Annotated in this window: 189 protein-coding genes, 2 tRNA genes, 8 pseudogenes and 3 riboswitches (2 of these 202 running past the window's edge); of the genes and pseudogenes, 107 read left to right on the top strand and 92 right to left on the bottom strand. The window is 59.6% G+C overall.

Going from position 1 to position 230,686, the window contains the following annotated elements; translation table 11 throughout:
• The 4 genes in view from nrfB to C2E19_RS16280 are tightly spaced (each overlapping or abutting the next) and all read left to right on the top strand, a layout consistent with a single transcriptional unit that may run on beyond the window.
• Positions 1–1,333, top strand: partial view of a cyclic di-3',5'-guanylate-activated glycosyltransferase NrfB gene (gene nrfB, locus C2E19_RS16265; RefSeq protein WP_129394127.1) — the 3' portion only. The gene continues 842 nt to the left of window position 1, outside the view; the window shows 1,333 of its 2,175 coding nt (coding positions 843–2,175); the start codon falls outside the window, past its left edge; it ends in the stop codon at positions 1,331–1,333.
• Entirely contained in the window at positions 1,330–4,491 is a 3,162-nt protein-coding gene (locus C2E19_RS16270) for a phage receptor (RefSeq protein ID WP_129394129.1), read from the top strand. Before nrfB ends, C2E19_RS16270 begins: the two co-directional genes overlap by 4 nt.
• The gene (locus C2E19_RS16275; RefSeq protein WP_129394131.1) at positions 4,491–5,363 is read left to right on the top strand and encodes a DUF4434 family protein; all 873 of its coding nucleotides are present in this window, start codon (positions 4,491–4,493) and stop codon (positions 5,361–5,363) included. Before C2E19_RS16270 ends, C2E19_RS16275 begins: the two co-directional genes overlap by 1 nt.
• Positions 5,347–6,423, top strand: coding sequence for a diguanylate cyclase (locus C2E19_RS16280; RefSeq protein ID WP_129394133.1), 1,077 nt, complete (start codon positions 5,347–5,349; stop codon positions 6,421–6,423). Before C2E19_RS16275 ends, C2E19_RS16280 begins: the two co-directional genes overlap by 17 nt.
• Positions 6,424–6,563: 140 nt before the next feature.
• On the opposite strand, the gene C2E19_RS16285 is transcribed toward C2E19_RS16280, so the two are convergent.
• Positions 6,564–8,123: a TerC family protein gene (locus C2E19_RS16285; protein WP_129394135.1), complete on the bottom strand. Its 1,560-nt coding sequence runs from the start codon at positions 8,121–8,123 to the stop codon at positions 6,564–6,566.
• A 292-nt stretch (positions 8,124–8,415) separates the two neighbouring features.
• Positions 8,416–8,820 carry a MerR family transcriptional regulator gene (locus C2E19_RS16290; RefSeq protein ID WP_129394136.1) on the bottom strand — a complete coding sequence of 135 codons (405 nt, stop codon included), beginning with the start codon at positions 8,818–8,820 and terminating at the stop codon, positions 8,416–8,418.
• A gap of 77 nt (positions 8,821–8,897) precedes the next feature.
• On the opposite strand from C2E19_RS16290, the pseudogene C2E19_RS16295 reads away from it, so the two are divergent.
• Positions 8,898–10,121: pseudogene (locus tag C2E19_RS16295) on the top strand (NADH:flavin oxidoreductase/NADH oxidase family protein).
• On the opposite strand, the gene C2E19_RS16300 reads toward C2E19_RS16295, so the two are convergent.
• The 5 genes from C2E19_RS16300 to cobW form a co-directional block, all read right to left on the bottom strand.
• On the bottom strand, positions 10,118–11,764 hold the full coding sequence (locus C2E19_RS16300; protein ID WP_129394137.1) for a phospholipase D-like domain-containing protein: 1,647 nt from the start codon (positions 11,762–11,764) through the stop codon (positions 10,118–10,120). The pseudogene C2E19_RS16295 and the gene C2E19_RS16300 sit on opposite strands and share 4 nt — an antisense overlap.
• A 153-nt stretch (positions 11,765–11,917) precedes the next feature.
• A complete protein-coding gene (locus tag C2E19_RS16305; RefSeq protein WP_129394138.1) occupies positions 11,918–12,658 on the bottom strand; it encodes a VWA domain-containing protein in 741 nt (246 codons plus the stop codon).
• Positions 12,583–13,584, bottom strand: a complete 1,002-nt coding sequence (locus tag C2E19_RS16310; protein WP_129394139.1) for an ATP-binding protein — start codon at positions 13,582–13,584, stop codon at positions 12,583–12,585. Before C2E19_RS16310 ends, C2E19_RS16305 begins: the two co-directional genes overlap by 76 nt.
• A 145-nt stretch (positions 13,585–13,729) precedes the next feature.
• On the bottom strand, positions 13,730–17,578 hold the full coding sequence (gene cobN, locus C2E19_RS16320; protein WP_129394140.1) for a cobaltochelatase subunit CobN: 3,849 nt from the start codon (positions 17,576–17,578) through the stop codon (positions 13,730–13,732).
• 3 nt (positions 17,579–17,581) lie between these two features.
• A complete protein-coding gene (gene cobW / locus C2E19_RS16325; RefSeq protein WP_129394141.1) occupies positions 17,582–18,655 on the bottom strand; it encodes a cobalamin biosynthesis protein CobW in 1,074 nt (357 codons plus the stop codon).
• A 98-nt stretch (positions 18,656–18,753) separates the two neighbouring features.
• A riboswitch (cobalamin riboswitch) is annotated at positions 18,754–18,966 on the bottom strand.
• Between the two features lie 902 nt (positions 18,967–19,868).
• A riboswitch (cobalamin riboswitch) is annotated at positions 19,869–20,091 on the top strand.
• A 121-nt stretch (positions 20,092–20,212) separates the two neighbouring features.
• Here cobW and C2E19_RS16330 point away from each other — a divergent pair.
• The 4 genes from C2E19_RS16330 (at position 20,213) to cobM (ending at position 22,361) form a co-directional block, all read left to right on the top strand.
• Positions 20,213–20,410, top strand: coding sequence for a CbtB domain-containing protein (locus C2E19_RS16330; RefSeq protein ID WP_129394142.1), 198 nt, complete (start codon positions 20,213–20,215; stop codon positions 20,408–20,410).
• 11 nt (positions 20,411–20,421) lie between these two features.
• Positions 20,422–21,123: a CbtA family protein gene (locus tag C2E19_RS16335; RefSeq protein WP_129394143.1), complete on the top strand. Its 702-nt coding sequence runs from the start codon at positions 20,422–20,424 to the stop codon at positions 21,121–21,123.
• Complete coding sequence (locus tag C2E19_RS16340) at positions 21,120–21,533, top strand: cobalamin biosynthesis protein (RefSeq protein ID WP_129394144.1); 414 nt, start codon at positions 21,120–21,122, stop codon at positions 21,531–21,533. The genes C2E19_RS16335 and C2E19_RS16340 overlap by 4 nt, the downstream gene beginning before the upstream one ends.
• Before the next feature lie 81 nt (positions 21,534–21,614).
• Positions 21,615–22,361 (top strand): precorrin-4 C(11)-methyltransferase, encoded by a 747-nt coding sequence (gene cobM / locus C2E19_RS16345; RefSeq protein ID WP_129394145.1) that lies wholly within the window; start codon positions 21,615–21,617, stop codon positions 22,359–22,361.
• Between the two features lie 206 nt (positions 22,362–22,567).
• Here cobM and nfuA read toward each other — a convergent pair whose 3' ends face one another.
• The 3 genes from nfuA to C2E19_RS16360 all read right to left on the bottom strand — a co-directional run bounded on the left by nfuA (position 22,568) and on the right by C2E19_RS16360 (position 26,697).
• Entirely contained in the window at positions 22,568–23,152 is a 585-nt protein-coding gene (nfuA, locus tag C2E19_RS16350) for a Fe-S biogenesis protein NfuA (protein ID WP_007912592.1), read from the bottom strand.
• Positions 23,153–23,209: 57 nt separating this feature from the next.
• A complete protein-coding gene (locus C2E19_RS16355; protein WP_129394146.1) occupies positions 23,210–24,232 on the bottom strand; it encodes an acyltransferase in 1,023 nt (340 codons plus the stop codon).
• A gap of 170 nt (positions 24,233–24,402) precedes the next feature.
• Positions 24,403–26,697 carry a fatty acid cis/trans isomerase gene (locus C2E19_RS16360; protein WP_129394147.1) on the bottom strand — a complete coding sequence of 765 codons (2,295 nt, stop codon included), beginning with the start codon at positions 26,695–26,697 and terminating at the stop codon, positions 24,403–24,405.
• Positions 26,698–26,851: 154 nt separating this feature from the next.
• On the opposite strand from C2E19_RS16360, the gene metH reads away from it, so the two are divergent.
• Positions 26,852–30,562 (top strand): methionine synthase, encoded by a 3,711-nt coding sequence (gene metH, locus C2E19_RS16365; protein WP_129394148.1) that lies wholly within the window; start codon positions 26,852–26,854, stop codon positions 30,560–30,562.
• Positions 30,563–30,619: 57 nt separating this feature from the next.
• On the opposite strand, the gene C2E19_RS16370 is transcribed toward metH, so the two are convergent.
• Positions 30,620–37,678 (bottom strand): NEL-type E3 ubiquitin ligase domain-containing protein, encoded by a 7,059-nt coding sequence (locus C2E19_RS16370; protein WP_129394149.1) that lies wholly within the window; start codon positions 37,676–37,678, stop codon positions 30,620–30,622.
• A 179-nt stretch (positions 37,679–37,857) separates the two neighbouring features.
• On the opposite strand from C2E19_RS16370, the gene C2E19_RS16375 reads away from it, so the two are divergent.
• Entirely contained in the window at positions 37,858–38,076 is a 219-nt protein-coding gene (locus C2E19_RS16375) for a DUF2970 domain-containing protein (protein WP_129394150.1), read from the top strand.
• Between the two features lie 6 nt (positions 38,077–38,082).
• Here C2E19_RS16375 and C2E19_RS16380 read toward each other — a convergent pair whose 3' ends face one another.
• Complete coding sequence (locus tag C2E19_RS16380) at positions 38,083–39,156, bottom strand: ABC transporter substrate-binding protein (RefSeq protein ID WP_129394151.1); 1,074 nt, start codon at positions 39,154–39,156, stop codon at positions 38,083–38,085.
• Positions 39,157–39,681: 525 nt separating this feature from the next.
• On the opposite strand from C2E19_RS16380, the gene C2E19_RS16385 reads away from it, so the two are divergent.
• Positions 39,682–41,340 (top strand): nitrite/sulfite reductase, encoded by a 1,659-nt coding sequence (locus C2E19_RS16385; protein ID WP_129394152.1) that lies wholly within the window; start codon positions 39,682–39,684, stop codon positions 41,338–41,340.
• On the top strand, positions 41,324–41,818 hold the full coding sequence (locus tag C2E19_RS16390; RefSeq protein ID WP_129394153.1) for a DUF934 domain-containing protein: 495 nt from the start codon (positions 41,324–41,326) through the stop codon (positions 41,816–41,818). Before C2E19_RS16385 ends, C2E19_RS16390 begins: the two co-directional genes overlap by 17 nt.
• Positions 41,819–41,884: 66 nt before the next feature.
• Here C2E19_RS16390 and sohB read toward each other — a convergent pair whose 3' ends face one another.
• The gene (gene sohB / locus C2E19_RS16395; RefSeq protein ID WP_129394154.1) at positions 41,885–42,916 is read right to left on the bottom strand and encodes a protease SohB; all 1,032 of its coding nucleotides are present in this window, start codon (positions 42,914–42,916) and stop codon (positions 41,885–41,887) included.
• A 206-nt stretch (positions 42,917–43,122) separates the two neighbouring features.
• Between sohB and C2E19_RS16400 the strand changes: the two genes are divergently transcribed.
• Entirely contained in the window at positions 43,123–43,833 is a 711-nt protein-coding gene (locus C2E19_RS16400) for a histidine phosphatase family protein (RefSeq protein WP_129394155.1), read from the top strand.
• Between the two features lie 64 nt (positions 43,834–43,897).
• Entirely contained in the window at positions 43,898–44,215 is a 318-nt protein-coding gene (locus C2E19_RS16405; protein ID WP_053120860.1) for an SCP2 sterol-binding domain-containing protein, read from the top strand.
• Between the two features lie 149 nt (positions 44,216–44,364).
• On the opposite strand, the gene C2E19_RS16410 is transcribed toward C2E19_RS16405, so the two are convergent.
• The 10 genes from C2E19_RS16410 to C2E19_RS16455 all read right to left on the bottom strand — a co-directional run bounded on the left by C2E19_RS16410 (position 44,365) and on the right by C2E19_RS16455 (position 58,856).
• Positions 44,365–45,939 carry an ABC transporter ATP-binding protein gene (locus tag C2E19_RS16410; RefSeq protein WP_129394156.1) on the bottom strand — a complete coding sequence of 525 codons (1,575 nt, stop codon included), beginning with the start codon at positions 45,937–45,939 and terminating at the stop codon, positions 44,365–44,367.
• 1 nt (position 45,940) lies between these two features.
• Complete coding sequence (locus C2E19_RS16415) at positions 45,941–46,963, bottom strand: ABC transporter permease (RefSeq protein WP_129394157.1); 1,023 nt, start codon at positions 46,961–46,963, stop codon at positions 45,941–45,943.
• Complete coding sequence (locus C2E19_RS16420; protein ID WP_129394158.1) at positions 46,963–48,027, bottom strand: microcin C ABC transporter permease YejB; 1,065 nt, start codon at positions 48,025–48,027, stop codon at positions 46,963–46,965. Before C2E19_RS16420 ends, C2E19_RS16415 begins: the two co-directional genes overlap by 1 nt.
• Complete coding sequence (locus tag C2E19_RS16425) at positions 48,014–49,864, bottom strand: extracellular solute-binding protein (RefSeq protein ID WP_129394159.1); 1,851 nt, start codon at positions 49,862–49,864, stop codon at positions 48,014–48,016. The genes C2E19_RS16420 and C2E19_RS16425 overlap by 14 nt, the downstream gene beginning before the upstream one ends.
• A 173-nt stretch (positions 49,865–50,037) precedes the next feature.
• Entirely contained in the window at positions 50,038–52,692 is a 2,655-nt protein-coding gene (locus C2E19_RS16430; protein WP_129394160.1) for a TonB-dependent receptor, read from the bottom strand.
• Between the two features lie 117 nt (positions 52,693–52,809).
• The gene (locus C2E19_RS16435) at positions 52,810–53,313 is read right to left on the bottom strand and encodes an RES family NAD+ phosphorylase (protein ID WP_129394161.1); all 504 of its coding nucleotides are present in this window, start codon (positions 53,311–53,313) and stop codon (positions 52,810–52,812) included.
• Positions 53,310–53,786 (bottom strand): MbcA/ParS/Xre antitoxin family protein, encoded by a 477-nt coding sequence (locus C2E19_RS16440; RefSeq protein ID WP_129396139.1) that lies wholly within the window; start codon positions 53,784–53,786, stop codon positions 53,310–53,312. The genes C2E19_RS16435 and C2E19_RS16440 overlap by 4 nt, the downstream gene beginning before the upstream one ends.
• 271 nt (positions 53,787–54,057) lie before the next feature.
• Positions 54,058–56,979 (bottom strand): TonB-dependent receptor, encoded by a 2,922-nt coding sequence (locus tag C2E19_RS16445; RefSeq protein ID WP_129394162.1) that lies wholly within the window; start codon positions 56,977–56,979, stop codon positions 54,058–54,060.
• A gap of 417 nt (positions 56,980–57,396) precedes the next feature.
• Entirely contained in the window at positions 57,397–58,353 is a 957-nt protein-coding gene (locus C2E19_RS16450; protein ID WP_129394163.1) for a FecR domain-containing protein, read from the bottom strand.
• The gene (locus tag C2E19_RS16455; RefSeq protein ID WP_129394164.1) at positions 58,350–58,856 is read right to left on the bottom strand and encodes a sigma-70 family RNA polymerase sigma factor; all 507 of its coding nucleotides are present in this window, start codon (positions 58,854–58,856) and stop codon (positions 58,350–58,352) included. The genes C2E19_RS16450 and C2E19_RS16455 overlap by 4 nt, the downstream gene beginning before the upstream one ends.
• Before the next feature lie 297 nt (positions 58,857–59,153).
• On the opposite strand from C2E19_RS16455, the gene C2E19_RS16460 reads away from it, so the two are divergent.
• Positions 59,154–60,872, top strand: a complete 1,719-nt coding sequence (locus C2E19_RS16460) for a hydrogenase maturation protein (protein ID WP_129394165.1) — start codon at positions 59,154–59,156, stop codon at positions 60,870–60,872.
• Between the two features lie 169 nt (positions 60,873–61,041).
• On the opposite strand, the gene C2E19_RS16465 is transcribed toward C2E19_RS16460, so the two are convergent.
• The 3 genes from C2E19_RS16465 to C2E19_RS16475 form a co-directional block, all read right to left on the bottom strand.
• Positions 61,042–61,116, bottom strand: a tRNA-Gln gene (locus C2E19_RS16465).
• 291 nt (positions 61,117–61,407) lie between these two features.
• Positions 61,408–61,926 carry a G/U mismatch-specific DNA glycosylase gene (gene mug, locus C2E19_RS16470; RefSeq protein WP_129394166.1) on the bottom strand — a complete coding sequence of 173 codons (519 nt, stop codon included), beginning with the start codon at positions 61,924–61,926 and terminating at the stop codon, positions 61,408–61,410.
• A gap of 55 nt (positions 61,927–61,981) precedes the next feature.
• Positions 61,982–62,422 carry a hypothetical protein gene (locus C2E19_RS16475; protein WP_129394167.1) on the bottom strand — a complete coding sequence of 147 codons (441 nt, stop codon included), beginning with the start codon at positions 62,420–62,422 and terminating at the stop codon, positions 61,982–61,984.
• 168 nt (positions 62,423–62,590) lie between these two features.
• On the opposite strand from C2E19_RS16475, the gene C2E19_RS16480 reads away from it, so the two are divergent.
• On the top strand, positions 62,591–63,451 hold the full coding sequence (locus C2E19_RS16480; protein WP_372238485.1) for a GyrI-like domain-containing protein: 861 nt from the start codon (positions 62,591–62,593) through the stop codon (positions 63,449–63,451).
• Positions 63,452–63,496: 45 nt separating this feature from the next.
• On the opposite strand, the gene C2E19_RS16485 is transcribed toward C2E19_RS16480, so the two are convergent.
• The gene (locus C2E19_RS16485; RefSeq protein ID WP_129394169.1) at positions 63,497–65,695 is read right to left on the bottom strand and encodes an OsmC domain/YcaO domain-containing protein; all 2,199 of its coding nucleotides are present in this window, start codon (positions 65,693–65,695) and stop codon (positions 63,497–63,499) included.
• A gap of 222 nt (positions 65,696–65,917) precedes the next feature.
• Here C2E19_RS16485 and C2E19_RS16490 point away from each other — a divergent pair, with 222 nt between their 5' ends.
• Positions 65,918–68,530, top strand: coding sequence for an EAL domain-containing protein (locus tag C2E19_RS16490; protein ID WP_129394170.1), 2,613 nt, complete (start codon positions 65,918–65,920; stop codon positions 68,528–68,530).
• Positions 68,531–68,543: 13 nt separating this feature from the next.
• Here C2E19_RS16490 and cydB read toward each other — a convergent pair whose 3' ends face one another.
• From cydB to C2E19_RS16515, 5 genes are all read right to left on the bottom strand, one after another.
• Positions 68,544–69,545, bottom strand: a complete 1,002-nt coding sequence (cydB, locus tag C2E19_RS16495) for a cytochrome d ubiquinol oxidase subunit II (RefSeq protein ID WP_129394171.1) — start codon at positions 69,543–69,545, stop codon at positions 68,544–68,546.
• Between the two features lie 12 nt (positions 69,546–69,557).
• On the bottom strand, positions 69,558–70,934 hold the full coding sequence (locus tag C2E19_RS16500; protein WP_129394172.1) for a cytochrome ubiquinol oxidase subunit I: 1,377 nt from the start codon (positions 70,932–70,934) through the stop codon (positions 69,558–69,560).
• A 167-nt stretch (positions 70,935–71,101) separates the two neighbouring features.
• Complete coding sequence (locus tag C2E19_RS16505) at positions 71,102–71,314, bottom strand: hypothetical protein (RefSeq protein WP_129394173.1); 213 nt, start codon at positions 71,312–71,314, stop codon at positions 71,102–71,104.
• A 94-nt stretch (positions 71,315–71,408) separates the two neighbouring features.
• Complete coding sequence (locus tag C2E19_RS16510) at positions 71,409–72,506, bottom strand: catalase family protein (protein ID WP_129394174.1); 1,098 nt, start codon at positions 72,504–72,506, stop codon at positions 71,409–71,411.
• Between the two features lie 118 nt (positions 72,507–72,624).
• Entirely contained in the window at positions 72,625–73,764 is a 1,140-nt protein-coding gene (locus C2E19_RS16515) for a glutathione-independent formaldehyde dehydrogenase (protein WP_129394175.1), read from the bottom strand.
• A gap of 299 nt (positions 73,765–74,063) precedes the next feature.
• Between C2E19_RS16515 and C2E19_RS16520 the strand changes: the two genes are divergently transcribed.
• Entirely contained in the window at positions 74,064–74,804 is a 741-nt protein-coding gene (locus tag C2E19_RS16520) for an NAD(P)-dependent oxidoreductase (protein WP_129394176.1), read from the top strand.
• Between the two features lie 161 nt (positions 74,805–74,965).
• Here the strand turns inward: C2E19_RS16520 and ppk2 are convergent, their stop codons facing one another.
• The gene (gene ppk2 / locus C2E19_RS16525; protein WP_129394177.1) at positions 74,966–75,781 is read right to left on the bottom strand and encodes a polyphosphate kinase 2; all 816 of its coding nucleotides are present in this window, start codon (positions 75,779–75,781) and stop codon (positions 74,966–74,968) included.
• A gap of 186 nt (positions 75,782–75,967) precedes the next feature.
• Here ppk2 and C2E19_RS16530 point away from each other — a divergent pair, with 186 nt between their 5' ends.
• The 8 genes from C2E19_RS16530 (at position 75,968) to C2E19_RS16565 (ending at position 82,628) form a co-directional block, all read left to right on the top strand.
• On the top strand, positions 75,968–78,094 hold the full coding sequence (locus tag C2E19_RS16530) for a TonB-dependent receptor domain-containing protein (RefSeq protein ID WP_129394178.1): 2,127 nt from the start codon (positions 75,968–75,970) through the stop codon (positions 78,092–78,094).
• A 52-nt stretch (positions 78,095–78,146) separates the two neighbouring features.
• Complete coding sequence (locus C2E19_RS16535) at positions 78,147–78,434, top strand: hypothetical protein (RefSeq protein ID WP_129394179.1); 288 nt, start codon at positions 78,147–78,149, stop codon at positions 78,432–78,434.
• A 358-nt stretch (positions 78,435–78,792) separates the two neighbouring features.
• Positions 78,793–79,323 (top strand): glyoxalase superfamily protein, encoded by a 531-nt coding sequence (locus C2E19_RS16540; protein WP_129394180.1) that lies wholly within the window; start codon positions 78,793–78,795, stop codon positions 79,321–79,323.
• Positions 79,324–79,374: 51 nt separating this feature from the next.
• Complete coding sequence (locus C2E19_RS16545; protein WP_129394181.1) at positions 79,375–79,752, top strand: cytochrome c; 378 nt, start codon at positions 79,375–79,377, stop codon at positions 79,750–79,752.
• An 82-nt stretch (positions 79,753–79,834) separates the two neighbouring features.
• A complete protein-coding gene (locus C2E19_RS16550; protein WP_129394182.1) occupies positions 79,835–80,548 on the top strand; it encodes a DUF695 domain-containing protein in 714 nt (237 codons plus the stop codon).
• Between the two features lie 130 nt (positions 80,549–80,678).
• On the top strand, positions 80,679–81,737 hold the full coding sequence (locus tag C2E19_RS16555; RefSeq protein ID WP_129394183.1) for an alpha/beta fold hydrolase: 1,059 nt from the start codon (positions 80,679–80,681) through the stop codon (positions 81,735–81,737).
• 157 nt (positions 81,738–81,894) lie between these two features.
• The gene (locus C2E19_RS16560) at positions 81,895–82,116 is read left to right on the top strand and encodes a hypothetical protein (RefSeq protein ID WP_064390312.1); all 222 of its coding nucleotides are present in this window, start codon (positions 81,895–81,897) and stop codon (positions 82,114–82,116) included.
• Positions 82,117–82,154: 38 nt separating this feature from the next.
• Positions 82,155–82,628, top strand: a complete 474-nt coding sequence (locus tag C2E19_RS16565; RefSeq protein ID WP_129394184.1) for a hypothetical protein — start codon at positions 82,155–82,157, stop codon at positions 82,626–82,628.
• Between the two features lie 204 nt (positions 82,629–82,832).
• Here the strand turns inward: C2E19_RS16565 and C2E19_RS16570 are convergent, their stop codons facing one another.
• Positions 82,833–83,957, bottom strand: a complete 1,125-nt coding sequence (locus tag C2E19_RS16570) for an alkene reductase (protein ID WP_129394185.1) — start codon at positions 83,955–83,957, stop codon at positions 82,833–82,835.
• A 191-nt stretch (positions 83,958–84,148) separates the two neighbouring features.
• Here C2E19_RS16570 and C2E19_RS16575 point away from each other — a divergent pair, with 191 nt between their 5' ends.
• The 4 genes from C2E19_RS16575 (at position 84,149) to C2E19_RS16590 (ending at position 87,694) form a co-directional block, all read left to right on the top strand.
• Positions 84,149–85,102 carry a GlxA family transcriptional regulator gene (locus C2E19_RS16575; protein ID WP_129394186.1) on the top strand — a complete coding sequence of 318 codons (954 nt, stop codon included), beginning with the start codon at positions 84,149–84,151 and terminating at the stop codon, positions 85,100–85,102.
• A gap of 142 nt (positions 85,103–85,244) precedes the next feature.
• Positions 85,245–85,925: an alpha/beta hydrolase gene (locus C2E19_RS16580; protein ID WP_129394187.1), complete on the top strand. Its 681-nt coding sequence runs from the start codon at positions 85,245–85,247 to the stop codon at positions 85,923–85,925.
• Between the two features lie 31 nt (positions 85,926–85,956).
• Positions 85,957–86,712, top strand: a complete 756-nt coding sequence (locus C2E19_RS16585; RefSeq protein WP_129394188.1) for an SDR family oxidoreductase — start codon at positions 85,957–85,959, stop codon at positions 86,710–86,712.
• A 52-nt stretch (positions 86,713–86,764) separates the two neighbouring features.
• The gene (locus C2E19_RS16590) at positions 86,765–87,694 is read left to right on the top strand and encodes a LysR family transcriptional regulator (protein ID WP_129394189.1); all 930 of its coding nucleotides are present in this window, start codon (positions 86,765–86,767) and stop codon (positions 87,692–87,694) included.
• A gap of 119 nt (positions 87,695–87,813) precedes the next feature.
• Here C2E19_RS16590 and C2E19_RS16595 read toward each other — a convergent pair whose 3' ends face one another.
• Positions 87,814–89,022 (bottom strand): MFS transporter, encoded by a 1,209-nt coding sequence (locus tag C2E19_RS16595; protein ID WP_129394190.1) that lies wholly within the window; start codon positions 89,020–89,022, stop codon positions 87,814–87,816.
• Between the two features lie 275 nt (positions 89,023–89,297).
• On the opposite strand from C2E19_RS16595, the gene C2E19_RS16600 reads away from it, so the two are divergent.
• Positions 89,298–90,410 carry a Gfo/Idh/MocA family protein gene (locus C2E19_RS16600; RefSeq protein WP_129394191.1) on the top strand — a complete coding sequence of 371 codons (1,113 nt, stop codon included), beginning with the start codon at positions 89,298–89,300 and terminating at the stop codon, positions 90,408–90,410.
• A gap of 167 nt (positions 90,411–90,577) precedes the next feature.
• On the opposite strand, the gene C2E19_RS16605 is transcribed toward C2E19_RS16600, so the two are convergent.
• From C2E19_RS16605 to C2E19_RS16615, 3 genes are all read right to left on the bottom strand, one after another.
• A complete protein-coding gene (locus C2E19_RS16605; protein ID WP_129394192.1) occupies positions 90,578–91,258 on the bottom strand; it encodes a hypothetical protein in 681 nt (226 codons plus the stop codon).
• Positions 91,259–91,344: 86 nt separating this feature from the next.
• Positions 91,345–91,653, bottom strand: a complete 309-nt coding sequence (locus C2E19_RS16610) for a cupredoxin family copper-binding protein (protein WP_129394193.1) — start codon at positions 91,651–91,653, stop codon at positions 91,345–91,347.
• Between the two features lie 15 nt (positions 91,654–91,668).
• A complete protein-coding gene (locus tag C2E19_RS16615; RefSeq protein ID WP_129394194.1) occupies positions 91,669–92,637 on the bottom strand; it encodes a metallophosphoesterase in 969 nt (322 codons plus the stop codon).
• A gap of 152 nt (positions 92,638–92,789) precedes the next feature.
• Here C2E19_RS16615 and C2E19_RS16620 point away from each other — a divergent pair, with 152 nt between their 5' ends.
• The 3 genes from C2E19_RS16620 to C2E19_RS16635 all read left to right on the top strand — a co-directional run bounded on the left by C2E19_RS16620 (position 92,790) and on the right by C2E19_RS16635 (position 95,729).
• Positions 92,790–93,302, top strand: coding sequence for a sigma-70 family RNA polymerase sigma factor (locus tag C2E19_RS16620; protein ID WP_129394195.1), 513 nt, complete (start codon positions 92,790–92,792; stop codon positions 93,300–93,302).
• Positions 93,295–94,038 carry an anti-sigma factor gene (locus C2E19_RS16625; RefSeq protein WP_129394196.1) on the top strand — a complete coding sequence of 248 codons (744 nt, stop codon included), beginning with the start codon at positions 93,295–93,297 and terminating at the stop codon, positions 94,036–94,038. Before C2E19_RS16620 ends, C2E19_RS16625 begins: the two co-directional genes overlap by 8 nt.
• Positions 94,039–94,781: 743 nt before the next feature.
• A complete protein-coding gene (locus tag C2E19_RS16635) occupies positions 94,782–95,729 on the top strand; it encodes a transposase (protein ID WP_129388636.1) in 948 nt (315 codons plus the stop codon).
• Positions 95,730–95,967: 238 nt separating this feature from the next.
• Here the strand turns inward: C2E19_RS16635 and C2E19_RS16640 are convergent, their stop codons facing one another.
• A complete protein-coding gene (locus C2E19_RS16640; RefSeq protein ID WP_129388636.1) occupies positions 95,968–96,915 on the bottom strand; it encodes a transposase in 948 nt (315 codons plus the stop codon).
• Between the two features lie 753 nt (positions 96,916–97,668).
• On the opposite strand from C2E19_RS16640, the gene C2E19_RS16645 reads away from it, so the two are divergent.
• On the top strand, positions 97,669–99,183 hold the full coding sequence (locus C2E19_RS16645) for an EAL domain-containing protein (RefSeq protein WP_256661209.1): 1,515 nt from the start codon (positions 97,669–97,671) through the stop codon (positions 99,181–99,183).
• A 98-nt stretch (positions 99,184–99,281) separates the two neighbouring features.
• On the opposite strand, the gene C2E19_RS16650 is transcribed toward C2E19_RS16645, so the two are convergent.
• Positions 99,282–99,518: a hypothetical protein gene (locus C2E19_RS16650; protein WP_129394198.1), complete on the bottom strand. Its 237-nt coding sequence runs from the start codon at positions 99,516–99,518 to the stop codon at positions 99,282–99,284.
• A 178-nt stretch (positions 99,519–99,696) separates the two neighbouring features.
• On the opposite strand from C2E19_RS16650, the gene C2E19_RS16655 reads away from it, so the two are divergent.
• Positions 99,697–100,137, top strand: coding sequence for a TspO/MBR family protein (locus C2E19_RS16655; protein WP_129394199.1), 441 nt, complete (start codon positions 99,697–99,699; stop codon positions 100,135–100,137).
• Complete coding sequence (locus C2E19_RS16660) at positions 100,137–101,117, top strand: alpha/beta hydrolase (RefSeq protein ID WP_129394200.1); 981 nt, start codon at positions 100,137–100,139, stop codon at positions 101,115–101,117. Before C2E19_RS16655 ends, C2E19_RS16660 begins: the two co-directional genes overlap by 1 nt.
• On the opposite strand, the gene C2E19_RS16665 is transcribed toward C2E19_RS16660, so the two are convergent.
• Complete coding sequence (locus tag C2E19_RS16665; protein WP_129394201.1) at positions 101,104–101,727, bottom strand: TetR/AcrR family transcriptional regulator; 624 nt, start codon at positions 101,725–101,727, stop codon at positions 101,104–101,106. The genes C2E19_RS16660 and C2E19_RS16665 overlap by 14 nt on opposite strands.
• 268 nt (positions 101,728–101,995) lie before the next feature.
• Between C2E19_RS16665 and C2E19_RS16670 the strand changes: the two genes are divergently transcribed.
• From C2E19_RS16670 to C2E19_RS16690, 5 genes are all read left to right on the top strand, one after another.
• Positions 101,996–103,132, top strand: coding sequence for an HlyD family secretion protein (locus C2E19_RS16670; protein ID WP_129394202.1), 1,137 nt, complete (start codon positions 101,996–101,998; stop codon positions 103,130–103,132).
• Positions 103,132–104,595 carry a DHA2 family efflux MFS transporter permease subunit gene (locus C2E19_RS16675; protein WP_129394203.1) on the top strand — a complete coding sequence of 488 codons (1,464 nt, stop codon included), beginning with the start codon at positions 103,132–103,134 and terminating at the stop codon, positions 104,593–104,595. The genes C2E19_RS16670 and C2E19_RS16675 overlap by 1 nt, the downstream gene beginning before the upstream one ends.
• 19 nt (positions 104,596–104,614) lie before the next feature.
• Complete coding sequence (locus C2E19_RS16680; RefSeq protein ID WP_129394204.1) at positions 104,615–106,081, top strand: efflux transporter outer membrane subunit; 1,467 nt, start codon at positions 104,615–104,617, stop codon at positions 106,079–106,081.
• Positions 106,082–106,102: 21 nt separating this feature from the next.
• A complete protein-coding gene (locus tag C2E19_RS16685; RefSeq protein WP_129394205.1) occupies positions 106,103–107,053 on the top strand; it encodes an aldo/keto reductase in 951 nt (316 codons plus the stop codon).
• An 85-nt stretch (positions 107,054–107,138) separates the two neighbouring features.
• Entirely contained in the window at positions 107,139–108,074 is a 936-nt protein-coding gene (locus tag C2E19_RS16690) for a LysR family transcriptional regulator (RefSeq protein WP_129396140.1), read from the top strand.
• A gap of 44 nt (positions 108,075–108,118) precedes the next feature.
• Here C2E19_RS16690 and C2E19_RS16695 read toward each other — a convergent pair whose 3' ends face one another.
• The gene (locus tag C2E19_RS16695; RefSeq protein ID WP_129394206.1) at positions 108,119–108,376 is read right to left on the bottom strand and encodes a DUF2790 domain-containing protein; all 258 of its coding nucleotides are present in this window, start codon (positions 108,374–108,376) and stop codon (positions 108,119–108,121) included.
• A 277-nt stretch (positions 108,377–108,653) separates the two neighbouring features.
• On the opposite strand from C2E19_RS16695, the gene C2E19_RS16700 reads away from it, so the two are divergent.
• Positions 108,654–109,103, top strand: a complete 450-nt coding sequence (locus tag C2E19_RS16700; protein WP_256661210.1) for a thiol-disulfide oxidoreductase DCC family protein — start codon at positions 108,654–108,656, stop codon at positions 109,101–109,103.
• A 37-nt stretch (positions 109,104–109,140) separates the two neighbouring features.
• Here the strand turns inward: C2E19_RS16700 and C2E19_RS16705 are convergent, their stop codons facing one another.
• Together C2E19_RS16705 and C2E19_RS16710 are read right to left on the bottom strand one after the other, a co-directional pair.
• Complete coding sequence (locus C2E19_RS16705; RefSeq protein WP_129394208.1) at positions 109,141–109,632, bottom strand: DUF2269 domain-containing protein; 492 nt, start codon at positions 109,630–109,632, stop codon at positions 109,141–109,143.
• A 1-nt stretch (position 109,633) separates the two neighbouring features.
• Positions 109,634–110,761 carry a saccharopine dehydrogenase family protein gene (locus C2E19_RS16710; protein WP_129394209.1) on the bottom strand — a complete coding sequence of 376 codons (1,128 nt, stop codon included), beginning with the start codon at positions 110,759–110,761 and terminating at the stop codon, positions 109,634–109,636.
• A 99-nt stretch (positions 110,762–110,860) separates the two neighbouring features.
• Between C2E19_RS16710 and C2E19_RS16715 the strand changes: the two genes are divergently transcribed.
• Positions 110,861–111,439, top strand: coding sequence for an NUDIX domain-containing protein (locus C2E19_RS16715; RefSeq protein WP_129394210.1), 579 nt, complete (start codon positions 110,861–110,863; stop codon positions 111,437–111,439).
• Positions 111,440–111,589: 150 nt separating this feature from the next.
• Here the strand turns inward: C2E19_RS16715 and C2E19_RS16720 are convergent, their stop codons facing one another.
• Positions 111,590–113,605: a hypothetical protein gene (locus C2E19_RS16720; protein ID WP_129394211.1), complete on the bottom strand. Its 2,016-nt coding sequence runs from the start codon at positions 113,603–113,605 to the stop codon at positions 111,590–111,592.
• A 15-nt stretch (positions 113,606–113,620) separates the two neighbouring features.
• Positions 113,621–113,989, bottom strand: a complete 369-nt coding sequence (locus C2E19_RS16725) for a hypothetical protein (protein WP_129394212.1) — start codon at positions 113,987–113,989, stop codon at positions 113,621–113,623.
• A 157-nt stretch (positions 113,990–114,146) separates the two neighbouring features.
• Positions 114,147–114,353, top strand: a riboswitch (cobalamin riboswitch).
• A 93-nt stretch (positions 114,354–114,446) separates the two neighbouring features.
• Between C2E19_RS16725 and C2E19_RS16730 the strand changes: the two genes are divergently transcribed.
• The 6 genes from C2E19_RS16730 to C2E19_RS16755 all read left to right on the top strand — a co-directional run bounded on the left by C2E19_RS16730 (position 114,447) and on the right by C2E19_RS16755 (position 120,638).
• Complete coding sequence (locus C2E19_RS16730; protein ID WP_129394213.1) at positions 114,447–116,384, top strand: TonB-dependent siderophore receptor; 1,938 nt, start codon at positions 114,447–114,449, stop codon at positions 116,382–116,384.
• Positions 116,384–116,743 (top strand): ferredoxin, encoded by a 360-nt coding sequence (locus tag C2E19_RS16735; RefSeq protein WP_129394214.1) that lies wholly within the window; start codon positions 116,384–116,386, stop codon positions 116,741–116,743. Before C2E19_RS16730 ends, C2E19_RS16735 begins: the two co-directional genes overlap by 1 nt.
• On the top strand, positions 116,740–117,660 hold the full coding sequence (locus C2E19_RS16740; RefSeq protein WP_129394215.1) for an ABC transporter substrate-binding protein: 921 nt from the start codon (positions 116,740–116,742) through the stop codon (positions 117,658–117,660). The genes C2E19_RS16735 and C2E19_RS16740 overlap by 4 nt, the downstream gene beginning before the upstream one ends.
• Before the next feature lie 50 nt (positions 117,661–117,710).
• Complete coding sequence (locus C2E19_RS16745; protein ID WP_129394216.1) at positions 117,711–117,926, top strand: PLD nuclease N-terminal domain-containing protein; 216 nt, start codon at positions 117,711–117,713, stop codon at positions 117,924–117,926.
• A 102-nt stretch (positions 117,927–118,028) separates the two neighbouring features.
• Complete coding sequence (locus C2E19_RS16750; RefSeq protein ID WP_129394217.1) at positions 118,029–119,105, top strand: FAD-binding oxidoreductase; 1,077 nt, start codon at positions 118,029–118,031, stop codon at positions 119,103–119,105.
• A gap of 138 nt (positions 119,106–119,243) precedes the next feature.
• Positions 119,244–120,638 carry a PLP-dependent aminotransferase family protein gene (locus C2E19_RS16755; protein WP_129394218.1) on the top strand — a complete coding sequence of 465 codons (1,395 nt, stop codon included), beginning with the start codon at positions 119,244–119,246 and terminating at the stop codon, positions 120,636–120,638.
• Between the two features lie 6 nt (positions 120,639–120,644).
• Here the strand turns inward: C2E19_RS16755 and panB are convergent, their stop codons facing one another.
• Complete coding sequence (gene panB / locus C2E19_RS16760) at positions 120,645–121,460, bottom strand: 3-methyl-2-oxobutanoate hydroxymethyltransferase (protein ID WP_129394219.1); 816 nt, start codon at positions 121,458–121,460, stop codon at positions 120,645–120,647.
• Between the two features lie 282 nt (positions 121,461–121,742).
• Here panB and C2E19_RS16765 point away from each other — a divergent pair, with 282 nt between their 5' ends.
• The 6 genes and pseudogenes from C2E19_RS16765 to C2E19_RS29205 all read left to right on the top strand — a co-directional run.
• Complete coding sequence (locus tag C2E19_RS16765) at positions 121,743–122,228, top strand: GNAT family N-acetyltransferase (protein WP_129394220.1); 486 nt, start codon at positions 121,743–121,745, stop codon at positions 122,226–122,228.
• Between the two features lie 112 nt (positions 122,229–122,340).
• Positions 122,341–123,882, top strand: a complete 1,542-nt coding sequence (locus C2E19_RS16770) for a class I SAM-dependent methyltransferase (RefSeq protein WP_129394221.1) — start codon at positions 122,341–122,343, stop codon at positions 123,880–123,882.
• A gap of 323 nt (positions 123,883–124,205) precedes the next feature.
• Positions 124,206–125,114: an alpha/beta fold hydrolase gene (locus C2E19_RS16775; protein WP_129394222.1), complete on the top strand. Its 909-nt coding sequence runs from the start codon at positions 124,206–124,208 to the stop codon at positions 125,112–125,114.
• A 67-nt stretch (positions 125,115–125,181) separates the two neighbouring features.
• Positions 125,182–125,505, top strand: a complete 324-nt coding sequence (locus tag C2E19_RS16780) for a gamma-glutamylcyclotransferase (protein WP_129394223.1) — start codon at positions 125,182–125,184, stop codon at positions 125,503–125,505.
• Between the two features lie 33 nt (positions 125,506–125,538).
• The gene (locus C2E19_RS16785) at positions 125,539–125,688 is read left to right on the top strand and encodes a DUF2986 domain-containing protein (protein ID WP_129394224.1); all 150 of its coding nucleotides are present in this window, start codon (positions 125,539–125,541) and stop codon (positions 125,686–125,688) included.
• A pseudogene (locus tag C2E19_RS29205) lies at positions 125,672–125,778 on the top strand (VOC family protein); the annotation flags it as partial. The gene C2E19_RS16785 and the pseudogene C2E19_RS29205, both read left to right, overlap by 17 nt.
• A 644-nt stretch (positions 125,779–126,422) precedes the next feature.
• Here C2E19_RS29205 and C2E19_RS16800 read toward each other — a convergent pair.
• A complete protein-coding gene (locus tag C2E19_RS16800) occupies positions 126,423–126,824 on the bottom strand; it encodes a hypothetical protein (RefSeq protein ID WP_129394225.1) in 402 nt (133 codons plus the stop codon).
• 836 nt (positions 126,825–127,660) lie between these two features.
• Between C2E19_RS16800 and C2E19_RS16810 the strand changes: the two genes are divergently transcribed.
• Positions 127,661–128,200, top strand: a complete 540-nt coding sequence (locus C2E19_RS16810) for an AAA family ATPase (RefSeq protein WP_129394227.1) — start codon at positions 127,661–127,663, stop codon at positions 128,198–128,200.
• A 164-nt stretch (positions 128,201–128,364) separates the two neighbouring features.
• Here C2E19_RS16810 and C2E19_RS16815 read toward each other — a convergent pair whose 3' ends face one another.
• Positions 128,365–128,817, bottom strand: coding sequence for an Lrp/AsnC family transcriptional regulator (locus C2E19_RS16815; RefSeq protein ID WP_129394228.1), 453 nt, complete (start codon positions 128,815–128,817; stop codon positions 128,365–128,367).
• 149 nt (positions 128,818–128,966) lie between these two features.
• Between C2E19_RS16815 and C2E19_RS16820 the strand changes: the two genes are divergently transcribed.
• The 7 genes from C2E19_RS16820 (at position 128,967) to C2E19_RS16850 (ending at position 136,549) form a co-directional block, all read left to right on the top strand.
• Entirely contained in the window at positions 128,967–129,584 is a 618-nt protein-coding gene (locus C2E19_RS16820) for a LysE family translocator (protein ID WP_129394229.1), read from the top strand.
• A gap of 41 nt (positions 129,585–129,625) precedes the next feature.
• A complete protein-coding gene (locus C2E19_RS16825) occupies positions 129,626–129,841 on the top strand; it encodes a hypothetical protein (RefSeq protein WP_129394230.1) in 216 nt (71 codons plus the stop codon).
• A 98-nt stretch (positions 129,842–129,939) separates the two neighbouring features.
• A complete protein-coding gene (locus tag C2E19_RS16830) occupies positions 129,940–130,992 on the top strand; it encodes an ABC transporter substrate-binding protein (RefSeq protein ID WP_372238486.1) in 1,053 nt (350 codons plus the stop codon).
• 15 nt (positions 130,993–131,007) lie between these two features.
• On the top strand, positions 131,008–131,625 hold the full coding sequence (locus C2E19_RS16835) for a glutathione S-transferase C-terminal domain-containing protein (RefSeq protein WP_129394232.1): 618 nt from the start codon (positions 131,008–131,010) through the stop codon (positions 131,623–131,625).
• Positions 131,626–131,667: 42 nt separating this feature from the next.
• Complete coding sequence (locus tag C2E19_RS16840; RefSeq protein ID WP_129394233.1) at positions 131,668–132,741, top strand: AraC family transcriptional regulator; 1,074 nt, start codon at positions 131,668–131,670, stop codon at positions 132,739–132,741.
• 129 nt (positions 132,742–132,870) lie between these two features.
• Entirely contained in the window at positions 132,871–135,216 is a 2,346-nt protein-coding gene (locus C2E19_RS16845) for a TonB-dependent receptor (RefSeq protein WP_129394234.1), read from the top strand.
• Positions 135,217–135,223: 7 nt separating this feature from the next.
• A complete protein-coding gene (locus C2E19_RS16850) occupies positions 135,224–136,549 on the top strand; it encodes an LLM class flavin-dependent oxidoreductase (RefSeq protein WP_129394235.1) in 1,326 nt (441 codons plus the stop codon).
• 71 nt (positions 136,550–136,620) lie between these two features.
• Here the strand turns inward: C2E19_RS16850 and C2E19_RS16855 are convergent, their stop codons facing one another.
• Positions 136,621–137,277: an O-methyltransferase gene (locus tag C2E19_RS16855; protein WP_129394236.1), complete on the bottom strand. Its 657-nt coding sequence runs from the start codon at positions 137,275–137,277 to the stop codon at positions 136,621–136,623.
• Positions 137,278–137,389: 112 nt separating this feature from the next.
• Between C2E19_RS16855 and C2E19_RS16860 the strand changes: the two genes are divergently transcribed.
• From C2E19_RS16860 to C2E19_RS16880, 5 genes are all read left to right on the top strand, one after another.
• Entirely contained in the window at positions 137,390–138,031 is a 642-nt protein-coding gene (locus C2E19_RS16860) for a TetR family transcriptional regulator (RefSeq protein WP_129394237.1), read from the top strand.
• A gap of 164 nt (positions 138,032–138,195) precedes the next feature.
• Positions 138,196–138,705 (top strand): MarR family winged helix-turn-helix transcriptional regulator, encoded by a 510-nt coding sequence (locus tag C2E19_RS16865; RefSeq protein ID WP_129394238.1) that lies wholly within the window; start codon positions 138,196–138,198, stop codon positions 138,703–138,705.
• Positions 138,702–139,931, top strand: coding sequence for an FAD-dependent monooxygenase (locus C2E19_RS16870; protein WP_256661211.1), 1,230 nt, complete (start codon positions 138,702–138,704; stop codon positions 139,929–139,931). The genes C2E19_RS16865 and C2E19_RS16870 overlap by 4 nt, the downstream gene beginning before the upstream one ends.
• 29 nt (positions 139,932–139,960) lie before the next feature.
• Positions 139,961–140,398, top strand: a complete 438-nt coding sequence (locus C2E19_RS16875) for a GNAT family acetyltransferase (protein WP_129394239.1) — start codon at positions 139,961–139,963, stop codon at positions 140,396–140,398.
• 35 nt (positions 140,399–140,433) lie between these two features.
• Positions 140,434–140,868, top strand: a complete 435-nt coding sequence (locus C2E19_RS16880) for a hypothetical protein (protein WP_256661212.1) — start codon at positions 140,434–140,436, stop codon at positions 140,866–140,868.
• Between the two features lie 109 nt (positions 140,869–140,977).
• On the opposite strand, the gene msrA is transcribed toward C2E19_RS16880, so the two are convergent.
• Positions 140,978–141,481: a peptide-methionine (S)-S-oxide reductase MsrA gene (gene msrA / locus C2E19_RS16885; protein WP_129394240.1), complete on the bottom strand. Its 504-nt coding sequence runs from the start codon at positions 141,479–141,481 to the stop codon at positions 140,978–140,980.
• A gap of 148 nt (positions 141,482–141,629) precedes the next feature.
• Between msrA and chrA the strand changes: the two genes are divergently transcribed.
• Positions 141,630–142,829, top strand: coding sequence for a chromate efflux transporter (chrA, locus tag C2E19_RS16890; protein ID WP_129394241.1), 1,200 nt, complete (start codon positions 141,630–141,632; stop codon positions 142,827–142,829).
• A gap of 33 nt (positions 142,830–142,862) precedes the next feature.
• Here the strand turns inward: chrA and C2E19_RS16895 are convergent, their stop codons facing one another.
• Positions 142,863–143,750: an EamA family transporter gene (locus tag C2E19_RS16895; protein WP_129394242.1), complete on the bottom strand. Its 888-nt coding sequence runs from the start codon at positions 143,748–143,750 to the stop codon at positions 142,863–142,865.
• A gap of 107 nt (positions 143,751–143,857) precedes the next feature.
• On the opposite strand from C2E19_RS16895, the gene C2E19_RS16900 reads away from it, so the two are divergent.
• Positions 143,858–144,631 carry a helix-turn-helix domain-containing protein gene (locus tag C2E19_RS16900; RefSeq protein WP_129394243.1) on the top strand — a complete coding sequence of 258 codons (774 nt, stop codon included), beginning with the start codon at positions 143,858–143,860 and terminating at the stop codon, positions 144,629–144,631.
• Between the two features lie 160 nt (positions 144,632–144,791).
• Here the strand turns inward: C2E19_RS16900 and C2E19_RS16905 are convergent, their stop codons facing one another.
• Positions 144,792–145,499, bottom strand: coding sequence for a class I SAM-dependent methyltransferase (locus C2E19_RS16905; RefSeq protein WP_129394244.1), 708 nt, complete (start codon positions 145,497–145,499; stop codon positions 144,792–144,794).
• A 112-nt stretch (positions 145,500–145,611) separates the two neighbouring features.
• On the bottom strand, positions 145,612–146,061 hold the full coding sequence (locus C2E19_RS16910; RefSeq protein ID WP_129394245.1) for a hypothetical protein: 450 nt from the start codon (positions 146,059–146,061) through the stop codon (positions 145,612–145,614).
• Positions 146,062–146,194: 133 nt separating this feature from the next.
• Here C2E19_RS16910 and C2E19_RS16915 point away from each other — a divergent pair, with 133 nt between their 5' ends.
• From C2E19_RS16915 to C2E19_RS16925, 3 genes and pseudogenes are all read left to right on the top strand, one after another.
• Entirely contained in the window at positions 146,195–146,749 is a 555-nt protein-coding gene (locus tag C2E19_RS16915; protein ID WP_129394246.1) for a hypothetical protein, read from the top strand.
• Between the two features lie 124 nt (positions 146,750–146,873).
• Positions 146,874–147,357 (top strand): annotated as a pseudogene (locus C2E19_RS16920) (HIT family protein).
• A 521-nt stretch (positions 147,358–147,878) separates the two neighbouring features.
• On the top strand, positions 147,879–148,241 hold the full coding sequence (locus tag C2E19_RS16925; protein ID WP_129394247.1) for a DUF6124 family protein: 363 nt from the start codon (positions 147,879–147,881) through the stop codon (positions 148,239–148,241).
• Between the two features lie 383 nt (positions 148,242–148,624).
• On the opposite strand, the gene C2E19_RS16930 is transcribed toward C2E19_RS16925, so the two are convergent.
• The 5 genes and pseudogenes from C2E19_RS16930 to C2E19_RS16955 all read right to left on the bottom strand — a co-directional run bounded on the left by C2E19_RS16930 (position 148,625) and on the right by C2E19_RS16955 (position 154,390).
• The gene (locus C2E19_RS16930; protein ID WP_129394248.1) at positions 148,625–149,509 is read right to left on the bottom strand and encodes an HNH endonuclease; all 885 of its coding nucleotides are present in this window, start codon (positions 149,507–149,509) and stop codon (positions 148,625–148,627) included.
• Positions 149,510–149,618: 109 nt separating this feature from the next.
• Positions 149,619–150,431, bottom strand: a complete 813-nt coding sequence (locus C2E19_RS16935) for a hypothetical protein (protein WP_129394249.1) — start codon at positions 150,429–150,431, stop codon at positions 149,619–149,621.
• Positions 150,432–150,510: 79 nt separating this feature from the next.
• Positions 150,511–151,674 carry a hypothetical protein gene (locus tag C2E19_RS16940; RefSeq protein ID WP_129394250.1) on the bottom strand — a complete coding sequence of 388 codons (1,164 nt, stop codon included), beginning with the start codon at positions 151,672–151,674 and terminating at the stop codon, positions 150,511–150,513.
• Between the two features lie 314 nt (positions 151,675–151,988).
• Positions 151,989–152,423: pseudogene (locus C2E19_RS16945) on the bottom strand (DUF1214 domain-containing protein); the annotation flags it as partial.
• 503 nt (positions 152,424–152,926) lie between these two features.
• Positions 152,927–154,390: a DUF1254 domain-containing protein gene (locus C2E19_RS16955; RefSeq protein WP_129394251.1), complete on the bottom strand. Its 1,464-nt coding sequence runs from the start codon at positions 154,388–154,390 to the stop codon at positions 152,927–152,929.
• A gap of 249 nt (positions 154,391–154,639) precedes the next feature.
• Here C2E19_RS16955 and C2E19_RS16960 point away from each other — a divergent pair, with 249 nt between their 5' ends.
• The gene (locus C2E19_RS16960; protein ID WP_129394252.1) at positions 154,640–155,200 is read left to right on the top strand and encodes a fasciclin domain-containing protein; all 561 of its coding nucleotides are present in this window, start codon (positions 154,640–154,642) and stop codon (positions 155,198–155,200) included.
• Between the two features lie 145 nt (positions 155,201–155,345).
• On the opposite strand, the gene C2E19_RS16965 is transcribed toward C2E19_RS16960, so the two are convergent.
• Together C2E19_RS16965 and C2E19_RS16970 are read right to left on the bottom strand one after the other, a co-directional pair.
• Complete coding sequence (locus tag C2E19_RS16965) at positions 155,346–155,600, bottom strand: hypothetical protein (protein WP_129394253.1); 255 nt, start codon at positions 155,598–155,600, stop codon at positions 155,346–155,348.
• 121 nt (positions 155,601–155,721) lie between these two features.
• Complete coding sequence (locus C2E19_RS16970) at positions 155,722–156,090, bottom strand: hypothetical protein (protein ID WP_129394254.1); 369 nt, start codon at positions 156,088–156,090, stop codon at positions 155,722–155,724.
• A gap of 185 nt (positions 156,091–156,275) precedes the next feature.
• Here C2E19_RS16970 and C2E19_RS16975 point away from each other — a divergent pair, with 185 nt between their 5' ends.
• Positions 156,276–156,734: a metallophosphoesterase family protein gene (locus tag C2E19_RS16975; RefSeq protein WP_129396143.1), complete on the top strand. Its 459-nt coding sequence runs from the start codon at positions 156,276–156,278 to the stop codon at positions 156,732–156,734.
• 55 nt (positions 156,735–156,789) lie between these two features.
• Here the strand turns inward: C2E19_RS16975 and C2E19_RS16980 are convergent, their stop codons facing one another.
• The 6 genes and pseudogenes from C2E19_RS16980 to C2E19_RS17005 form a co-directional block, all read right to left on the bottom strand.
• Positions 156,790–157,245 carry a GNAT family N-acetyltransferase gene (locus C2E19_RS16980; protein ID WP_129394255.1) on the bottom strand — a complete coding sequence of 152 codons (456 nt, stop codon included), beginning with the start codon at positions 157,243–157,245 and terminating at the stop codon, positions 156,790–156,792.
• Between the two features lie 232 nt (positions 157,246–157,477).
• A pseudogene (locus C2E19_RS16985) lies at positions 157,478–157,605 on the bottom strand (copper-binding protein); the annotation flags it as partial.
• Positions 157,593–160,709 (bottom strand): efflux RND transporter permease subunit, encoded by a 3,117-nt coding sequence (locus C2E19_RS16990; RefSeq protein WP_129394256.1) that lies wholly within the window; start codon positions 160,707–160,709, stop codon positions 157,593–157,595. The pseudogene C2E19_RS16985 and the gene C2E19_RS16990, both read right to left, overlap by 13 nt.
• Positions 160,706–161,953 (bottom strand): efflux RND transporter periplasmic adaptor subunit, encoded by a 1,248-nt coding sequence (locus C2E19_RS16995; RefSeq protein WP_129394257.1) that lies wholly within the window; start codon positions 161,951–161,953, stop codon positions 160,706–160,708. The genes C2E19_RS16990 and C2E19_RS16995 overlap by 4 nt, the downstream gene beginning before the upstream one ends.
• Entirely contained in the window at positions 161,950–163,206 is a 1,257-nt protein-coding gene (locus C2E19_RS17000) for a TolC family protein (RefSeq protein WP_129394258.1), read from the bottom strand. Before C2E19_RS17000 ends, C2E19_RS16995 begins: the two co-directional genes overlap by 4 nt.
• A gap of 100 nt (positions 163,207–163,306) precedes the next feature.
• Positions 163,307–163,648, bottom strand: coding sequence for a hypothetical protein (locus C2E19_RS17005; RefSeq protein WP_129394259.1), 342 nt, complete (start codon positions 163,646–163,648; stop codon positions 163,307–163,309).
• 121 nt (positions 163,649–163,769) lie between these two features.
• Here C2E19_RS17005 and C2E19_RS29210 point away from each other — a divergent pair.
• The 4 genes and pseudogenes from C2E19_RS29210 to C2E19_RS17025 all read left to right on the top strand — a co-directional run.
• A pseudogene (locus tag C2E19_RS29210) lies at positions 163,770–163,865 on the top strand (NADPH:quinone oxidoreductase); the annotation flags it as partial.
• Between the two features lie 155 nt (positions 163,866–164,020).
• Entirely contained in the window at positions 164,021–166,408 is a 2,388-nt protein-coding gene (locus tag C2E19_RS17015) for a DUF3772 domain-containing protein (RefSeq protein WP_129394260.1), read from the top strand.
• Positions 166,409–166,603: 195 nt separating this feature from the next.
• The gene (locus C2E19_RS17020) at positions 166,604–168,100 is read left to right on the top strand and encodes a hypothetical protein (RefSeq protein ID WP_129394261.1); all 1,497 of its coding nucleotides are present in this window, start codon (positions 166,604–166,606) and stop codon (positions 168,098–168,100) included.
• Between the two features lie 122 nt (positions 168,101–168,222).
• Positions 168,223–168,684, top strand: coding sequence for a DUF3574 domain-containing protein (locus C2E19_RS17025; protein ID WP_129394262.1), 462 nt, complete (start codon positions 168,223–168,225; stop codon positions 168,682–168,684).
• Here C2E19_RS17025 and C2E19_RS17030 read toward each other — a convergent pair.
• The 11 genes from C2E19_RS17030 to C2E19_RS17080 form a co-directional block, all read right to left on the bottom strand.
• The gene (locus C2E19_RS17030; RefSeq protein ID WP_129394263.1) at positions 168,681–170,045 is read right to left on the bottom strand and encodes an APC family permease; all 1,365 of its coding nucleotides are present in this window, start codon (positions 170,043–170,045) and stop codon (positions 168,681–168,683) included. The two genes, C2E19_RS17025 and C2E19_RS17030, sit on opposite strands and share 4 nt — an antisense overlap.
• The gene (locus tag C2E19_RS17035; RefSeq protein ID WP_129394264.1) at positions 170,035–172,422 is read right to left on the bottom strand and encodes a TonB-dependent siderophore receptor; all 2,388 of its coding nucleotides are present in this window, start codon (positions 172,420–172,422) and stop codon (positions 170,035–170,037) included. Before C2E19_RS17035 ends, C2E19_RS17030 begins: the two co-directional genes overlap by 11 nt.
• A gap of 433 nt (positions 172,423–172,855) precedes the next feature.
• Complete coding sequence (locus C2E19_RS17040; protein ID WP_129394265.1) at positions 172,856–173,521, bottom strand: sulfite oxidase-like oxidoreductase; 666 nt, start codon at positions 173,519–173,521, stop codon at positions 172,856–172,858.
• Between the two features lie 159 nt (positions 173,522–173,680).
• Positions 173,681–174,736: a substrate-binding domain-containing protein gene (locus C2E19_RS17045; protein ID WP_129394266.1), complete on the bottom strand. Its 1,056-nt coding sequence runs from the start codon at positions 174,734–174,736 to the stop codon at positions 173,681–173,683.
• Positions 174,737–174,760: 24 nt separating this feature from the next.
• Positions 174,761–175,786 (bottom strand): ABC transporter permease, encoded by a 1,026-nt coding sequence (locus C2E19_RS17050; protein ID WP_129394267.1) that lies wholly within the window; start codon positions 175,784–175,786, stop codon positions 174,761–174,763.
• Positions 175,779–177,335, bottom strand: a complete 1,557-nt coding sequence (locus C2E19_RS17055) for a sugar ABC transporter ATP-binding protein (protein ID WP_129394268.1) — start codon at positions 177,333–177,335, stop codon at positions 175,779–175,781. Before C2E19_RS17055 ends, C2E19_RS17050 begins: the two co-directional genes overlap by 8 nt.
• A gap of 8 nt (positions 177,336–177,343) precedes the next feature.
• Positions 177,344–178,015 (bottom strand): methionine ABC transporter permease, encoded by a 672-nt coding sequence (locus tag C2E19_RS17060; RefSeq protein ID WP_129394269.1) that lies wholly within the window; start codon positions 178,013–178,015, stop codon positions 177,344–177,346.
• Positions 178,012–178,812, bottom strand: coding sequence for a methionine ABC transporter ATP-binding protein (locus C2E19_RS17065; RefSeq protein ID WP_129394270.1), 801 nt, complete (start codon positions 178,810–178,812; stop codon positions 178,012–178,014). Before C2E19_RS17065 ends, C2E19_RS17060 begins: the two co-directional genes overlap by 4 nt.
• Positions 178,809–179,618 carry a MetQ/NlpA family ABC transporter substrate-binding protein gene (locus C2E19_RS17070; RefSeq protein WP_129394271.1) on the bottom strand — a complete coding sequence of 270 codons (810 nt, stop codon included), beginning with the start codon at positions 179,616–179,618 and terminating at the stop codon, positions 178,809–178,811. The genes C2E19_RS17065 and C2E19_RS17070 overlap by 4 nt, the downstream gene beginning before the upstream one ends.
• A 27-nt stretch (positions 179,619–179,645) precedes the next feature.
• Positions 179,646–180,692 carry an isopenicillin N synthase family oxygenase gene (locus tag C2E19_RS17075; protein WP_129394272.1) on the bottom strand — a complete coding sequence of 349 codons (1,047 nt, stop codon included), beginning with the start codon at positions 180,690–180,692 and terminating at the stop codon, positions 179,646–179,648.
• Between the two features lie 1,050 nt (positions 180,693–181,742).
• Positions 181,743–182,018: a hypothetical protein gene (locus C2E19_RS17080; RefSeq protein WP_129394273.1), complete on the bottom strand. Its 276-nt coding sequence runs from the start codon at positions 182,016–182,018 to the stop codon at positions 181,743–181,745.
• Positions 182,019–182,164: 146 nt separating this feature from the next.
• On the opposite strand from C2E19_RS17080, the gene C2E19_RS17085 reads away from it, so the two are divergent.
• Together C2E19_RS17085 and C2E19_RS17090 are read left to right on the top strand one after the other, a co-directional pair.
• Entirely contained in the window at positions 182,165–183,001 is an 837-nt protein-coding gene (locus C2E19_RS17085; protein ID WP_129394274.1) for an AraC family transcriptional regulator, read from the top strand.
• Between the two features lie 55 nt (positions 183,002–183,056).
• Positions 183,057–183,650 (top strand): LysE family translocator, encoded by a 594-nt coding sequence (locus tag C2E19_RS17090; protein WP_129394275.1) that lies wholly within the window; start codon positions 183,057–183,059, stop codon positions 183,648–183,650.
• An 88-nt stretch (positions 183,651–183,738) separates the two neighbouring features.
• On the opposite strand, the gene C2E19_RS17100 is transcribed toward C2E19_RS17090, so the two are convergent.
• The gene (locus C2E19_RS17100; protein WP_129394276.1) at positions 183,739–184,512 is read right to left on the bottom strand and encodes an AraC family transcriptional regulator; all 774 of its coding nucleotides are present in this window, start codon (positions 184,510–184,512) and stop codon (positions 183,739–183,741) included.
• Positions 184,513–184,742: 230 nt separating this feature from the next.
• On the opposite strand from C2E19_RS17100, the gene C2E19_RS17105 reads away from it, so the two are divergent.
• From C2E19_RS17105 to C2E19_RS17125, 5 genes are all read left to right on the top strand, one after another.
• Complete coding sequence (locus C2E19_RS17105) at positions 184,743–186,368, top strand: APC family permease (protein WP_129394277.1); 1,626 nt, start codon at positions 184,743–184,745, stop codon at positions 186,366–186,368.
• 22 nt (positions 186,369–186,390) lie between these two features.
• On the top strand, positions 186,391–187,317 hold the full coding sequence (locus tag C2E19_RS17110; RefSeq protein ID WP_129394278.1) for a 4-hydroxyproline epimerase: 927 nt from the start codon (positions 186,391–186,393) through the stop codon (positions 187,315–187,317).
• A 55-nt stretch (positions 187,318–187,372) separates the two neighbouring features.
• A complete protein-coding gene (locus tag C2E19_RS17115; RefSeq protein ID WP_129394279.1) occupies positions 187,373–188,320 on the top strand; it encodes a dihydrodipicolinate synthase family protein in 948 nt (315 codons plus the stop codon).
• 69 nt (positions 188,321–188,389) lie between these two features.
• Positions 188,390–189,982: an aldehyde dehydrogenase (NADP(+)) gene (locus tag C2E19_RS17120; protein WP_129394280.1), complete on the top strand. Its 1,593-nt coding sequence runs from the start codon at positions 188,390–188,392 to the stop codon at positions 189,980–189,982.
• On the top strand, positions 189,972–191,234 hold the full coding sequence (locus tag C2E19_RS17125) for an FAD-binding oxidoreductase (protein ID WP_129394281.1): 1,263 nt from the start codon (positions 189,972–189,974) through the stop codon (positions 191,232–191,234). Before C2E19_RS17120 ends, C2E19_RS17125 begins: the two co-directional genes overlap by 11 nt.
• Positions 191,235–191,324: 90 nt before the next feature.
• Here the strand turns inward: C2E19_RS17125 and C2E19_RS17130 are convergent, their stop codons facing one another.
• From C2E19_RS17130 to C2E19_RS29215, 3 genes and pseudogenes are all read right to left on the bottom strand, one after another.
• On the bottom strand, positions 191,325–193,610 hold the full coding sequence (locus C2E19_RS17130) for a hypothetical protein (RefSeq protein WP_129394282.1): 2,286 nt from the start codon (positions 193,608–193,610) through the stop codon (positions 191,325–191,327).
• A gap of 25 nt (positions 193,611–193,635) precedes the next feature.
• Positions 193,636–193,710 (bottom strand) — tRNA-Lys (locus C2E19_RS17135).
• A gap of 186 nt (positions 193,711–193,896) precedes the next feature.
• Positions 193,897–194,060, bottom strand: a pseudogene (locus tag C2E19_RS29215) (gfo/Idh/MocA family oxidoreductase); the annotation flags it as partial.
• 109 nt (positions 194,061–194,169) lie between these two features.
• On the opposite strand from C2E19_RS29215, the gene C2E19_RS17145 reads away from it, so the two are divergent.
• Both C2E19_RS17145 and C2E19_RS17150 read left to right on the top strand, forming a co-directional pair.
• Positions 194,170–195,219, top strand: coding sequence for an NAD(P)-dependent alcohol dehydrogenase (locus tag C2E19_RS17145; protein ID WP_129394283.1), 1,050 nt, complete (start codon positions 194,170–194,172; stop codon positions 195,217–195,219).
• A gap of 145 nt (positions 195,220–195,364) precedes the next feature.
• Positions 195,365–196,060, top strand: coding sequence for a tRNA (adenine(22)-N(1))-methyltransferase TrmK (locus C2E19_RS17150; protein WP_305955834.1), 696 nt, complete (start codon positions 195,365–195,367; stop codon positions 196,058–196,060).
• Positions 196,061–196,110: 50 nt separating this feature from the next.
• Here C2E19_RS17150 and C2E19_RS17155 read toward each other — a convergent pair whose 3' ends face one another.
• Complete coding sequence (locus tag C2E19_RS17155; RefSeq protein WP_129396144.1) at positions 196,111–196,542, bottom strand: DNA methylase; 432 nt, start codon at positions 196,540–196,542, stop codon at positions 196,111–196,113.
• A gap of 163 nt (positions 196,543–196,705) precedes the next feature.
• Here C2E19_RS17155 and C2E19_RS17160 point away from each other — a divergent pair, with 163 nt between their 5' ends.
• The 6 genes and pseudogenes from C2E19_RS17160 (at position 196,706) to C2E19_RS17185 (ending at position 200,633) form a co-directional block, all read left to right on the top strand.
• Positions 196,706–197,101, top strand: a complete 396-nt coding sequence (locus tag C2E19_RS17160) for a low affinity iron permease family protein (RefSeq protein ID WP_129394285.1) — start codon at positions 196,706–196,708, stop codon at positions 197,099–197,101.
• A gap of 91 nt (positions 197,102–197,192) precedes the next feature.
• Positions 197,193–198,020: an oxidoreductase gene (locus C2E19_RS17165; RefSeq protein ID WP_129394286.1), complete on the top strand. Its 828-nt coding sequence runs from the start codon at positions 197,193–197,195 to the stop codon at positions 198,018–198,020.
• 107 nt (positions 198,021–198,127) lie between these two features.
• Positions 198,128–198,547: pseudogene (locus tag C2E19_RS17170) on the top strand (helix-turn-helix domain-containing protein); the annotation flags it as partial.
• A 126-nt stretch (positions 198,548–198,673) separates the two neighbouring features.
• The gene (locus tag C2E19_RS17175; protein WP_129394287.1) at positions 198,674–198,883 is read left to right on the top strand and encodes a 4-oxalocrotonate tautomerase family protein; all 210 of its coding nucleotides are present in this window, start codon (positions 198,674–198,676) and stop codon (positions 198,881–198,883) included.
• A gap of 24 nt (positions 198,884–198,907) precedes the next feature.
• Positions 198,908–199,618 (top strand): SDR family NAD(P)-dependent oxidoreductase, encoded by a 711-nt coding sequence (locus tag C2E19_RS17180; protein WP_129394288.1) that lies wholly within the window; start codon positions 198,908–198,910, stop codon positions 199,616–199,618.
• A gap of 88 nt (positions 199,619–199,706) precedes the next feature.
• Positions 199,707–200,633, top strand: a complete 927-nt coding sequence (locus C2E19_RS17185; RefSeq protein ID WP_129394289.1) for a LysR family transcriptional regulator — start codon at positions 199,707–199,709, stop codon at positions 200,631–200,633.
• Positions 200,634–200,654: 21 nt separating this feature from the next.
• Here C2E19_RS17185 and C2E19_RS17190 read toward each other — a convergent pair whose 3' ends face one another.
• The gene (locus C2E19_RS17190; protein WP_129394290.1) at positions 200,655–201,239 is read right to left on the bottom strand and encodes a TetR/AcrR family transcriptional regulator; all 585 of its coding nucleotides are present in this window, start codon (positions 201,237–201,239) and stop codon (positions 200,655–200,657) included.
• 210 nt (positions 201,240–201,449) lie between these two features.
• Here C2E19_RS17190 and C2E19_RS17195 point away from each other — a divergent pair, with 210 nt between their 5' ends.
• The 4 genes from C2E19_RS17195 (at position 201,450) to C2E19_RS17210 (ending at position 207,687) form a co-directional block, all read left to right on the top strand.
• Positions 201,450–202,127, top strand: a complete 678-nt coding sequence (locus C2E19_RS17195) for a type 1 glutamine amidotransferase domain-containing protein (RefSeq protein ID WP_129394291.1) — start codon at positions 201,450–201,452, stop codon at positions 202,125–202,127.
• Between the two features lie 103 nt (positions 202,128–202,230).
• On the top strand, positions 202,231–203,355 hold the full coding sequence (locus C2E19_RS17200; protein WP_129394292.1) for an alkene reductase: 1,125 nt from the start codon (positions 202,231–202,233) through the stop codon (positions 203,353–203,355).
• Between the two features lie 191 nt (positions 203,356–203,546).
• The gene (locus C2E19_RS17205) at positions 203,547–205,085 is read left to right on the top strand and encodes a cryptochrome/photolyase family protein (protein ID WP_129394293.1); all 1,539 of its coding nucleotides are present in this window, start codon (positions 203,547–203,549) and stop codon (positions 205,083–205,085) included.
• Between the two features lie 130 nt (positions 205,086–205,215).
• A complete protein-coding gene (locus C2E19_RS17210) occupies positions 205,216–207,687 on the top strand; it encodes a PAS domain-containing protein (RefSeq protein ID WP_129394294.1) in 2,472 nt (823 codons plus the stop codon).
• A gap of 83 nt (positions 207,688–207,770) precedes the next feature.
• Here the strand turns inward: C2E19_RS17210 and ycaC are convergent, their stop codons facing one another.
• Positions 207,771–208,403 carry an isochorismate family cysteine hydrolase YcaC gene (gene ycaC, locus C2E19_RS17215; RefSeq protein ID WP_129394295.1) on the bottom strand — a complete coding sequence of 211 codons (633 nt, stop codon included), beginning with the start codon at positions 208,401–208,403 and terminating at the stop codon, positions 207,771–207,773.
• A 131-nt stretch (positions 208,404–208,534) separates the two neighbouring features.
• Entirely contained in the window at positions 208,535–209,305 is a 771-nt protein-coding gene (gene glcC / locus C2E19_RS17220; RefSeq protein WP_129394296.1) for a transcriptional regulator GlcC, read from the bottom strand.
• Positions 209,306–209,509: 204 nt separating this feature from the next.
• Here glcC and glcD point away from each other — a divergent pair, with 204 nt between their 5' ends.
• The 4 genes from glcD to C2E19_RS17240 are packed head-to-tail and all read left to right on the top strand — an operon-like array spanning position 209,510 to position 213,706.
• Positions 209,510–211,009, top strand: coding sequence for a glycolate oxidase subunit GlcD (gene glcD, locus C2E19_RS17225; protein ID WP_129394297.1), 1,500 nt, complete (start codon positions 209,510–209,512; stop codon positions 211,007–211,009).
• Entirely contained in the window at positions 211,009–212,067 is a 1,059-nt protein-coding gene (gene glcE / locus C2E19_RS17230) for a glycolate oxidase subunit GlcE (protein WP_164979435.1), read from the top strand. The genes glcD and glcE overlap by 1 nt, the downstream gene beginning before the upstream one ends.
• Before the next feature lie 2 nt (positions 212,068–212,069).
• Complete coding sequence (gene glcF, locus C2E19_RS17235; RefSeq protein ID WP_129394298.1) at positions 212,070–213,305, top strand: glycolate oxidase subunit GlcF; 1,236 nt, start codon at positions 212,070–212,072, stop codon at positions 213,303–213,305.
• Complete coding sequence (locus C2E19_RS17240; protein ID WP_129394299.1) at positions 213,302–213,706, top strand: heme-binding protein; 405 nt, start codon at positions 213,302–213,304, stop codon at positions 213,704–213,706. The genes glcF and C2E19_RS17240 overlap by 4 nt, the downstream gene beginning before the upstream one ends.
• Here the strand turns inward: C2E19_RS17240 and C2E19_RS17245 are convergent.
• The 3 genes from C2E19_RS17245 to C2E19_RS17255 all read right to left on the bottom strand — a co-directional run bounded on the left by C2E19_RS17245 (position 213,703) and on the right by C2E19_RS17255 (position 216,773).
• A complete protein-coding gene (locus C2E19_RS17245; RefSeq protein ID WP_129394300.1) occupies positions 213,703–214,629 on the bottom strand; it encodes a Gfo/Idh/MocA family protein in 927 nt (308 codons plus the stop codon). The genes C2E19_RS17240 and C2E19_RS17245 overlap by 4 nt on opposite strands.
• Positions 214,630–214,725: 96 nt before the next feature.
• Positions 214,726–216,066 (bottom strand): ATP-binding protein, encoded by a 1,341-nt coding sequence (locus C2E19_RS17250; RefSeq protein WP_129394301.1) that lies wholly within the window; start codon positions 216,064–216,066, stop codon positions 214,726–214,728.
• The gene (locus C2E19_RS17255; protein ID WP_256661213.1) at positions 216,063–216,773 is read right to left on the bottom strand and encodes a response regulator; all 711 of its coding nucleotides are present in this window, start codon (positions 216,771–216,773) and stop codon (positions 216,063–216,065) included. Before C2E19_RS17255 ends, C2E19_RS17250 begins: the two co-directional genes overlap by 4 nt.
• Before the next feature lie 163 nt (positions 216,774–216,936).
• Here C2E19_RS17255 and C2E19_RS17260 point away from each other — a divergent pair, with 163 nt between their 5' ends.
• The 3 genes from C2E19_RS17260 (at position 216,937) to C2E19_RS17270 (ending at position 218,848) form a co-directional block, all read left to right on the top strand.
• Positions 216,937–217,251 (top strand): hypothetical protein, encoded by a 315-nt coding sequence (locus tag C2E19_RS17260; RefSeq protein ID WP_129394303.1) that lies wholly within the window; start codon positions 216,937–216,939, stop codon positions 217,249–217,251.
• Complete coding sequence (locus C2E19_RS17265) at positions 217,251–217,919, top strand: DUF3313 domain-containing protein (protein WP_129394304.1); 669 nt, start codon at positions 217,251–217,253, stop codon at positions 217,917–217,919. Before C2E19_RS17260 ends, C2E19_RS17265 begins: the two co-directional genes overlap by 1 nt.
• Before the next feature lie 179 nt (positions 217,920–218,098).
• Positions 218,099–218,848, top strand: coding sequence for a helix-turn-helix transcriptional regulator (locus C2E19_RS17270; protein ID WP_129394305.1), 750 nt, complete (start codon positions 218,099–218,101; stop codon positions 218,846–218,848).
• 166 nt (positions 218,849–219,014) lie between these two features.
• On the opposite strand, the gene C2E19_RS17275 is transcribed toward C2E19_RS17270, so the two are convergent.
• The 3 genes from C2E19_RS17275 to C2E19_RS17285 all read right to left on the bottom strand — a co-directional run.
• Complete coding sequence (locus tag C2E19_RS17275) at positions 219,015–220,973, bottom strand: MacB family efflux pump subunit (protein WP_129394306.1); 1,959 nt, start codon at positions 220,971–220,973, stop codon at positions 219,015–219,017.
• Between the two features lie 2 nt (positions 220,974–220,975).
• Positions 220,976–222,124 (bottom strand): macrolide transporter subunit MacA, encoded by a 1,149-nt coding sequence (gene macA / locus C2E19_RS17280; protein ID WP_129394307.1) that lies wholly within the window; start codon positions 222,122–222,124, stop codon positions 220,976–220,978.
• A 66-nt stretch (positions 222,125–222,190) separates the two neighbouring features.
• On the bottom strand, positions 222,191–230,686 hold the final stretch of the coding sequence (locus C2E19_RS17285; protein ID WP_129394308.1) for a non-ribosomal peptide synthase/polyketide synthase. The gene runs 9,348 nt beyond the window's last position; only the last 8,496 of its 17,844 coding nucleotides appear in the window; its start codon lies beyond the right edge, outside the window; its stop codon occupies positions 222,191–222,193.

Here is a 230,686-nt window from a genome sequence, read left to right on the forward strand (position 1 = left end):
GTGCATTTTCGCCCGCTACTCGGTCAGCGATCCGAAACTGGCGCTGGAGCAACCGTGGGTGTTCGGCATGAACCGCGAGTTCTCCCAAGTGATCTGTGTCCGTGAGCATTTCCCCCGGGATTTGCAGCATGCGATCCGGCAGAAATCGCGCTGGATTGTCGGCATCGTGTTTCAAGGCACCAAGAACCTCGGCTGGAGCCGCAAGGGTCTGCTCAACTATTTCCTCTGGCGCGACCGGCGCGGCCTGATCGCCTACATGCTGAGCTTCCTCGTCAACCTGCTGTTCGTGGTCTTGATGGTGATGTGGCTGGTGACGGTGATTTCTCCCGAGTCGTGGCGCTATCCGTCAATTCTTTCCGACAGCTCTCTGCTGCCGATATTGCTTTGGCTGAACGGCTTCATGCTGCTCAACCGGCTGTTTCAGCGCGGCTGGTTCGTCACCCGTTATTACGGACTGGGCGAGGGCCTGCTGTCGGCACCGCGAATGATGTGGAGCAACTTCGTCAACTTCTTCGCCAATCTGCGCGCGCTGAAACAAGTCATGGAGATGGGCGACTCCCGGCGCGTGGCGTGGGACAAGACCACCCATGAATTCCCCGCCCTGACCAAAGCCCAACGCACACCGCTGGGCCATCGTCTGGTGGAAAAAGGCCTGCTGACCGAGGAACAACTGGAAGCGGCGATCACCAGTCCGGTACGTCGACGTCTGGGACGTGAATTGTTGTTGCGCGAATACATCGACAGCACGCAACTGGTGCAGGCACTGGCCGAACAACTTGATCTGGAGTGGGCGCCGCTCAACCCGTTCAAACTCGACAAACGCCTGATCGACGCCGTGCCGCGCCGTGTGGCATCGCATTATGGCGTGCTGCCGGTGGCTGAAGATGGTGAAACCCTGGTCCTGGCGTCGGAAGGTCCGGTCAGCCAGGTGTCGCTCGGTGCGATCAGCCGTCAATTGAAACGCCCGGTACGCTGCCGACTGGCACCGCAGGGCCGTGTGACTTTGGGGATTCGTCACTGGTACGCCAGTCACCGACAGAATGAGGAAGTGCGTCATATGCTTGAAGTGCTTGAGCGTCATCAGGACGATGAAGCCTTGCTGGAACGCGTCAGCCGCCATCAGGTGTTGCTGGGCAATTTGCTGCAGGTACGCGGGATGGTGCCACCCACCCTGTTCAATCAGGCATTGATCGATTTCGACGCCGAAAACATGTCACTCGGCGAACATCTGATTTCCCGGGGCATGATCACCCAGGAAGTACTCGATCAGGCCCTTGCAGATCAGGCCAGCGAACAACAAGCCGCCTACCGCATCGTTCGGGAGGCTGCATGAAGCCTGTGCACCGTCACACCCTGTTGATGGGTAGCCTGCTGCTGGGCATGAGTACGGCGTATCCGCTGCACGCCGCGCCGCTGAGCGATTTCGAACAGTTCCGCAGTTACCCCTACATGGATCGCAGCTACCGCGAAGCGAAAAAGGGCAACTGGAAAGAAGTCGAACGACTGATGCGGCACTTGCTGGAAAAAGTCCCGAAAAACGACGAGGCACGCGCCCTGCTGGTGGAATCGCTGGCCAGACAACGGCGCTATGGCGACGCCGTCCAGGCGCTGCCGAACAATGACAGCGCAGCCGTGCTCGATTTACGCCTGACCTGGATCGAACAGGATCCGCCGAGCAGCACCCAGGTCGAACAATGGATGGCCACCAGTGACCTGAATGACCGCATACGTCTGTGGCAGGCCTACAGCTTGAGTCTGGCCAAGTTCGGCGGCGCGGCCAAGGCCCACGACTGGCTCGCCCAACTGGCGCCCCGAGGGGACGACAACATCCTGCGCCTGGCGCGTGCCAATTGGTCAGAGCAACTGCGCGACTGGACGGGCACCATCGAACAACTGGCGCCGCTGGCGGCGAAAAAACAACTGGATGCCGAAGGCTGGCAGCGCCTGGCCAACGCTTATGTTCAACGCCTCGACGAAAAACCCTTGCAGCAATTGCTGCAACAGGCACCGACAGCGGAAGCCGCGCGCCAAGCGCGTCTGGCGATGGTCAATCGCGCCATCGCCATGGGTCACGATCAGCAGGCACAACGCTGGTTGCAATCGTTGCCCGCCTCCGACCTGGCCGATCCAGTGCAACGCCAGCGTCTTTGGGAACTGGCACGGCAGACCGATGATGTACCCACCGTGCAACGCCTGAGCAACGATTTGCAGCGACCTTGCCTGGAAACTGCCGATTGGCTGTCGCGTCACGACCCGGAAGCCGCGCTGACGCAATTGCGCGGCTGTCAGCCGACGGATGATCCACAAAAATGGCTGGTGCTTGCCCAGCGCCTGCAAGCCACCGATCTGTTGCAAAACACTCGCTTGCCGGCGCCGTGGGACAGCCGTCGTCAGGCGCAGTTGGTGGATGTCTGGCAGGAACAGGGCGACAGCAGCAAAGTCATGGTCTGGCTGGCCGGCCAGACGCAAACGCCCGCCGTGGTCAAACGCCGCGCCGAACTGGCGCAGACCATGGGCCGGCGCACCGAAGAGCAAACCCTGTGGGAATACCATTACCGTCAGACCGGCAACCTGGCGTCGCTGAATCAGGCGAGTTTCCTCGCACTCAATAGCGGCGACCGCCAACACGCACAGCAACTGCTGGAAACCGCTTATGACCGCCATGACGGACGTCTGCCCGGCGCCGCGCTGCAACGACTGGCCGGTCTGTATGCTTCATCCAGCGATATCACGGCACAGCAACAACGGCGTATGGCGTCGCTGCTCGGGCATGTCGACGGCGCCACTCGCGGTCAACTGCTCGCGCAGCTCGCGGAAAAAGGTCAGTGCGATGTCGTGCAACAAGCCGTCGGCGACCACCCGCAAGCCATCGGCGACTATCGCGCCCTTGGCCGCTGTGCGATGCCCGATCGTCCGGGCGAAGCCGTGGTTTATTACCAGCAGGCAGAAAAGCTCGGTGACCGCAGCAGTCGTTTGCCGTTGGCCTACGCGCTGGAAGCCGCTGGCGATTCCACCGCTGCATTGGCCATCTGGCGCAGCATTCCCGCTGCGCAACTCAGCGACAACGCCCGCCTGACCGCGAGTCGCAGCGCGCTGAACGCGGGCGACAATCAAGCCGCCGAACGTTTCTGGCAGCAAAGCAGCACACGCGGCGCCAATGAATGGGCATTGGGTGCGGCAGTCGCCGATGCTCGCGGCGACCATGCACAAGCGTTGCAACGACAACGTCAGGCCCTGCAAACAGCCCCGGATGCCGGGCATTTCTACGCGGCCTCGGTCACGGCACAGAAAGCCGGCGATCTTGCGCAAAGCAATGCATGGCTGGCCGAAGCCGTGCGGCGCGAGCCGGGCAATCCGCGCTATCGCGCCGATTACGGCATGCGCCTTGCGGGCGCCGCCACCCGTGAACAACGCGCCACAGCCATTCCCTATCTGCAGCAGGCTACCCGCGACTTCCCCGAGGATTATCACCTCGGCGAAACCCTCGCCTGGCGTTATGACGAGGTCGAGGACAGCGCTTCGGCGCGCAAAGAACTGCGCCGCGTCATCGATCTCGAACAGAACCCGGTGGCTGCCGACGATGAAGATGGCAGCATGGAAGCCCGGCGTTATCGTCAGCGGCGCGCCCATGAAGCCTTGTCTCGCCGGGACAACTTCACCATCGCCAGCACCTGGTCACCGGCCGGCGTATCGACCAACGACTTCCTGCGCGATGACAAAAGCCAAGGCTCGAATCGCAGCCCGAACTCGCAAAACGTCCAGGTTGCGATGTGGGATCACGCCCTCGGTGAAGAACCGAGTCGCGCCGGCAGTTCGCTGTCGGTCTACGGCCGTGTGCTGCTGGGTGGTCAGAGCCGCTCCAGTTACGCCGAATCCGTCGCGGCGGGCGTCGGTCTGCGCTACAAGCCGTGGGGCACGCAGAACATCAACTTCTATGGCGAAATCTACAAACAGAGCCAGTTCGATGACCAGGACAATCATGGCCTCAGCCTTGGCCAGTTGATCAATCCGGACAAGCTCTCGGATCAACTCGACGATCATCGTCAGGACGGTCACACCACCACCGACTACCTGTTGCGCGCCACTGCATCGTTTCTCGATCAGGGCAAATACCGCAACGACTGGCGCGTCGACGAAAGCGACTGGGATGAACGCTTCCTCTACCTCGATGCCGCATGGTGGACCAAGGCCGGCGATCATCAGTGGCTGTCGCGGTTCCAGCAAGGGCATACATGGAAGCTGCCGTTCAACGGTGCGCAGACGATCATGCCGTATGGCTTTCTCGAGTTTGCCAGCCAGGATCCAAGCAACGACTGGCGGCAGGATCTGCGCACCGGGGTCGGTTTGCGCTGGCAATGGTGGTACGACGATGACCGCTATAACGCCTACCGCTCGAAGCTGACAGTGCGGACCGAGTACCAACAGGCGCTGGGCGGCAATCTGTATGAAGGTGGCAATGGTGTGCTGCTGGGCGTGGAGTGGAATTTCTGATGGCTCGATGGATGCTGTTTTTCTGCCTGCTGCTGGGCACTGTGGTCGCGCGAGCCGATGAGCGCGTGTTCTATCAACCGTTGAATGTCGATGCGGGTCTCACTCAGGCGCAGTGGCTACGAATATGGCAAGACACGGCGAAACAAGGCACGCGCACGCTGATCGTGCAGTGGACCGCATACGGCGACTCAGACTTCGGCGGTGCCAACGGCTGGCTCGCCAACAGTCTGCAACTGGCACAACAACAAGGACTGCAACTGGTACTCGGGTTGAAGATGGATCCGGCCTATTACCAGCGTATCGACGAACTGGACAGCGCTGGTCTCGCTAAATACTGGCAAGCGCAACTGGGCCAATCGCTGGCGCAGCAGCAGAAGCTGCGCGAGGACTGGAAGCTGCCGGTGAGTGGCTGGTATCTGCCGCTGGAGCTGGATGACTTGCACTTCCTCGCGGCGGATCGCCGGGCAACGCTGCAACGTCAGCTCAAAGACCTCGCCGGCAAACTCGACGCACCGCTGCACGTCAGTGCATTCAGCGCCGGTAAGCTCGCGCCGAACATCAACGCGCAATGGCTGGGCGAGTTGAGCGCTGCGGGCGTTCAGGTCTGGTGGCAGGATGGCGCCGGTACCGGGCGCTTGCCGCCCGTGGTGCGCAGCAGCTATGCCAGCGCACTGCCCTGCTCCGTCGGTATCGTGCGAGAAGCGTTCCGCCAGGTCAGTGGTGACGTCCAGCCGTTCCACGCCGAGCCTGCTGCCCCGGATGTGACGTCGAGCGGTTGTCACGCCAGCGCGGTGTTTTCTCTGCGCTATCGCCCGTGGGGCCGGGTGATTCTCGACAACCAGCGCAAGGCCGGCAATGTACAAAATCATTGAAGACGAGGTCCTGAAAAAAACCGCGCCCGCTGAATTGCGGGCCGAGTTTGTCCAGCACGAATTCGAGCGCCTGCATTCCTTCAGCCTGTTGATCTTTATCGTCAGCATCGCCATGTGGCTGATCTTCGACTTGATCGTCAGTCTCCTTGGCGGTCAGGGATTCACCTGGCGATCAATGCTATTCGTGGCGTTTTTCTCTGTGCTGACCATGGTGTTGTGGTTTACCCGCCAGGCCCGACATTTCGATGTTCTGGCGGTGTTGCTGGTAGTGGGCCTGACCGTGGGTATTCGATTGATCGTCAGCGGCTTGCCCCCGGCCGTACACAGTTCCTGGCTGGTGCTCGCTGCGGCCGCCATGCTCTACAGCTTCTCGGTACTGCCGCTGAGTCGCCGGGCATTCTTTATCGTGCAGTTCCTGATCTGGCTGCTGCTCAACCCGTTTATCAACACCACCACCAGCCTGGTTGAACTCAGGGGCGTACTGACCGCCTGCTACAGCGTGTTTCTCTGTGCGTTGACGATTTACACGTTCCTCAAGCTGCGCGAAGCCAAACTGTACAACTACATCATGTCCAGGCTGCTGCTGGATCAGGCCTACAACGACACGCTGACGGAAATCCCCAATCGTCGATCGTTCATGACCCTCGCGGAAAAACACCTGCGGGCAGAGCCTCGCGAGCATGACCACTACCTGTTGATGATCGACATCGACAACTTCAAGAAGGTCAACGATACCTATGGCCACGACATCGGCGATGAGGTGCTGAAACGCATCGCTGCCGATATCAAAAAGGTCATGCAGCAGTTCGATTACGCACGCCTGGGTGGCGAGGAGTTTGCAATTTATCTGGCGGGAGTCCAGCGCGAGGAGGTTGCAGCGCTGGCGGGTGAATTGTGCCGTTTGGTGCGGGAGCAACCGACCCGGTATCCGGTGACGATCAGTATCGGCGTGACCCGGGTGGAAGACGACGATTCGCTGACGCAGGCGTTGGTCAAGGCGGATGCGGCGTTGTATGAGTCAAAGCATACGGGCAAGGATCGCTACACTTTTCATCAGTAAACTGTGTATCGGCAGATCGATTGCCATCGCTGCCAAGCCAGCTCCCACATGATTGATGGTGTAGCCAAAATCGATGGGCACCCGATAAACCTGTGTGAGCTGGCCTGCCAGCGATACGGCCGGAACAGGCGCCGTGATCTTTAAGCGGTATCACGCTCCAACAACACCCGCGTCACGCGTCGCTCTTCAACCGCTTTCACAGTCATCCGCCAGCCTTCGTGCACCAGTCGATCGCCGATCACCGGCAAACGATCCAGCAGGCTCATGACCAGCCCGGCCATGGTTTGATAATCCTCGGTCGGCTCGGCGCCAAACCCGGTGCGCTGACGAACCCGCGCCAGGTTCAATGCGCCGCTGACCAGAAACCCGCCCTGCTCCTCGACGACATCCGGGCCTTCGATTTCGCTGGCATCAGGCAACTCGCCGGCGATCGATTCGAGAATGTCGGTCATGGTCAATACACCGACAAAATCGCCAAACTCGTTGACCACAAAGGCAATGTGCGTCGAGGCCGCGCGCATCTGTTCCAGCGCGTTAAGGATCGAATAGCTGTCGAGCAGGTTGATGGTCTTGCGCGCCAGATGTTCCAGGTTCGGCTCGGTGCCGGCCAGATACTCCTTGAGCAACTCCTTCTTGTGCACGAAACCCAACGGCTCATCCACCGCACCGTCACGAATCAACGGCAGACGCGAGTACGACGAATGCATCAGCTTTGTACGAATTGTCTCAGCGTCGTCTGCCAGATCAATCCAGTCGACATCGGCGCGTACTGTCATCAGGTTGCGAATCGGTCGTTCGGCCAATTGCAGCACGCCGCTGATCATCACCCGCTCGCGACGATCAAACAGCTCCGCATTCGGCGCTTCACCGTTGTCGAGCAGATCGGAAATTTCCTCGCCGACCTCTTCCACCGCCAGTTTACGACCACCAAGCAGACGCATTACCGCGTGTGCCGTGCGTTCACGCATCGGACGCAGGCCTTGCATCGAACGCTTGCGACGGGCGCGGGCGATCTGGTTGAACACCTCGATCAGGATCGAGAAACCGATCGCCGCGTACAAGTAGCCTTTCGGAATGTGGAACCCCAGACCTTCAGCCGTCAGGGCAAAACCGATCATCATCAAAAAGCCCAGGCACAGCATGATCACCGTCGGGTGCGCATTGACGAAGCGCGTCAACGGCTTGCTGGCGACGATCATCAGACCGATGGAAATGATCACCGCGATCATCATCACCGCCAGTTCATCAACCATGCCCACAGCGGTAATCACTGCGTCCAGCGAGAACACCGCGTCGAGCACGACGATCTGCGCGACAATCGGCCAGAACAACGCATAAGCGGTATTGCTCGAGCGCTCGCCGACATGCCCTTCAAGGCGCTCATGCAGTTCCATCGTCGCTTTGAACAACAGGAACACGCCACCGAACAGCATGATCAGGTCACGGCCGGAGAAGCTCTTGTCGAAGATTTCGAACAACGGCTGCGTGAGGGTGACCAGCCATGAAATACTCGCCAACAGGCCCAGGCGCATGATCAGCGCCAAAGACAGGCCGATGATGCGTGCGCGATCACGTTGATGCGGCGGCAGTTTGTCGGCGAGGATTGCGATGAACACCAGGTTGTCGATGCCCAGCACCAGTTCCAGCACGATCAGAGTCAACAAGCCTAACCAGGCTGTGGGATCCGCTAACCATTCCATAAAACGTCTCGATCTCTCTTCAGTGAATTCAGGCTGCCGGACACGGCAAAGCGCAACGCGAAGGCTCAGGAGCCGCGTTATCAACGATAGTCGGGTGTCGGAAAACTGGATGCTGCGAGTGCGTCAAGACCGCGCCATGGCGCGAAAAGGAGGTTCTCTGTGGCAGAGACGGGGGAGGCTCCGAGAGGGTGTTCATGTAATTCCTGAATGAAAAATGGCCTTGAAGCCTACAGGCTCAGGCCACTTTTCCTACAGCAACAAATCATTTCAAAATCTGTACTACAACCCGAAGTCAGTGCTTGAAAGACTTCAGTACCCTTTCCGCATTGGCGTTACAGCCCATACCGTCCGGTCGGCTGCGAATGTCGTCGATCACCGCCAACAGTTGCTCTCTGCTCTGCGCCAGATGTAACTGCATCGCCTCGATCTGCTCGACTTTGTGGCTCAGGCTCGACACCAGATCGTCCTCATTGAACTCCCCGGTCAGCGGGTCTGGCAGTAGCAATTTAAGCTCATCGAGACTGAACCCCGCCTGTTGTGCACGCTGAATGATGTTCAGGGTTTGCAGCACTTGCGGCGGATAGCGCCGATAACCGTTGCCCTGCCGCTCGACCTTGGGGATCAGGCCTTGCGCTTCATAAAAGCGAATGCGCGAAGCGCTCAGCCCACTCATCTGCGCCAATTCACCAATTTTCATTGCAACCCCGTTTGCCCGCTTGACATTAAAGTTAACTTTAAGCTTAGCCTCGCTCCATTACTGATGAGGAGTCAAGCATGTCGCCCTTTCAAATACTTAATCTGCCCAACGGTCAGTCGCTCGATAACCGTATCGCAAAAGCGGCCATGGAAGAAAACCTTGCCGACCGCGAACAGGCGCCTTCTGGCGAACTGTTGCGCTTGTACCAAGCCTGGGCTGAAGGCGGCGCCGGGCTGTTGCTGACCGGCAACGTGATGATTGATCGACGCGCCATGACCGGCCCCGGTGGCGTGGTGCTCGAAGACGAACGCCACCTGCAGCAATTCCGCCAGTGGGCCAGCATCGGTCGCAGTGGCGGCGCGCACTTTTGGGTGCAGCTCAACCACCCGGGGCGGCAGACAATGGCCAACCTCGGCCAGCAAGCGTTGGCACCGTCGGCGGTTGCGCTGGATCTGGGCAAGTTCTCGAAGATGTTTGCCGAGCCCAAACCGATGAGCGAAAGCGACATCGAAGAAGTCATTCAGCGCTTTGCCAACAGTGCGGCGCTCGCCGAGAAAGCCGGTTTTACCGGGGTGCAGATTCACGCAGCGCATGGCTATCTGCTCAGTCAGTTCCTGTCACCGTTGACCAATCGGCGTACCGACCGCTGGGGCGGCTCGCTGGAAAACCGTGCGCGCCTGCTGCTGTCGGTGATCGAGGCGGTGCGCCAGGCTGTTTCGCCGCAGTTTTGCGTGGCGGTGAAGCTCAATTCGGCGGACTTCCAGCGCGGCGGTTTCGACACTGACGATGCGCGCTAGGTGATCGAATGGCTCAACCAATACCCGATTGACCTGCTCGAACTGTCCGGCGGCAGCTATGAGGCTCCGGCGATGCAGGGCGAGGCCCGCGACGGGCGGACGCTGGCGCGTGAAGCGTACTTTCTGGAAATGGCCGGCGAACTGGCCAGTGTCGCGCGCATGCCGGTAATGGTCACTGGCGGCATTCGTCGTCTCGCCGTGGTCGAACAAGTGCTCGACAGCGGCATCGCCATGGCCGGGATCGCCACCGCGCTGACCCTTGAACCGCATCTGGTCAAACACTGGCGCGAAGGCCTGGAACGCAATCCACAACTGCCGCCGATTCGCTGGAAACGCAAGGCTCTGGCATCGCTGGCGAACATGGCGGTGGTGCGTTTTCAGATCGATCGTCTCAGCCGCGGTCGCCAGCCACAACCGCGAGTGCCGGCGATTTGGGCGTTGATACGGGACCAGCTATATCTAGGTCGACGAGCGCGGCAGTATCGCCAGGCGATGGGTGTTTAACGTCCGGCAAAACGCAAACGCGACAACTGACGCAAATCCCCGTCAACGTAATAATCGTGAGTCCAACTGTCATCCACGGCCAACGGCTGCACCTGCTTCAACGCCAGCTTCTTCGCGAAATAGCGAAAGCGGTAGTGCTCGTAGAAGCGCAGCAACTCCAGGCCATAGCGGTCGGCCAGATCGGTATCACCGCGAATGATCAGGTAGTTCTCGTCGTTGCCGTTGCTGGCCGAGGTGCTGAGGTTATGGCTACCGCTGATGATAGTGGGCGCGTCGGTGGTGAAGTCGGTGACCACCGCTTTGGTGTGCACCAGCAGATTGCCTTTCTGGCCTTTCATGTTCTCGCGCAGCCAGCCTTCCAGACCGGTGTTGAGCAACGCGGTGGCGGCAAATTCGGCGCTGCGATCGGCGTGGTATCCGGTGATGCGGCTGGCAGTGTTTTGCAAGCCGAAACGCAGGATGTCGTCGTGCGGCTGGCCGAGCAGCGCGTTGAGAATGGCGTCGGGCAGGCTGAATGCGGTGACAAACAACACGTCCTTCTTGGCCGCCTCGATGATTTCGACGAACTCGCGTAAATCCGCGCCGCCGCTGCGTGGCGAGAAGCCGGCGAACAGTGTTTGGGTCGGATCCATCGGGTTATGTTCGCTGATCCAGGCGCGAGTTGCGCCGACGTCGGTCGGCGTCGCCCAGATTTCTTCAAAGGTTTGCAGATAGCGGCTGCTGACGGCGCCCTCATCGAGAACATGCACGACGTTGGCTTGCCGGTAAACACCGTTGGCAGTGAAGTTGGTACTGCCACACAACACCGCTTGCGGCTGACGCTGGCCAGTCGTATCGAGGCGGCTGAGAACAATGAACTTGTTGTGAAAAATGTTGTGAGTAACACGCCCGCACTTGCTGGCGGCCGGCAGTTTGGCCAGGCTCGCCTGATTGATGGTGGTGTCTTCGTCATCCGCTCGCGCGTGATACAGCACCCGAACCTTGACCCCGCGCTCGAACGCCGCGTTGACCGCATCGACAATAGCCTGCAACTGATACTCGTAGATCGCGATATCCAGCGCCCACTGGCCGTCGACCGCACGCTCGATAAACCCCAGCAATCGCCCGAGCAGACCGTTTTCCAGCCATTGCCGTGCCGCATCGGGCCAGGCCTCGATGGGCATGTTCTTGTTCGCGCTGATCTGCGCGTCGAGGTCGGGAAACTTGCGCTGAAAGGCCTGACTGGCGGCCACGGCGCGATTGAAAATCACGCTTTGATGGGTCGGATGTCCGTCGTCAGAGGTGATGGTCAGTTGCAGTGATTCGCCCAACTCCGGCGCGTCGGCGGTGCCGTAGGCCAAATGAACACGGTATTGAATGGTCATCCCCGGATTGACCGCGTAATCGGCCCAACGGAATTTCTGCAGCGGCGCCTTATCGCTCGGCGTGGCGTGGAATTGCGCGAAGGTGTGAGCTTTGCCGGGAAAGGTCAGGCTGTTGAAGAGGAACAGCCAGGGTTTGTCGCCCTGCTGCTTTTCGATGGCAAACCCGAGCAGGCCCTTGCGCCGCGATTCGGCAAGATCGATGGCGAGCAGCACGCCGTTGGTGCCGGCGTAGGCCTTGACGCGGAAATCGTCTTGAGGGTTTTTGACCAGGATGCGCATCGCTCACTCCTTGTGATTGGGCTGCGCAACAGCATAGTGCAGTGCTGCGGATTATCTTGTGCGGTATCCGCACCGAGTCGATGCCATCGCGGGCAAGCCACGCTCCCACAGGTTTGCGGGTGCAGGAGAAGGCTAGCCCGCGATGTGGTCCGATCAGACCACAGCGACATCATCGATGTGCCGATACTGCAGATCCAGCGCGCTGGCCAACTCCCGCGCCCGCCCCAGCCGAATCGGTCCGCGCTCGATGTCGATCAGCAGCCCTGGGCATTCCAGCGGCGGCGATCCGGACAAATCCTTCAAGCGCCCATCCGTCACCAACAGCATGCGTTGCTGCTCGGCCGGAAAACGTTTACGTCGCAGCGCCAACCATTGCTGCGCCTGCTCTAGCGCCGCGAGCAAGGGTGTGCCGCCCCCCGCTCCTAACGCATCGAGCCAGACGCGCAAACCGCTGGACGCTTTCAAACCTTGCACCTGCCATTGCGGCGTCGTCCCGCTGGCGGTCAACAATGCCAGACGTGCACGTTGCCGATAGGCGTCATCGAACAATTGCGCGAGCAGGCCTTTGGCATCGCTGAGGGCTTGATGCCGGCGAGTCGACGCCGAGGCATCGACGATCACCAGCCACAGTTCATGCGGCGAACGTGTGCGTTGCTGGAACAACAGGTCGGCGCGGGTCCGAGGGCGACCGTTGAGCAAAGTACCGACCCAGTTCAGCGCACCGTTGCGGGCAGCATGACGTTTGCCCTGACGGCCATGATCGAGTTGCCCGGCGCGGGGTCTGGCATTCGCCCCCGCGTCGGATCGGGGGCGAATGCCTAGGGCTTTTTTGGCCAGACCGGCACTTCGCGGCGGGCGCCGGTGGTGAGTGCCGGCGTGGGCATGTCGCCCCACTGGCCCTGCCCTTCGCTCGGGCTGGCCTGAGTGTTGGCCGGCGCTTGCGCAGGCGGCTGAGGACTGCCGGCCGGCTGCTCACGGCGCCGATGCCGCAGGGCAAATTCGGCCACCGCGTCGATGTCTGCCGCGCCAATCACCTCGGCGCCGCGCCAGGCGGCATGCGCGCGAGCCGCACGCAGCCAGACCAGATCGGCACGCAAACCGTCGACCCCGGCAGCAAAGCAACGCTCGGTGATTTGCGCCAGTGCGGCATCGTCCAGCGGAATGTTGGCCAAGGCAATGCGCGCGTTTTCACAACGTTCGCGCAGGGCGTGCTGCTGCGTGTCCCATTGCGCACAGAAAGCTTGCGGATCGCTGTCGAAATCCAGTCGACGACGGATGATCTGCCCGCGCTCGGTTGGCACAGTGTTGCCGCTGAGGGCGACGTTCAAACCAAATCGATCGAGCAGCTGCGGACGCAATTCGCCCTCTTCCGGGTTCATCGTGCCGATCAGGACGAACTTCGCCGAATGGCGATGGGAAATGCCGTCGCGCTCGATCAGGTTGGTGCCGCTGGCGGCGACATCGAGCAGCAGATCCACCAGGTGATCGGGAAGCAAATTGACCTCGTCGACGTAGAGCACGCCGCCGTCGGCCTTGGCCAACACCCCAGGCGAGAACTGCGCACGTCCCTCGCTCAGCGCCGCATCGAGGTCGAGGGTGCCGACCAGACGTTCTTCGGTGGCGCCCAATGGCAACGTGACGAATTGGCCGCTGGCGAGCAGATCCGCCAAACCTCGGGCCAGCGTGGATTTGGCCATGCCGCGTGGGCCTTCGATCAGTACGCCGCCGATTTTCGGGTCGATGGCGGTCAGGCACAGGGCGAGTTTCAGGTCATCGGCGCCGACCACGGCGGAAAGCGGGAAATGCGGGGTGTCGGTCATTTGCAATACTCAATCATGGTCGGTGAAATACTTTCAAACTGTGGGAGCCGGCTTGCTCGCGAAGACGGTGTGTCATTCAACGCAATGGGTGCCTGATACGACACTTTCGCGAGCAAGCCCGCTGCCACATTTGGAGTGGGTTGTGTCAGCTGTCTTCTTCTATGTCCAGCAGGAGGTTTTCCAGTGCCTCTTTATAGGCGCCCGGATCCTGCCACATGCCGCGTTGCTGCGCTTCGAGCATGCGCTCGGTCATGTCGCGCAGGGCATGCGGGTTATGTTCGCGGACAAACTCACGTGTCGCCGGGTCGAGCAGATACGCATCGGCAAGCAGCGCGTATTGATGATCGTCGATCAACTGCGTGGTCGCATCGAATGCGAACAGGTTATCGACCGTCGCCGCCAACTCGAATGCGCCTTTATAGCCGTGGCGTTTGACCCCGTCGATCCATTTCGGATTCGCCGCCCGCGAGCGGATCACCCGATTCAGCTCTTCTTTGAGCGTGCGAATCCTTGGCAGATCAGGCTGGCTGTGATCGCCGTGATAACTGGCGGCGGCCTCTCCACGCAGGCTTTCCACGGCGGCGAGCATGCCGCCCTGGAATTGGTAATAGTCGTTGGAATCGAGCAAGTCGTGTTCGCGATTGTCCTGATTCTGCAGGACGGCCTGCACCTGACTCAGGCGCTGGACGAATTGCTCGCGGGCGGCGGTGCCCTCGTCGGCACCGCCATAGGCGTAGGCGCCCCAGTTCAGATACACCTCGGCGAGGTCTTCGCGGGTTTGCCACAGACGCCCATCAATCGCGCCCTGCACGCCCGCGCCGTAAGCACCGGGTTTGGCGCCGAAGATCCGCCAGCCGGCCTGACGCCGCGCAGTGTCTTCGTCGAGGCCCGATTGCAGCAGCGCCTCGCGCTCGGCGCGCACTTTGGCGGCGAGTGGATTGAGATCGTCCGGCTCGTCCAGCGCGGCGACCGCTTGCACGGCGGCATCGAACAGGCGAATCAGGTTGGCGAAGGCATCGCGGAAGAATCCCGAGACTCGCAGCGTGACATCGACGCGTGGACGGTCGAGCAGACTTAGCGGCAGAATCTCGAAATCATCGACACGCTGACTGCCCGTCGCCCACACCGGGCGCACGCCCATCAGGGCCATGGCCTGCGCAATATCGTCGCCGCCGGTGCGCATGGTCGCCGTGCCCCAGACGGACAGCCCGAGCTGGCGCAGGTGATCGCCGTGATCCTGCAAGTGCCGCTCAAGAATCAGCGTCGCCGACTGGAAACCGATGCGCCAGGCGGTGGTGGTCGGCAGGTTGCGCACGTCCACCGAGTAGAAATTGCGCCCGGTCGGCAGCACGTCGAGCCGGCCGCGACTGGGTGCGCCGCTGGGGCCGGCGGGGACGAAACGGCCGCTGAGGGCATCGAGCAAACCGCGCATTTCAGCGGGGCCGCAGGCATCGAGGCGTGGGGCGACGACGTCGCGCAGATTGTCGATGATCGCATTGACCTCCGCCCACTGCGGTCCCAGTGGGAGCGGGCTTGCTCGCGAAGGCGTCGTGTCAGTCGGTATGGATTTATCTGAACCACCGCCTTCGCGAGCAAGCCCGCTCCCACAGGGAGGTTGCAGGGTTTGGGAGATCAGTTCGGTGGCGAACAGTTCGAGGCGTTCGCGGGTGTCGCCGGCGGTGCGCCAGGCTTCCTCGCTTTGCGATTGCAGTTCAACCGGTCGCGGGCCAGTCCAGGGTTCGGCCAGCGCGCAGTCGAGCGGATCGAAGCCGAGTGCGAACGCTTTGGCCAAGGCTCGCAGCACACTCGATTGCGCGCCTTTGCCGTCGCCACGCGGAATGCGTAGCAGCGCCAGCAAGGTATCAATGCGCAAGCGCCCGGTTGGCGATTCACCGAAAATGTGCAAACCATCGCGAATCTGCGATTCCTTCAGATCACACAGATACGTATCCAGACGCGGCAGCCAGATCGCCGCATCGGCGTCACTGTCCAGGCCGGCATCGAGTTGCAGTTCACGATCGATCTGCGTGTCTCGCACCAATTGCAGAATATCGCGCTGTAACTCGCGGGCACGACGCGGATCGAGCAGTTGCGCTTCGTAATATTCGTCGGCGAGCAATTCCAGATTACGCAGCGGGCCGTAGGTCTCGGCGCGGGTCAGCGGCGGCATCAAGTGATCGATGATCACCGCTTGCGTACGTCGCTTGGCCTGAGCGCCCTCGCCCGGGTCGTTGACGATAAACGGATAGATGTTCGGCAGCGGCCCGAGCAGCGCGTCCGGCCAGCAATTCTCCGACAGTCCGACGCCTTTACCCGGCAGCCACTCGAGGTTGCCGTGCTTGCCGACATGGATCACGCCGTGGGCGCCGTAGGTGTTGCGCAACCAGAAATAAAACGCCAGATAAGCGTGCGGCGGCACCAGATCCGGGTCGTGATAGACCGCGCTCGGATCCACCTGATAACCGCGCGCAGGCTGAATCCCGACGAAAGTCAGACCGAATCGCAGCCCGGCGATCATCATTCGCCCGTCGCGATACATCGGGTCGTTTTGCGGCGCGCCCCAACGCTCGAACACGGCGTCACGATTGGCTGGCGGCAGTGCATTGAACATCGTCAGGTAATCGTCCATTGCCAGGCTTTGCTGGCACGGGCGCAGGTCAATCGTGTCGAGATCATTGCTGACGCCACCGAGTAATTGCTCGATCAACGCGGTGCCGCTGTCCGGCAGTTCGGCCGCTAACGGATAACCCTGTTGCTGCAATGCCCGCAGGATATTCAGCGCCGCCGCCGGTGTATCGAGGCCGACGCCGTTGCCGATGCGTCCGTCGCGGGTCGGATAGTTGGCGAGGATCAGCGCGATACGCTTTTCAGCGTTCGGCACCCGTGCCAGCTCGATCCAGCGCCGCGCCAGTTCGGCGACGAAATCCATGCGCTCGGGCTGCGCGCGATAGCAGACCACATCGGACTGACTGCGCTCGCTGCGCCAGGCCAGATCCTTGAAGCTGATCGGCCGGCTGATGATGCGCCCGTCGAGTTCCGGCAAGGCAATGTGCATCGCCAGATCGCGTGGACCGAGGCCCTGTTCGCTGGCGCGCCAGCCGGGTTCGTTGTCCTGCGCGCAAATTGCCTGAATCACCGGGATATTGCGGCGAAACGGCCGCAGATGGGGTGCTTCCGGGCTGGATTGGGCGAAACCGGTGGTGTTGAGAATGACCCCGGCCTCGACTTCGTCCAGCCAGTCCTCGACCACCGCCAGGCAGCTGGGCTCTTTCAGGCTGGCCACGGCGACTGGCAACGGGTTAAGCCCCGCCGCCTGCAAGCGCTGGCAGAAAACATCAATGAATGCGGTGTTCGCCGCTTGCAGGTGCGAGCGGTAAAACAGCACCGCCGCGACCGGATTTTCGGGCAGCCATTCGGCTTGCCAGTCAATCAGTGCAGCGGAGGTTTTGTTCGGGTGATAAATCGCTGTGCGTGGCAGGGTTTGCGGCTCGTCCCACGGGTAATCACGCGCGAGCCAACGGCTGGCCAGACAGCGGAAAAAATCCAGCGCGTTGGCCATGCCGCCCTGACGCAAAAACTGCCAGAGCCGGTCGCGATCCTCGGCGTTGACGGTGCTCAAGTCGCTGAGCTCCGGATCGGGACGGTCATCGCCCGGCACCAGAATCACCTGCACACCTCGCTCGGCCAACTCGACCAGACGCTCGACACCGTAACGCCAATAAGCAATGCCACCGTGCAGCGAAATCAAAATCACCTTGGCGTGGCGCAGCACTTCATCGACGTACAGGTCGACCGACGCGTGATTCTGCACCTGCATCGGATTGGCCAGACGCAGGCTCGGGTAATCCTCGGGCAATTGCTGCGCGGCTTCGGCGAGCAGCGCCAGGCTGGAATCGCCGCTGCACAGGATCACCAGCTCGGCGGGGGTTTGTCCAAGGTCGGCAATGTTGTCATCCGAGACGAATCCGCCGGGCTGGGTCCTGAGCAGGTGCATGGCTTAAACGCTGAGCGCGGCGCGCAGTTGCGCTTCGAGTTGCACCGCGTCGAGTTGCTGACCGATCAACACCAGACGCGTGACGCGCGCTTCATCGGTGCCCCACTGACGGTCGAAATGCTTGTCGAAACGCGTGCCGACACCCTGGATCAGCAGGCGCATTGGCTTGTTCGGAATGGCTGCGAAGCCTTTGACGCGCAGGATGCCGTGCTTGACCACCAGTTGCGTCAGCGCGTCGAGCAGCAGGCTTTCTTCGGCTTGCGGCAGTTCGATGGAGATCGAATCGAAGGCGTCGTGATCGTGGTCATCGTGGTCATCATCGCCTTCACCATGGTGGTGATCGTGATGGCTGTGACGGCTGTCGATGTGTTCCTCGGAACCGGCGCCGAGGCCGATCAGCACGTCGAGTGGCAGACGACCGTTGCTGGCTTCGATGATTTTCACCGCTGGCGGCAGCTCTTCGGCGACTTCTGCACGCACGCGAGCGAGGTCTTCCGGGCTGGTCTGGTCGGCCTTGTTGAGGATCACCAGGTCGGCGCTGGCCAGTTGGTCGGCGAACAGTTCGTGCAGCGGCGACTCATGATCGAGGTTCGGGTCGAGTTTGCGCTGGGCATCGACCTGATCCGGGAACGCGGCGAAAGTGCCAGCGGCCACGGCCGGGCTGTCGACCACGGTAATCACTGCGTCAACGGTGCAGGCGCTGCGGATTTCCGGCCACTGGAAGGCTTGCACCAGAGGTTTTGGCAGGGCCAGGCCCGAGGTTTCGATGAGGATGTGGTCTAGGTCGCCGCGACGCGCGACCAATTCGCGCATCACCGGGAAGAATTCTTCCTGAACGGTGCAGCACAGGCAGCCGTTGGCCAGTTCATAAACGCGGCCAACCGCTTCTTCTTCGGTGCAACCGATGGAGCATTGCTTGAGGATTTCACCGTCGATGCCCAACTCGCCAAACTCGTTGACGATCACCGCGATGCGACGCCCCTGAGCGTTGTCGAGCATGTGCCGCAGCAGCGTGGTTTTGCCCGAGCCGAGGAAGCCGGTAACGATAGTGACGGGGAGTTTGGCCAGTGTTTTCATCGGTATGCCCTTTGGCAAGCGGCGGGCATACGGGACGAGAACCGGCAACGCGCGTGCGTGCCCGGAGAGTTCGCCACCGGATCACCCCGCCCGGTTGAATTGAGAATCTGTGACGAGGCAGGTCTCCTGGCTGACGGCGTTCAGGCGCGGGGCCTGGCGTTTGCTGCGCCTTCCCGCGGGCTCATCGATTGAGCTGGCAGTGGCGTGGCAGCGAACATCGCCGTTCACAGTTGCGGGGGCAGCCGCGGCATTGACCGCGTTCCCTTCTTAGCTTCGACAGGTGTCAAAGAACCTCGAAAGCGCAAGGCTACGCATGGCTTGCTTATGGGTCAATGTTTGGGTTTTTTTGGATTGGGAGCATATCCGTTGCTGCGGGTGCGGCCGCTGGCGGTTTCGCTCTTACAGCGAGTCACCTTTTCCAAACGCCGAAAAGGTAACCCAAAAGGCTTTGCCCCGGCGTACGGCACTTCGCTGAGGCTCAGTGTTCCCTCGCTACGGTGTCCATCCGGGGGCATCGCCTACGGTTTGCTTCGCTGCACCTCCTCTCGATGTGTTCGACTTCGTCGAACGGCGCTGCGCGCCTATCCCCCGGATGAACACCTCCGCTCGGCCTGCCGAAGGGGCAAAAAAGCCAGATCAAAAGCCAGATCAAGAGCCCCTCACCCTAGCCCTCTCCCGGAGGGAGAGGGGACTGACCGAGGTGATTGCGAGAGATACGCCGACGTGCGATACCGCGTTGAACTCAGATTCTGAAAAGCCCACAAATCGGCTCCCTCTCCCTCGGGAGAGGGCTGGGCGGGCGGCGTTCCGATGAGGGGCAGCAACAACGCAAATCAAAAGCCGAACACCCGCGCTCCTCACCACTCAATAGGCCGAGTGTCAGCTCGCCTGCTTTTGATCTTGATCCACGAGCGACGTCGGAAGGCTGAGTGGAGGGATTGATCCGGGGGTGGGAGCGCAGCGACCGTTTGGCGCAGCCAAACACAGCGAGAGGAGGTGCAGCGAAGCAAACCGTAGACGCTGCGCCCGGATCGATCCCGCAGCGAAGGAACCCCGAGCCCCAGCGAGCGGGCCGCACGCAGGAGCAAGCCTTTTTAGTTACTTTTTCGGCGCCTGGAAAAAGTGACCCGCCGTAAGGGCGGAACCCTAAGAAGCCGTTACCGCAGCAACGGATCCACCCACAAAATTGACTAAAATCCCCAACCCATGCTCTCCTACACAACTTGTTACGGGTGCCCTTCACAGGGTGAAACGGGAAACCGGTGAATCATGTGCTTTACTCAAAGCCATGTCAGTCCGGTGCTGCCCCCGCAACGGTAAGCGAGCGAAGCGTCAAATCCACTGTGCCGATACGGCATGGGAAGGTGACGCTTGCAGGTCGGCCTGACGCCAACCCCTCGTGAGCCCGGAGACCGGCCCGCAACACACAGTGCGCATTTTGCGTCGCTGAACATAACAAACCCGCGGTGGGCGGGCGCTGTTCGAACCCCTGCGTGCTCGACCCGCAGGGGTTTTATGCGCTCTATATCACCCGCTGACATTCCAGAGGGAAGCGCCATGTCGATCATCAGCAGCACCGGCAGCAACACGGACAAAATTTCCACCACCACGACCCTGAGCCAGCGTCTGACCGCCGCAGTCTTCGCGTCGATTCTGGGTGCCAGCCTGGTCTATTTCGCCGGTTTCTCGCATATCGAAGCAGTGCACAACGCCGCGCACGATACCCGCCACAGCGCCGCGTTCCCGTGCCACTGAGACCTGCCGACATGATCAAGCGAATTGCCCAAACTGCAGGTTTCACCGGCCTGCTGGCCGCCCTGCTCCTCACCCTGCTGCAAAGCTTCTGGGTTTCACCGCTGATTCTCCAGGCCGAAACCTTCGAGAAATCCGCACCGGTTGCCGAAGTCCACGAACACACCGCTGGCGCCGCCGCGCACACTCATGATGCCGAAGCCTGGGAGCCTGAAGACGGTTGGCAGCGCGTGGTTTCGACCACCGGCGGCAATCTGGTGGTTGCGGTCGGTTTCGCCCTGATTCTCGCGGGTCTGTACACCCTGCGCGCGCCGACCAAAACCTCGCAAGGCCTGCTCTGGGGTCTGGCCGGTTATGCCACTTTCGTCCTCGCGCCGACTTTGGGTCTGCCGCCTGAATTGCCGGGCACCGCTGCCGCTGATCTGGCATCGCGCCAGATGTGGTGGATCGGCACTGCCGCGTCTACGGCTGTCGGCCTGTCGCTGATCGTGTTCAGTCGTCACTGGCTGATGAAAATCCTCGGCGTGGCCATTCTTGCCGTGCCGCACGTGATCGGCGCTCCGCAACCGGAAGTCCATTCGATGCTCGCTCCCGAAGCATTGGAAGCACAGTTCAAAATCGCTTCGCAGTTGACCAACGTGGCGTTCTGGCTGGCCTTGGGCCTGATCAGTGCCTGGTTGTTCCGCCGCAAAAGTGATGGTCAATACCACGCATGACGACTGCCGGCGCAGCGCCGACCCTGGTGGTCGGCCTGGGCTGCCAGCGCGGCTGCCCCGCCAGCACGCTGCGCGCGTTGCTTGACCAGGCGTTGCAAGCCCATCGCATTGAACTGCAAGCGGTCAAAGCCCTGGCCAGTATCGACTTGAAACGCGATGAGCCCGGTTTGCAGGAACTCGCCGCACAACTGGCGCTGCCGCTGCTGTACTTCAGCAGTGCAGAACTGGCCAGTTATCAGCAGCAACTCAGCCACCATTCACAAATCGCCTACGAGCGCACCGGTTGTTACGGTGTGGCAGAAAGCGCGGCGTTGGCACTCGCTGAACAGCTGATCCAGGCGCCGGCAAAACTGCTGATTTCCCGGCAAAAATACGCTCAGGCTACGTTGGCATTGGCCGGTGCAGCGTAAAATCCCGATAATCTCCCCGTTTGATCATGAGCAATCTTCATCTGAAGCATTGCCCTGCCCCGTTTTTCACAGGATTTCTTCATGACCGTCTACTTCATCGGCGCCGGCCCCGGCGACCCGGAATTGATCACCGTCAAAGGCCAGCGGTTGATCCGCAGCTGCCCGGTGATCATCTATGCAGGCTCGCTGGTGCCAGCAGCGGTGCTGGACGGTCATCAGGCGCAAACGCTGGTCAATAGCGCCGAACTGCATCTGGAACAGATCATCGACCTGATCAAGTCTGCCCATGAAAAAGGCCAGGACGTGGCTCGGGTGCATTCCGGCGATCCGAGTCTGTATGGCGCGATTGGCGAGCAGATTCGCTATTTGCGCGAGCTGAACATCCCGTTCGAAATCATTCCCGGGGTAACCGCGACGGCGGCGTGTGCGGCGTTACTGGGTGCCGAACTGACCCTGCCGGATGTCTCGCAAAGCGTGATCCTGACCCGCTACGCGGATAAAACCGCGATGCCAGCCGGCGAAGAACTCGCCAGCCTGGCGCAGCACGGCGCGACCATGGCGATTCATTTGGGGGTGAACCATCTGCAGAAGATTCTGGTAGAGCTGTTGCCGCACTACGGCGCGGATTGCCCGATTGCGGTGATTCACCGGGCGACATGGCCCGATCAGGATTGGGTGGTGGGGACACTGGCGGATATTGCCGGGAAGGTTGAAGCCAAGGGGTTTCGGCGTACGGCGTTGATTCTGGTTGGGCGTGTGCTGGGCAGTGAAGTGTTCAGCGAATCATCGTTGTATCGTGCCGGGCATGCGCACCTTTACAGGCCATGAATTGGAACGCGGAGCGTCCCGGGCTGCATTCCCACGCAGAGCGTGGGAGCGATCAAAAGGTCCCCTTCGCGAGCAGGCTCGCTCCCACATTTGATTGCATTCCAAAGGTGGGAGCGAGCCTGCTCGCGAAGGCGTCGGTGCATTTCACCCATAAAAAAACGGCGCTCACGGGGCGCCGTTTTTCATGTCCGCAGTGAACACCTTACTCAGTAGTAGGCGTTTTCTTTCTGCGTGTGGTCGGTTACGTCGCGAACGCCCTTCAACTCCGGGATGCGCTCAAGCAACGTGCGCTCGATGCCTTCCTTCAGAGTGACGTCGGCCTGACCGCAGCCCTGGCAACCACCGCCGAACTGCAGCACGGCAATGCCGTCTTCAACCACATCGATCAGGCTGACCTGACCGCCGTGGCTAGCGAGCCCCGGGTTGATTTCGGTTTGCAGGTAGTAGTTGATGCGCTCGTTGACCGGGCTGTCGGCGTTGACCATCGGTACTTTGGCGTTTGGCGCCTTGATGGTCAGCTGGCCGCCCATGCGGTCGGTGGCGTAATCGACAACGGCGTCGTCGAGAAACGCTTCGCTGAAGTGATCGATATAGGCGGTGAAGCTTTTCAGCCCCAGCGCGGTGTCTTCAGGTTTTTCTTCGCCCGGCTTGCAGTAGGCAATGCAGGTTTCGGCGTACTGGGTGCCAGGCTGGGTGATGAAGACGCGGATGCCGATGCCCGGGGTGTTCTGCTTGGAGAGCAGATCAGCCAGGTAATCGTGGGCGGCGTCGGTAATGGTAATAGCGGTCATGGAAACTCCTCGCAGGCTTGGGCGCAGTTTACGCCAATCGTTGCGCCGGACAAAGTCCTAGTATTTTTGTCGGGAAAGATTCTCGTCGGCCGCGCCATCGACCCGCGCCTTGAGCCAGCGATAACTGCGCTTTTCCACCCATTCGTAGCTCAGCCACGAGCCAACGCCAATCGCCAGCGCACACACAACAAACATCAGATACGGGTTGATGGCGTAGCGCTGCGCAATGAACCCACCCGCTGACAGCACCAGAACGTGCATCAGATACACCGAATAGGAGCAGTCGCCGAGTAGTTTCAGCACCCGGCTGCGCTCGACATAACGCTCAAGTGAAATGCACGCCATTACCAGCACGGCGCTCGGCACGCCCCAGTTGAACAGCCTTGGTGCCGGTGCCCAGTGGTAGATCGTCAGCAGTGCCGCGCCAATCGCCAGCAGCGGCAACCACAGGCCGGCGCCGATCCAGCCCCGGCGATAAAGCATGCCGATGCCGATCCCCAGCAAGAACTCATAAACAATGTCCGACCGATAGAACTCGCTGATCCAGCCAAACCCGGTCCAGGCTTGCGAAACGGCAAACAGCAATGCCGCAACCACCAACAGGCGTACCTGCAAGCGAAACAGCAGCGCCCAGGCAAACAGCACGTAGAAGAGCATTTCGTAATTGAGTGTCCAGCCGACATTCAGTGTCGGGTAGAACCCGTATCCGCCGGGGTTTTCGGTGGGAATGAACAGCAATGACAGCAGCAGATGCGCCCAGTCCACGCTCTGGTCCGGCAGCAACGGCTGGGCAAACACCACCAGCAGCGCCATCAACAGCGTGTACAGCCAGTACGCCGGGACGATGCGAAACAAGCGGTAGAGCAGAAACCGCGCCGGTGGCAGCGGTTTGTTCTCGGTGGAAAGGAAAATCACCAGACCGCTGATGACGAAGAAAATGTCGACGCCCACCGCGCCTTTGTCGATAAACAGCTGGCCAACCGGCCCACGTGCCTGGAAGTCGAAGAAAATCTGCATGAAGTGGTGGCAGACCACCGTCCACGCCGCAAGCGCACGCAGGGCCTGCACTGAAATCAACATCGCCCGCTCTCCCGGTCTCGACTAACCCCTGTAGGAGCTGCGGCACGCTGCGATCTTTTGATTTTTGGTTTTCAAGATCAAAAGATCGCAGCCTCGTTTCACTCGACAGCTCCTACACGGGGGATTTGTGTTGGTGCTGATAGGTGGGACAGCGGGTGGGTGGCAAAAGATCAAAGATTCTCGTAGCGGTTCATGTCCAGCACACCCTCTTCCACCGGGTCGGTTTCGTGCAGGTACTGGCTCAGGTCATGGAAATAGAACCAGAACTGCGGATGGCTGCGACGAATCCCCCAACGCTCGACGATTTTCTCGAAACGGTTGGCGTCCTTGGCGTTCTCCATCGCATCGACGAACGCAGGCACCTGATCGGCCGGAATGTTGAAAATGAAATTCGGGTAGCTGCTGAGCACGCCCGGGTAAATGGTCAACGTGTCCAGCCCTGGCTGATAACGCAGCGATTCGCCGGTAAGAAACGCGACGTTGCTGTGCGCGCGGTTGCGCAACAGGCTGTACACCTCGCGTTTGCCATCGGCGGTCTCGATGCGCAGCATGGTCGCTTCCGGCAGTTGATCGATCACTTTCAGCCCCGCCGCCGGGCGCGAGGTCAGTCGGCTCAGCGCCTGCTCGGCGTTTTGCAGCGCCGGGGCGATATTCGGCCGCGAGCAATAGGCGCCAGCGCAGCGGTTGATCGGATCCGGTCGCGCATTGAGGTCGCCATAACGCGACAACAGCTGCATGGCGAAGTCGTATTTCGGGTCTTTCTCGTCAAGCTTCAGCGCGCTCGGCTTGTCGTCGTCGATGGATTCGTAATCGAGCCACATCTTGAACTGGCCGCTGCTCTGGTACCAATCGTCGAGGTAATCCTCACGCGAATCGGCGGGCATCAGGCGCAGGAAGTTCTGCTCGGCACCGTTGCGGATCAGGTCGAAGTACAGGCGGGTCTGCGCCTGATGGGAAACGTTGCCGAATACATCGAAGTTGACCGCCAACTGATAATACGTCCGCTCAAGCAACGGATAGTCGAACAGCCACATCGTCTGCGGCACTTCGCCGATCAAACCCTTGGTCACCGAAGCGCTGTCGAAGTGGCGGAAAATGCTCAGCAGCGCGTTGTCATTGCCGGCCCACAGCGTCGACCAGCTCGGCGCCGGTTGATCGGCGTAACTGTCGCGGCGCAGCGCTTCGTATTCATTACGTTTGTCGCGGTAGTTGTGCCACAGGGTCAGCACGCTGCCGACATCGTCGTTCTGCCCCGGCATCGCCAGCAACGGCGTGGCCTGGCCGCGATAGTTCGGGTCGGTGATATAAAGATCGTGTTCCGGCGCCTGGAACAGCGCCCAGAAGTTGTCGCGGATTACGTCAGTCGCGATCTGCCCACGGCATACCGGCCCGCGAATAAAGGTGCGGACGAAGTACTCGGCGTTATCGAGCATGAACTGGTACCGCGCCTGCGCCGGGATCGCCTCGAAGGTGGCGAACGGGTTGGCGCGGCTATTCGGGCCATAACCCGGCAAGGCATTGACCTGCCAATTGCCGCTGTAAAACAGGCTTTTGACCCGTGCCATCTTCGCCGCGCTCAGCGGATAGGTGATGTGGGTTTTATGCACGATCACCCCTTGCACCGGCCACAAGCGGTAATACACCTGGGTGCCCGGATCGTCGTTCGGGCGACGGGTGGCGATCAGGTCGATCGGCTGGCCGCTTGGTGTACGCGAACGCACCCACTGGAAGAAATGCCCCGGCTCGCCGTCCTTGAAATAGATGTGCGCGAGGAACCAGTGTTCGTACAGCCAGCGCCCGACCAGACTGCCACGAGCGCCGGGCATGTTGAGCAGGTTTTCCCACTGGGCGATTTGCAGTGCTTCTTGCGCATTTGGCACCAGGCCTTGCTCGTCAATCGGCGCGCCGGAGGCAAGCCAGCGTTGCAAAGTCTGATATTGCTGATCGGTCAGCCCAGTCACCGCCAGCGGCATGCCTTCTTTCGGATGGGCACCGGCATAGCCTTCAAACTCGGCGGGCAGCGCGCACATGTTTTCGCGGTTCAGACCCAGCACGATGTCTTCCGGCAACTTGGCGTTCGGCGTCAAAGGCGTCTTGTGCCCGAGTTCGAGCATGCGCGCCATCAGCGCCGCCTGACTGCCCTGCGCGTCGAGTACCGAATAGAAGTCTTTTTGCTGCCAGGCACGTTTGCCGAAGGCGTCGTAGAACAGCCGGGTGGTCGGCGCCGCCTGCGTACGCTCGCCGTCATACACCGGCATCTTGCTGGCGCCCCGGGCCGCGCCCTCGCCACTGCCCAGGTTGAGCTGGCAGGCGGAGTCATAGCACGCATGGCAGGCCACGCATTTCTCGGTAAAGATCGGCTGGATATCACGGCTATACGAAATGGCAGGAGAGATCACGGGCTCTTGCGCAACGGCGCCCCAGCTTAAAAACAGCAAGACAATGCTGATGACGCGGTACGACATGCCGGTGATCCCGATCCTGTAAAAACGCCGCGATTCTACAGTATGACGCTCGCACCAACATGAGCGATATTCATGCAAAAGCGCCACATGCTCTAAAAGCGCACAGGTTTGTTATGATCCCGCTCCTTCGTAATGGTCTTTCCGAGTAGTCCAAATGTCCGATCGCAGCGTCCGCCTTCAAGCTCTCAAGCAAGCTCTCAAAGAGCGCATCCTGATACTCGACGGCGGTATGGGCACGATGATCCAGAGCTACAAGCTCGAAGAGCAGGATTATCGCGGCAAACGCTTCGCTGACTGGCCAAGTGACGTCAAGGGCAACAACGACCTGTTGGTGATCACCCGTCCCGATGTGATCGGTGGCATCGAGAAAGCCTACCTGGATGCCGGCGCCGACATTCTGGAAACCAACACCTTCAACGCCACGCGCATTTCCATGGCCGACTACGGCATGGAAGAACTGGCCTACGAGTTAAACGTAGAAGGCGCACGCCTGGCGCGCAAGATTGCCGACGCCAAGACAGCTGAAAACCCGGAAAAACCGCGCTTCGTCGCTGGCGTGCTCGGCCCGACCAGCCGTACCTGCTCGCTGTCGCCGGACGTCAACAACCCGGGCTACCGCAACGTCACCTTTGATGAGCTGGTGGAAAACTACACCGAAGCCACCAAAGGCCTGATCGAGGGCGGCGCCGACCTGATCCTGATCGAAACCATTTTCGACACCCTCAACGCCAAAGCGGCGATCTTCGCCGTGCAAGGCGTGTTCGAAGAGTTGCACATCGAACTGCCGATCATGATTTCCGGCACCATCACCGATGCCTCCGGCCGCACCCTGTCGGGCCAGACCACTGAAGCATTCTGGAACTCCGTCGCGCACGCCAAACCGATCTCGGTCGGCCTCAACTGCGCGCTCGGCGCCAGCGAATTGCGTCCGTATCTGGAAGAGCTGTCGAACAAGGCCAGCACCCACGTTTCCGCGCACCCGAACGCCGGCCTGCCGAACGAGTTCGGCGAGTACGACGAACTGCCGTCGGAAACCGCCAAGGTCATCGAAGAATTTGCCCAGAGCGGCTTCCTCAACATCGTCGGCGGCTGCTGCGGTACCACGCCGGGGCACATCGAAGCCATCGCCAAAGCCGTCGCCGGTTATGCTCCGCGGCAGATTCCGGACATTCCCAAGGCCTGCCGCCTCTCGGGTCTGGAGCCGTTCACCATCGATCGCAGCTCGCTGTTCGTTAACGTCGGCGAGCGCACCAACATTACCGGCTCGGCGAAATTCGCGCGGCTGATCCGTGAAGACAATTACACCGAAGCGCTGGAAGTCGCCCTGCAGCAGGTCGAGGCCGGCGCGCAAGTGATCGACATCAACATGGACGAAGGGATGCTCGATTCGAAGAAGGCCATGGTGACCTTCCTCAATCTGATCGCCGGTGAGCCGGACATCTCCCGCGTACCGATCATGATCGACTCGTCGAAATGGGAAGTCATCGAAGCCGGCCTGAAGTGCATTCAGGGCAAGGGCATCGTCAACTCGATCAGCATGAAAGAAGGCGTCGAGCAGTTCATCCATCACGCCAAACTGTGCAAGCGCTATGGTGCCGCCGTGGTGGTAATGGCGTTCGACGAAGCCGGTCAGGCCGACACCGAAGCGCGCAAGAAAGAAATCTGCAAACGCTCCTACGACATTCTGGTCAACGAAGTCGGCTTCCCGCCGGAAGACATCATCTTCGACCCGAACATCTTCGCGGTTGCCACCGGTATCGAAGAACACAACAACTACGCTGTGGACTTCATCAACGCCTGTGCCTACATCCGCGATGAGCTGCCGTATGCGCTGACGTCGGGCGGCGTGTCCAACGTGTCGTTCTCGTTCCGTGGCAACAACCCGGTGCGTGAAGCCATTCACTCGGTGTTCCTGCTGTACGCGATCCGCAACGGCCTGACCATGGGCATCGTCAACGCCGGTCAGCTGGAGATCTACGACCAGATCCCGGTCGAGTTGCGCGACGCCGTTGAAGACGTGGTGCTCAACCGCACGCCAAACGGCACTGACGCCCTCCTCGCCATTGCCGACAAATACAAGGGCGACGGCAGCGTCAAGGAAGCCGAGACCGAAGAGTGGCGCAGCTGGGAGGTCAACAAGCGCCTCGAGCACGCGCTGGTCAAAGGCATCACCACGCACATCGTTGAAGACACCGAAGAGTCGCGCCAGTCGTTCGCGCGCCCGATCGAAGTGATCGAAGGCCCGTTGATGTCCGGCATGAACATCGTCGGCGACCTGTTTGGCGCCGGTAAAATGTTCCTGCCACAGGTGGTGAAATCCGCCCGTGTGATGAAGCAGGCCGTGGCGCACCTGATCCCGTTCATCGAACTGGAAAAAGGCGACAAACCGGAAGCCAAGGGCAAGATCCTCATGGCCACCGTTAAGGGTGACGTGCACGACATCGGCAAGAACATTGTTGGCGTGGTCCTCGGTTGCAATGGCTACGACATCGTCGACCTCGGCGTGATGGTGCCGGCAGAGAAGATCCTGCAGGTGGCCAAAGAGCAGAAGTGCGACATCATCGGTTTGTCCGGTCTGATCACGCCTTCGCTGGACGAGATGGTCCATGTCGCTCGCGAGATGCAGCGCCAGGATTTCCATCTGCCGCTGATGATCGGTGGCGCCACCACCTCCAAAGCGCACACGGCGGTGAAGATCGAACCGAAGTACAGCAACGATGCGGTGGTTTACGTGACCGATGCCTCGCGTGCGGTCGGCGTGGCGACGCAATTGCTGTCCAAGGAACTGAAGGCCGGTTTCGTCGAAAGAACCCGCGCCGAATACGTTGAAGTACGTGAACGTACCGCCAACCGCAGTGCCCGCACCGAACGCCTGAGCTATGCCGCCGCCATCGCCAAGAAGCCGCAGTTCGACTGGGCGACTTATCAGCCGGTCAAGCCGACCTTCACCGGCAGCAAGGTGCTCGACAACATCGACCTCAAAGTCCTGGCCGAATACATCGACTGGACACCGTTCTTCATCTCCTGGGACCTGGCCGGCAAGTTCCCGCGCATCCTCGAAGACGAAGTGGTCGGTGAGGCCGCTACATCGCTGTACAAAGACGCGCAAGAGATGCTCGCCAAGCTGATCGACGAGAAGCTGATCAGCGCCCGTGCGGTGTTTGGCTTCTGGCCGGCCAACCAGGTGCATGACGACGATATCGAGCTGTACGGCGATGAGGGCCAGCCATTGGCCAAACTGCATCATCTGCGCCAGCAGATCATCAAGACCGACGGCAAGCCGAACTTCTCCCTTGCCGACTTTGTGGCGCCGAAGGACAGCGAAGTGACCGACTACGTCGGTGGTTTCATCACCACCGCCGGCATCGGCGCCGAAGAGGTGGCCAAGGCCTATCAGGACGCTGGCGACGATTACAACTCGATCATGGTCAAAGCCCTCGCCGACCGTCTGGCCGAGGCTTGCGCCGAATGGCTGCACCAGCAAGTGCGTAAAGAGCACTGGGGTTATGCCAAGGACGAAACCCTCGACAACGAAGCGCTGATCAAAGAGCAATACAGCGGCATCCGCCCTGCTCCGGGATATCCGGCCTGCCCGGATCACACCGAGAAAGCTGCGTTGTTTGCGCTGCTCGACCCGGAAGCTGAAGAAATGCGCGCCGGACGCAGCGGCGTGTTCCTCACCGAACACTACGCGATGTTCCCGGCAGCTGCGGTCAGTGGCTGGTACTTCGCCCACCCGCAAGCGCAGTACTTCGCCGTGGGCAAGGTCGACAAGGATCAAGTGCAAAGCTACACCTCGCGCAAAGGCCAGGAGCTGAGCGTAACCGAGCGCTGGCTGGCACCGAACCTCGGCTACGACAACTGATCACACGGGTTATTGCCGACGCCGGTTTAACCGGTGCCGGCAACTGTGATTGCTGTTTTATGTGTTGAGCAGAGGAGCTGAAGAGCCGGCAACAGGTGTTTTTGCAGCATTGATTGCATCGATCTCTTGCTGCGAAAGCTCGATCATCTTCACGTTGCGTTTGGCCGTACGGTCGAACAACCGGTTCAAGTACTCTGGATCGTCGGCGCTCAGGCCGTCATCTTCGCCGTCCTCAAGCAAGTCCGACTCCTCCATTGACCTGAAGTCCTCGGGGTACTTTTCCTGAAGGTATTCCACCCAGTAATCGCGCTGAATCAGATCTTCCAGAAACTTGTCGGAGCGCTCGGCATTGCTGACTTCTGCTCGCGCCTCTAGCAGTTTTTGCGGGCTGACCCCGGACGCATAGGTCATGTTTTTCGGTTGCCCCGGCAACTCCAGGCCATCCTCCCAGCCAGCGGTCAAACCGATTCGATAACCCAGGCGCATCTCGGCTTCATCGAAACCGCTACGTGCTGCCGCCGCTTTCGCCAGTTCGTCGACCTTGTCCAGGCGAAACAGTCGCCGCGACAGACTCAACAATACTTCACCTTTTGCGCCTGACCGATCTGTCGGCAGATCAAGCAACGCGTTATGGATGAACACCTTGGCTTCGAGTCCGCTGAAGGTCAGGATTCGCCCGTCGACGCAGGTACCGTGGGTGGTAGCGCCGGCGAACACCACTTCCCTGAGCTCGGTATCAGCTGCGGCCGCGTCCATGACAGTCCATACCCGTCGCGTCAGGTCTGCGTTAGCCACTCTGAATTCACGAGTGTCCTGCAATCGCTCGAGCAGATGAAAAAACGCCGCGCTGTCCGGTTCGGCAGCCAGCTGCTCCCACAGCGCGTCCCGCGCCGCGGATTGTTCAGGAGCCAGATTGGCGAGCCATGGAGCCTTGTATTGCGCCTGCGACGGATCGATCGGCACGATTTCGTCAGATTCAATGCTGTCAGAGGTTTCGGTCAAGCCGCCGTTGGCGTCGTCAGCCATCTCTTCAAGATCGGCGCGTGAGAAACCCAGTACCCGATGGCGCTCACCCTCCGCCTGGTACGCCCTGAGCCGCTCGAGGCTTTCTTCGGACAAGTTGTAGTTGTCGGTCAAGTCGGTACCGTTCATCAATTGCTCGTGGGTACCATCAAGTGCATCTTCGGGCAACGTGGTGATGTCGTTACGGCTCAGATTCAACATGCGCAGATGCTCCGCCTGCAACGCACCTTCTGGCCATGCGTACAGATTGTTGTTGCGCAAATCGAGGGCTTCCAGTTGCCCGAAATAATTGACGTCGAACGACTCGAGGCTGTTGTAACTCACATCCAGCCAGGTCAGGTGTTCAAGTCCGGAGAGGGATTCGTACAAGAGTTCGGGATCGTAGAAACGGTTACTCGAAAGGCCCAGTCGCTCAAGCGCAGACATGTTGCGGATAGATGGAGGAACAGCCTCCAGTTCATTGCAGCCAAGTTCCAGAATCCGTAACTGAGTAAAGGCACCGAGAAAACCGCTGGCGCCTCCAGCGCTCAGCCGCGTACCTGTCAGGTTGAGGGTTCCGACATGCGCGAAATCTTCCGGCAACGCCGGGATATCGCCCAGTTGCAGACCGTTCAGATCCAGCACGGTTTGCGTCGCACCCTCCATCGCGTGCAACCTTGCCCGCCAACAGGTGAGCATGCGCCAGGCCGCCAGACTGCGGGTTTGCGAAGAGATCACCCAGTCCGTTCCGCGGGTTTCGCGGGTGAACAGCCAGCCATTGAGTTGGCGCACCAGTGTTTCAAAAGTCTGGTTCCATGCGCCGATCCGATCAGCTATTTCAGCACTCGTCGCGCCGCTAACGCGCATCTGCTCAATCAACTGCAATGCTTGCTCGGCACTGAAGGCCGGTTGCATACGTTGAAGACTGTTGATCATCAACGCCTCACCTTCGCCTGCCGCCGCTTGCGGAAGTGGCAGCAATTGTCTGGCAATCGAAAGACCGCTCTCCGATGGTGGAAACGTCAGCGGAACCGGTTCATCGGCAAAGGCTTGCAGCGCCCCCTCGGGCAAGCCGATTTCAAACTCGATCCGCTGTTGCGTGGCACGCAAAGTAGCTGCCGTTGCTGTATCCAAAGGATTACCGGTCAGATTGCTGTGAATCAGCGCGTGGCTGTCCAGTAACGTCTGTGGCAGCGTAGTGATTTTGTTATTACGTAAATCCACCCATGACAATTGGGCCAGATTTTCAGCGCCCGCAGGCCACGTTTGCATATCGGCGTTCCGTAAATTGAGCGCTTTCAAACGCAGCAGGCCACCAACGTTCAATCCGGTTAAAGGGTTGTTACGCAAATCCAGGTGTTCAAGAGCCGGCAATGCCTCCAGGCCCAGCTGCAATCGGGAGCTGTCAGTCAACAGATTGTCGGAGAGATCCAAGCGGTTCAGCCTTGCCAGGCTACCCGGTTCAAACGGCAACGCATGCAGGGCGTTGTCACTCAGGTCGAGCGTTTGTACTTCTTGAAAGGCACCGACGAAGTCGCGCAGTTGCAAGGCATCGACTCGCTGCCCCAGCAGGAGCAAGGTACGCACATGAGAGAAGGCATCGGCAGGCAATTTTGGTAGCTCGCTCAGCATCAACCCCGACAAATCCAGGGTCGAGGCAGAAACCGTCGAGCCGTAGCGTTTGAAAAGCCCTTTGCGCCAACTGGTTCTGATGGCATGGATGGCGTTGGATCGGCCGATTATTTCCCTGAGTGTTTCCTGAGAGGCCATGCCCTTTTGCAGCCACTCGACAAGTTGCTTGTCCAGAGTCGCAAACTGCTCGCTCAGGGCTTCGATTGCGGCGTAGCGCTGCTGTGCATCTGGCCAATGCTCAAAGAAACGATCGAAGATGCCTTGCGGCGCCTGGCTCAGGCCTTCGCCCAGACGCCGCAACTCGCCTTTGCAGTAATCCCTGACCATCGCCTCCTGATCAACGAGGTGCGCGGGCAGTGTCTTGGCGTGTTCGTAGGCAAGCTTGAAGTTTTCGCGGGAGAATCTCGACCAGTCAAGTGACAATCCGGACCACAACTTTTCGTGCCCTTCGAGCAACCCCTCAGGCAGGTTACTGATCCCGGTATCCTTGAGACTCAGTCGTTCGAGATCCGGCAATTCAAGCACCCCAGTCGGCCAGTCGAGCAAGGAGTAGGCAACGATCTCCAGTTTGCGCAGCTTTTGCAGGTGGCTGAAGTCGAAGGCAATCGGCTGATAACTCGAAGAACACACTGTCAGTTCTTCGATCCGGATCAGCATGCCCAACCGTGCAGGCATGTCAGCGGCAAACGGGATAGCGCTATACAGCGTCAGACTGGTCAGGGCCGGCATCTCCTGCAAGACTGACGGTACGTTGCTGAACGTTTCGCCCGTCGCATTGATACGCAGCTTTTCCAGACGCGGGAAAATGCCGAGCAGTGAGTCGGCGTTTGCATCGGTGATGCAGCGGCCGCGAACATTCAACTCACGCACGTGTGAAAAATCCGCCGTCAATGCGGGTAACGCCTCGTCACAGATCAAATCCAGCTGTGCAAAACGCGGATGGACCTGCGCCAGCGGGGAGTTACGCCAACTCTCTTTGATATTGCGCACAACACTCGACTTGCCCCCGATCATCGATTGCAGCGACAGCTCCGGCGCCGATTCGCCCTCCCATTCGGTCAGTACCGACTCGAGCTCCTGCCATTCGCGCATGCGCCTTTGCAGTAGTTCGTAGATTTGCGTGTCATTCTTTCCCGCCGCCAACTGCTGAAGAATGAAGCCGCCCGCCTGCTGATCAGTCAGGGCTGGATAAACATTCTGCACCCGTGGCACCAGCAGTGGATTGACGCCCTGCCCGCGTCCACTGGCGTAATAACCGAGGCCATGACCGGGCACCCGCAATGCCGGTTTGAAGCGCTTGCTGACGCCATGTCGCTTGTCAGCCAACCGGCCAAATTCAGCGCGATGTTGATGGACGTGGTCAATCACCAGCCGACGCAGGGAAGCACTCTGGCTGACATCGGGAAGCCCGATGGCCTGACGGGACTTGTCGGGCAAAGCATGCATCAAAGAGGCAAAAAAATTATCGCCCTGCCGAGGAATGCCATTGAGTTCCTCTGCCTGGTCGTTGAAGGCCTGATAGGAAGGCCCCTGCTTGACCACATATTTCAGATGCTGCGCGTTTTCGCTGCCGACACTATCGATCAACGGCCCGTGAGTGCTGCCCTCGCGCACTTCCAGCCGCACATCGTCTGACCAGTCAGGCAGTCGTTCCAGCACGCGCAAGGCCAGCCACTGGCTTTCGGATGACGCGAGGTTCTCCATGTGTAAACCGGCGATTGCATGATCGAAGCGTCTGCGTTGCGCATAGCCGCGCGACTCTTCAAGCAACCTCAGCGGCAGCCGCCCCCCCGTCTGCAGTCGGGCAAGTTCCTCGGCATTGGCTTGCAAGCACACCCTGATGGCTGCAGCACTGCCGAGTCCGGGCGTGGCTTTTTGCAGTCTGGCAATCCGTGGATCCTGCAATTCCGGTTCGGCATAAAACTGCTCGAACATTGTCGGTTGGCGGGTTTTCAGGAAATCCGCCAACTGCGCTCGGAACTCGGCGGGCCGGGTGTCGCGGACGCGGGCAGCTTCAGGCCCCAGCAAGCGGATTATTTCCGCCTCATCCAGCGCGTCAAGGAGTACGGCGGGCATGTCGGCACTCAGAACGTCGGCGCGAGCGATCTGAATCGGCGCTTTGATCCTGCCATCCGGTAAAAGTGACACTTCACCATGCTTGACGCTTGCGCCGGACAAACCCGGGCCATCGAAAACCTCAAGCACGCGTCCGGCTGGCCATCGAGGCATTTGCGGCAGCAAGGGCAATGTCAGCAGGAAAGCTTCATCGACGGCGGAACCGCCCTCAACATTCTCGATGACCCGGCTCACGGCCTGATCAGCTTCGAACAGGCGCAGTGTATCGGCCAATGCCAGAGGTGCAGGCGAATGGTCCAGATGCATCTGGCGCAGAGCGTCATCACTGACGCCGCTGAGATCGGCGATGCTGAGCAATTGCTCATCGGTAAAGGCATCGGTGCTATGTCCGATGCGCCGTAGCAGCGTCAATCGATCCCAGGTTACCGGCCGCTCCAACGTGTGCCGCCAGGCACCCAGCCGGTTGTGTTCGAGGATCGGCCGATAGGCTGACGCGTCGGTTGGATGAATAATGCGCCATTGCTTCAGTTGCTCGTCAAAAAGCGTTTGATACACCTTGCCCTGCAGGCGTATGTAAGTCTTGCCGTTCAGCCGATGCAGGCCTTGTGCATCAGGGACAGACGCGGACGACGGTCCGACAGTGCTTTCATAAGGAGCAAGATCGGGAGTCCACAAGCAAGGCTTACCGTCGAGTCGCTCGATCGGCTCGGCCTTTTCGATCACCGGTACAGGTTTGGCCGCACTCAGCCTGCCCAGCCCTTTGCCTACACCCGCCATTACTCCGATCAGCGCGAGGTTCTCTGCAACATCGACCAAGTGTTCCTTGGCGGCCTGGCGATCGCCTTCAGTCCATTCGATAGCGCCCTCAAACGACTCGTACAGCAACTGACCTGCCATCACCGTCATCATGATCTCGCCCAACACCGGCACGAACATCGACACCATGTTCAACGCCAGCATGCCGAATTCCAGCAAGTGATTGAGCCGTTTCGCCCGCACGTTCGCGTCGACATCCGCCGTCGGTACCGCGCGGGCGCGGGCATCGGCGATGAGTTTGTCGCAATGCTGTTCATACAAGTACTGCCACAGATCGGTATTGGCGGCCCAAATACCTGCAACGCCATTGCGTACCATACCGAACGGATCGAGATAAGGATCATCCTCCGGTTCACGCTTGCCCTGCTGTTCGGGCGGCAGCTCCTTGATTCGCGTGAGCACAGAGATCGGCGGGATCATCTGGACAACTTTCACCCAGATCGAACGCAACGGGTCTGTCGGTGCATCCGCCGCAGATCGAGTGAATTGACTGAAGTAATAAGGACGGTCGGCATAAGCGAAGAACTGACTGAAAAAACGCTGATAGGCCGTTGCCGGTTCACGAGATGGCAAAGCATCCTGCGCAGTGAACTTGCGTTTGAAGACCTCGCGCATCTGCGCTGAGGTGTAGCGTTTGAGCGGATGCTCCGGATCATGGGGGATGTAGACGATGAAATCGTTGGTGTAGCGATACTTTTCGTTGATGCTGAACACCACGCAGCCAGTCATCCTGCGTTTCATCAGACTGAGGTCGCGAAACCACACGGGCTTGTCGCCCAGGTGTGGATGGACTTCGCCATTTACGACTGACAGGATCATCCGGTAGTCGTCGAGGTCGATGTCCTTCTTCAGTAGCGCCAGCTCGGCCGCCGCGCGCATCGCGGCTTTTTGAGTGTCGATAAAGCGTTCCCGCAACACGTTGGTCGATTGCAAGAACGCTTTCACACGCGCCTGATAGAGAGCGCCGATATCCAGCGTTCGACAGAGCAACAGAAACTGGTTGACGGTAATACCGACTGTTACCGCCTGGAACGTATCAGGGGTCGATGCCGCAACGATAAATCCGGATTCGCGATGAAAAGCGCCCTCTTCACACTCCGCCTCTTCGAAGTTATGCAGAGCTGCTTGCAGCATGGGCAGCTTCAGCACTTCGAAGGTCGACACTTCGATTTCCAGCACGCTGACTTGCAGAGGGCGCCTGAGGCATAGCAGGGTTTTATTGACGTCGAGTTCAACGTTGAATTGGTTTTTAAGCGCCTTTACCAGTTGAGCCTCGGCAAAAACCTCAATGCTTTCAAGCGCTGCCATGCTCTTGTCCAGCCGCGACTGTGCAAGAAAGCCTTCGGTGGCGTGCGTTTGCAAGTCGCGCCGTTGCTCGACAGACAGCTGCTGATACCAGTCGGGTAATTGCGTGCCGGCGTTTTTAATATGAGCGCGGCGCTCGGGGCTGGCGTCGATCAACCAATCGGGGACCATCTGCTCGATACGCTTGCCGTGAAGACTGGCGCTGGCCTGCGTCTGTGTATCGACGCTCAACGGAGGATTGGAAGACTGCGCTGCTGCGGGCAGCGTCGGGGGATGAATGGACATTCTGTCGCTCCTGAAAAGTGGAACGACAGGACACCATTCCTGCCGGGGCGAACTGCGGTACATAGTTATCGCATCGGCGATGAGTTGTTACCAATCGCTTCAGCTGAGCAGCGCACGGCAAGGGCACTCTTCGTTGAATTGACTATGCTGTCTGGCACACACACGCAGACGGGGGATTTATGGACGATCCAGTCGACAACAAGCCACCCAGCTTCTGGCAGATGCTGCACAGCGTCATGGCCGCGGCGTTCGGGGTGCAGAGCGGGAAAAACCGGGCGAGGGATTTCACCCATGGCAAACCCAGCCATTTCGTGATTCTGGGCATTCTGTTCACGGCGGTATTTGCCTTGACGCTGTTGGTCATCGTCAAAGTGGTGCTGCATTTCGCCGGGGTCTGAAGCCCTTCAGTGCATCAGGGTTTGCAGGTCGAACGGATAGCGATACGAGGCCGGGCGGCCCTTGGCCGATAGTTGGCGGAAATTCACGCCGTAGTGCGGCGACTTGCCCATGGCGAGCATTTGTCGGGCGTGGGCCTTGTCGACCAATTGCAGTAATGGAATCTGCCGGTCACGACCGCCGTACTGATCGAGGTCGACACCAAGTTCATGGTCATGCAGCTCGACCAACGCCCAGCCTCCCAAGGTGAAATGGCCACCCACCAGCGCACTCAATCGCCCATCGACGACAGCCTGCAACGCGGCGGGTGAGGTGTTGACTGCGCTGAACAGCACATCTTTGCCGGGGCTTTTGCCGGCCTCGGCAAAAGCGCGCATGGCACCGAAGGCCATTTCATCGTTGGCCGACCACACCAGCGAAACCTCGGGATAACGCTTGACCAGTTGTCTGGCCTGCTCATAGGCGCGTTGCTGAGTCCAGCCGCTGTAAACCAGTTGCCGCAGGCGCACCTGCGGATGTTCGGCCAAGGCACGTTGCATGCCGTGCTCACGCAACTGCGCCGACGGTGTAATTTTCAGACCGGAAAACGCCAGCACTTCGATCTGCCGGTCGCTGGCTATGGGAGGGTGCAGACGAATCAGCTCCTTCATCATCATATAGCCGCCCTCCTCGTCATTCGGCACCAGGCTGCCGATGCGGTCCGCACGCTCACCCAACAGCGCTTGCTGATTGGGCGTCAATGCCGCGTTGACCATGAACAGCTTCACGCCGCTGCCCTGCGCCAGACGCAGAATCTGCGGCGCGATGTACTGCTCGTTGACGAACACCAGGTAATCGGGGCGACTGGGGCCCTGCAAGGCGATTCTGGCCTGGGCCAGGGTGAGTTCAGGCTGGCGCTGGGAATAGAGGATCTGCAGATCGATGCCCAGATTACGCGCGGCCGACTGCATGAACTGCGAATAACTGATCCAGAACGCTTCTTCGGTCGAGCCCGGATTGAGGAACAGCACCGATTCCGCCCGCGCGCTGATGCCGAAGGCTGCGCCGAACACGAGAAGTCCGATATGGAGAAACTTGAACATGAAGCATCCGGGCCCAAGGAAATATGGCCGCGCATTATAGCCATCGATCAACCGGCTATTGACGCTTGATCCCGTTTTTTGTCCGACAATCGTCGGACGCGGGCCCGGATGGGTCGTTTACTGATGACTGACCCAGAATACCGCTGTTCCTACAACCAGAATGATCAGGAACAAAATGGCCCATGCATCGACACTGCTATCGCTTTTTCTTGCCTTGGTCGGATTGCTCATTGCATCGCCTCTTATCGGTTTTATCGGTGATTGCAGAAAGACTCGACCACAGTTAAGACGATGATTGTCCGCACGACAAATGTGGGTTAGTTGACAGCCATTCTCGTTAGGCGATTTGGTTCTTTACATATACTCAAACATCACTTTTGCGCATAACTGCAAACGGGTATATTGCCCCCGGCTCCTCTAGGGAGTGCGCGGCCGTGCGCGCAGAATTGCAGAGGCACAATCGGACTCCGGCAAGCGAAAACGCAGTGCTAATCCGAATGGCCCAAGCCTGAGAACAGGACTTATATGTACGTATATGACGAGTACGATCAGCGGATCATCGAGGACCGCGTCAAGCAGTTCCGTGATCAGACCCGACGCTATCTGGCAGGTGAGCTGAGCGAAGAAGAATTCCGCCCCCTGCGCCTGCAAAATGGCCTCTACATCCAGCGCTTTGCGCCGATGTTGCGTGTGGCGGTGCCTTACGGCCAGCTGACTTCGCGTCAGATGCGCATGATGGCCAAGATTGCCCGCGACTACGACAAGGGCTACGCCCACATCAGTACGCGGCAGAACGTGCAGTTCAACTGGCCGGCGGTGGAAGACATCCCGGACATTCTGGCTGAACTGGCGACCGTGCAGATGCACGCGATCCAGACCAGCGGCAACTGCCTGCGCAACGTCACCACTGACCAGTTCGCCGGTGTTGCCGCCGACGAAGTGATCGATCCGCGCCCATGGTGCGAAATCGTCCGTCAGTGGACCACGTTCCACCCGGAATTCGCCTACCTGCCGCGCAAATTCAAGATCGCCGTCAACGGTTCGACCGCTGACCGTGCCGCTATCGAAGTCCACGACATCGGCCTCGAGCCGGTGCACAACGCCGCTGGCGAACTGGGTTTCCGCGTGCTGGTCGGCGGCGGCCTCGGTCGTACGCCGGTGGTGGGTGCGTTCATCAATGAGTTCCTGCCCTGGCAGGATCTGTTGAGCTACCTCGACGCCATCCTGCGGGTCTACAACCGCTACGGTCGTCGCGACAACAAATACAAGGCGCGGATCAAGATCCTCGTCAAGGCACTCACGCCAGAAGTGTTTGCGCAGAAAGTCGATGCGGAAATGGAGCACCTGCGCGGTGGCCAGACCACACTGACCGAGGCCGAACTGCAGCGTGTGGCCAAGCATTTCGTCGATCCGGACTACAAGGCGCTGGACAACCAGACCGTGCAACTGGCCGATCTGGACAAAGAGCACCCGGGTTTCGCTCGCTGGCGCACCCGTAATACTCTGGCACACAAGAAGCCGGGCTATGTTGCCGTGACTCTGTCGCTGAAACCGACCGGCGTTGCTCCGGGCGATATCACCGACAAGCAGCTGGATGCCGTTGCCGATCTGGCCGACCGCTACAGCTTCGGTCAACTGCGCACCTCGCACGAGCAGAACATCATTCTGGCCGACGTCGAGCAAAGCCAACTGTTCACCTTGTGGGGCGAGTTGCGTGAAGGTGGTTTCGCCACGCCGAACATCGGCCTGCTGACCGACATCATCTGCTGCCCTGGCGGAGACTTCTGCTCGCTGGCCAACGCGAAGTCGATTCCGATCGCCGAATCGATCCAGCGCCGTTTCGACGATCTCGACTACCTGTTCGACATCGGCGAGCTCGACCTGAACATCTCCGGTTGCATGAACGCTTGCGGCCACCACCACGTCGGCCACATCGGCATCCTCGGGGTGGACAAGAAAGGCGAAGAGTTCTACCAGGTTTCCCTCGGCGGCAGTGCCAGCCGTGACGCCAGCCTGGGCAAGATCCTCGGCCCGTCCTTCGCCCAGGAAGTCATGCCTGACGTGATCTCGAAGCTGATCGACGTGTACGTTGAACAACGTACCGAAGACGAGCGCTTCATCGACACTTATCAGCGTATTGGCATCGACCTCTTCAAGGAACGCGTCTATGCAGCGAATCATTAAGAACAACGCGGTTGTCGACGAAACCTGGCACTTGCTGCCAAAGGATTTCAACATCGACGAGATCAGCAACTGTGACGACTTGATCGTTCCACTGCAGTTGTGGCGCGAACACAGCCGCATGCTCAAGGCTCGCGACGGTGGCCTGGGTATCTGGCTGGACGCCGACGAAGAAGCCGAAGAAATCGGTGAAGACGTGGCTGAGTTTCAGGTGATCGCGCTGAATTTCCCGGCGTTCACCGACGGTCGCAACTACTCCAATGCTCGCCTGCTGCGCGACCGTTATGGTTTCAAAGGCGAGCTGCGGGCGATTGGCGATGTGCTGCGCGATCAGCTGTTCTACATGCATCGCTGCGGTTTTGATGCCTTTGCCGTGCGCCCGGATAAAGACCCGTACGAAGCCCTGGAAGGTCTGAAGGATTTCTCGGTGACCTATCAGGCTGCCACTGACGAACCGCTGCCGCTGTTCCGTCGCCGCTAAGCCCGCAGGTTTACGCGATACAAAAAAACGCCGGTCATTTGACCGGCGTTTTTTTATGCCTGCGGTTTACCAGAAACGTTGCTGGGTCAAACGGCTCCACCAGCTCAGCAGCACGCGGTCGACAGAACCGCTGGCGGCCATGCCGATGCGCTCCTGCAGGCTTTTGCGCTCGGCATAGTGCAAGTGATAGACCTCGGCCTTCTTCGCCCGGTCTGCGAGGTACTCGTCACTGGTCTTGAGCTCGTCCACCAGTTGCTTGTCGAGCGCCGCGACGCCGAGCCAGACTTCACCGGTAGCGACGTCATCGATCGCCAGTTGTGGCCGGTAACGCGCGACGAAGTTCTTGAACAGTTGATGGGTGATGTCCAGGTCTTCCTGGAACTTCTCGCGACCTTTCTCGGTGTTTTCGCCAAATACGGTCAGGGTGCGCTTGTATTCACCGGCGGTCAGCACTTCAAAATCGATGTCGTGTTTTTTCAGCAGGCGGTTGACGTTGGGCAACTGCGCAACGACGCCGATCGAGCCGAGAATCGCAAACGGCGCACTGATGATCTTCTCACCGATGCAGGCCATCATGTAGCCGCCGCTGGCCGCGACCTTGTCGATGCAGACCGTCAACGGCACGCCGGCTTCACGGATCCGCGCCAATTGCGATGACGCCAGGCCGTAGCTGTGGACCATACCGCCGCCGCTTTCGAGACGCAGCACGACTTCGTCTTTCGGGGTGGCGAGGGTCAGCAGTGCAGTGATTTCGTGACGCAGGCTCTCGGTAGCCGAGGCCTTGATGTCACCGTCGAAATCCAGCACAAACACCCGCGATTTGACCTCGGGTTTGTTCTTCTGCTTTTTCTCGCTCTTTTCGGTTTTCGCCTGGCCTTTGCGCAAAGCCTTGAGCTGGTCCTTGTCGAGCAAGGTCTGCTCCAGCCGCTCACGCAGGCCTTTGTAGAAATCATTGAGCTTGCTGACCTGCAACTGCCCCGCCGACTTGCGCCGGCCTTTGCTGCGCAATGCGGCAAAACTGGCGAGCACCACCAGAATGGCGATCACCAGGGTGACGGTCTTGGCCAGAAAACTGGCGTACTCGGTGAAAAACTCCACAGCGACTCCTTAAAACAATGCGCGAGTGCAAAACACACGCTCGGGATAAGTCCAGCATACCCATGCGCCGGCCCGTCGGCCAGCCGTGAAACCTCTGGCAACACCCCTGTAACGGGCATTTCAAACAAGCGTATGTTTTTTCATTGACAGCTCGGCGGCATCCTCATAACCTCGCCAAACCTTCAACGTACCGGGATGACGCGGACGTGGGCAGCATCTATTTGATTCGACATGGCCAGGCCTCCTTTGGTGCAGACGACTATGACGTCCTGTCGCCGACTGGTGTGCGCCAGGCAGAAGTACTCGGTCAGCACCTCGCTGAACTGGGCATCCGCTTCGATCGCTGCCTTGCAGGTGACCTGCGTCGCCAGCAACACACCGCTACCAGCGCACTGGAGCAATTCACTGCCAAGGGCCTGCCGGTTCCAATTCTCGAAACCGATTGCGCATTCAACGAATTCGACGCCGACGCGGTGATCCGCGCCTTGCTCCCGGCCATGCTGGAAGACGAACCGGAAGCCCTCGATGTTCTGCGCAATGCCGCGCAAAACCGTGCCGAGTTCCAGCGCATTTTTGCGCTGATCATCGAGCGCTGGCTGGCCGGCACCTACGACACGCCGGGCCTTGAAAGCTGGCTGGGCTTCGTCGAACGCGTCCAGGCCGGGCTGCAGCGAATTCTTGAACAGGCCGGCGATAAACAGAAAATCGCCGTGTTTACTTCCGGCGGCACTATCACCGCCCTGCTCCACCTGATTACCCAAATGCCTGCCAAACAGGCTTTTGAATTGAATTGGCAAATCGTCAACACCTCGCTCAACCAGCTGAAGTTCCGCGGTCGCGAGGTGGCTCTGGCTTCCTTCAACAGTCATGCACACCTGCAGCTGCTGAAGGCTCCGGAACTCATCACTTTTCGCTGAGTCCGGATAACTGTGACCCTTGCTGTAATCACTCAGCTCCTATTACCCAAGAAAGGATCGAACCATGACCTCCGTAGCTGATGCCGTAAAAGCAATGCAAGCCAAGTTCAACCCAGCCGCTGCTGCCGGTCTGGATCTGGTCTTCGGTTTCAACATCACCGACGAAGACAAGCAGTACTCGCTGATCGTCAAAGACGGCACTTGCGACATCCAGGAAGGTGAAAACCCGGACGCCAACTGCACGCTGGTGCTGGACAGCGAAACCCTGAAAGGTATCGTCAGCGGCGAAACCGACGGCATGCAGGCTTTCATGGGCGGCAAGCTGCGCGTTGAAGGCGACATGATGTTGTCGATGAAACTGTCCGAGCTGTTCCCAGCGTAATAGCGCTGTTCAGTGACACAAAAAATCCCGCCCCTGTGGCGGGATTTTGCGTTTCAGCCCATGTAGGAGCTGCGGCACGCTGCGATCTTTTGATCCTGATATTTGCAAACAGGATCAAAAGATCGCAGCGTGCCGCAGCTCCTACAGGATCAACCGCTGAAGGACGCTGCGAGCAATTCGCGGGTATACGGATGTTGCGCCGAATGGAACAACTGCGAAGTTTCCCCCCGCTCCAGCACTTCGCCATCTTTCATCACAATCAAGTCATGCGCCAGCGCGCGCACGACCGCCAGATCATGGCTGATGAACAGATACGTAAGGCCATGCTCCGCCTGCAAGCGCCGCAGCAGCGTGACAATCTGTTTCTGCACCGTGCGATCCAGCGCCGACGTCGGCTCATCCAGCAAGATCAGATCCGGCTTGAGGATCAGCGCCCGGGCAATCGCGATACGTTGGCGCTGGCCACCGGAAAATTCATGCGGATAGCGATGCCGCGTTGCCGGGTCGAGGCCCACCTCACGCAACACATCGATCACTGCCTGCTCGCGCTCGCGAGCGTTGAGATCGCTGTGCACCTGCAAGCCCTCGGCGATGATCTGCTCCACGCACAGGCGCGGGCTGAGGCTGCCGAAAGGATCCTGAAACACCACTTGCAGACGTTTGCGCAAAGGTCGTAGCTGCCTGCCGCTGAGTTGCTCGAGTGCCTCGCCCTGAAAGCGAATGCTGCCCTCGGCATCGATCAAACGCAGGATCGCCTGCCCCAGCGTGGACTTGCCGGAGCCGGACTCACCGACGATGCCGAGGGTCTTCCCGCGCTGCAGGTTCAGATCAATGCCGTTGACGGCTTTCAGATACGACTTGGCTCGCAACCAGCCACCGCTCAGACGAAAGTGCACCTTGAGGTCGCGCACCTCAAGCAAATCCTCCGCAGCATCGCGACACAACGCCTCCCCACCCGGTTCGGCATTGAGCAGTTCGATGCTGTAAGGATGTTGCGGCGCACTGAACAATTGCTCGCAGGACGCCTGTTCAACGATCAACCCGGCGCGCATCACGGCCACGCGCTGGGCGATGTTGCGCACCAGATTCAGGTCATGGCTGATGATCAGCAACGCCATGCCCAGGCGCTCCTGTAGTTCCTTGAGCAGCAGCAGAATCTTGCGTTGTACGGTGACGTCCAGCGCCGTGGTCGGTTCGTCAGCGATCAACAATTGCGGCTCGCAGGCCAGCGCCATGGCAATCATCACCCGTTGACGCTGGCCACCTGAAAGTTGGTGCGGATAGGCCTTGCGCCGCTCACGCGGACGTTGAATGCCGACCAGCTCCAGTAGTTCGACAATGCGTTTGCGCGCCGCCGCACCCGCCAGCCCTTTGTGCAAAACAAGGCTTTCGCCCAGTTGCCGCTCGATCGTGTGCAAGGGATTCAGAGAGCTCATCGGCTCCTGAAAAATCATCGCAATGCGGTTGCCGCGCAGTTGCCGCAGATAGCGCGGGTGCACGCCAAGCAGTTCTTCGCCGGCATAACGGATGCTCCCGTCGATTTGGCTGATGTTCGGGTCGAGCAACTGCAAGATGCTATGCGCGGTCACCGACTTGCCGGAGCCGGACTCACCCACCAGCGCGAGGCACTCACCGGGGCGAATGTCGAGGTCGATGCCGCGCACCACGGGCTGGCCATTGAACGCTACCCGCAAGTCGCGTATTTCGATCAGATGTTCATGCATATCAAGTCCTCGGATCAAACGCATCGCGGCAGGCTTCGCCGATGAATACCAGCAGGGAAAGGATCAACGCCAGGACGAAAAACGCGGTCAGCCCCAACCAGGGTGCTTGCAGGTTGTTTTTGCCCTGGCCGATCAGTTCGCCCAGCGAAGCACTGCCGGCGGGCATGCCGAAACCGAGAAAATCCAGCGCGGACAGGGTCGCAATCGCGCCCGTCAGAATGAACGGCAGATACGTCAGGGTCGCACTCATGGCGTTGGGCAGAATGTGCCGGACGATCACCTGCACATCGCCAACGCCCAGGGCGCGCGCAGCTTTCACGTACTCCAGGCCACGACTGCGCAAAAACTCGGCACGCACCACGTCGACCAGACTCAGCCAGGAAAACAACGCCATGATCCCCAGCAGCCACCAGAAATTCGGTTCGACGAACCCGGACAGAATGATCAGCAGATACAGGACCGGCAGCCCCGACCAGACCTCCAGCAAACGCTGACCGAGCAGGTCGATCCAGCCGCCGTAATAGCCTTGCAAAGCCCCGGCGGCAATACCGATCAACGCGCTCACCGCAGTCAGCGCCAGCGCAAATAGCAGCGACACCCGCGCGCCGAAAATCACCCGCGCCAGGACATCTCGCGCCTGATCGTCAGTGCCCAGCCAGTTTTCGCCGGTCGGTGGACTCGGCGCCGGTTCCGTCAGGTCGTAATTCACCGTATCGAACGCGAACGGGATCGGCGCAAACCACAAGCGCCCGCCCTGCCTCTCGATCAGATCGCGTACTTGTGCACTGCGGTAATCCGGCTGGAACGGCAGTTCTCCGCCGAAATCCTCTTCGGTGTAACGCTTGAATGCCGGGAAGAACCATTCGCCCTGATACGTGACCAGCAACGGTTTGTCATTGGCGATCAGCTCGCCGCCGAGGCTCAGGCCGAACAGTGCGAGGAACAGCCACAGCGACCACCAGCCGCGCCGATGAGCTTTGAAACGCGCCCAACGGCGCTGGCCGATTGGAGATAACGTCAGCATCAGGCAGCCCTCGCGGTGAAGTCGATACGCGGGTCGACCAGCGTGTAACAGAGGTCGCCGAGCAGTTTTATCAAGAGGCCGAACAAGGTGAAGATGAACAGTGAGCCGAATACCACCGGGTAATCGCGTGACACCGCCGCTTCATAGCTGAGGCGGCCGAGGCCATCGAGGGAGAAGATCACTTCGATCAGCAGTGAGCCGCCAAAAAACACCGTCACCAGCGCCTGCGGTAACCCGGCGACCACCAGCAACATGGCGTTGCGAAACACATGGCCGTACAGCACCTGCCGCTCACTCAAGCCTTTGGCGCGCGCCGTTACCACGTACAGCCGTGAAATCTCATTGAGAAAACTGTTCTTGGTGAGGATCGTCAGCGTGGCGAAACCGCCGATCACCAACGCCGTCACCGGTAGCACCAGGTGCCAGAAATAGTCGGCGACCTTGCCCCACAGCGACAGCTCGGCGAAGTTTTCCGAGATCAGCCCGCGCACCGGAAACCAGTCCAGCGCAGTGCCGCCGGCAAACACCACAATCAGCAACAGCGCGAACAGAAACCCCGGCATGGCGTAACCGATGATGATTGCCGCGCTGCTCCAGACATCGAACGCCGAACCGTTGTGCAGCGCTTTGCGAATGCCCAGCGGAATCGACACCAGATAAGTGATCAGCGTCGCCCACAACCCCAGCGACAAGGTCACAGGGAGTTTTTGCCAGATCAGTTCGGTGACGCTGGCGCCGCGAAAGAAACTCTGGCCGAAATCCAGTTGCGCATAGCTCTTGAGCATCAGCCACAGGCGTTCGCTGGCAGGTTTGTCGAAGCCGTACTGACGCTCGATGTCCGCCACCAGTTTCGGGTCCAGCCCGCGCGTCGCACGGGATTCGCCACCGATCGTCTCGACATGGCTGGCGCCCACTGCCGCACCGACGCCGATGCCCTGCAAACGCGCGATGGCCTGTTCCACCGGGCCTCCGGGTGCAGCCTGGACGATGACGAAGTTGACCAGCAAAATGGCGAGCAGGGTTGGCACGATCAGCAGCAGACGCCGCAGGCTATAACCCCACATGGGCGTACTCCTTTGGCTGTTGCTGCATCTGCGCGTGGGTCAATGCGTTGGGGCTGATTTCCCACCAGGTGTCGAGACCGGCGTCATACAGCGGCGCAGTTTTCGGGCGGCCGAACCGGTTCCACCAGACCGTGGAAATACCCGGCGGGTAATAATTGGGAACCCAGTAATAACCCCACTGCAACACCCGATCCAGAGCACGCGCGTGACGCAGCAGGCTCTCGCGACTGTCGGCTTGCGCCAGTCCTTCGAGCAGCGCGTCGACCGCCGGATCCCGCAAGACCATGTAGTTGTTCGAACCCGGATCAGCGGCGCCGTCAGCACCGAAATAATTGAACATCTCGCGCCCCGGCGCCTGACTCACCGGGTAACCGGCGACGATCATGTCGTAGTCGCGGTTACGTACGCGGTTGGTGTATTGCGCGGTGTCGACCTGGCGGATATCGAAGCCGATGCCGATCTGCGCAAGGTTGCGCTTGAACGGCAACAGCAGCCGTTCGAAACCCTTCTGGCCGTTGAGGAAGGTGAAGTGCAGCGGTTCACCGGCAGCATTGACCAATTGATCGCCGCGCGGCGTCCAACCCGCCGCTTCCAGTAACTTCAGCGCCTGCAATTGTTCGGCGCGAACGTTGCCGCTGCCGTCGGTTTTCGGCGCCTGAAACACTTGCGTGAACACCTCTTCCGGTATTTGTCCGCGCAACGGTTCAAGGATTTTCAGCTCTTCGGCGTCGGGCAACTCGGTGGCCGACAAGGCGCTGTGAGAGAAATAGCTGCGCTGGCGCAGGTACATGCTGCGCATCATCTGCCGGTTGCTCCATTCGAAATCCCAGAGCATGGCGATCGCCTGGCGTACGCGACGATCCTGAAATTGCGCTTTCTGCAAATTGAAGACGAAACCCTGTGCACCTTGCGCCGCCCCCGGCGCCAGATGTTCACGCAGCAGTTTGCCTTGTTCCAGCGCCGCGCCGGCATAGCCGATGGTGTAACTGGTGGCCGAGAATTCGCGGTTGTAATCGAAGCCGCCAGCCTTCAGCACCTGACGCGAAACGTCGGTATCGGCGAAAAACTCCACACTCAACTGTTCGAAATTGTACAGCCCACGAGTGATCGGCAGATCCTTGGCCCACCAGTCCTGTACCCGTTGAAATTTGACGCTGCGCCCGGTATCCACGGCGCTGACTCGATAGGGGCCGCTGCCTGGCGGAATCTCGAAACCTGCACCCTCCGCGAAGTTGCGGCTGCGCCACCAATGTTCGGGCAGCACCGGTAATGTCGCCAGGTCCAGGGGCAAGGTACGGCTGTCATTGTTCTTGAAGTTGAAGCGCACTTGCGTCGGCGACTCGACGACTACTTCTGCGACATCGCGAAATTGCTGGCGGTACTTGAGGCTGCCTTGGCTGGTGAACAATTCGAAGGTGTAACGCACGTCTTCAGCGGTGATCGGTGTGCCGTCGTCGAAACGTGCGTTGGGGTTCAGGTAGAAACGCAACCAGCGGCGATCGGGATCAAGCTCCATCTGCTGCGCGACCAGACCGTAGACGCTGTAAGGCTCGTCCTTGCTGCGATAGGCCAACGGCGCGTAAAGCCAACCGTCAATGTCGGCAACGCCGGTGCCTTTGTCGGTGTAGGGAATCAGGTGATCGAAGGGGCCGCTTTCCAGTGAGGAGCGGCGCAGGCTGCCGCCCTTGGGTGCGTCGGGGTTGGCATAGGCGAGGTGCTGGAAGTCAGCGGCGTATTTTGGGCTTTCGCCGTAAACCGTCAGGAACGGTTGCGGCGCCGCCCATGCCATTGGGCTGAACAGCAGGCAAAGGCTCAGAATGGGGTGTCTGGCGAACATTTGGCAGATCCTTTTTACGTGGTGCTGTTACTGGCCCGCGAAGGCGTCCGATCAGTCACCAGAAATTTTTCAGCAGGCCAACCGTGCCCCTGCAGGAGCTGCCGCAGGCTGCGATCTGTTGCTCTTGAAAAAGCAAAAGATCGCAGCCTGCGGCAGCTCCTACAGGGGGGCATTCAGAATTTGTAGGCGACCCGGGTGTACAGCGTCCGCCCGAACGGATCGCCATATTTCGGGTCGTAACCGCTCTGGAACGTGTAGGTCTGGTTGCTGAATGGCGGCTCACGGTCGAACAGGTTTTTCGCGCCGAGGGTCACGCTGAGGGTCTTGCGCCAGGTGTAGGTGCCGGCCAGGTCCCAGACGTTGTAGGAACCGACGTAGTCGTGCGCCTCGCGATCCGAGTCGTGATAACCGCTGGTGTAGCGGTTGGTCAGACTTGCGCCGAACGGGCCGTAGTTCCAGCTACCCGTCAGGCTGTGACGCCAGCGCGCCACTGCGCCCGCCGAAGCGAAGTCGCCGCCACGGAAGTCGCCGAGCTTGTCGATATAGTCGCCCTTGAGCTGTTGCTGGTAGTCATAACGCGTGACGTAAGTGCCTTGCAGACCGATGCCGAAATTGCCGTACGGCGTGCTCGGCAAGCGATAGTCGAAGCTGACATCGACCCCGTTGGTCTTGATCTTGCCGAGGTTGGCCAGACCGGTGACGACATGATCAATGGAACCGTCAGGCTTGCGGATCAGGCGATCCGGGTACAGCTCCGGGTTCTCGAAAACCGCTGACTCGGGGAACTCGGCGATCTGGTTGGCAATGTCGATCCACCAGAAATCCAGACTGGTGGTCAGACGGTCGAACGGCTGATAGACAAACCCCACGGTGACGTTGCGCGCCGTTTCCGGGCTCAGCTCGGTGTTGCCACCGGTGTTGCGATTGAACTGTTGGGCGCAATCGCGGTTGGCGATGCCGCCGTTGCTCGGATTGCCGCCAGCGCACAGACGCGGGTCGTTGTAGTTGGCATTGGTGAAACTGGTGAACGTCGGGTTGTACAGTTCATACAGCGACGGCGCGCGGAAACCTTCGCTGTAAGCGCCACGCACCACCAGTTCCTTGAACGGCTGAAAGCGGAACGAGTATTTCGGGTTGGTGGTGCTGCCAAAATCGCTGTATTTGTCGTGACGCACCGCCGCAGTCAGTTCGAGGCTATCGAGTACCGGCACGTTGACCTCGGCGTATTCGGCCGAGACGCTGCGGTCCCCGGCAACGCTACCGTTGGGGTCGACGCCAAGGCTTTGCACATCGCCGGCAAACTGCGCGAAGTCCTGGTGGAAGTCTTCCTTGCGGTATTCGCCGCCCAACGCCAATGCCGAAGGCCCGGCACCGAACCAGTCACCGATCTCGCGACTGATACGCCCGTCGATGGCCTTCACCCGCCCTACCGCCGTGGCGTAATCGCCGTCCACCGCGTTGGCTGCCAACAGCGCCGAACCTGCCGCTGTCTGCGGGCCAAACGGATTGATCACACCGTTGGCAATGCCGGCGCTGACCGCATGGTCGTTGACGTAGCCGGCTTCAATACTATTGATCACTTTGTTCTGGTTGTACGAGGCACCGAGGTTGTAGTCCCAGCCGACGAGCGTGCCGTCGAAGCTCAGCAATAAGCGCTGACCGGTGTTGTCGTCCTCATGCTGCCGTGCGCCGACAGCGCTTTCACGCCAGTTCACATCCACTGGCTGCGTCGGATCGAGCGCAAAGCCGTTTGGCCCGGGAGTAATGCCGTTGCCTGGGTAGAACGCGGAGCCCGGATTGACCTGATTGCCCATCAACGTGCCGGGGCCGATCTGTGTGCGGTTCTCGTTGCGCGCCCAGAAATACTCGAGACTGACGTTGTGCTCATCCGAAAGCTTGCCGGTGGCTTTGGCGAAGGCCGAGGTCTTTTCGGTTTCCGGCACCAGATCGAGATAATTCCACAGGCTCTGACGGCAGATGCCGTTGCGCGAGAGCAGGCCCGGGGCGTTGCAGCCAGACCCCGCCAGTGGATTCGTCGCGTTGCGCCCCTGACTCCAGTTCGCCGGCGAGGCTGTACCCGAGGTGTAATCAAGACCACGACCGGGCTGATAGTTGTAGGTGTAGCCACGATCATCCGCCGCCAGGCGTTGTTGTTTGTCGTAGCTGACCACGCCGAAAACGTTGAAACGGTCATTCTGCAAATCACCGAAGCCCCAGTTGCCGCTGAAATTGCGGCTTTCACCACCGCCGGAATGCGTTGGCGTGTCGTAGTTGCTGCTGATCTGCCCTTCGGTGAGGCTGGTCTTGGTGATGAAGTTGATCACGCCGCCGATGGCATCGGTACCGTACAGCGCCGAAGCACCATCGCGTAATACTTCAACCCGGTCGATGGCAGCGAACGGAATAGTGTTGAGGTCTACCCCGGAGCCATTGATCGCGTTGGTGGCGTTGTTGCTCAGGCGACGCCCATTGAGCAGCACCAGCGTCTTGTTCGGGCCAATCCCGCGCAAGTCAGCATAAGACGCCCCGCCGCTGCTCGATCCCACCGAACGGCCCGAGCCGACTGAGGACTGGTTGGCGGAAATGCGACTGACCAGCTCTTCAGTGGTGGAAACGCCCTGCTCACGAAGTTCTTCGACACGCAGGATGGTCACCGGCACTGCGGTTTCGGCATCGACGCGGCGGATTGCCGTGCCGGTGACTTCCACCCGTTGCAGTTGGGTAACGGGTTCATTTGCCGTGCTATCAGCGGCGATGGCCGGCGACGTGTTGATAGCCAGCAGCAAGGCCAGGCTCAAAGGCGATTTAACGGGTGAAAACTGAATCATGAACAGCCATCCCTGCGTTTTGGTTTATGCAGGGATGTGCGACGACGCAGAGGGATTTATAGAGCGCGGGTTAGACCGTTGGGTGATGAGGTTATGCAAAAAAAACATGCTCACACATCAGGTCGATGCCATCTCCTTCAACAGCCGGGTATCCAGGCCAAATCGCTCCTGAGAGACCATCTTGAATTGCCCCTCTGCCAGTTCGCAGCTCACCAGCAGATTCCATGAATGACGGGTTGCCACCGAGGGGATCAGCACAAATGGATGCTCGGCCAATAATGCGTCGACAAACAGCTGTTGATTGGGTGACGGTCGTGAGGGGTTCAACCAGTAAGGATTTGGCACTTCTTCTGGCTGTACGATTCTGACCCTTGCATCACTGATGACCTCAAAGCACGTGAGTACATGCGGCTCGCTGTCCAGCGCATCAAAACTGCGATTGGCAGCCACCTCGAGAATGGCCGAAGACGGATCGACCGACGCGTAAACGACTCGCCGACCGGGCGCATTCCATCGTCCACCCTTCAGCTTTGAACCGATCCCGCTGTCCCACGTACCTCCGTAGGCCTCCCGGTCCAGCCGCCAGGCGTACCATTGCTCGTCCCAAGGCAAAGGATTCATGGGTAGCCGCCATACAGAATCTGATTCAGGTATTGCTCGACCATCTGAAAACCCAGTGGATGAAGGGTCAATTCCAATGGCACGTGACCGTTCAGATAAGGGCTCGGCTTCTGCATCCACTCCTCGGCCCGGGACAGTCCCGCAAATGCACGAATGGCCAGCTCAAGTATCAGCGCATACTGATAGGCGATGACGCTCTGCCGGGGATCAAGCCGAACCGAATCACCTTGTTGCAAAAGTCGGCGCACGGTCCTGACAGACTTGCCGGTGATCCGTTTGACCATGTCACCTTGCAGGTACATTTGCGAGGTTGAAAGCATGTTGACGACGTCACTCAGCTCAAAACCATCGTTCGTCAGCTGAACGATCAGCATCGCATCGTCACCCATGTTCTGACCATGCACGAGCAGCTCGACAGGTTTGCCCTCGACCTTCTTCAGCCCCGTAAGCCTGGGCGTTTGAGTTACGGGCATCACGGCATCCTCAATGGGGCATCTGGCGCGATCGTCGCGCCAAAGATGGCGAGGGGAATAAGCAGGCGTTTCATGCTCGATGTGTTGGGTACGCATAATCCATCCTTTGTCTGGGCTCCGAGCGCTCAAGCCGCTCAGCGACTTCAATGTCACGACCGATGCTATAGATCCCGCGTCCGACGACCAACCTGAAAAAGTCGTCGGAAAAATTCCCTGCTTGCCGCAAAACTCGCCGTTTTTCGTAGGACGCCATCGAGAAAAAATCGCGCAATCAGCCACCGAAGTGATAACTCACATCCAGCCACCACTGCCGCCCGTACGGGTCATAGTTGCCGGTCGGGTAGTACGGCCAGCCTGCCGAATCATCGTGTTTAACCTGATTGAGCAGGTTGTTCACGGTCAGCCCGACACTCGCCCGATCATTGAGTTTGTAACGTGCGCTGGCGTTGAACACCGTCCAGGGCGACAAACGCCCGTCCCCTGCGCCATTGGTGACCGAACCGTAACGAATGCCCATCAGCGTCGCCGTGGCTTTTTGATAATCCCAGGTCAGGCTGGCGTTGACCTTGCTGCGCCAGTCGTAGTTGGTGCGCGAGGTACGCCAATCCTGGGTCGGTGCTTCGTCCGACTCCTTGTAGTAATGCGACAGCACCAGGGTGTAACCCAGCGCCGAACTGAAGGCGCCGTATTGCCCGGCGCCCCAGCGGATGTTGCTCTTGAAGTCCAGGCCACTGACACGTTCGCTGGCGGCGTTGATGGCGTTCACTCGCACGCGCTGCAACTGGTTAGGATCGATGGCCGCGTTGCCGGCGTTGCGATCGATGCGTGCCAGGGTCGATTGGCAATTGGCCGAGTTGATGTCCTGGGTGCCATTGCGACATTCGTTTTCTTCTTGCAGCAAACGGTTTTCGTCGACGGTGGTCAGCAAGTCGTCGATCTCGACACGCCAGAAATCAGTAGAAAAATCGAAGTTGCGCGATGGCGACCAGACAAACCCGTACGTCCAGGATTTACCCCGTTCAGACTCCAGATTCGCGGTGCCGCTCTGGGTGTAATCGACCCGCCCGCGATCACAGGCGCCCTCCACGCCCTGGCTGCAACCGTAGTAGTCGATCTGCGCCGGGTAGTAACCGTTGCTGTCGGATTGATAGATGTAGTTGAGGTCCGGCGCGCGGAAACTGGTGCCGTAACTGCCGCGCAGCAACAGGCTGGTCACCGGACGCCACTCCAGACCGAGGTTGTAGGTTTTCTGTTGCTCGGTGCGACCGCTGAACTTGTACTGATCCCAACGCCCCGCCGCCGTGGCCAGCACGGTGTCGGTGACCGGAATGCTGAACTCGCCGCCCGCCGCATAACGCTTGCGCGAGCCACCGGAGCTTTGCGCCGGGCTGACGCCGTAGAAACTGCCGTCGTTGAGGCCGTCATCCGGGTCGACGCGGTATTCCTGCTTGCCCGCCTCGAGCACACCGGCAAAACCCACCGGGCCGGCTGGCAGATCAAACAGATCACCATTGACCGAGGCGTTGTAGCTGGTCGACACCGACTTGCTACTCTGGGTCAGGTTGCCGCGAAACTGCTGCCATTCCTGCGGCGTCAGTGGCCGGTCAAGACGCGATGCATCCGGGGCGAACACCGGATAACCGCCGCTCACGCCCAACTGCGGGCCGAGGTAAAAATCCTGGATCGATGATAGCGGCGTGTAACGGGTGGTTCTGACGCTGCGATATTCCGAGCGATTGGCCGCCAGGTCGTAACTCCAGCCGGTGTCGGCGATCTTGTCGGAGAGGCCGAGGGTGCCGGTCCACGACGTGTCGCGCCACTTGCTGTTATTGCTGGTGCGCCCGCCAATTTCTTCTTCGCCGAATCGACGATACCAGCGCTCCAGGTTGCCGCTGTTCTGGTTGATGAAGTCCGGCGAGGTGAAGGTCGGGCCACGGGTGTTGTTCTGGATGTGGTCGAGGCCGTACATCAAGTCGGCGAAGACCTGGCCGCTGTCGCTGAAATGCCAGGTGCCGCGCGTGTAGCCGTCGTAGTTTTCCTTCTGGGTCTGCACGGTCCAGTAATCGTTGTACATCTGATCGGTGCGGCAACGCCCGCCACTGTTGAACAGCTTGTTGTCGAAGGTGCCCTGATAGGCGCCGCAACCCGGGCCGAGATAGCGACTGTTGCTCAGATCGCGGCGGTAGCCGACATCCGCCAACGGGCCGCTTTGCATGAAGCCACGGTCATCGGCCCAGATCGGGTCACGATTGGTCAGTTCGAGTCCGAACAAGCCGTCGAAATCCCCCCAACTGCCGCCGCCGCTGATCTGCAAGCGCTGGTTATCGCCGCCACCGCGCTCGCTGGTGCCGCCCTTGAGGTTGACGTCGACACCGTTGATCTTGTCTTTGAGGATGATGTTGACCACCCCGGCGATGGCATCCGAACCGTAGATCGCCGAGGCGCCGCTGCTGAGAATTTCGATGCGTTCGATCACCGCCGAAGGAATGTTCGCCAGGTTGGTAAAATTGACCTTGCCGTCGTACGGCGTGGGGTAATCCGCCACACGCCGGCCGTTGATCAGCACCAGCGTATGGTTGGGGCCGAGGCCGCGCAGGTTCAGCGCGCTGGCGGCCGGTTGCCAGGTGTTGCCGTAGTCTTCGCCTTGGGTCATGCCGGTGTTTTGCGTCTGGGTGGCCAAGGCGTCGTAGACGTTCTTGTAGCCGCGCGCTTCCATTTCTTCATGGGTGATGACGTTGACCGGCGTCGCGCCATCGCTCTGTGCTCGGGCGATGCGCGAGCCGGTGACGGTGACTTTTTCCATGCGGTAATCGGCATTGGTGACGGGCACCACCACAGTGACTTTGGCTGGCACTGGTGCGGCAGCGTCAGCTTCACGAATGCTCAAACCCTGATTGCTTTGCTCGACTTGCAGGCCGCTGCCGAGCAAGGCCTTTTCCACCGCTTGCCGGCCGCCCAAAGCACCTCGCACGGCCGCGCTGCGCTTGCCTTGCACGAGGTCCTGACTGAAGGAAATCGGCACGCCGGTCTGCCGCGAGATATCCAGTAGAACTTCGTCGAGCGGGCCGCTGGCAATGTCGAACGTGAATACCGCCGCAGCGGCTTCCTGCGCCAGCGCCGGCAACGGCGCAATACCCATGGCCAGTGCAGCGGCGAGGGTCAGTCGAGGTAATTGTTGTTTGAATGAGAACATCGAGGGGCTTCCCTGTTGAAGGCATCTGCAGGGAATGAGCAGCGGGCCGGCGCTTTTTATAGGCCGGCATTTAGGCCAAGAAGTCATATCCCTATAACCGAATAGAACGCACCGCGCTGCCGCAGATCTCGATCCTTGCTTCCCGTAGGAGCTGCCGCAGGCTGCGATCTTTTGATCTGCAAAAACAACATCAAAAGACCGCAGCAACCTGTAGGAGCTGCCGCAGGCTGCGATCTTTTGATCTTAAAAAAACAACATCAAAAGACCGCTGCAACCTGTAGGAGCTGCCGCAGGCTGCGATCTTTTGATCCTCAAAAACAACATCAAAAGACCGCTGCAACCTGTAGGAGCTGCCGCAGGCTGCGATCTTTTGATCTTAAAAAAACAACATCAAAAGATCGCAGCCTGCGGCAGCTCCTACAGGGGGTTGGGGCGGGGGGCGATGGAGACCCAATAGGGGTTGTGCCAGGTCACGCGGATCGGTAGCGAACGTTCGAGCAATTGCAGCGTGCGGTCACTGTCATCCAGCGGATAGAGACCGCTCAGGCGCAGATCGGCGACCTCCGGACTGACATGCAAAATGCCCCGCCGATAGCGACGCAGGCTGTCGATGACTTCACTGAGCGGACGGTCGCGTACCTCCAGCCGTCCTTGCGTCCAGGCGCCTTCGTGGCCTCTGTTGCGCTCCATGGACAGCACGCCAGCGGCGTTGAAAGTCAGACTCTCACCCGCCCCGACCACCTGCCGCGCGCCACCCGCCGTGAGCACTTCGACCTGCGAATGGAGCATCACCAAACGCGTGGAATCGTCGCCCTGCTGCACCAGAAACTTCGTCCCCAACGCGCGCATGCGACCATGTTCGGTCTCGACCACAAACGGTCGCGACGGATCCTTGGCGACGTCGACCAGCAACTCACCACTGCGCAGTGCCAGCAACCGCTGAGTGCTGTCGAACAACGGCACCACCCGGCTGCGCGCATTGAGGGTCAACGCGCTGCCATCCTGCAGGGTGAAATCGCGGCGCTCTCCGGTGCCGGTCGACAGTTCACCCGCTTCGGGCAGCCAGCCATAACGCCGCCCGAGCAACCCGGCCAACACGGCAACAGCGAGCACGCTCAAACTGCCGCTGATAAAACGCCGACGACTCGACGGCGCATTCAGACTGTGCAGCAGACTGTTGCGTGGCAATCCACTCAGGCTCGGATTGCGCAGCAGATGCAAACCGCCGCCCATTTGCTCGATGATCTGCTGATGCCGTGGATCGGCCGCGCGCCAGGCATCGAACGCCGCCCGCTCGCCGAGGCTGACGTCGCCCGACTGCAACAACGCCATCCATTGCGCCGCCTCATCGACCAGCGTTTCGTCGGGCCTCATGCCTGCATCGCCTGATAGCAACGCTTGAACGCTTCGACCATGTATTGCTGCACGCGACTGGTCGACACGCCGAGGCGCTGGCCGATCTCGCTGTAAGTCAAACCGTCGAGCTGGTGATAGAGAAACGCCGCTTTGGCTTTGGCCGACAGACCGTTAAGCAGGCGATCCACCGCCAGCAACGCCTCGATCACCAGCGCGCGCTCTTCTGGCGATGGATGCACCGGTTGCGGTGCCAGCGCCAGGCTTTCCAGATAAGCACGTTCGAGATCCTGACGACGCCAGCCTTCATAGACCAAGCGCCGGGCAATGGTGGTCAAGAGTGCGCGCGGCTCACGAATGGCCGTTGGATCCGGCAGCGCCAGAACCCGCAGAAACGTTTCCGATGCAATGTCCTGCGCGCCGTGCGGGCAACCCAGCGTGCGGCCGACGGCAGCGCACAGCCAGCGATAGTCCTTTTGGAACATTTGCCCAATGATCTGGTAATGCGGGTTATGCCCACCCATGCCTTGCTCCCTGAAACGGGGTCCACCCGCTGCGAAAAACCATCGTTCTGCCGGGATCGTCCGGCTCTGATCAGGCGCGACTGTGCAATAGCGTCAAGAACATTTGAAGGAATAAAAAATCATCACAAACAAACAATTTTGCATAAGACCCTTCATCGCCGCAGAAACATTGGCCAACACAACGTTGACCCTGGTCACGAGTGCACGCCTGGACACTGATTAATCTTCCGGCTCCATCGAAGGCCAGGGACGGCTCACCGGGAGCCCGCGGCTGATCCCATTCAAGGAAGAACATTCATGCGACCACTCAACATCATCCTGCTGTCGTCGGCGTTCAACGGCCTGACGCAACGCGCCTGGCTGGAATTGCGTCAGGCCGGGCACTCGCCCAGCGTCGTGCTGTTCACCGACGAACCTTCGGTGTGCGAACAGATTGAACACAGCGGCGCGGACCTGGTGATCTGCCCGTTCCTCAAGGACCGCGTACCGCAAGCGTTATGGAGCAACACGCAACGTCCGGTGGTGATCATTCATCCAGGCATCGTCGGCGATCGTGGTGCCAGCGCGCTGGACTGGGCGATCAGCAACGAACTGTCACGCTGGGGCGTCACCGCCCTGCAAGCGGTGGAGGAAATGGACGCTGGCCCGGTCTGGGCGACGTGCGAATTCAATCTGCCGTCGGGGCTGCGCAAATCCGAGCTGTACAACGGTCGGGTCAGCGATGCGGCGATTCGTTGCATTCGCGAGGTGGTGGAGAAATTCGTCGACGGCTTTGTGCCGGTACCGCTGGATTACGCTAATCCGACCGTCCACGGCCGCCTGCAACCGAACATGAAACAGGTCGATCGCAGCTTCAGCTGGCACGACTGCGCGCGTTTCATCAAACGTTGCATCGATGCTGCCGATGGCCAGCCGGGTGTGTTGGCGAGCCTCGCCGGCGGCCAGTACTACGTGTACGACGCGCATCTGGATTCGCGCAGCGGTCTGCCCGGTGAGATTCTCGCCGTGCACGATGATGCGGTGCTGGTGGCGGCAGGTGATCAGAGCGTGTGGCTCGGTTCGCTACGGCGCAAACCGCAACCAGGCGAAGAAACCTTCAAGCAACCGGCGCGGCATTTGCTCGCCGGGCAATTGGCGAATGTGCCGACACTGGACTGGTCGATCGCCAGCCAGCCGTTCAGCGACGAGGCGTATCAACCGCTGCGCTATCGTGAGTCGGGGCATGTCGGCGAGCTGACCTTCGAGTTCTACAACGGCGCGATGAGCACCGAGCAGTGCCAGCGCATGGTCGAAGCGTTGCGTTGGGCCAAGTCGCGCGACACGCGGGTACTGCTGATCAGGGGCGGACGCGGCAGTTTTTCCAACGGTGTGCATCTGAATGTGATTCAGGCAGCTCAGGATCCCGGCGCCGAGGCCTGGGCGAATATTCAGGCGATCGACGATGTCTGTGCAGAGCTGTTGAATGCGCGGCAACTGGTGGTCAGCGGCGTGACCGGCAATGCCGGCGCTGGCGGTGTGATGCTGGCGTTGGCGGCCGATATTGTCTTCGCCCGGGCCGACATCGTGCTCAACCCGCACTACAAGAGCATGGGTTTGTATGGCTCGGAATACTGGACGTACAGCCTGCCCCGCGCAGTCGGCCCGGCAATGGCCGAGCAATTGACCCAGGCGTGCCTGCCGGTCAGCGCCCACCAGGCGCTGCAATTGGGCATGGTTCAGGAAATCGGCCCGCGCTGCCCGGATGAGTTTGCCCTGTGGCTGCTGCAACGCGCCAATGCCGTGCTCAGCGATCCGACCTACGCCGCCGTGCGCGAGCGCAAGTCGCGGACTGATCAAGTGCTGATTCAGCAATGCCGCGACAGTGAGCTGCAAGAGATGCAGGAAGACATGCTCTACAACCGCAGCGGGTTTGCCGAGAAATGCCACCACTTCGTCTACAAGCGCAAGGTGTGCGGGACACCGGCGCGGCTGGTGGCGGATTGGGCGCGGGGGCAGGAAGTCGAGTTGGCGGGTTAAATCGACGGTGAATGGGCTGGACCTATCGCGAGCAGGCTCACTCCTGCAGTTGGAACGCGTCCTCATGCAGGAGTGAGCCCTGCTCGCGATGGTGCCGGTACATTCAGCTTCGTACAAATCGCAGGCATAAAAAAACGCCAGTTCTCGCGAACTGGCGTTTTCTTGAATATGGCAGGGGCGGCTGGATTTGAACCAACGCATGGCAGGATCAAAACCTGCTGCCTTACCGCTTGGCGACGCCCCTGTATCTCACACTGTGTATCTGTCTGTGTGCGAATGCGCGGCAATTTACCAACATTCCTTTCATCTGTGAAGCCCTGAATGAAAAAAAATTTGTTTTAAAACAGCCAGTTATTATTTTTCGGGGACGTAAAGCCGTTCCCGGGGCCATTTTGTCGGCCCGATGGTGGCGAAATCAGCCACTCATTTCGCTGTATTGAGCGCCACCGCCGCCTGGATGGTAGCGACCTGCGGCGCAGCGTCGACTGCATCAATCCTGGCTGGCGAGGAAAAAATTGCCGCGCCCACGGCCAGGTCACTGCACAGCGGAACTGGCCAGCCGCAGTTGCCGGTATGCCGCCACCAATTGCTCCTGCGTAAACGCAAGATTGCGCCCGCTCGGGTTGGGCAGCACCCACACCGCCGCGTTACCAAAGGTTTGCGTCTGCAACCCCCACGCGACGTACTTCTGGCCCGACAGCGCGGCATACGCCACCTTGCCGAGAAACGCCACGTAGCGTGGCCCATGCTGGCGGATCTTGTCCTCGAAAGCTTCCGCCGCCGCGCTGAATTCCGCCAGCGACAACTGATCCGCGCGCGCGGTTGGCCGGTCGACCACCGCCGTCAGGCCACAACCGTATTGCAGGATCGAACGATCCTGCTCCGCCGCCACTTCATGCGGGGTGAACCCGGCCAGATGCAAAGTGCGCCAGAAGCGATTACCGCGCCCGGCAAAGTGATGCCCCTGAGCCGCCGCCAGCAGCCCCGGGTTGATCCCGCAGAAAACCACTGCGAGATTCTCTGCGAGGATGTCTTCGAGTCCTTCGCCGGCCATTCGATCACCTACCCTGAAACGCGATTCGAGCGCCATGAACCGCGTCAAATCAAACTTACAAAACCCGCTTGAGCACCGCCAACGAAACACGCGGCACGATCATCTTCTCGATCAGGGCGACCACTTCCTTAGCGCCAAAACAACGAAACATCACGCACCCTGCATCGGTATCCAGGCGGATGATCCGGGTGATGAAACCGCCGTCGATGCACACGCTTTTGATCATGCCGAGCGGAATCTCGATGTCCAGCGTGCCGTCCTGCACCAAGCGGTTCATGGCGTTGGCGTTGAGTCGCAGTGCGGTTTTGGTCAATTGCATGCTGCCGCCGACCCACAGTCCGCCGTACGCTTGCTGGAACGCGTCCATCACTCCAGCCAGCACGTTCACATTGCCGGCGCCGACGCTGTCGTAGAAATTGCCGACCTCTTCGTAATTGACTTCAACGTCGGCCACCAGAAAGTTGACCAGTTTGGACTTGACGATTTTTTCCGCCATCCGGGTATCTCCATGACGTAATGGTTATTCCATGCAAACGCGGTGCACGCTGATGTGCGCTGGCCGGGACTTATGCCACATTTGAGCAAACCCGGCTAGGCGCCATCCCGGCGCTTTCGCCGATGCTTTGCAGACCGCATCCCAAGGAGACATCATCCAGTGTCCGAACTGCCGACCCCAGTCGCCTACACCCAGCGATTCAACGCGGTACTTGCCTACATCGAGGCCCATCTGGAAGGTGACTTGTCGATCCACGCATTGAGTCAGGTGGCGAACTTTTCGGCGTTTCACTTCCATCGGCAGTTCAGTGCCTTTGTCGGCGTACCGGTTTCGCGTTACGTGCAGTTGATGCGCTTGCGCCGGGCGGCGCACCGGCTGAGTGCGACGGGGCCATATTCGATACTGGATGCCGCAGCCGACGCCGGTTTCGACAGCCCGGAGGCTTTCAGCCGAGCGTTCAAGCGCGACTTTGGCATGGCGCCGAGTGCGTTCAGGAAGGCCGCCAACTGGCAGCACTGGAATGCGGTGTTCGCTATTCCTCATTTTTCCAGGAGCGTCATCATGCAAACAAGAATCGTCGACTTCGCCAGCGTCAGAGTCGCCGCGCTGGAACACCACGGCCCACCAGGACTGGTCAACGAAAGCGTGCGCACATTCATCGAGTGGCGAATGCACAGCGGCCAATCACCGGTGGCGACGAGCCGGACGTTCGGGATTCCCTATGGCAACCCGGACACCACGCCTGCGCAGGATTTCCGTTTTGCCGTGTGCGGCGAAATTGACGAGGCGGTAGCGCCCAACGAATTCGGTGTACACGAACGCGTCATCGCGGCAGGACGTTACGTGGTGGTGCGACACACTGGGTCACCGGATCACATCGGCGAATCGATCTATCCGATCTACCGTGACTGGTTACCCGCCAGTGGCGAGGAACTCAGGGATCAGCCACTGTTTTTCCATTACCTGAGCGTCTATCCCGAGACGCCGCAAGAGCAATGGCAAACGGATATCTACGTGCCGTTGCAGTAAACGCAAAACCCGTGATGAAGACATTCTTCACCACGGGTTTTGATTTTATCGGGCGGTAAAACCGGCCCGCGCCGTGTGCAGCTTCTTGTAGCTCTCGATCAGGCGCAGATGCCGGTCCAGACCTTCGAGCTTCAGGCTGGTCGGCGTCAGGCCGTAGAAGCGTACGCTGCCGTTCACCGAGCCAATCGCCGCGTCCATGCGCTCGTTGCCGAACATGCGGCGGAAGTTGGCTTCGTAGTCTTCCAGCTGCAGATCCTCGTCCAGCTCCATCTCCAGCACCACGTTGACCGCTTGATAGAACAAGCCGCGCTCGACGGTGTTGTCGTTGTATTGCAGGAAGGCTTCGACCAGATCCTTGGCCTGCTCGTACTTTTGCAGGGCCAGACAGATCAGTAGACGCAGTTCGAGAATGGTCAGCTTGCCCCACGCCGTGTTGTCGTCGAACTCGATGCCGATCAGCGTGGTGATTTCGGTGTAGTCGTCCTGCTCGCTGTTTTCCAGGCCTTGGGCGAGGTTGCGCAGGCCGACCTTGCTCAGGGTGTGCAGATTGAGGATGTCGGCACGAAATTGCAGGGCTTTGTTGGTGTTGTCCCAGATCAGGTCTTCGACCGGGTAGATCTCCGAGTAGTCCGGCACCAGAATCCGGCAGGCCTTGGCACCGATGTGCTCGTAGACCGCCATGTAGACTTCCTTGCCCATGTCTTCAAGGATGCCGAACAGGGTCGCGGCCTCTTCGGCGTTGGAGTTTTCACCCTCGCCTGAGAAGTCCCACTCGACGAATTCGAAATCCGCCTTGTCGCTGAAGAAACGCCACGACACCACACCGCTTGAGTCGATGAAGTGCTCGACAAAGTTGTTCGGCTCGGTGACGGCCTGACCGGAGAAGGTCGGCTGCGGCAAGTCGTTGAGGCCTTCGAAACTGCGGCCCTGAAGCAATTCGGTGAGGCTGCGTTCCAGCGCCACTTCCAGGTTCGGATGCGCGCCGAACGAGGCGAACACGCCGCCGGTGCGCGGGTTCATCAGGGTCACGCACATTACTGGGAATTCACCGCCCAGCGACGCGTCCTTGACCAGCACCGGGAAGCCCTGCTCTTCCAGGCCTTTGATGCCGGCGAGGATGCTCGGGTATTTTTCCAGCACGTCCTGCGGCACGTCCGGCAGGGCCATTTCGCCTTCGAGGATTTCGCGTTTGACCGCGCGTTCGAAGATTTCCGACAGGCACTGCACCTGCGCTTCGGCCAAGGTATTGCCGGCGCTCATGCCGTTGCTCAGGTAGAGGTTTTCGATCAGGTTGGACGGGAAGTACACCACTTGATTGTCCGACTGGCGCACAAACGGCAGCGAGCAGATGCCGCGCTGAGTGTTGCCGGAGTTGGTGTCGAACAGGTTCGAGCCGCGCAGCTCGCCGTCGCGGTTGTAAATCTTCAGCGTGTATTCGTCGAGGATCTCAGTCGGCAACTCGTCTTTCGGGCCAGGCTTGAACCATTGTTCGTCCGGGTAATGGACGAACTCGGCGTTGGCGATCTCTTCGCCCCAGAACTGGTCGTTGTAGAAGAAGTTGCAGTTCAGACGCTCGATGAATTCGCCCAGTGCCGAGGCCAGTGCGCCCTCTTTGGTCGCGCCCTTGCCGTTGGTGAAACACATCGGCGAATGCGCATCGCGAATGTGCAGCGACCAGACGTTAGGCACGATGTTGCGCCACGAGGCGATTTCAATCTTCATCCCGAGGTCGGCCAAAATGCCCGACATGTTGGCGATGGTCTGCTCCAGCGGCAGATCCTTGCCGGCAATATAAGTGCCCGCATCGGAACCGGAGGCCGGCATCAACAAAGCCTGCGCATCGGCGTCGAGGTTGTCGACTTCTTCGATGATGAATTCCGGGCCGGTCTGCACGACCTTCTTCACCGTGCAGCGGTCTATCGAGCGCAGGATGCCTTGGCGATCCTTGTCGGAAATGTCTGCCGGCAACTCGACCTGGATCTTGAAGATCTGGTTGTAGCGGTTTTCCGGGTCGACGATGTTGTTCTGCGACAGGCGAATGTTTTCCGTGGGGATGTTGCGGGTGTTGCAGTACAACTTCACAAAGTAAGCCGCGCACAAGGCCGACGACGCGAGGAAGTAGTCGAACGGCCCCGGTGCCGAGCCATCGCCCTTGTAGCGAATGGGCTGATCGGCGATCACCGTGAAGTCGTCGAACTTGGCTTCAAGTCGAAGGTTGTCGAGAAAGTTGACCTTGATTTCCATGCAGGATTACCAGAATACGGCTAAACGAATGGCCGCCATTATCCGGTTTTTCAGCGGGAAGTCTTGTGCTTTCGGGATTCACCGCTGATCGGCAACTGCCCCTTTGACGGGCAAATTGCAGCGGGTTCACTACGCTTTTGAGGGCAGTCGCGCAGAAGAATCGGAACATTACGCCCGCGCCGTGGTTCTAGATTCAACAGACAGCGGATCAAGGACGAGCACATGGACATTTCCAGCTATGCGGCGCCCCTTCCACCCCGGCAAGGTGCCGTCACCCGGCGCCTGGCCTTTGCCGTCGGTGCGCTATTCGTCACCGGGGTCATCGCGGCCACCATCGCTTTACTCGGCATTGCCAACCGCCTCGACCGGGAAGAAATCGAAGAAACCCGGTTTTACTCGGCCCGCGCTCTGGAAAACCGCATCACCGCCTCGAAAAACTACCTCAGCAGCTACGCCTATTGGACCACCGCCTATGAGCATCTCGGCGATCCGGTGGACACAAACTGGGCGTACACCGAGCAGAACATCGGCAAAACCCTGTTCACCAGCGACGGCTATGACGGCGTGTTCGTCCTTGACCGCGAACGCACGCGCTACGCTGTGGTGCGTGGCCAATTAGTCGATGCGGACATCGCCGCGTACTTGCAACTTCCGGCCGCCGCGCTGGTGGATCAGGTGCACGGGCTGGCCGACCTGAGTAAACCCGTCAGCGTTTACGCCTTGTTCGAAGGCTGGCCAGCGCTGGTCTCGGCGGCGGCGATCCTGCCCAACGATGAACGACCGTTGGGCGATCCGCAGAAAACCTCGGTGCTGGTGTTCGTCGACAAACTCACCCCGACCAAATTGCGTGCGATCGGCAGCGGCTATGGCCTGCGCAACCTGACCCTCGCCCCCGATGAAAGCATCGCGCCAGACCGGCCACGGGTGGCGCTGGACAGCACCGGTTTCAGCCTCATTGCTGACCAGGAACGCCCGGGGCAGCAACTGTTGTGGTCGTTGTTGCCGACCCTTGGCGCAACGATGTTGGTGCTGATGCTGTTGACGGCCTACTTTTTTCGGCATGCCCTGCGCTCCTCGCAATACGTCGATAAAAGCTTCGCTGTGATGCAGGCCTCCAACATCGCACTGGAGTCGGTCAACCGTGGTCTGGAAGCCAGTGAAGAACGATTTCGCGCCGTTGCGGAAGCGGCCTCGGACTGGATCTGGGAAGTCGACCGCGATTTGGCGCTGACGTATCTGTCGGCGCGCTTCAGCGAAGTGACCGGTTACCCGCAAACCCTGTGGCTGGGGCAAGACATTGGTCAGTTGCTGTTTTGCGACACCACGCCGCTGCAACTGTGGTTGCGCAAACTGACCGAGGAAGCCAATGCCAGCGATCTGCGCTGCACCTACCGCGATCAGTCTGGCCAGCAACGTCACTGCCGCTTGTCGGCCCGGCCGATTTTCGACAAGGACGCATTGATCGGTTATCGCGGCACCGCCAGCGACATCACCGACGAGGTCGCCGCCCACGCCCAGATCCAGCACCTGTCAATGCATGACGCCCTGACCGGCCTGCCCAACCGCAACAAACTCGCGCGTTATCTCGACGAAGCCCTGCTACTCAAGGAACACGCGCCGGCGCTGTCGCTGCTGATGATCGACCTGGACAACTTCAAGCCGATCAACGATTCCCTCGGCCATCCCGCCGGCGACGCAGTGCTGCAAGAAGTCGCCGCACGCCTGCGCGAGTGCACCCGCGAACACGACATCGTCGCGCGGCTGGGCGGCGACGAGTTCGTGGTGGTGCTCAATGGCATGGACAGCCACAACGAAATCGACAAGTTCTGCACGCGGCTGATCGGCAGCCTGCATCAACCGGTGCTGTTCGAGCAGCATCCGTTGCACGTCGGCGCCAGCATCGGCATTGCCCTCAGCCGCCGCCACGGTTATGTCGCCAGCGATCTGATCCGCTACGCCGACATCGCGCTGTACAAGGCCAAATCCGAAGGCAAGAACACCTGGTGCTATTTCGAAGCGCACATGAGCGATCAGATCCAGACCCGTCGACAACTCGAAGATGACATGCGCCATGCGCTGACGCACAACGAGTTCGTCCTGCATTACCAGCCACGCTACAAGGTTGATGGCAAGCACATCGTGTCCGTCGAAGCGCTGGTGCGCTGGCAGCATCCGATTCAGGGCTTGCTAGCACCGGACGTGTTCATTCCGCTCGCTGAGCAGACTGACCTGATCGTCCCGCTGGGTCGTTGGGTGCTGCGTGAGGCTTGCGAAACCGCGTTGACCTGGCCGGCGGATATCCTGCTCTCGGTGAACCTGTCGCCCGCACAGTTTGCCGTCAGCGACGTGGTCGAGGATGTTCGCGAAGTGCTGGTGCAAACACGTTTCCCGGCCAGCCGCCTGGAGCTGGAGATCACCGAAAACGTCATGCTCAACGACACCGACGGTGCGCTGGCCACCATGAACGCCCTCAAGGAACTCGGCGTGCGGCTGAACATGGATGACTTCGGCACGGGCTATTCGTCCCTCGGCTATCTGCGCGCTTATCCGTTCGACGGCATCAAGATCGACAAGCGCTTCATCGCCTCGATCAGCAGCGGCAGCAACGACCGCGCGGTGGTACAAGCCATCATCGGGCTGGGCAAAGCCATGGGCCTGACCGTGACCGCCGAAGGCGTCGAAACCGAAGAACAACTGGACATTCTCGGCAAGGATCAATGCAACGAGGTGCAGGGTTACTTCATGAGCCGACCGATCGACAAGGCCGCGTTCGCACAGTTGCTGGAAAGCTCGAGAAGCGCGCAGCCCAAGCAAAAGAAAGGTCGCGTGACCTGAGCCGGTTGGCCCGTCACGCTTGCCCGCTTACTCGAACCTTGCCACTGAAAACGCGAAAACCATAGGTGTTGTAAATCAGCGTCACCGGGATCAGTACGGCGAAACCGATGAGCATGAACAACTGGCTTTTCGGGCTCGACGTTGCCGCCTGCAAGGTCAGATCCGGTGGGACGATCAACGGGTAAAGCGCCACCAGCATCAGGGCAAAGGCCAACACAAACACGCCGAGTGCGGCGAACAGCGGTACAAATTGCTGACGTGTGCCAAACCCCAAGGCAAATACCGTCAACAACACCGCAAGCACGACGCCTGCCGACATCCACACGCGTGGATCGCTGAGCCGCTGCGCATATTGCGGCTGTAGCGTCGCCGTCCAGCCGACCAGCACAATCAGCAACAGCACGGTCGCCACCGCCAGTCCTCGCGCTTGCCATGCCGAGCGCAGTTGCAATTGCCCGACGCAACGCCAGTGCAGCCAACATGCGCCGAGCCAGGTGTAGCCGATAACCAGCGCCACTCCGCTGAACAACGGGAACGGGCTGAGCCATTCGCTGCCATTACCGCTGTATTGCCCGCCCTGATGCGCAACACCCTGCACCAGCGTGCCGAGCACTATGCCCTGCGTCACGCCGGTGACCAGCGATCCACACAGCAACAAGCCATCGACCGCGCGTTTGCTGGCTTCGCCGGGGGCGTGATCACGAAACTCCAGGGCAACCGCGCGGACAATCAACGCCAGGAACATCAGGATAAAAGGCCAATACACCGCTGGCAGCAGCACGGCATACGCCAACGGAAACAACGCCATCAGCCCACCGCCGCCGAGTACCAGCCACGTCTCGTTGGCATCCCAGATCGGCAGGATCGTCACCGCCATCGCGCGGCGCTCGTTGGAGTCGCGGGTCATGCCCATCAGCACGCCGACGCCCAGATCGGTGCCGTCGAGCAATACGTAATTCATCACCGAGAACACCAGGGCACCGGCACACAGCAAGGTAATCCAGTCGATGTCCATTGCTGAAGTTCCTCAAGAATGGCCCGTTTCATCTGCCAGGGTTGGCTGTGGCCCCGGCTCATCCTCGTGCGGCGGCTCACGCAGCAGACGCAACAATACCCACAGGCCGATGCCGAAGATCAGCAAGTAAAACAGCAGGATCAACCAGGTCGCCCCCATTACTTGCGCCCGTGACACCGACGACAGGCTGTCCGCCGTGCGCAGCAGACCATAGACGGTAAACGGCTGACGACCGACCTCGGTAACGACCCATCCGCTGAGCATCGCCAGAAAACCCGCCGGGGCCAGCAATACGTTGCTCCATAGCCAGCCGCGTGACGTGTACAGGCGCTGTCGCCAGCGCAGCCGCAAGCTGACAAGGCCTTGTACCAGCATCAGGATTGCCAGCCCGACCATCAGGCGGAAGGCGAAAAACACCGGTGCCACCGGCGGGATGTCAGCGCGCGGAAACTCATCCAGCGCCGCAATCGTGCTACTCAGGTCATGGCGCAAGTACAACGAGCCAATCCGTGGAATCGCCAACTCCCAGTGGTTGCGCCGCTCGCTCATGTCCGGCCAGGCAAACAGCCGCAATGGTTCACCCGCCCCTGGCGCTGGCCGCGTCCATGAGCCCTCGATGGCCGCGACCTTTTGCGGCTGGACCTCAAGCGTGTGCAGGCCATGCAGATCGCCAACCACGATCTGCAGCGGCGTCAACCCAACGATCACCCAGAGCGCCATCGAGAATTGCAGACGCGCTCGCGGATTGTCCGAAGCCTTGAGCAATTGCCAAGCGCTGATACCGCCGACAAAAACGGCGCTGCCGAGCAACGCAGCGATGGTCATGTGCGCTAGTCGATAAGGAAACGACGGATTGAAAATGATTGTCCACCAGTTTTCGGCGATGAAACGACCGTCAGCAGCAATCGAAAAACCGGCGGGCGTGTGCATCCAGGAGTTGGCCGAGAGAATCCAGAACGCGCTGATCAGCGAACCTGTGGCCACCGCGCACGTTGCAAAAAAGTGCAGGCGTGGCCCGACTTTCTTCCTGCCAAAAAGCATGATCCCGAGAAACCCGGCCTCGAGAAAAAACGCCGCCAACACCTCATAAAACATCAACGGGCCGAGCACATCGCCGGCCTGCACCGCCAATCGCGACCAGTTCAGACCGAACTGGTACTCCAGAATCAGTCCCGACGCGGTGCCCACCGCTACATTCAGGGCAAACACCTTCAGCCAGTAGCGATAGACATCCAGATAAACCTTGCGCCCGGTCTTCAGCCACAAGGCTTCCAGCACCATAAGGAAATTCGCCAGGCCAATGGTCAACGCCGCCAGCACGATATGGAAACTGATCGTGATCGCGAACTGTGCACGGGCCGCCATCAGCGCGGAATCGATCGTGTCCATGCAGGCACTCACCCGCTGAAAAATACCGCGATTTTGTTGCCCACCGGATCGCGCAGGCAGGCGATGTAAAAGTCAGCGGATCGCTTGATAAAATCCGAACGAACGCTGCACCTCGTTGGCACCGATAAACAGATATTGAACATGGGATTTTTCTCCGATCACAGTGATCAATGGGTTCCCCCGCTATCGCCGGTGAACACACTCCCCGCATCACGCACCAGTTGCCGCCATTCGGCGCTGGTGATCAGCCCTTGCTCCTCCATTTCATCGGCAGCCTTGAGCAATTCGTCATACTGCTCCTCCGGGTCCAGGTGTTTGTGCGACTGCGTCGCCAGTTCGCGCCATGCCGCCAGTTTTGTCTGCTTTCGCTGATCGAACATAGGGACTACTCCTTGAGGACTCCCCCGGTAGAAAGTCGCCGGATGGCAGTGGTTCAGGACAATCGACGGGTGGAACGCCGATTCGTCCCCGACACTAACGGGGCTCGTGAATCGGGCAACCGTTATGCTCACCGCGAAAACGCGCAGACATTTCATAAGCAGGCTTTCTCACCCGCATCACCCCACCCAAAGGACGATGGCTCGCGAGGCCGTGCCAAGGGCTGAACGACATGCCGTCATCGATTTCCTCAACGTTTTCGGAGGACCACGCGTTCTGTGCATCGACCTCTATGCGAGCGACGGTAATGTAAGGGCTGAGTTTTTCCGGCCATTCGACCGATGCATCCTCAATCGGCATTTTTTCCAGGTCAGTCGCCAGCTGTACGCGAACCTCCCAGATCCCCGGGTTCTGCGCAAAAAAGTCTTTGATCGCCTGGCGCAGGCCGTCGGGATTGCCGGCAAAATCAACGTGCTGATGGGTCAGATCGGTCAACGCAGGAGAGACCGGCACCACCGCCAGTTTCGCGTAATAGGTGCCATACAGAATCGGCGCAACGGTGCTGAAACTTTCCCCGAGAATATGCGTTTGCGGGTGGCCGCCAAGACTCTTCAACGTGCCACTTTCGCCGCCGACCGATTCGATGGCCGCTTCCACACCGCGCAGCAACGCAGAAAACGCTTTCTTCAGCCCCGGCGCCTTGTCTGTGGTCTTCGCCAACAACTTCAGCGACTTGAGAAAGGCCTTGGGCGTGGCGGAGGTGAAGGCTTTGGCATTGATCATCACAAAATCCTGAGTGACTGCCCCTTCACTGCCCGGCAGGCGCGCCCCCTCGACACCCGTGATCTTCAGCGCCAGGCCTCTTGGGGTCGACACCTTGTCATCGAGAATGTCGCCGGGGTTGGTCGAGAAACGCAAAACCACCGGCAATGTCGCCGGCGTCGCAAAGAGCCCTTGAGCGAGTTCAGCCGGTAAGTTATCGAGCACCGTGATCCGCCCGCGCAGCAAGCCATGGGCTTTGGCATGAACGCTGCGCGTGGCGTGACCGTTGTCCTTGAAGGTGGTCTCCATAATGGAATGCAGGGCCTTGGCCAACTCCTCGCTGGTCTGCGCCTCGTCGTCGGGGATCTGCTCGAAAGAAGGCTCGAACGGCAATGGCCTGATTGCCCTGCTGACGGCTGGAAGGTCGTTCATGAAAGGTATCTCCACTCGGCAATGGAATCACGGATAAGCGACTGTTCTTATGGGTATGGCTTGCGCAAAGCGCTGGAGAAACGCGCCGGCGGGAGTGCCGCCGGCGCTGGCAAGCGACTCAAGCGGCTGGCTTGAGCACGACTTTTGTCCAGCCGTTATCACGCGCATCGAAATGCTTGTAGGCGTCCGGCCCTTCGGCCAGTTTCAGGCGATGCGAAATGATCTGCGCAGGATTGGCCCGGCCGTGATGGATAAGCTCGGCGAGGCGACGGTTGTAGTGTTTGACGTTGGCTTGACCAGTGCGGATCTGCTGGCCCTTGAACCAGAACGAGCCGAAATCGAAGGCCATCTTGCCTTGCTTGGCCAGCTCGCTTTCAGCGCCCGGATCCTGCGGCACAAACACGCCGACCACACCGATACCGCCGGTAGCTTTGGTGGAGGCGACAAGGTTGTTCATGGTCAGGTGATTGGCTTCGTGGCCGTGGCGATCGCAGCACTGATAACCGACGCACTCGCAACCACGGTCCGTGCCTTTGCCGTGGGTCAGATTAAGGATCTGATCCACCGCCTCTTGCTCCAGCGAATTGATCGGTGTCGCGCCCAACTGGGCGGCCAGTTTCAAGCGGTCAGGATGATTGTCGACGACAAAGACTTGCGACGCGCCCTTGATCATCGCCGAGTGCGCCGCCATCAAGCCGACCGGCCCGGCGCCATAAATGGCAATGCTCTCACCTGGCAGCAGACCGGCCAGTTCAGTCGCGTGCCAGCCTGTCGGGAAGATGTCCGAGAGCATGACGTAATCGTCCTCGCGCTCCTCGGCGTCTTCGGGCAGCACCAGACAATTGAAGTCGGCATACGGCACGCGCAGCAATTCAGCCTGGCCGCCCTGATAAGGCCCCATGTCGGCGAAACCATACGCGGCGCCCGCGCTGCCGGGGTTGGCGGTCAGGCAAAAACCGGTCAGGCCTTTTTCGCAGTTCTCGCAGAAGCCGCACCCGATGTTGAAAGGCAGACATACCCGGTCACCGACCTTGACCCGATCAACGCCAGCGCCGACTTCGATCACCTCACCGAGATTCTCGTGGCCAAACACCCGGCCGGTCTCCATCGAGGTGCGCCCTTCATACATGTGCAGATCCGAACCACAGATATTGGTCGTGGTGATTCGCACCAGAACGTCGGTAGGTTTCTCGATTCTGGCATCCGCGACATTCTGCACGCTGACATCACGCGGGCCGTTGTAGACGATTGCTTTCATGGTGTTCTCCCGTTAGCCAGACGACGGGGAAATTTCGTCTGCTCAGACTTATCTGTCAGAGCGGCAAGAACGTATGTTCAATGGATTGCAGCGCGTGTCTGACGGACGGTCTGCAAAAGCACTGAACGTCGAAAACAGTGAATTTTATGAAGGTGCCGCTTTCTATTTGTGAGCTGCGTGCACGGCTGATCAGGTATTGCCGGGAATCGGCAAAGACCTTGATGTGCAACATCCGGGGATGATATTCATCGGATTGGTCGAGCGGCCAGAATGGAATCTCACCCTGAGGACACACGGAAATGAGTACGCGAAAAATCCTGGTCACCGGTGCTGCGGGCAAGATCGGCAACGCTTTCTGGATGGCCTATGGCGATGAACTGGACTTGCGTTTGGCCGATGTCGACGCCAGTCGTTTTCCGGATTCGCTGGAAAGCTGCACTCTCGATATCACCGACCTACCCGGCTGCCTTGCGGCCTGTGAAGGCGTAGACACGGTGATTCACCTCGCGGCGGATCCGAATCCCGACGCGGACTTCATGACCTCTGTCCTGCCGGTGAATATGGTGGGCACCTACAACATGCTGCTCGCCGCGAAGACGCAGGGCTGCAAGCGCTTTATCTTTGCCAGCAGCGCCCAGGCGATTGAAGGCTATCCGAAGGATGTGCAAGTTCACGAATGCATGGCGCCGAGACCCGGCAATCTTTATGGGGTGGGCAAAGCGTTCGGGGAAGCGTTGGCGTCGTTGTATGCCAACGACGGTGAGATGACGACCATCGCCGTGCGCATTGCCAACGTCAACGAATTCCATCCGGGTGAAGTTCACAGCCACAGGGACGTCGCTGCGTTTATCAGTGTGCGGGATGTCGTGGCGTTACTGCGCAACTGCGTTGAAGCCGAGCTGAGCGGATACCATGTGGTCCATGGCGTCTCGAACAACCGCTACAAGCGCCTTGCCATTGACCAGACCAAAGCGATCGTCGGCTACGCGCCGCTGGACGATGCATTCAAAATTCTGGAAGGTCGCACTCAGCAAGATTGATTGAAACCTGTAGGAGTGAGCCTGCTCGCGATTGCGCAATGTCTGTGCCGAAAATGTTGGCTGACACTGCGCCTTCGCGAGCAAGCCCGCTCCCACCTTAATTTGTGGTGTGCGCCGATGTTGCGTACGCCAGCAAGCTTGGCGCCTGCGGTTCTGCTGGCTCAGAATTTTTGCGCGACGCGCTGATAGGGGTAATCCGGATCGCGGTATTTGCCCGGTTTCTGCCGTTTGGGCAGTTCGATCTTCTCGCGTTTCACATCCTCATACGGAATGCGGCTGAGCACATCGGTGATGATGTTCAGCCGTGCCCGGCGCTTGTCGTTCGAGTCCGCCACCAGCCACGGCGCATGCTCGGTGTCGGTGTGTTTGAACATCTCGTCCCGCGCCCGTGAGTAGTCGTACCAGCGGCTGTAGGACTTGAGATCCATCGGCGTCAGTTTCCAGGTCTTGCGGCCGTCGTTGATCCGCGCTTCAAGTCGACGGGTCTGCTCTTCGGGGCTGACTTCGAGCCAATACTTGAGCAGGATCACCCCCGACTGGACGATGGCATGTTCGACCCACGGGATCGACTTGAGGAATTTGTCAGCCTGATCCTCGGTGCAAAAGCCCATCACCCGCTCGACGCCGGCGCGGTTGTACCAACTGCGGTCGAAGATCACCACTTCACCTCCTGCCGGCAAATGAGGCAGGTAGCGCTGAACGTGCATCTGGGTTTTTTCCCGATCCGTCGGTGCCGGCAGCGCCACCACGCGAAAGATTCGAGGGCTGACGCGTTCGGTCAGCGCCTTGATCGTCCCGCCCTTGCCCGCGCCATCACGCCCTTCGAAGACGATGCAGACCTTGACGCCCTTGGCGATCACCCACTCCTGCAGCTTCACCAGCTCAACGTGCAGCTTGCGCAACTGCTCAAGGTAATCCTTGTTTTTCAACTTCGGACTTTCAGGCGCCTTGACGGCCTTCTTTTTGTCTTTTGCCATGACCAAGCCCTCACGAATGATTGCGGAAACAAAGCGTTTATTGACGCGGCAAACCAGACACGTGAGGTTAGCCCACGACTTGCGGTTTGCCATTAACGGGCAAAAAGCCAAATCGCCATGTGTTTCCTTCGTTCTTTGTTACGTCGCACTGTTCATTGTCCGCCCCTTGTTCGCTGGAGTTTCTCGATGCCGTCGCCCAAATCCCTGCCCACTGCCCTGCTGGGCCTGGCCCTTGCCTGCCCGGCGATGGCCGAGACTCAAGGAATGGAACTGGGGCAAGTGCTGATTTCGGCCGACGAGCGCGGCAGTGCAGACGCCAGCGTTGAAGAGGCCAAAACCCGGCTCGATCAGGTGCCAGGCGCCACCAACGTCGTCGACATGCGCCAGCCTTTGCAGGGCCGCGTGGCGAGCAATCAGGACGTACTGGCCTATCAACCGGGTGTTTACGCGCAGTCGGCGGGTAACGAGGGTGTGAAGATTTCCGTGCGCGGTTCCGGCATCAACCGTGCGCCGGGCGCCCATGCCTCGGGGCTGTACACGATGCTCGATGGCCTGCCATTGACCGGCCCCGGCGGCACGCCCTATGAATTGCTCGAACCATTGTGGGTCGATCACGTTGAAGTGTTGCGCGGCGCCAATGGCTTTGACCGTGGCTCGCTGGCACTCGGCGGCGCCATCGATTACGTCAGCCACACCGGCTACAACGCGCCGAAACTGCAAGTGCGCTACGCCACCGGCAGCCACGGTTATCAGCAGCGCCAGGTGAGTTCCGGACAAGTGCTGGGCGACTTCGATTACTACGTGTCGCTGACCGATGCCAACGCCGACGGTTATCAGGATCACACCGCCAGCGAAAGCAAAGGCCTGATTGCCAACTTCGGTTACCGCTTCAACCCGAATCTGGAAACACGCTTCTACATCCGTTACCGCGAAACCGACAACGACCTCGCCGGCCGCGTGACCAAGCATTCCATCGAACATGATCCTCGCGCCGCCAACCCTTCCTACGTGTCGCGCGACGACAGCCGCAAACAGCCCGGCAGCACCTTCATCGGTAACAAGACCACGTTCTACATCGACGACGATTCGAGCATCCAGACCGGTCTGGTCTATCACGATTACCCGATGGACCTGCGCGAAGGCCCGAACCGCCTGAAAGTCGCCTACACCGACGTCAGCGGCACCTTCGACTACAAACGCCGCGACACGATTTTCGGCATGGAAAGCCGCAGTAATGTCGGCCTGCGCGTGACCAAACATTTGCCCAACGACGGCGCCAGCGAAATGGTGCGCATCCCCACCGGCAACACCGCCGGCTACGCGCCGGGCACGCACATGCGCAACTTCACCTATCAGGGTTCGGACACCGTCCTGCACTTGGGCAACGACCTGGAAATCGCCGACGACCTCTGGCTGACCACCGGCCTCGCCGCCCTCTACACCCGCCGTGAAAGTGACGTGACCTACCCGCAAAGCGGCGGCAAAACCAGCATGAACGACTGGGACTACGCCCCGCGCCTCGGCCTGCGCTACCAGATCACGCCAGACCTGCAAGTGTTCGGCAACCTCAGCCGCTCGGTCGAAGCACCGCATCCGTGGTCGCTGATCTACAGCTCCAACGTGCGCTTCCCGGCCGGCAACGGCGCGGCAACCGGCACGCAAAAAGATCCGGTCAAACTGCAAAACCAGACAGCGACCACGCTGGAACTCGGCGGGCGCGGCGACAGTGTCGTCGGCGAATGGAGTCTGGCGTGGTATTACGCGCAAGTGCGGCATGAGTTGTTGTCGGTGCTGCCGGATGCCAATGCCGTCACGCCGTATGAGTTGAATGCCAGCCCGACCGTGCACCAAGGTGTCGAAGCCAGCCTGAACAGCCAACTCTGGTCGGCTGCCGATGGCCGACAGTTGAGCTTGCGCCAGGCGTATACGTTCAGCGATTTCCACTATCGCGACGATGAGCGCTTCGGCGAAAACCGCTTGCCGGGGTTGCCGATGCACTACTACCAGGGCGAATTACGTTATGACTGGCCGCAGGGTTTCTTCGCAGCGGTGAATACCCAGTTGGTTTCCAAAGTTGCCGTGGATTACGCAGACAGTTACTACGCCGATCCTTACGCACTGTTTGGTGCAACGCTGGGCTACAACGCGCCGAAGGGTGACTGGCAAGGCTGGGTGGATATGCGTAATTTGACCAACAAGCACTACGCGGCGACGGTTACTCCGGGCTATGACGACAAAGGAGTGGATGCTGCGCGGTCGACGCCGGGTGAAGGGATGGGGGTTTATGTCGGGGTTTCGTGGAGTTTGCTCTGATACCAGTGTTTAACTGATTTTAACCATGCGCTTTTTGCGGGGGCCATACCTTGTGAACCCGACTCTAAACACGACAGCCAACGGTCGTCTGACGCTCGATTTTTACGAGTTGGCAGAGGCCGAATGGCTAGTACTGACTCAGCGATTGATCACCCACCACGGGTTTGAACAAGAGGGTTTGATCGCCATTGGTCTTAGTGAACAGATTCACCAGGGTTTCCAGTGTGCGGAATTCAGCCTCGCGTCCGGCTGGGATATCTGGTCCGGGTATTACCTGATGTCGAAGTCGCCAGCGGGAGATGTGTTTCTGCGCAGCCTCTATCAAGAACTGCGCGGCTGAGAGGAATTCAGGACCTTTGATCCATTGATGCTGCCTCGCCGGACAGCGGCGCCAAGATATCGCGGCGATAACATCAGGTCTAGCAACCACCCCTGTAGGAGCTGCGGCACGCTGCGATCTTTTGATTTTGCATTCAAAGATCAAAAAATCGCAGCGTGCCGCAGCTCCTACAGGGGCGTGGGGACGGCTTTCGTTGTGTTGGGCCGCTGTGTATCATCGGCGCAGGCTGATGCTGCCTGCCGCTCGCTTCCGAAAGGAAAGGTGAAAGCATTGCTTCTCTCCCCCAAATCCCTGCGCATTTCTTGAAGTCGAGGTTTGGCAACGCGAGCACCAGAATATCTCGACCACAGGAGATACGATGCTTTCAATCGAACAAGCCAAGCAGATGGCCAAACGGCTGCGCGCCGCACTGGCGTCGCGCGATCAAGCGATGACCCATTGCGCAGCACTGGAAACAGTCGCGCAGCAATTGGGCTACAAGGACTGGAATACCGCATCGGCAATGCTGCCTGCGGCAAAACCCGAATCCGCAATCACCTTCGATAAAGCCATTCCGATCCTGCGAATTTTCGACGAAACCAAAGCCCGCGAGTTCTACCTCGACTTTCTCGGTTTCAGTGTCGAATTCGAGCACCGGTTCGAAGCGGATCTGCCGCTCTACCTGGGGATCAGCCGCAATGGCCTGCAACTGCATCTTTCCGAACATCATGGCGATGCAAGTCCAGGCTCGACGGTGTTTGTGCCGATGCATAACATCGAATTGTTCGGCGAAGAATTATTGAACAAGCGCTATGGATACGGACGTCCGAGTGTTGTGCAACAGGACTGGGGCAAGGTCCTGGAAGTGTACGACCCCTTCGGCAACCGCATCCGCTTCTGCCAGAGCTGATCGTAAAATGCGGACCGGATAGTCCGGTCCGCCACAAGGACACGTGAAAAAATGAAAGTACTGCTTATCGCGGCGCTTGGAATTCTGTCAATCGTTCAAACATCTTTGTCCGTTGCCGATAACACCAATGGCAAGAATCTTTTTCTTCAGCGATGTGCGATGTGCCACGGAGCCGATATCAAGGCAACAGGCCCCTTGGCCAATAAAAGCCAGCCGCCGACACCTGACCTGACAACAACCGCCTTCAAGAAACGCCTGAATGATTATCCGGGGGTCATCGTCTCCTCGATCATCCTTCGCCCCAATGGCGACTTGATTCCGAGGACCCTGCGCGAGAACGGCGTAAAAATAGCGCCGCACGCCTGGAGCGTTGAAGACTTTCGCGACTTGAATCAATACATGAGTAGCGTGATTTCAAAAAGTCGCTGATTTGATAAGCGGCATTAATCAGGCATTTCCGGCACGCCTCTCGTCGCCAAACTATTCCCCGCCCCGCAAGGAAGGCACGTTTTTGAATCGCATTAAATCCAACAACCAAAACACCCTTAATCGCACTTTGCCGCTGCTACTGCTGTTGGCATCAACAGTTCTGCTCAACACGGGATGCGCCCATCCTCCGCCACCGGTCGAACGCGACCCGTGCCTGGATGAAGGCCCAAGCCAGAGTGCCGCTTACGAGGACTGTGTGGTTGACCGTAATGACGAAAGAGATGCGGCACTCAAGGCCATTCTTGGCACTGGCCCTGGTCTTTATACACAAGCACGTCTCGCCGATCCGGGGGAGTTCCCTCTACAGGATTCCGACTACCCGGATATCCCCGGTCCCATGATCTACCACACTGCCAACACAATTTCCGCGGCGGAGCAGCAAGCGTTGCCGTTCAAGATGAAAGTCCGCTGGAACTACACTTCCCGGAAGCTCCTGCCGCGACCTCGCGATCTGGTGCGCATGAATGAAATGGAAGTTTTGCTAAAGTCGGCCGCAACGGAAAACGGCCTGGCGAAGTGGGTGTGCACCGTGACCGGTGAGCAACGTCGAGAGTGGGTTTTCTACGCCCGAAGCGACGCTGATTTCATGACTCGCATGCAAACGATACTGGCCGCGACCGGGCCGTATCCCGTCGAATGGACCGGCCGTAAAGATCCTGCGCACAAGGTCGATGGGACAAGCAGCGCCAACGCTTCCGGGGAAATCCTTATTACCCCGAAACTGTGCGTGGAGTGATATTCAGGGGCACTTGCGGCCGGGCCTGAATATCGCGCGCGGGGAGCTTTAAAGTGTGCAAACTGTGTTGCACACTGCCAGCGGATTGCAAATTGCCATCCCCTCCCCCCAATCATGGAAGATCCACTCATTGAAACCAGCTCTCGGTGCCCTGCTTCTAACCTGCCTGACCACCAGCGCGCTCGCTGACGTCAACGCTATCGGTTTCCAGTCCTCGACCCTCGACCCGCACAATGAGCGTGCGCTGGAGATGGTCGTCTGGTATCCGGGTAAAACCACTGTCACACCCCAATTGATCGCCGACGATGTGGTGTTTGTCGGCAATGCCGCCGTGCGCGACGCGCCGCCCACCGCAGGCGAGCATCCACTGGTGGTGCTTTCCCACGGTTATCGGGGCAACTGGAGCAATCAGGGCTGGCTGGCGAGTGCGTTGGCCCAGCAGGGTTACATCGTCGCGGCGGTCAACCACCCCGGCACCACCACCCATGACCGTAGCCCGCAAGCTGCCGAGCAGTTGTGGCAGCGGCCGGGCGACCTGAGCCGGGCGATTGCGGCGGTGACCTCGCAGCCGCAGAAGTTTGGTGCCGTCGCACCGCTAAAGATTGCTGTGGTGGGCCATTCGCTCGGCGGCTGGACGGCCATTGAAATCGCCGGTGCGCGGTTCGATCCGGAGCTGTTTGCGCGTGACTGCAAGGTTCATCCGCAACTGGCCAGTTGCATCAATTACGACAAGATCAATCCGGCCAGCACGCCCGCACTGAAAACTCAATTGGCCAGCGACTTGCGCGACAAACGCGTCACCGCCGTGGTTTCCCTTGACCTCGGTTTTTCGCGCGGGATGACCAGTGAAAGCCTGGCAGCGCTGCCGGTGCCGGCGCTGGTGATCGCTGCCGGTGCGCCGTCGCAGGATCTGCCTGCGCAACTGGAGTCAGCCGACCTCGCCAAACGCCTGCCGCAGGGGTCAACGCAGTATGTCGAGATCCGCGATGCCAGCCATTTCACCTTCCTGGCCATGTGCAAACCGGGTGCCGTGGCACTGCTTGAAGAAGACGTGCCTGGCGATGGAATCATTTGTGGCGATGGCGAGGCTGCGCGTCCTCGGGGGGTTATCCAGCAGCAGGTTGCAACGTTGATCAACGAGTTCTTGCAGCAGGCCTGGAAGCAGCAAGACAATCTGGCGAAGCGCTGACAGCGAGGCTTTTGCAGACAGGAACAACCGGTTTATCAAGCGCTTGCGTCAGTGAAGCTGAGCGGATGAGTGCAGCAATGCCATTGATGTGCCACTACTGAAATAGTATGTTACTCAAAATCCATCCCCAGCTTCACCCCCGCACAAGGAAGACGTCATGTCGCTCAAAGGAAAGATAATCTCCGGTTATCTGGTCATCGGCTTGATCTACGCGCTCTACTCCTGGCTGTTCAGCTCCATCTACTCCCACGCAGGCTTCTTCTACAACCTCGGCCGGGGCCTGATGTGGCCAGCGGCGATGTTCCCGGCGCTCGGCGCATTCATCGGCGGTGTCGTACTGGTGATCATCGCCGGCGCCTACGCGCTGAGTCGCCGCTAAGCCTTCTGCACTTCAAAATCTTTCAAGGACAAATGCTCATGAGCATGAAAAAAATCACCCTGGCCGTGTTGCTGGCAACGGCGCTGGCCGGTTGTGGTGGCAGTAAGGACAAGGCGCAGGAACTGGTCGAGGCCAGTGGCATGACCAAGCAATATGGCAGCATGGTCGAGATGGTATCCACCGCTTACGCCTCGCGCTACCCGATGCTTGAGCGCGAGCAGATTCGCAACGTCGTGCGCGAAAACATTGATCCCGAAGACTTGAAGAACAAGGTCGTCGAGATCTACGCCGACCACTTCGACAACGACGAACTCGACCTGATGATTCGCGCCAACCAGCATCCCGAGCAGGCCATGGCGATCATCCTGACCTCGAAAAAAGGTCGCGATCTGGCTGAAAAAGTCATGACCATCCAGACCACCATCACCAAAGACATGCAAGAAGCGATGGCGGACAGCGATGAGGCGATCATCGACGCGCTGGATGATTTGAAGGATGAAGCGCAGGGCTGAGTCCAAGTCGCCAGCGCGCGGAATGGCGCCGTGCCTGAAGGGCCTGTGACTGGCCCTTCAGGATCATCGATTGAGCACTTGTGTGAGTGAGGGGCAACTGCCGCAAGCGATCAACGCTGCGGCAATCGCCACGGTATTCGACAGTTTTCATCCTGAAACGGCGGGCACGCCCTCTCGACGACAGCATGCCCCCGCTCTCATTGCTTAAGCCTCAGCGGTAACGCCCTTGGCCCGTTCCGGCACAAAAGTCGGATAGTCCGTGTAGCCGCGCGCAGTACCGCCGTAGAAGGTGTCGCGGTCGTAGTCATTGAGCGGCCACTCACGACGCAAACGCTCAGGCAAATCCGGATTGGCGATAAAGTCCCGACCAAACGCCACCATATCGGCATCGCCGGCTTGCAGGATCGCCTCTGCTGACTGCGCGGTGAAACCGCCCGCTGCAACAATCAACCCGCGATAGTGTCGGCGCATCAGCTGCGACGCGACCGGAGCCTGGTCCTTGCTGTCATCGATGACGTTGCCGAGTACGCGCGGTTCGATCAAGTGCAGATAAGCCAGGTCGAGGCTATCCAGCCTTTGCACCACGTAGGTAAACAAGGCCTTTGGATCGCTGTCCTTCATGTCGCCGAAGGTGCCGCTCGGCCCCACGCGCACCGCCACTCGCTGACTGCCCCACACGGAAATCGCAGCCTCGGTGATCTCCAGTAAAAACCGCGCGCGGTTTTCGATGCTGCCACCGTAGCCATCGGTGCGCTGATTGCTGCCGTCCTGCAGGAACTGGTCGATCAGATAACCGTTGGCTCCATGAATTTCCACGCCGTCGAAACCGGCTTGCAGTGCCCGTGCAGAGGCGCTGCGGAAGTCTTCGACCAAGTCTTTGATTTCGGCTGCGGTCAGAGCGCGATGCGGGCTGCTGGTGACCCAACCGTCGGCGGTGTAAGCCACGCCGTTATAAGCCACTTCGGAAGGTGCGACAGGCAATGCGCCGTTGGGCTGCATGTCCTGATGCGATTGTCGGCCGGCATGGAACAGTTGCAGAAAAATCGTCCCGCCCTTGGCGTGCACGGCTTCGGTGATGGCTTTCCAGCCGGGGATCTGTTCGTCGTTGTACAGGCCCGGCGAACCCAGATAACCGTTGCCGGTCGGCGACACCACGGTGGCTTCGGAGACGATAAAGCCGCCCAACGAAGCGCGTTGCGAATAATAGGTTTGCATCAGTTCACCGGGGCGATCGCCCGCTTCGGAACGCATGCGCGTCAGCGGCGCCATGACAACGCGGTGAGACAAGGTGTAAGGCCCAAGATGGATTGCCGAAAACAGTGAGGACATGATCGTGACTCGCTTGAAGGAAGAAGGTTTGCCTGCGTCGCTCGCCAATGCCGTTTCGGCTTGTACGGGGTGCGGGATGAAGCGCACTGTAGGCAAACCGTCGGCAGGGAAAAACGGCCTGCGGGGCCTTTCTTTGCGGACTGGTTGTCCGCAATCACCGCTGTCATCCGATCGTTGAGGAGTGTTGCACCGTGCAGAAAGTGGCCTTAGTGATACGCGAGGATTTCCAGGTGATGAGCCTGGCCGCGTTGTCTGCCTTCGAGTTTGCCAACCGCAGTGCCGGCGAGCCGCTCTACGACATTCATGTGTTGTCCGAACATGGCGGGCCTGTCGCCAGTTCGCTGTTTGCCTCGGTGCACACCGAACCGTTCAGCAATGCCGTGTACGACACGATTCTGGTGGCGGGCGCGATGGATCGCTCATCGACGCCGGCGGGCGTTGTCGCGTTTTTGCGCGAAGTCGAACCGCGTGCGCGTCGGGTTGGGGCGCTGTGTGTCGGCGCGTTTGCCCTGGCCGAAGCCGGTTTGCTCAGTGGTCGACGGGCGACCGTGCACTGGCGGCGTGCGGCGGAGTTGCGCCGCGACTTTCCGCAGATCACCGTCGATGAAGACCGGATTTTTATCGTTGACGGCAAAATCTGGACCTCCGCCGGCATGACCGCCGCGCTCGATTTGACGCTCGGCATGGTCGAAAAGGACCACGGCGCCGCCCTCGCCCGTAGCGTCGCGCAGAGTCTGGTGCTCTATCACCGCCGCGCCGGCGGGCAGTCGCAGCACTCGCAACTGGTCGCGCTCAACCCGACGTCCAACCGCGTCCAGCAAGCCCTCGACTATGCCCGGCGCAACCTGCGCAAAGACCTGCACAGCGAAGATCTGGCCAACGCCGCGTGCCTGAGCCCGCGCCAGTTCAGCCGAGTGTTCCGCACCGAAACCGGCACCTCACCGGCCAAAGCCATCGAAAACCTGCGTCTGGAAAGCGCTCGGCTGTTGGTGGAACAGGGTCGGCACTCGCTCGACAACATCGCCACGGAAACCGGCTTCGGCGACCGCGACCGCATGCGCCGGGCGTTTCTGCGTGCTTTCGGGCAATCGCCGCAATCGCTGCGCAGCGCCGTCGAACCGCTGGAAGAATCGCTGCCCGTGTGAATCGCCAACCTGCATTTGCGGCCAAACGGCTTTGGCCGGAAACGTCGGTTTTACGGCCCATCCGCCGCCCTGCTCACGCATAGCATTGTTCCTGAAGTCACGGCACGGGCAACCCGCCCGCTGCTGACACAGGAGATCAAGCATGAGCAGCATCCAACACGTCATCCTCGTCCACGGCGCCTGGGCCGACAGCACGTCCTGGCACAAGGTCCGCGCTGAACTGACCGCCGCCGGCCTGAGCAGCAGCACCGTCGAACTGCCCCTGACCTCGCTGGCCGCCGATGCCGCCGCCGTCGCCGAAGTCATCGCCGCCAGCCCCGGCCCAGCGCTGCTGGTCGGCCATTCGTACGGCGGCGCAGTCATCAGCGAGGCAGGTGAACACCGCAACGTTGCCGGTCTCGTCTACATCAACGCTTTCACCCCGGACATCGGTGAATCGGCGTTGGGCCTGACCGAACGGGTCGAGCCTTCGCTGATGAGCGCAGAGATCCGTGGCGACGACGCCGGCAACCTGAGCCTGACCTACAACGGCGTCTACCAAGGCTTTGCACAAGACGTCAGCGACGCCGAAAAGCATCAGCTGTTCAGCCATCAGCGCCCGACTTCCGCCGCCGCCCTGACCGCCCCGCTCACCCGCGCCGCTTGGCGCAACAAGCCGAGCTGGTATTTGGTCGGCACCCTCGACAACGCGATTCCACCGGCGCTGCAAGAACTGTTGGCGAAAAAGATTGGCGCCATCAGCACCTTCGTCGATGCCGGTCACTGCTCGATGATTTCCCAACCCGACGCGGTCGCCGAACTGATTATTCGCGCTGCCAAGTAATCCTCTTTCATTCCCTTTGCGAGCACTCATCATGAAACTGACTGAAAACACTATCTTCCTCACTGGCGGCGGTTCAGGCATTGGCCGTGGTCTGGCTGAAGCGCTGCACAAACTGGGCAACCAGGTGATCATTTCCGGCCGCCGCCAAGCCCATCTCGCCGCAGTCGTCGCCGCCAATCCGGGCATGCACGCAGTCGAGCTGGACATCACCGACCCGGCGAGCATCGCCAAGGTCGCCGAGCAACTGATCCGCGACTTTCCGCAGCTCAATGTGCTGATCAACAATGCCGGAATCATGCTTCCCGACAGCGCTGCCAGCGTTATTGACGATGAATTGCTGGTGTCGACCATCACCACCAATCTGATGGGGCCGATTCGCCTGACCTCGGCGCTGATCGAGCATCTCAAGCAAGCCGATAACGCCTACGTGGCCTACACCTCTTCGGTGTTGGGATTTGTGCCGATGGCCTTGACCGCCGTGTATTCGGCAACAAAAGCGGCTCTGCATTCTTACGCCCTGTCGCAACGCTTCATGCTGCGCGACACCTCGGTCAACGTGCTGGAAATCGCGCCGCCATGGGTGCGCACCGAACTGATGGACAGCTCGGAAGCGGAACTGGCCATGCCGCTGGACGAGTTCATCGCCGAAACGATCGCCGCGCTGGGCACCGACGCTGTCGAAATCCTCGTCGAACGGGCCAAGCCTCTGCGCGCCAATGCCGGGCCGGATGAACACGCCTTTGTCACCGCGTTCAACAGCCAACTGGTTGAACTCTACGCCCAGTAAATCCCCCGGCAGCCTACAGCGATGTGGGCTGCCCGACCCGGAGCGTTTCCGCATGCATAACCTCGACAACCTCAGTTCGCTGAAGATCTTCTCCCGCGCGGCTGAAACCCGTAGTTTCACCGAGGCCGGCAATCAACTGAGCCTGTCGGCCTCGGCGGTCGGCAAGGCGATTGCGCGGCTGGAACAACGTTTGGGCGTACGCCTGTTTCATCGCAGCACGCGCAGCATTCAATTGACTGAAGAAGGCCTGCAATTTCTCGACGGCTGTCGACGGATTTTCGACGAGATGGAAGCCATGGAAGCGGGCCTCGCGCTGACCCGATCGGCGCCGCATGGTCGTCTGCGCGTGAGTTTGCCGCTGGCCGGGATGTTGATGACACCGACGCTGACTGCGTTTATGCAGGCGTATCCGGAGATCGAACTGGACCTGCATTTTTCCGACAATCTGGTCGACATCATCAATGATGGTTTTGATGTGGTGGTGCGCACAGGGGATGCTTCGGATTCGCGGCTCATCGCTCGTAGCCTGGGCAACTATCACCTTAAACTGGTGGCCTCACCGGCTTACCTGAAACGCGCAGGTACGCCGTTGAAACCGGCGGATCTGATTGATCACAGCTGCCTGCATCATCGTTTTCCCACCAACGGAAAACTGGAGCGTTGGCCGTTGATTGCGCCGGTCGACAGCGAGGATGTGGTGGTGCCGGTGGCGACCACGTCCAGCACGGTTGAACCGCTGATTGCCTTGGCCGAAGCTGGCCTCGGAATAGTCTGCATTCCAGATTTCGCCTGTCGTCAGCAACTCGCCGCCGGGACGCTGGTGCAGGTGTTGGGCGAGTACACCGAACACACCGGCACCTTTCGCGCGGTGTGGCCGGCCAACCCGTATCGCTCGCCGAAGCTGCGGGCGTTTGTTGATTTCATGGCCGCCCACTTGCTCGCCGCCAAGCCTGCCGCTCCAACCATGCGCCTCAGTGCCTGAAACCCCCACCCCTTGTAGGAGCTGCCGCAGGCTGCGATCTTTTGATCTGTTTTTGTAGAGTCAAAGGCAAGATCAGAAGATCGCAGCCTGCGGCAGCTCCTACATTGGGTGGTGGCCATTCAGGTCTTGCGGGTGTTAACCGCTAACACTAGCAACGCGGCAATACCGGCGACCACGCAATACCCCAAGGCCTGACTCACGCCTAACCCATCCACCAACAACCCGCCGCCCAACGATCCCAGCGCAATCGAGATCTGAAAGTTGGCGACAAACAACGCCATCCCACCCTCTTGGGCATCCGGTGCAGCCTTGGCCATCCAGATCTGCAACACCAACGGCAACGCGCCGTAAGCCAAGCCCCACACCGCCATCAACAGCAACACCCACATCGGCGACGTCGCCCACCACGCCAGCATTCCCAACGCGCCAAACAACAGGCCAATCGTCGCCGCCAGCAGCGTCTTCACATTGAAGCGCTGCAAGCCACCAGCGATAAAATTGCCGCCCAACCCCACCAACGTGTAAGCAAACAAAATCGCCGAGATCGACGCCGCGTCAAAGTGCGCCTGCTGGGCCAAAAATGGCGTGACGTAGGTGTACGCAGCAAACTGCCCGCACAGCGCCAAAAACATCACCAACAAACCGACACGACCGTTGCCCGTCAGCACAATACCGAGCAGATCCCGCGCCGGCATGGCGCGCTCAACCGGCAACTTCGGCAGCCACAACGCTTGCGCAACAAAGCTCAGCACCGACAACCCCAGCGCCAAAGCGAACGCGCCCGTCACACCGAACATCTCACCGATCAACGCCCCGGCAGACCCGCCGAGCAACATGCCAATCGAGACCCCGGCAAAGATGATCGACGTGGCGCGTGCCACCGACCCTTCCTGCACCAGACGACTGCCAATGCCCGCGCCCACCGCCCAGAAACCCCCTAGGCCGATACCAAACAGCACCCGGCCGATCAGCAAAACCGCAAAACTGCTCGCCAGCATCGACAGCAGATTGGCGACCACCAGCAACGCCGCCAGGCTCAGCAACACATAACGACGATCGATCCGGCCAACGCCAATCGCCAACAACGGTGCGGCCAGTGCGGCGAGCAAACCGGGCGCAGTCACCAGCAACCCAGCGGTGCCCTCGCTGACGTTCATGCCGGCGCTGATATAGCGCAGCAAACCAATCGGGAGGAATTCGGTGGTACAGAAAACGATAGCGCTGATGGCCACGGCAAACACCGCCAGCCACGCATTGAGCGGTTGCGCCGAGTCGACGGCAGCAGCAGACACGTCGGCGTCTGCACAGTCAGTCGTTGGAAAAGACATGGGATCACTCCAGAAATGAATGGAACACCGCAGGCGCCAACGTTAGAGCCAGCGACCTCTGCGGTACTGGCGCCAAGGATCCGCGTGCGTCGCCGGCGGAAAAAGAGCCTGGCTTTCCACTCACTTGTGCCGCCGCTGTCCGCAGTCGCTGTTGCGACGAGTCCGCCGATTCACCCCGGCGCAGTCCGCAGAGTGCCGAACGCCACACCCTTTTTCCGCCGGGCACCGCTCAGCACAATCGCTGCCTGCCAATCACGGCTTTTTCGAGGTATGCGATGAACACTTCAACCCCCACGACGCCCCGTATCCGCGTCGGTCTGGTCGGTATCGGCAACTGGGCCAAGCATGGCCACGTACGGGTTCTGCAACTGCTGCCACAGTATGAAATCCGCGCGATCTATTCCCAGCGCGAAGCGGCCGCGAGCGAGGCTGCCGCTCAGTACGGCATCCGCCATGTCGTCGGTTCGCTGGAAGAATTGGTCAACCATTCAGAAGTCGATCTGGTGGTCGTGCTGACCACCGCGCCGCAACATGAAGTGGCGGTGCGCGCTGCCATCGCCGCGAAGAAAGACGTCTATTGCGAATGGCCGCTGACGCCGAGCACAGCAACCTCGCAAGAGCTGCTGCGCCTCGCCGAAGCTGCCGGGGTGCGCACCATCGTCGGCTTGCAGCGACGCCTTGCGCCGCACAATCGTTACCTGCGCGACCTGCTGCAAAGCGGCTACGTCGGCAAATTGCGCTCGGTGCGCATGCACGTCAGCATGAATTATTTCCAGGCCCTGCGCCCCAACGCCCTGCGCTGGACGGCGCCGGCAGAAAACTTCTCCAGCGTGATCGCGATCTACGCCGGGCACTTTCTCGACATGCTGTTGACCGCCACCGGTTGGCCACATCAGGTCAGCGGTTTACTGGTCAACCAGTTTCCGCTGGTGACCATCCGCGAGACCGGGGAAGTACTCGAAAGCGCCGCACCCGATCAACTGGTGCTCAGCGGTATGCTCGGCGACAACGCGGTACTGTCGGTGCATATCGAAGGCGGCAAGCGCAACGGCTCCGGCGTGCAGATCGATATCACCGGTGACGCCGGAGACCTGCGCATCAGCAACCGTTCAGCCTTCGGCGACATCGGTGACGACTACGTGATCGAAGGCGCCCACGGCGACAACCTGCCGCTGCAAGTGCTGCCAGTGCCAGAGGGTTACGACCCGCTGAAATCCACCGAACTGCCGTCGGCGGTGCTGGAACTGGCGTATCTGTATGCCGCTTATGCCGATGACATCAAAAACGGCACCCACAGCGCCGGTACCTTTGCCGATGCGGTGCAGATGCATCAACTGCTCGACGCAGCCCTGCTGTCGCACATAGCCCGCGAACAGATAGCGGGATGATCTGCAGAAGATTTTGGCGTGGTGACAAGATTCTGAGTCAAAGTCTTGAGCTCGACCGTAACGTGTAGGAGCTGCCGCAGGCTGCGATCTTTTGATCTTGTTTTTCAAGATCAATATCAAGATCAAAAGATCGCAGCCTGCGGCAGCTCCTACAGGGGGGCGGCTTCTTATAGGGCCGTCACTGTCGAGACGCCTAGCGTTGTCAAACGGGTGTCCAGTTTCCTCAAGTAGGAGACCGAAGCTTTATCGTATTTCCGAAGCAGGTTTTTCGTTTCATTCATCAAGTCCATTTTTGAATTGAGCGCTTCAACGAGTTCATCCGTTTGCTGGGCGTCCAATCGGCCATTGACTGCATCTTGCTTGACCGTCATAAAACGGGCATGGCACTCGATCTCTGCGGCCAGCTTTTCGATATCAGAGTGTTGGTACTTTGCAGGGCGCGAGCATGGTTTGGACGAGGATCGATTGTCCGTAGGCCGAATGTCGATCTCATCGATATTGATAAGTTCGTTTGCCATATCCTTACCGAAGTATCTGGAAAGCTTGAAGTGCTCAGCGATCAACTGCTGGCGCCAACCTCGGCGAAACTCCATATATTCATCCAGCGGCCCTTTGGAAAAATCTTCCCAACCCTTCTGATCCATCCCTTTCAATAACTTGGCAAGGGCGTTGTATCCGTTATCCATAAGACGACTGGTTTCCTGTGCAGTGGTCTGTGCACCGTCGAGAAAACTTACCTTGTCCGCTCTTTGATCTTGATGTGCCTGCTGGTAGGTCGTACCTCCCAGGGTAATAGCAGCAGTGAGAAGTGAAATTGAAAGAGTTTGCTTCCATGACAAATCAGCCATCAATGAATCCCGAAATTATTTGTTATCGCTCTATATCGGCAACCGAGCAAACTTCGTGAACCACTGACTGGCGTGAAAATCAGGGGTCACTGCGTCACGATAATCTTGCCGATCATCTGCGGATGCAACGCACAGAAATACTCAAACTCCCCCGGCGTATCGAACACCCAGGAAAAACTGTCATCGGTGTCCAGCGCCCCCGAGCGAAACACCTTGTGGGTTTCCGCCACGGTGTGCGGGATCTGATCGTCGTTCACCCACGTCACCTTGGTGCCCACGGCCACGGTCAGATCCTTGGGGCCGAACATGAACTCCTTGATGTCGATCTTCACGTCCTGCGCCCATGTCGGCGTCGACAGCATCAGGCACAGCAGCGCCGCAAATCGCGTTTTCATCGTTGCGCCCTCCCCTTAAACCAATGTCGAATCGATCAGCGCCAACGGGTGATCACCCTGTGTGGCGCGCACATCGGTCAGCCCCAGATAATTGCGCAACTGATCCGCCGCCACGGTCATCGGCCCCGGCGAAGGTGCCGCGCCCGGTGCCGGTTGCGGGTACGCCGTGCCACGGGCGGTGTGGAAGGTGATGTTGCCCTCGACCTTCTGAATCACCTGATGAATGTGCCCGTTCAGCACCGTCACCGAACCGTATTTGCGCAGCATCGCGATCGCCTGATCGCCGTCCTCGGTGCCCCAGCCCCACGGCTGATAGATCGTCCACAGCGGAATGTGCGTGAACACCACGATCGGCGTGCTGCTGGCCACCGCGCGCAAGTCATCGGCCAGCCAGGCGATTTGATCGGCGCCCAGATTGGCCTCACGCCCGGCCTGAAAATTGAAGACATTCACCAACGCAATGAAATGCACACCGTGGTCATCGAAGCTGTACCAGCCATTGCCTTTGGTGCCCTTGCCGTAGCGTTGCAGATACAGCGCACCGCCGCCCGCATCGAGGGTGTCGTGCTCGCCGGGGACGTAATGCACGGTGGCCGGCAGCGCCTTGAGCAACTGCGTCGCCGTGTCGAATTCCTCGGCTTTCGATAAGTGGGTGATGTCTCCGGTGTGGAGGATTAGCGCTGGGGTTTTCGGCAGCGCGATGACCTTGTCGATCGCCACTTGCAAGGTCTTCACCGGCTCCGGATTGGCTTCCTTGTTGAAGCCGATGTGCGAATCGCTGATCTGCACGAAATGGAAGGTGCTGGCCAACGCCTTGGGATCGCTGACGTTGCCCGTCGCATCCAGCGCAAAGGCTTTCGGAATGCCGCCGTGCAAGGCCCAGATAACGCCGGCCCCGGCCCACGCCGAGCACTTGAGCAACGCGCGTCGGTCCGGGTTGAGCAAGCCGTCGGTGCGGCGTTGGGATTTTGTGTGCATGTCCATCGGTGTGTCCTCGCGGGCGAACTACAGTGAGGTAGCTGACACGAGGAAAACCAAACGCGGCGGCGGTTTATTCCGCACAAAAAATAAATAATTTCGCGGGAATAAACGCCCACGCAGCACGGTTATAGAGGTGTGACGGTGCGGAACCAACCATGAAGCAATTTGAGGAACTGATCGCGCCCCATCTGGACGCCGCCTACAACCTCGCGCGCTGGCTGACCGGCAACGACAGCGCCGCGCGCGACGTCGTGCAGGAAAGCGCCTTGCGCGCCTTCAGGTTTTTGCAGCGTTTCGCCGATGGCAACGCCAAAGCGTGGTTCCTGACCATCGTGCGCAACGAAAGCTACACCTGGCTAAAAGCTTCGGCCGGACGGCATTGGGTGCCGATTGACGACGACATCGGCGAACACGAAGGCGCGCTCAGCCACAGCCAGACCCCGGAATTGCTGGCCATTCATAGCGAAAACGCCGCACTGCTCCAGCAAGCCCTGAGCGCCCTGCCGCCAGCGTATCGCGAGGTGATCGTGCTCAAAGAACTCGAAGACCTGCCCTACAAAGACATCGCTTTGGTCGCCGACATCCCGATCGGCACCGTCATGTCGCGCTTGGCCCGGGCCCGCGCGATGCTCAAAGTTGAATTACTGAAGTTGCACGATCATGAATGAACTTGATTGCCCGGTGTGCCGGGTGCGGTTGCAGGGTTATGTGGATCAGGAGCTTGAGCCCGCGTTGGCTGCGGAGGTGGCGGCGCATTTGGCTGCGTGTGCGCAATGCGCGCAGGTGTGTGAAGAGGTGAAAGCGCTAAAGGTCAGCGTGAAGCGCCATGCCGCGTATTACCCGGCGCCGGCATCGTTGGCCGCCAGTCTCTTTCCACCTGAAGCGCCGCCGATTGGCTTGATGGAACGCTGGCGCAAATGGTTCGCCCCAGCTTTTTCCGCGACAGCGTTAGCGTTGGCGGTGATGCTTTACGTCGCCACGCCGGGCAGCGAACAACCGTTGATGGACGAAGCCGTCTCCAGCCACGTGCGCTCGCTGATGGGCGAACACCTCAACGACGTCGTCTCCTCCGACCGCCACACTGTCAAACCGTGGTTCACCGGCAAACTCGACTTCTCGCCGCCAGTGTTCGACTACGCGGCGCAAGGTTTCCCGCTGCTGGGCGGCCGCCTCGACTACCTGCAACACCAAACCGCAGCAGCGCTCAGCTATGGCCACGCCAAGCACATCATCAACGTCTTCATCCTGCCGACTCCCGACGCTGACAAACCGCAGCGAGCCCAATCCATTCGCGGCTTCAACGTCGTCTCGTGGCAAACCAACCACATGCGCTACGTCCTCGTCTCCGACGTAGAAAGAGGCGAACTGCAAACCCTCAGCCAACTCCTGCAACCCCCCCCTTAACCCACATCCCAAACTTTTTTGCGCCGAACCACAAACCCCGAACCAACCCAAATCCCTGTAGGAGTGAGCCTGCTCGCGATAGCGGTGGGACAGTCAAAAAAGAAGTTGGCTGGACGGACGCCATCGCGAGCAGGCTCACTCCTACAGGGGGTTGCGTGTTTGCCCAGGCTCTAAGCACGCAGCGGACACTGTGGGAGCTGGCTTGCCAGCGAAGGCGTCGGCCCAGCTAGCAACGATGTCGATAGACCCACCGTCATCGCTAGCAAGCTAGCTCCCACAGTTTTTGTGCCCGAACCGCAAACCCCGCGCCACCCCAGATCCCTGTAGGAGTGAGCCTGCTCGCGATAGCGGTGGGACAGTCAAAAAAGAGGTTGGCTGGACGGACGCCATCGCGAGCAGGCTCACTCCTACAGGGTTTGCGTGTTTGCCCAGGCTCTAAGCACGCAGCGGACACTGTGGGAGCTGGCTTGCCAGCGAAGGCGTCCGCCCATCCAGCAACGATGTCGATAGACCCACCGCTATCGCTAGCAAGCCAGCTTGTATGCTGGGACTTGAAGGGAGGAGGAGGGACAAAGCCAGATTCTGACTGTTGACGCAGTACAGATCCGTGGGAGATTTCGCCCCTCCTCCTTTCACCCAAGCGCCGATAAAGAATGCATCTGGCCAGGACCGACGATAGGAACAAGCCTGCGCCCCTGGGTGAGCCCTTCAAGTGTTCAAAACCATATCTCGGGGGATGTTCAATGGCAATGCCGGTTTCTGTCGTAAAGCCTATTGTGGGCGTGGATGTCGCCAAGAATGAACTGGTCATCTATCAGGCCGAGCTGGATCTGCTCGAGACTATTTCCAATGACAAGACAGCCATCAAAAAATGGCTGAAAGCCTTGCCTGCACCTGTTGATTTGGCTATCGAATCGACCAACATCTATCACCTGGCGTTCGCCGATCTGGCCCATGAAGCCGGGTGCACGATTTACATGGTCGATGGCTACGCGTTGAGTCATTACCGAATAGGGGTGAAAGTTCGCGCCAAAACCGATGCGCTGGACGCCAAGCTGCTCGCTCGTTATCTAAAAAACGAATACGAAGAGCTTCATCCTTGGATCCCGCCATCGCCTTTATATCGCCGCCTTCTGAGCCTTTTCCGCCGTCGTGCAGCGCTGGTTCAGGCACGGGTTGGTCTGGTGCAAAGCTGGGCGAATGAACCGCTGCTCAAAAGCGCGTTTGCTGAGCAAGTGGCCTCAATGCAGAGGCTCGAAACATTGGTCGAGAAGATGATCAACGATCAATTAAAAGAGGCTGGGCTGCTCGCAGATCTGAAGCGCTGCACAAAAGTTGAAGGTATTGGTTTTTTGACCGGAGCCCGTTTGATCGCAACATTTCAGCGGGGCGACTTCAAAAACGCGGATGCATTTATTGCGTTTTTGGGGATGGATTTGCGCGTGTCGCAGTCAGGACAAAAGGACGGTCGCCGGAGCCTGACCAAACGCGGAGACCCAGAGGCCCGGCGACTGCTCCATAACGCAGCCATGTCGGCCAGCCGTACACCGGCTTGGAAAAGCTTCTACGAGGAGCAAAGAAACCGTGGGTTCAGTACGACACAGGCGCTGGTGATATTGGCTCGCAAGCTTGCGCGAGTCGTATTCGCGCTGCTGAAGGGGCAAAGCGAATACCAGCCGAAGGGAGGTTGAGGGCTTCCCCTCAACCATAGAATCTCCCACAGTGTCCGCTGCGTGCTTAGAGCCTGGGCAAACACGCAACCCCCTGTAGGAGTGAGCCCGCTCGCGATGGCGTCCGTCCAGCCAACTTCTTTTTTGACTGTCCTACCGCTATCGCGAGCAGGCTCACTCCTAAAGGGATCTGGGGTGGCGCGGGGTTTGTGGTTCGGGCACAAAAACTGTGGGAGATTCTATGGTTGAGGGGAAGCCCTCAACCTCCCTTCGGCTGGTATTCGCTTTGCCCCTTCAGCAGCGCGAATACGACTCGCGCAAGCTTGCGAGCCAATATCACCAGCGCCTGTGTCGTACTGAACCCACGGTTTCTTTGCTCCTCGTAGAAGCTTTTCCAAGCCGGTGTACGGCTGGCCGACATGGCTGCGTTATGGAGCAGTCGCCGGGCCTCTGGGTCTCCGCGTTTGGTCAGGCTCCGGCGACCGTCCTTTTGTCCTGACTGCGACACGCGCAAATCCATCCCCAAAAACGCAATAAATGCATCCGCGTTTTTGAAGTCGCCCCGCTGAAATGTTGCGATCAAACGGGCTCCGGTCAAAAAACCAATACCTTCAACTTTTGTGCAGCGCTTCAGATCTGCGAGCAGCCCAGCCTCTTTTAATTGATCGTTGATCATCTTCTCGACCAATGTTTCGAGCCTCTGCATTGAGGCCACTTGCTCAGCAAACGCGCTTTTGAGCAGCGGTTCATTCGCCCAGCTTTGCACCAGACCAACCCGTGCCTGAACCAGCGCTGCACGACGGCGGAAAAGGCTCAGAAGGCGGCGATATAAAGGCGATGGCGGGATCCAAGGATGAAGCTCTTCGTATTCGTTTTTTAGATAACGAGCGAGCAGCTTGGCGTCCAGCGCATCGGTTTTGGCGCGAACTTTCACCCCTATTCGGTAATGACTCAACGCGTAGCCATCGACCATGTAAATCGTGCACCCGGCTTCATGGGCCAGATCGGCGAACGCCAGGTGATAGATGTTGGTCGATTCGATAGCCAAATCAACAGGTGCAGGCAAGGCTTTCAGCCATTTTTTGATGGCTGTCTTGTCATTGGAAATAGTCTCGAGCAGATCCAGCTCGGCCTGATAGATGACCAGTTCATTCTTGGCGACATCCACGCCCACAATAGGCTTTACGACAGAAACCGGCATTGCCATTGAACATCCCCCGAGATATGGTTTTGAACACTTGAAGGGCTCACCCAGGGGCGCAGGCTTGTTCCTATCGTCGGTCCTGGCCAGATGCATTCTTTATCGGCGCTTGGGTGAAAGGAGGAGGGGCGAAATCTCCCACGGATCTGTACTGCGTCAACAGTCAGAATCTGGCTTTGTCCCTCCTCCTCCCTTCAAGTCCCAGCATACAAGCTGGCTTGCCAGCGATGGCGTCGTGTCAGGCAACGGTTGGCTATATGACCCACCGCATTCGCGAGCAAGCCAGCTCCCACAATGATCTCGGCGTTGCTGGAGATCTCGGTCTTCACACAAAAACCTGTAGGAGTGAGCCTGCTCGCGATGGCGTGGTGTCAGGCAACTGGTTGGCTATATGACCCACCGCATTCGCGAGCACGCCCGCTCCCACAGGGATCTCGGAGCTACTGAATATCTCGGTTTTCACACAAAACCTGTGGGAGCGGGCTTGCTCGCGAATGCGCGGGGTCATTCAGCGGTGATGTGACTGATACACCGCTATCGCGAGCAGGCTCGCTCCTACAGGGGATCGTGGGTCGGCAGTTATGTTGATCTGCGGCAATATTTGCCCGCCGCCGCAGCCGTATTCTGGTGTGGCTGGAAACAGCCGTGCTGTGCGCACGTCACAGGCCTTTTGGCCAAGGTGGCGCCATGAACAAAAAACGCATTGTCTGGGGGAGCATTCTCCTGGGCCTTCCGTGTGTCTTGCTTCCGGTACTTTTGATGGGTTACGTCGCCTGGATGTTGAATCTGGCGTCGGCCCAGCAACGTCTGGAAACCCTTGCAGCCGTGGCGTCCAGTCGCGCCAACGGGACGTTTCAGGAAGCCGCAGGGGCGCTGAAAAGCATCGCCGGTTCGCACCTCGCGCCCTGCACGCCCGCGAGCATCGACGAGATGCGTCTGCTGACGATCAATACCTTTTCCGTGAAATCGGTCGGCTATGTCGAAGAAGAGGTGTATGCCTGCGGTTCGTGGGGCCCGGTCGGTCAACACGCAGCGCCTTGGCGCGAGGACTTCACCACGTCCGACGGCGTGCGCGTATCCCTCGGCGTGCAGTCGCGCATCGTCCCGGCGAAACCGATGATGGCGCTGCAATACGCAGCGTTCAATGTGCTGGTCGATCCCGAGCAGTTTCTGCACGTGATGCTCGAAGACGACTTGCACCTGGCGGTCGGCACCGCTGCCGGCCAACTGGTCAGCGTCTCGCGACCGGGCGCGGAACACTTTCTCAGCCGCGTGCATTCCGGTTCGCATTCGGCGCTGGAGGAAGGTTACCTGTATACCCTCGTGCACAGCGGCGACTGGGTGGCCATCGCCGCCCTGTCGCGGCATGAATTGATGCAGGGCCTGTTGCGCCGCGAAATGCTCTTGTTGCCCATCGGCGGGCTGTTCGCCGGGATGTTGGTGTTGATGATCGTCCGGCGCACCCGTCAACGTTTGTCGCCGCTGGCCGAGCTGAAACTGGCGGTGCGCAATCGCGAGTTCGTCGTTCACTATCAACCGATCGTCAGCCTCGACGATGGCGCCTGGGTCGGCGCGGAAGCACTGGTGCGCTGGCAACATCCGGACGGCAGCCTGGTGCGCCCGGATACCTTTATTCCTTTGGCGGAACACAGTGGTCTGATCCTGCCGATCACCGACCAAGTGATCGATTCGGTGATGCGCGACCTCGGCCCGCTACTGGTCAAGGATCGCAGCCTGCACGTGGCGATCAACCTGGCGGCCAAGGACGTCAGCAGCGGCCGTTTCCTGCCGAAACTCGAAGCGGCGCTGCGCCAGGCCAATGTGCAGCAGAAGCAGATCTGGCTGGAAGCGACCGAGCGCGGTTTTGTCGAGATCGACTCGGCGCGCACCACGGTCAATCATGCCCGAGAGCTGGGTTATCTGGCCGCGATCGACGATTTCGGCACCGGTTTCTCCAGCCTTCAGCACTTGCAACAACTGCCGCTGGACGTGCTGAAGATCGACAAGTCGTTCGTCGACAACATCGATCAGGATGCCGCGACCGGTTCGGTGACGTCGCACATCATCGAAATGGCCAAGAGCCTGCGTCTGCAGATTGTCGCCGAAGGCATCGAGACCGAGGCGCAGGCGGATTATCTGCGCGGGCGTGGCGTGCACTTTGGCCAGGGCTGGCTGTTCGGCAAACCGATGGCCGCCGAGGAGTTTCTACGCGTCTATGGGGAACGCATGAGTGTGCTCAGCGAGCAGAATGCGCAGGAACCGGCGGTCTGCTGAGGCGAGCAGATCAAGCACTCAGCATTTTGCGCATCAACACTCGGGCAAACCCATCCTCGGTCGCGAGCAGGCGCACAACATGCGTTACCAACAGCAGCTTAGCGTACCTGGTTTTTCACCTGAATCTGCGTCAGCCCTACCCGCTCAGCCTGTTCGAGGATTTGCTCGGGCGTCGAATCCGCCGTGGGCATGATCAGGCTGTTTTCGGCATCGCCCAGATGCAGCTCTAGCAGATGCATAGCGGCCTCGTGCTGGGCCAATTGTGGTTGCTTGAGTTCGAGCAGATGAGTGCGCGGTTCGTTGTTGAAGCGGTATTCGATCAGGTATTTGTACATGGTCTTCTCCGTGGCTGAAGTTGAAGGCACTGATTATCCTGACGCGTCAGTCAGTTTTTTAGTTCAACTGCATCTCGCCCCGAACAGAGAAAAGCGCGGCGCTGAGGCAAACTTTTCGCGTCGGCCGGCTGTCCTCTTCTTACACTCCCAACAAGCTGATCACAGCTAAGGACTGGCGATGACCTTTTTCATTTTCCTTTTGGCCTGCGCTGCGGCGGCCACCACTGGCGTGATGTTCAAACCGGGGCCTTGGTACGAATCGCTGGTAAAACCGCGCTTCACCCCGCCGAATTGGGCGTTTCCCGTGGCCTGGACGATTATCTACCTGTTGCTGGCGTGGGCCGGTTATCGCTTGAGCCTGATCCCTGGCAGTCAGACCGTGCTGGCGTTATGGGCGGCGCAGATTGCCCTGAACACGCTGTGGACGCCGGTGTTTTTCGGCGCGCATCAGGTGTTCGCCGCGATGGTGATCCTCACGTTGCTGTGGCTGGTGGTGGCCGCGATGGTGGTGCTGGCGTTGCAACTGGACCTGATCACTGGCCTGATCCTGTTTCCGTACCTGGCGTGGTTGTGCGTTGCCGCCGCGTTGAATTTCTCCATCCTGCTCAAGAACCGCTGATGACTGATTCCAACTGGGGTAGCGCAACACCGTGGCCACAGGGCGAGCGCGAGTTGGCGCAGGTGCGCGCGTTCAACAGGAAACTCGCCTGGCTGCCGCGCTTCAAGATCCGCAATCGCCTCACGCCTCGGCTGATCCAGGCGCTGCTGCGCGCCAGCCAGATCGGCGGTGCGGGCAAGTTGCGCAGGCACGGGCTGACAGCTGAGCGGAAAATATACGGCGCGGTGCCCGTGCGGATCATTCGGCCGCAAGGCCAGGCCAAAGGCGTGGTGCTGGATTTTCACGGTGGCGGCTGGGTGATCGGCAATGCGCAGATGAACGACAACTTCAACATTGCCATGGTCAATACCTGCGAGGTCACGGTGGTCTCGGTCGATTACCGGCTGGCCGTGTCGACGCCGATTGAAGGCTTGCTGGACGATTGCCTGTGCGCCGCTCGCGGGTTGTTGAGCGATGCCGAATTTGCCGGTCTGCCGGTGATCGTCGTCGGTGAATCGGCGGGCGGTCATCTGGCCGCAGCGACGTTGCTGGCGCTGAAATCATCGCCCGATCTGCTGCAACGGATCAGCGGGGCGCTGTTGTATTACGGCGTCTACGATCTGAGCGGCACGCCAAGTGTGCACGCCGCACCGCCGCAGACGCTGGTGCTGGACGGCCCCGGCATGGTCACGGCACTGCGTCTGCTCACGCCGGACTTGAGTGATGAACAACGTCAGCAGCCCCCGCTGTCGCCGCTGTATGGCGATTTCAGCGACTTCCCGCCGGCGCTGATGTTTGCTGGCGAACTCGATCCACTGCGCGACGACACCCTCGAACTGGCAGAGCGCTGGCGGCAATCGGCGCCGGTCGAGATGTACCTGCTGCCCTCCTCGCCTCACGGCTTTATCCACTTTCCGACGGCGTTTGCCGAAAGCGTTTTGGCTTACAGTCGCCAGTGGATCACCGCACGCATCGACGCACACGTTCTCAACCGCAAATAACCTTGATGGCATCGCCGGCCAGCCCCGCCAACTCGTCACGGGATTTACCCGCGCGCGCGCGAATCGAGATGCTGTGCAATAGCGAGGAGATCAGCACCGCCAGCGCCGCAGGATTGCTGTCGGTTTTCAGCTCGCCGGCATCAATTGCGGTTTGCAGGCGTTTTTCAAGATCGGCATCGAGCTGGCTCAGCCTGGCTGACAGCACATTACGGATTTCCGGGTCCTCGACGGCTTCGGTTGTTGCCGTGCCGATGGCAAAACAGCCGCGTGGCTGCCCGTCACCGGAAAAATAGATCGCTAACTGCCCTTCATAAAAACCGCTCAGTGCCTGCGCCAACGTCAGGCTGCTGTCAGTCAATGCCGCCTGCATGGCGGCATGCGCGGTAGCCCAATATTGATCGAGCGCCTTTATATAGAGCGCGTGCTTGTCGCCGAACGCGGCGTACAGGCTCGGACGATTCATCCCCGCTGCGCTGGCGATGCTGTCCAGCGACGCACCGGAATAACCGGTATTCCAGAACACTCCCAGTGCCTGTTGCAACGCTGTTTGCGGGTCGTAGGCGCGTGGACGGCCACGCCCTTTTGCTGCTGTCGGTTTATTTTGTGCCATCTCGTATAAATTCCTTGCAAGGGTTGAGCGTCGCTCATATTCTTACACCATCGCACAAAATTAAGGAACCAGAAATTCCTTGATCGGCAGGTTTGTTGTAACACCACTCGAATCGGGTGTGACGACGAAGAAACAGCGGCACGGAGCGATCCTCCCCCACCGCGTACGGATTTGATTTTTTGCAGCATTAATCACGTCGCGGTCACCGGTCATTGTCCGGCTCGGCCCGATTCCCGGTTCAGGTTCCAGCATTTGGAAAGAACAGATCATGACCCAGCCAATTGATCTCACCGCAGAACAAGCGAGCGCCCAGCGAGTACCCGGTTTCACTGACGCGCCGCCGAAAAAGCCACTCAAGCAACGCTTGCGCCCAATATTGATGAGCGGTGTTCCCGCGCTCTTCGCCATCATCGGCTACAGCGAATACGTGGCGAACGAGCCGTTCGTGTCCACCGACAATGCCTACGCTCGCGTGGCCAAGTCTTCGATCAATGCGCGGATTTCCGGGCAAGTGGTCGAGATCGCTGTCGATGATAATCAACGCGTGCACAAGGGTCAGCTGTTGTTCCGGCTCGATCCGCAGCCCTTGCAGATTGCCGTCGACCGCGCCGAAGCGCAGTTGGGCAACGCGCGCCTGCGCATCGACGGGCTCAAGGCCAGCTATCGCCAGCAACAGGCGGAACTGCAATCGGCGAAAGCCTCGGCGGATTACGATCAGAAAGAATTCGCCCGCAAGAAAGCGCTGATCGCCACCGAGTTCGTTTCGCGTGCCCTTTATGAGCGCGCCGAAACCGACTTGAAGGTCTCGCGCCAACGCATCGCCTCGGTCGAACAACAGATCGCCAGCACCGTGGTTGCGCTCAACGGCAATCCGGACATCGCCATAGACCGCCACCCGACCGTGCGCGAGGCCAAGGCACAACTCGACGAGGCGCAGCTTTATCTGTCGTACGCCACCGTCACCGCGCCGGCCGACGGTATCGTCGCCAAAGTCGATGACTTGCAGGTCGGCAACTACCTCAACAACGGCGGCGCGGCCTTCGCATTGATTTCCGACCGGGAGATCTGGGTTGAAGCCAACTTTCGCGAGACCCAGCTCACTCATATGCGCCCGGGCCAGTCCGCGACCATCACCCTCGACACTTACCCGGATCGGCCGTTGCCGGCGCACGTGATCAGCATGAGCCCCGGTGCCGGCGCCGATTTCGCCCTGCTGCCGCCGGAAAACGCCACCGGGAACTGGGTCAAGGTGGTGCAGCGCGTACCGGTGCGGCTCGAGCTCGACGAAACCGACCCGACGCTGCCGTTGTTCTCCGGCACCAGCGCCACGGTCAAGGTCGATACCGGCCACCGCACGCCATGGTGGTATCCGCTGAAGTCGTTGCTCAGCGCAGGTAATTCGTGATGAACGCCGCCGCTGACAAACGCTGGTTGTACGCCGTTGCCCTGCTGGCGACCTATCTGCAATCGGTCAACCTGCCGTTGCCGAATGCCGCGTTGCGGTTAATCCAGGGCAGCCTGTCGATGACTGACGATCAGGCTGGCTGGATCTTCACCGCCTATCTGGCCGCCAGCGCGATCACGTTGCCGATTGCCCAGTGGCTGGCTGCGCGCTTCGGTTTGAAGCGGGTCTATCAACTGGCGCTGCTGGCGTTCGCCATTGGGCTTTGGCTGGGCACGCTGGCAAGCACGCCGCTGGAGTTCATCGCTGCGCGCATTCTGCAAGGCCTGGCCAGTGGCGTACTGGCGCCGCTGTCGATGGCCATTGCGCTGGAAACGCTGCCCGCCGAGCGACGTCCGGCGTTCGCTCCTAAATGGACGGCGCTGGTGCTGTTCGGCATCGTCAGTGGGCCGAGCATCGGCGGTGTCATCTGCGAGTACTTCGACTGGCGGCCGATGTTCTACCTCAGCCTGCCACTGCTCGCGTACATCTTCATGGTGGTGACGCTGCTGCTCGGCGAGAAAAAGGCCGATCAACGCCAAACCTTCGATTTCTTCGGTTTCGCCACCTTCACCCTCGGCATGATCGGCCTGCAAATGTGCCTCGACCGTGGCGAACGGCTGGACTGGTTCGACTCGGCGGAAATATGGATCGAGACGCTGGCCTGTGTGCTCGGGCTGTACCTGTTCGTGGTCCATCGGATGACCAGCAAGGCGCATTTCATCAGCAAGGCGTTGCTGCGCGACCGCAATTTCATGTTGTCGACGGTGATGTTCTTCGCGCTCGGTTTCGTGCTGCTGTCGACCATGGCGCTGACCTCGCCGATGCTCGACGAGATTCTCGGTTATCCACCCGACACCACAGGCGCGCTGACCATCCCGCGCGGTGTCGGCCTGGTCGGTGCGTTTCTGTTGATAGGCCGGGCGCCGGCGTGGGTCGACACCCGCGCGTTCATAGCAGTGGGCATTGCCCTGGTGGTGTACGCCAACTGGCTGATGCTCGGTTACTCGCCGTTGATGGACTGGACGCCCGTGGCGGTGACCGGGTTCATCCAGGGTGTCGGCCTCGGCATTCTCATGCCGGCACTGAGCAAGGCTGCATTCAGCACCATCAACCCGACACTGCGCCCGGAGGCCAGCGGCCTGTTCAACCTGATGCGCGTCTATGGCAGCACCCTCGGCGTGGCAGTAGTGCAGTTGTTTTTCTTCAACAACACCCACGCGATGCACTCGGCGCTGGTCAGTCAGTTGACGCCCTATCGCGTGGCGCTGCCGACCTCGCTGCCGGCGCTGGAAGGTTTGAACCATCTGGTCACCCATCAGGCGGCGTTCGTCGCGGTGATGGGGCAATTCAAGATTCTGATGCTGGCGATGCTCGTGGTGAGCCCGCTGGTGTTGTTCCTGCGCAAACCTGCTGCGGCCAACTGATATTCGTGGAGTCTGCACAATGAAAACGTCTACGCGCTTCACCCGCTCCGCATTCCCCAGTGCACTCAGCGCATTGGCAATAATGGCGATGCTCAGCGCCTGCACCGTCGGCCCGGACTTTCAACGGCCCGCCGCGAGTTCGTCGCAACACTACGATCAGCAAGCCGAACGTCAACCCGCCGAACAGCGTTTCGACATGGGCCAGCGCATCAACGGTGATTGGTGGACGGCCCTGCGTTCGGCAAAACTCGACCAAGTAATGCGTCGCGCCATCGACGGCAATCTGCAACTGCTGGCCGCCGACGCAACCCTCCGCCAAGCTGCCGCCTCTGTGGCAGCGGCGGAAGGTTCGCTGTTTCCGCAGGTGGATTTCGCCGCCGCGGCCGGTCGTCAACGGACCCACACCGGGGCTGACCCGAGCATCGCCAATGTCTACGCGATCGGGCCTCGCGTGGCGTTCGACCTCGACGCCTTCGGTGGCCTCAAGCGCGAGGTCGAAGGGCAACAGGCGCTGACCGATTTGCAGAAGCACCGCTATGAAGCGGCTTACCTGACCCTGACCGGAGATGTCGCTCGCCAGGCGCTGTTGCTCGCGTCGGCCAACGCGCAGATTCAAGCGGTGCAATCACTGTTGGCCAACGACGCGAAAAACCTTGATCTGGTGCAGCGCGCCCAGCAGAGCGGCAGCACCACGCGGATCGATGTGTCCCTCGCCGAAACCCGCCTCGCCGAGGATCGCACCCTGCTGCCACCGCTGGCACAACAACGCGATGCGGCGCGGCATGCGCTGTCGATCCTCGCGGGCAAAGGCCCGGCAGACTGGATCGCGCCAGACTTTGCCCTAGAGGAATTTGCCTTGCCGGCGAACCTCCCGGTCAGCCTGCCCTCGGAAATGGCCCGCAATCGTCCGGACATCCTCCAGGCCGAAGCCGAGCTGCACACGGCCAGCGCGGCGGTGGGAGTCGCGACCGCCAATCTTTATCCGCGCGTCGAATTGTCGGCCTCGCTGGCACAAGCCGCGTCAGGCAATGGCGGCGCCGCACTGTGGGGATTGGCGGCAGGTTTGACCGCGCCGATCTTCAATGGCGGCACGCTCAAGGCTGAACGCCAAGCCTCGGTCGACGGCTACAACGCCTCGCTCGCGCGCTACCGGCAGACAGTGATTCAGTCGTTCGGCCAGGTGGCGGACACCTTGCAGGCGATCAATCACGGCGCTGAGCAAAACCGCGCGCAGGACGACGCCTTGCGCGCCGCCGGCAGCAGCCTGCAGCTCAACCAACAGGCTTACGCCCAAGGCGAAAACAGCCTGTTGCAAGTGCTCGAAGCGCAGCGTGCCTACCAACAGGCGCTGCTCGGGCAGATCCGCGCGAAGACCGATCGCTATCTCGACACCGTGCAATTGTTCGTCGCGCTGGGCGGCAATTCCGTCGGTGTTTTCGAGCAGAAACTCGCCACGCGCGAACACGCTGATCAACAACCGCTGTAACCACCGACACTGGAGAAAATCATGACTTACGAAGCCTTTCACGATGAGCTTCGCGACACTCGCTGGCCGTTGAACAATGGCGCAGGCTCGATGCCGGCCGTTGGTTTCGGCACGCTGTTTCGCGATTTGAGTACCACCACCGCCGCCGTCAAATGCGCCTTGGAGACCGGTTTCCGGCACTTTGACTGTGCCGAGCGCTACCGTAACGAAGCGCAGATCGGCGTGGCGTTCCAGGAGGTTTTCGCCGCCGGCAAGATATGTCGCGAAGACGTCTTCATCACCACCAAGCTGTGGAACACCAACCACCGTCCCGAGCGCGTCCGGCCGGCCTTTGAAGCGAGTTGCCAGCGCCTGCAAACCGACTACATCGACTGCTACCTGATCCACACGCCATTCGCATTCAAGCCGGGCGATGATCAGGACCCTAGAGACGTCTTCGGCCATGTCATCTACGATGGCGAAATCAGCTTGCTCGACACTTGGCGTGCCCTCGAAAGTCTGGTCGATGAAGGTCGCTGCAAGTCCATCGGCCTGTCCGACATCACCCTCGAGGCGCTGAAGGAGATTGTCGCCGCGGCACGCATCAAACCGGCCGTGGTTCAGATCGAAGCGCACCCCTATCTGCCAGAATGGGAGATGCTGGAATTTTGCCAACAGCACGGCATTATTCTTCTCGCGTTCGCCCCGCTGGGGCATGGCATGCAGCCGAACGTACTCGAAGATGCTGTACTGACGAGCATTGCCCGGAACGTGCAGAAAACCCCGGCGCAAGTGGCGCTGGCGTGGGCGGTGCAGCGTGGCACGGCATTTCTGACCACCTCGGCGACGCCGAGCCGTATTCAGGAAAACTTTGCTATCGCCACATTGCCCCAGCGCGCGATGCTTGAGATCAAGGGAGAGATCAGCACGCGAATCCGTTTCAATTCAGTGGTAAAAACCGGCGTACCCGGGTTTATTGCCCGTAAGCCATGACCCGAAAAGCATGACCCGCGAAACATCAGCGGCCTGCTCCAAGGCCGCTTTTTATCATCAACGACTCAACACCGAGACGACCACGATGGACGTTTTCCAGAGCATGCGTTGTTTCATCGCCGTCGCTCAGAGCGGTAGTTTCACCGCCGCCGCCGAACTGCTCGACACCACCACGACCAACGTCTCGAAAGCGGTTTCTGCTCTCGAAGCCCGACTGCACACACGTTTGATTAACCGCACCACCCGCCGCCTCGCGCTCACCGAAGCGGGACTGCGCTACCTGCAACGCTGTGAAAGAATCGTCGATGACGTCCGCGAGGCCGACGAAGAAGCCGGCACTGCGCAGACACTGCCCGTCGGGCGTTTGAAAATCCATGCGATGTCAGCCATCGGCAACCACTACGTGATCGATGCCATTGCGCGTTACCGCGAGATTCATCCGACGGTGATGTTCGACCTCACCCTGACCAATCGCGTCCCGGACCTGCTCGAAGAAGGTTACGACATGTCCATCGTGCTGGCCCGCGACCTGCCTGACTCAGGCTTCGTCGCGCAGCGCTTGGGCATGACCTACAGCATCCTCTGCGCCTCGCCCGCGTATGTGCAGAAGCTCGGCATGCCGGATTCTCCCGCAGCGCTTAGCGAACATGAGTGCCTGCGGATCGTCAACACGGTGATGCCGGTCGAGCACTGGACGTTCGAAGGACCACAAGGCATGGAAACCATCACCATTCCGCTGTCGCCGTTCCATATCAACACGGCCGACGGCATGACCATCGCGATCAGAAAAGGCATGGGGATTGGTATTCAGCCGATTGCATCGGCCGTGGATGGCCTGAGGGCGGGAACATTGGTGCGGGTGCTGCCGAAGTATCGGCTGGAGGAGTTGAACCTGTTCGCGATCTATCCGTCGCGCAAGTTCGTCGATGCGAAGATCAGAACCTGGGTGGAATTTCTGAAACAGTCGATACCGCAATTACTGGCATCGGATGAATGTGCTGCGCAAACCGCAGAAATCTGAGTGCAGCAGAGGCGGAGTGTCGACCCTCCACGGTCTGCAACGGCTCAACTGGAGCAGCCAGTTCCCATCACTTGATACTGCAGGACATGGCGTTCGCCCTGCGAATCTTCGTAAGTCATCTGCACCGGCACTGGCGCGCATTCGTTGGCCGGCTCGGTGATCGAGATCACGTGTTCGATGTCGAGTTTGCTCGAGTAGCCGTAGGTTTCAACCGGGGTTTCCTGGCCTTGCGAAGAAGCCGCATAAGCCTGCGCACCGAAACTGCCAAGCAGTAAAACCAAGGCGATTTTTTTCATGTTCATGATGTTCACCGTTCTCGTTGAGTGACCGCTTCAGCGTTAGTGCTGGCGGCTTGAGAACGATGCTATGGGATGACGCCGCGTGGAAAAATCGACCGAGGGGACAAACACTGTTGCCAAAATGGCGATGAATGCCCCCGCGACGATTCACGGGCAAACGCTGATTTACTCGTTCAGATCCTTGACCAGATAACTGCCGACAATCTACGAAAACTCGCGCGGGTTGTCGTCCCCGCGAGGAAAATCTGCTGAGCAATTGCGCCAGCCCACCGCTATGATCGTGAACAACCCCGCCGCAACGGAACCACGCCCATGGCTGCTCAAACCCGGCGAGACGGTGGTGTTGTTCGATGGCGTGTGCAAGCTTTGTAATGGCTGGGCAAAGTTCCTGATCCGGCATGATCACCAGCACCGCGTACGCCTGGCGGCGGTGCAGTCACCCGAGGGGCAGGCGCTGCTGGCGTGGGCAGGTTTGCCGATTGATCAGTTCGACACTATGGCGGTGATTCGCGACCGCAATTACTGGGAACGCTCGGATGCATTCCTTGAAGTCGTCAGCCAATTGCCCGCCCGTTGGCAGCCTTTCCAGCTGCTGCGCCTGCTGCCACGTACGCTGCGCGATTGGGCTTACGATCGCATTGCGCTGAATCGTTATCGGCTGTTCGGCAAGTACGACACGTGTCTGTTACCGAGTCCTGATCATGAACAACGCTTCCTGAAGGCTCGCTAACGGCCTTGCGCGCACGCGCTGGGCTTCGGAAATTGCGTTAAAGCAACAACTCGAACAACTGCACCGGCGTCATCTTCGTCACCATCATCAGCACAATCACGAACATCCCGAGAAACCCGGCAACGCCCATCCAGAACCATTTCTGGTACACGTCGTGAAATTGCGCATCAAGGCCCGTCCCCGCCGCTCCCGCGTTCGACGCCATCACATGCAGGCGCTTCTGCAGCAGCAAGACCGGCAGCCACAACGAACCGACGCAGAAGAAAATGATCAGCGAAGTCAGTATCCACTCCGTGGTCATCGGCAGCCCGGACAGCCTCATCAGCCAATAGCCGCTGATGATTTGCACGCAACCGGCAGGTGTGGTGATCCACGTATCGAAGCGCACGACCATGCGCGCCACGTGCGCAATCACATGCGGATTGCCTGTGCGGCTGGCGGCGATCAAGTACAGATAAGAGCCCATGCCGAAGCCGAACAGAAAAATCGCGGCGATCACATGCAGGTATTTCAGGCACAGGTAGAGCATTTCAAATCTGCCCGTCGGAGAACTGCACGGACAAACTCAGGTTGTCGGGATCGTTGATGGCCGCCAGGTATTCAGCGACGCTGACTTCGCCCACGCACGGTCGCGCGCCGGCTGACGGCAGATAACCCTGGGCCATTTTTGCTGCCAGCGCCACGGCAGCACAGCTGGGGATCTCCGGGCCTTTGTCGTTGAGGGCGGTGAGTTGCGCGGTCATCGTCAGCGGTTTGCCCTCGACGCCAATGCCCTGAACGTCGATGTACATCGCGCTTTTGCCGTCGCCGAAACGCTCGAACCACGTCCCTAGCCGATGCAGCCTGGCGGCCCAACTAACGTGGTCGCGGAGCAGACCAATCTTCAATGCCTGAGCCAGCAAGCCGTTGGCGACACCGCCGAGTTTCAGACCCGCGCCGGCCTTGAAGCTCAGGGTTTGCGCGCCATAGCGTCGGGCAAAGATGTCCATGTCCGGGACGTCGACATTGGCCAGCAGACGCGTGCCCAGTTGCGGCATCTTGCGTAAGGTCAGGTCTTGCCAGCCGAGCACTTCATGCACCTTGCCGTTCTTCAATTGTTTGATCGGCTTGCCGGCGTAAGCAAGTACACCCTCGATGGTCGACAGCCCCGGCATCTTCGCCGAAGAAGAAATGCCGTGCTCGATCGAATCGATTCGCGAAAAACGCTGGCGTTGTTCGTCGATGATTGCCGACGACAGCGTTGGCACCGAACTGCAACCACTGAGGATCGCCACGCCGGCTTGCCTAGCCCGAACATCGAGTACGCCAATGCCGTTGACGAACGTTCGGCAGTCGGACAGGTCGCAGTAGTTGACGCCGGCCTCGATGCAGCGCTCGGCCACCGCATAGGATTGCCCCTGAAACGGGCCGCCAGTGTGGATGACCAGTTGAATGTTCAGCAAACGCAAAGCGCAGCCGAACTCGCTACCCATGGCATCGCCGCACCAACCTTCGACGACGCGCCCCGACTGACCATTCAATGCATCGACTTTACGCTGTAACTTGCCTGAATCGCGGCCCGAGATCACCAGCGCCACATTGGCCATTTGCGCCAAATGCCTGGACACGATGCTGCCGAAGTTACCGTAGCCACCGACCACCAACACCCTGAATGCCATGCAACGCTTCCCTGACTGACTTGACCGGCACCTGCGATGCCGTTGCTAGCTTTTGATTATTCACGATAATCCACCGATAGCCCATAAGGATCTCTGCCCATGAACCACCGCAATGTGCGAATCGTAGCCCAGCATCTGCTCTCGGATAACTGGTACATCCTGAAAAAGATCGACTTCGAACTTCAGCGTCGCGACGGCAGTTGGCAGGCTCAGACCCGCGAGGTGTATGACCGCGGCAATGGCGCGACGATCGCGCTCTACAACCTGGCGCAACGCACGGTCATCCTCACCCGACAATTCCGCATCCCGGCCTTCGTCAACGGTCATGACGGTTACCTGATCGAAACCGCTGCCGGGCTGCTCGATAACGCCAGCCCCGAAGAACGTATCCGCCTCGAAGCTGAAGAAGAAACCGGCTACCGCGTCAGGTCAGTGCGCAAAGTCTATGAAGCCTTCATGAGCCCAGGCTCGGTCACCGAGCGCCTGTACTTTTTCATCGGCGAATACCATCCCGAAGATCGCTTCAGCGCCGGCGGCGGCCTCGCCGAAGAAGGTGAAGACATCGAAGTACTGGAGCTGCCATTTGACGAGGCGCTGGCGATGGTCAATGACGGCCGGATCATGGACGGCAAGACCATCATCCTGTTGCTGCACCTCAAGCAACTGATGAGCGTCTGAGTTCGCTCCCGCAATGCTCGGCGTGGCTAGAAGTTGATCTTGAAGCCGAGCATCGCGTCATAGCCATGGCTGTCGCCGTCGAAGCCCTGGCGGTAACCCGTTGAAGCAGTGAACGTGGTGCGTCAAAGGGGTTACGGAACTCAAAACAGCTCAGGTGCCTAACCCCAATTTTGTTCTATTTTGTTTTTTTATTACTCTCCCCTCATCTTGAGTATTACCGCTTCGAGATTCGCATGCGTTGGAAACTTCATTTTTTAATATCATATCCATCACCACAATACGGTGATCACTGATAAACTTTCTATGAAATAACGCGAAAATTTTTGCCTTGCAATTGACCACCTCATGATAGACAACAAGTGCACCACTCAATCGGGCGTCTTCTATTTTTTCCGCCTTCAGTTGTGCACTTAAATTCCGGGACGCCTCAATATATTCATCACCTTTTAACTCATGAGAAAACTTTGCACGACTAGCGGCAGTTAAAAAAACATTTTCCCACCCACTGTAACGTCTAAGCTTGAACAAGTCGGTCACACACGACAACTTCAGAACCAGAAGTTCTAAATACCAGTTCTTGATATGCTCGTTACTGCCCAGAGCCTCATTAAAAACACCATATAGCTGCTCATCAAATGGATAAGAAACACTGGTAAGAAAATCCTCGACGGTATCTTTGCGCTGATAAACCGCATCGTACGGCTGATTAAAATATTCGGAAGGCGCAGCACCAGACTTATACAGTATGGTAGTTTCTGCCTTAAGTGTGGTTTTTACTCCTCCAGACATATAGCCATAGCCCACACCTTTCATCTTTCCGATAGCATCTTCCAAATGACTGGTCGCGATATTGGTATCCCCCATAATAAAAACAGGTGGATATTCAGATTTATTGGCGACATCCGCCTGCGCAATCAACGTCCGGACACGCAATTCATTAAGCGTTTCACTGATGACCTTCCCCTCATCCTCCTCGAGAGCTTGCTCAGGTGCCATTTCGACGTCTTCAGCCACATCAGCATCCATGGCAGTTGGCTCACTCCGTATTTTAGTTGTGGCAATACCAAACATGGAGTGAATCAAATAAGCACTGACCTGTTTCCCTCCTACAGAAATATTGAAAGCCCACGCCTGGCGACTGTTGGTCTTTTCGCCTATTTTCCATACATCGGAATAAACCAGTTTATGGCTAATTGACGACTCAGTCAGCTCAGTGCGAAAAACACATCCATAGCGTTCATAATATCCGTCGATCACCTTGAAATATCGGAGCGCGACAAACAATCCTTCTTCTGGCACAGGGTGAATCGCTTTCAGCGTAAGTTCCAGCGTTCCTCCACGATGCGCAATTGCAATGGCAACCGCCGTATCAGGGGCGACACTGCACGTTCTGTCACAGTCGATTATTTTCTGTTGAATGTTTTTCACATCTGATGGGGCCGCGGTCATAATGCCGGACAACATCTGATGCAACGGCTTATCTTTCTTGACGTTTTGTAAAAACTCTTCAAGCTTCTTGATAGCATCCGCTTCAGCATCAGGCGAAAAGCCCTTAGCGATTTCCTCGATACTTTCCAGCGCTTCCCTCACCTCCGAATTGAAGTCGGCATCGAGTTCTCTATGCCCACGAATACGCATTTCCAAGCCTGCCATCGCACCAGCCTCGAAATGAGTGACATCGTAGTGCTTTAGCGTCAGTCTCAACGAACTCAACTGTCTTTCGTAATCCTTATAAGTATAGATATTGATTTTTATGAGCTTAGGGTATTCAAATCTGGCGCCGCTTTCCAGACTGAAGGTACTGTTCCACACTCCCTCTTTTTCCGCATTCAACTTCTCGGTAATGCCCCTCATCACTGTCTCGCCGTCTGACCCCAACTCCATGAGAGCCAACGCATCCAGATTCAGGGTTTTAATCGCTTTGGCGATAAATTCTATTCGCACCTGATTTCTCGGCGCTGACAGTGGCGTCTTGGTGACGTTCTTGCCATGCCGGATTAAATCTCCAGTGAAATTCTGCACGTTCCAGAATGCGAGCTTTAGCGGCACTCCTTTTTTATAAGGACATATCTCAACCGGCACAACCGCAACGCCGTTTGAATCCTGTGCGGCGGCAGCGGAGAACGCCGGATGCGGCTCACCCACTGTTTTCCTTTTTTGACCCACGATTCCCGACTCCTTTCAAGATTCTTCCTGATCAATAGCCAGCTTTCCAAGCGCCTCGCTTTGCGCCATGTTCATCCTGGCTGACATATCTCCGAACGCTTCATCATTCAATACATCCACCAGCCACTGGCACTGGGCATCGCTCTCGAACTCATTGCCGTACAGGCACAATAGATTCAGCATTTGAAAAGTGGCACGCCTCGACAGCTGCCACTGCCTGGAACGTGCTATCGCAGCCTGCACGATTTGCTTCACGCCGGCTCGTCCATGTTCCTCTGCATAAGAAGGGAGATGCGCATAGACATGCTGCTCCATGTCCTCCGACAGACGCAGATCAGAAGCCGAGGTAAGGGCTTCATATTGTTTTGCAGAAATTTGAATCATCCCGGATCCCCTCCCACACCCCTGCCCTGATGGCGAAAAACCACCACTGCTCTCCGCTGTAGACCTTAGTTGCTCTTGCAAAAAACGCCGCAGATTGTTCTTTCAAGATTTATCGAGGTTCTCTCGGGCAAGTTGACGAACGGTCTTTCGAATGTTCAGATGCCGCCCAGTTTCAGGTGTCCCATGCCGCCGTGCATGGGGTGAAACGGGAAACCGGTACGTTCTTTTCGAACAAGTCCGGTGCTGCCCCCGCAACGGTATGCGCGTGATGCTTTCGATACACCACTGTGGCCAGACGGCCATGGGAAGGTGAAAGCCTCGATACGCGCGAGCCCGGAGACCGGCCCGAAATATCTGTTTGGCAAAATCCTGCGGTGGGCGGGCATGGGCCGGTGTCGGCGTGTGCGCGATGCCTTCTCCTGCATGCTCTTCTGCGAAGTTTCTTTTCGAGAAGACAATGATTCGACCTTTCAACACCTCTGCTCCAACTGTGTTTTTCGGCTGCCTGTTCAGCCCTCTGCTGCTGGCCGACAACGCCCCTCTGGAACTCAATCAGCAAATCGTTTCCGCGCCCTCGGTGGAGTCCACCACTGTCGCCGACATGGCCAGATTCGGCAGCAAGGTCGACATCGTCACCCGCGAGCAGATCGAGCGCGCCGGCCCCAGCGCCGATGTCAGCCGTGTCATGCAGATGTTCATTCCCGGTCTCTACGTGGCGCCGAAAAACGGTCCGTTCGACTACGGCACCTATTCGCTGCTCGGCGGGCGCAACGATGACACGCTGATCCTGCTCGACGGCGTGCGCCTGAACAATCGCCTGTACGGCGGCCTGTATCTGGACACCCTGCCGGCCAACGCGATCGAACGCATCGAAGTGCTCAAGGGCGGGCAAAGCCTGCTGTTCGGCACGCAAGCGGTGTCGGGGGTGATCAACATCGTCACGCGCAGCCCGCAGTCGCGCCAAGCCGCTGGCGAAGTGAACATGGGCATGGATACTTTCGGTGGCACCACCGAGGATGCGCGGGTCGAAAACATCTTCAGCAATGGTTTCGGCGATCTCGGCTTGCTCGCCTATGTCAGCCACAACGTCTCCGACGGTTATCAGCCGTTTCGCAATCGCGACATGAAAAACGATTCTGCGAAGAACCGTGCCTACGAAGTGACCACGTTGGGTGGCAAGGCGATTCAGTCGTTCGGCGATGATTCGCGGCTGGAACTGTTCTACCAATACGCCGACGCCAACCTCGATTTCGCCCGCCCGGTCGACAACCACAAGACCACCAACGACCGCGTCCAGCAAATCGCCACGGCGACCTTCGAACAGAGCGTCAACGAGCGCCTGAGCTACTTCGTCAAAGCTCATATCAACGACTGGGACACGCGCTACACGCGCATCAACAATGTCGCGGGCGGCAGCACCAAAGTCATCAACCACAACGACTATTGGGGCTTCACCGATTGGGGGGTGCAGGCCGAGGGAAAGGCCGAACTGGCGGGCGGCCACGTACTGGTGTTCGGCACCGACAACCAATGGTTCAAGGGCCAGGACGATGTGTTGATCATCGACAACGACAAGGCCGAAGCCCACGCCGTGTACACCCAGCTGCGTCCGCAGATCGACGCCCTGCCCGACTGGCACCCGAGCATCGGCGTTCGCCACGAAGCCATGGCCGGTGGCGACAGCGCCACGGTCGGCATGCTCACTTCGCTGTATGACCTCAACGAGCATTGGGCCGTGCGCGGTCAGTACGGCACCGCGTACAAGCTGCCGAACGCCGAACAATTGTTCGTCAACGAGCCGGGCGACGAGATCGGCAATCGTCACCTCAAACCGGAGAAAAGCCGCAACGCCGAACTCGGCGTCGACTACAAAGGCCTGCTGCTCGATCGCGAATTCAACGCCAGCGTGACGCTGTTCAAGCGCAAGATCGACGATCTGATCACCCTCGACGACATCCAGTGGGTCAACGGCCAGGGCCAGATCCAGATGCGCGGTTTCGAGGCTGACGCCAGACTGGCGCTCAACGCGCAATGGAGCCTGCAAGCGGACATGACCCGCAACCTCACCGAATCGCGCACGGGCGTGACCCTCAACGACATTCCGAGTTTCTTCGCCCGCTCACGCGTCGGCTACGAATCGGAAAACCGCCTGTGGGGTGCCGGCGGTGCGATTCGCTACATCCGCGATGTGATCAGCTCGAAACAGGTCGAGTACGGCAACTACACGGTGGTCGATGCCGACGCCTATCGCTTCCTCGACAGCGCGCATCAGCACCGCGTGAGCCTGCTGGTCGAGAACCTGTTCGACCGCGATTACGTCACCAGCCGCGCAAGCAACGTCGACAACCTCGGCCGGCCGTTCACCTCCGAAGTGCGCTACACGTACCGTTTCTGATGAGTGACATCAAAACCATCGACGGCGTCGACAGCCACCCGGACTGGTCGCAGGTGCCCGCGCACGCGCACCACGTGTTTCTTTGCACCGGCCCGCGCTGCACCCAGCGCGGCGCCCTGCAATTATGGAAGACGCTGCGCCGGCATCTGCTCGAACATCAGCGCATCGAAACGCCGGGCGGTGTGTTGCTGACGCGCACCCACTGTCAGTTTCCGTGCAATCTGGGGCCGATCGTCACGGTGTATCCGCAGCGCTGTTGGTATGGCGTGCACAACAAGGACGACGTGCAGCGCCTGGTTGTCGGGCATCTGGTCGGTGGTGAGGTGGTCGAGGATTTGCTGATCAAGGCGCATCCATGAGCAGGTTGGCGTTACTGCTGTGCGCCCAGCTCTGCTCGGCAGATGTTGTCGCCGAGAGTTATCGCAATTGTGGCGAAGTCTGGCGCGCGGAGCAGCCTTCACGCATCGTCGCGCTCAATCAACATGCGGCGGACATTGTCCTGGCATTGGGTGCCGGCACGTCGCTGGTTGGCGTCGCTTATCTGGATGACACCGGTTCCGCTCAGCGGCAATCCGAGTATGTCGGCGTGCCGGTGATCGCCCGGCAGTACCCGTCCAGTGAGGTGCTTTACGCGCAGAAACCTGATCTGGTGATCGGCGGCTTCGCCACGGCGTTCGGTAACGGCGTGACCTCGCGTTCGGGCCTGGCGAGTAACGGTGTCGGCTCGTATTTGCTGGAATCGGCGTGCAACGGGCATTCGCTGGATTACTTCGGGCATGTGCGCAATGACCTGCTGACCTTGGGCACCGTGCTGCAAAAACAGCAAAAAGCCCGGGCATTGATCGATGCCATGGACACTGATCTGGCCAGTGCCAAGGCGTTGATCGGCAAAGGTAAACCGCTGTCGGTGTTCTACCTCGACAGCGAGGTCAAAGGCCTCGACTCGGAAGGCGCGCGTGGTTTTGTCACGCCGTTACTGGCCGCTGCCGGCGCGCGCAATGTGTTCGCCGAGATCAATCAATACCGGGTCACCGTCAGCAGCGAAGCCCTGTTGGTCAGCGACCCGGACGTGATTCTGCTGGCCGACGCCGAATGGTCGCCCGCCAGCCGCAAACGCTATCTGCTGAACCACGATCCGGTCCTCTCGCAACTGCGCGCCGTGCGCGAAAACCGCCTGCTCGACATCCCCTTCACCCACCTCTTGCCGACGCTGAACAGCGGCCGCGTCGCCCTCGACCTGGCGCGCCAACTCGCGGCACTGGATAAAAAGAAATGAACCCGTCGCACCACACGCCACCTAACGCATAGACCATCAGGAGGTAGCCAATGCAAATCGAAACCGTGTGGATCGTACTGGCGGCAGTTCTTCTGCTCATCGAACTTTGGGCCATCAATCGGGTGCGCAAGAGCGAGGGGAAATCGAGTAACAAGGGCGTGTGGATCGTGTTGATCGTGTTTGTGCCGTTGTTCGGGTTGATTGCGTGGGCGCTGGCGGGGCCCAAGCATGTCGCTCATGGCACGGTGTCGAATTCGGGCCGCTAACAAAAAACCGTGGCGAGGGAGGTTGTTTCTCGCCACGGTTACAGCCTGATTTTTGTCGCGTATTCTCGGCAGGAGCCAACGATCAACGACAGGGAGTCGACAATGACATTTGCAGCCGGCAAGCGCGTCGTAGTGGTCGGTGCCGGTATCGTCGGCGCATCCCTCGCCTATCACCTGTCCCGCAAGGGTGCGCAGGTGACGCTGATTGAAGCGCAGGATATCGCCAGCGGCGTCACGGGACGCTCATTTGCCTGGATCACTGCGGCGCATCAAGGGCCCGACCCGATTGCGCCTCTGCGCAGTGCTGCCATCGAGGCATACCACCGCCTCGAAACCGAGCTGCCCGGTCTGCGGATCGACTGGGCAGGGGCTTTGTCTTATAGCGAAAACACCCGCCAGACCACAGCGCAGCGAAATTCGGCGGCGCTGTTATCACGCGCCGAAATTATTGCTCGCGAACCCAACCTCAAGCATCCCCCACCTTATGCGTTGTACCGCGCGGAAGAAGGCGCGCTGGATACCGTGCAGGCCACTCATGAATTGATTGCCGGCGCCCAGGCGCTAGGGGCGAAATCAGTTACGCAGACGCCGGTGACGGGTTTCGTAACCTGCAACGCTGCGGTTCGCGGCGTTGAGACCGCGACGGGCACCATCGAGGCCGACGTTGTCGTGCTTGCCGCAGGGACTGGCATCAGCAAACTGACCGAAATGCTCAATGTCTCCCTTCCCATCAACGCTTCTCCAGCCATTTTCATCCGCTACAAAACCCAACCGAACCGGGTGCAAGGCATCATCTCCAGCCCTGCGATGGAAGTTCGGCAAGCCGTCGACGGCACGTTGCTGGCCGCTGAAGATTACCTCGGCGATACGCCGGGCAACCTGCCGGCCGACATCGCATTGCGCACCGCCGCAGCCATTCGCAACGAACTTCACGGCGTCGTCGCCATTGAGCCGCAGACAGTAGCTGTCGGGCTCAGGCCCATGCCCGCCGATGGCGTGCCCATCATTGGCTACGTGCCCGGGGTCGCCGGTCTGTATGTTTGCGCGATGCATCCCGGAGTGACTTTGGCGGCGATAGTCGGACGTCTGGCCAGCGAAGAGATCATCGACCACACGATATCCCCTGCCCTCAGCGCCTGTCGCCCCCAGCGCTTTTTTCCGACAGCAGCCAAATCGTGATCCGCCCTCGAAGATGATTTAAGCTCCCGCGCTTGCAGCAAGGGACTTGCACCTGCAGCGCATCGTCATTTTGGGCAACTCGGGCGACGGCAAATCAACCCTCGCCCGTGAGATGGCTGACTATCAAGGAAAACAACGGTGACAGGACACAGGGATACCTCGTTCGCTTATCAGGCGGTCTACCACTACCTCATCGGTCTGATCGAGGCCGCCACCGGCGCCGGCGAGCAGAAACTGCCGTCGTTGCGCCAACTGGCGTTGCGTCTGGGCGTTTCGGTGTCGACGACCAAGCACGCCTATGCGCTTCTCGAAGACGAGGGACGGATTTACGCCAAAGCCAAGTTCGGCTATTTCACCCGCGCTGTCGCGCCAGCGCCGCTGAGCGCCACTTCGGCCAGCCTGCTCGACAGCGTGTTCGCCAGCGCCCGTCAGCTTGGCATGCTCGCGCTGAGCAGCGATGCGCCGGCGATGCTGCTGTCGCTGCAGAGTCCGCTGTTGATGATCGAGCGCGAACTGACTCGCCAATACCCGCAGTCTCACGCGCCGCTTTATCAGCCATTCGGCGAGGCCGAATTGCGCGCTGCCGTGGCCGAACGCTACACCCGCTCCGCTGAAAATTACTGGCAGGCCGAGCACGTGTACATCGGCGCGGATTTGCGCAGCGTGTTCGAATTGTCGCTGACTGCGTTGGATCTCAATGGCAGCGTCGCACTGGTGGAATCGCCCTGCTCGTGGGCGATTTTGCGTCAGTTGCAGGCAGCGAAGATTCGCGTGATCGAAATCCCCCTCGGCGACGACGGGCGCTTTGACCTGCCCGCGCTCAATGAAGTGCTCACGCGCGAACCGGTGCGCCTCGCCGTGCTCTCCTCGACGGTAAATATCCCCCAAGGCGGGCTGATGCCGGCGCAGGAAAAACAGCAGATCTGTCGCTGGCTGGCCGAGCGCGAGATCTGGCTGTTTGAAAACGACACCTGGGGCGAGTTCTGCTTCTCCCCCTCAGCCGCGCGCTATCGCGACTTCGCCGACCCGAACAGACTGTTGGTGTTTTCGACCTTCGATAAGATCATCGGCGCCGAAGCCCCTTACGGCTATGTCCTGTGCCGCCAGCAAGGGCCGCAATTGCAACGATCCTTTCTTGAGCGCGGCTTTCGTCTCTCGACGATCCGACAGAAAGCCATCGCCAGGCTCTACCCGTCCAAGCGCATCGACCCGCACCTGAAAGCGCTGCAAACGCTATTGCTGCAGCGCATGCACCAGATGCAGGCGTTGCTTGAGCAACACGCCAATGGCCGCTGGCAAATGGTCGTCCCGCACGGCGGTGCCAGTTTCTGGCTCAAGGTGTTGCGCCCGATAGAGATGCGGCGAGTGTTCGAGCGTTTGCTGGCTGAGCGCATCGTCATCGCCCCCGGGGAAATCTTCAGCCAGCAAGGAGCCTGGCAGCAGCACCTGCGCCTGAGCTACACCCTCGACTGGGACAAGGACATTGCCCAGGCGCTGACAGCACTGGCTCAGGCTATCGACGCAGAAACCTAGCCGCACTCACAACCCATAACAATGCCGCGCCTCAGGAAATCGGCCATCGCGCACATCGTCGGCAAAACGCGCGCACGCATCCCGAATCACCGCGCCGACATCGGCGTATTGTTTGACGAAGCGCGGCGGCTGCTCACCGCTTAGGCCGAGGACATCTTCGGTGACCAGCACCTGCCCGTCGCAGGCTGGCGAGGCGCCAATGCCGATGGTGGGCATTTTCGACTCCAGAGTGATCTGCCGGGCCACCCCTTCAGCCACGCCTTCGAGCACCAGACTGAAGGCGCCGGCATCGAGATTGGCGCGAGCGTCTTCGGCAATCAGTGCGCCGGTTTCAGCGGTCAGGCCCTGCGCCTTGAAGCCGCCCATGACGTTGACGAACTGCGGCATCAACCCGACGTGCGCCATCACCGGAATACCGCGCGCCACGAGAAATTCAACGGTCGACGCCAAAGCCTTGTTGGCTTCCAGCTTGACCGCATCGCAACCGGTGCGGGCCAGCACCTGCGCGCAATTGCGAAACGCCTGCTCATGGGATTCCTGATAACTGCCAAACGGCATGTCGGCAATCACGCAGGCCAGCCGCGTGCTGTCGACCACCGCGCGGGTGTGGCCGATGATTTCCTCAAGCTGCATGCTCAACGTCGAGGGACGGCCGTAACCGACCATGGCCGTGGAATCACCGACCAGAATGAAGTCGACGATGGGATCGATCAGCTTGGCGATCGCGCTGGAATACGCCGTCAGGGAAACGATTTTTTCCTGGCCTTTCATCGCCACCAATTGCGGCACGGTCAGGCGCTTGGTGCGCAAATGAAGGCTCATGCGCGCCTCCCGAAGTCGATTGCCTGTGAGTCGCGATCAATGCGTAGAGTGTCCATACAGTGCCCAATATCCAAGAATTCGAGCGCTCGATTATTGGTTTATCGCAGCAGGATTCAATGTACAGATTGGCCTGAAAAAGCAACCCAGGTGCAGGTCACCGCGCGTCTGTACCTGCTGACTTGCAACCTTGCTAAAGTGCTGCCAATAAAACAGCTTGAATACGACACAAGCCCCCTGCCCTAGTGAACGAATCCCCTACATTGCCAAGGAGCGTTACCCGTCATGGATGAAGTCATTACCTACCGAACCGCCACCGTCGAAGATGCGCTGTCGATGTGTGAGCTGGGCCAATTGCTCAATTCGGTCCACCACGCCGCGCGCCCCGACATCTACGCCGCCGCCACCGAAGATTTTTCCCGTGACTTGCCGCACTGGTCGGGAATTTTCGAGAAGCCGGGGAGCGTGGCGTTCATCGCCCATGTCGGCGAGCGGGCAGCGGGTTTCATTACTGCGAATCTGTCGGCCAGTGTCGGGCCGTTGATGCAGCCGCAGAACGTCGTGCGTATTGGCTCGGTGTGTGTCGCGGAACAGTTCTGGGGCCAGGGCATCGGTCTGGCGCTGATTCAGCGGGTGAAAGACTGGGCCGTCGAGCACGGGGCCAGCGATTTGCGCCTGACCGTCTGGCCGTTCAATGAGCGCGCGGCACGCATTTATGCCGAGTTCGGCTTCGAGACGCGTGCATTCGAGATGGGCATGCGTCTGGCGTGAACGGGTTTGCCCACTGACCGCTGACTGCACAGGCGCAGATTTTCTGCTTGTCGTGCGCAGCCACAACCCCTTATAAGAGCGACTTTCACTTCCAATACAAGAGTCTGCAACCATGAGCAACGCCTGGAACGAAGGCTATTTCACCGACGAAGGCTACACCTACAGCTATAGCCGGGAGATCAATCCGGTGTTCCAGCGCTACTGCTTGTTGTTGCGTGGTTTTGCCAGTCTGGACAATGCCGACGGTTATCACTGCGAACTCGGTTTTGGTCAGGGGGTGTCGATCAATATCCACGCCACGGCCAATCCGGGCGGCTTTGTCGGCACCGACTTTCATCCGGGCCAGGCCGCCCACGCCGTTGAGCTGGCAAACCTCGGCAACAACGGTGCGCAGCTGTATGACGACAGCTTCGAGCAACTGCTGGCGCGCGATGATCTGCCGCAGTTCGACAGCATCAGCCTGCATGGCATCTGGACCTGGGTCAGCCGTGACAATCAGAAGCTGATTGTCGAATTCGCCCGGCGCCACCTCAAGCCGGGTGGTCATCTGTACGTCAGCTACAACGCCTTCCCGGGCTGGTCGCCTTCAGCGCCGTTGCGCCAACTGTTCAGCCTGCACGACCGCTTTGCCAATCACTCGACGCGCGCCGATCAGCGCATCGATGCCGCGCTGCAATTCTCCGAGGCGCTGCTGGCGGCCAACCCCAAGTACGCCATTGCTGCACCGCACCTTGGCGCCAGGCTGCAGACCATCAAAGGCCAGGACCGCCAATACGTCGCCCACGAATATTTCAATCGTGACTGGAATTGCATGTATTTCGCCGACATGGCCGATGCGTTGGCCCCGGCCAAGCTCGATTACGCTACGACGGCGACGCCGCTGGACTCGGTCGATGCACTCAACCTGAGCGCCGAAGGCCTGGCCTTTCTTGAAGGCATCGAGCATCCGCTGATGCGTGAGCAAGCGCGGGACTACTTCGTCAACCAGTCTTTCCGTCGCGATCTGTATGTGCGCGGCGCCAACCGGCTTAGCACCGTCGAGCGCCGCTCGCGCATGCTCGATACGCGGTTTATCCTGTTGCGCCCGGCAGAAAGCGTCGCGTCCAGCGTCACCGGCCCGGCGGGCGAAGCGTCACTGCAGCCAGAAATTTACGGCCCGCTGCTCGACGCACTGGCGGCGCAGATGTATGAAGCCAAAACCATGCAGCAGTTGCTCGCCGCGGTGGCGCCGATGGCCTATGACGATCTCGAGCAAGCCCTCGCCATTCTGGTCGGCATGGGCGCGGTAGCCCCCTGCCAGAGCGAAGCCGTCGAGGCGCGGGTGTACGAACGCTGCGCCGCGTTCAACCTGCAACTGTGCAAACGCTCGCTGTACAACGCCAACATTCAGGTGCTGAGCAGCCCGGTCACCGGCGGTGGCGTCACGGTCAGCCGCTTCCAGCAACTGTTCCTGATTTCGATCCGGCAGGGCAAACAGCACCCGTCAGAGTGGGCGCAACTGGTGTGGAGCGTCATCGCCGAACAGAACGAAGTGCTGATCAAGGACGGCAAAACGCTGACCACGGCCGAAGAAAACATCGCCGAGCTGATCGAACAGGCCCAAGCCTTTGCCGAGCAATCGCTGATTATTCTCAGTGCGTTGAAAATCGTCTGATCAAGGTGGATTGCGCGGGGACGCTGGCAGGCAAAAAAGCAGCCGCCGTCCCGCCCAGTTGCCGCGATACGACCCTTCTGCCAAGGGACTTCCCATGGACTTGAAGTTCAGCCCTATCGACGTACTGGCCAGCAACCTCGAAAAAGCCTGCGCCTATTACGAAACGGCCAGTGAGCACCCGAAAATACTCACGCCCCCATAATGCGTCTACGCTGATTCTGTCGAAACCTCACCGGCAGCCTGTCGCCCGTGTTTGCGCCGCCGAGAGTTTGTCGAGCCATCGAACGAAACCCACCGCCCTCGCACCGTCCGGAGACGTAACCATGCCCCGTCGCTTGCTGACCGCTGTTGCTCTGCTCGCCTTGAGTATTCAAGCCCACGCAGACGTCACACCATTTCCTTCATCTTTCAAAACCCAGGACATCAAAGTCGAAGGCGCAACAATGCACGTCCGCGTCGGCGGTAAAGGCCCTGCCGTGGTGCTGTTGCATGGTTTCGGCGACACCGGCGACATGTGGGCACCGCTGGCGGCGGATCTGGCGCGTGACCACACGGTGGTAGTGCCGGATCTGCGCGGCATGGGTTTGTCGTCGATTGCGCAGGATGGTTACGACAAAAAGACTCAGGCCGCTGACATTCGCGGGGTGTTGAGCGCGCTGAAAATCGAACACTCAGTGGTGATCGGTCACGACATCGGCACCATGGTCGCCTTCGCCTATGCCGCGCGCTATCCGCAACTCACCGATCGGCTGGTGGTGATGGACGCGCCCGTGCCCGGCATCACGCCGTGGAACGACATCGTGCGTTCGCCGATGCTCTGGCACTTCGACTTCGGCGGCGCCGACATGGAGCGTTTGGTAGCCGGGCGCGAGCGCATCTACCTCGACCGCTTCTGGAACGAGTTCGCCGGCACGCCCGCCAAGGTCGACGAAGGCACCCGTCAGCACTACGCCAAACTCTACGCCCGCCCCGGAGCGATGCACGCCGCGTTCGCCCAGTTCCGCAGCATTCGTCAGGACGCCATCGACAATGCGCCGGTTCTGCAACAGAAACTGACCATGCCGGTGCTGGCTGTCGGCGGTGAGAAGTCCTTCGGCAACAACGAAGCCATCGTCATGCGCAACGCCGCCGACAACGTCACCGAAGTGGTGATCCCGGCCGCCGGACACTGGCTGATGGAAGAAGCACCGACCCCAACCATCAAAGCCGTACGCGACTTTATCGCGATGTGAGCAATTGACGTTGCCTGAACCCGATCCATGCGTCAGGATTCGCCCCTTTTGATCGGAAGGAACACACGTGGAGCATCTATTCGTTTATGGAACCCTGGGGCCGGGGCGACCGAATGAGCACGTCATGTTGAACATCGGCGGCACCTGGCAATCGGCTTCGCTCAAGGGTCGTTTGGCACAAGCGGGCTGGGGCGCACAAATGGGCTTTCCGGGGCTGGTGTTGGCCGACGATGGCAATGTGATTGAGGGCTTCGTGTTTTCTTCCGGGAATTTTCACGCTCATTGGGCGGCGCTTGATGAGTTTGAAGGGGCTGAGTATCAGCGTGTTTTGACGCAGGTGACGTTGGCTGATGGTTCGGTCATGGAAGCTTGTGTTTACGCCCTTCGATAGTTGGTTTTTAAGTTTGCTTACTGAGTAACGTAGATGAATCGTCAGAAGAAATTGAAGCAGTTGTTCAAGGAAAAGGCCAAGAAGGCCAGCGCGAAATTGGCGCCGAAGAAGCCGAAGTATATTAGTAAGGCTGAGCGGGCGAAGATGGAGGCTGAGGGGCTGGTGGTGGAGTCGGGCCAATGATGTAGAAGCAGGCCAGCGCGAATCATCGTCAAGGATCCCGACGGGTATCTCGTCAGTTTGATAGAGCGGTTGGGTGGGAGACCGGCTTGATCAAGCTGAATCTGAGCCGAGCCGCCCCCTGCTTGTCGTGATCGCAGGCAATTACGGCCAGAAACAATGAACCGTCCGAACTTGCATTAATTTATTAGCCAATTCAGCCCGAGCGTTTCAGGGACCTCGGATCGAATGACACATTGGCCATACTTTGAGCATCAGGCACTGGCTGCCACTCAGCAATGCTGGAGTCGATCTCGCGCAGAGTCCATTGCTCGGGGCCTGACCAGGACAGTGCTATGTAGGGGCCTTCAAGTACTGCGTTCGCTATTAACATGTCGACTTCGTCGGCAGGTCCCGGAAGCATGCCGCCGACAGCAATGGGCACGCGCTGACGCAAAAGGCTGTTGAGCATGCACAACAATTCGGCATGTGATGTGTACTGAACTCTGCACTCCCCGACTTCAGTGCAGGCAAACACCAGGCTGCCAGTAACGGAGTCTACGGAGCTGATCAAAGTCAGATGCGTCGGCGGCAGGCCTGCGCCCTTTGAATAACGTAGTTTGATGACTGCACCCCATCATGTATTTCGCTTTATGAGCTCGGCGAGTTTCGCAGTTTCATTGCGTGATTCATCGAATCGTTCGTTCCGTGGGCGGCAGCGATCGGCCAAGTGCGGTCCTTTGAGGCTCAAGTCGAACCTACTTCGAAAGGCCGCGTACGCCGTCGTCGACCTCACACAAAATTCTCTCGAGTTCAGGCCGCGTCCACTTCTCCCAAGGAAATACATCCCGGTCATCGTCGCTGTGCCAATACTCGCCTGCATCAAATGCTTGGTAGATAGAAAATGCCGGCTGGGGCATATCCGTACGCATGGACAAGTCGACGATACCGCCGATGACAATATTCATCACCTCATCACAGTAATGAAAATCGCGAGTACCAGTAAGAAACAGTCTGGCTACTGAGATCGCCAATTGATTGAGAAGATCGCGACTGTCGATTTGCAGCTGTTCACACATCACACTTAATTCCGTGTTTGGGGCATTTTCAATGACCGCAAGTACGTAATCCAGGTTGGCATCATTCAGACCTTTGCTCATGGGATGAAAGTACTCGCCGATTCAACTGTGTGATGAATTCAGGACAGGCTTGTCAAAAAACATAATGCCAGATGTGCTGCCATTCGTGACCGGCAGCTTTCGGCCCAGAGTTTGAAGCCTTGTTTCCCCGCACTCATACCGTCTTGACGTTAGCATCTGCGCCGATAATGCCTCCGGAAACAGATACGATGTAATCGGCCGCTCTTTGGCAGAGGATGGCGTGCGATGAACGGATTACTAGGGTAAGAGGCATGAGCGAGAGCGGGTCAATGTCGATACGTTCTCCTGATGTGCCGCGAAGCGACAATGTCAGTTCCGTCCATTGGCGATCATCTGGACCTGCGCAGTCACCGTCAGAGTCAACATCGCATCCGGTTCCCCATAGATGTTCAGCAATGTAATAAAAGGCCGGTAATGGTCTTTGCGGCGTGATTTGAATGGAATAGCAAGTAGACATGATTTGTTGGCCGGGCCTATCTGTCAGGAGGAGAAAGGGTATCTCGCAGCTTGAGGCTGAGCAATCAGAGTCGCTGCCCCCAGACCGTCTATATAGGCATCCATTGGTGTCTGCGATTGCCCCGGCGTATGTAGAAACGACTCCGTGAGCCCTTGCTATGATTGCTGAGGATTTTATCGCGAAGATTGCCTGTAAAGCGCTTTATCCAAGGTGAACACCGAGACCAAGGCACCTCGAAATGCAGCTCAACGATCTGCAGTTGCCATTCATTCTGGGCGAAAGTTGCCTGTCGTGCTGACCACTTGTTGTTGTCCGAGGTAGGCATTGACGTAAAATCGCCACCCCAAAAAATCAGCTTGCATGGCGAGAAGGAGCTTCGATGCAACGGGTGATGATTGTCGGTCAACCTGGGTCAGGCAAAAGCACTTTGGCACGTGAGCTAGGTCAGCGCACGGGCTTGCCGGTCGTTCATATCGACACCATCCACTGGCAGCCAGGGTGGATCGAACGAAGCCGGGACGAGAAGACGCAGCTTTGTCTGGATGTAGAGGCCCAAGATTTCTGGATATTCGAAGGTGGACATTCAGCCACCTGGGACAACCGGATGGCCCGTGCTGATCTTTTGATCTGGATTGATCGTTCGGCGACGCTTCGATTCCTGCGAGTACTACGTAGAACGCTGCTCCAACGCGGTCATTCTCGGCCCGATTTGCCGGAGAACTGCCCCGAGCGACTGGCGAACCTTCCGGAGTTTTTTAAATTCATGTGGCGGACGAAAAAATCAGCGCGAGAAAAGATGCAGCAACTGGTGGCAACAGCGCCAACAGCTTGTCGCGTGGTTTGTCTGCGGTCTAATCGAGATACAGGCACATTTCTCGCGAGCGTGGGAAATTCGACTGCCCAGGCTCCGCGAGATTGATCGGAACGCTTGAAGGACCGCCCCCCCTTGCTCGGCATTGCCCAAGTAGTGAGGCAGGGGCGCTGGCGGTGAATCAGGCATTCGATATCTAGTGCCAAAGGAGGTTCAATAGGCAGGAATCTGGCGGGATGTGCATCGGCTATTCGGACTAAAACCGTAGCTTTTTACAAGGGCAGCAGCCGATCCTGCACCACGCGTTTCATCACCAGCGTCGACGTCAGTCGTTGCACATTGGGCAAGGTCGAAAGGCTGTCGTCGTAGAGCCGCTGAAACGCCGGCAGATCCTGGGTAATCACGTGCAACAGGTAATCCGGTTCGCCAAACAATCGCTGAGCGTCGACGATTTGCGGGATCTGCACCAGCGCCGCTTCAAAAGCCTCGACCGCCGCATGATCACCCTCGCGCAGGGTGGCAAACACCATCGCCGAGAAATTCAGCCCCAGCGCAACCGGGTCCAGTTGCGCGCGATAGCCGAGCAACACCCCGGAGTCTTCCAGTGCCCGCACCCGACGATGACAGGGCGACAGGCTCAAGCCCACGCGCTCCGCCAGTTCCGTGACGGACAAGCGGCCGTCCTTTTGCAGCTCGGCAAGAATATTCCGGTCAATTCTATCCATTCAGTAAAACCTTCCAATTTCAGGTGCCATAACGACAATCTTTAAAAGAAGATTCTAGCGGACTTTCATCATTCTTCCCTTATCAAACACTGACCGGGGAAAGACATGTTCAAACCAGCCATGATAAATCGCCGACCAAGGGTTACGCCATGAGCTTCAGCACATTGGCTGCGTTCTGGGCGGTATCGATATTGTTCGTCATCACCCCTGGCGCGGATTGGGCCTATGCAATTTCCGCAGGTTTGAAGCATCGTGTGGTTCTGCCCGCCGTGGGCGGATTGTTATCCGGTCATTTACTGGCGACCCTGATCGTTGCCGCTGGCGTCGGCACGTTAGTCGCCAGCCATCCAGTAGCATTGGCGGTACTGACCGTGACTGGCGCGGGTTATCTGCTGTGGCTGGGCGCCAATCTGCTGGCCCGCCCTACGACGCCGCATGCCGATACCAGTCAGGCCAGCGACGCCTGGACACGCTGGGCCTTCAAGGGATTTTGCGTGAGCGGTCTGAACCCGAAAGTCTTTCTGCTGTTTCTCGCATTGCTGCCGCAATTTGCCGACACCCACGCAGCGTGGCCGGTGCCCTTGCAGATGGTTGCGCTCGGGCTGGTGCATACCGTGAGCTGCGCGGTGATTTACCTGCTGGTCGGCTTCGGCTCGCAAGTGGTGTTGCGAGCGCGCCCTGCCGCTGCGCGCCGGGTCAGTCAATGGTCTGGCGGACTGATGATCATCATTGCGTTGGCACTGTTGATCGAACAACTGTGTGCCTGACCTATGCTGTCAGGCAGATATTTCCACTGCGGAGGATCTCTATGAAAGCCGAGGTCAGCGTGATCAATGAAGAAGGCGTTATCGTGCTGCAGGCGACAACCACAGGCGGGTTGCCGGGTGCGGCGGAACGAGAATATCTGAAGCGCCTGCTGACGCAACACCAGGTCAGCTTGCACGCTTCGACGCATATTTTTTATGCCTTCCAGGCATCGTCCTCGCAGCCGTTGATCCATCGGCCATATGCCACAAACGAATAAACAGCATATTTTTAAGTATTTTATTTCTGCATCAACACGCCGCTATACCTGCGTCTTCGATCCGGCACCACGCCGGCATTTGCAGGAGTAGACGCGTGATTCGAACCCCTTCGTTATCCTTCCCAAGAGCGGCGCTCACCCTCGCCGCACTACTGGTCTCCAGCCTGGCACTGGCTGAACCTGTCAAAGAAATCCGCATCGCCGTGCCGGACATCAGTGCCGGCCCCACGCCCAGTGGCGCCGGGATCGTCGATGTGTTGCGTGATCGGCAAACGCTGGAGAAAGAGTTTGAGAAGGACGGCATCAAGATTCGCTGGGACTTCTTCAAAGGCGCAGGGCCGGCGATCAATGAAGCGTTGGCCAACAATCAGGAAGACTTCGCTTACCTCGGCGATTTGCCGGCAATCATCGGCAAGGCCGGTGGTCTCGACACGCGCTTGCTCAGTGCAACCGCCCGTGACGTTAAGCTTTATCTGGCGGTGCAGCCGGGTTCGGGCATCACCACGCTCGAAGCGTTGAAGGGCAAACGTGTGGCGATCTTTCGCGGCACCGCCACCCAGCTGTCGTTTGCTTCGGCGCTGGCCCATCAAGGTTTGCAAGAGAGCGACTACAAGGTGGTCAACCTCGACTACAACGCCGCCAACGCAGCGTTGGCGGCCAAACAAATCGACGCGACCTGGTCCGGAGCCGGGGTGATTGCGCTCAAGGCACGCGGCCTCGCCGAGCTGCCGCTGACCACTGTCGACCTCGATGGCGCCGGCAGCATGCAAGCCGTGCTGTTGGGGCGCGGCGCGTTTGTCGACGCGCATCCGGAACTGGTCGGGCGATTGATCAAGGCACAGCAACCGGCGATCACCTGGTTGCGCAACGACGAGCACAAACAGGACTACATTAATCTGGTGTCGAAACTGGCCAGTTTCCCCGCAGACATTCTCACCACCGATGCCAAAGATCAGTCACTGGTGAAAATCTTCGCGCCGCAGCTCGACGCACCATTCCTCGACAACTTGCAGCGCAGTGTGGATCTGGCGCTCAACGCGAAACTGATCCGCAAAGGTTTCGAGGTGAAGAACTGGGCTCAACCGAGCTTCATCAATGCCGCACTGCAATCAACCGACGCCGCTTCGCAAACCCCACAAGCCAGCCGTTAAAAACAAGGACTACCCATGACCACCCTGTTCATTTTTCCTGGTGCCTGCTCGTTCGCCGCCCATGTCGTGATTCACGAATTGCAACTGCCGATCAGCGTCGAGCGGGTGACGTTCGGCGACCCAGGCTCGCCATACCGGCAGATCAACCCGACCGGCCGCGTGCCCGCGCTATTGCTCGATAACAAAACCCTGCTGACTGAAAACACCGCGATTCTGCCCTTTCTCGCCGATTTGAAACCCGGCACGGAATTGTTTGCGCCGGCGGGTTCAGTCGAGCGTGCGCAGATTCAAGGCTGGCTCGGTTACGTGGCGACCGAGGTGCACGTCGCCGCTTTTAGGCCGATCAATCGGCCCGAGCGTTACAGCGCCGATGAGGCCGCATTCCCCGGGATCCGCGAGCGCGCGTTGCAACAACTGGCAAACGCACTGAAGCCGATTGAGGCGCATCTGGCGCAGGCGGATTATCTGGTCGGCAATCGTTTTACCGTGGCGGACGCCTACCTCGGCGTGTTCCTCGGCTGGAGCGCCCGCGTCGGTGTGTTGGGCGACTTCCCTGCGCTGCAAGCCGCGCTCGGGCGCTTCCGTGCACGCGAATCGGTGGTGCAGACACTGGCTGCCGAAGGCCTCGCCTGAGTCACCCCGAGGACAGATAACCGAGCTAACCGGAGAAACAGCATGCCAGGCACCGATACCATTGCCACCTGGGCCCAAGTCATCGCCCGCACGCTGGAAGCACAGGGCATCGACGCTGCCCCGCTGCTGCGCGAGGCCGGTATCAGTCGTTGTCATCTGCATGATCCCGACCAGCGCATCGCCCTCCCCGTCATGAGTGCATTCTGGCGGGCGGCGCGGCGCGTCAGTGATGACGAATGCTTTGGCTTGCAAGTGGCGCAGCACAGTTATCCGACCGACTTCCATGGGCTGTTTTTCGCCGCGCAAAGCAGCTCGACGGTGAACGAGGCATTGCAGCGTGGCGTGCGTTTTGCGCCGGTGATTACCACCTCGGCGGCGATGAGTCTGGTGCGCGGCCCGCACACCACGTGCATGGTTTACGGGGTGGCCGTCGGCGCCGAGGTGGAGCAGATCGCCACCGAAGCGTCGATTGCCTGCGCGGTACGCTTCACCCGCCAGACCTGGGTCGATCTGCCCATCGTGCACGGCGTGCGTCTGGCTCGCCCGGCGCCACAGGATCCGCAGCGCTGGACGCGATTGCTCGGTTGTCCGATCCGCTTCGATGCCGGCGAAAACGCCATCGAATACAGCAATCGCTGGCTGGATGCACCGCTGACCACGGCCAATCACGCCGTGGCCCAGGGACTGGACAGCGTGCTCAACGCTTACCTTGAACGCCAACGCCGCTTGAACCTGCCGGAGCGGGTGCGCGGTGCGATTATTCGCTACCTGCCGCTGGGCGAAGTGCAGCAAAGTCGAGTCGCCGATGAACTCGGCATGAGCGTGCGCAACCTGCATCGACACTTGCTCAAGCACGACAGCAGTTTCAAGGCATTGCTCGACGATTGCCGCCGACAACTGGCGTTCAGTTACCTGCGGCAGACCGACTGCTCGATCAACGAAATCTGCTATCGGCTGGGCTTCAACGAGCCGAGTAGTTTCAATCGCGCGTTCCGGCGCTGGACAGGCGAAAGCCCCGGTAAATGGCGCCGTGATGATGTGCCGTCGTTACCAGAACGCTATGTGCCACGGCCGACTGTCTCAGCCTCTGAGCGCGCGATCTCGATAGCCGTTTGAATCAATTGTCTGCGGCGGACCACAGGTTGTCCGCGCAGGCCCCTTTTCCCCTCTTCACACGCTCTAGCATGGCCCTCCTACCGAGCCCGACCGATAGCGTCGCGCGGCAAAACAAGGAGCTTTGCGTCCATGCTGTTACGTTACCCGGCCACCACGGCCCATCGCCTCAAGCCCCTGGGTTTTTCCTTATGGCTGGCGCTGCCCGCTGTCCTTTGCTCGACCGTAGGCGTTGCCGCCGATCAAAGCGAAAATCCAACGGCCAACGCCGACGACGCCGCCCCGCGGCTTGAACAGGTCACCGTGACCGCGCGGCGCCGAGAAGAACAGTCGCAGGACGTACCGACACCGATCACCACCCTCAGCGGCGCCAATCTGGAAAGCCAGCGCATCTACAAGATTCAGGACCTGCAACAGGCGTTGCCCAGCGTCAACGTCGCTTACGTTCACGCACGGGTTTCCAGCTTCGCGGTGCGCGGGATCGGCAATAACCCGGCCAGCGATGGACTGGAAGGCAGCGCCGGGATTTATCTGGACAACGTCTATCTGGGCCGTCCCGGCATGGCCGCGTTCGACATGCTCGACGTTGAGCAACTGGAGCTCTTACGCGGGCCGCAAGGCACGTTGTTCGGCAAGAACACCACGGCCGGTGTGCTCAACATCACCACGCGCGGCCCGACCTTTACGCCCGAACGCAGCCTCGAAGTGTCGGGTGGGCAGGACGGCTATTTTCAGGGTAAAGGCACGGTGTCCGGGCCGTTGACCGACACCCTCGCCGGGCGCCTGTCGTTCTACCGCACCCGCGATGACGGTTACTTGAACAACCGGCATGACGATCGCACGCTGCTCGGCGGTGAACGCGAAGGCCTGCGCGGGCAGTTGCTGTTCAAGCCCAACGATGATTTCAGCCTGCGCTGGATCAACGAATACAATACGGAAAACTCCAGCAGCGGCAGCAGCGTGATCTATGGCGCCGGCCCACTGTTCTGGCGCCGGGCGGCATTGGTCGGGGCTAATCCGCAAGTGGGCGAAAGCAACATCGACGGCCGGCAGAATGTCAGCGTCCACCAGAACGCCAGTTCCGTCGAAGCCAACTGGAACCTCGCCGGCGGTTATACCCTGACGTCGATCAGCGCCTATCGTAGCTGGCACTTCAACCCGGCCAACGACGCCGACCAACTGGACGTCCCGGTGATCAACGACTTCGGCTACGAAGTTCATGATCGGCAATTCTCCCAGGAAGTGCGTCTGGCTTCGCCCAAGGGCGAGTTTTTCGACTACGTCGTCGGCGCCTATGCCTTCAAGCAAGACCTCGGCAATCGGATTTTTACCAATCTCGGGCCGCTGGCCGATCTCAACCTGATCGGCGCCAATCTCAATGCGCTGAACAACGTCAACAGCAAGGTCAACGGCAAGATCGACACCGAGAGCTACGCCCTGTTTGCCCAAGGCACCTGGCACTTGAACGAGCGCCTGGATTTCAGCGCCGGCATCCGTGGCACCTATGAAGAAAAAGACGCCAACGTGCAACGCTTCGCCCCCGAAGGCGGTGGCGCGCCGGTGGTGATTCCGGGTGTGGTCAACGGCAACGCGGTGCGCGCGAGTCAGGTCGGCGCCTATGACACTGGCGACCTGCACATGCACAACGCGGCGCCATCGTTCCTGACCAGTTTGAGCTATCACTTCAGCGATGACGTGCTGGGCTACACCTCGCTGTCCCACGGCGAGAAATCCGGTGGCGTCAACCTCGCCGTCGGTTCGGCGCCGAGCGCTGGTGCCGAGTCGTTATTGGTCGGCCCGGAGCGTGCGAACGATGCTGAGCTGGGCATTAAAAGCCAGTTGTTCGACCACCGTTTGCAACTCAACGCAAACGTGTTCTGGACCGGGGTGAATGGCTATCAAGCCACCACTTATTACCAGCCGCCCGGTTCTTTGACCGGCTATCAGTTGCTGACCAACGCCGGCACGGTGCGCTCGCGTGGCGTCGAATTCGAGGCGACCACCGTTCCGGTGCGCGGCCTGACGTTAAACGTCAACGGCTCGTTCAACGACGTGACTTACCTGTCATTCAAAGACGCGCCCTGCCCTTCGGAAAATCCGGGGCAAACCAACTGCGACCTCAGCGGCCAGCGCGTAGCCGGCGCCTCGCGCTGGATCGGCAACGTCAACGGCGAATACAAATGGCCGCGCATCGACGGCATCGAACCCTACGTCACCGGCAGCTATGCCTACCGCTCCGACAGCGAAGGCACGCTGGACAATTCCGACCTGGCGAAGATCGATGGCTACGGCCTCGCCAACTTCTCGCTCGGCGCACGAGTGGACTATGGCGACGGTTTGCTCGACGCCTCGCTGTGGGTCAAAAACGCTTTCGACCGTGAGTATTACCTGGCTGTTGGCAGTGGTTCCAATGGCCTTTACACCGCCTCGCCAGGCCAGCCGCGCACCGCCGGCGTGACCTTGCGTTATGACTTCTGAGGACACTATGAAAACAGCACAAATGAGCCTTGGCGCATTTCTCATGAGCAGCGGCCATCACCTCGCCGCGTGGCGGCATCCGCGCGCATGGTCGGGCGGCGGTCTGGATTTCCAGCACTTCAGGAAACTCGCCACCACCGCCGAGCGCGGCAAGTTCGACGCGATATTCTTCGCCGACAATCTGGCCCTGATGGGCTCGCCGGAACTGGGCCAGTTCACCACGGCCGGTGACGTCTTCGACCCGTTGGTGCTGCTTTCCGGGCTGGCCGCAGTGACCGAACGCATCGGCCTCGTTTCAACGGTGTCGACCAGCTACAACGAACCCTATCTGCTGGCGCGCAAGTTCGCTTCCCTTGACCATTTGAGCGGCGGGCGCAGTGGCTGGAATCTGGTGACCTCAGCGACCGATCTGGAAGCGCTGAACTTTGGTCGCGACAAGCATTTCGAGCACGGTGACCGTTACCAGCGCGCGGAAGAATTCATCGATGTGGTGACCGGTCTGTGGGACAGCTTTGAAGACGACGCCTTCGTCCGCGACAAAACCAGCGGGGTATTTTTTCAGCCGGACAAATTGCATGTGCTCAATCACCACGGCGACAACTACCGGGTGCGCGGGCCACTGAACATTCCTCGCACGCCACAGGGTTATCCGGTGCTGATCCAGGCCGGCTCGTCGGAGCCGGGCAAGGCACTCGCCGCACGCACCGCCGAAGTGGTGTTCACCGCACAGCAGACGCTGGCCAACGCCCAGGCCTTTTATGCCGACGTCAAAGGTCGTCTGGCCGGCTATGGACGCCGCCCTGAGCATTTGAAAGTCATGCCGGGGATTTCGCCGGTCATCGGCCGTACGCAAAGCGAGGCGGAAGATAAATACCAACAACTGCAGGATCTGGTCGAGCCGCGTGTCGGGCTGGCGATGCTGGCAGGCATGGCTGGCGGTTTTGACCTGTCTGAATATGATCTGGACGGCCCGTTGCCGGAGCTGCCACCGAGCAATTCGATGCAGAGTCGTCAGGCCTTGTTCATCGATCTGGCGCGGCGCGAGAACCTCAGCATTCGCCAGCTGTACCTGAAAGTCGCCGGCGCGCGCGGCCATCACACGGTGATCGGCACGCCGAAAACCATCGCCGACACCCTCGAACAATGGTTCGTCGAACAGGCCGCCGATGGCTTCAACATCATGCCGCCGTTCCTGCCTGAAGGCCTGGATGAGTTCGTCGATGGCGTGGTGCCGTTGCTGCAACAGCGCGGGCTGTTCCGCCATGAATACAGCGGCACCACCCTGCGCGATCATCTGGGGCTGGAGCGGCCGGACAGCCGTCACCGGCGTTAACTTCGATCCGGCGCACGCCTTGATTACGGCCCTCAGGGACCACCCATCGGTGGTCCCTGAAACGGTCGCTTTTAGCCCAGGCGCATTGACAGCTCGATGTCGTCGGCAAACGGCACGGACAGGTAACCGTTCTCCGGCGCGCGCACGTACGCCAGGTATTCCGGGCAGTAGTCGGTGTTGTCAGCCACCACCAGTGCGCCGGGTTTCAGGTGCTTTTCGAGCAGGTTCAAGACATCGCCATACAAGGCCTTGGCGCCATCGAGCAGGAGCAGGTCGACAGATTCCGGGAGATCACTGGCCAAGGTGATCAGCGCATCGCCCTCGCGAATTTCCACCAGATCGCTGACACCGCCGGCAACGAAATGCTGGCGCGCCAAGTGGATTTTCGCCGGCTCGAATTCGCTGCCGATCAGCACCCCACCGCCGTTGTCGCGCAGCGCGGCGGCCAGGTGCAAGGTAGACAGACCGAACGATGTGCCGAACTCGACAACCGCCTTGGCCTGGGTATTGCGCGCGAGCATGTAGAGAAGCTTGCCGGTGTCGCGGGAGACCGGCAGCCACAAGTCTTTGAGCAATCCGTAGAGTTTCAGGTAGTCGGTTTTGCTGTGCATCAGGCGGTCGCGTTCTTCGCCAGACACGTCGTTCAGCGCCGGGCTGGTGGCGGCGCTGGCTTGGCTGTAAAGGCGTTCGATCAGGCTCGCCATTGGTTCAGAGGTCAGGGTGGTCATGATTGTTTTCCGTCAGTTGGGGACTAAAATGCGAGTGATTCGTCGCGTTTAAATGATGCGAGTGATTCGCCTCCTCCGCTATTCGCATTCCCCAGGACCTCCGAGACCGCCCATGACCGATCGCCAGACCGCCCGTATTTCCTCGCGAAAACAGCCGCAACAGGCCCGTTCGGCGGATCTGGTCGCAGCGATTTTGCAGGCGGCTATTCAGGTTTTGACCGAGCATGGCGCCACCCGCTTCACCACCGCACGCGTCGCGGAAAAGGCCGGCGTGAGCATCGGTTCGCTGTACCAGTATTTCCCCAACAAAGCGGCGATTCTGTTCCGCTTGCAGAGTGATGAGTGGCTGCACACCACACAAATGCTCCAGCGCATTTTGCAGCATGAACAACCGCCGCTGGATCGCCTGCGCACGCTGGTGCAGGCATTCATTCGTTCGGAGTGCGAGGAAGCGCAGATGCGCGGTGCGCTCAACGATGCCGCGCCGCTCTATCGCGATGCGCCCGAGGCCCATGAAGTACGCGCGGCAGGACGGCAGATCTTCGCTGCCTTCATGCTCGAACTGTTGCCGCACGTCACAGATGCGATTCGCACAGCGGCCTGTGATTTGATCCTGACCACGCTCAGTTCTACCGGAAAAGACTTTTCCCTCAGCCCACGCAGCGAGCAGGAAATCAGCGTGTTTGCCGACGCGCTGGCGGACATGTTCAGCGCTTATGTTGTGTCGCTGAATCCGCCGCAAGCTTGCGATTAGACGGCGCCGCAAGGATGTTTTCGATTCGTTAACACAGCATTTTCAATCAAATGATTGTGTTGTTACGCACGGGTATCGGGGTTTGCAGTGAACGCGCTAGAAAACTAGCTAAGCAAGTTAGCTATATGTTAGTTTGGCCGTTCTCAACCCCGGACTCCCAACAAATGAACTCGCCGCTATCCTCTGCTGAGGATCCTCGCAGCCTGCAAATTGCCAGCGATAACGTCGGCCAGCAGTTGCAACAGATCGCCATCCTGACGCGCAAGGCTGCCAGCCAATTGGGCACTGCCTTGGGCATTAATCAGACCGACGTGGCGGCACTCGAGCACTTGATCACTGACGGCCCATTGGCGCCGACCGAACTCGCTGCGCGTCTTTGCGTGACCACCGCCGGCATCACCCAGGTCATCGACCGACTTGAGCGCGCCGGGCATGTGGTCCGTGAGCGCCAACTCAATGACAAGCGCCGGGTGCTGGTGTGTCCGGTCGCTGACTCGGTGGCCCAGGCTTATCGGCATATCGCGCCGATGCTCAATGGTTTGAGCGCGGTGCTCGGCGCACTCGATGGCCAGGATCGTTCAGTGGTCGAGGCGTTTCTCGGGCAAGTCATCGAGGTCTACCGCAGCACCTTGCCCGGCAGCGCTGGCCCTGCCCTTGAACAGGCAGACGCATGATGAGAGCACAAAAAGTTCTGGTGACCGGTGCCAGCATCGCCGGGCCGACCCTGGCTTACTGGCTGTCGCGGTATGGCATGGACGTCACCGTGGTCGAAAAGGCGCCGGAGTTTCGCGATGGCGGGCAGACCATTGATGTCCGTGGCGCCGGTCGCGTCGTCGTGCAGCGTATGGGCCTGGAGGATCTGATCCGGGCGAACACTACCCATGAGCAAGGCATCGCCTTTGTCGATCAGGACAATCGGACCAAGGCGTTTATCGATGTAAACGCTTTCGACGGTGAGGGGCCGATCGCTGAACTGGAAATTCTCCGTGGCGAACTGGCCAAGCTGTTGATCGAGCACAGTCAGTATCGGGTCACCTATCGATTCGGCGACAGCATTGCAAGCATGGACGACGATGGCGAGCAGGTGCATGTGCGTTTCGAGCAAGGCGCCGAGCAGGTTTACGATCTGGTGATCGTCGCTGAGGGCATTGGTTCGGCCACACGCAATCAAGTCTTCGGCAGCGAAGTGCAGCGCCGTTCTCTCGATCTCTATACTGCCTATTTCACCGTGCCGCGGCAGCCGAGCGATGGCCAGATCATGCGCTGGCACAATATTCCCGGCGGCCGCTGCGTCTGTCTGCGCCCAGATAACCTCGGCACCACGCGGGCCTTTCTGTCTTTTCAACAAGCGCCGAGCGGCTACGAAAAACTCTCGCAGAACGAGCAAAAGTCGTTGCTCAAAAACAAGTTCGCCGACGCCGGCTGGGAAGTCCCCCGCGTGCTGGCCGCGTTAGAGAATGCGCCCGATCTGTATCTGGACGCCGTGGGCCAGGTGCGGATGCCGCGTTGGTCCAAGGGCCGCGTCGCGCTGGTGGGTGACGCCGCCTATTGTGCATCGCCCATCAGCGGCATGGGCACGAGCCTGGGGCTGTGCGGCGCGTATGTGCTGGCTGGAGAACTGAGCCGTCATACCGATCACGTCGAGGCGTTCGCCGCCTACGAAAAACTGATGCGCCCTTTCGTCGCTCAGGCGCAAAGCGTGCCCAAGTTCGCCCCCCGACTGGCATCGCCGCATTCGCGACTGGGTATCGCACTCGGCCATGCGGTGTTGCGGATGGCGACTGCGCCGGGGTTGAAGAAAGTGTTCGGGAAAATCCTTTCGCCGAAGGCTGATGCGATTGAGTTGCCGGGTTATGACAAGAACGCAGGAAGGTGGACAACCACCGGCACAGCGCGATAGCGTCAGCCACTCAAATCGGAGGCTGCGCCATGGATGTGATTACCCACTACTCGGATCAACACCATCGAACCTCTGTGATGGCGCTGTGGGAAGCTGTTTTCGGTTACGAAACCGCGCATAACAGTCCTGGCCTTGCTATCGACAAGAAACTGGCCGTCAACGACGAACTGTTTTTTGTCGCATTGGCAGGAAATGAAGTTGTCGGGACCGTTCTCGCCGGATACGACGGCCATCGTGGCTGGCTGTACTCGGTTGCGGTGCACCCAGCGTTTCGTAGAAAGGGCTTGGGCGCAAGGCTTGTGCAACATGCCGAAGCAGCCTTGACCGAACGGGGTTGCATGAAGATCAACCTGCAAATCGTCAGTACCAATGCAAGCGTCGAAGCCTTCTATCAATCGCTGGGCTACGTGACCGAACCACGCATCAGCATGGGGAAAAAGATCGAGTCAAATATCGAGGCGCCATAAGCTCAGGGCCGTCAAATATAGCAATGGAGTGCGTGATGAAAATGATTGCTGTCGTCGCTATCTATCTCGCCGGAGGGATTGCGCTGTTTCCTTTCATCGAGTTTTTACGCCCGGTCGGTGTTGCTCTCGACAGTCTCTATTCGTGGTTTTCGATGGGCTCCGGCGTTGATACAGCACAACGGTTAAGCCTGAGCTTTATCTACGCAAGCCTGTTCCATCTGTTCTGCTCGGTTTGTTCTTCAGCGTCAGCCAGTCGCTGGGTGTCCGCGATCAGGATCAGAGATCTTTGCACTCGCGCCTTATGGTGCCTGGGTTCATTCTCGATCAGCCTGCTGACGCTCGGACTGGTTGGATTAACCACGTACAAAGTGCCCAAAACGGACTTTGCTCATTACTTTACTTATCTGGTTATCTGGTTATCTGCATGCTGTCGGGTGTCTGGGCGTGGTCGATCAAGGATTTTCTGCTGACTGTCATTCGTTACGCTGAAAGAAAACCCCTATGAGCTACAACGAAAAAGCCCCTGATCTCAGGGGCTTTTTGTTTTGCGGCGCAGTAAACGCGCCCTGCTGAAGTCTCTCAGCGCTTCGGCAGTTTCCAGTCTGGGCGGATGAAGTGGCAGGTGTAGCCATTCGGGATACGTTCGAGGTAATCCTGATGCTCCGGTTCCGCTTCCCAGAACGGTCCGGCCGGTTCGATTTCGGTCACCACTCGGCCTGGCCACAGGCGTGATGCGTCGACGTCGGCGGCGGTGTCCTCGGCGATATCGCGTTGCGCTTCACTGAGGTAATAAATTGCCGAACGATAGCTTGGGCCCTGGTCATTGCCCTGACGGTTGGGCGTGCTCGGATCGTGGATCTGGAAGAAGAACTCGAGGATCCGCCGATAGCTGATCACCGCCGGATCGAAGACGATCTCGATGGCTTCGGCGTGATTGCCATGGTTGCGGTATGTGGCATTCGGCACATCGCCGCCGGTGTAGCCGACGCGGGTTTGCAGCACGCCGGGATAACGGCGCAACAAGTCCTGCATGCCCCAGAAGCAGCCGCCGGCGAGAATGGCAGTTTCGGTTTGACGGGTCATGATCTGTGCTTCCTCTCGGTATGCATTGGCTGTAGGCATTGTAATGAGGGCGTATCCGGAAATTCCAAGGTCGAAATCCCGAGCGAAGCATTTCGCTTTACGGGAGTACGCTATCGTAATCCGATTATTGAAGCAGGAATGCCGGTAGATGACAGAACCTCATACCGCTGAGCAAAACAGTGCCTGGTCGGTGTTTCTGATCTTTCTGCGCCTTGGGTTGACCTCATTCGGAGGGCCGATTGCGCACTTGGGGTACTTCCACAACGAATTCGTCACGCGACGGCGCTGGCTGAGCGAACACAGTTATGCGGATCTGGTCGCGCTCTGCCAATTTCTGCCGGGACCGGCAAGCAGTCAGGTCGGCATGGCCTTGGGTCTTTCGCGAGCAGGATATCGTGGTGCGCTGGCAGCATGGGCGGGTTTTACCCTGCCGTCGGCCACCATCCTGATTGTGCTTGCCCTCGGCATCGCACGTTATGCCAGCGCGATTTCGCCCGGCGCCTTGCATGGCCTCAAAGTGGTCGCTGTCGCAGTGGTGGCGCAAGCCGTGTGGAGCATGGCGCGCAACCTTTGTACCGACGGGCCGCGGGTGGCCCTGATGGCGATTGCCGCCTGTGTCGCGTTGCTTGCACCGTCGGCATGGGGACAGGTTGGCGTGATTGTCATTGCCGCCCTGGCTGGCCTGGTGCTGTTCAAACCCAGGCAACGTGTCGAACCTGACGCCCTGCCGATCACGATCAGCCAACGAAGCGGAGCAATCTGCCTAATACTTTTCCTTGTGCTTCTCGTGGGCCTGCCATTAGTGGCCGAACGGCTCCCCTATCAAAGCGTGGCGCTGGTGGACGCGTTCTACCGCGCGGGCGCCTTGGTATTTGGCGGTGGCCATGTCGTTCTCCCCCTGCTGCAGGCCGAGGTTGTGCCTGCGGGCTGGGTCGGCAACGAAACGTTTCTCGCCGGCTACGGTGCAGCGCAAGCCGTGCCGGGGCCTTTGTTCACGTTTGCCGCGTTTCTCGGTGCCTCGATGACCGTTACGCCCTCAGGCTGGCTGGGTGGCGTAATCTGTTTACTGGCGATTTTTGCCCCTTCGTTTTTGCTGGTCGTGGGAGCCTTGCCGTTCTGGCAGCAGCTGCGCCGCAATACCCGTGCACAGGCCGCTTTGGCCGGGGTGAATGCTGCGGTGGTCGGCTTGCTGTTGGCCGCGCTTTATCAACCAGTCTGGACCAGTGCCATTCTCGTGCCGCAAGACTTGGTTTTGGCACTGGTCGCCCTGATTGCCTTGATGTTCTGGAAGCTGCCACCGTGGCTGGTTGTGCTCGGGACGGCAGTGGCGGGCTGGGCCATTTGTTAAAGAGTGCCCGGCACGTCAGGGTCGGGCCAATGCTCAGGCGATTCGCACACGACGGCGTGACAACAAACCCTGCAAATACCCTGAACCCAATACGATCGCCACCAGCACCAACAGGATCAATCCCCACTCCGCAGGACTCGGGTGTTGGCCAAGAATCGCCATCGAACTGAAGATGCCAAACACCGGAATCAACAGCGACAGCGGGGCCACGCGCGAGATCGGGTATTCGCGCAATAGCAGGTTCCACCCCCAATAACTGAAGTGCGTCGCTGCATACACCTGGAACGCGAGTGAAAACAGGGTCATCGTATTGAGCTGTGCAGGCAGTGCGATGAAAGGTGCCGAGCCGTGCAGTGTCCACGTCAGCAACATCAGCGGGATCGGCGGAAACAGGCTGGCCCACACCACGAACGCGAAGATCTCGCGCACCTTCGATACCTTGATGATGACGTTGCCGACGCTCCAGGCCATTGCGCTGCCAATCACCAGTGCCAGCCCTGCCCTCGACGCGTCGCCGGGGCTGCACAAGACGATGCCCAGTAACCCTGCGGCCGCCAACAGCGCGCCGAGCAATTGCGGGCGCCCGAGACGTTCGCGAAAAAAAATCACGCCCCAGCCCAAAGTGAAAAATGCACTGCACTGGATCAGCAGTGATGCGGTGCCGGGCGGCACTCCCCACGCGATGCCCTGATTGATCAACGCCCACATCGCGACGCCAAAGATCAGTCCGTAAGCGGCTAACCATCGAAACGCTACCCGTGGGCGCTCGACGAAAAACACCCAGGGCAACGCAGCCAGCGTGAAGCGCAAAGCGGTCAGCAACAGCGGATCGATGTCGACCAGACCCAGTTTGGTCACGGGAAAATTCAGTCCCCACACCGCTGTTACCAGGATCGCAAGTAGGAGATGTTTCTTGTGCATGATCGATCGTTCCCATCGCCGAGCGGAAGTGCTCGTGCGGGGAGAATATGCAAGCTATCGAGCTGGCCCGCTTTCAGTCACAGGCCATCTTTCGATAGAATCGGGCCATGCGCACAATCACCGGTCATCCTTACCAGAACATACCCCGCGATGCAGTCGTGACCGCCGTTGATTACGCGGACGGCACGTTATTCCCGCTGCACGACCATCAACGGGGTCAGTTCGCGTATGCCGCCAGCGGCGTCATCACCGTGTTCACCGACGATGGCAACTGGGTCGTTCCGCCCCAGCGTGGCATCTGGGTGCCCGCGCAACTCCCCCACTCCATGCAAATGCGTGGGCCGGTGATCCTGCACAACACCTATATCCGCAAACAGGCGGCGCAGCGACTGGGGTTGTCGGGCCAATGCCAGGTACTCGACGTGTCGCCATTGCTGCGGCAGTTGCTGTTGAAAGCCATCGACGTGCCGGCGCGCTATTCCAGCCAAGGGCGCGACGGTCATTTGATGAGTCTGCTGCTGCACGAGATTGCCGCGATGCCCGCACTGTCGCTGAATGCGCCACTGCCGGCAGAACCGCGTCTGGCGTCGGTGTGTCGCGAGTTCCTGAACCTGCCTTCGCTGGAAGTGGGTATCGATGAGATGGCCGTACGTGCGGGAATGAGCCGGCGCACCTTTACCCGACATTTTCGGCTGCATACCGGCATCAGTTTTATCGAGTGGCGGCAACAGGCTTGTCTGCTCGCAGCGGTGGTGATGCTGGGCAAAGGTCAGTCGGTCACTCAAGTTGCGATGGCGTTGGGGTATAGCAGTTCAAGCGCGTTTGCCACGGTATTCAAGCAATTACTGGGGGAAGTGCCGAGCCGTTATGTCGTCGAGTAGCATTTTTAAAGATCAAAAGATCGCAGCCTTCGGCAGCTCCTACATTGGAATAGGGTTACCTGTAGGAGCTGCCGAAGGCTGCGATCTTTTGATCTTGCAATCCCAAACCGGCAGCACAAGACCGATCTGGATCAGCCGCAGAACCCTGTAAGCCCCGCGCTCAGAGCGTTTTACACACCAGCCAGGCACCCCAGAAAAGACTGCTGAAAAATCGTGTCGCCTGACCAAACCCGGCGTCATGCAGCAATTGCTGAACCGCAGCCTCGGAATGCGGAGGATCAGCGCCCTGCAGAATCTTCCCCAGCTTGGCCTGCACCTCCTGCGCACTCGCTCCCTGCTGCCGCCAGCGCTGCCCCCAAGCCTGAAGCAATAGCGGTTGACTGGCGTAGGCGTAATGATTGCCCGCCACAATCAATGGCGCGCCCGGCTTGAGCCGAGCCTGAACTGCCTGCAGGATTTGCAGCTTGGCCGCATCGCCCGGCAGGTGATGGAGCACGCCTATCAAGGTCGCTGCATCAAAGCTCTCATCCGCCGGCAGATCCTCGACCTGCCCCAGATGCACCTGCGTTCTGTGCAACAGATCGTTTGCCTGTAACTGCTGCGTCGCGGCGTCCAGCATCGGCGCAGAAGGATCGACAGCGGTGAACGTCCAACCCGGCTCCAGCGCGCCCATCGCAATGATCTCCTGCGCCGTACCACCCGCGCCGACCACCAGCACCTTGGCCGATCGAGACTGGCCGAGACTTGCGGCCAACATGCACGCGGCGAGATCGTGGCAGGCGTCATAACCGGCCAGGGCGATGCGACTTTGTTGGGCGTATTCGTTGGCGCGGGCGGTGTCGAATTTTTTTGCAGAGGTCGATTGCATGGCGTTGCTCCTTGTTCTGCGAGCAACTTACGCCCTGAACGGAGACAAGCAAAATTCATTAATTTTATGCGTGGCATTCCCCTGAGGAATGCCGCTCACAAGCGATTGGCGCTTATTCGCGGACTCGCGGTTTTACGCCACGGATAGCGTTGCGGCAGTCCTCCAGTAATTGTTCGCGGAAGGGTTCGAGTTCCTCCCAATCCATCGACTGCATCAACGCTGCAGCGATGGTCCGAAGTGGCTGCCACTCTTCATGATCGAACATGAACCAGTCGTCACAGTGAAAAGCCGCTTCCGTCAGCCCATTACACTGCTCCCAGAGAAATTGCAGGCGCGTTCTGATCTCTGCGGGTAACGCGCTGCCGCAAGCGGTGAGCGTTCTTTCCAGTGGCAACATCACTTCAGACCAGGTTTCACAAGCCGGGCAGTACGGAATCCCAGATCGCTGCAAATCCGCCGTCATGGCCAAAAAATCGAGCGCCTGCAACCCTTCACAAACGGAAAAAACCCGGCCGTACTCATCCTGGCCATACCAGCCCCACAATATTTCTGAAAACTTCATGACGCCCCCCAAAGAACACTCCAGCCGAAACACCGTGCCGCGTGCACTTTATCAGCGTGCTGGCGGCGACAGAATACGTCCGGCCCGGCTAAAATCCGCAGCCTGCTGACCCCGCATCAAGAGGTATTGCTCCGTGTTCAACCGCTTTATCGCCTCTCGTGAAAGGATGGCCGTGGATTTAAGCCAGGCACGCTTACTGGTAGGCCAGCCACTTCGCGCGCTGTTGCACGACCAGTACTCTTTCAACGGTGAACCGTACTCGCAAGATGTTGGTTCACTGCTGTGGCAGTTTGGTGAAAATCAAACCCTTGCGATGTACCTGCTCAGCGATGGTGAAAGTGTCGGCGCCGATCAAGCGGAGCTGCAATTGCCGGCGTCTTTTTGCGTGGGGGAGGATGGCGAGTGTTCGTGGCGTCGTGAAGATTTGCTGGCCGAGTTATCCAGCCTTACGGTGGCAGGCAAGCTCATCACACAGGTTCAAGGCGTTATCGACCAGTGGCCGGATCAGCAGAGCCGGCTGGTCGCTTTCAAAATCACGTTCGAGACCGGCGACTACCTGATCTATCTGAACCGTGGGGATGACGCCGTTGTGTTGATCAACGAAATGCCCCCGGAGGTGGTGGGTGTCGAAACTCGACTTGAAGTGTTTACTGAAGAATTTTCGATTGCAAATCAAAGCCAGGAATAATCTGCAGAGTTCCCCTGTTCTTGGGCAGTCAGCGTCAAAAATTTCGACCACAGGCTGTCATTCACAGCTTTGCCAAACAAGCTTTGCTACTCTGCCGCACCCACTTCATCAGGACAAACGGCAGATGGACATTGACCCGCAGTTCATTGTTCATGAAACCGACCACTGGGTTATCAACCACCACCTGGCGAGCGCCCTCCCCGGGTATCTGATGCTGGGTTCCAAGCTCGAAACCTCTTCATTGGCTGACGTATCGGCTGAAGCCTTGGGCGGAAATGGGTGGCCTGCTGGCCAAGACCCAGCAGCTCATGGAGCGGATATTAACTCCTACGCATCTTTACATTGGCCGCTTTGGGCATCAACCCGGCTGGCCCATTCACTTCCATTTCATTCCGGTTTATCACTGGGTCGAAGACTTGTTCTGGAAGGATGAGCGCTATCGGCAACTGGCAAACTTTGCCTACGCTGAAAACGCCCTCGCGGCGACTGACGGTGCCGAGTTGACGTTGTTTATCTGGAGGGAGTTTGGAGAGAACCCGACACCTCCAGAGGCGCCGGGGCTGTCTGTCGAAGAAGTGATCAACGAACTGCGTATTGCGTTCCGTTGATCAAGAACGCAGTTCGATGCGCCGTCCTTACTTAGATGAAATGGCATCTCCCCCTAATTTCAAAGTATTCGAGAGCGCCCGCCCGCTTGGGAAGTCTGGCGGCGGCTGCGGTGGAGTTGCACGTCACCATCGGCGCGGTCGCATCGCTGAAGGTCGTGATTGTTTAACGTTTTTGCGTTGTGTTTAAGGACACTTGGCGTTACGTCCGAAAGGCTACAACGCCTTGCGCCGTTGCCTACGACTACGCCAGAATCCGCCGGCTTGTGCGCTTGGAGTGCCATCGGTAACTTGATTCGCGTCACTGATTCGCAGTGACCGGGTTTAGTAGCCCGAGGTAAATGAAAGTGCACAAGCGTCTGTCAAAAAAGGTATTCACGTACCTTTACTTGATGGCGGCTGTGCGTAGGGCGCCTCCGGGCGCGCCGGCTTTCTTCTTTTCCCCGGTCTACTAACCTGCGCACCGCTGCCACCCCCTGTTTAGTAGCTCGGCGCGGCGGCCACATAACAGGAAAAAGAAGAACATGTTCAAGATGACGCCGAACCCGCCGGACACTGATCCGGCCTCACCTTATGAATCGCTTGATTCAAGAAAGCTTCACGACGCGGCTGAGCGTGCGCTCGATCATTACCTAAATCCCGCTGCGGCGATCATGGCTACGCCGTATCAGGCGAGCACGATGTTTCTGGTTAACCCGGAAACGGATACCGAGTCATTGCTGGTTAACGCGTGCGAATCGCTGGCCTCGGCCTCCATCATGCTGGGGGATGTTGCGGGGTTGGTGGATGGACCGATTCGCAAGACGTTGCTGGGCATTGCGCAGGTGGTAATGCTTGGGGAGTTGGCGGTGAATAGGGCTTTGGACAGGGTTGAAATTACAGACTAGGTCATTGCATTCAGTGGCGATTTGGCCGTCGCCACTGATTGGATCAGATTCTTTTGAGCGCTTGTGAATGGCTGCTTTCGGCCAGAAGCGGACGTTTGCTAGCGGCCGCTACCGGTCAGAAGTAATAGCGCACTGAAGCCCCTTCTGTACGTCAATTCCTATTCGTCACCTTCCCACACATGACCTTCCGCTCAATCGGTAAGCTCATCAAAGTAAGCTAGGGTGGGGCGTGCATATCATCCATTTTTTGCCTCTCGCGACGGACTGAAACCGGCCAGAATCGGCCTTTCATTCACGGGCTGCTTCTTGCGCTTTACAGATGATCGAAGACGGCTACGAAATCAGGGTCGATTTAGTTCGGTTGATCGAATTGTTCGGACTGCTTAGCTTCCTAAACCCGCTTGATTCCACCTTATCTCAAGGTATTTAGGGTCAGGATCGGAGCCGTCTATACGCGGCCGAAGCTTTCGTCCGGAAAATTTTTGATAATTCGTTTCCGCTAATAGCTGTGATACCACGACTTTGAACGATGTCGGGTCAATGACTATAAGGCTGGCATCAAGCAGACGATGGAGATCAGAGCGCAGTATCAGCCCGTTCCCCGTATGGTTTACCCCTGTCTCAGAATGGCTCGCAATGTGGGCCGCCTCAAGCACCTCCACCACACTCTCGCCGGATATCGCGCACGCGCTATCGTACAACTCCATCATATTCAGTCTGAATCGACTTTGATTACGCCTGGCTTTTCGCTTTGTCTCAACCGTCCGACCGTCATCATCTCTAGCCTCAACAAGTGGCTGACCAGCCTCGTCGTCGGATCTGTGCGCGTCTATCGCTCTGCGCATCAGTTCAAGAAATTGGTCGCAGAGAACGGGCCACTCGGCATCGTCAATGAATCGATAACCTTTGCGGGGCGTATTGATGCCGGACTGCAGGCCGCTCTTTACTCCTCTAACTGAGTCGGAATAGTTTTTATCAAACGGCGCGGGCTCACCCAACCACTCCCCAAGCAGCGCTACGTTATTCTCATGACTCGGTACTTTTAGATGCCACGCGAAACGGCCCCGCTGATGCACAATCATCGACAAGTCAAGCTCAAAAATGTATTTCGTGCCCTTGAATAGAATGATGTAGAAAGGGCCTTCACCCCCACGCCAGCTGGTGAAACGCACATGCATCCCGTTGGGTAGTGCAATTGTCTCGTATGCTCCCGGCGCTCCGCCCGACGTCAACTCGACATCAACATAGGTCCCAGTTAATTCCCTCATCAACTCGTAACCAAGACTCTTATAGAACGCTGTATCTCGTGACACTTTCTCAATTCATCCTATTTGATAACGCCATGGAATTTCCCACGGAAGGCAACGCGGTGATCACTTACCGGGCTAGAGACGAAAAATCACGCAGCGTAATCAACATGCCGCTGTATGCGTCGGTTGGCTGAATCTCAATGTATTTTCCCAATGCGGGAATGAGGCCGTGCAGAAATAGTATGACCTCTTGGCCATCCTTCAAATATGGGTAAAGGACATCGCTGGATCTGACCCTAATCTTGATAGGGAGAACCTTCTCGCCGACCTTAAATCTGGTCTTTGTAGTGACATAGAAGGAATGGTTGTAATCGCTAACAGTGGCATTTCCATAAAGTATTTTACGATCTGAATTCAATGCTCCCTCCTCGCTTACGTGGCTGAGGGGACTGAAGGCATCGAAGTAAGTTTGGGGCTGAGAGGCGATGTAAAGAGGATGGGATTGTCGAGCACTCACACCATCCATTGAGCACCAAGCATTAACTACTTCCTGAAACGTGCCAGGGTGATGCAGGGGCGCTAAGCGGCTTCGCAGTGCGAGAGCGTTCATTTGTGCCTCAGAGGGTCTGATCCCTTTGCGTGGCATTGCGATAGGGCCCAGATGACTTGGAATGGGTAGCGGGGGAACGGTGGATTTTCGGAAGATGGGGGTGGTTGGAACTGGAGATTCTGTGGTTTTTTTCTTTTCGTTTGCACACCCTGGAGCGTGAGAGCCCAGTGCTCTGAAAAATGCGTTGTTAATCTTTGCCGGTACCACTTCGGCTAAGCAGTTAGCTTCCGGGCAGAAGTAGAAAAGATCTTTAGCATGATAGGCAAACTCTACCGATATTTTGGCGCCTATCTCCCAGCAAATTGCCGCCGTCATCAACTCATTTCTCATCTGACCCCTCAAATTAGTTGCGTATTTCCTAGGGATTTTTCCCCTTCTTGCTTGCCAGAAACGCCGCTACCCCACCAACTCACGCAGCGTACAGCCCCCAAAAGTAAATATTGCTTGTATTGTCACGTTGAAGTTCTTCAACCGGCACACCATGGGCTGCCGAGTAGCCTACGATTGCCGCAATGCCAGCAGGTAAGGCGTACTTCAAGCCAAGGGCCGGGCCTAGGTCGTGAACGCCACCGATGAAGTAAAGCGGGTTATATGTTTTGCACTGTTCCTCGAACGCAGGTCGATCTTCGACATCGATATCGATGTAACCGACGAGTTTCGGATGGGCCGGGATCCCGATTTTGAGAGGCAGGCGGTCCGGGTGCGAAATCGCTCCAGCAATGACCTGAGGCATAAGCCGCCTCATTACGACAGCAGTTTCAGGCCAGCAGCCGCCGATGAGCCAAGGTGAGCGAAGTAGTTCGTCAGTAAGGAGAAGGCGGGCTGCGACTTCCGCTCTTCGTATCTTTGGGGATAGGCGCGCTAAATATTCCCGAAGCCCGGACCGTGCCTTACGTGCCTCGGCATCCAGAACCCCTAGGGCCTCGATTTCCGCGACCATCGCAATGGCACTCTGCTCCTCGACATGATCAACAGCGACTACAGCGCTGGGATTGTTCTTCAGCTCCCAACTCGCTTCGGAACAAAATAGGGCGAGTTCTTCATCAGACAGCATGATGTTCAACTCGCGGTCAAGCGGTAGGCGGAGAGCGGGGGGCAGAGGTGCAGTGCCTTTGTCGGTCGTACTGAAGAACTCGGGAAAATACTTGTGAGCGACCCATTGATGATCTTCAAGAATACGCAGCAGGTCGTCCCAGCCATGGTAGGAGACTGAGAACAAGTTCGACTGCTTGTGCTGCCTTGTAAGCGTTTCAGCGTAGCTCACGAGCTTCGCATCGTGGGGCGCTGTGGTAACAACCACCAGATCACTGATTGAAGGCGTGAATTTTTTTGCTCGATCAACCTCGGCTTCTATGGTTATTTGATCCAACTTGCCTACCGCCTTGCACTGTAAGCCGATCAGGCGGTCGCCGCTGCGCACCACGACATCTACACCTTTTTGCCCCTGTCCATTCCTGCCGTACAAAGTCGACTTAGAGCCCGGGTGCTGAGCCCCCCAGAGATCCAGGGCGAATTTTTCAAACATTGTGGAATCTGAAATTACTGGTAGTCGTTTACCTTTAAAACTACTCATCCTAAGTCATTACTCGTTCAGCCAATGTGGGTTTTGCTCAGACGAAGCGGCCCGACATTAGCGGACCAGCAACGGCTGCTAACCGTCCGCCGTGTGCATGCCAATCGTAGCAAAATAATGGCACCGCTCCACTCCCTATTAATCCAGCTATGGAATTGGGCAGAGTTTAATCGCGAACACACTTATCGTGGATGACCGCTTTTGGCCGTTTTCTGCCTTTCGCGACAGGCAGCAATCGGCCAATAGCAGCTGGTGAAGGGTATTGAAGGTATGAGTACGCTGATGTACCCATACCGCTCAAGAACGTCTCAGAATCATTGCTTGTTCAAATCCCCCGGTTTCCAAACTTTGTCGAAGAACGCCTTGGTCGGGCCGTACAAACGCAGAATCACGAAGTAGCCTTCGCCCGGCAGGGTTTTGACCCAGTTTTTACCGGCGCCGGGTGAGTCCGGGCCGAAATGCACATCGATCGTACCATCGGCATTGGCGACAGGTTTGTCCATGGTATTGATCGATGGAAACGGCTGGCCATTGTCCAGGCCGGACGCGGTGATCGAGTCGTACGCAGTGACCGACCAGAACAGTGCAGCGGGAATATCTTTGGGCAGGTTCAGCGTGTAGCTATTGCTGCCGGAGAGGAATTCACCCTTGGCATCGACGAACGTGGCCGGGTACTTGGCGCCAACGTTTTCCATGTTCACGGCCATGCCCGGGCTGGCGGAATAGGCGTTAGTGAAGAAGCCGGTGCGCGGGTCAATGTAGTTGAACGTGTCGGCGGTAAACGTCGCGTTGCCGCAAAAATGGGGACCAAAAATGCACAAAAATGGGGACGGATTTATTTTCAGAAAAAATAAATCCGTCCTCTTATTTTCTTTTTCAGAAAAAATAAATCCGTCCCCTTATTTTGCTAAACCGCAGCTGCCACGACGACTTTGCATGTTTGGCCACCTCGTTTGCTTCAATCGAGTGTCCATAGTGTTTCAACGATAAGTGAACGCACCCAGCGATGGCCTGCGTCTCGCTGAGTTCGTTCATGCCAGGCCAAGATTTTTCTGAAGCCTGGAATTTCAAAAGGCGGCTCTACTGATGTGAGCCCGATGTTGTTCACTGCCAATCGACGCGGCACGACAGCGATTATGTCGCTGTACGCTAGAATCTCTGGAAGTACCAGAAAGCTGGTCACCGACACTGTCACTCCTTAGCGCTGTCAGTGATTTTGCAAAGGTGTTCATCGTAAACGCCCTTGTCTCGTTCAATTGGCTTTGACCACAGCGGGCGGCACCCATTGGCCATTCAGCGCGGCCGGCTCAGGCCAGTACGCGCGAATGTAGAGCGAGAAATCAGCACCTTTGGGCGTCGGCAGCCAGTTGGTTTCCTTGTTCTTGCCCGGCGATTCACTCTGCACGTAAATCGTTAGCGAGCCGTCAGCATTGGCTTGCAGGGATTTGTTTTTGGTGCCGATGGAATAGCGCTTGAGGTCGTTTGGCGAGAAGAAGTGCTGTTCGTTGTACAGCGTCAGCGACCAGAAGCCTTTGACCGGCGGCAACTGCCCTTTGGCGAAGGTCACGGTGTAGCCGTTTTGCCCGTTGAGGCGCGTGCCGGCCTTGTCCAGATCCTGGTAGAAGTACTTGGTCTCTTTCTGCTGATTGACGAAGATGTTCGAGCGCGCGACCGCAGTACGGCTGAAATAGTCGGTGCCGAATGCCGCGCCGTTGCTGATGGTGCTCCAGTGATCCGGCAGTTGCAGGCCGTAGTTACGAAACTGCAACAGCGGGTCGATGACTTCGCTGTCGGCTTTTTTCGCTTCATCGATCATCGCCGCCTTCAGTTGCGGATCAGCCTTGGCGATGGCCGCGAGAGTGGCCATCTGCGCGTAGCGGGCTTCTTCGCCCGGCAACGGTTTGGCGTCCTTGAGTAGCGCCGGCAACTCGTCGAAGAATTTCTCCGGCATCACCCATTTGGTTTCGCCGCTGCCCGCCGCCTGCGCCGGGAGTTTCGGCAGTTTCGCCCAGTCCCGGTGTTTGACCTTGCCGTCGTATTGCGACAACGGGTACATGTCCACGCCCGACAGCGACGCTTGAATGGCCGCGCGGTCGACAGCGCTATCGTCCTGGAACACCCGGGGAATCACGAAACCGGTGTTGGTGCGCGAGCGGAAGACTTTGGTGATCCCGGCCGGGACTTCGCCCTTCCAGTCAGGGCCCACCAGCAGATAGAAACCGGGCTTGGTGTCATACATCTTGCCGAGTTCGGCAAAGCTGTCGGAACGCAAATCCACCACTTGGTACACCCAGAAACGGCTGCCGAAATCCGGCACCTGCAACACCACCGGTTCCAGATCCAACGCGATGCTGCCCGCGCCGTAGACCACGTCCTGATTCGGGCAGGCCACGAGGCGCTCGGCCGGATCAATGTAATCGCTAAGCATCGATAGCCGATTGATTGGCGCGACCGGAACAATTCCGCCCATCAAGCCCGGTTCAGGCAAATCCTTGAACGCTTGGCGACGGTTAAAAATATTGGCCATCGGCCAACCCCAGAAATACGCCTCACGGGCCATCATCCGCACGTAGGGCTCAGTGACCTTGGTGTTGGCGACAGGCCCGGCAACGGAAGCTTCGCCAGCGTAGCTGGGTGGCACCAGCAGGGATGTGGTTGCCAGTGCACCGAGCAGCGTCAGTGCGAACAGGTTCAGGCGATGGGGCGATTGATTCATAAAAGCATCCTTACTTGCGGGATCACCTTTTGCTGGTGAGTCGCAGGAAAGATAGCTCAAGTTTGGTGGAGTGACGCTTGATCGGCTTGAACGTCAGCTTCTGGCCCAGCAGCCATCCAAAAACGCCCTACGCCAACCAAAAACCGCGATCAAAATAAAAACTTTTCCCCCACGCTGCATCCATTCCCGCCCCTGCTCCGTAAATTCATCACCCTCACTCGAAGGGTCGAAGAATTCAGGAGATGCATCATGCACACGCTCATCAAACGCATTGCCCTTACCTGCCTCACAGTGCTGAGCCTTGGCGCTGGACTCGGTTTCGCCGCCGACACCGTCATGGTTGGTGGCGCCGCCATGTATCCGACGAAAACCATCGTCGAAAACGCAGTCAACTCCAAAGATCACACCACGCTCGTTGCCGCAGTCAAAGCTGCCGGACTGGTTGATACGCTCAACAGTAAAGGCCCCTTTACCGTCTTCGCCCCCACCAATGAAGCCTTTGCCAAACTGCCCGCCGGGACTGTCGATACGCTGGTCAAACCGGAACACAAAGCAGACTTGACGAAGATCCTGACCTACCACGTCGTCGCCGGCACCCACACCGCCAAGCAGTTGATGGATGACGCGAAAATGCACAGCGGCAAAGTGATGCTGAAAACCGTTCAGGGCGAACCGCTGACGGTCATGTTGCACGACGGCAAACTGTGGCTGGTGGATGCAAAAGGTGGCAAGGCTGCAATCACTATCGCAGACGTCATGCAATCCAACGGTGTGATTCATGTCATCGATACGGTGCTGATGCCGAATTGATTTCTAACGGCTTGGGCGGGCGTTCTTCAGAGCGTTCGCCATGCTTGGAAGTGGCTCAGCAAACGCGATATAGATTTGAATGACATCCGCGCTCAAACCACTGTCGGAAGTCGCCAGGGCGCAAAGCCCTGGCAGGCAGCAGAGACTACTTTTTCTTTTTCGCAGGCTTTTCTGCCTTGTCTGATTTCTTGGCTTTTTCGGGTTTGCTGTCAGCTTTCTTGGCGGATTTCTTCGGTTCAGGGTCTTTTTTCTTGTCTTTCTTGTCCTTGTCAGAGGATTTCGAAAGCGCCGAGGCCGCCGCAGCTTTCTTCGTCGGTGATGCCTTTTTGTCTTTCAACTCTTTGCTGGCTTTGGAAGCTTCACCTTTGCTTTTCTTCTCGTCTTTAGCCACGTTGATCACCTCTCGGAGCATGCCGGTATTGGCACATCGCCTGTGGGAATACCCATAGGCTAATCATTAGGCGAGCGTGTCCAAGAGCGGTTCAAATTCTTTTGCTGCTACACAAGGACTTAACACTCGATTAGTTCTGACGAGTGGACATGCCCTTCAGTCGCTTCCCCCAATCGCCGCCATGAATGTTTTGACACTCTTGCTCCGAGTCGAAGCGGACATTGCGATCGGTAAGCTTCAGCTCGATACCGGCCTCACTCAACGCTACAGCCGTCAGTTCGAAGATGCGCACTTTCGCCTCAACCTGAGCGAGCTTTCTATCCGCGAGGGTTTCGAACACCCAGATCACGCTCAGGGTTTCAGCCAGTGCGCTCAGGTCAGCCGTGTGGGTGAGCCAGGTGAAGCCTTTGATTTCAGTTTTCGCTGTTTCGCACGCGTCGGTCAGCGTGGTGATCAGCCGGCGCTCCATGCGCGCCAGTTCACGTTTGCCTGCAGGCATTGCAAGTTCCTTGGAAGATCATCAGGGGGAAGCGGCATCTCAGGCTTTTTGAACCCGGTCGCGGATTGCCTCGGCAACGTGCGCGTCTGTTTAGTGGGGGCAGTATACCGGCGGTGTCCCTCATCAAGGTCAATGTTCACTGGCTGACCGCTGCCATGCAGACCAACCCTGCTAATCTCTCCCCCATGAAAATAGCCATCATCTCCGACACCCACGGCCTCCTCCGCCCCGAGGCCCTGACCGCCGTTCAAGGCGTCGACCTGATCATCCACGCCGGCGACATCGGTGCCGCCGAAATCCTCGCGCAACTGGCCGAAGTCGCGCCGGTACAGGCAGTGCGAGGCAACAACGATCTAAATCTCCCTTGGGCCGCCGACCTCCCGGACCACCTCACCCTCGACCTCAATGGCTGGCCAGCCCTGCTGACCCACGACATCGCCGACGTCGCCGCCCTCCTCGACAGCTCCATCAAACTGATCATCACCGGCCATTCCCACAAGCCCTTGATCGAATGGCGCGGCGATCGGCTCTACATAAACCCTGGCAGCGCCGGGCGTCGGCGTTTCAAACTTCCGGTTACTCTCGCCCTGTTAGACGTGGGCGTTGATACTCTGGAGCCGCAGCTCATCCAGCTTCTGCCCTGAAGGTTATCTGGCGCGGGGGCCTGCGGATTTTTGCCTAAATCTCATGATGACTTTCCTACTGTTCCAGCGCCTTCGCCATGATGATCGTGCGCTCCGCATGATGGTATTCATCCCGGACTTTCTTGAAGCCAAGTGCTGCATAAAAGCCTTCGGCGGTAATGGATGAGGGAACGCGCAGCGAGTCGATACCCGCGCTCGAGGCGACTGCTTGAATCTGCTCCATCAAGTGTCTTCCAACACCCAGCCCTTGATGGCGTGGGTCGACGAACACGCTGCGAACCACGTCGTGATCAAGGCTCGCGGTTGCCACGATGTGATCGTCGACCGTGGTTACGAGTACCTGACGCCGGGCCAGCAAATCCAGAACCGCCCGTGGCGAAAAACTCTGCTCAACCTGATCAATGATGTCGGATGAGTAGTCCAGCGCGTTGGACTGGCGAAGGGTATTGATGATGGTCCGGCTGATCGCCGAAGCATCTGCCGGGGTCGCGGTGCGAATCAGGTAATCCATTCTGAAAGCTCCTTGCAATCATTGGCTAAACAAGAGCCGCACAGACAAATAGCAGGAATTACGCCTGTTCAGTCTGCGAACGCAACACCGACGCCAAGTCCGGGTTCCAGCTGATATAGAACAGTTTGGCAGCATTTTCCGTCGTTGCTCACTCTGCGGTTCCAAAGGGCTGCCTGCGACAACAAAAATCCCGGCACGCTCCTGCGGGCCGGGGTTCAACACCATCAGTGCCTTATTTCTTCATCGAAACAATCGTCGCTTTGCCGCCCTCCATCTGGAAAAAAACGTCACGCGGTCGCCTGCCTCAAACCCTGTCAACTGATCTGCCGACGCAGAAAAGGCCATGGTCATCGGCGGCGCATCAAGCGATAAGCCGCCGGGATGACGAACAGGGACAGCAACGGCGCCGTGACCATACCGCCGACCATGGGCGCGGCGATGCGACTCATCACTTCGCTGCCCGTGCCACTGCCCAAAAGAATGGGCAAGAGACCGGCGATGATCACGGCCACCGTCATGGCCTTGGGGCGAACCCGCTGTACCGCGCCTTCACGAATGGCGGCCACCAGTCCGCGCTCAGAGCTGTCGCCAAGGGCTTCACGTTCGGCCCAGGCATTCTTCAGGTAGAGCAGCATGATCACGCCGAACTCGGCAGAAACACCGGCCAATGCGATGAAACCGACACCGGTCGCCACCGACAGGTTGTAGCCCAGCCAGTAGAGAAACCAAGCCCCGCCAGTCAGGGCAAAGGGCAGCGTGGCCATGATCAGCAGCGCTTCATCCAACCGCGAAAAAGTCAGGTAGAGCAGCACGAAAATGATCAACAGCGTGGCCGGCACCACCAGTTTGAGTCGCGCGTTGGCGCGTTCGAGAAACTCGAATTGCCCCGAGTAACTCAGGCTCATGCCCGGTTGCAACGTGACCTGCTCGTTGACGGCCCGGCGCAGATCGGCGACCACCGCCGCAATGTCCCGCCCGCGCACATCGATGTACACCCAGCCGGAAAGCCGGGCATTCTCGCTTTTGAGCATCGGCGGGCCATCGGTGATGCTGATTTTCGCAACAGTGCCGAGGGTGATCTGGCTGCCTGAGCGGGTGTAAATGGGTAATCGCTCCAGGGCCGCAGGCGAGTCGCGCCACTCGCGTGGATAACGCACGTTGATCGGGAAACGCGCTAACCCTTCAATGGTTTCACCGACGTTTTCACCGCCTATTGCCCCGGCCACGATCGATTGCACATCAGCGATGTTCATCCCGTAACGGGCAGCAGCCTTACGGTCGATGTCCACGTCGATATAACGCCCGCCCGTCAGGCGTTCTGCCAAAGCCGAGCTGACACCGGGCACGTCTTTGGCCACGCGTTCAACTGCCTGGGTGACGGCATCGATGTCCATCAGCCGCGTGCCGGCAACTTTCACACCGATCGGACTCTTGATGCCGGTTGCCAACATGTCGATGCGGTTGCGAATCGGCGGAATCCAGATGTTGGTCAGGCCTGGTACACGCACCACACGATCCAGTTCTTCCACCAGTTTTTCCTCGGTCATGCCCGCTCGCCATTGCTCATGGGGCTTGAACTGAATCGTGGTTTCAAACATTTCCAGGGGAGCCGGGTCGGTGGCGGTCTCGGCGCGTCCGGCCTTACCGAAAACGTGCTCGACTTCAGGCACGGTCTTGATCAGGCGATCGGTCTGTTGCAGCAATTGTGCAGCCTTCTGCGTCGACAGTCCCGGTAGCGCCGACGGCATATAGAGCAGATCGCCCTCATCCAGCGGCGGGAGAAACTCGCCGCCCAAACGCGACAGTGGCCACAACGTACTGACAAACACCAAGAGCGCCACCAGCAGAGTGACTTTGGGCCGATGCAGCACCGCATCGAGGGCGGGTTGGTAGATCCGGATCAGCCAGCGGTTCAACGGGTTCTGTTGTTCACCCGGAATTTTCCCGCGAATCCAATACCCCATCAGTACCGGCACCAGCGTCACCGAGAGTCCCGCCGCTGCGGCCATGGCGTAGGTTTTGGTGAACGCCAGCGGGCCGAACAACCGGCCCTCCTGTGCCTCCAGTGTGAACACCGGAATGAATGACAGCGTGATGATCAACAGGCAGAAAAACAGTGCGGGACCGACCTCCGCCGCCGCGTCGGTCATCACTTGCCAGTGTCGCTGTCCGGTCAGTTCCTGCCCAGGATTGGCCGCGTGCCACGCCTCGATTTTCTTGTGCGCGTTCTCGATCATCACCACGGCAGCATCGACCATGGCACCGATGGCGATGGCGATCCCGCCCAAAGACATGATGTTGGCGTTGATGCCTTGGTAGCGCATGACAATGAAAGCAATCAACACGCCCACAGGCAGCGAAATGATTGCCACCAGCGAGGAGCGCAAATGCCAGAGGAAGATCCCGCACACCAGTGCGACAACGATGAACTCTTCAAGCAGTTTGTGGCTGAGGTTGTCTACCGCACGGTCGATCAGTTTGCTGCGATCGTAAGTGGTGACGATTTCCACGCCGGCCGGCAGGCTGTTTTTCAGCTCCTGGAGTTTGCTTTTTACCGCGGCAATGGTCTCGCGGGCATTCTTGCCGCTGCGCAATATCACCACGCCGCCGACGGTCTCGCCTTCGCCATCGAGTTCACTGATGCCTCGGCGCATTTCCGGCCCCAACTGGATCGTCGCGACATCTCCCAAGGTCACCGGCACGCCGCCTGCACCGAGCTTGAGCGCGATTGAGCGGAAATCATCGAGCGACCGCAAATAGCCGGAAGCACGCACTATGTACTCGGCCTCAGCCATCTCAAGCACGGCGCCACCGGTTTCCTGATTGGCTTTGCCGATGGCCTCGCTGACCTCCACCTGAGTGATACCGAGGCTGGCCATTTTCAGCGGATCCAGCTGCACTTGATATTGTTTGACCATGCCGCCGACGGTCGCCACCTCCGCCACATTGGGCAGGGTCTTCAGTTCGAACTTGAGAAACCAGTCCTGAAGTGCACGCAGTTGCGCCAGATCGTGCCCGCCCGTGCGGTCCACCAAGGCATACTGGTAGATCCAGCCGACGCCTGTCGCATCCGGCCCCAGAGCCGGTTTTGCACTCGCGGGCAAACGACTTTGTATCTGGCTCAAGTATTCCAGGACACGTGAGCGCGCCCAGTACAGATCCGTCCCGTCCTCGAACAACACATACACAAAGCTGTCACCGAAGAACGAGTAGCCCCGTACGGTTTTCGCACCCGGGACCGAAAGCATCGTGGTGGCCAACGGATAAGTCACCTGGTTCTCGACGATTTGCGGGGCTTGTCCGGCGAAGGGCGTGCGGATGATGACCTGTACGTCAGACAGATCCGGCAACGCATCGATGGGCGTGTTCTGCACCGACCAGATGCCCCAGGCCGTGACGAACAGTGTTGCCAGCAAGACCAGCAAGCGGTTGGCGACTGACCAGCGAATGAGCGCAGCGATCATGGCTGCACTCCCGACTGTTCTTCGTCTGAGCCTGAGACGATGCCTTTGAGGCTGGCCTCCGAGTCGAGCAGGAATTGCCCCGACGTCACCACTTTCTGGCCCTCCTCCAGACCTGCCACGATGGCTGTCCTGCCATCGCTTTCCTGCCCGATTTGCACTTGCACGGGGCGATAGCGGCCGGCGTCTTCGGCAAGCATCACCAAGGTTCGCCGGCCAGTGCGGATAACCGCCTCGCTGGGCACCCATAACTGACTTGGTCCGGTTGTAGGGTGCAAGCGCACTTGCGCGGTCAAACCGGGCCTCAGGCGTTCCTCCGGATTGGGCAGTTCCACGCGTACTTGCAGGGTGCGGCTATCCGCGTTGGTTTGCGGCAGAATCGCGGAGACTTTGCCGTTGATCTTTATCCCCGCAAAGGCTGGAAATTGCGCCTCGACCGCTTGCCCGACAGAGATTGACCCTGCCTCGGATTCCGGCACGGCCACCGCCAGCCAGACAGAGCTCAAACCGTTGACAGTCGCCAGCGTCTCACCCGCAGCCACGGTCATTCCCGTGCGCACGTTCAACGCTTGCAGCACACCGGCAATGGGGCTGGTCAGCGTCAGATGAGGTTGGACCTTACCGTTGCGCTCGACCTGAGCAATCAGTGCCGCCGGCATGCCTGTAAGCCGTAAACGCTGGCGGGCGGCCGCCAACAATTCGCTATCACCAAAACCTTTGAGGGCAAGGAACTCGGTCTGCGCCGCCGCCCACTCCGGCACCAGAATATCCGCCAGCGCCGCGTTGGCCTTGAGCACATCGCCGGGGGCGTGGGCGTAAACGCGCTCGACAAAGCCTGGAGTGCGCGCCTGGATCACTGCGACATCGCGCTCGTTGAAAGCCAGCACACCGCTCACGTCGAGGCTGGAATCAAACACCCCACGCGTGACCGTCGCGAAGCGCAGGCCGAGATTCTGCGTCAGCCCCGGATCGATGCTCACCGCTGCGCGGTCGCTGGTTGCGCTGGCGTAACGGGGTACCAGTTGCATGTCCATGAAGGGCGATTTGCCCGGTTTGTCGAACTTTTGCTGCGGGTACATCGGGTCATACCAGTACAGCGCTTTACCCGCGTCCGGGGCATTGCGGCTTGGTTCGACGACAGCACCCTCGTCGCTGCCGAGGCGTTGTTGTGCGAACCAATAACCAGCGGTTACACCCAATACCAGCGCAGCGCTCGCCAGCCATACTGCATTCCATGCAAGCTTCATTGGCTCGGCTCCCCGTAGGCAAAGTAGAGTCGCGCACGGGTCAGCGCTTGCTGCTCTTCCACGTCGACCTGTTTCAGTCGGGCTTCGATGAGTTCACGCCGGGCCACGACAAGCGTATTCACATCGCCTTTACCGGCGCGGTAGCTGGCCATGCTCAGTGCGACTTTTTCCCTGGCCAGCGGCACCAGACTTTGTGCATTGCGCTGGACTGCCCGGTTCAGGCGCTCGTAGTCAGCCAACTGACTTTCCAGTTGCTCGGTATGCTCGCGTGACAGGGCTTCGCGCTCGGCCTCCAGCTGGCTGAGTTGCGCTTGCCGGGCGGCGATTTTTGGGTTTTGGCGGGAGTCCGGAAACAGTGGCAGGTCCCAGGAAAACTGCACGCTGAGCATGTCGCCGAACTGACGGTCACGGTGCTGATAGTCCAGCTCCCAACTCCAGTCGGATTTTTTCTCGGCCTCGGCCTCCCGAATCCTGGCTTGTGCCTCCTCGCTCATCGGCCCATACGCTGCCAGCTCGGGGTGGTGTTGTGCTTGATGGGACAGCTTGGCAGGATCGACCGGCCATTGTGGCAAGCTGCCCACGGGCTGTTGATTGGCAGCGGCACCGATCCAGCGTTTCAACGCCGCGCGCGCTTGCGTGCGCTGGCGAATCAAATCGTCCTGCTGCTCTGCCAGTTGCGCCGCTTCCTGCCGGGGAGTCACAGCATCGGCCGGTTGCGCGCGACCACCCGCAATCTGCGCCCGGACGGTATCGGCCAGCAGGCGGTTTTCCGCGTAGAAATCCTGAAACAGCGCGTCTTTGCGCTCGACCGAATAGCTGCTGATCCACGCTAGCGCCGTGGATTGGCGCACGTTCAAGCGTTCGACCCGGCGCTCGGCGGTAGCGCGATCAACGGCGGCGCTGGCCACCTCGATGCGCGCCTTGCGCTTGTCACTGTTGGGCATTTCCTGCCGGACGCCGACCATCTGCATGGTCATGAAGTCGTCGTTGACGCTCCAGCGATCCGGACCGCCAATAGGATAGTTCTGCAAACCTGCGAGCAACTTCGGGTCAGGTAATTCACCCGCTGGAATAGCCGCACTGCTGGTGGCCTGAATTTTTGCATCCTGTGCGGCCAGCGACGGCGCATTGTTTTCGGCCAGCCGTAATGCTTCGTCGAGGGTCAGCGTGGCGGCCAGGCTCGGCAAAGCCAGCATGCTCGCCGCGAGGCCGGCCACGAGGGACCAACCTGTGCAAAAGCACTTGGAGTTCATGTCTACGATTCCTGTGATGATCCACTGCGCGCGTCAAAAGACCTGCGCACAGCTATGCCATCCCGCTAAAACGGGATGAGGCTCAATGGCGATACAGGAATCAGGCGCGCGGCGGTCGCCATACCCCGGACAGGGTTGGCACAGGAACGGAGTCGCTGGAAAAAGACAGTTCTACGGGGCTGAACAAGGTTACTGCTGGCTTGCTGATCGAGACTTGCAACATGCCACCGGTCTTGCATTCCTGACCAGGCTTGCAGGGTTTGCCATGTTCCATCGGGGCTTGCATGTCGTTGCAACAGTCCATGCCCATATCGTCCATCATCGCCATGCCCAGCGTCTTCATCGGGCACGGTTCTGTCGGTGCCTGAACGCCCGCCATCCCGCTGAGGGGAAGCGCCAGGCTGAGCACGAAGATGAGGAACAACCGCAGATAGCGTTTCATGGCGTTGGAGTGTAGCCGTCGGAATGGGCACTAACAATCAGCTCGCAGCACCGCAAAGCGCTGACTGCGCGCGATATAAACGTTTGAGCATTAAGCCAGCGTTATTGGCCACCGACTCACTGTCCCGATCCTGCTGGCAAAAGCGATGAGCGCGAAAGTGTTCACGACAGTGCGCGCAGCCAACGTTGAGTTCGCCAGAAGCATGGGTGCCGACGTCTGAAGGTATATTTTGTTCGAAGAGCCGACTGTCCATCATGTTGAAGGGCCGGCTTTTGCTGATCCAGTGAATACCGGCGCTGAAACTTTTCCGCCCCATCCGGCCTGATCACCTAACCTCATAGACTGTGTGTCCATCGAGAGTCGGCCCGTCCCATGCGCAACAGCTTGAAGTCGTTGTTTTCAGTGGTATTCGTCTTGCTCATCGGCAGCAGTCCGATGCTGTGGGCCGCCGAATTGCCTGCGCCTTCGGTGGCCGCGGTCGCGCCGCTGCCGGTGATTTCACAAAACGACCTGCAAGCCTTGCAGCAGCGCCTCGACGGCCTCAAGCAACAGATTTCCTCGGCAAACAACTACAACCAGCTCGAAGGCCCGCAGGATCGGGTGCAGGCGTTCATTCTCGATGTCGATAAATTGTCGGCGGCGTTGCTGCCGCAGCAGGCGCAGTTGGCCGTGCAGTTGAGTGTGTTGGGCGCGGCGCCGGCGACTGAGGTCGCGGCCGAGCAGGCGGATATCGTTGCGCAGCGGGCGTCGTTGGCGGAACAGAAGAGCAAGATCGACGCGTCGCTAAAGAGTCTGGCGGCGCTCAAGCAAAGCGCGGCGGATCTGATTACCCAGATCGCCGGTATCCGCCGCTCATTGCTCGAGAGCGAGTTGACCCTGGGCACCCACAGTGTGTTGAGCCCGCATTTCTGGTCGCCGCTGGTCAATCCGACGCCGGACGATCGTCAGCGTTGGCGTTTTTTCATCGCCCAAATCAGCGAAACCTGGGCCACGGTCTGGGCGCCGGGGCAGCGTTTCTATACCAGTTTTTTGGTGTTGCTGGCGCTGGTTATCTGGACGTTCGGACGCCGGCTGGCCGAGCGCGGGCTGACATGGGTATGCATTCATCGCATGCCGGAGGGGCGTTTGCGTCGTAGTGCGCTGGCGTTTGCTTCGGCGCTGGCAACGATTGTTACAACGGGCCTTGCGCTGCAATTGCTGTTCTATGCCTGCACTCGCCACGAGCCGTTGACGCCGGTGCTGGAGACATTTTCCGAGGAGTTCGAAAAAGCGGTTTATGCCTGTGTGCTGATCACCGGGCTGAGCCGCGCGTTGTTGTCGACCCAGCATCCGTCGTGGCGGCTGCCTGCGATTGCCGACCCCGTGGCGCTGGCGATGAAGCCGTATCCGCGCATTTTGTCCGGCACGCTGCTGGTGTTGGTGACGCTGGTGCAGGTGAGCAATTCCACCGGCATGAGCAGCCAGATTGTCGTGGCCGGGCGCGGCGTCATCTCGATTGTGGTCATGGTGATTGTCGTGTCGTTGCTGTTGCGCGTGGGCAAAGTGCGCAAGGCACTGGTCGCAGCGAACGATGCCTCGGCGACGGGCAGTACGTTTTCCGGCGTGGTGTACACCATCGCCAGTATTTCGATGTTGGTCTCGGCGATTGCCCTGCTTACTGGCTATATCTCGTTGAGCCGGTTCATCACCTATGAAGTGGTCTGGGCCTACATCGTGTTGTCGGGTTTCTACTTGCTGATCCAGGTGATCAAGGACGGTTGCGAGTACGCGTTTTCAGCCAAACATGCGAGCGGCAAAGCACTCAAGCAATTGCTCGGCATTGGCGATCGACGACTCGAGCAGATCTCGATTCTGTTGTCCGGGTTCAGCCGCGCAGCGCTGTTGCTGCTGGCGGTGATTGCGCTGTTTGTCGGCGGCATCGGCACCACGCTCGGGCAGTTGGCGACCAATATCATGGCGATCCTCGGCGGCGCCGGCTTGCGCAAGTTCAATATCGTCCCGGCACATCTGCTCAACGCAGTGTTGGCGCTGATGATCGGCATCTGGCTGATCCGCGCCCTGCGCCGCTGGCTCGACAACGAGTTCCTGCCCAAGACCGACATGGACCCGGGCATGTGCGCGTCGCTCAGCACGCTGTTTTCCAATATCGGTTATGCCTTTGTGATCCTCATGACCCTGTCGTCGCTGGGCGTGCAGTGGACCAACCTGGCGTGGATCGTCAGTGCGCTGTCGGTGGGCATCGGTTTCGGTTTGCAGGAGATCGTGAAGAACTTCGTTTCCGGCCTGATTCTGCTGACCGAGCGCCCGGTGAAGGTCGGCGATCTGATCAGCATCAGCGGCGTCGAGGGCGACATCCGCCGGATCAACGTGCGTGCCACGGAAATCCAGCTCAGCGACCGCTCGATCGTGATCGTGCCGAACTCGCAATTGATCTCGCAGAACCTGCGCAACGTCACCCTCGGCGGTAGCGCTCAGGGGGTGGCGTCGCTGGAGTTGATGTTCCCGCTGGATATCGACCCCGAAGAGGTCAAGGACCTGCTGCTCAACACCTACCGCGAGAACGAAACCATCCTCGATAAACCCGCGTCGTTCGTGCGTTTCAGCAAACTGTCGCCGGACGGCATTACTCTGACGGTGACCGGCTATGTCGGCAGCCCGAGAATCGTCGGGGTGACCAAGAGTGACTTGCTGTTCGAGATTCTCAAGCGCCTCGGCGCAGCGGGAATCGCCCTCGCCACTCCCCCACCCAGCAGCCCCTGACACCCCCCGTAGGAGCTGCGGCACGCTGCGATCTCTTGATCTTGCCTTATAAAAACAAGATCAAAAGATCGCAGCCTCGTTGCACTCGTCAGCTCCTACAGGTCATGCGCTGTACCAGACAAAGGGTAAAGTCTTTGTCGTCACTGCCGAAATGTTAATGTGCCATCACTTTTAATCCGACAGTGTGCCCTCTGCATGGATGCCTTGATCCGCCGTTTCAGTTGTTTGTCTTTGCTTGCCCTCGCCCTCTACGGATGCCAGAGCCCCCCGTCCCCCAAACAGACGAGTGCCGATTTCGATGCGCTGGGGCGCATGGAGTTTGACGCGGCAATGCTTGGTCAACCCAACCCGAATACCATCGTGCGCGATGGCGATCACGTCAGCTATTACGTGATTGCCACTGAGGGGCGGCGAATACTTCATCTGGCGAACTTCAACGCCGACTGTCATCTGCCAGATGCGCAAATGGCGCATTTGACCAACAAGGGCATGCTTCAGTTTGCGGCTGTTCGAAACAGTCGCACAGCCGAAGACAAGCAAATGCCTGCCGAACAGAAAAAGCTGTTTCTGCAGAGTCCTCAATTCAAACAGGTTTGTGCTCAGACCCCGGTGGCACAATGGCGGGTCATTTCGGCACCGGAGTTACAGGAATGGCAGCTGATTGATCGTGCCAGCCTGAATCAGAAAGACGGCCAGATCTACTTCTGGTCTGCCCGGGTACCCGCAGGCGAAACGCTTCTGCCCCGCGAAAATGGCCTGTATGCGCAAGAGCGTAGGCGCTGGAGCGCTGATTGCGCTAAACAACAATTGACCTCGCTGAGTACCTTCTACGTAGATAAGCAAAACCGCGTGATAGCCGGCGCGATCAGCGTTGACGCCATCGCCGAGAAAAACCTGAACGCCGACCACCGTCAATTGCTCACAACTGCATGTGCTACACCACAGGTGTTGGCGGCACTGAAACCTTTCTCGGGCCGAGAACAAACGCCATTCGTATTGCCTGATCCAGTGCTGCCGTCCTCCGTAACCAAATCCATTGAAGCGTTGAAATTGCCGGTCCCGGAACACAACATTCAACGCTTGCGCGTGATCTTCAAAGATCCCAACGAGGCTGATCGGCGCAAACAGCTTCAGGAGGCGGGCATGTCGTACCTGCTCTCGAACAACCCCGAACGACTGACGCTGGGACGCTTGGGCAGGGACAGCCGCTACCTCGGATACGAGCCGGGAAAGCAGCTCACAGAACGCTACAACAGTAATTATCATCAATCGGTAAACATCACTTTCCGAGGGCTGATCGACCTCGCCGATATTGATTACAGGAATGACAGTGACGGCATCACCGTGCGTAAAAACGCGATCACCGACCTGCGATTCACCGGTGACTGGACGAACATGCCAGTCGGTGCGCTACTGAGCTACACCGAACAAAGGTCCAGCACCCGCTACCAGAAAGCCGCTGAACTTGAGGACACACGGTTTGACTGCGCCGTGGAAGCACAAGAGCCTGCCAGTGCGTTCTTTCCATCGTTGACGGGCACCGCCAAAGTCATCACTTGTACAGGCAGGCACTACCGCCACGGTGAAAGCACTGCGATGTATGCCTATTTGCAGGCGTACGGGATGTTCGTGCCGATCGACCTCACCCAGAATCGCAGCTACGGCGAGTTCAAGATCGAAGCGGTCGAGTGAGAGCCGCAGGCGTTTCGGGTTATTCCCGAAACGCCTGGCAGCCTGCTTTTTAGGTCTTTATTGACGGTCGAAAGGCACCCTTATACTTCAGCGGTTCACCCACCGCTCAATAAGGATGCTCCATGCCTCAACGTCTTTTACTGGCGGCACTGTTTGTCGCAGTCGCCGGTTGTGCCAGCCCTCCTCCGGTTTCCGTTCACACCCATGATCCCGCCAGTTCGACGTTGCAAGGTGACGCCGCGCGGCCGGCGCAGGCGCAATGGCTGCGCACCGAGCTGTACTTTTCGGTGGGTTCGATCGATGGCAAGGAAGGTGCGGTCAGCCCGGCGCGCTGGCGCGAGTTTCTCGACAAGGAAGTCACGCCGCGTTTCCCGGATGGCTTCAGTGTGCTCGACGCGTATGGTCAATGGCGCGATAAAGGCGCGAAAGAACCTGAGCGCTTGAGCACCAAGGTCATTGTGATCCTGCACGAGAACAGCGTGCAGCGTTCCAGCGACATCGAAGCGATTCGCCTCGCGTACAAACGCATCACCGGCGACTTGTCGGTGCTGCGTTTGTCGCAACCGGCCGAGGTGTCGTTCTAGTCCGAAGTCGGTCCAAGAGCTTGCCGAGGCGTCGACGCCACGCGGCTCAACCCCGCCAGTATCAGCGCCCCCACCAGCAACACGGCGATCCCCAGAAACGCGCCATAGCCGACCACTGTCACGCTGGAATACAGCATGTACAGGCACAACCCGAAAAACAGCAGCGGCAACAGCGGATACAACGGCACCTGCACCGGCCTCGGCACGTCGGGAAAGCGCCGCCGCAGAATGATCAACGCGACGCTGCTCAAGCTCAGAAACAGCCAGTACACCGGAGTCAAATACTCGACCATGGTGTTGAAACCGCTCTGGGTGAAACTGCCGAACAACACCAACAGCAACGCCACCGCGCCTTCCGCGAGCAAGGCTTTGCGCGGCACGCCGTGACGATCGTCCCAGTCGCCGAAACTGCGCAATTGCGGCACATCGCGGGCGGCTGCGTAGGTAGTCCGGGCGCCGACCAGCAATGTCGAGTTGATAGTGGCGATCGCGGCGATACCGACCATCAACAGAATCAGCATGACCCCGGGCGCGCCGAATGCACGGTTCAGCAACTCAACTGCCGGCGCGTTGCTCGCCGCCAGTCCGGCGAATCCCAGACCGGCGACGAACGCCCAATTGAGCGCCAGATAGATGCTCATCAGCACCGCCAGCGCTCCGATCATGGCGATGAAGATGCCCCGTCGACCGTCGCGCACTTCTGCCGATAACGTCGCCGCATCGCTCCAGCCACCGAAGGCCAGAAACACGAAAATCATCGCCGCCGAAAATCCGGCCATACCGCTGTGCTCCGGCGTGACCGAAACGTCCGCTACCGGTGGTTCGATGCCCTGCCACTTGAGCCAGACACCGGCGCTGGCAATGCTCAGAAAACCCAGTGCAAGCAAGCCCACCAACAACGTCTGGGTGATGAAACCAATGTGCTTGCCCGTGAGATTGAGCAGCACCAGCGCGGCAATGATCGCCCCGGCAAACAACCCCGAGCCGTACTGCCCCAACGGCACCACCGCGTTGAAGTAATCGGCAAACATGAATGCCGACAACGCGATCCATCCGGTGTGCATCACCGAAAACCGCGACCAGGCGAACAGCAATCCCATGCGTTCGCCGTAAGCCATGCGCAGAAAATGATAATCGCCACCCGGATGCGGAAATGCCGTGGCCATCTCGGCAAAACACAGCGCGCCGATCATCGACGCCACACCGCCGAGCACCCACACCAGGTAGAAATGTTCTGGCCCGACGTTAAGTGCCACGGTCGGCGCGGTTTTCAGGATGTCGGTCGTGATCACCATGCCCAGCGTGATCAATAACGCCTGAAACACCGGCAGATGCCGTCTCGGCCCGGCGTCAGAAGCCATAAGTGGCGCGGGCGTAGTAATAGGCTCCATTGGTGCCGATTGGCGAGAGCACGTCATACGGCAAGTTGCCGCCGTAGTTGATCGCCGAGCCGGAGCGCTCCGGGTAGTTGTCGGTAAGGTTGTTGCCACCCACGGCGATGTTGAATTTCGGGGTGAATTTGTAGGTCACTTCGGCGTCCAGTTGCCACACCGCGCCATAGGTTTGCTCAGGTTGCGAGTCGCCGAAATCGAACACGCGGGTGGTCTCGCCCTGGCGGGTCAAACGGCCGAGCAAGCCCCAATGTTCGCTGGCCCAGTTGGCGGAAAAGATCAAGCGATCCTTCGGTGCGGCATCGGTCAGGGTGTTGGTTTCTTCAACACCGACCAGCGCGTCGTTGCCGATGCCCAACGCGGTCAGTTGCGACGGCGTGCCTTTGGTGCTGGTGACTTTGGTGTGGTTGTAGGTGTACGCAGTGGTCAGGCCCAATTCCCCGTCATAGAACGGCTGATGGTAGTTGAGCACCAGTTCGGCGCCGTGGGTGCTGGTGTCGGCGGCGTTGGTGAAGAAGTTGACGTCGTGCACACCAGCGACACCGAAGTTGTCGTTGATGTAGTTTTCCAGGGCATCGCTGCCGATACGTTGCGACAGGGTGATGCGGTCTTTGACGTCGATGCGGAACACGTCCAGCGACGCGTCGAAGCGTTCGTTCAACTGGAAAGTCAGGCCGAGGCTGAAGTTCTTCGAGGTTTCCGGATCGAGTTTCTCCGCACCCAGCGCGCGGGCGATCGGGTCGTTGACCGAGAGCACGCGAATATCGGTCAGCGTGCCGCCATCGCCGAAGTTGCTGGTGGTGTTCTGAAAGCCGCTTTGCGCCAGCGAGGGTGCACGGAAGTTGTTCGACACCGCACCGCGCAACGCCCACTGATCGGTCAGTTTGTAGCGGCCGCTGAGTTTGCCGGTGAGCTTGCTGCCGGCATCGTCGTAATGCTCCCAACGCGTGGCGCCGTCGACGAAAAAGCGGTCAGTGAGGTCGCCGGACAATTCGGCGTAAGTGCCAAACACATTGCGGTCCAGGTCCGACTCTTCGCTCGGCCGCAAGCCATTGGCGCCGTCGGCTCCGGAACCAATGTAGGAAGCTTCGTCGCCGGCATAGGTCAGGTAATTTTCGTAGCGATATTCGCCGCCGACGGCCAGCACGAACGAGCGCTCGCCAAGGCGCAATTCACGGCTGAAATCGAGGTTGCTGGTGGTCTGGCGCAGTTCGTAGTCGCCGGTATCGAACCGGGTCGGCGAGTCTTCACCGAGGCTGACGTTGAGGGTGCGTCGGGTCGAACCCTCGAAGCGGTTGCGGCCGTGGGTGACGCTGCTGTCGAAGTCCCAGTCATCGCCGATCATGCCTTTGAAACCGGCCGTGGCGGAGACATCCTTGTTGTCACCGAGCGATTGCGGCAAGTAGCCGTTGGGGTAGAACTGCGGCTGCTCGTACGGATAGCGATAGAACTCGGCGCCGGTGGTGTGGCGCTGGTTGTAGGTGCCGAAGCTGTAGGCCTTGCCGCCGGCCAACGGCAATTCACTGTTGAACCACAGGTTGACGTCACGGGCGAGGCCGTCGCCCATCACGTAATTGCGCTGGTTCGGGGTATCGGCAAAGCCATCGAAACCGGCGCGGTTGGTCGGGTTGCGATCCTTGTATTCGGTGCCACCACGAATGAAGCCGCCCTCCTCGCCAAGCCGCGTGCCGATCTTCGCGGTGGTCACGCTGTTCTGGCCGTCGGTGGTGGTCTTGCCAATCGCGTCCTGATGGGTGTGATAGGCGCCATAACTGGTCGAGACCTCGCCGCCCTCGGGCGCGTCGTCGAGGATGATGTTGATCACCCCGGCAATCGCGTCGGAGCCGTATTGCGCGCCGGCGCCGTCCCGCAGCACTTCGATGCGTTTGATGGCGCTGATCGGGATCGAGTTGAAATCCACCGGCGCGGTGCCACGACCGATTTTCGACGAATCATTGACCACCGCCGAGGTGTGGCGACGCTTGCCGTTGACCAGCACCAGCACCTGATCCGGACTCATGCCGCGCAATTGCGCCGCTCGCACATGGTCGGCACCGCCGGAGTTGGATTGACGCGGCAGGCTGAAGGACGGCAACAGCGTCTGCAACGCGGCGCCCAGTTCGCCATCAGCGGCGCCGGCGGTTTTCAGGTCCTCGGCGGTGAGTACATCGACCGGCACCGGCGAGTCGAGCACCGTGCGCGAAGTGCCGCGCGTGCCGGTCACCAACACGGTGCCGAGGCGCGATTCGTCTTCTGCACTGGAGGCTGTTTCTTCGGCGTTGACGGGAAGTTGCCAGATGGCAGTTACAACAGCAGCGGCCAGTAATGAACGGGAACGGTAATGCATGTAACAGCTCCTTGAATCGCAGTTAATACCCGGCCGTCACCGACAACAAGAAGTCGGCAATCAATGCGCGGCAATGTCTGCTGTAGTTTTGATTTTTAAAGGCAGTTGAAACGAAGAATATTGGTAACGCGCAGAATCCCCAGAGTAAGTCATTGCCCCTTGGAGCCTGATGCTAGACGAGCGGCGGCTTAGCGCAAAAGAACCAATAACACTTAGGTTAGATCGCTCTTAAGGAGTGTTCTTAGTCCAACACAAGTGTTGCTGAGGCAACACTAAAGCCCATTAAAAACAAACTAATCCAACTATAAAACTGCCTTCTGCAAGAGCTGGCTTGCCAGCGATAGCGGAGTGTCATTCAACGAATCTGGTGACTGGCTGAACCGCATCGCTGGCAAGCCAGTTCTCACAGTTGATCGCATTACGAGGCGGGCGCTTAGTCGAACTCTTTGTCCCGCCAGGCATCTTCGGCAATGTCCAGTTCATCACCGCTGAAACGCTGTTCGGCAAACGGATCGGCGTGCAGGTGAAAGCCGTTCTGCTCCCAGAAACCCGGTTGTTCATGCTCGACAAATTCAAGACCGCGCAACCATTTTGCGCTCTTCCAGAAATACCGGCCGGCGACCACCAGACGCAACGGCCAGCCGTGTTGCGCGGTCAGCGGTTGGCCGTGGTAATGGGTGGCCAACAGGCTGTCCGGGTGCAACAGATCGTCGAGTCGCAGATTGGTCTGGTAATCGTGGTCAGCGTGGGCCATGACGAAGGCTGACTTGGGCTGGATGTTCAGTACTTGCAACAGATCCTGCAGATGCACCCCACTCCATTGGGTGTCGAACTTCGACCAGCGCGTGACGCAATGAATGTCGCATTGCAACTGCCGTTGCGGCATTGCCAGCAGGTCGGCATAACGCAACTTGATCGACTGTTCGAGCGTGCCAAACAGGCGTAGCGACCAATCAGCAAGATCGTATTGCGGCACTGCGCCTTCGTGCAGAATCGGAAAGCGCTCCGTCAGCACTTGCCCCGGCGGCAGTCGTGCGCCGAACAGCGGATCGGCACTCGGCGAACGGCTTTTGCGCAGGCGCGCAGCCTTGTTGTGCATGTGTTCTCCAGATTTCGCCAATGCAAATCAGCCGAAAATTCTATGACTCAACCCGCCCTTGTGGGAGCTGGCTTGCCAGCGATGAGGCCTGTCGAGTCAATATCTCTATCGGCTGAAACACCGCTATCGCTGGCAAGCCAGCTCCCACAGGGTGCTGTTTTAGTTAGCCACGGGAATCCATGGCGCCCGTGCGACGTTGGCGGTGTCGCCGAAGGCCGGGAGTTTTTGCGCGAGGTCGCGGACGTTTTTCACGTCCAGGTCCAGCAGTTGCTGGCGAGTGATCAACGTCGGCGGCACCAGCACCTGATGGCCAGGGTTTTCCCCGGCAATCAACATCGCCAGACTGCGCGCACTGATCGCCCCGGCCACTTGCGGATTGACCGCTGCCGTCGCGGCCCAGGCGCTGTCCGGCTCTTTCATGATCTGGATGTCGGCCGTGGAAATATCGGCGCTGTAAATCTTCACCTTGCTCGCCAGCCCGGCTTCGTCCACGGCAATCTTCGCGCCTTTGGCAAACTCGTCGAACGGCGCAAAAATCACGCTGATCCCCGGATTCGCCCGCAGCACCGCACTGGCCTGATCCGCCACCGAATTGGCAATCGGCGGATTCAGCGTGCCGAACCGTGCCTTCTCGATGATTCCCGGATTGGCCTGCTTGACCTGACTCCAGATCTGGTCACGGCGCTCCATCGGCGTGAAACCGCTGATGTACACATAACCGGCATCGAAACGCGTGCCGTTGTCCTTCACCGCTTGATCCAGTGCCAGACGCGCCAAGGCATGGTGATCCTGCTCGACTTGCGTCACTTGCGGCGTGTTCAGATCGACATCGAAGGCGACGACCTTGATGCCTTTGGCGATGGCCCGGTCAATCGGCCCTTTGAGGGTTTCCGCCAGACCCAATTGCACGATGATCCCGTCGACACCGAGATCGGCCGCCTGATCGATCATCTCGCCCTGACTCGCCGCCTGCTGCCGCGCATCGAACACGCGCAAGTTCGCACCCAACGCTTCAGTCTGTTTTTCCACGCCGCGCAGATACGCCTCGGGAAAGTCCCCGGAAAACAGATAACCCACCAGCGCAATCTGCACCTGACCTTTATCGAACGGCGCCGGTGCGCCAGGCAATGCCTTGGCTTGCGCGCCCAGCGCCAACGTCGAAAGCACCGCCGCCGCGAGGCAATGGCGGGCAAACTGTTTGATTGAACCGTGCATACAACTTCCTTGATTGGAGGCGGCTCAGCGCGCTCGATGCGCGAGGCCGAAGGTGAACATCAGGGCCAGCACCAGCACCAGTCCCTTGACGAAATCCTGTGCGTAATACGGCGCGTTGAGCATGGTCAGGCCATTGAGCAACGACGCCACCAGCAGCGCGCCGACGAGGGTGCCAAACGCGTTGGGTTTCTTGGCGCCGAGCACGGCAAAACCGATCAGCGCCGCGCCCAGTGCATCCAGCACCAGGCCGTTACCGGAACTGACATCGCCACGGCCCAGGCGCGCCGCGAGCAACAGTCCACCGAGTGACGCCAGCACTGCCGAGAGCACGTACGCCAGTAACTTGAAGCGCTGCACCGGCGCACCGGCCAGCCGCGCCGCCTGCTCGTTGCCGCCAATCGCATAGAACAACCGGCCAATGCGCGTACGTTCGAGAAACAGCCACACCGCAACAGCCACCACAGCGGTGATCAGCACCGGAATCGGCACCACGTCCCACAGCCGGCCGCGACCCAGAGCGAGGAACGCGGCGCTGAATGTCCCTTCGGTTTCTTCACCGTTGGGCAAAGTCATGCCCACCGCAATCGAGCGCCCGCCCGTGGGAATCAACTGCACACCGATCACCAGAAACATGCTGCCGAGCGTCGCGAGAATGTCCGGCACACGCAGTTTGACGATCAGCCAGCCGTTGAGCAGCCCGACCAGCGCGCCGCCCGCCAGACTGATCAGCACCGCCGGCACGGCGCCCCAGCCGAGTACGACCATCACGTAACTGGCGATCATCAGACTCATCGCCGCCACCGCGCCAATCGACAGGTCGAGGCCGCCGACCGCCATGGTCAGCGTTACACCCAGCGCCAGCAGCGCCACGATCGACACCGATTGCAGGATGCTGAACAGATTGCCGACGCGCAGGAAGGCAGGCTCGGCGAAACTGAAAAACACCACGATCAGCGCCAGCAACCACAACAGGCCATAGCGGATCAGCGCTTGCAGCAGACGTTCGGCAGGTGCCGTGCGGATCGATAACAGTGAACTCGAATCAGGCACTCGCTCTGCTCCTTGGCGTGGCTTGAGGGGGGGGTTCAAAGACATCGCTGCCGGCCAGGGCACTGACCAGCTCGGCGCGATTGAGGCCCGCGCGCGGGTATTCGGCGACCACCGCGTGATCACGTACCAGCAGGATTCGATCGGCAATCTCGAGGGCTTCATCGACATCGGCGCAAATCACCAATGTCGCGCGGCCGTGGGCGCTGTCGCGCAGCAGTTGGCCGATCTCGCGACGCGCACGCACGTCGACGCCCTGGAACGGCTCATCGAGGATCAATACCCGCCCCTCGCCGAGCAACCACCGGCCGAGCACGACTTTTTGTTGATTGCCGCCAGACAGCGCGGTCATCGGCACATCGATGCCGGCGGTCTTGATGCCGAGCGCCACCACCTGCGCCTCGACTGCTGCGGCTTCAGCGCGATTGCGGATGAAGCCACCACGGGTAAAACGCTCAAGAAATGGCAAGGTCAGCGTGCGACGCAGGGAGAAGTCAGGCACCAGCGACTGACTGGCACGGTCTTCGGCGGCAAAGAACACACCGCGCTGAATCGCCTCGCGTGGCGACCTGGCGAACCCTTCAACGCCATCCACTTGCAGCCAGCCCGACGCCGCTTGACGCAGACCGAACAAGACTTCGGCGATCTCGGTTTTACCGGCGCCCAACAACCCGGTCAGCACCACGACTTCGTTTTCATGCAGTTTCAGATCGAAGCTTTTCGTGCGCGGCAGGACTTTCAGTCCGTGCAACTGCACCACTTGCTGCCCCGCCACGCGCGGCGTGTAGGTATGCGCTTGCAGCGCCTGGCCGAGCATGGCGGTGACCGCCTCGGGCAACTGCCGCGCGGTGAACTCACCGGCCAGTCGTCCATCACGCAGGACGATGGCGCGATCCGCCACACGTTGCAGGTCGGACAGGCGATGAGAAATGTAAACAATCGCCACGCCACGATCGCGCAAGGTGTCGATCAGGGCGAACAAGCGCTGCGCTTCGGCATCGGACAACGCCGCCGTCGGTTCATCGAGAATCAGCAGTCGCGGCTGCAAAGCAAAGGCTCGGGCCAGGACGACCAATTGCCGTTCGGCCTGACCGAGGTGTTCGATCGGCTGCTCCAGCGGCAAGGTCAGACCGAGGCCGGCCGCAATGCTCGCGGCGCGTTCCAGCAGGCGTTTGCGGTTGAGCCAGAAATCCGCACCAGGCTTGCACAACTCATCGAGCAGGAGGTTCTCCGCCACACTCAAACCCGGTGCGATGCCTTCGTTGATCTGCTGATGCACGGCGACAATGCCGACCCTGCGCGCAGACAACGGCGAGCTGAAATGTCGAGGCTGACCGTCGACACTGATCTCGCCTGCATCGGCGGTCTGGCTGCCCGCGAGAATCTTCACCAGAGTCGACTTGCCCGCGCCGTTGGCCCCGAGCAACGCCACCACTTCGGCGGGATAAATATTCAGGCTGACGCCGTCCAGCGCCCGGTTCGAAGCAAACGACTTGCTCAGCTCACGCACACGAATCAGCGGCTCGCAGGCCACGACGACAGGCGCACTCATAAAATTCCTTAGCGGCGATGAGCCAGCGAACGCACCAATCGATCGCCCAGGCTCTGCACGCCTTGAACGAGGATGACCAACACCACGACGGTGGCAACCATGACTTCATTGTTGAAGCGCTGATAGCCGTAACGGATTGCCAGATCACCGAGCCCACCGCCACCGATCACCCCGGCCATCGAGGAGAATCCGATCAGCATCACCAACGTCAATGTGATCCCGGCAAGCAACGCCGGCAGTGCTTCGGGCAACAGCACTTTGAAGATCACATGGCCGATGTCGCCGCCCATGGCGAGGATCGCTTCGATGCGGCCCTTGTCGACTTCGTCCAGGGCGTTTTCAACGATGCGGGCGAAAAACGGAAACGCACCGATGGTGATCGGCACCACGGCGGCGGTACTGCCCAAGGTTGTACCGACCACCAAGCGGGTCAGCGGGATCAGCGCAATCAACATCACCACGAACGGCAATGAGCGGCCGAGATTGACCAAGGCACTCAGCGCCGCATTCAGACGTGGCATCGGGTAAAGACCGCTGCGCCGACTGATAAACAGCAAGACGCCTAGTGGCAAGCCGATCAGCAGCGTGAAAAGCCCGGCGAGCAACACCATGTACAGGGTTTCACCGGTGGCGTTGAGCACCAGTTGGAGGATTTCATGCCAGTCGATCGAGCGGTTCATGATTGTGCCGCCCGTACGCCGTACTGTTTGAGGAAACTCAGCCCCGGCGCCGCATGCCCCAGCGGTAACCCGCAGGTCGGGCGCAGCGAACTGCCCAGGCTCGATTGTGGGTCAGCCATCAGCCGCGGTACCGGACCGGCTTCGACCAACCGGCCGTTAGCCATGAGCGCGGCGTGATCGCAGATCGATTTGACCACGTCGAGTTCGTGGGTGATCAGCACAATGGTCAGGCCAAGTTGCCGATTGATATCGCGCAACAGCTCGAGAATCGACGCGGTGGTTTCCGGGTCGAGGGCGCTGGTCGCTTCGTCCGACAGCAAGTACGCCGGCTCCGCGGCCAACGCCCGGGCAATCCCCACGCGCTGTTTCTGGCCGCCGGACAATTGCGAAGGAAAAGCCTGTGCCTTGTCGCTCAAGCCGACCAGTTCCAGCAGCTCGCGCACCCGCACATGGCGCCACGGTTTGCCGACATTGGCGATTTCCAGCGGCACGGCGATGTTGTCGAAGACATTGCGCGAATGCAGCAGGTTGAAGCCCTGGAAGATCATGCCGATGCGTTGGCGTTGCGTGCGCAAGTCGCTGGCGGAGAGCGTCATCAGGTCAACGCCATCCAGCAGAATCCGCCCGCTGTCCGGGCGTTCGAGCAGATTGAGGCAACGCAGCAGCGTCGATTTACCCGCCCCGCTGCGCCCGAGAATCCCGTAGACGGCGCCATCGGGAATACTCAGCGAGACTTGATCGAGCGCCGGTTGCGACGCCGATGGATAGGTCTTGCTCAACTGCTCGACGCTGATCATGGCTTGCCGCCTGCCACCGGAATCACCGAACCGGCGAAGTTATCGGTGATGTATTTGGCCACTTGCGGTGAGGTCAGATCCTTGGCCAGTTGCGCGATGCGTGGGTCGTTTTCCAGCTTTGGCGTGGTCACCAGAATATTCGCGTAAGGATTGTGCTCGGCCTTCTCCAGCCCCAGCGCATCCTTGGCCGGTACCAGCCCGGCATCGAGCGCGTAGTTGCCGTTGATCACCGCCAGATCGACGTCGTCCAGCGAGCGTGGAATCTGCGGCGATTCGATTTCGAGGATCTTCAGCTGTTTCGGGTTTTCGGCGATGTCCTTGGGCGTTGCCTGATCGGCGGCCGGATCGTTGAAGCCGGGTTTGAGTTTGATCAGGCCATTGTCCTGCAGCAGATACAGGGCGCGACTCAGGTTGGTGACGTTGTTGGGGACGGCGACCGTGCCTTTTGCCGGTACGTCGGCGAAGCTCTTGTAGCGGCGCGAGTAAATCCCCAGCGGCTCGATATGCACCGTGGCCGCCACTGCCAATTTCTCACCGAGGGCCTGTTCCTGGGACTTCAGGTACGGCAGATGCTGGAAGTAATTGGCGTCGACATCACCGTGCACCAAAAGCTCGTTGGAGTTCACGCCGTTGGGGATTTCGATGATCTTCAGGTTGAGTTGCGGATCGATTTTCTGGATGTACGCGAGTATCTGCGCGTGGGGCACCGGGTCGGCAGCCACGCGCAACGGTTCCAGCGCCTGCGCACCGAACGATGTCACCAGTGCGCCGAGGACGGCCAGGGTCAAACCTGCTTGTTTCAACATGTCGAGAGTCCTTGAGCGGGTGATCAATCAGGCGGTTTTACGCACCGGCACAGGTGGCAGCAGCGCGTCGGCATAGAAGCGTTGCGCGACATCCGGATGCGAGCGCAAACGCCCCTTGAGGTAGTTCCAGCCGACATCGCGAAACAATGGATTGAGCGGATCACTCGCTGGCCCGCGCGCCTCGCGCAACAACGCCGTCGGCAGCGGATACAGCGGCACTGTGGCGTCGAGTTGTGCGCCGAGGAAGAAGGCGATGGACAGGCGCTCACTGCCTTCGGGCGGTGAAACCACCCGATGCACCGTGGCGCGCAAGTAGCCGTTGCTGGCGAGTTCAAGCAATTCGCCAATATTCACCACCAAAGTGTTTTCCCGAGGCAGCGCATCGATCCAGCGCCCCTCGTCGACCTCGACTTGCAGACCGGCCTGATGGTCTTGCAGCAGAAAGCTGAGGAACCCGGAGTCCTTGTGCGCGCCAACGCCTTGATGGCTTGCCCCGGCGGACTGACCGGGATAACGCATCAGCTTGATGTGTTCGTTGGGCTTGTCGCCGTACAACTGATCAAACGCATCGGCCCGTAACGACAGTGCCTGAGCGAAGGCGCGCAGCAGATGCAAGGACATGCGCGTCATCGCCTGTTGCCAGTCGAGCAGCAAGGGTTTGAGTTCCGGCAATGCCGCCGGCCATTGATTGGGGCCTTGCAACCGCGCCCAAAACGGGCTGTCCGCGTCTAACGGCAAGGCTTCACGTTCGGCGCCCAGATCAAACTGTTCGCGTTGATCGGGTTGGCCACGGGTGATTTCCGAAGCGGCGCGGTTGTAGCCGCGAAAGTGTGGCGAGTTGATCATGCCGACGGCGTTTTTCTCGCTGTCAGGCAAGGCAAAAAATTGCCGGGCGTGATCCTGCACTTGCTTGAGTAAGGTGCTGTCGATGCCATGTCCGGTCAGATAGAAAAAACCGACATCGCGAGCGGCGTGGCGCAGGCTTTCAAGAAATTCGTAGCGCTGTTGCGCGGTGCCGTCGAACAACGAAAGGTCGAGCGTCGGCAACGTGGTGATATCGAGGGCATGCGGCATGATTCACTCCCGTGTGAATCAAACCTGAAGAACCTGTGATCGATTCAGCGTGTGCCGTCATGGCAATCGGGGGTCTATCGGTTTGATGCGTTGATTCGTGGTTGCAGACAAAACTAAACGATCTTAAAAAAACCAATCCAATATCTTTTTCGCATTAGCTTAAGCCGATCCCTGTAGGAGCTGCCGCAGGCTGCGATCTTTTGGTCTTGTCTTTTTAAAAACAACATCAAAAGATCGCAGCCTGCGGCAGCTCCTACAGGGAGGGTCAGGCGCGGGGCGTTGGCTGCGCTGTTCGGCGCTGGCAAAGACTGCGAAAAAGACAATTCCTACTTTTGACAGCTTTATACAATAAAAACCCGTTTCAGCATAAGACTGAAACGGGGTTCCCCACTGGGACGTTCGTTACTTCAGATCGTCAAAGTGGTCTCGCAGGAACTCGTAAAAGCTCAATGCTTTAAACGATCTCCATACGAGGCTCAGCGTACGCAGCAAATGCTTCATACGTTTTGGCCTCCAGGTTAGGAGGCCAGACCTCCAGCAGACTTACCGGATCATGCCTGCTTTCGGCTGCACGTCGGAGCAGCTAGTGAGGCGGCCGGTTGGATCCCCTCCGATCCATCATTCCGGCACGGGTGCAAAACCGTGTCAGAGGGCATGAAATCGTTAAGTGCCAGCCAAGCCTCACCGATACACAAACATGAGAGCGGCGCCATCATACCTCTCAAATCCCAGGTTCCAGGCAGAGTAATTCCCAGCCATTGTAAAATGTTATTTCCGTCAGCTTTTCTTTCGATTAACTCACAACAAATAAACCAGTTGAAAACAAATTCTTCATTGCAAGAACGCACAAAGGCTCATACCATAAGTGCACGTCGGAGCAGCTAGTGAAGCTCCAAACCCCGGCCGCAAACCGAGGTTTACAAAAAGAACCGCCCCGCAAAGGCGGTTTTTTTTCGCCTGCAATTCCGGACGAGAATCTCGCGGCCCAGATCTGTCAGGTGCAACTGGGCCGCGCGGGCGTCGGTGGGCGAAGGGACTTTCTGGATCAGGCTATTTGCACTTGGCCAATACCACCTGACAGGTATTCGGCGTGCCTCCGGAGCGTCCGGCGTAGCGGATGCAGTTGTTCATCGATTTCTGTCGCGCCATGTTCAGGCTGGAGCCCCATGCCAGACCACCCTCGCCAACAGTCGGCAACGCCTTGGCATAACAGCTGTCGCCGACGCCTGAGGGAGGATAATGCTTACGGTTCGAACAGCCTGCGGTCAGCGTCAGGCTAAGGGCAATCAGGGTAGACAGGACCCAGAGCGAGCGTCGGTCGATCATTGTGTTGCACCTGTCGCTAAAGGGTCGTGTGCCGATGAGTCTAGCCGTTTGCCCTGGCCTTTCTGCACAAATCTTCTAAACGTCCACCTGCATTGCGCGGTATTTTATGAGGCCGCATTTTTCAAAGCCGAGCCCTGGAGCCTTCCGTGGATAAACGCAACTGGATCGATCTGTCCCAGGATGTCGATACCGGGATTGAATCGATTCGCGCTCACTTTGAAGGGCATGCCTACGACCCGCACTGGCATGACAGCTTTCTCGTCGGAGTGACTGAGCAAGGCGTTCAGCAGTTCAATTGCCGCCGCGTGCGTCATCGCAGTACGCCGGGCCAGGCGATCTTGCTGGAACCGGGAGAGATTCACGATGGCCATGCGCCAACCGAGGACGGCTTTACCTATTCGATGCTGTACCTCGACCCGCATTGGCTGGAGCGCGAAATGCACGCGCTGTTCGAAGACGCGCCGTCCGACAGCCAGCCCGGTTTTGCCGACACCTTGAGCCAGGACGCGCGTCTGGCCACCGCCATTCATCAGGCCTTCCACGCACTGCATGACGGCGACTTGCGCATCGTTCGCCAAACCGCCATCGATGGCCTGCTGGGCTCGCTCACTGGCCATCTCGCCTGGCGCAAGCGTCAGGATTTCGATCCGCGTCTGCCGATGGTGGCCCAAGTGGCGCGGGATTATCTGCACGCGCATACCTATGAAGACATTGGTCTCGATGACCTCGCGCGCGTTTGCGGGGTGGATCGTTTTCGTCTGAGCCGCGCCTTCAAGGCAGCTTTCGGTCTGGCGCCGCACGCTTACCTGATCCAGCTTCGTTTGGCCAAGGCACGGCAGTTGCTGGCACGCGGTGAAACACCGGCGCAGGTTGCCAGCGTGCTCGGTTTTGCCGATCAAAGTCACTTGGGCCGCTGGTTTCGCCGCGCTTACCAACTGACACCGGCGGACTACCGCAAGCGCTGCTCAAACCTTCCAGACTGACGCCCGCCAACTGACGATCATGGCTCCCTGTTTTGACTCTCAGGGAATCCGAATCATGGCGTCATTGTTGCCCTTCCTGCTGTTTGCTTTCGTTGCTTCGATCACACCGGGGCCGACCAACATCCTCGTGTTGAGCCACAGCTCGCGCCAAGGCTTGCTCGCCACGCTACCGATTATTTTTGGTGCATGCGCGGCAGCTGCATTGATCGTTCTGGTGGTGGGTCTTGGCGCCGGCGAAACATTGCTGCGCTTTCCACGTGTGCAGCAAGCCATGGCCTGGGGCGGTGTGCTCTGGTTGAGTTGGCTGGCATGGCAGATCTTTCGCAGTGCACCGCCATCGCTGAACCCGGCGGATACGCAAGAAAAAGGCATCAGCGTTGTCGGTGCGGCCATGCTGCAACTGGTCAACCCCAAGGTGTGGATGATGGCCGTGGCGGTGGTCAGCGTGTTTCTCGGCGGCGGCGACAAGACGCTGCAGTTGTTGGTGTTGTCACTGGCGTTCCTGTTGGTGTCGTTGCCGTGCATGACGCTCTGGGCCTTGCTTGGCGTGGGCAGCAGACGATTGATCGGAACACCGCAAGCGTTCAAGCGCATGAACGCAGTCCTGGCGCTGTTACTGCTGCTGTCGGCATGGCTCACCATCCTCTGAATCCCCCCTGTAGGAGCTGCCGCAGGCTGCGATCTTTTGATCTTGATCGTAAAAAACAAGATCAAAAGATCGCAGCCTGCGGCAGCTCCTACACGGGTGAGGTGGCTTGGCGATATTGGCGGGGGGTGAAGCCGGTCGAGGCCTTGAACTGGCGAGTGAAGGCACTGTGATCGGTGTAGCCGCACTGCAATGCAACGTCGGTAATCGGCAGGTCAGTGTGCAACAGGCGATGGGCGTGTTCCAGGCGCACTTTCTGGATCATCTGCCGTGGCGTCAGGTGAAACACGCGCTTGCAGTAGCGCTCCAGTTGCGCGACTGAAATACCGGCGATTTTAGTCAGCTCGCCGAGGGTCACGCGCCGATTGAAATGCGCGCGAATGTGCTCGTCGACAGCGGCCAGTCGCTGGAACGCCGGGTGGGTTTCACTGGCCGATTGCAGATCGACCGAAATGCCTGCGAGGCCGATGATCTCGCCATCGCGGTTGTACAGCGGCTGTTTATGAGTCAGGCACCAGCCGGGCTCGCGGCTGCCATACAGGTGCAGTTCAAGCTGATCCTCCAGCACAAACCCTTCCTCCAGCACCTTGCGATCCTGCTCGGTGTAACCAGGCCCCAGTTGCGCCGGGAACACCTGCGCGCTGGTTTTGCCGAGCAACGGGCGCAAGTCCTTCAGGCCGCAACGCTGCACCAGCGTGCGGTTGGCCAACACATAACGTGCCTGCATGTCCTTGATGAAAATCGCCGCATTGGGGATCACGTCGAGCATCGGCAACAGCAGCGCTGCGCCGGCCAACAGCTCTGCAAGCGTCTGAGGACGATGACCGTCATGACCCTGGGCCAGGATCGAAAACGCGCTTTGCATCGAAAGTCTCCCCTGCTGATCAATCGGCCAAGTGTCCGCGCTGCGGCCGTCGCGTGCAGATTGCAGCATCGTCAAAGGCCTGTCGAGCGGCACGTTTGTTCTACGCAATTGTGCTGATTTCGTCATCGATCCCGAAGCAAAACATCAATCGCCGACCTGGCGATCGGTTCAAAGTCTGGCCGTCCCAGTGACACAACTGCCTATCCAATAACTCACAAGAAGGCGATGCCATGTCAGGCCAAGGCAAGTTCAAAAAACAGCTTTCACTGATCGACCTCACATTTATCGGGCTAGGAGCGATTTTCGGTTCCGGCTGGTTGTTCGCGGCCAGTCATGTGTCCGCGATTGCCGGGCCGGCGGGGATTTTCTCTTGGCTGCTGGGCGGTTTTGCCGTGTTGCTGCTGGGCATTGTTTACTGCGAACTGGGCGCGGCATTGCCACGTGCCGGCGGCGTGGTGCGTTACCCGGTCTACTCGCACGGGCCGCTGCTGGGTTACCTGATGGGTTTCATCACGCTGATCGCCTTTTCCAGTCTGGTGGCGATCGAAGTGGTTGCCTCGCGCCAATACGCAGCAGCGTGGTTTCCCGGCCTGACCAAGGCTGGCAGCGGCGACCCGACCATGCTCGGCTGGATGCTCCAGTTCGCCCTGCTTTGTGTGTTTTTCCTGCTCAATTATCGCAGCGTGAAGACCTTCGCCAAGGCCAACAACCTGATCAGCGTGTTCAAGTTCATTGTGCCGCTGCTGGTGATTGGCGTGCTGTTCACCTTCTTCAAACCGGCTAACTTCCAGGTGCAAGGTTTCGCGCCGTTCGGCTTGTCCGGTGTGGAGATGGCAGTGTCGGCAGGTGGCGTCATTTTCGCGTATCTGGGCCTGACGCCGATCATCTCGGTGGCCAGCGAAGTGAAAAATCCGCAGCGCACCATTCCCATCGCGCTGATCCTTTCGGTGCTGCTCTCGACCCTGATCTACGTGCTGCTGCAAATGGCGTTCCTCGGCAGCATTCCGACGGAAATGCTCGCCAACGGCTGGGCTGGCATCAGCAAGGAATTTGCCCTGCCGTATCGCGACATCGCGCTGGCGCTGGGCGTCGGCTGGCTGGCTTATCTGGTGGTCGCCGACGCGGTGATCTCGCCGAGCGGTTGCGGCAACATCTACATGAACGCCACCCCGCGCGTGATCTACGGCTGGGCGCAGACCGGAACCTTCTTCAAAGTCTTCACCCACATCGATGAGAAGTCCGGCATCCCGCGTCCGGCGCTGTGGCTGACCTTCGCCCTGTCGGTGTTCTGGACCCTGCCGTTCCCGTCGTGGGAAGCGTTGATCAATGTGGTTTCCGCCGCACTGGTATTGAGCTATGCGGTAGCGCCGGTTTCCGTGGCCGCGTTGCGCCGCAATGCACCGAACATGCCGCGCCCGTTCCGGGTCAAGTGCATGGGCGTGCTCGGGCCGGTGTCGTTCATCATCGCCGCGCTGATCGTTTACTGGTCGGGCTGGAGCACGGTGTCGTGGCTGCTCGGCCTGCAAATCCTGATGTTCGTCGTGTACCTGCTCTGCGGTCGTTTCGTACCGACTGCTCACCTCAATCTGGCCAGCCAGGTGCGCTCGTCGGCGTGGCTGATCGCCTTCTACGCGGTGACCATCGTGCTGTCGAAACTCGGCACTTTCGGTGGCCTGGGCATCCTCGCTCATCCGTTCGACACAATCGTCGTCGCTGCTTGCGCAACCGGCATCTATTACTGGGGCGCAGCAACTGGCGTGCCGGCGCACCTGGTACGTCTGGAGGAGGACGATGAAGAAAGCGAAGTCACCGCCCCCGCCTCGACCGTGTCTGCGCGCCCTGCCGGCGCCTATTGAAATCACCCAACGGGACACACTCATGAAACGCGTACACGTCATTGATTCCCACACCGGCGGTGAGCCCACGCGCCTGGTAATGAATGGTTTCCCCGATCTGCCCGGCAACAGCATGGTGGAAAAGCGCGATGCCCTGCGCAATCAGCATGACGCCTGGCGCCGCGCCTGCCTGCTGGAACCGCGCGGCAACGACGTGCTGGTCGGTGCGCTGTATTGCGAGCCGGTCTCGGCGGATGCCACGTGCGGAGTGATCTTCTTCAACAACGCCGGTTATCTGGGCATGTGCGGTCACGGCACCATCGGCCTGATCAACTCGCTGCAGTACCTGGGGAAAATCGCCCCGGGCATCCACAAGATCGACACCCCGGTCGGCCCAGTCAGCGCCACGTTGCATGACGACGGATCCGTCACGCTGGGCAACGTTCCGGCTTATCGGTACCGCAAACACGTGCCGGTGGATGTTCCGGGATTCGGCCGGGTATTCGGCGATATCGCCTACGGCGGCAACTGGTTTTTCCTCGTCTCCGAGCACGGCCAGACGCTTTCCATGGACAACGTCGAGCACCTCACCGCCTACACCTGGGCGATGCTCAAAGCCCTTGAAGACCAAGGCATCCATGGTGAAGACGGCGCCGTTATCGACCACATCGAACTGTTCGCCGATGACGCCAACGCCGACAGCCGCAACTTCGTCATGTGCCCCGGCAAAGCCTACGACCGCTCCCCGTGCGGCACCGGCACCAGCGCCAAACTCGCCTGCCTCGCCGCCGACGACAAGCTGCAACCCGGCGCACGCTGGGTGCAGGCAAGCATCACCGGCAGCCAGTTCGAAGGTCGCTACGAATGGCAAGGCGAGCGCATCCGGCCGTTCATCACCGGCCGCGCCTACATGACCGCCGACAGCACCTTGCTGATCGACGAAGCAGATCCGTTCGCGTGGGGCATCTGAGCTGCCGCGCGGACTTTTCACCTCAATTTGAATGATGTGCCAAGGAGTTAAAACAATGAGCGACAACATCTTCACCGGTTGCATGCCGGCCCTGATGACCCCGTGCACCGCCCAGCGCAAACCGGACTTCGATGCGCTGGTGGCCAAGGGTCGCGAGCTGATCGATATCGGCATGAGTGCCGTGGTCTATTGCGGCTCCATGGGTGACTGGCCGCTGCTTACCGAAGCCGAGCGTCAGGAAGGCGTGGCGCGCTTGGTCGCGGCGGGGATTCCAACGATTGTCGGGACCGGCGCAGTCAACACTCGCGAAGCGGTCGCCCATGCAGCGCACGCGGCAAAAGTCGGCGCGCAGGGTCTGATGGTGATTCCCCGCGTACTGTCCCGGGGTGCTTCGGCGGCTGCGCAGAAAGCCCACTTCGCGGCGATCCTGCAAGCGGCGCCGAACTTGCCGGCGGTGATCTACAACAGCCCTTACTACGGCTTCGCCACCCGCGCCGAGCTGTTTTTCGAACTGCGTCGCGAATACCCGAACCTGATTGGTTTCAAGGAATTCGGCGGTGGCGCCGACCTGCGTTACGCCGCTGAAAACATCACCTCCAAGGACGATAGCGTGACCTTGATGGTCGGCGTCGATACGCAAGTGGTGCACGGTTTCGTCAACTGCAACGCCACCGGCGCGATCACCGGGATCGGCAACGCTCTGCCCCGCGAAGTGCTGCAACTGGTAGCACTGAGCAAGAAAGCGGCCCAGGGTGATGCCAAGGCACGACGTCAGGCGCGTGAGCTGGAGTCGGCACTGGCCGTGCTGTCGTCGTTCGATGAAGGCTGCGATCTGGTGCTGTATTACAAGCATCTGATGGTGCTCAACGGCGACAAGGAATACACCCTGCACTTCAACGAAACCGATGCGCTGAGCGATTCGCAACGACGTTATGCCGAGAAGCAGTATTCGCTGTTCCGTCACTGGTACGAGAACTGGTCAGCCGAGCAGAACTTCGCCTGAACCATGCTTTCGCCTGCCGCGAGGTAATTGCCTCACGGCAGGCATCACTTCTTTTATCAGGAACAGACCATGACTCTGACGGGCCATATGTTGATCGGGCAGCACACTGTCGCGGGCAATCGCGAAGCCATTCGAGGGATCAACCCGGCCACCGACGCTGTGTTGGAGCCGGCGTATGCCGGTGGATCGGCCGAGCATGTCGAACAGGCTTGCGCGCTGGCTTCGGCGGCGCTCGACGCTTACCGCGAAACAACCCTCAGTGGCCGTGCCGAATTTCTGCAAAGCATTGCCGAGGAAATCGAAGCCCTCGGCGATGAATTGATCGAGCGTGCACACGCCGAAACCGGCCTGCCGCGCCCGCGTTTGCAGGGTGAACGTGGCCGCACGTGCCAGCAATTGCGCCTGTTCGCGCGCACCGTGCGTGCCGGTGAATGGCTGGACGTGCGCGTCGACACCGCGCAACCGCAACGGCAGCCGCTGCCGCGTTCGGACTTGCGCCAACGGCAGATCCCCTTGGGACCGGTGGCCGTATTTGGCGCGAGCAATTTCCCCCTGGCGTTTTCGGTGGCCGGAGGCGATACCGCTTCGGCATTGGCTGCCGGTTGCCCGGTTGTGGTCAAGGCACACAGCGCGCATCCCGGCACCAGCGAGCTGGTCGGTGGCGCAATCGCCCGGGCGATCAAGGCCTGCGGTTTGCCGGAAGGCGTGTTTTCGTTGCTGTACGGTTCCGGGCGTGAAGTCGGTATTGCGCTGGTCAGCGACCCGCGCATCAAAGCCGTGGGCTTCACCGGTTCGCGCAGTGGTGGTCTGGCGTTGCTGCAAGCGGCGCAGGTTCGGGCCGAACCAATTCCCGTGTACGCGGAAATGAGTTCGATCAATCCGGTGCTGCTGTTCCCGGCGGCGTTGCACAACCGTGCGCCGGCACTGGCCGAAGGATTTGTTGGCTCGCTGACGTTGGGGGCAGGACAGTTCTGTACCAATCCGGGCTTGGTGATTGCACGCAAGGGGCCTGCGCTGGACAGTTTCATTGAGGCCGCCGCTGAGCAGATAAAACGTCAAGCAGCGCAGACGATGCTCACCCCGGGGATCTTCAAGGCCTACGAATCGGCAGTGAATACGCTGGCCGAAAACAGCGCTGCGTATGTTGCCGCGCAGGGGCAGATCGGCAGCGGCCAGAACCAGGGTCAGGCGCATCTATTCGTCACTGATGCCGCCGATTTCCTCGCCGATGACAACCTGCAAGCGGAGGCTTTTGGTGCGGCGGCGTTGATTGTGCAATGCGCCAGCGACGATCAAATCCGTCAGGTCACCGAGCAACTGGAAGGCCAGTTGACCGCCACCCTGCACCTTGATGACGCCGACCTTGAGCAGGCCCGCGCATTGTTGCCGATACTGGAGCGCAAAGCCGGACGGCTGCTGGTCAACGGTTGGCCTACGGGCGTGGAAGTCTGCGATGCGATGGTTCACGGTGGGCCTTTCCCGGCGACGTCAGATGCGCGCACAACGTCGGTCGGCACGGCGGCAATCCTGCGTTTCCTGCGCCCGGTCTGCTATCAGGACTTCCCCGACAGCCTGCTGCCCAGCGCAATGCAACAGGCCAATCCGCTGCATTTGAGCCGCCTGCTCGATGGGCACAGGGAAGCACTTGCACATGCCGAATAACGCTCATGACATCGCCGTAGTCGGTGCCGGGATCATCGGCGTTTCCTGCGCCTTGCGCCTCGCCCGTCAGGGACTGCGCGTGGTGGTGCTCGATCAACAGCAACCGGGCCACGGCGCCTCGTTCGGCAACGCCGGGCATCTGGCGACCGAGCAGGTTTTTCCGATTGCCGACGTGTCGATTCTCAAGCGCTTGCCGGCGATGCTGATGGACCCGATGGGGCCGTTGCGACTGGACTGGAAATACCTGCCACGCGCCCTGCCCTGGTTCACCCGGCTGTTGCTGAATTTGCGTTCAGAACCCTTTGGCAAAACCGTCGCCGGCTTGCGCGCACTCAATGAAAGCAGTCTGGCGGCCTGGCAGCGCCTGCTCGCTGACATCTCGCGGCCCGATCTGTTGAAAGTCGACGGCTCGTTGCTGGTGTTCGAAAAACCCGAATCGCGTCAGGCCATCGCAGCACTCCAGACGCGTCTGCAGCAACAACAAGTGCCCGTAGATTTCTGGCAGGCCGCGGCGGTGCATGAAACCGCGCCGCAACTCAGCGAGCGGATTCAGGGCGGCCTGTTCTTTCCGCGCACCGGGCATTTCATCGATCCGTATCGCGTGGTGACCGAACTGGTCGAAGCGGCCAAGGCCAGCGGCGTGATTTTCGTCAAACAGCAGGTTCAGGGCGGTTATGTGCAGGAGCACGGCGTGTCGTTGATCACCGGCAGCGGAGGTTTCACCGCACGCCGCGTACTGATCGCCTGCGGTGCGCATTCGGCGAAACTCACCGCCGCACTCACCGGCAAAAAAGTGCCGCTGGACACCGAGCGCGGTTATCACCTGATGCTGCCTCACGAACACAACCGCTTGCCCTTCCCAGTCACCTCGCTGGAGCGCAAGTTCATCATGACGCCGATGTCTGAGGGATTGCGGTTGGCGGGCACCGTCGAGTTCGCCGGACTGCAGAAGCCGCCGAGCATGGAGCGCGCGTGGCAACTGCATCGATTGAGTCAGGGTTTGTTCCGCAAGGATTTGAGTGCTGACAACGCCACACCGTGGATGGGTTTTCGGCCATCGTTGCCGGATTCGTTGCCGGTGATCGATCAGGTGTGCGACGGCAAGGTGCTGCTCGCGTTCGGGCATCAGCATCTGGGGCTGACGCAGGCGGCGGTGACGGCGGAGATGATTGTTCAGATGGCTTTACCCGCGCAGACACAAGATACCAACAGGCTGCCAGTCATCGAACCTTACAGGCTGGATCGTTTCTGAAAGGACTTGTTTGATCCGCGAGCCTGCTTTCGAGAGCAGGCTTTTAGTCACTCGCTGGTAGATTTCCCGAAAGTTTAGAGAAGCAGAACGTTACGAGGGCATTAACCAGTGTCGCTCAGTGGTCCACCCCAGAAAAACCCTCGCACCTTCATGCTCCTGGCGACTCAAGGTCAGCCGATACCCCGCGGCTGCGACACGCAGCCCGACCATGGCGGGCTGAAATCTTTCTCGGAACGCACTCGATTGCACCGCAAAATGCGACTCAAGGTCCTCGAGCGTAGAACGCAACAATCCACCATCCAGCATCGACAGGTAAAACACCATCTGGCGCCAGGCATACGCCGTGTTTTTCAACATCACCAAACGACCATGGTAAAGCTCGATGTGCATTTGGTGTCGCTTGCAGATCCATTTGAAACACGCAAGGGCTAGAGTGCTCAAACGGTGATGCAGCAGTGTTTTCAGATCCAGTTCGCCAAACAACAGCGCGAGGTTTTGCGTTGTCAGAATCTGTTGTTGTTCGAGGATCGTACCGTTGACCGCTGTCTGATAGGTACCAAGAGTGGCGTTCGCACGCTGCGCGCACAGCATCGCCAACGCATCACGATTGTTACTTCTGCGCCGTGATCGGCGTTGATCGGGAAGGCCCGCCAGCGCATCGATATCAATGTCGTAATAGCGGGCGTAAAGCGTTCCGTCTATCAGACTGGCCGACTGCTTGGCCGCTCTCGCGAATTTGTTGGAGAACGCGCCCATGAAAATGTCAGCCGCCACCTCTTCGACGAAGGGAAGGTCCAGCTTTGCCGTTTCAGCCAGTGAAACAAACTCCTGTAGCAGTTTGTTCGGAACAATCGCCTGCGGAAACGCAGAGAGGGTCAACGCAGAAACTTCGACCAACACCTGTCGGGCGCCTGTAATGGATATAGTACTGGCCTCCCGTTCACCCTCTAATACCGCGACCCAAGGCAGCTCTGTTATTTTTACCTGCTTTTGCAGGTTGAGCAGCAACAACGAACGTCGACGGCGGAAGGCACGATACGTTGCACCCGCCAACAATTGCAGTGCCTGTTCCCGATATTCGGTGTTGCAGATTTCAGCCGTCATCGCTGGAAAAACCTTCGCCACCGTGTCTGCGGATGAGATCAAGCCGTGGTCGATCAATTCGGCGATTGTGCCTTTGCGGCAACGTTCAAGGCGTCGGCGAACAGCTGGCGGAATAGTCGCCCCAACGGTTAGCGCGTAACGTTTCGCCTCCTCGTCGGTGATACTTTCCAGCAGCGGTGAAAACTCACGAACGCCGTCCGCATCCGGATAACTTGCCAGACGGTCCGAGACCGCCAGGGCGAACAAATGATGCCCGGGAGACGCCACATGATTGCGCTGCTCTGCTCGCTTAATAGAGTGTGCGACGGATTCGGGATGGCCGTGTTTGGCGACGAAGTCATCGACGATTCGCCGGATGCGACCGACTTCTCGCCCCGTCAGAGATGCTTGATCACGAGAACACTGAGCGAGCATCGCAAACAATTCCGCTGCCCGGGTTTTGAAGGGGCCTTTGCTGTGAAGTTCAGCGTCACAGGTTTTAGCGATCTGCGTACCGAGTAACGTCGCGCGTTCGAACCAGCCTTCAGGGTAGTGCCTGCAAGGCCAGCCATCCTGATACGTCAAAAGAAACAGCGAGACCGCCGCGTCGTAAAGAGGCAGGCGATTTTCAACAACATGCTTTTGAACAGCCAGACGCGGTTGAGCCAATTGTCGGGAGAGCCGCTGCCTGACGCTGCCAGTGTCAAAAACATGCACCTCGGCCGTCGCAATCGGTGGTTCATCAATGGCAGTCGGGAAGAAACGCAGGCGATCGAAAAAAGGCGCGATCTGCTCAATCAGCGTTCTCGCTTCGTCAATACGCTGATGCCGCAGAAGCCAAGACACTGTCAACAGTGCGGCCTCCTCCGGAACATCGATCTGATAGGTGCCTATCGTCAAACGCTCTTGCAGCGCTGCAAGGCCCGCATCCGACAAATGCCAGACATTCAGATCGAACCGTTCATGCCCTGCACGAATGCCGGGGATCGACTCAGCCAACTGGCGCTCATAGGCAGTCAAAACGCCACCAGCCAGGAGTTGTCCGGTGGCAAATCCCCCCGTAGCCACTTCCAGCGTGACCCACTCCGGCAAATCGGCGAACGGTACGCGTGAACCGTATTGTGCGCTGCCCTGCATCAGATGTTCGACAATCCGCAGCCAGCGCTCGATTCGATCGCGTGCCTGCGGACCATCGTCGCTCTGCGAAGCGGTCAACGCTCGGGAGAGCTGGAATACCGCATAGCCGGCATTCACTCCAGCGTGCTCGTCGAATTCACTGTCGTGCCTGGACATACTTCCTTGTGACCCTGCAATGTAATGGGTCCGGGGGCTGGATTCGAACCAGCGCCCACCCGGTTAAGAGCCGAGTGTTCTACCGCTGAACTACCCCGGAGCAGAGCGCGCATTGTCGGCTAGCCAAGAACGGATGTGAAGCAGAGTGTTGAGCTTTCTGTTACGAGCCATCTCCGGAGTAATGGTGTCCGAAACGTGCACTCGATTACAGGCTTTGATCAATAGTAAACGGCTCGACCATCACCCGACTGCCCAAAAAAATATCCACCACCAGCCGCACCGGCTATACATCCAGATTACTGACCTTGCTGCCAATCAACTGCTGAAAATGCCGATATGCCACTGCGTACTCAACCGCCTAAATACTCTGGCACGCACATCGAGACAGCTTGCGTCAGACATGTTGATCGACGCAGCAATCGGCGACTGGCAGTCGCTCAGTACGCGTAATGTCACAACGACTCACAGGATCAGGCAAGCATTGCACAGGATTGCACTACTCCCCGATCCTGAATAACCGCAAGAATGGCCATCCGACACACCGATTGAGGATGTTCCCATGCTTGTAAAAGCCTATGGTGCCCACGCTGGCGACAAACCCCTGGAGCCGATGCAGATCGAGCGCCGCGCGCCAGCAGCGCATGACGTGCAGATCGATATCGCTTTCTGTGGCATCTGCCATTCGGACCTGCACCAGGTGCGCGCCGAGTGGGCAGGCACGCAGTTTCCTTGTGTACCGGGGCACGAGATCGTTGGTCGCGTTGCGGCCGTCGGCGCGCATGTCGCCGATTACAAGGTCGGCGATCTGGTCGGTGTCGGCTGTATCGTCGACAGCTGCAAACATTGCGACGACTGCGAAACCGGTCTGGAAAACTACTGCGACGGCATGATCGGCACCTACAATTTTCCGACCCCGGATGCACCGGGCTGGACGCTCGGCGGCTACGCGCAAAATATCGTCGTGCACGAACGTTACGTCTTGCGCATCCGTCATCCCGAAGCGCAACTGGCCGCCGTCGCGCCGCTGCTGTGCGCGGGCATCACCACTTACTCGCCGCTGCGCCAATGGCACGCCGGCCCCGGCAAGAAGGTCGGCGTGGTCGGCATCGGTGGTTTGGGCCACATGGGCATCAAACTCGCCCACGCGATGGGCGCGCATGTCGTCGCCTTCACCACTTCCGAGTCCAAGCGTGAAGCGGCAAAAGCGCTTGGCGCCGATGAGGTGGTGGTGTCGCGCAATGCCGAGGAAATGGCGGCGCACACCAAGAGCTTCGACCTCATCCTCAACACCGTGGCGGCGCCGCACGATCTCGATGCATTCCTGGTGTTGCTCAAGCGCGATGGTGCGTTGACGCTGGTCGGTGCGCCCGCCTCGCCACACCCGTCGCCGAACGTCTTCAACCTGATCATGAAGCGCCGCACGATTGCCGGCTCGATGATCGGCGGCATTCCCGAGACTCAGGAAATGCTCGATTTCTGTGCCGAGCACGGCATTGTTTCCGACATCGAACTGATCCGCGCCGATCAGATCAACGCGTCTTACGAGCGGATGCTCAAGGGCGATGTGAAGTATCGCTTCGTGATCGATAACGCGACGTTGGCCGGCTGACGCGCAGGCCCATTGGCAGCCATCGGTTGCCCATGGGCCTGGGCAATTCCGTCGCCGGGATTTGACAGGCCGGACGTTGCTCGCCAGAGTCGCACCCCTTTTCCAGCCAAACATGCCGCACGGTTGTGGCGAACAGGGGTTGTCGTTGAACCAGAACACGTTGTCCATGCGCCTGGAGCGCGTCGCCACTCACATACCCAATGGCGCGCGCCTGGCCGATATCGGCTCGGATCATGGCTACCTGCCGGTGGCACTGATGCGCCGTGGCGCAATCACCGCGGCGGTGGCTGGCGAAGTGGCGCTGACGCCGTTTCATGCAGCCCAACGTACCGTTCGCGAGAACCACCTCGACGCGCACATCACCGTGCGCCAGGCCAACGGGCTGGCGGCGATCAAGCCTGAAGACCGGATTAGCGCAATCAGCATCTGCGGCATGGGCGGCGAAACCATCCGCGACATCCTCGAACACGGCAAGGCCCACCTCAGCGGCGGCGAACGCCTGATCCTGCAACCCAATGGTGGCGAACAACCGCTGCGCCTGTGGTTGATGGAAAATGGCTACCGTATTCTCAGCGAGGAAGTGCTGCGCGAAAGCCGTTTCGACTACGAAATCATCGTTGCCGAACGCGTCGGGCCGGTGACTTACACCGACCAGGAACTGTACTTCGGCCCCTTGCAGATGCAGGCCCGCAGCCCCGAGTTCCTGATCAAGTGGCAGCACAAACTTCGCCACAAGCAGAAGACCCTGAGCCAGATCACCGCTGCGCAGCAGGCGCTACCCGAGGACAAAGTGCAGGACATCACGCGACAGGCTCAATGGATCACCGAACTACTGGCCTGAACCGCGCAGCGCGGTCCGTAAACTGATTTCGAACGTTGCCCCGATCTCGTTCAATAAAGCCAGGCTGCCGCTTCGCGCATGAAAATCTCGACGGTCTTTGCACCGATCCCCTCGAATTCGCGCAGGCGCTTCTCAAAATCCTCGCGGTTGGCGCTCGCCGCGACAATGTTCTTCACCCGACCGGCGTACTCATTGTTGAGTTTGTTGGCCAACGCCAATAATCGCGACGCCGTGGATTCGTCGTAACGCACGTAATGTGCCTGGCCGAGCATCTTCACCAACTGCCGATGCGTGCAGCTGGCAAGCTTGTGCGGTGTATCACGCTGATGTTGATCGACGATGACCTGATAGGCCTTCGCGGCAATTGCACCCTGAATTCGCTTGCCCATGAGAAAACTGGCGACAAGCCATTTGAAAAGTCCCGCTTCGTTCGCGTCATCCAGGTTTATGTGCAGATCGCGCGCGTTGATGAGGGTCGGCACTGGGCAATCCTCGAAGGTGGTTTGCGTAGTCACGTCGACCTTTTTCTGCGTTGATACGTTCAATGAATCAACCGGCGAAATAATCGACGGCTGATAAATTGTAAAAAAGAATTTCAAGGCTTGGCTGCGGTCTATCAGAGACTCACCACAAGAGCCCACCATCATGAAATTCGCACGCTTCTGTCAAACCCTGTCCACTTGGTCTGGCAGCTCGAAAACCTTTCTGGTCGCCATTGTCCTGATCGTCGTCTGGGGTCTGACCGGCCCTTACTTTCATTACAACGACACCTGGCAACTCATCATCAATACGTCGACCACGATCATTACCTTCCTGATGGTCTTTCTGATTCAAAACACCCAGAACCGCGACAACGACATTTTGCATCTGAAGATCGATGAGCTGATCCGAGCTACGACCGCCGCGCAGAACGCTTCGTTATGCCTGGATAAAATGGGCACAAGAGATCTGAGGAAGCTGCGCGAGCAATACAGCGCTCTGGCGGAAAACGATCAGGTCGATCTGGCCGCTGCAAAGGATGATTCGCAAACAGATGCCTGATAGGAACAGGCAATGCTCGAAGACGAACCGGCATAGGTAGACTCGTTGTCACTAGCTACCATGGTTGAACACCCAAGCCCTGGAGTTCGTCATGTCGAAAACCCTGTTCATCACCGGTGTCAGCAGCGGCTTCGGCCACGCGCTGGCCAAGGAAGCGCTTGCTGCCGGCCACCGCGTCATCGGCACTGTACGCAATCAGGCCGATCTGCAAGCCTTGCAGTCACTGTCCGCGGAAAACGCTTACGGGGTGATGCTCGACGTCACTGACTTCGAGCGGATCGACAGCGTCGTCGCTGAGGTTGAAGCCACTCACGGCCCGGTCGACGTACTGGTCAACAATGCTGGCTACGGCCACGAAGGCATTTTCGAAGAATCCCCGCTGGAAGAGATGCGCCGGCAATTCGACGTCAACGTCTTCGGTGCAGTCGCCGTCATCAAGGCCTTCTTGCCGTTTTTTCGCCAGCGGCGTGCGGGCCATATTCTCAACATCACGTCCATGGGCGGCACGATCACCATGCCCGGGATCGCCTATTACTGTGGGAGCAAATTTGCCCTTGAAGGGATCTCCGATACCCTCAGCAAAGAGCTGCGCCCGTTTGATATCTTCGTCACCGCGGTGGCGCCGGGGTCGTTTCGTACCGACTGGGCCGGTCGCTCGATGCAGCGCACCGCGCGCAGCATTGCCGATTACGACGCCAGTTTCGATCCGCTCCGCAAAGCGCGCGAAGAGAAGAGCGGCAAGCAACTCGGTGACCCGCAAAAGGCTGCGCGGGCGATGCTGCAGATCATCGCCAGCCCGACGCCTCCAGCCCATCTTCTGCTCGGCAGCGATGCTTTGCAGTTGGTCCGTGACAGGCTGCAACGCGCACTCGCCGAGGTTGATCAGTGGCAAGCGTTGACCCGCTCCACCGATCATTGAGAGAGGATGCAATGACCCAGGCCGATGCAACCACCGCGCGCATGGTCCAGCTCACGGAGGTTCTCGCTCCGGTTGAGGGCTACAACCTCAGTGCGCTCGACGGTGCGGGCGCGCAGGGAGGCTCGCTGCGTGCCGCACTGAATCGCCAGGGGCATTTCGGCAAAGTCAGCCGTGCGATCCGCAAGATCCACAACAGCTATCAGCAGCGCCTCGACGTCGAGCAGCTGGCCGAAGAAGCGCGCATGAGCGTACCGAGTTTCCACTTGCACTTTCGCAGCGTCACCGACACCTCTCCCATGCAATATCTGAAGTCGACGCGCCTGCATCAGGCGCGATTGCTGATGCTGCGCCAGGCCATGAGCGCATCGACCGCAGCGTTCAACGTCGGCTATGCCAGCGCCTCGCAATTCAGCCGCGAATTCAAACGCTTTTTTGGCCGCACACCGCAAGCGGAGATCGGGTGGATGAAGGCGACTTACGCGTTGCCAGCACCGTCGACACCTTCGGAGTACGTTTCTTCGCACTAGCGATTAGTTACAACAGATCACAAATGAAGTACCTCAGCCCTTATTTATCAATCTGCCGCAACTTCTTAAAGTCCACTCCAACAGCAACCTTTCATTCCGACGGGTTAGCGAGCGGAGAGAACCCCAATGCCTTTCATCAGCGTACGCATCACCCGCGACGGCGTGACCCGGGAGCAGAAAGCCCAGGTGATCAAGGAAATCACCGAGACCATGCAACGCGTGCTCAACAAGGATCCGAAGCTCACGCACATCGTCATCGAGGAAGTCGATACGGATAACTGGGGTTATGCGGGCATGACCACCACCGACTACCGCAAACAGTTGTCCAGCCAGTAATTTCGGATCCCTGAGGAAATCATCATGAACACATCGAAAAAAGTTGTAGTGATCACTGGCGCCTCGCAAGGCATCGGCGCTGGCCTGGTCGAAGGCTTTCGCGCACTTGGTCATCACGTGGTGGCGACCTCCCGTTCCATCAAACCGTCGGATGATCCGGATATCCTGAGCGTGGCCGGCGACATCGCCGACCCGCAAACCGCCGAGCGGGTGATCCGTCAAGCCGTCGAACGTTTTGGCCGAGTCGATACGCTGGTGAACAATGCGGGGATTTTTCTCGCCAAACCGTTCACTGCTTACAGCCAGCAAGACTATGCCCTGATCGTGGCGACCAACATGAGCGGCTTCTTTCACATCTCGCAATTGGCGATTGCTGAAATGCAGAAGCACGGCAGCGGACACGTGGTCAGCGTCACCACCAGTCTGGTCGACCATGCGATTGATGGCGTGCCATCGGTGCTGGCTTCGCTGACCAAGGGCGGCATCAACGCAGCGACCAAATCGCTGGCCATCGAGTACGCAAAACGCGGAATTCGGGTCAACGCGGTCTCCCCCGGCATCATCAAAACCCCGATGCACGCTGAGGACACCCACGCAGCGCTTGGCAACCTGCACCCGCTGGGTCACATGGGCGAGATCGATGACATCGTGCAAGCGATTCTCTACCTCGACAGCGCGAAATTCGTCACCGGCGAGATTCTGCACGTCGACGGTGGCCAGAGCGCCGGCCACTGATCTTTGCGCCACTGCACCGGCGGTGTGTACCGGCGGTGCCGTTTCCTGTGGTAAACATCAGGATGAATGATCCTCGGTGTCAGCCAAAATGAAGCGTCACTTTGAAGACTTGCAATTGGGCAGTATCGAACTGTTTTGCCTCGCCGCCGAAGCGGGCAGTTTTACCGCCGCCGCTCAGCTCGCCGGGGTGACACCCGCCGCCGTCAGCCGGTCGATTCTGCGTCTGGAAAAACGCTTGGGTTCACGACTGTTTGCGCGAACCACGCGCAGCATCCGCTTGACCGACGCGGGCAGAATATTTTTCCAACAGTGCAGTCAGGCCCTGACGCAATTGGTTGAAGCCCAACAACAAGTGATGGGCGCGCAGACCACACCGTCGGGACGCTTGCGCATCAGCCTGCCGACCACTTACGGGCACCACCGGATTTTGCCGCTGCTGCCAAAATTTCGTGCGCTGTACCCTGAGGTCAGCGTCGATATTCACTTGGGCAATCGCAATATCGACTTCGTCGGAGAAGGCTACGACCTGGCAATCCGCGTTCGCGCCCAACCGGATTCGACGTTGATTGCGCGCCTGCTCGAAGACGCGAAACTGGTGGTGGTCGCCTCCCCCGAATACCTGAAGAAGGCCGGAACACCGCAGACGCTGGAAGATCTGCTCGACCATGAATGCATCCAGTTCGAACTGCCCAGCAGCGGGCGACGGATCTCATGGTTATTCGAGGAAAACGGCCGCGATCGTGAGGTGATTTCGGACGGCGGCTATTCATGTTCCGACGATGTCTTGGGTGGCGTGACGTTGGCGAAACATGCTGCGGGAGTTTTTCAGACGTACAAATTCATCGTCGAAAAAGAGTTGGCCGATGGCAGTCTGGTCGAGGTGCTACAGACTTATGGCGGGCGCTCCCGACCGTACACCTTGCTGTATCCGCACGGTCGCTATGTGCCGCAACGGGTGCGGGCGTTTGTCGATTTTCTGCTGGAGTATCGGGATGAGTGGGCGGCAGGCCAGTGACACCCACTTGTCAGCGACGGCTTAAACGCTCAGCAGTCGCTTGGTCATTGCCATCGAGGTGTCGAGCGATTGCCCGGTACGCTGCAATTTGTTCAGCAAACTGGCGCCCAGCCACAATTGATACAGCGTCTCCGCCAGTTGCCGGGCATCGCCCTCGGGCAAGCTCTGTTGCGCCTGGCCTTCTTCGATGCAGACAGCGATACGCGACACCACTTGCTCGGCGCCGTCACGCAAGGTGAGGCGCATCGATTCGGACAGGTCGGCGACCTCGGCACTGAGCTTCACTACCAGACACTCATCACCGTGCCCTTCGAGGGTGCAGCGGTTCAGCCAGCCCTGCCAATAATCCATCAGCCGCTCATAAGCATTCAGCTCAGGCAGGGTCAGGCGCCGCTCCATGTCGGCGAGATAGCCGACAAAGTAATCCGCGAGCAAGGCTTGGCCATACAGCTCTTTGGACTTGAAGTAGTGATAGAACGAGCCCTTGGGCACGCCGGCGGTTTGCAGGATTTCGTTGAGGCCAACACTGGTGAAGCCCTTCTCGGCCATCATCCGGTGGCCGGTGTCGAGCAAGTGTTGGCGGGTGTCGTCGTAAGTCGGTTTCATGGGGCGCAAAGTACCAGACAATAGACCAGTCGTATATTTCCGAGGATGAGGAGTTTGCCACAGCCGGTGAGGAAAAACCTGCGTCGAAAAAATTACTAGACGACTGGTCTAATTGGAAACTATGCTGCGCCCCGACAACCTTTCCACCGGGTGTCGTCGCCGGGCAAATTCCTTGTGCCGCGACGCCACTCGAACAATCCAGGGTGCGCTATGAAAATCTTGATGGTTCTGACTTCTCACGATCAACTCGGCAACACCGGCAAGAAAACCGGCTTCTGGCTGGAAGAATTCGCCGCTCCCTACTACGCCTTCAAGGACGCTGGTGCCGAGATCACACTGGTGTCCCCGGCTGGCGGTCAGCCGCCGCTGGACCCGAAAAGCGATGAGCCCGATGCCCAGACCGCCGAGACCGAGCGCTTTCGCAACGACCCGACCGCGCAACAGGCACTGGCCAACACCGGACTTCTGGCCAACGTCAGCGCTGATGATTTCAATGCGGTGTTTTATCCAGGTGGGCACGGCCCGCTGTGGGATCTAGCCGAAGACCAGCACTCGATCGCCTTGATCGAAGCATTCGACCGCAGTAACAAGCCCCACGGTTTTGTCTGCCATGCGCCCGGCGTGCTCCGTCACGTCCTCGCGGCAGACGGCAAACCGCTGATCCAGCATCGCCAGGTCACCGGTTTCACCAATGCCGAAGAAGCTGCAGTCGGCCTGACCGACGTGGTGCCGTTCCTGATCGAGGACGAGTTCCAGCGTCTCGGCGGGCATTACTCGAAAGTCGCTGACTGGCAGGTGCATGTGGTGGTTGACGGGCAACTGGTCACTGGCCAGAACCCGGCCAGTTCCGCCGCTGTCGCCGAAAAGCTGCTGAAAATGTTGGGCTGAAACTGCATCGCAACTCATACCAACGCCGTGCACGGGGTGCCGGCGTTTTTTTTACATTCGACTATTAGTCGACTGGTCTAATAAGCCAAATACAAGGTAACCCATGAATCACAGTAGTTTCTTCAAACCCGCCACACTCGGTCATCACACCCTGAAAAACCGCATCGTCCTGCCGCCCCTCACCCGTCAGCGCAGTACACAACCGGGCAACATCGCCAACGAACTGATGGCCGAGTATTACCAGCAACGTGCCGGCGCCGGTCTGCTGGTCACCGAAGGCACGCAGATCGAACCTCGCGGCCAGGGTTACGCCTGGACGCCGGGCATTCATACCGCTGAACAGATCGCCGGCTGGCGAAAAGTCACTGACGCCGTGCATGCCGTCGACGGCGTGATTTTCGCCCAGCTGTGGCACGTCGGTCGGGTCTCGCATACTGCCTTGCAACCCGACGGCGCAGCGCCCGTATCCGCCTCCGCCGTAGCCACCGATCGAGTCAGCGTGTTCATCGAAACCGAACCCGGCGCAGCTGAACTGGTTGCCCCGTCCGCGCCGCGCGCGCTGGGCACCGTTGAAGTCGAAGAACTGGTCCAGCTCTACATCCAGGCTGCACGCAATGCCATGGACGCGGGCTTCGACGGTATCGAACTGCACTGCGCCAATGGTTATCTGGTCAACCAGTTCATCTCTGCCCACAGCAACCTGCGCGACGATCAATATGGCGGCTCGTTGCACAATCGCCTGCGTTTTCTGCGTGAAGTGGTGGCGGGCGTCGCCGAGTGCATCGGCAAGGAAAAAGTCGGTGTGCGCTTCGCGCCACTGTTCACCACCACCGATGAAGCGCGGACTTACCTGGGCATGGTCGAGGAAGATCCGCACACCACTTACATCGAAGCGATCAAAGTGCTTCAGGATGTCGGCATTGCTTATCTGTCCATCGCCGAAGCCGATTGGGACAACGCCCCGGCGATGCCGCACACGTTTCGTCAGGCCGTGCGCGACACCTTCAGCGGTGCGATTATTTATGCCGGACGCTACACCGCCGAATCCGGCGCGCAATTGCTCGATTGCGGATTGGCCGACTTTGTCGCGTTCGGCCGCCCGTTCATGGCCAACCCCGACCTGCCGGCGCGTATCGCCAATGACTGGCCGCTGAATGCGTTGAATCCGGCTACGGTGTATGGCGGTGACGCCAACGGCTATGTCGATTATCCGGTTTATCGCGGCTAACCGTTAAACATCAGTCCAGCAACCGCGAAGCGCTTCTGAAACATCAGGAGCGCGATTGGCCCATGCGCTGACTTTCGCTCAAGCGCACACAAAAAACCTATACACAAACTACAATCTGTACAACTATCTGGACTTAACGCTCAATTCTCCACCGGTAGCCTGCTGCCGCTCATGACGCTGAATCCGTGCAAATGAACAAAACCAATCGGCTGTGCCTGGTCCTGGGTGACCAGTTGTCTTTTGATCTGGCTTCATTGGCAGATCTGGATTGCGCGCACGACAGTGTGCTGCTGGTCGAGGTCATGGAGGAAGCCAGCCACGTTGCCCATCATCCGCAAAAGATCGCGCTGATCTTCAGCGCCATGCGGCACTTCGCTCAGGCGCTGAGAAACAAGGGCATGCGAGTTCATTACGTCGCCCTCGACGACCCGCACAACAGTGGCTCGGTGCCCGGCGAGTTAAGGCGTTGGCAAGCGCTGTTGCAGGCGAACGAGTTGCACATGACCGAATGCGGCGACTGGCGCCTGGAGCAATCGCTCAGAGACTGCGGTTTACCGATCCATTGGCATGCTGATCGGCGTTTCCTGTGCAGCCGCGAGGAATTTGGTGCGTGGGCAGCTGGCAAAAAGCAGCTGCGCATGGAGTTCTTCTATCGCGAGATGCGCCGCAAAAGTCGCCTGTTGCTCAACGGTGACGGCACGCCGGTCGGCGGTGCGTGGAACTTCGATGAAGACAATCGCAAAACCTTGCCGAAAAACCTGAAGGCGCCCTACCCGCTCCGTTTCGCCAATGATGCAACGACCCTCGCCGTCATCGACCTGGTAAAGGCACGTTTCGCCAGTCACTACGGCAGTCTGGATGATTTCAACTATCCGGTGACCCACGCCGACGCCCAGGCATTGTGGGCGTACTTTCTCGACTATGGCCTGGCGGGCTTCGGCGATTATCAGGACGCCATGGCCAGCGATGAACCCTTCCTGTTCCATGCACGCATCAGCGCCGCGCTGAACATCGGTTTGCTCGACCTGCGCCAGCTGTGCAGTGATGTCGAGGCGGCCTATTGGTCCGGCAGCATTGCATTGAATGCGGCCGAAGGCTTCATCCGTCAACTGATCGGCTGGCGTGAATATGTCCGTGGCGTTTACTGGCTGAAAATGCCCGAGTACGCCGAGGGCAATGCGTTCGCAAACACGCGGCGTCTGCCTGAGTTCTACTGGACCGGCGCAACGCAGATGAACTGCATGCGCCAAGCCATCGGCCAAAGTTTGAAACACGCCTACGCCCATCACATCCAGCGGCTGATGGTGACCGGCAATTTCGCCCTGCTCGCCGGTATTGCGCCGAGCCAGATCTGTGAGTGGTATCTGGCCATTTACATGGACGCTTTCGATTGGGTCGAGCTGCCCAACACCCTCGGCATGGTCATGCACGCCGATGGCGGTTACCTCGGTTCCAAGCCTTACTGCGCCAGCGGCCAGTACATCAACCGGATGTCCGACTATTGTCGCGACTGTGTTTACGCGGTGCGCGAAACCACGACTGACAACGCTTGCCCTTTCAATGCCTTGTACTGGCATTTTCTGATGCGCCACGGTGATCTCCTGCGTGGCAATCAGCGCATGGGCATGATGTACAAAAACCTTGATCGCATGCCGCAAGAAAAGCAGCAGGCACTGTGGCAACGCGGGCAGCGCCTGCTCGACAGGCTGGATAACGGCGAGGCGCTTTGAAGACACCGGCGCGCCTGGCCTGAGTGCAACTTAAATATGCCGCCCCGTGTCAATGGGTGACAAAGCGCATGGGTGTTCGTGTTAAACGCGCCGATTGAATGCACAGCAGATAGCAAATAAGGCATGAGGAGTGGACATCCTGAAACAGCTTACTCGCGAGGAACTCGAGTCCGAGGTCACGCGCCTGCGTCTGGCCGTCAAGGCAACCTGCGATGCCGTCTGGGACTGGGATCTGAAAACCAGCCAGGTTATCTGGAACGATTCGCTGCAACAGGCGTATGGCTATGCGTCAGCAGCCATCGAGCCAACGTGTGACTGGCGCTTTGCACAGATCCACGCGCAGGATCGCGCACGGGTCGAAACCTCGATTCGCGCTGCGATTGATGGCTCTGGCACGACTTGGAGTGCTGAGTACCGGTTTCGCTGCGAGGACGGTTCCTACGCTGAGGTGCTTGACCGCGGCCATCTGATCCGTAACGCCGATGGCCAGGCAGAACGCATGATCGGGGCGATGCTCGACCTGACCCGCTCGCGCAGTGCCGAAACGGCACTGCGCCGGAGCGAAGAACGCTTCAGCACCATTCTGCAAACCATCGAGGCGGCGTTTGCCATCGTCAAGGTCAAATTCGACGCCGACGACCGTCCTATCGATTATTGCTTCGTTGAAGCCAACCCGGCGTTCGAACGTCAGGCTGGCGTCAACCTGCGTGGCAAGTGGGTGACCGAGTTCGCTCCCAACCTGGAGAGTTTCTGGTTCGAGACCTACGGCCATGTCGCCAAGACCGGCGAGCCAGCCAACTTCGAGAACTACGCGAACACGTTCGAACGCTGGTTCGACGTGCGCGCCGTGCGTGTCGGCGACCCGGCCGAACGGCAGATTGCGATCTTCTTCAGCGACGTCACCGAGCGCCGCGACGCGCAGGAACGCTTGCGCGTCAGCGAGGCGGTCGCCCGGGAGAACATCGAGCGCGTGCAACTCGCCCTGGCGGCTGGCGCCATCATCGGCACTTGGCATTGGCACTTGCCCACCGATCGTTTCAGCGTCGACGAAGCCTTCGCAAGGGTTTTCAACCTTGATCCTGCCTTGGGCCGAGACGGTCTGAGCCTTGAGCAAGTGGCGATGACCGTGCATCCCGAGGACCGCGAAGGACTCACCGCGGCCATCAATGAAGTCATCGCCCGGGGCGGCCCCTATTCACACCAGTACCGAGTACGCGGTGCGGATGGCCAATACACCTGGATTGAGGCAAACGGACGCGTCGAATGCGCCGAAGACGGCACGCCTTTGCGCTTCCCCGGCGTGCTCATCGATGTCGAAGACCGGCGCAATGTCGAAGCCGAGCGAGACCGCGTGACCGCCGCTTTAAAAGCGCTTAACGACACACTGGAACAGCGGGTGTCGGCGCGAACGGCGGACTTGATGCAAGCAGAGGAAAAGTTACGTCAATCGCAGAAAATGGAAGCGGTCGGGCAACTCACCGGCGGTCTGGCGCATGACTTCAACAATCTTCTGGCGGGCATCTGCGCAGCCCTTGAGTTGATGGAAAAGCGCACCGCCCAAGGCCGTTTCAACGACCTCGACAAATACATGCTGATCGCCCAGGACGCGGCCAAACGCGCTACCGCCCTGACCCATCGCCTACTGGCCTTCTCCCGGCGACAGACACTCGATCCGCGGCCGACCGAAGTCAACGCGCTGATTGCCGGCATGACCGAGCTGATCCAGCGCACCGTCGGCCCCGGTATTCGCCTGAAGACCGTCGCTGCAGCCGATCTTTGGCCAGCCCTCGTCGATGCCAGCCAGCTGGAAAACGCTCTGCTGAACCTGTGCATCAACGCCCGCGATGCGATGCCCGAGGGCGGCAGCATCACCGTCGAGACTGCCAATCGCGCGGTCGAGGGCGAGTTGGCGCACGCACTGGACATGCCCGAAGGGCAATACCTGTGCCTGTCTGTCACCGACACCGGCACGGGCATGAGCGCAGAAGTGATCGCCAAAGCCTTCGACCCGTTTTTCACCACCAAGCCGTTGGGCCAAGGCACAGGCTTGGGGCTTTCGATGATTTACGGTTTCACCAAGCAATCCGGGGGTCAGGTGCGGGTGCAATCGACTGTGGGACACGGCACCACGATGTTGATTTACCTGCCGCGTTACTGCGGCGAGGCGCAGCACAATCACGATGACGCGCAAAGTACGACCTCGCCTCATGCAAAAGCAGGCGAGACCATCCTGATTGTCGACGACGAGCCCACCGTTCGCTTGCTGCTCAAAGATGTGCTGAGTGACCTCGGCTACCACGTGCTCGAAGCAAGCGACAGCGTTGAAGGGCTCGAAGCATTGCGCTCAAGTGCGCACATCGATTTGCTGATCACCGATGTCGGCTTGCCCGGTGGCATGAATGGCCGGCAGATGGCCGACGCGGGCCGGCAAATAAGACCGAAACTGAAGACCTTGTTCATTACCGGGTACGCCGAAAGCTCGGTGCTCGGTAGCGGTCAACTCGGCCCGAGAATGCAGGTGCTGACCAAACCCTTTGCGGTCGACACACTGGTTTCACGTGTCAGTGGCCTGCTGTCCATCAAGTACACGCCCGAGTTCTGAAGCCTCCCGCGTTCGGCATAAAGCTCATACAAAACGAAAGCCTGCTTTTCAGGGCAGGCTTTGCGTCTTCGCCGTGTCTCGACTTACTTCTGCAACGCCGTCAGCGCCGAGTAGCTGTTCATCAGGTTGCGATAGTTGGGAATCCGCTGTGACAGCAGATTACCCAGCCCTTCGATATCGTTGCGCCAGTCGCGGTGCAGCTCACACGCCACCGAGAACCAGTTCATCAGTTGCGCACCGGCTTGGGTCATGCGGCTCCATGCCGCTTGTTGCACGGTGGTGTTGAAGGTGCCGGAAGCATCGGTTACCACAAACACCTCAAAGCCTTCTGCCAGCGCCGACAAGGTCGGGAACGCTACGCACACATCGGTGACCACACCGGCGATGATGATCTGCTTGCGACCAGTCGCCTTGATTGCCTTGACGAAATCTTCGTTGTCCCAGGCGTTGATCTGGCCAGGGCGAGCGATGTACGGCGCGTCCGGGAACATCTCTTTCAACTCAGGGACCAGCGGGCCGTTCGGGCCTTGTTCGAAACTGGTGGTGAGGATGGTCGGCAGGTTGAAGAACTTGGCCAGATCGGCCAAGGCCAAAACGTTGTTCTTGAACTCGTTCGGCGAGAAGTCCTGCACCAGCGAAATCAGCCCGGTCTGGTGATCGACCAGCAGTACGATGGCGTCGTCTTTGTTCAGGCGGTTGTAGGTTGGAGTGGTCATGGTCTGCGTCCCTTTTGAGTTTTGAAATTGTTGTTGCGTTCAAGTTGGGTACAGATTACTGACGCATTGAAAAGGGATAAATCGGCTGAAAAGCGTTTCACCGTCAACTTCAACAGGACAATCGCCTGACCTCACGTCCAGCCTTCCAGGCGCATCGTCGCGCGCACCAGCCGCTGCTCTTCGCTTTCGATCTCCTTGAGGTTGTCACTGATGCTCTGGATATGCGCGACAGCGGCCTTGCGCGCCTGTTCCGGCAGGCGCCCGGTCACGGCGTTGTAGAGGCGCGCGTGTTGGCGGTCGATCTGGCGTTTCTGCGGTTCGCGGTGATAGAGGTTGTTGACCGAGGCGAACACCGTGTTCAGCAGCAGATCAGTCAACGAGCGCAGCGTCTGCACCAGCACCGGGTTGTGCGAAGCCTCGCAGATCGCCAGATGGAATGCGTGGTCGAGCCGCGCATGTTCGGACGCTTGCAGCTCCCGGCCATGCGCGTCGAGCAGGGCCTGATAGCTGCGGGTGATCAGGACAAAATCCGCTTCAGTGCCGCGCAACGCCGCCAGCCGCGCCGACTCGCCTTCCAGCAGGCTGCGCACTTCGAACAGGTCGTACAGGGTGCGCGGTTGCGAGCTGAACAAGTGCATCAGAGGCGATGCGGCGCTCTGCCCGGAAAGGTCGGCGACGAACGAGCCTTTGCCCTGCTCGGTGTTGATGATCCCGCGGGCGCGGAGCAGTTTCAGGCCTTCACGCAACGCGGTGCGCGAGACACCGAGCTTTTCCGTCAGCCGCCGTTCAGAGGGCAACAGTTGCCCGGTCTTCAAGACACCGTCGACGATCAAGCGCTCGATGCGCTCACAAACCACATCCGCCACCTGCACAGCCCGCCCTTCACTGGTATGACCAGCCATAACCCGTCACCTCCATGGTTAGCGATTGCATCGCATCTTGTTGTTTTAAAAGCCCAGAAAGGCCTTGTACGAAAAACCCGGCGAAAAGAACTGGTTCGACCAGTGCCGGACAACTGGACAGTATTGCCCGTGCGCCCAATGATGCAAGCACGCCCATTTGGCGTCGGCCTGTCAAAAACAATAACCAAGGGTTGCCTGCCCGCGATGAATATTCTCTACGACGAACGCGTTGATGGCGTGCTTCCGGCCTCCGATAAACCCGCATTGCTCAGTGCGCTGCGGGCGCAAATGCCGGAGCTGGAAATCCTCGACAGCGAGGAACAGTTGAAACCGTACGAATGCGACGGTTTGTCGGCCTACCGCACGACGCCAATGCTGGTGGTGCTGCCACGCGAAATCGAACAAGTCGCGACCATCCTCAAGATCTGTCATCAACAACGCGTGCCGGTGGTGCCGCGCGGCGCCGGCACCGGTCTGTCCGGCGGTGCCCTGCCGCTGGAAAAAGGCGTGCTGCTGGTGATGGCGCGCTTCAACCGGATTCTCGAAATCAACCCCGCTGGACGATTTGCCCGCGTGCAGCCGGGCGTGCGCAACCTGGCGATTTCCCAGGCGGCCGCACCGCATGGTTTGTATTACGCGCCGGATCCGTCTTCGCAGATCGCCTGTTCCATCGGCGGCAATGTCGCGGAAAACGCCGGTGGCGTGCACTGCCTGAAATACGGCCTGACCGTGCACAATCTGCTCAAGGTCGAAATGCTCACGGTCGATGGCGAGTGCCTGACGCTCGGTTCCGACGCACTGGACTCACCCGGTTTCGATCTGCTCGCACTGTTCACCGGCTCCGAAGGCATGCTCGGGGTGATCACCGAAGTAACGGTCAAACTGCTGCCGAAACCGCAGACCGCGAAAGTCCTGCTTGCAGCGTTCGACTCGGTGGAAAACGCCGGACGCGCGGTCGCTGACATCATTGCCGCCGGGATCATTCCGGGCGGCCTGGAGATGATGGACAACCTTGCCATCCGCGCTGCCGAGGACTTTATCCATGCCGGTTATCCGGTCGACGCCGCAGCAATCCTGCTGTGCGAACTGGATGGCGTCGAAGCCGATGTCGACGACGACTGCCGGCGCGTGCGTCAGGTGCTGCAACACGCCGGCGCCACCGAACTGCGTCAGGCCAGGGACGAGGCCGAGCGCGTGCGTTTCTGGGCCGGACGCAAAAATGCCTTCCCTGCTGTCGGCCGCCTGTCGCCGGATTATTACTGCATGGACGGCACCATCCCGCGCCGCGAATTGCCCGGCGTGCTGCAGGCGATTGCCGACTTGTCCGCCGAATACGCTTTGCGCGTGGCCAACGTTTTCCATGCCGGTGACGGCAACATGCATCCGCTGATTCTGTTTGATGCCAACCAGCCCGGCGAACTGGATCGCGCGGAAGCCCTCGGCGGCAAGATCCTTGAATTGTGCGTCAAGGTCGGCGGCAGCATCACCGGCGAACACGGTGTCGGCCGCGAGAAAATCAACCAGATGTGCGCGCAGTTCAGCAGTGATGAATTGACCCTGTTCCATGCCGTCAAAGCAGCATTCGATCCCGGCGGCCTGCTCAATCCCGGGAAGAATATTCCGACCCTGCACCGCTGCGCCGAATTCGGTGCGATGCATGTCCACCACGGCCAGTTGCCCTTCCCCGATCTGGAGCGTTTCTGATGATCAGTGAACATGGCCACGACGCTGCCGCCGAGCTGCTGCAACAGGTGGAGCAGGCGCTGCATGACAACCTTGCGTTGCGCATCCAGGGTGGCAACAGCAAATCCCGTCTGGGCCGCGAGAGCCACGGCGAGTTGCTCGATACTCGTGTGCATCGCGGCATCGTCAGCTACGACCCGACTGAACTGGTGATCACCGCACGCGCCGGCACGCCGTTGGCCGAACTGAATGCCGCCCTCGACGCCGCCGGGCAAATGCTGCCATGCGAGCCGCCACACAGCGAGGACGGCGCCACCGTCGGCGGCATGCTCGCTGCCGGATTATCCGGGCCGCGCCGCCCCTGGGCCGGCGCGGTGCGCGATTACGTACTGGGCACGCGGGTCATTACCGGCCACGGCAAACATCTGCGTTTTGGCGGCGAAGTGATGAAAAACGTCGCCGGCTACGATGTCTCGCGGCTGATGGCCGGCAGTTTTGGTTGCTTGGGATTGCTCACCGAAGTCTCGCTGAAAGTGCTGCCGAAACCGCGTCACAGCCTGAGCATTGCCCTGGACATCAGCAGCGAACGCGCACTGCTCAAACTCGCCGAATGGGGCCAGCAACCGATTCCGATCAGCGCCGCCAGCCACGACGGGCAACGCTTGCATCTGCGTCTGGAAGGCGGTGAAGGTTCGGTGACGGCGGCGCATGACCGCCTCGGGGGTGAACTTTTGGACGCGGCGTACTGGGCCGATCTGAATGCTCAGCGCCTGGCCTTTTTTGCCGATCCACGGCCGCTTTGGCGCCTGTCAGTGCCGACTCACACAGGCCCGTTGAGCCTGCCCGGCGAACAACTGATCGATTGGGCCGGAGCACAGCGCTGGCTGAAATCCGCTGCCGACGCCACGACGATCCGCGCCATCGCCATCCAGGCCGGCGGTCACGCCAGTTGCCATGCAAACTGCGCGCAACCGTTCCAGCCGCTCGCACCGGCGTTATTGCGCTACCAGCAAGCGCTGAAGACGCAATTGGACCCGAAGGGGATTTTCAACCCGGGCCGAATGTACGCAGAGATCTGATCATGCAAACCACCCTGAGCGAAAAATCCCTGCGCCTGGAACGCGCCGCAGAAGCCGAAAGCATTCTGCGCAGCTGCGTGCATTGCGGGTTCTGCAACGCCACCTGCCCGACCTATCAACTGCTCGGCGATGAGCTGGATGGCCCGCGCGGGCGGATTTACCTGATCAAGCAAGTGCTCGAAGGCAATGCCGTCAGCGCCACCACCCAACAACATCTCGACCGCTGCCTGTCCTGCCGCAACTGCGAGACCACCTGCCCGTCCGGTGTCGACTATCACAACCTGCTCGACATCGGCCGTGCGCTGGTCGATGCAGCGGCACCGCGCAGTCCCGGCCAGCGTCTGTTGCGCCAGGGTTTGCGCAGCGTGCTGCCCAACCCGTGGTTGTTCAAACCGTTGCTGAGCCTCGGCGAACAACTGCGTCCATTGCTACCACAGACTGTGCAAATGAAGTTGCCGCGACACATTGCGCCGGCCAAACCGAGACCGGCGCCAACGCAAGCCCGCCGCATGCTGATGCTTGAAGGCTGCGTACAGACCAGCCTGTCGCCGAACACCAACGCCGCGACCGCGCGGGTGCTCGACCGTCTCGGCATCAGCATCACGCCGATCAGCGAGGCCGGTTGCTGCGGCGCGATCGACTATCACCTCGACGCCCAACAGGCCGGACTGCAGCGCGCGCGGCGCAATATCGATGCGTGGTGGCCGGCGATCGCAAGCGGTGCCGAGGCGATCGTGCAGACCGCCAGCGGTTGCGGCGCGTTCATCAAGGACTACGCGCACCTGCTCGAACATGATCCGGCCTACGCGATGAAAGCCGCCAAAGTCAGTGCGATCAGTAAGGATCTGGTGGGGATTCTGCTGGCCGAACCACTGGAACAACTGCACGTAGCGCATAACGATCAGCGTCTGGCGTTTCATTGTCCGTGCACGCTTCAGCACGCGCTGAAACTCGGTGGTGCGGTGGAAAGTGTTTTGACCCGGCTGGGATTTCATCTCACACCAGTGCCCGACAGTCATTTGTGCTGTGGTTCCGCCGGCACCTATTCGATCACCCAGCCGGCACTTTCGCGGCAATTGCGCGACAACAAGATCAATGCACTGGAAAGCGCTTCACCGAGCCTTATCGTCACCGCCAACATTGGTTGCCAGGTTCACCTCGACAGCGCTGGCCGCACGCCGGTCAGGCACTGGATCGAAGTGGTTGAAGAATCCCTTCACGCGCAGGAAAAAGCATGAACAGCAAATTCGTCTTGAGCCAGAAAGAAGTGGCGCTGATCCTCGCCGCCGGGCGCACCGAAGCGCAGCGCAACCAATGGCCGGTGAGCATTGCCGTGGTCGACGATGGCGGGCATTTATTGGCGCTTGAGCGCCTCGACGGTTGTGCGCCGATTGGCGCTTACATCTGCATGGAAAAGGCCCGCACTTCAGCCCTCGGCCGCCGCGAATCGAATGTCTATGAAGAGATGGTCAACAACGGCCGTAACGCGTTTCTCTCGGCGCCGCTGCTGACCTCGCTTGAAGGCGGCGTGCCGATCATTGTCGATGGACAAGTGATCGGCGCGGTGGGTGTGTCCGGGGTCAAATCCGCGCAGGACGCGCAGATTGCCAGGGCTGCGGTCCTCGCGCTGCAAGGCTAGTCGTAGAACGGTTCGACCGCTGCGCGACTGCCGACAAAAAAACTGTCCGCGACCAAGCGCAAGGGTTGCAGGTCGAGGTCACTGGCGCGGTCGCCGATCAGCTGTTGGAAGTGCCGGTACACCGCCGCGTATTCTCCCTCCTCCGAGACAGCTTGCGGCACGCCGTCGATGCTCAACAGTGCACCACCATTGTCCAGGCGCAGAACGCCTTCAAGGCAACGGATCTCGATGCTCCAGAGTTCGTCGTGACCGTGGTCGAAATCGAATTCGGCGCGCACCTCTAGCTGACGCGCGTCGGACATCTTGATCGACGCAGCAATCGGCGACTGGCAATTGCCGGGCACGCGCAGTTCGGCGGATTCGACAAACAGCGGCAGCGCCAACAGGTGCGTGGCGATCGACAAGGCGTTGATGCCCGGATCGAACACGCCGAGGCCGCCGGGTTGCCAGATCCAGGCCTGGCCCGGGTGCCATTTGCGCACGTCTTCCTTCCAGTCGATCTGCACGCTTTGCAAAGTGCGCGAGGCGAGCCAGTCACGAGCGGCGGCGATGCCCGGCGCATAACGCGAATGCCAGGCAAACAAGCCGCTGACGCCCTGCGCCGCCACCTGATCAACCAGCGCCATGGCTTCGCCCAGCGTCGCACAGGGCGGTTTTTCCACCAGCACATGTTTGCCGGCCGCCAGCGCTTCTTGCACCAGCGCAAAACGCCCTTGCGGAGGGGTGCAAAACGCAATCGCATCGACCGCCGGGCCGTTAGCCAGCAACTCGCTCAGCGACTGGAAGTTTTCCACCCCGGCGCAAGGCTTGCCCTGGGTGGCGACAGACACCAACTGGAACGCCGGATTGGCGAGAATGGCGGGCACGTGTTGATCCTGGGCAATCTTGCCGTAACCCACCAGACCGAGACGGATCGGTTGCATCGGTAACTCCTGTTGTTGTTCTTGTATTGAAATGCGTGGCGCCAAGAGTACGTGCTTCTGCACCGCGGCTCCATCAGCCAATGGTCGCTGACCGCCTCAATCGAACAGGTCGCGAGGCAGCTCGACCCGCGCCAACAGGCCACCGCCACTGCGATTGTGCAAGGTCAGCTCACCGCCCTGCTCGCGCACGATCGCCTGCGCAGCCGAAAGGCCCAGCCCGACGCCGCCGGTATCACGATTACGCGAGGCTTCAAGGCGATAGAACGGATCGAACACCCGTTGCAACGCTGATTCGGGAATCCCCGGCCCTTGATCGCGCACCTCGATGCGGATCGTATGGTCGTCGCCGCTCAGCGCGATGCTCGGTTGCTGCGCGTATTTGGCGGCGTTTTCCAGCAAATTGACGATCACCCGTTTGATGCCCAGCGGTCTTCCCTCATACACCATATGCGCAGGGCCACTGAAGTCGACTGTCAGATGCTGGTCGCGGTAATCGTCGATGATGGTTTGCAGCAACTCCGACAGGTCGAACGCGGTGGGCTGCTCGCGGTGAGTGTCCTCGCGAAAGAACGCCAGCGCGGCGTTGATCATCGACTGCATTTCTTCGACATCACGGATCAGTTTGTGCTGATGATCGAGGTCTTCCATGAACTCGCTGCGCAAGCGCATGCGGGTCAGCGGCGCGCGCAGATCGTGGGAGATGGCCGCGAGCATGTGCGTGCGCTCGGCGATGAAATGCTGGATCTGCGCCTGCATGGTGTTGAAGGCGATGATCGCCTGACGTATTTCGTCCGGCCCTTCGACGTGGATCGGCGGCGCCCGCAAGTCGCTGCCGAAACGCCGGGCGGCGCTGGCAAAACGCTGCAGCGGAGTGGCCAACTGGCGCGTAGCGAGCCATGCCACCAGCAAGGTGGCGATCAATCCGAGGGCGATGACCACCGCGATTCGCGTGCCAACGCCGAGGCCCCAACTGCGTTGCGGCGGCGTGAACGACAACCAGCTGCCATCGACCAATTGCACCAGCGCGACGTAGTGCGCGCGCGGGCTGTCGCGCGGAAAGTCATCGGGGCTGAACACTTCGATCTCACGGTCGTCGCCGAGCAGTTGTTGCATCACCGGCCCTCTGCCCGCCTCGATTTGCGTGCCAATCGCAGGCAGGTCGAAGTCGGTGCGCCGGGCGTTCCAGACCACCTTCAGCATCGAGTTGCTGGCTGCGCTGGCCAGTTGCGGGCGCAGCGCCGTCGGGCCGGCTTCGATCAGCCGCGTGGTCACGGCAATCTGTTCGAGCAGGCCGGTGCGTTCAATCGGCGGGCGCGCCCAGATCCCGGCGACCTGCACGAACAAGGCATTGAGCGCCAGTGAAGCGAGCATTGCCGCGAGGATGGTCAGGGCTATTCGCCGGCGCAGGGTGTCGCGGCGCAACAGACGGCGGATCACGAGCGGCTGACCTTGGCGGTGAACATGTAGCCGCCATTGCGCACGGTGCGGATCAGGTCCGGGCGTTTGCTGTCGGGTTCGATCTTGCGCCGCAGGCGACTGACCTGGACATCGATGCTGCGATCAAACGCGTCGTGGCCTTCGCCATGCGTCAGGTCGATCAATTGTTCGCGGGTGAGAATGCGTTGCGGATGGTCGAGAAACACCACCAACAGGTCGAACTCGCCAGCGGACAGCGGGATCATCACCTGCTCCGGCGAGCGTAACTCGCGACAGGTGATATCCAGGTGCCAACCGGCGAAGGCAATCACCGGTCGCGGGCGTTCACTGGGCGGACTTGGCTGCTCGCCGGCCCGCCGTTGCAATGCGCGCACCCGGGCGAGCAATTCGCGCGGTGCGAAAGGCTTGGTCAGGTAATCGTCGGCGCCGAGTTCCAGGCCAACAATGCGGTCGCTGAGCTCGGCCATCGCCGTGAGCATGATGATCGGAATGCCCATCTGTGCACGGATTTTCTGGCACAGGCTCAGGCCGCCTTCGCCGGGCAGCATGACGTCGAGGATGATCGTGTCCGGACGCTGCTGCGCGATGGCCGCCCACATCGCCACGCCATCGGGCGCGACATCGACCTCGTAGGCGTGCTGAACGAAGAACTTCTTCAGCAGGGACAGCACTTCCACGTCGTCGTCGACGAACAGCAATCTGCTCACGGTCACAAGATCCAAAGGCCAGAAAAGAGCGCATCTAAAACCATTTCGCCGTCCCGGTCATTTATTTCAATCGCGCAACATTCCTACCGCGCCGACAACAATCGGACATTCCCCGGCAATCCTCCTCGGGCACTCTGCAGGCAATTCATCGCAGGGGGCTCCCATGAAGGAATTCAATCAGAGGTACACCGCCGAGGGCCACGCCAGTCATCGTCCGTTGATCCTCAGCCAGCGCACCACGGCACCCGGGCACGATACGCCGATTCTGTTTCAGGAGGCATGCCTGGGCCTGACCGGCAATCAGGAGCGCATCGTCCTGCGCCGCTACTTCGAACAATTCAGCCCGGACAGCGCGCACTGGGTCGAATACGTGCATTCGATCCCGGTCGCCGACCTGGTGAACTGGATCATGCGCCACGGCCAGTTGCACATCGAGTGCTCGGACAACATTCCGCCAGCCCACAAGGAAAGCCATTGATGCTCGGCAGTTTTTCCAGGTCACTGGTGCTTTCCGCCACCTTGAGCTTGCCGGCCTGCAGCAGTAAAACTGTCGAACCGAAGTTGTACAGCGGATTTCTGCATGACTACAGCGTATTGAGCGAGCGCCAGTCGCCGTCAGGGCAGCCGGTACTCGGCTGGGTCAGCCCGGCATTGGCCCGTGGCCGTTACACCCAGGCCTATCTGGCGCCGAGCCAGTTTTACCCGAACGTTGCGCCGACCGCGCGGATTCCGCTGAGCACGCTGTCCGGCGTGACCGATTGCTACGACGCGGCGCTCAGACAGGAATTGGGAAAAATCATGCGCCTGGTGTCGACACCCGGCCCCGGTACACTGATCGTGCGCCCGGCAATTACCCGGGTTGCCACCCGCACCCAGGGTTTGCGCTTTTATGAATGGCTGCCGGTCACCCTGGTCGCGGCGGGCGTAAGCACTGCCACCGGTATTCGCGATCAGGACAGCGAAATCGCCACCGAAGTGTCATTCGAGGATGGTTCGACCGGTGAGGTGGTCGCCACAGTGATCCGCAAGGGCACCGGCGTGCCGCTGGAGAACGACAAACAAGTGCTGAGCGCCGATGACGTCAAGGTCGTGCTGGACGGCTGGGCCGGCGATCTGGGCAAATCCTACATGGCGTTGCGCAAGTAAACGGCCGTCGGCAAGGCGAGGTGTGCGTCGGTTATGAACTAATAACCCCTTCATTATGCGGTCGCTGAAACGTTGTACTAGGATAGGATCCAATTCCCGAGGCGTTTTTACCGGTCAAGGAGCTTCACCCCGGCGCCTGCGGGACACGAGCCGCCCATTGCAACTCATGGATGAACGACATGAACTCACACCTGTTCCCGCAGATTGGCAAAGTCATTGCCAGCACCGGCAGCCGGCATTTTCCGCGCATGCTGCACGACCTGATCCTCACTCAACTGGCGGTGGACGCCACGCACATCCGCCAGATGCGCGTCGAGCCGGTCAGCCGCGCAACCCATCGCAGCGGCCCCGAGCCGCTGAAAGAGCCAGCCTTGCTCGCCGAAACCCTGTTCTCCGAACACAGCGCAGCGGCCAGCCACGATCTGCCGCCGCCGGAGTCAGCCAACGTCACCGATGCCTCGCAACTGCACCTGACCCGCCGCAAAGACGGTTTTCGCTACGTGATTTCGGTGTACCGCAACGGCCAGTCGCAACGTTTTTCCGCGCAGGAGCGCAACCTGTTGCAGGACATCTCTCCGGTGTTGCTACCGATGGTCGAGAAACACATCAACGCCGTGCAACCCGCCAGCCCTGACGCCGAAAGCCCCAGTGAATCCCCAGAGGGAACCGGCCTGGAAACCCTGCGCCTGCGGTTCACCGAGCGCCTGCAGCAATTGGGCCTGAGCCTGTCGAACCGTGAAAGCGAAGTGTGCATCGGCCTGCTCGCCGGGCGCACGGCCCCGGAACTGGCCGGGCAGTTGCAACTGAAGGTCAACACGGTGGAAAGCTATCTCAAGCGGGCAGCGATCAAATTGGGCATCAGTGGCCGGCATTCGCTGATGCGCTGGATGTATTCACCGCAGGAAACCTCGGCATCGAGCGCTGCCTGATAACCCTGCAAAAACCGCTGTTTGATAACGCCGCAAAAAACCTCGTTATCGACCGCTGGCTGATAACGCCGCTACCCCGTAGGAGCTGCCGCAGGCTGCGATCTGTTGATCTTCAAAACAACATCAACAGATCGCAGCCTGCGGCAGCTCCTACAGGGGTGGTTCGTCAGTCGCGGGCGAGCGCTTCGATCGGGTCGAGGCGCGAGGCGTTGCGCGCCGGGACGAAGCCGAAGACGATGCCGATCAGCGTCGAGCAGATCACCGCCGTGAGCACTGAGGTCAGCGAGAAGACCATCTCCCATTCCTTGATAAACAGCGAAAACAGATGCCCGATGGCATACGACAGCGAAATCCCGATCGCCCCGCCCAACAGGCAGACCATCACCGCCTCGACCAGAAACTGCTGACGAATATCCGACTGCCGCGCCCCCACCGCCATGCGAATGCCGATCTCCCGCGTACGCTCGGTTACCGAAACCAGCATGATGTTCATCACCCCGATACCGCCCACCACCAGTGAAATCACCGCAATCAACGACAACAGCAAGGCCAGCGAACGACTGGTTTTCTGCACCGTCTGCAACACGCTGTCGAGGTTGTTGGTGAAGAAATCCTTGCTGCCGTGGCGTTGCAACAACAGCTGCGTGACATGCTCTTCAACCACCTTGCTCGGCTGGCCGTCCTTCATGCGCACGCTGATGCTGTCCAGATAACGCTGACCCAACACCCGCCCGGCGGCCGTTTCGTAAGGCACCCAGACGTTAAGGGTCTTGCCCGAGGCAAACAGGCTTTTATCCTGTGCGGCGACGCCGATCACCGTGCACGGCAGGTTACCGATCAGGATCACCTGGCCCAACGGATCGACATCCTGGCCGAACAAGCGCTGACGAGTGTTGTGATCGATCACCACCACCTGCGCCTGGCGCCGCGCATCGCTTTCGCTGAACGCAATGCCCGCCGCCATCTTGATCCCGCGCACCTTGAAATACTGATCGCTGACCCCGTTGACCTGCGCATCCAGATCGATATTGCGGTAGCGCAACAACAGACTGCGGCCGATCATCGGCGTGGCGCTGTCGACGTAATACAGCTGATTCAAGGCTGTGACATCGGCCGGCGTCAGGGTTTCGATGGCCGCTGCACGCTTGTCACCGTAGCTGCTGCCGGGATAGACATCGATGGTGTTGCTGCCAATCGCCGCGATGTCCTTGAGCACGTAGTTCTTGGCGCCCTCGCCGACCGCCGAGATCGACACCACCGAGGTGATGCCGATGACAATGCCGAGCATCGTCAGCAAGGTGCGCATGCGGTGCGAGATCAACGCGACCCAGGCCATGCTGAAAGCTTCCTTGAACAGGCCGAGGCTGGCGACCAGACGCCGTGAAGCGGTGGCTTTCGGCGCCACCGGCTCATCGCTGAGCAAGTGCGTGGTGTCGCGTTCGTTGGCGCGGTCGCTGAGGATTTCACCGTCGCTGACTTCGATGATGCGCTCGGCGTTGGCCGCGACTTTCGGGTCGTGGGTCACCAGAATCACCGTGTGCCCGGCCGCGTGCAGCTCCAGCAGGATGCGCATCACCTCTTTGCCGCTGGCGGTGTCGAGTGCGCCGGTGGGCTCGTCGGCGAGGATCACTTCGCCGCCATTCATCAACGCTCGGGCGATACTCACCCGCTGCTGCTGGCCACCGGACAACTGGCTCGGCCGATGCGTCAGGTGGCCTTCCAGGCCCAGCCGCGCCAACAGCTCGCGGGCGCGGGCATGGCGTTGCAGCTGGGGGGTGCCGGCATAAATCGCCGGCATCTCGACGTTGTGCATCGCACTCAGGTGCGGCAGCAAATGGTAGCGCTGGAAGATGAAGCCGAAGTAGTCGCGGCGCAGTTCGGCCAGCGCCTGATTGTCCAGGTCGCGGGTTTCCTGGCCGTTGATTTTGTAGCTGCCGGCGGTGGCGTAATCGAGGCAACCGAGGATGTTCATCAGCGTTGACTTGCCAGAGCCGGAAGCGCCAATGATCGCGACCATTTCCCCGGCATGGATCGTCAGGTTGATGTTGTTCAGCGCGAGAAATTCACGGTCACCAGCGGTGAAACTGCGGGTGATGCCGGTGAGCTGTAACAGTGGCTCAGTCATGTTCAGGCCCCCGCCACATTGGTCAGCGGATCACCGATCACCACCCGATCACCTTCAGCCAGACCGCCATTGATCTGCACTTTGACGTTGTTGTTGATCCCGGTCTGCACATTGCGCGACTGCGCGTGGCCCTTGGCGTCGAGCACGCGCACCGGGAAACTGCCATCGGCATTGCGCGGGCCGAGCGCCGCCACCGGCACGGTCAGCACAGCCTTGGCGGTGTCGAGGACGATGCGCACCTGCGCGGTCATCGAAATGCGCAGGCGATGGTCGGGGTTCGGCACTTCAAACAAAGCGTTGTAGAACACCGCGCTGCTTTGCTTCGGCGTGCCGGCGGGCGGCGTTTCGAGAAAGTTCTGCGGCGCTGGATCGGTGCCGCGCAATTTCGCGTAGTAGCGTTTGTCCTCGCCGAGAATAGTGAAATACACCTCCTGCCCCGGCGCGATATGAATCACATCGGCCTCCGAGACCTGCGCCTTGACCGTCATGGTGTCCAGATCCGCCAGCTTCAGCAGGACCGGCGCCAGTTGGCTGGCGATGACTGTCTGGCCTTCCTGAGTGACCACGCCGACCACGTCGCCATCGATCGGCGCGACAATTCGCGTGTAGGCCAGATTGACCTTGGCGGTGTCGATCTGGATGTGCGCACTTTTGATCTGCGCATCCAGCGACATCAGGTTGGCCTGCTGCACCTGATAGTTCGACTCGGCGGTTTCGAAATCCTGGCGCGAGATCGACGCATCCTCCTGCAGGTTCTGATAGCGCTCGTAAATCGCCTTGGTCTGCTTCAGCTGGGCCTGCGTGGCGCGTTTCTGTGCTTGCAGGTTTTCCTCATCGACCTGAGCCTGGCGCAGGGTGTTCTGCAGCACCAGCGGATCGATCTCCGCCAGCCACTGGCCTTTTTTCACCTTGTCGCCGACCTTGACCTTCAGCGACTTTAGCTGACCCGAGACCTGCGCACCGACGTCAACCTGCTTGATCCCTTCGAGTACGCCGGTGGCCAGCACCGCGTTCTCGATGTCATCGCGCGCGACCGTGGCGGTCAGGTACTGCGGCGCCTCCGCCGGTGCCTGCACCGTGTAGAACACCAACCCCGCCACCACCGCCAACGCCAAACCCATACCGACTTTGCGCCACTTCGACTTTTCCATAAATGCCCACAAGTCCGTTCAGGATCGAGCCCGGCGCGACGCCGGGCTCTGCTAGATAAACAACAATCAGGACAATATTTCGCCCGCCGGCACTTTCCGGCCGTCATGCCACCACGCCGCGAAACTGAAGACGTTGGGCGCCTTGAGAATCGTGAAATGGTTGCCCGGCCCGTACCACACCGCCAGATCCGCGACCTGGCGCTGCCAACCCTCAACCATCGCCGCTTGCTCGCGCTGATTGCCCCACGCATCCAGCGTCGGGTCATCGACCAGCGCCAGCCGCACCGGCCCGGTGTAGGCCAATTGCGGTTGATAGACCGTGCGCAGTGCCGTCGCAAAGGTGCGGACCGGGCCGTGCATCGCCTGCTCCGATGAACGCGCCGACAACACACCGGCGCGCACCATGCCTTGGTGCAACAGGCGCATTTGCGCAGACTCGTCAGCCTCGGCAAACGCTTGCGGATCGATGCCCAGAGACTTGCCGCTGGACAGCTGCAACGTCTCGATCAAACGTTGCAGCGCGGCGGTCGTCGTGTACGGTTTGCCCGCCGTGCCGTTGCCACCGGGGGCTTCGCTGTCGATCAGGGTCAACGACGCCACTTCTCGTCCGGCCGCCTGCAACTGCGCGGCCATGGCATGCACGACCCAGCCGCCGAACGAATGGCCGATCAGGTGCACCGCGCCTTGCGGGTACAACTGCTCGACGGCGTGCAGATAACACCGCGCCGCCGCCTCGACCTGACTGTGCGGCACGCCGCTGCCATCGAGCCCGCGCGGTTGCAGACCGAAAATCGGCCATTCCGGGCCGAGTGCTTCGGTCAGGTGAATGAACCCGGTGACACTGTCACCCGCCCCCGGCACGCAAAAGATCGGCGCATGCCCGGGGTGCCCGCTCTGAATCGTCAACAGTGGCTGATAGGCCTGTGGCTGCGGAGCCTGCGCCGCCGACAGGGCCTGACTCAGGGCATGGCCGAGCGCCTCGATCTCCGGGGTTTTCATCATGCTGCGGTGATCACCCGGCACATCAATGCAGCGCAGCAAACCTGTGGCGACCCTGGTTTCCCAGCCTCGGGTCGGACTCGGTTGTGCCTGCCCCGGCATCAGCCCCTGAGCGCGGAACAGGTGCACCGGCTGACTGGCCGGCGCGAGCCGGTAATGCGCCAGCGCCAGGCCATGGGCGGCCTCACGATCAAAGTAACTCCAGGCCTGCGCTGCGCTCAGTGCAGCCAGTTCCGGGTCCGGCAGTTGCTGTTCGCAGCAGCGCCGAAACAAATCGTCGAAGGCAATAAGTTCGACTTCCGCCTCCAGCGTCTCTACCTCAGTCAACGCTTGCTGCCCTTCTGCACCGCGCATCTGCGAACGCGCACGGCAATGTTCGAGCAATTGACGTTTGTCGCGATGCTCGCCACTCCAGCGGGTTTTATTCTGGCTGACCGGGTGCGGCGCGTAAGTATCGAGCAGGCCGACAAACGCCACGGCCTCATCGAGACCGAGCAGTTGCTGCGCGATTTCATAGGCCAGCAAGCCACCAAACGACCACCCGGCCAGACGGTAAGGGCCGTGCGGCTGCACCGAGCGGATGATCCCGACCATCCGCGCGGCCATGCATTCAAGGGTGCGCAGTTGCGGCTGCCACAGCGGCACACCGGGCAAGCCGTAAATCGGGAACTGCCCGTCGATGTGCAAACCCAATGCCGGGAAATACACATCGCGGCCGCTGAACTCATGGATCAGGAACAGCGCATGACCGCCCTCTCCCGGTCGCACCACGACCAGTCCTTCCGGTTGCTCGGGCACACCACTGCGCTGACTGATCAGCGCCGCCAGTGATTCGATGCTCGGCCGCTGGAACAGCTCCGCCAGCGTCACCTGTTGCCCTGCACGCTGCAGCAGACTGACCAGACGAATCGCCAGCAATGAATGCCCGCCCAATTCAAAGAAATTGTCGTGACGGCCGACCTGCTCGACATTCAGTACCTCGCCCCAGATCCGCGCCAGCACGGTTTCGACCTCGCCTTGGGGCGCTTCGTAGTGGCGGCTGAGCACGGCGTCGAGGCCCGGTGCCGGCAGCGCCTGACGGTCGATCTTGCCGTTGGGACTCAACGGCAAAACATCGAGCGCGACAAACGCGCCCGGCACCATGTACTCGGGCAATTGTTCGAGGATGAACGCGCGCAGCGTGTCGATCGCCGGTACAGCACTGCCATTAACCGTAGTGAAATAGGCGACCAGACGCTCGTCACGCATCAGCACCACCACCTCGCGCACATCCGGGTGCTGGATCAACCGCGCTTCGATTTCACCGAGTTCCAGGCGCAAGCCATGCAGCTTGACCTGGAAGTCATTGCGCCCGAGGAATTCGAGGTTGCCGTCCGCGCGGTAACGCACCAGATCGCCGGTGCGGTACAAGCGATCACCGACCACGAACGGACTGTCGATAAAGCGCTCGGCCTGCATCTGCGGCAGTCCCATATACCCTCGCGCCACGCCGACCCCGCCGATGTGCAACTGGCCGACGACGCCGAGCGGCACAACCTGGTCATGCGCATCGAGTACATACAGGCGGGTGTTGCAGATGGCTTTGCCGATCGGCAACTCCGATGTCGGCACGGCCATGTGCGGCTCCAGCGTCCATGCCGTGCTGTCGACCGTGGCTTCGGTCGGGCCATAGACGTTATGCAGGCGCACCCACGGCAGGTGCTGGCGCACAGCAGCGGCCAGCGCCGCCGTCAGTTCACCGCCGCCACAGAACACATCGGTGAGGCTGGTGCACTCACTGACCTCCTGCAATTCAAGAAATTGCTGCAACAGTGCCGGCACAAACTTGACCACCGTAACCCGTTGCTGACGAATCACTTGCGCCAGATACGCCGGTTCCCGGTGGCCGCCCGGCCGTGCCAATACCAGACGCACACCCGCCGTCAGCGGCCAGAAGAACTCCCACACCGAACCGTCGAAACTGAAAGGCGCCTTCTGCAACAGCGCGCCGTCTGCGGTCGGCGGGCAGATCTTCGACCCCCAATGCACCAGATTGCACAGGCCACGATGCTCGAGCATTACGCCTTTTGGCGTGCCGGTCGAACCCGAGGTGTAGATCATGTAGGCCAGATTCGAAGCACTCAGGCCGGGAACTTGCGGATTGTTTTGCGACTGGTCATGCCAGCTGCATTGGTCGAAATCGATCAACAGCGCATCGGTCGCGGCGAACAGCGATCGGGTGGCGGTGTGTACCAACACCGCCGTCGGCGCGCAGTCCCTGAGCATGAAATCGAGGCGCTCCGCTGGATAAGCCGGATCCAGCGGCACATATGCGCCACCGGCCTTGAGAATGCCAAGCAACCCCACCACCAGATCTAGCCCACGCTCGACACACAGCGCCACCCGCGCATCCGGCCCAACGCCTTGCTCGCGCAGATGATGCGCGAGTCGATTGGCGCGGGCATTCAACTCACGATACGTCAGGCGGTGGTCGCCAGCCTGCACGGCAATGGCGTCCGGCTGACGCTGCACCTGTGCTTCGAACAGGCTTTGAATCGGCTGCTCGACCGGGCAATCGAGCGCAGTCGCATTGAACTCGCCGAGCAGGCGCTGCTGCTCATTCGCCGCCAGCAGATTGACCTGCGCCAGTTTCGCCTGGTCATCGCTGACCAGCGCTGCCAGCAAGCGCTGGAAGTAACCGACAAAACGCTGCACCGTCGACTCATCGAACAACGCCGTGGCGTAGCGCAGCGAGCCGCGAACGCCTTGCGCAGTTTCACCGAGGCTCAGCGACAGGTCGAACTTCACGAAGTGATTTTCCCCAGCGACACCTTCCAGCGTCAGGCCACCCAGTGCCAGGGCCGGCGCGACGCTACTGTCCCAGCTCAGCAGCGTCTGGAACAACGGTGTGTGGGCGAGGCTGCGCAGCGGCCGGGTAATTTCCACCACGTGCTCGAACGGCAGGTCCTGATGCGCCTGCGCCGCCAGCGTTTGCGCTTTGACCCGCGCCAGCAGCGCTGCCCCCGTCAGATCGCCTGAGGTATCGATACGCAGCGCCAGGGTGTTGACGAACATGCCGATCAGCCCCTCGATCTCGGCGCGGGTACGGTTGGCCACCGGCGAGCCGACCACCACATCGGACTGTCCGGACAGGCGAGCGAGCAACATCGCCCACGCGCTCATGATGACCATGTACGGCGTCACGGCGTGACGCTGACACAGCGCCTTGAGAGCGGCGCTGGTCTGTTCGTCCAGCACGATTTCGACACTGCCGCCGTGGTGATCCTGTTGTGCCGGACGCGGACGGTCAGTCGGCAGGCTCAACAAGGCTGGCGCGCCGGCCAGCGTCTGCTGCCAGTAATCGCTCTGGCGTTGTAACACCTCGCCGCTGAGCCAGCGCCGCTGCCACACCGCGTAGTCGGCGTATTGCAGGGCCAACGGTGGTAGCGGATCGTCCTCGCCGTGGCTGAACGCCTGATACAGCGCCATCAATTCGCGGGTCAGCACGCCCATCGACCAGCCGTCGGAGATGATGTGGTGCATGGTCAGCATCAGCACATGGTGATCATCGGCCAGACGTACCAGACGTCCGCGAATCAGCGGTTCATCCTGCAAATTGAAAGGCCCGCGTGCCTCCGTGTCGAGCAATGTGCGCAAGGCTTCCTCGCTCTGCGGGTGTTGGCGCCAATCTTGCTCAATCAGCGGCAAGCCACTGTCGACCGGGGCAATCAGCATCTGTGCTTCGTCGTTGAATTGCGCGAAACGGCTGCGCAGGCTTTCGTGACGCGCGACGATCCGCGCCAATGCCCGTTGCAGGGCCACGGCGTCGAGTCGGCCACGCAGGTGCAGGCCCAGAGGAATGTTGTAGGCGGTGTTGCCGCCGTCCATCTGCGCGAGGAACCACAAACGTTGCTGGGCGAACGACAGCGGCAACGCCTGATCTCGCGGCGCCGGCAGAATCGGCGGCAAGCTGCTGCGTTCGGCCTGACTCAAGACCTCGGCGACCGCCGCCAGCTGCGGATTGGCGAACAGATCGGCCAGCGCCAGTTCCACTCCCAATTGCTCACGCACCCGGGACAGCATGCGCATCGCCAGCAACGAGTGGCCGCCGAGTTCGAAGAAGTTGTCGTGGCGGCCGACCTGTTCGACCTGCAACACCTCGGCCCAGACCTGTGCGAGGCTGATTTCCAGTGGATTGGCCGGCGCCTCGTAAACCCGACTGAGCAGCGCCTCCTGCGTCGGTGCCGGCAGTGCCTTGCGGTCGACCTTGCCGTTGTTGTTCAACGGCAACACATCGAGTTGCACCCACGCCGTCGGCACCATGTATTCCGGCAGTCGTGCGTGCAACTGTGCGTGCAGTTCGGCGCTGTCCAAGACGCCATCGTGCGCGGTGTAGTAAGCCACCAGACGCGTGGCGTCCTGACCGACACGACGCGCCAGCACCACCGCCTCTTTAATCCCCGGGCAGTTCAGCAGGCGATTCTCGATTTCACCCAGTTCGATGCGGAAGCCACGGATCTTCACCTGATCGTCGTTGCGGCCGATGCAATCGAGTTGCCCCGGCGCCAGCCAGCGTACGAGGTCGCCGGTGCGGTAGAGCAACGCGCCAGGCTTATCACTGAACGGATCGCGGAGGAATTTCTCGGCGGTCAGATCCGGTCGGTTCAGGTAACCCAGTGCCACGCCCTCCCCGCCGATGTACAGCTCGCCGGTCACGCCCATCGGCACCGGATGCTGGTACGCGTCGAGTACGTAGACCTGGGTGTTGCCGATTGGCCCGCCAATCGGCACGCTGTCGGCGTGTTCCGCCACTTCGCACACGGCAAAGGTTGTCGCGTAGGTGGTGGTTTCGGTCGGGCCGTAGCAATGCACGATGCGCAATGCGGGGGCCTCGGCCAGCAGGCGCCGGAACGCCGCCGGATCGCCACGCTCACCGCCGCACAGCAGAATCCGCAAGCCTTTGAGCGCCTGCGGGATCAGTTGCACGTACTGGTTGAACAGCGCGGTGGTGACGAACAGGATCGTCGCGCCACTGGCGCTCAGTTCACGGCCGAAGGCATTCGGATCGAGCAGGGTTTGATGGTCGATGATCACCACGCGACCGCCATTGAGCAGCGGCCCCCAAATGTCCATGGTGCTCGCATCGAACGCCGGGTTCGAGGCGAACACCACACGATCCTGCGCAGTGAAATCGGCGTAACCGTTGTTGAGCACCAACCGACCGATGCCCCGATGCGGCACCATCACCCCTTTCGGCGTGCCGGTGGAACCGGAGGTGTACATGATGTACGCCAGTGTTTCGGAAGACTGCACCAGGTTGGGGTTATGCGTCGGCTGGCCGTTAAGGGTCAGCGTGTCGAGATCGATGCGCGGCGCGGCGTAGTCGATGACTTCGCTACTCAAGGTCAGCAGCGCCAGCGCCTGACAGTCCTCGACCATGAACGCCTGACGCTCGCTCGGCGCATTGATGTCCAGCGGCACATAGGCCGCCGCGCACTTGGCAATGGCCAGTTGCGCCACCAGCAGCTCCAGCGAACGCGGCAACAGGATCGCCACGTGGTCACCCGGTTGTACGCCGTGTGCGATCAGGTGATGGGCCAGGCGGTTGGCCTGCGCGTTCAGCTCGAAGTAGCTCAGCGAATGCGCACCCTGCACCGCCGCCACGGCTTTTGGATGCGCCGCAGCCTGCTGCTGGAAAACCCCGTGCACGGTCAGTGTTTGCGGGTAATCGCGCGCCGTGGCGTTGAAGTCACGCAGCAAGCGCTTGCGCTCATCCGCTGCCAGCAACGGCACCTGCTCCAACACCGTTTGATCGTTGCTGATCATCGCCTCAAGCAAGCACTGCAAGTAGCTGATGTAGCGCTCGATCGTCGATGCATCGAACAGCGCCGTGGCGTAGTTCAGCGAGCCGCGAATCACCCCGTTGACCTCGCCCAGTGTCAGCGTCAGGTCAAACTTGGCGACATCGCCCGGCCCGGCAACGCCTTCCAGCGTCAGCTCGCCCAGCGCCAGTTGCGGGCCGACGCTGCCGTCCCAGTTCAGTGTGGTCTGGAACAGCGGGCTGTGCGCCAGACTGCGCAGCGGTCGGGCGATTTCCACCACTTGTTCGAAGGGCAGATCCTGATGCGCCTGCGCCGCCAGTGTCCGCGCCTTGACCTGTGCCAGCAGCGCTTCGACGCTCGGTGCGCCCGAGGTGTCGATGCGCAAGGCCAGCGTGTTGACGAACATGCCGATCAAGCCTTCGAGTTCCGCGCGGCTGCGGTTGGCCACCGGTGCACCGATCAGCACATCGGTCTGCCCGGACAGGCGACTCATCAGCGATGCCCAGGCGCTCATAACGGTCATGAACAGTGTCACGCCATGACGTTGGCTCAAGGCCTTGAGCCCTGCGCTCAGGCGCGGGTCCAGCAGCACTTCGACGTTGCCGCCGGTGTAATCCTGTTGCGCCGGTCGCGGGCGATCGGTGGGCAGCGTCAACAAGGCCGGCGCGCCATCGAGGGTCTGCTGCCAGTAATGGCTTTGCCGTTGCAATACTTCACCGCTGAGCCAGCGCCGTTGCCATACGGCGTAGTCGCCGTATTGCAGGGTCAGGGCTGGCAGCGGGTCAGGCTGACCCTGGCTGAACGCTTGATACAACGCCATCAACTCAGCGGTCAGCACACCCATCGACCAGCCATCGGCGACGATGTGATGCACGGTCAACAGCAGCACATGATGCTCGTCGGCCAGACGCACCAGTTGTCCGCGAATCAGTTGATCGTTCTGCAGATCGAACGCTGCCGAGGCTTCTTGCGCCATCAATCCCTGCAAGGTGAGTTCACCTTGCAAGTCTTGGCGCAGGTCTTCCATGCGCAAGAGCAAACCGCTGTCGACCGGGGCAATCGACACCTGCGCGGTGTCGTCGATGCGGATGAAACGGCTGCGCAGGGTTTCGTGGCGGGCCACGATCTGCGCCAGCGCCGCTTGCAGGGCATCGACGTCGAGGTGCCCGCGCAAGCGCAAGGCGACAGGGATGTTGTATGCCGAGTTGCCACCGGCCATCTGCGCCAGGAACCACAGGCGTTGTTGGGCGAAAGACATCGGCAGCGCTTGGTCGCGCGGTGCCGGCACAATGTCCGCTAGCGTGCTGCGCCCGGCGCGGTTCAATACTGCGGCGACGGCGCTCAATTGGGCGTCGGCAAACAGCTCACTCAGCGCCAGTTCGACGCCGAGGCGCTGACGGATCAGCGAGACCATGCGCATCGCCAACAGCGAATGACCGCCAAGTTCAAAAAAGTGATCGTGACGGCCGACCTGCCCGACTTGCAGCACTTCGGCCCAGATCTGCGCCAGCGCGGTTTCCAGCTCGCCTTGCGGCGCCACGTATTCACGGGTCGGCAGCGCGGCCAGATCCGGCTTCGGTAAAGCCTTACGGTCGACCTTGCCATTGGCGGTCAACGGCAAAGCCTCGAGCCGGACAAACGCCGCCGGCACCATGTAGTCCGGCAACTGCGCCAACAGATGCTCGCGCAAGTTGCCCACTGCCAGTGGCTCGGCCCCCGTTTGTTCGGTGAAATACGCCACCAGTCGCGGCTGACCGGGCTG

Source organism: Pseudomonas sp. DTU12.3, from assembly GCF_004124275.1.
In the GTDB taxonomy this organism is placed as follows: domain Bacteria; phylum Pseudomonadota; class Gammaproteobacteria; order Pseudomonadales; family Pseudomonadaceae; genus Aquipseudomonas; species Aquipseudomonas helmanticensis.

What these genes read in the sequence shown, in the direction of transcription:
- C2E19_RS16270 (WP_129394129.1), top strand. Translation starts at nt 1,330, where the DNA reads ATGAAGCCTGTGCACCGTCACACCCTGTTGATGGGTAGCCTGCTGCTG.
- C2E19_RS16275 (WP_129394131.1), top strand. Translation starts at nt 4,491, where the DNA reads ATGGCTCGATGGATGCTGTTTTTCTGCCTGCTGCTGGGCACTGTGGTC.
- C2E19_RS16280 (WP_129394133.1), top strand. Translation starts at nt 5,347, where the DNA reads ATGTACAAAATCATTGAAGACGAGGTCCTGAAAAAAACCGCGCCCGCT.
- C2E19_RS16285 (WP_129394135.1), bottom strand. Translation starts at nt 8,123, where the DNA reads ATGGAATGGTTAGCGGATCCCACAGCCTGGTTAGGCTTGTTGACTCTG.
- C2E19_RS16290 (WP_129394136.1), bottom strand. Translation starts at nt 8,820, where the DNA reads ATGAAAATTGGTGAATTGGCGCAGATGAGTGGGCTGAGCGCTTCGCGC.
- C2E19_RS16300 (WP_129394137.1), bottom strand. Translation starts at nt 11,764, where the DNA reads ATGCGCATCCTGGTCAAAAACCCTCAAGACGATTTCCGCGTCAAGGCC.
- C2E19_RS16310 (WP_129394139.1), bottom strand. Translation starts at nt 13,584, where the DNA reads ATGACCGACACCCCGCATTTCCCGCTTTCCGCCGTGGTCGGCGCCGAT.
- cobN (WP_129394140.1), bottom strand. Translation starts at nt 17,578, where the DNA reads ATGCACCTGCTCAGGACCCAGCCCGGCGGATTCGTCTCGGATGACAAC.
- cobW (WP_129394141.1), bottom strand. Translation starts at nt 18,655, where the DNA reads ATGAAAACACTGGCCAAACTCCCCGTCACTATCGTTACCGGCTTCCTC.
- C2E19_RS16330 (WP_129394142.1), top strand. Translation starts at nt 20,213, where the DNA reads ATGTCGATCATCAGCAGCACCGGCAGCAACACGGACAAAATTTCCACC.
- C2E19_RS16335 (WP_129394143.1), top strand. Translation starts at nt 20,422, where the DNA reads ATGATCAAGCGAATTGCCCAAACTGCAGGTTTCACCGGCCTGCTGGCC.
- C2E19_RS16340 (WP_129394144.1), top strand. Translation starts at nt 21,120, where the DNA reads ATGACGACTGCCGGCGCAGCGCCGACCCTGGTGGTCGGCCTGGGCTGC.
- cobM (WP_129394145.1), top strand. Translation starts at nt 21,615, where the DNA reads ATGACCGTCTACTTCATCGGCGCCGGCCCCGGCGACCCGGAATTGATC.
- nfuA (WP_007912592.1), bottom strand. Translation starts at nt 23,152, where the DNA reads ATGACCGCTATTACCATTACCGACGCCGCCCACGATTACCTGGCTGAT.
- C2E19_RS16355 (WP_129394146.1), bottom strand. Translation starts at nt 24,232, where the DNA reads ATGTTGATTTCAGTGCAGGCCCTGCGTGCGCTTGCGGCGTGGACGGTG.
- C2E19_RS16360 (WP_129394147.1), bottom strand. Translation starts at nt 26,697, where the DNA reads ATGTCGTACCGCGTCATCAGCATTGTCTTGCTGTTTTTAAGCTGGGGC.
- metH (WP_129394148.1), top strand. Translation starts at nt 26,852, where the DNA reads ATGTCCGATCGCAGCGTCCGCCTTCAAGCTCTCAAGCAAGCTCTCAAA.
- C2E19_RS16370 (WP_129394149.1), bottom strand. Translation starts at nt 37,678, where the DNA reads ATGTCCATTCATCCCCCGACGCTGCCCGCAGCAGCGCAGTCTTCCAAT.
- C2E19_RS16375 (WP_129394150.1), top strand. Translation starts at nt 37,858, where the DNA reads ATGGACGATCCAGTCGACAACAAGCCACCCAGCTTCTGGCAGATGCTG.
- C2E19_RS16380 (WP_129394151.1), bottom strand. Translation starts at nt 39,156, where the DNA reads ATGTTCAAGTTTCTCCATATCGGACTTCTCGTGTTCGGCGCAGCCTTC.
- C2E19_RS16385 (WP_129394152.1), top strand. Translation starts at nt 39,682, where the DNA reads ATGTACGTATATGACGAGTACGATCAGCGGATCATCGAGGACCGCGTC.
- C2E19_RS16390 (WP_129394153.1), top strand. Translation starts at nt 41,324, where the DNA reads ATGCAGCGAATCATTAAGAACAACGCGGTTGTCGACGAAACCTGGCAC.
- C2E19_RS16405 (WP_053120860.1), top strand. Translation starts at nt 43,898, where the DNA reads ATGACCTCCGTAGCTGATGCCGTAAAAGCAATGCAAGCCAAGTTCAAC.
- C2E19_RS16410 (WP_129394156.1), bottom strand. Translation starts at nt 45,939, where the DNA reads ATGCATGAACATCTGATCGAAATACGCGACTTGCGGGTAGCGTTCAAT.
- C2E19_RS16415 (WP_129394157.1), bottom strand. Translation starts at nt 46,963, where the DNA reads ATGCTGACGTTATCTCCAATCGGCCAGCGCCGTTGGGCGCGTTTCAAA.
- C2E19_RS16420 (WP_129394158.1), bottom strand. Translation starts at nt 48,027, where the DNA reads ATGTGGGGTTATAGCCTGCGGCGTCTGCTGCTGATCGTGCCAACCCTG.
- C2E19_RS16425 (WP_129394159.1), bottom strand. Translation starts at nt 49,864, where the DNA reads ATGTTCGCCAGACACCCCATTCTGAGCCTTTGCCTGCTGTTCAGCCCA.
- C2E19_RS16430 (WP_129394160.1), bottom strand. Translation starts at nt 52,692, where the DNA reads ATGATTCAGTTTTCACCCGTTAAATCGCCTTTGAGCCTGGCCTTGCTG.
- C2E19_RS16435 (WP_129394161.1), bottom strand. Translation starts at nt 53,313, where the DNA reads ATGAATCCTTTGCCTTGGGACGAGCAATGGTACGCCTGGCGGCTGGAC.
- C2E19_RS16440 (WP_129396139.1), bottom strand. Translation starts at nt 53,786, where the DNA reads ATGCCCGTAACTCAAACGCCCAGGCTTACGGGGCTGAAGAAGGTCGAG.
- C2E19_RS16445 (WP_129394162.1), bottom strand. Translation starts at nt 56,979, where the DNA reads ATGTTCTCATTCAAACAACAATTACCTCGACTGACCCTCGCCGCTGCA.
- C2E19_RS16450 (WP_129394163.1), bottom strand. Translation starts at nt 58,353, where the DNA reads ATGAGGCCCGACGAAACGCTGGTCGATGAGGCGGCGCAATGGATGGCG.
- C2E19_RS16455 (WP_129394164.1), bottom strand. Translation starts at nt 58,856, where the DNA reads ATGGGTGGGCATAACCCGCATTACCAGATCATTGGGCAAATGTTCCAA.
- C2E19_RS16460 (WP_129394165.1), top strand. Translation starts at nt 59,154, where the DNA reads ATGCGACCACTCAACATCATCCTGCTGTCGTCGGCGTTCAACGGCCTG.
- mug (WP_129394166.1), bottom strand. Translation starts at nt 61,926, where the DNA reads ATGGCCGGCGAAGGACTCGAAGACATCCTCGCAGAGAATCTCGCAGTG.
- C2E19_RS16475 (WP_129394167.1), bottom strand. Translation starts at nt 62,422, where the DNA reads ATGGCGGAAAAAATCGTCAAGTCCAAACTGGTCAACTTTCTGGTGGCC.
- C2E19_RS16485 (WP_129394169.1), bottom strand. Translation starts at nt 65,695, where the DNA reads ATGGAAATCAAGGTCAACTTTCTCGACAACCTTCGACTTGAAGCCAAG.
- C2E19_RS16490 (WP_129394170.1), top strand. Translation starts at nt 65,918, where the DNA reads ATGGACATTTCCAGCTATGCGGCGCCCCTTCCACCCCGGCAAGGTGCC.
- cydB (WP_129394171.1), bottom strand. Translation starts at nt 69,545, where the DNA reads ATGGACATCGACTGGATTACCTTGCTGTGTGCCGGTGCCCTGGTGTTC.
- C2E19_RS16500 (WP_129394172.1), bottom strand. Translation starts at nt 70,934, where the DNA reads ATGGACACGATCGATTCCGCGCTGATGGCGGCCCGTGCACAGTTCGCG.
- C2E19_RS16505 (WP_129394173.1), bottom strand. Translation starts at nt 71,314, where the DNA reads ATGTTCGATCAGCGAAAGCAGACAAAACTGGCGGCATGGCGCGAACTG.
- C2E19_RS16510 (WP_129394174.1), bottom strand. Translation starts at nt 72,506, where the DNA reads ATGAACGACCTTCCAGCCGTCAGCAGGGCAATCAGGCCATTGCCGTTC.
- C2E19_RS16515 (WP_129394175.1), bottom strand. Translation starts at nt 73,764, where the DNA reads ATGAAAGCAATCGTCTACAACGGCCCGCGTGATGTCAGCGTGCAGAAT.
- C2E19_RS16520 (WP_129394176.1), top strand. Translation starts at nt 74,064, where the DNA reads ATGAGTACGCGAAAAATCCTGGTCACCGGTGCTGCGGGCAAGATCGGC.
- ppk2 (WP_129394177.1), bottom strand. Translation starts at nt 75,781, where the DNA reads ATGGCAAAAGACAAAAAGAAGGCCGTCAAGGCGCCTGAAAGTCCGAAG.
- C2E19_RS16530 (WP_129394178.1), top strand. Translation starts at nt 75,968, where the DNA reads ATGCCGTCGCCCAAATCCCTGCCCACTGCCCTGCTGGGCCTGGCCCTT.
- C2E19_RS16540 (WP_129394180.1), top strand. Translation starts at nt 78,793, where the DNA reads ATGCTTTCAATCGAACAAGCCAAGCAGATGGCCAAACGGCTGCGCGCC.
- C2E19_RS16545 (WP_129394181.1), top strand. Translation starts at nt 79,375, where the DNA reads ATGAAAGTACTGCTTATCGCGGCGCTTGGAATTCTGTCAATCGTTCAA.
- C2E19_RS16560 (WP_064390312.1), top strand. Translation starts at nt 81,895, where the DNA reads ATGTCGCTCAAAGGAAAGATAATCTCCGGTTATCTGGTCATCGGCTTG.
- C2E19_RS16565 (WP_129394184.1), top strand. Translation starts at nt 82,155, where the DNA reads ATGAGCATGAAAAAAATCACCCTGGCCGTGTTGCTGGCAACGGCGCTG.
- C2E19_RS16570 (WP_129394185.1), bottom strand. Translation starts at nt 83,957, where the DNA reads ATGTCCTCACTGTTTTCGGCAATCCATCTTGGGCCTTACACCTTGTCT.
- C2E19_RS16580 (WP_129394187.1), top strand. Translation starts at nt 85,245, where the DNA reads ATGAGCAGCATCCAACACGTCATCCTCGTCCACGGCGCCTGGGCCGAC.
- C2E19_RS16585 (WP_129394188.1), top strand. Translation starts at nt 85,957, where the DNA reads ATGAAACTGACTGAAAACACTATCTTCCTCACTGGCGGCGGTTCAGGC.
- C2E19_RS16590 (WP_129394189.1), top strand. Translation starts at nt 86,765, where the DNA reads ATGCATAACCTCGACAACCTCAGTTCGCTGAAGATCTTCTCCCGCGCG.
- C2E19_RS16595 (WP_129394190.1), bottom strand. Translation starts at nt 89,022, where the DNA reads ATGTCTTTTCCAACGACTGACTGTGCAGACGCCGACGTGTCTGCTGCT.
- C2E19_RS16600 (WP_129394191.1), top strand. Translation starts at nt 89,298, where the DNA reads ATGAACACTTCAACCCCCACGACGCCCCGTATCCGCGTCGGTCTGGTC.
- C2E19_RS16605 (WP_129394192.1), bottom strand. Translation starts at nt 91,258, where the DNA reads ATGGCTGATTTGTCATGGAAGCAAACTCTTTCAATTTCACTTCTCACT.
- C2E19_RS16610 (WP_129394193.1), bottom strand. Translation starts at nt 91,653, where the DNA reads ATGAAAACGCGATTTGCGGCGCTGCTGTGCCTGATGCTGTCGACGCCG.
- C2E19_RS16615 (WP_129394194.1), bottom strand. Translation starts at nt 92,637, where the DNA reads ATGGACATGCACACAAAATCCCAACGCCGCACCGACGGCTTGCTCAAC.
- C2E19_RS16620 (WP_129394195.1), top strand. Translation starts at nt 92,790, where the DNA reads ATGAAGCAATTTGAGGAACTGATCGCGCCCCATCTGGACGCCGCCTAC.
- C2E19_RS16625 (WP_129394196.1), top strand. Translation starts at nt 93,295, where the DNA reads ATGAATGAACTTGATTGCCCGGTGTGCCGGGTGCGGTTGCAGGGTTAT.
- C2E19_RS16635 (WP_129388636.1), top strand. Translation starts at nt 94,782, where the DNA reads ATGGCAATGCCGGTTTCTGTCGTAAAGCCTATTGTGGGCGTGGATGTC.
- C2E19_RS16640 (WP_129388636.1), bottom strand. Translation starts at nt 96,915, where the DNA reads ATGGCAATGCCGGTTTCTGTCGTAAAGCCTATTGTGGGCGTGGATGTC.
- C2E19_RS16645 (WP_256661209.1), top strand. Translation starts at nt 97,669, where the DNA reads ATGGGTTACGTCGCCTGGATGTTGAATCTGGCGTCGGCCCAGCAACGT.
- C2E19_RS16650 (WP_129394198.1), bottom strand. Translation starts at nt 99,518, where the DNA reads ATGTACAAATACCTGATCGAATACCGCTTCAACAACGAACCGCGCACT.
- C2E19_RS16655 (WP_129394199.1), top strand. Translation starts at nt 99,697, where the DNA reads ATGACCTTTTTCATTTTCCTTTTGGCCTGCGCTGCGGCGGCCACCACT.
- C2E19_RS16660 (WP_129394200.1), top strand. Translation starts at nt 100,137, where the DNA reads ATGACTGATTCCAACTGGGGTAGCGCAACACCGTGGCCACAGGGCGAG.
- C2E19_RS16665 (WP_129394201.1), bottom strand. Translation starts at nt 101,727, where the DNA reads ATGGCACAAAATAAACCGACAGCAGCAAAAGGGCGTGGCCGTCCACGC.
- C2E19_RS16670 (WP_129394202.1), top strand. Translation starts at nt 101,996, where the DNA reads ATGACCCAGCCAATTGATCTCACCGCAGAACAAGCGAGCGCCCAGCGA.
- C2E19_RS16675 (WP_129394203.1), top strand. Translation starts at nt 103,132, where the DNA reads ATGAACGCCGCCGCTGACAAACGCTGGTTGTACGCCGTTGCCCTGCTG.
- C2E19_RS16680 (WP_129394204.1), top strand. Translation starts at nt 104,615, where the DNA reads ATGAAAACGTCTACGCGCTTCACCCGCTCCGCATTCCCCAGTGCACTC.
- C2E19_RS16685 (WP_129394205.1), top strand. Translation starts at nt 106,103, where the DNA reads ATGACTTACGAAGCCTTTCACGATGAGCTTCGCGACACTCGCTGGCCG.
- C2E19_RS16690 (WP_129396140.1), top strand. Translation starts at nt 107,139, where the DNA reads ATGGACGTTTTCCAGAGCATGCGTTGTTTCATCGCCGTCGCTCAGAGC.
- C2E19_RS16695 (WP_129394206.1), bottom strand. Translation starts at nt 108,376, where the DNA reads ATGAACATGAAAAAAATCGCCTTGGTTTTACTGCTTGGCAGTTTCGGT.
- C2E19_RS16705 (WP_129394208.1), bottom strand. Translation starts at nt 109,632, where the DNA reads ATGCTCTACCTGTGCCTGAAATACCTGCATGTGATCGCCGCGATTTTT.
- C2E19_RS16710 (WP_129394209.1), bottom strand. Translation starts at nt 110,761, where the DNA reads ATGGCATTCAGGGTGTTGGTGGTCGGTGGCTACGGTAACTTCGGCAGC.
- C2E19_RS16715 (WP_129394210.1), top strand. Translation starts at nt 110,861, where the DNA reads ATGAACCACCGCAATGTGCGAATCGTAGCCCAGCATCTGCTCTCGGAT.
- C2E19_RS16725 (WP_129394212.1), bottom strand. Translation starts at nt 113,989, where the DNA reads ATGATTCAAATTTCTGCAAAACAATATGAAGCCCTTACCTCGGCTTCT.
- C2E19_RS16730 (WP_129394213.1), top strand. Translation starts at nt 114,447, where the DNA reads ATGATTCGACCTTTCAACACCTCTGCTCCAACTGTGTTTTTCGGCTGC.
- C2E19_RS16735 (WP_129394214.1), top strand. Translation starts at nt 116,384, where the DNA reads ATGAGTGACATCAAAACCATCGACGGCGTCGACAGCCACCCGGACTGG.
- C2E19_RS16740 (WP_129394215.1), top strand. Translation starts at nt 116,740, where the DNA reads ATGAGCAGGTTGGCGTTACTGCTGTGCGCCCAGCTCTGCTCGGCAGAT.
- C2E19_RS16745 (WP_129394216.1), top strand. Translation starts at nt 117,711, where the DNA reads ATGCAAATCGAAACCGTGTGGATCGTACTGGCGGCAGTTCTTCTGCTC.
- C2E19_RS16750 (WP_129394217.1), top strand. Translation starts at nt 118,029, where the DNA reads ATGACATTTGCAGCCGGCAAGCGCGTCGTAGTGGTCGGTGCCGGTATC.
- panB (WP_129394219.1), bottom strand. Translation starts at nt 121,460, where the DNA reads ATGAGCCTTCATTTGCGCACCAAGCGCCTGACCGTGCCGCAATTGGTG.
- C2E19_RS16765 (WP_129394220.1), top strand. Translation starts at nt 121,743, where the DNA reads ATGGATGAAGTCATTACCTACCGAACCGCCACCGTCGAAGATGCGCTG.
- C2E19_RS16770 (WP_129394221.1), top strand. Translation starts at nt 122,341, where the DNA reads ATGAGCAACGCCTGGAACGAAGGCTATTTCACCGACGAAGGCTACACC.
- C2E19_RS16775 (WP_129394222.1), top strand. Translation starts at nt 124,206, where the DNA reads ATGCCCCGTCGCTTGCTGACCGCTGTTGCTCTGCTCGCCTTGAGTATT.
- C2E19_RS16785 (WP_129394224.1), top strand. Translation starts at nt 125,539, where the DNA reads ATGAATCGTCAGAAGAAATTGAAGCAGTTGTTCAAGGAAAAGGCCAAG.
- C2E19_RS16800 (WP_129394225.1), bottom strand. Translation starts at nt 126,824, where the DNA reads ATGAGCAAAGGTCTGAATGATGCCAACCTGGATTACGTACTTGCGGTC.
- C2E19_RS16810 (WP_129394227.1), top strand. Translation starts at nt 127,661, where the DNA reads ATGCAACGGGTGATGATTGTCGGTCAACCTGGGTCAGGCAAAAGCACT.
- C2E19_RS16815 (WP_129394228.1), bottom strand. Translation starts at nt 128,817, where the DNA reads ATGGATAGAATTGACCGGAATATTCTTGCCGAGCTGCAAAAGGACGGC.
- C2E19_RS16820 (WP_129394229.1), top strand. Translation starts at nt 128,967, where the DNA reads ATGAGCTTCAGCACATTGGCTGCGTTCTGGGCGGTATCGATATTGTTC.
- C2E19_RS16825 (WP_129394230.1), top strand. Translation starts at nt 129,626, where the DNA reads ATGAAAGCCGAGGTCAGCGTGATCAATGAAGAAGGCGTTATCGTGCTG.
- C2E19_RS16835 (WP_129394232.1), top strand. Translation starts at nt 131,008, where the DNA reads ATGACCACCCTGTTCATTTTTCCTGGTGCCTGCTCGTTCGCCGCCCAT.
- C2E19_RS16840 (WP_129394233.1), top strand. Translation starts at nt 131,668, where the DNA reads ATGCCAGGCACCGATACCATTGCCACCTGGGCCCAAGTCATCGCCCGC.
- C2E19_RS16845 (WP_129394234.1), top strand. Translation starts at nt 132,871, where the DNA reads ATGCTGTTACGTTACCCGGCCACCACGGCCCATCGCCTCAAGCCCCTG.
- C2E19_RS16850 (WP_129394235.1), top strand. Translation starts at nt 135,224, where the DNA reads ATGAAAACAGCACAAATGAGCCTTGGCGCATTTCTCATGAGCAGCGGC.
- C2E19_RS16855 (WP_129394236.1), bottom strand. Translation starts at nt 137,277, where the DNA reads ATGACCACCCTGACCTCTGAACCAATGGCGAGCCTGATCGAACGCCTT.
- C2E19_RS16860 (WP_129394237.1), top strand. Translation starts at nt 137,390, where the DNA reads ATGACCGATCGCCAGACCGCCCGTATTTCCTCGCGAAAACAGCCGCAA.
- C2E19_RS16865 (WP_129394238.1), top strand. Translation starts at nt 138,196, where the DNA reads ATGAACTCGCCGCTATCCTCTGCTGAGGATCCTCGCAGCCTGCAAATT.
- C2E19_RS16870 (WP_256661211.1), top strand. Translation starts at nt 138,702, where the DNA reads ATGATGAGAGCACAAAAAGTTCTGGTGACCGGTGCCAGCATCGCCGGG.
- C2E19_RS16875 (WP_129394239.1), top strand. Translation starts at nt 139,961, where the DNA reads ATGGATGTGATTACCCACTACTCGGATCAACACCATCGAACCTCTGTG.
- C2E19_RS16880 (WP_256661212.1), top strand. Translation starts at nt 140,434, where the DNA reads ATGAAAATGATTGCTGTCGTCGCTATCTATCTCGCCGGAGGGATTGCG.
- msrA (WP_129394240.1), bottom strand. Translation starts at nt 141,481, where the DNA reads ATGACCCGTCAAACCGAAACTGCCATTCTCGCCGGCGGCTGCTTCTGG.
- chrA (WP_129394241.1), top strand. Translation starts at nt 141,630, where the DNA reads ATGACAGAACCTCATACCGCTGAGCAAAACAGTGCCTGGTCGGTGTTT.
- C2E19_RS16895 (WP_129394242.1), bottom strand. Translation starts at nt 143,750, where the DNA reads ATGCACAAGAAACATCTCCTACTTGCGATCCTGGTAACAGCGGTGTGG.
- C2E19_RS16900 (WP_129394243.1), top strand. Translation starts at nt 143,858, where the DNA reads ATGCGCACAATCACCGGTCATCCTTACCAGAACATACCCCGCGATGCA.
- C2E19_RS16905 (WP_129394244.1), bottom strand. Translation starts at nt 145,499, where the DNA reads ATGCAATCGACCTCTGCAAAAAAATTCGACACCGCCCGCGCCAACGAA.
- C2E19_RS16910 (WP_129394245.1), bottom strand. Translation starts at nt 146,061, where the DNA reads ATGAAGTTTTCAGAAATATTGTGGGGCTGGTATGGCCAGGATGAGTAC.
- C2E19_RS16925 (WP_129394247.1), top strand. Translation starts at nt 147,879, where the DNA reads ATGTTCAAGATGACGCCGAACCCGCCGGACACTGATCCGGCCTCACCT.
- C2E19_RS16930 (WP_129394248.1), bottom strand. Translation starts at nt 149,509, where the DNA reads ATGAGGGAATTAACTGGGACCTATGTTGATGTCGAGTTGACGTCGGGC.
- C2E19_RS16935 (WP_129394249.1), bottom strand. Translation starts at nt 150,431, where the DNA reads ATGAGAAATGAGTTGATGACGGCGGCAATTTGCTGGGAGATAGGCGCC.
- C2E19_RS16940 (WP_129394250.1), bottom strand. Translation starts at nt 151,674, where the DNA reads ATGAGTAGTTTTAAAGGTAAACGACTACCAGTAATTTCAGATTCCACA.
- C2E19_RS16955 (WP_129394251.1), bottom strand. Translation starts at nt 154,390, where the DNA reads ATGAATCAATCGCCCCATCGCCTGAACCTGTTCGCACTGACGCTGCTC.
- C2E19_RS16960 (WP_129394252.1), top strand. Translation starts at nt 154,640, where the DNA reads ATGCACACGCTCATCAAACGCATTGCCCTTACCTGCCTCACAGTGCTG.
- C2E19_RS16970 (WP_129394254.1), bottom strand. Translation starts at nt 156,090, where the DNA reads ATGCCTGCAGGCAAACGTGAACTGGCGCGCATGGAGCGCCGGCTGATC.
- C2E19_RS16975 (WP_129396143.1), top strand. Translation starts at nt 156,276, where the DNA reads ATGAAAATAGCCATCATCTCCGACACCCACGGCCTCCTCCGCCCCGAG.
- C2E19_RS16980 (WP_129394255.1), bottom strand. Translation starts at nt 157,245, where the DNA reads ATGGATTACCTGATTCGCACCGCGACCCCGGCAGATGCTTCGGCGATC.
- C2E19_RS16990 (WP_129394256.1), bottom strand. Translation starts at nt 160,709, where the DNA reads ATGATCGCTGCGCTCATTCGCTGGTCAGTCGCCAACCGCTTGCTGGTC.
- C2E19_RS16995 (WP_129394257.1), bottom strand. Translation starts at nt 161,953, where the DNA reads ATGAAGCTTGCATGGAATGCAGTATGGCTGGCGAGCGCTGCGCTGGTA.
- C2E19_RS17000 (WP_129394258.1), bottom strand. Translation starts at nt 163,206, where the DNA reads ATGAACTCCAAGTGCTTTTGCACAGGTTGGTCCCTCGTGGCCGGCCTC.
- C2E19_RS17005 (WP_129394259.1), bottom strand. Translation starts at nt 163,648, where the DNA reads ATGAAACGCTATCTGCGGTTGTTCCTCATCTTCGTGCTCAGCCTGGCG.
- C2E19_RS17015 (WP_129394260.1), top strand. Translation starts at nt 164,021, where the DNA reads ATGCGCAACAGCTTGAAGTCGTTGTTTTCAGTGGTATTCGTCTTGCTC.
- C2E19_RS17020 (WP_129394261.1), top strand. Translation starts at nt 166,604, where the DNA reads ATGGATGCCTTGATCCGCCGTTTCAGTTGTTTGTCTTTGCTTGCCCTC.
- C2E19_RS17025 (WP_129394262.1), top strand. Translation starts at nt 168,223, where the DNA reads ATGCCTCAACGTCTTTTACTGGCGGCACTGTTTGTCGCAGTCGCCGGT.
- C2E19_RS17030 (WP_129394263.1), bottom strand. Translation starts at nt 170,045, where the DNA reads ATGGCTTCTGACGCCGGGCCGAGACGGCATCTGCCGGTGTTTCAGGCG.
- C2E19_RS17035 (WP_129394264.1), bottom strand. Translation starts at nt 172,422, where the DNA reads ATGCATTACCGTTCCCGTTCATTACTGGCCGCTGCTGTTGTAACTGCC.
- C2E19_RS17040 (WP_129394265.1), bottom strand. Translation starts at nt 173,521, where the DNA reads ATGCACAACAAGGCTGCGCGCCTGCGCAAAAGCCGTTCGCCGAGTGCC.
- C2E19_RS17045 (WP_129394266.1), bottom strand. Translation starts at nt 174,736, where the DNA reads ATGCACGGTTCAATCAAACAGTTTGCCCGCCATTGCCTCGCGGCGGCG.
- C2E19_RS17055 (WP_129394268.1), bottom strand. Translation starts at nt 177,335, where the DNA reads ATGAGTGCGCCTGTCGTCGTGGCCTGCGAGCCGCTGATTCGTGTGCGT.
- C2E19_RS17060 (WP_129394269.1), bottom strand. Translation starts at nt 178,015, where the DNA reads ATGAACCGCTCGATCGACTGGCATGAAATCCTCCAACTGGTGCTCAAC.
- C2E19_RS17065 (WP_129394270.1), bottom strand. Translation starts at nt 178,812, where the DNA reads ATGATCAGCGTCGAGCAGTTGAGCAAGACCTATCCATCGGCGTCGCAA.
- C2E19_RS17070 (WP_129394271.1), bottom strand. Translation starts at nt 179,618, where the DNA reads ATGTTGAAACAAGCAGGTTTGACCCTGGCCGTCCTCGGCGCACTGGTG.
- C2E19_RS17075 (WP_129394272.1), bottom strand. Translation starts at nt 180,692, where the DNA reads ATGCCGCATGCCCTCGATATCACCACGTTGCCGACGCTCGACCTTTCG.
- C2E19_RS17080 (WP_129394273.1), bottom strand. Translation starts at nt 182,018, where the DNA reads ATGATCGACCGACGCTCGCTCTGGGTCCTGTCTACCCTGATTGCCCTT.
- C2E19_RS17090 (WP_129394275.1), top strand. Translation starts at nt 183,057, where the DNA reads ATGGCGTCATTGTTGCCCTTCCTGCTGTTTGCTTTCGTTGCTTCGATC.
- C2E19_RS17100 (WP_129394276.1), bottom strand. Translation starts at nt 184,512, where the DNA reads ATGCAAAGCGCGTTTTCGATCCTGGCCCAGGGTCATGACGGTCATCGT.
- C2E19_RS17105 (WP_129394277.1), top strand. Translation starts at nt 184,743, where the DNA reads ATGTCAGGCCAAGGCAAGTTCAAAAAACAGCTTTCACTGATCGACCTC.
- C2E19_RS17110 (WP_129394278.1), top strand. Translation starts at nt 186,391, where the DNA reads ATGAAACGCGTACACGTCATTGATTCCCACACCGGCGGTGAGCCCACG.
- C2E19_RS17115 (WP_129394279.1), top strand. Translation starts at nt 187,373, where the DNA reads ATGAGCGACAACATCTTCACCGGTTGCATGCCGGCCCTGATGACCCCG.
- C2E19_RS17120 (WP_129394280.1), top strand. Translation starts at nt 188,390, where the DNA reads ATGACTCTGACGGGCCATATGTTGATCGGGCAGCACACTGTCGCGGGC.
- C2E19_RS17125 (WP_129394281.1), top strand. Translation starts at nt 189,972, where the DNA reads ATGCCGAATAACGCTCATGACATCGCCGTAGTCGGTGCCGGGATCATC.
- C2E19_RS17130 (WP_129394282.1), bottom strand. Translation starts at nt 193,610, where the DNA reads ATGTCCAGGCACGACAGTGAATTCGACGAGCACGCTGGAGTGAATGCC.
- C2E19_RS17145 (WP_129394283.1), top strand. Translation starts at nt 194,170, where the DNA reads ATGCTTGTAAAAGCCTATGGTGCCCACGCTGGCGACAAACCCCTGGAG.
- C2E19_RS17160 (WP_129394285.1), top strand. Translation starts at nt 196,706, where the DNA reads ATGAAATTCGCACGCTTCTGTCAAACCCTGTCCACTTGGTCTGGCAGC.
- C2E19_RS17165 (WP_129394286.1), top strand. Translation starts at nt 197,193, where the DNA reads ATGTCGAAAACCCTGTTCATCACCGGTGTCAGCAGCGGCTTCGGCCAC.
- C2E19_RS17175 (WP_129394287.1), top strand. Translation starts at nt 198,674, where the DNA reads ATGCCTTTCATCAGCGTACGCATCACCCGCGACGGCGTGACCCGGGAG.
- C2E19_RS17180 (WP_129394288.1), top strand. Translation starts at nt 198,908, where the DNA reads ATGAACACATCGAAAAAAGTTGTAGTGATCACTGGCGCCTCGCAAGGC.
- C2E19_RS17185 (WP_129394289.1), top strand. Translation starts at nt 199,707, where the DNA reads ATGAAGCGTCACTTTGAAGACTTGCAATTGGGCAGTATCGAACTGTTT.
- C2E19_RS17190 (WP_129394290.1), bottom strand. Translation starts at nt 201,239, where the DNA reads ATGAAACCGACTTACGACGACACCCGCCAACACTTGCTCGACACCGGC.
- C2E19_RS17195 (WP_129394291.1), top strand. Translation starts at nt 201,450, where the DNA reads ATGAAAATCTTGATGGTTCTGACTTCTCACGATCAACTCGGCAACACC.
- C2E19_RS17200 (WP_129394292.1), top strand. Translation starts at nt 202,231, where the DNA reads ATGAATCACAGTAGTTTCTTCAAACCCGCCACACTCGGTCATCACACC.
- C2E19_RS17205 (WP_129394293.1), top strand. Translation starts at nt 203,547, where the DNA reads ATGAACAAAACCAATCGGCTGTGCCTGGTCCTGGGTGACCAGTTGTCT.
- ycaC (WP_129394295.1), bottom strand. Translation starts at nt 208,403, where the DNA reads ATGACCACTCCAACCTACAACCGCCTGAACAAAGACGACGCCATCGTA.
- glcC (WP_129394296.1), bottom strand. Translation starts at nt 209,305, where the DNA reads ATGGCTGGTCATACCAGTGAAGGGCGGGCTGTGCAGGTGGCGGATGTG.
- glcD (WP_129394297.1), top strand. Translation starts at nt 209,510, where the DNA reads ATGAATATTCTCTACGACGAACGCGTTGATGGCGTGCTTCCGGCCTCC.
- glcE (WP_164979435.1), top strand. Translation starts at nt 211,009, where the DNA reads ATGATCAGTGAACATGGCCACGACGCTGCCGCCGAGCTGCTGCAACAG.
- glcF (WP_129394298.1), top strand. Translation starts at nt 212,070, where the DNA reads ATGCAAACCACCCTGAGCGAAAAATCCCTGCGCCTGGAACGCGCCGCA.
- C2E19_RS17240 (WP_129394299.1), top strand. Translation starts at nt 213,302, where the DNA reads ATGAACAGCAAATTCGTCTTGAGCCAGAAAGAAGTGGCGCTGATCCTC.
- C2E19_RS17245 (WP_129394300.1), bottom strand. Translation starts at nt 214,629, where the DNA reads ATGCAACCGATCCGTCTCGGTCTGGTGGGTTACGGCAAGATTGCCCAG.
- C2E19_RS17260 (WP_129394303.1), top strand. Translation starts at nt 216,937, where the DNA reads ATGAAGGAATTCAATCAGAGGTACACCGCCGAGGGCCACGCCAGTCAT.
- C2E19_RS17265 (WP_129394304.1), top strand. Translation starts at nt 217,251, where the DNA reads ATGCTCGGCAGTTTTTCCAGGTCACTGGTGCTTTCCGCCACCTTGAGC.
- C2E19_RS17270 (WP_129394305.1), top strand. Translation starts at nt 218,099, where the DNA reads ATGAACTCACACCTGTTCCCGCAGATTGGCAAAGTCATTGCCAGCACC.
- C2E19_RS17275 (WP_129394306.1), bottom strand. Translation starts at nt 220,973, where the DNA reads ATGACTGAGCCACTGTTACAGCTCACCGGCATCACCCGCAGTTTCACC.
- macA (WP_129394307.1), bottom strand. Translation starts at nt 222,124, where the DNA reads ATGGAAAAGTCGAAGTGGCGCAAAGTCGGTATGGGTTTGGCGTTGGCG.